Source organism: Bradyrhizobium sp. LLZ17, from assembly GCF_041200145.1.
GTDB lineage: Bacteria > Pseudomonadota > Alphaproteobacteria > Rhizobiales > Xanthobacteraceae > Bradyrhizobium.
Genome location: NZ_CP165734.1, coordinates 3,123,693 through 3,354,378 on the forward strand (window position 1 = coordinate 3,123,693; position 230,686 = coordinate 3,354,378).

A 230,686-nucleotide genomic window follows, 5' to 3' on the forward strand; every position below is an offset into this window, starting at 1 on the left:
AATCGCAGCGTCCATCGAAGTCTGGCAGCTCTGGCAGCGCGTATCCGGCTACGCGGACAACATGGCGGCGTTCAATCCGTTCGACGCCACCATTGCGACCGGCACCGACCGCACCAGCCTGGTCAAGATCGGCGGCCAGTGGACCCATCTCTACGGCAGCAACATCGAAGCCAACCTTAATGGCGGCTGGGTGCAGTCGTTCGCGTCCCACAGCGGCATCGTCGCCACCGTGACCGGCGATGGCACGGTGGTCCCGACGATGGGCAACCAGGGCTGGTTCGAATATGGCGGCCGCCTCGGCTTCCGGGTGCAGAAGGGCTGGATCGTGGACCTGTTTGCAAACGGCACGCTCGGTCCGCAGCCAGTGGGCAACACCATCCACGGCGGCGTCGGGCTACGGATCAATTACTGACGTGCAGCACGGTCTTGTAGGGCGGGCAGAGCGCAAGCGTGCCCACCACTTCCCTCTCGGTGGTAGAAAGACGGTGGGCACGGCGCAAGAGCGCCTTTGCCCACCTTCGGTACCTGTTGCTGAGATCACGCTGCCGATTTGCCCTCGAATGCGCGGCGCAAGGCCTCGACATCCAGCTTGACCATCTTCATCATCGCTTGCATTGCGCGGGCGGCCGCAGGCCTGTCCGAGCTCGAGAGAAATTCGAACATCACTTTCGGCACGACCTGCCACGACACGCCGTAACGGTCATTGAGCCAGCCGCACTGCTGCGCCTTGCCGCCATGGGCGAGGAACGCATTCCATACGCTGTCGACCTGGGCCTGATCGTCGCAATGGATCATCAGCGAGAGCGCGTGGGTGTACTCCATCTTCATCCCGCCATTGAGCGCGACTAGCGGCTGTCCGGCCACCGTGAACTCGACGACGAGTACCGAGCCCTCCTTGCCTGACGGGTTGTCGGTGACGTTGCGCTGGACGTGCGTGATCTCCGAATTCGGCACCAGCGACACGTAGAATTTCGCGGCTTCTTCGGCGTCGCCGTTGAACCACATGCAGGGCACGACCTTGGACATTTGCGAATGCTCCTCTTCCGGATTCGATTTTGTCGAGCTTCGATCAGGCCATCGCGGGCTGGGCGGGGGCAGCCGCGAGGTCCATCCAGTTCACGCCCCACATATGACCATCCGGATCCTCAAAGCTGCGGCCGTACATGAAGCTGTATTCATCGATCGGGCTCGGATCGGCCATCCCGCCTGCAGCCTCGGCCTTGCCCACGATGGCGTCCACCTCGTCGCGGCTATCGGCGGAGAGACAGAGCAAAACCTGATTCGAGGTCTTGGCATCCGCGATCGGCTTCGGCGTGAACTGACGGAATTTGTCGTGGGTCAGCAGCATGGCGTAGATGGTCTCGGAAAAGACCATGCACGACGCCGTGTCGTCGCTGAATTGCGGGTTCCTGACCGCGCCAACCGCCTCATAGAACGCCGTGGCGCGCTTGAGGTCGGTCACCGGCAGGTTGACGAAGATCATCTTGGGCATCGGAAGCTCCTTGCGAGGGGTTCTGCCCAAGGACGGACGGCCAGTCGGCCACCCGACACCGCTTCCGATTATTTTTTGGCCGGGCCCGCGCGTTACGCATGAACCACGAAAGCCGGCAGCAGGCGTTACTTCGTCTCGTTGGGATCCCGGTGCACCGGATCGATCCACAGCACGTTCTCGGGCTTCTCGACCGGCTCGATATCGAGGTTGATTGCGACCGCCTCACCATCGCTGCGCACCAGCACGCATTCCAGCACCTCGTCGGGGCTGGCGTTGATCTCCTGATGCGGCACGTAGGGCGGCACGAAGATGAAATCGCCGGGGCCGGCCTCGGCGGTGAACTGCAGGCTCTCGCCCCAGCGCATCCGCGCCTTCCCCTTCACGACGTAAATGACGCTTTCGAGATGGCCGTGGTGATGCGCGCCGGTCTTGGCATCCGGCTTGATGCTGACGGTGCCCGCCCATAATTTCTGTGCGCCGACGCGGGCGAAATTGATCGCGGCCGCACGGTCCATCCCTGGCGTGGACGGCACGTTGGTATCGAGCTGGTTGGCGGGAATGACGCGCACACCGTCATGTTTCCAGCGATCGTCATGATCGTGTGCATGGTGCGGATGTGTGTGGTCATGGCCGGTCATCTGGACTGCTTTCTGTTGGTTCCGTGCCGTCGCAAACTAGCTCAAGGCCGCCCCGGCAAGCCATGCCAAAATCGGAACTCTCCCAGCCATGAAACGTTGTCTCCGTAAGCAAAACGAAGGAGAGTTTCATGGGTAGCACCACCGACAAGATCAAAGGCAGCACAAATGAGGCGATCGGCAAGGCCAAGCAGGGCATCGGCGAAGCCACCGGTTCGGACCGCATGAAGGGTGAAGGCGCGGTTCAGGAAGTGAAGGGCAAGGGCCAGCAGGCCATGGGTGATGCCAAGGACGCCGCGAAGGACGCGACGGACCGGGCCGCCGCCGCGGCAAAGCGCGCAGCCGACTGACGAGCGCAGGCTTGAATGCGAAAAGACCGGCCGCAAGGCCGGTCTTTTTTGTTGGTGGGTTTCATTTCACCCCAAGCAATTCCACGTCGAACATCAGCGTCGCATTCGGTGGGATCACGCCACCGGCGCCGCGCGCGCCGTAGCCGAGTTGCGGCGGAATGATCAGCGTGCGCTTGCCGCCGACCTTCATCGAGGCAACGCCTTCATCCCAGCCGGCAATGACGCGGCCCTTGCCGATCGGAAACTCGAACGGTTCGTTGCGATCGACCGAGGAGTCGAATTTCTTGCCCTTCTGACCGTTCTCGTACAGCCAGCCGGTATAGTGCATCACGCAAATCTGACCCGCTTTTGGCGAGGCACCGGTGCCGGCGACGCTGTCGATGATCTGCAAGCCTGAAGCTGTGGTCATGGTCTTCCCTGCGGTCTGGGCCGAGGCCGTGGTGGAAACAAAGCCGGACACGCCGCCGATCATTGCGATCGCGAGTGCCGACATGATGGCGAGGAGCACGCGTTGGAAACGCTGCATAAGGCACCTTCCGTTCGAGGCGGGAGGTGTCTAGCCCAACGAGGGAGTGGTTTCCACCCCTCAAACCTCGATATTTTCCAACCGCACCGGCAGCTTGCGGATGCGCTGACCGGTGGCGTGATAAATCGCGTTGCAGATCGCCGCGTTGGTGCCGACATTGGCAAGCTCGCCGAGGCCTTTCGCGCCGGCCGGGTTGATGTGATCGTCCTGCTCGGACAGTAGGATGACCTCGACGCCGGGCACGTCGGCATTCACCGACACGAGATAATCGGCGAAATTGTCGTTGACATAGCGCGCGGTGCGCTCGTCAATCTCGGTGGCCTCGAGCAGCGCCGAGGACATGCCCCAGATCAGGCCGCCCATGAGCTGGCTGCGCGCCGTCCGCGGATTCATGATGCGTCCAGCCGCGAAGGCGCCGACCAGGCGCGGCGCACGGATTTCACGCGTGAAGCGGTTGATCCTGATCTCGACGAACTCCGCACCGAAGGCGTAGGCGATCTTGTCTTTCATTTGATGGCCGCCGACCAGCCGCGCGTGCCCGCTGTGCATGGCCTTGAAGGAATCCAGTGGCGCTCCGTCCGGCTTCCACTCGCCATACTCCTCGACCACGCCAACGCCGAGCGCGTCGAAGGCTTTCTCGATGTCGAGCGGGCGATCGCTCTTCGCCGCCTGGGCTGTCGCCGTCTGTCCCATGCCGATCGTCTCCTTGGCCCGGTCCGTCAGGCTGTCGTTCGGCATGACTGCCTTGAACAGCCGTTGGCGGACCTGATCGCAGACCATCATCACGGCCGAACAGGTGCTGGCCGTCGAGTTCGAGCCGCCCGCGACCGGCGCCGGTGGCAAATCGCTGTCGCCCAGGAAAACCGAGACCCGCTCCAACGGCACCCCAAGCCGTTCGGCTGCGGTCTGCGCGATGATGGTATAGGCGCCGGTGCCGATCTCGTGGCCGGCGATCTCGACCCGGGTGCGGCCGTCGCGCTGGAGGCGCACGCGCGCCGCGGAGGGCGCCATCTGGGTCGGATAGCAGGTGGCCGCGCAGCCATAGCCGATCAGCCAATCGCCGTCCGACATCGATTTCGGCGCCGGTGAGCGCTGCGACCAGCCGAACGCTTTCGCGGCCTCGTCGAAGCACGCCATCAGCGACCGCGACGTGTAGGGCTTGCCGGCAATCGGCTCATTGGTGGTGTCGTTGACGCGGCGAAGCTCGACGGGATCCATGTTCAGTTTGACGGCAAGCTCGTCCATCGCGCTTTCCAGCGCGAACATGTAAGGCACCTCCGGCGGCGAGCGCATGAAGCCGGGCGTGTTGCGGTCGGCCCGCACGATCGACACCAGGCTGTCGACATTGGGGCAGGCATAGAGCCGAGTCGTCGTTTTGGTGCCGCCGACGCAGTAGGCGTCCGGACGCGACGAGACTTCGGCGCCTTCGTGCCTGAGCGCGACCAGCTTGCCGTCGCGGCTGGCGCCGAGCTTGATCTGATGCCGCGTCTCGGCGCGATAGGTTGCGATGGTGAAACCCTGGTCGCGTGGCGGGACCAGCTTGATCGCCCGATTCAAGCGCCTGGCGATGGCAGCGATGATGGCGGTGCGCGGCGTCATCGAGCCGCGCGAACCGAAGCCGCCGCCCACATAGGGATTGACCACACGCACCTTGTCGGCATCGATGCCGAGCTGCTCGGCGACGCCGTTCTTCAGGCCATAGACGTACTGGCTCGGTTCGTAGATGACGAGGTCGTCGCCTATCCAGGCGCAGCTCGTGGAAAACAGCTCCATCGGATTGTGGTGCTGCGTCGGCGTGTCGTAGGAGGCAGTCAGCTTGACCTCGGCTTGATCGAACGCCTTGGCGAAGTCGCCGACCTGCGGGTCTTCCTTGAATTGCGAGTTCTGGCCTTTCGCAGCGGCTTTCGTCGCCCCCGGTGAACCGAAGCTGGCGCTCGGCGTTACGGGCGCATAGCTGACCTTGACGCGGTTGGCGGCCTCGCGCGCAGCCTCGTAGCTTTCGGCAATCACCACCGCGATGATCTGGCCGTCATGGGCGATCTCGGCCGATTTCAGCGGCTGGATCGTGGTGCCGGCGTAGCCGCCATTGCTGAAGAGCTTGGACTCTTTTAGTTCCGGTGCGTTCTGATGCGTGACGATGTCGATGACGCCGCGGACGCGCATGGCATCATCCAAATCGAAGCTGTCGACGCGGCCCTTGGCGATCGCACTGGTGACCAGGAATGCGTAGCCCGGATTGGCCAGCGGCATATCGGACGCATAGGTCGCCCGGCCCGTGACCTTGGAAACGGCGTCGTAACGCGGCGCGGGCTGGCCCATATTGGCCTTCGGCTCGGGAGCAGCAACGGTCATGATCTGATCTCCATTGTTGCGGCCTGCGCAAGCGCGCGTGCCACCACGCGCTTGCCGAGCGCAATCTTGAAGCCGTTGTGCTGGCGCGCCTTGGCGTCTGCAAAGGCTGCATCGGCGGCGCGCTCTGCCAGGCCGTCATCGAACTTCTGGCTCTTCAGCAGGGCCTCGGTTTCGCGTGCGCGCCACGGCACAGTGGCGACACCGCCGATCGCAACACGCGCGTCCCTGATCACGCCGTCCTGCAGGTCAAGCGCCACCGCAGCCGAAGAAAGCGCGAATTCATAGGACTGCCGGTCGCGTGCCTTGAGATAGACCGAGCGCGGCCAGCGCCCGGGGATGGAAAACGCCGAGATCAGCTCGCCAGGCTGAAGCGTCGTCTCGATCTCGGGTGTAGTGCCGGGTGGCTTGTGCAACTCTGCAAACGCAATGCTACGGCTGCCGGATTTGCCGGTGATTTCAACCGCGGCATCGAGTGCAATCAAGGCCTGCGCCAAATCGCCAGGATATGTCGCGATGCACCGATCCGAAGTGCCGAGCACCGCATGCATGCGGTTGACGCCGTCCATCGCCGCACAGCCGGAGCCAGGATTCCGCTTATTGCAGTTCTCATAAGAAATATCGCGAAAATAGCTGCAACGCGTCCGCTGCATCACGTTGCCGCCAAGCGTCGCCATGTTGCGCAACTGGGCACTGGCGGCAAGCTTCAGCGAGTTCGCGATCACCGGATAATTGCGCTCGATCTCGCTATGCGCGGCAACATCGGACATCTTTGCGAGCGCGCCGAGCCTCAAGCTCTCGCCGCCAGTCTCGATTGCCGACCAGCCTTGCGCGAGCGGATTGATATCGACAATCGCGGTGGGCCGCATCACGTCGAGCTTCATCAAATCGATCAGTGTGGTCCCACCCGCAAGCGGCTGCGCGGCGGCCTGGGTCAGCGGATCATCGGCCGCCGCGGCTGCGCTGAGCAGCTGTACGGCCATGTTCGGGTCTGTTGCTCGTTGATAGAGAAAGGATCGCATGGACCTATCCTTTCATGATCTCAGGCGCGGCCTGCTTCACGGCGGCGACGATATTGGGATAGGCGGCGCAGCGGCAGATATTGCCGCTCATATATTCGCGGATGTCGGCGTCGCTGCCGGCATGTCCCTCTTTCACGCAGGCTATCGCCGACATGATCTGTCCCGGCGTGCAGTAACCGCACTGGAATGCATCGTTGTCGACAAAGGCCTGTTGCATCGGATGCAGGCGATCGCCGGTGGCGAGACCTTCGATGGTGGTGATCTCCTGGCCCTCCGCCGCGAGCGCGAGCGTCAGGCAGGACACCACGCGTCGCTCGCCGATCAGCACCGTACAGGCGCCGCATTGGCCGTGATCGCATCCCTTCTTGCTGCCGGTCAGTCCGAGATGCTCCCGCAAGGCATCGAGAACGGTGGTGCGGGCGTCGATGTGCAGGCGCTTGTCTTGCCCGTTCACGCGCAAGGTGACGTCGACGGGCAGCGTCGGGTCCTGAGCGGTTGGCGACTGAGCGCCTTCGGCAACGGCGCGCGCGGGCATGGGAATGAGCGCGCTGCCTGCGACACCGGCCATGAAGGCGCGCCGATCGAAACCTACGCTTCTGGAACCTGTCTTGTCGCGCATGACGGCCTCCGCCGCTTCGAGACAGCAGCGCACGTCTGCGCCGCTCATCGCCCCTTAACTTGGAGCAACGAGCGCAGTTCCGGAACAAGAAAGGGCGAACGCAGCAAATGCCGCGTCGCCCTCCGTCAACTTTTGCTGATCTCGCGTGAGGAACTCGGCCTCCGCAAGCCATCAATAGCCGAGTGCGCAGCCGTCCTTGCGCGGATCGGAACCGCCGGTGAGCGTGCCCTTGTCCCAGTCGATCCAGATCGCCTGCGCGCCGCCGAGCGGGCCGACCACGCTGGTGGTCTTGTGGCCGAGCTTCTTGAGGCCTTCGACGATCTCGGCCGGCACGCTGTCCTCGAGTTGATATTGGCCCTCGTAATGCAGGCCGCGCGGCATATCGATCGCCTCCTGCACGTCGCAGCCATAGTCAAGGATGTTGGTCACCACACGGGTCTGGCCGACCGGCTGGTACTGGCCGCCCATCACCGCGAACGGCATCACGGACCGGCCAGCCTTGGTGAGCAGGCTCGGCATGATCGTGTGCAGCGGGCGCTTGCCGCCGGCGATGCTGTTCGGGTGGCCCGGCTGGATACGGAAGCCGCCGGCGCGGTTCTGGAACAGCACGCCGGTGTTGTTGGAGACGATCGCCGAGCCGAAGGAATGCGCGATCGAATTGATGAACGAGCAGACGTTGCGGTCCTTGTCCACCACGGTGATGTAGATGGTCGAGGGATTCATCGGCGGCGCGACGTTCGGCAGGTCGAGCATGCCGTCCATCCGGATCTTGCTGATGTGCTCGTCGGCAAATTCCTTGGCGAGGATCCTGGCCACCTCGATCTGCATGTGCTCGGGATCGGCGACATGCAACTCGCGATTCATGTAGGCGATGCGCGCGGCCTCGGCTTCGAGATGGAAGCGCTCGACGCTGAGGGGCGCGTATTTCGTCAGGTCGAAGCGCGACAGGATGTTCAGCATCAGCAGCATGGTGAGGCCGGGTCCGTTCGGCGGGCATTGCCAAACATCATAGCCCTTGTACATCGTGCCGATCGGGGTCGTCGTCTCGGTCGTGTGCGCGGCGAAATCGTCCAGCGTGTGCAGGCCCCCGATTCCGCGCAGGGTCTCGACCATGTCCTCCGCGATCGGGCCCTTGTAGAAGGCATCGCGGCCATCCTTCGCGATCGCGCGCAGCGTCTTGCCGAGCTCGGCCTGGCGGATGACATCTCCGGCGACCGGCGGCTTGCCGTGCGGAAGGAGATAGCGCTGGGTATTGGTGCCGTTCTTCAACTTCTCGAACTGGTTCTTCCAGTCGAAGGCGATGCGGGGCGCAACGACGTAGCCCTCCTCGGCTGCCTTGATCGCGGGCTGGAGCAGCCGGTCGAAGCCGAACTTGCCGTGGTCGCGCAGCACCGTCGCAAAGGCGTCGATCACGCCGGGGATCGAAACCGCATGCGCCGAGGTCAGCGGCACGGAGCTCATCTTGCGCTCGAGATACCAGTCGGCGTTCGCGGCTTTCGGGGCACGGCCGGAGCCGTTATAGGCGACGATCTTGCCCTCGCCGCGCGGCTGGATCAGCGCAAAACAATCGCCGCCGATGCCGGTCGATTGCGGCTCGATCACGCCGAGCAAGGCCGAGCCCGCCACCGCCGCATCCACCGCCGTGCCGCCCTCGCGCAGCACCTCGATGGCGGCGAGCGACGCCAGCGGATGCGAGGTCGCGACCATCGCGTTGGTGGCGTGGACCGTGGACCGGCCGGGGAAGTGGAAATTTCTCATGCGAATTCTTGCTCTCCGAGGCCGCTGGCTAAGTCCTGCGCGCGCGTCCCGCGCCAGTTTGAAAACCGGGTCTTCATGGCACATTCCACCCCGCCCGGGCAATGCTGGCATACCACGGAAATGGCTGCCATCCGCTAGGCGTATAGGCCTTTCGCGCTCCGCAACCATGCGGGTTTTCTGAGCGCGGGCCGCCTGCTAAACGGGCGGCATGATTTACAAGGTTGCCGCCTTCTATCAATTCGCCGCCCTGCCCGATTACCGCGAGCTGCGCGAGCCGCTGCGCGCATTCTGCGCTGGCCTGGCGCTCAGGGGCAGCGTGCTGCTGGCTCAGGAAGGCCTGAACGGCACGATCGCGGGCGCGCCCGACGCAATCGACGCCTTCACCCATGAGCTCGCCCATGGCGACCTGTTTGGCGGCAGGCTGAACAATCTCGAATTGAAGTTCTCGACCGCCGCGGCGATGCCGTTCGGCCGGCTCAAGGTGCGGCTGAAGAAGGAGATCGTCACGCTCGGAGACGAGGCCGCCGATCCAACGCGGCAGGTCGGCACTTACGTCGATGCCGCCGAGTGGAACGCGCTGATCTCGGCACCGGACACGCTGGTGCTCGACACCCGCAACGCATTCGAAGTGGTGATGGGAACGTTCGAGGGCGCGGTCGATCCCGAGATCAGGAGCTTTGGCCAGTTCAAGGATTTTGCCGCCGAGCGGCTCGATCCGGCGAAGCACCGCAAGATCGCGATGTTCTGCACCGGCGGCATCCGTTGCGAGAAGGCGAGCGCGCATCTGCTCGCGCGTGGCTTTGCCGAGGTCTATCATCTCAAGGGCGGCATCCTCAAATATCTCGAAGAGGTGCCGGAAGCGCAGAGCCGCTGGCGCGGCGAATGCTTCGTGTTCGATGAGCGCGTGGCGCTCGGGGATGGATTGCGCGAATTTGGATCGCGCGAACGGGACAAGGACGCGGCACGTGACGAATGAGATCAAGGCGCTCGCTGAGCGCGTCGACACGCTGGAAACGCGCCTGGCCTATCAGGACGACATTATCGAGAGCCTGAACCAGACCATCACCGCGCAATGGAAGCAGATCGACGCGGTGACGCGACAGCTTGCGCAACTCGGCGAGCGGCTGCAAGAGGCCGAGGCGAATGCGCCGGGGCCTGTCAACGAGCGCCCACCGCATTATTGAGCGGGACTATTGTCCAGACGCTTTGAGCAGCAGGTTCATGACCTCGCCTGACATCATCAGGCGGTCGCGGCCGGCGTCCTTGGCAGCGTAAAGCGCGCGGTCGGCGACCTCCACCAGCGATCCCGTGCCTGCGGTGCGCTCCAGCGCCGGCCGGCAAGCCGCACCGCCGACCGAGACGGTGACGGATGCCACCGGATTGGAGGCATGAACCAGCCCGGCATCGCGGACGGCGCTGCGGATCCGCTCGCCGATCCGGCCGCAGCCGGCGGCATCGGTGTTCGGCAGCAACATGGCGAATTCCTCACCGCCATAGCGGGCCGCGAGATCGCCGACGCGCTGCACCTCGGCCGCGATGATTTTCGCGACGACGCGCAAACAGGCGTCGCCGGCGGGATGGCCGTACTCGTCGTTGTAGGACTTGAAGTGATCGACGTCGATCATCAACAGCCCGAGGCTGGAGCGATCGCGGTAGGCGCGCGCCCATTCCTCGTTCAGCCGCTCGTCGAAGCGGCGGCGGTTGGCAAGGCCGGTGAGGCTGTCCTCGATCGCGAGCGTCTCAAGCCTTGTCTCCAGCTTCTTCTGCTCGGTGATGTCGCGCGAGATCGCGACCACGCCATCGGCGCTGCCGTTGTCCTTGCGCGTCACCCGCATGGTTGATTCCAGCCAGACCTCGGATTTCTGCCGATGCACGTTGCGGTAGGTGACGCGCGCTTCGTCCTTCTCGCCGCGCTTCATGGCGTCGATGATGGCCTGAACCTGCGGCAGGTCCTCCGGATGGACGCCCGCGAGCGCGGGCGTGCCGATCAGTTGATTGGCGCGCCAGCCGACGACGCGGTTCGACGACGGCGAAACATAGCGCAGGCGCTCGTCGAGCCCGATCCGGGTGACCATGTCGCTGGAGCCTTCCGCGAGCAGGCGGAAATGCGCTTCCTTCTCGACCAGGGCGGCGGCCATGTGCTGGCCGCGTTGCAGCTGCCGCACCAGCACCGCGCCGATGACGGCGATCAGCATCACCAGCGCGAGCACGTAGAGCAGGCGGGAAGTCGCGGCGGCACGCCACGGCGCGAGCAGCTCGTCCTTGTCGACCGTCGCGAGCAGGACGAACGGATAGCGGCCGGACCGCTTGAAGAAGCTGACGCGCTCGACGCCATCCAGTGGCGACTTGAAATGAGAGGTGCCACTCGGCGGTTGCAGGCTTGGGTCCCGGAACAGCGGGGTGTCACCGACGTTACGGCCGACGAATTGCTCGTTGCTTGGGTTGCGCGCGATGATGAAGCCATCGCCGTGCATCAGCGTCACGGAACTGTTGCGGCCGATCTCGAACTGCTCGTAGAAATGCGAAAGATATTTCGAGCTGATCGCCGCCAGCACCACGCCACCGAAACTGCCGTCCGGCTTGTTGAAACGGCGCGACAGGGTGACCACCCATTCGCCGTCCAGAAGGCTCTTCACGGTGTGGCCGATATGGGCCTCGCGCTTGGGCGAGAGCTGATGGTAACGAAAGAAGGCGTCGTCGCTGAGCGTGGAGGCAATGGTGCCGGGCGAGGTCAGCCAGTTGCCATGCTCGTCGATGATGGCGAGGCTGTGGATGCGCTCGATCGCCTTCTTGCGCACCTCGAGCAGGCTGCGCAGCTTCGTGATCGTGGCGAGGTCGGTACCGTCCATCTCCAGTCGGCTGACGACGCCGACAACACCGGAATCCAGGAGATCGAGACTGTCCTCGGCATGCTGCGTCAGGGAGCGGGCGACGTTCGCCATCTCCGTCTCGGCGCCTTTGAGCACCGGGTCGCGTGCCGCCCATTCACGCCAGCCGCTGATGCTGAGGATCGCCACGCAAGTGAGCACGACAAAGGCTGCCGCGCGCAGCGGCAGGCGGCTCGATCCGACTCTTTGTGAGACGACGTTCATGCGGCAGAAATCTCCGATCGCCGGACCTTCTGCCGCTTCTGTTATTGAACCCTGAAACGCTTGCCGACATTTCCGGGTTTTCCCGTACTCCTACGGACCAAAGCGTCCGCAGATCGCTAACAATGCGTTATCGACCCTATGGGAAACCGGGACAGACGCGCCTTAGCTGAAGATGGCCTTAACCTTGTCCCAGAGCGACGGGCTGTCGGCCTCCGCGTCGGCTTTCGACGGGGTCGGCTGGGCGGCGCTGACGGGATCGGACGCGGGGAAGCTATCTCTCAGCCCGGCATCGAGCTTGGCATGGCGATCGGCGGCAAGGGCTTCGCGCAAATCGTCGGCGTGCTTGTCATGCGGCGCGGGATTGAATGGTTCAGCCATGATCGCTCCTCCATTGGTCGGGTCAACGCGGCGCATTTGCGCTGGTTCCCCTGTTCCGCTCCGGCCTTCGTCGGTGTATCAGGAACCTCAATCTGCAACAGGACGGTTCGTGCCCCAGTCTCCGACCAAGCCTTTCATCGACGTGCTCTCCGGCCAGCGGCAGGCGGTCCCGCCGGTCTGGATGATGCGGCAGGCCGGCCGTTACTTGCCGGAATATCGCGAGGTCCGCGCCAAGGCCGGCGGCTTCCTTGATCTCTGCTTCGATCCGGAGCTCGCTGCCGAAGTGACGCTGCAACCGATCCGCCGGTTCGGGTTCGATGCGGCGATCATCTTCTCCGACATCCTGGTGATCCCCTATGCGCTCGGCCGGTCCGTGCGGTTCGAGGTCGGTGAAGGGCCGCGGCTCGAGCCGCTGGATGATCCCGCCAAGGTCGCGACGCTCGCCCCGCACGCCGATCTCGGCAAGCTCGCGCCGGTGTTCGAGGCGCTGCGGATCGTGCGTGGCGCGCTCGATCCGAACACCGCGCTGATCGGCTTCTGCGGCGCGCCGTGGACAGTGGCGACCTACATGGTCGCAGGCCAGGGCACGCCGGATCAGGCGCCGGCGCGCATGATGGCCTATCGGCATCCGGAGGCATTCGCGAAAATCATCGACGTGCTGGTCGAGAGCTCGATCGACTATCTGCTGGCGCAGCTCGGCACCGGCGCCGATGTGTTGCAGATATTCGACACCTGGGCCGGCGTGCTGCCGGCGGCCGAGTTCGCGCGCTGGTCGGTCGAGCCGACGCGGCGCATCGTCGAAGGCGTGCGCGCCAAGGTGCCGGACGCAAAGATCATCGGCTTTCCCCGCGGCGCCGGCGCGCAATTGCCTGGTTACGTCGAAGCCACCGGGGTGAACGCGGTCAGCATCGACTGGACCGCGGAGCCGGCCTTCATCCGCGAGCGCGTGCAATCACGCGTCGCCGTGCAGGGCAATCTCGATCCGCTGGTGCTGATCACTGGCGGCGCTGCGCTCGACCGCGCGGTCGACAACGTGCTGGCGAATTTCGGCCAGGGCCGGCTGATCTTCAACCTCGGCCACGGCATCCAGCCGGAGACGCCGATCGCCCATGTCGAGCAGATGCTGAAACGTGTGCGGGGCTGATTTTTTCCTCCCGGCGGGGGCGGAAACAAAAAACGCGAAAACAACCCCATGCACAGTACAAATCATTGAAGAATTTCGTCCGGCGCGGCTTGAGCCCCTGCGACAACGACGTTTGACTCGTCGGGCAAAACAGGCGCACCATGCCACCATCCCGCAAATTGCGACTTCGGGGCTAGTCCATCATGGAATGGCCGCCTTACGCGGTGCCCACTCGAGAGCTTCGAGAATCTCACGGGCGCGCTTTATTGAAAGATTGTGTGTCGCCTGATCGAACGAGGGACCTCTCCGCATCATGTAACCGTGGCGCACCCCGGGAGAGATGTGCAGCTTCCCTTGCATGTCGAATCCAACCTATCGTTTGAGGTGTAGCGGCCAATGCCTGCGCACCACGAGGATTGCGGCTGCCCAAGACGCCGCTGCGCTATTCCGGTCGGATCTTCGCGAGGCTGATCACCTTGGCCCACTTCTCGGTTTCACCCGCCATCAGCTTGCCGAAATCGCCGGGCGAGCCGCCGAGTGCCGTCGCGTCGAGACTACGAAGGCGCATCCTGAACCCGGGATCGGCCAGAGCGGCGTTGGTCTCGTTGTTGAGCCTGTCGATAATCGCGGCCGGCGTGTCCTTCGGCGCGCCGAGGCCGAAGACCGAACTCGCCTCGTAACCTGGCACGAATTCGTCGATGGCCGGGACATCCGGCAGCGCTTCGGATCGCGCTGCCGTTGTTATTCCGAGCGGGCGCAGCCTGCCGCTCACGATGTAGCCGATCGATGGCGCCAAATTCGCAAAGACGACCTGCACCTGCCCGCCGATCAGATCCGTGATCGCGGGCGCCACGCCCCGATAGGGCACATGCTGAAGATCGAGCCGGCCGGCTTCCTGCTTGAACAATTCCGCGGCGATATGGGTGATCCCGCCCACGCCGCCCGAACCATAAGAGAGTTTCCCGGGATTGGCTCTGGCATAGGCGATGAACTCTGGAATTGTATGGGCAGGAACCCATGGGTGAATCACCATCACCAGGGCGCCACGGGTCAGACTTGCGACCGGCGCGATGTCCCGCAGGAAATTGAAATCAAGATTTTCGTAAAGCGTCGCATTGATCGCGTTGGGGGAGCCAACCAGCAGGAGAGTGTAGCCGTCCGGAGGCGCACGCACGACCGCCTCGGTGGCGATGTTGCTTCCCGCTCCGGGCCGGTTCTCGACGATGAACTGCTGGCCGAGCCGCTGCGAGCACCATTGCGCCACCAGACGCGCAAGGATGTCATTTGGCCCGCCGGCGGCGAATCCAACGATGATCCGCACCGGCCGCGAGGGATAGCTGTCCGCGTAAGCGATGCCTGACAGCAAAGGCGGTGCGGCCAGCCCCGCAGCAAGGCGCAGAAATTGACGTCTAGAGGGAGTCATCAGGCTTGTCCGCCGAACCTGCACTCGCGCCGGCTCTCGGCTGTCGAGGATAGTTGATGCTGGCATAAGCGCATAAGGCTATTGTCTGATGAGATCATCTCAAAACGGAAATGGGTGCTGTCATGCAGATGAGCGATCGTATCGGAAGGCGAATGAAGCTGCACGATCTGCATGTGCTGATGGCGGTGGTTCAGGCCGGCAGCATGGGTAAGGCGGCGCTCATGCTCAATACCACCCAGCCCAACATTTCGAGATCGATCGCAGAGCTTGAACGTGCGTTCGGCGTGCGCCTGCTGGATCGCCATCGGCGCGGAATCGAGCCGACCGAGAGCGGCCGCGCCCTGCTCGATTGCGGTGCCGCCGTTTTCGACGAACTACGCCGCGGTGTGAAGAGCATCGAATTTCTGGCCGACCCCACCGCTGGAGAAGTGCGGATTGGAAGCACGGCTTTTCTGGCAGCGAGCTTCGTCTCCGCTCTCATCGATCGGCTCTCCCGGCGTCATCCGAAGATCAAGTTTCTGCTCGTGACCGGCTACATGGAGGCGCTGCACCGCGACCTCAGCGAGCGCAAAGTCGATCTGTTGTTCGTGCGGAGCGGCGGCCCGATTGCTGACGAGCGTTTGCATTTCGAATTTCTTTTCGAGGATTGCTATGTCGTCGCGGCGGGTGCCAAAAGTCCCTGGACACGGCGGCGCAATATCCAGCTCTCCGATCTGGCGAAGGAGCGTTGGGTGCTTCCACCGCGGGAGAGCGTGATCGGATCGATCATCACGCAAGCCTTTCGCGCCGGCGGATTTGACTATCCACGCGCGACTGTCGTCACTGATTCCCCCATATGCGGGTCAGCTTGCTGGAGACAGGTCGGTTCATCACCGTTTTTCCGGCTTCCGCACTGAAATTTCTCGCCAGAGGCTCAGCCCTGAAGGTCTTGTCGGTTGAACTGCCGGCGGCACGTCGACCGAACGGAATGGTCACTGTTGGGGATCGCGCCGTCAGCCCGCTTGTGCAGCTCGTCATGGACAGCGCCCGTGAGCTCGCAAAGCCGACGGCGAAACGAAAGTGACAAACCGGATGTCTGCTTGTGTGAAGGGTTTCGGATGCCGGCCCCATGACGGTGTTGCCGCGCACACGGGGGCCGGCGTCCGAAAGCCTCCAAAGGAGGAAACCGCGCTGGGGGGACGTAGGACGATGCCGCGTGATCGAGCTAAGTCGCGTCAAACAACCTTCAGACGATTAGGACGATCGCCTATGGGGATTTAATGTTTGGCGGCACCTGTACTTTCAATGGCTTGGCTATAGCAAAAATACCACACCACACAATCTAAACGTGAGCTCCTCGATATTTGAAGGCCATGAGGCAAACTGTCTCTAGCGGTTTGGAAAGCCCCCGGAGCTATCAGAGCCGAAACTGTTTCGAGCTGCTCGTCAAGAGCAGCACCGCATTTGTAACTCTGCTTACGTCGAGATTTCTGGACTGGGTCCAAGTAGCGCGACGTTGCACACAATCGCGATCGAGGGTTCGAGTTGGCTTTTGTGCAATGGTTGGTGCTCCGCCACGAACTTCCAGATCAGCACGTTCTCGATCATCGGATCATCGCCAGCTACGGGCTAATTGCCCCGCTCGATGAGCTGTCGCCTATTGCTTCGCCGTGTCGCCAGCCGCGGTGTTCTACCGCGCGAGCGGTTTAGTCCTTTGGCCCATCGCGATGCCACACCAGTTTGGTCGCTGTAGGCGCAAAGGAGAGGTTGCCTCACTCCGCCTGACTTGTGGGTACACGACCTACCCCGGCCGGCTGCGCTCGATGATCTCCGCCGCACCTTTCGCCAGCAGATCCAGTCCGACCGCACGGCCGAGCTCGCGCGGACGGTTGGCGGGGCCGGCGCGTGAGGCTTCGATGATGGTGTTGCCGGAGAGGTCGAGCACGGACGCGGTCAGCGACATCTGATCGCCAGTGATCGTCGAGAAACCCGCCACCGGTGAGTTGCAATGGCCGTTGAGCACCCACAGCACTTCGCGCTCGGCATCGGCACAGGCATGCGCGGCAGCGTCGTCGATCGATGCGAGGATTTGCCGCGTCTGCCAGTCCTGTGCGGCGCATTCGACCGCGACGATGCCCTGTCCCGCGGCGGGCAGCATCTCCGCCGCGGAGAATTCGTAGGCGATGCGGTTGGCAAGACCAACGCGATTGAGGCCGGAGCGCGCCATGATCAAGGCGTCCGCGGGACCGACCGCACCGCCGTCCGGCAGGCGCTGCTTCTCCCCATTGTCGAGCTTTCGCACGCGGGTGTCGGCGGCGCCGCGGAAGTGAATGACCTCGACCTCCGGAAACAACCGCCGCACATAAGCGGCGCGGCGCACGGCGTTGGTGCCGACCTTGAAACCCTTGCCGCGTGACTGGCGCAGCGCCTCCAGGGTCACGCCGTCGCGCAGCACCAGCGCGTCGCTCGCGGGGTCGCGCGACAGCGTCGCGCCGATCACGAGGCCCGGCGTGTCCTCGTTGCCCGGCATGTCCTTCAGCGAATGCATCGCGGCCTGCAGCTCGCCTGACAGCACGGCGGCGCGGATCTGCGCCACGAAGGCGCCGCCCTTGCCGCCATGCGGCAGCAGCTTGCTGGTCTGGTCGAGATCGCCTGACGTGTCGAACTTGACGATCTCGACATCGAGATCAGGCACGGCGGCGGTCAGGCGCCGCGCGATCTCTTCCGTCTGCGCCAGCGCCATCGCGCTCTTGCGCGTGCCGATCTTTAGTCGAATAGCCAAGTCGAAGTCCTTTCGAAGCGCGAATTTACCGCGCATCCTCCAATATCATATCGGACGCCTTTTCGGCGATCATGATGATCGGCGCATTGGTGTTGCCCGAGACCAGATCAGGCATGATCGAACCGTCGACCACCCGAAGGCCTTCGAGCCCCCGCACCTTCAGCCGCTGGTCGACTACGGCAAGCGCGTCATTGCCCATACGACAGGTCGAGGTCGGATGGTAGATGGTGCTGCCGCGATCGCGGCAGTAATCCAGCAGCTCGGCATCCGAGGATACCTTCGTGCCGGGATCATACTCGTCCATCACGAACGGCTTCAGCGCGGGCGCGTTCAATATCTTGCGCAGGATCTTCAGGCCTTCGACATTGGTCGTACGATCCGTCTCGGCTGACATGTAGTTGATGCGGATTTCCGGCGGCACGGTCGGATCGGCGCTCCGGATCCGCAAGCTGCCGCGGCTTTCGGGCCGGAGCTGGCAGACCGAGGCGGTGAAACCGGAAAAGGCATGCAGCTTCTCGCCCATCTTGTCGGTCGAGAACGGCAGGAAATGAACCTGGATGTCGGGCGTGGCCAGCCGCGGATGGGTCTTGAAGAACGCGCCCGCCGTGCCCGCCGCGATGGTGAGCCAGCCCTTCCGAAACAGCGCATAGCGTGCGCCGGCCATGGTGCGGCGGAGCGGATGATTGACGGTGTCGTTAAGCGTGATCTTCTGCGAGCAGCGCATCACGATGCGAACTTGCATGTGGTCCTGGAGATCGTGGCCGACACCTTGCGCGTCCAGCACGACCTCGATGCCGAGCTGGCGCAGGAGATCGGCAGGACCGACGCCGGAGAGCTGAAGCAGCTGCGGCGAATTGTAGGCGCCGCTCGACAGGATGACCTCCTTGCGCGCGCGGGCGCGGCGCAGGCTCGCGCCTTGCCGATATTCCACGCCGGCGGCACGGCGCCCCTCGAACAGCACGCGCTGGCCGAGCGCAGACGTTTCGATCTTGAGATTGCCGCGGGTCTTCGCCGGGCCGAGATAGGCCACCGACGTCGAGGCGCGGCGGCCGTTGCGGGTCGTGGTCTGGAACAGGCCGACTCCCTCCTGCGTGGCGCCGTTGAAGTCGGGATTGTAGGGCAGACCGGTCTCGACCGCTGCGTCGATGAAGGCCTTCGACAGCGGATCGGTCACAACCATGTTGGACACCGGCAGCGGGCCGCCGGAGCCGTGATATTGGTCGGCGCCGCGCGACTGGTTCTCGGCCTTCTTGAAATAGGGCAGCACGTCGTCATAGCCCCAGCCGGTGTTGCCGAGCTGGCGCCAGCGGTCGTAATCCTCGTGCTGGCCGCGAACATAAAGCAGGCCGTTGATCGAGCTCGATCCGCCCAGCGTCTTGCCGCGCGGCTGGAACACCTGACGGCCTTTCAGCTCGGGCTCCGGCTCGGTCTGGTACATCCAGTTGACGGTCTTCTCCTTGAACAGCTTGCCGTAGCCAAGCGGCACATGGATCCAGATGTTGGTATCCTTCGGGCCGGCCTCGAGCAGCAGCACCGTGTGCTTGCCGTTCGCCGACAACCGGTTGGCGAGCACGCAGCCGGCCGAGCCGGCGCCGACGATGATGTAATCGAATTCGGGATCGGAGGGCGCGAGGGCGGAATTTGCGTTCATGCGCTACTGTTCTTTGTTGGCGGGCGTTTCCGGTTCGTCCCTTACAACATGCGAATAGAGCATGCAAAATTCTGTCGGTGGCGCGAGATACACCTCTCCCCGGAGGGGAGAGGTGATCCGAGTTCTGCGCGCGAAGCGAGCCAAGTAAGCTGGTCCGATTTTAGCACCATTACACGCGCACGCGCAGCGCTTCGACCAGCGACTTGAACGCACGGGCATATTCCACACCGGCCCTTGCGATATCCGCGCGTCCGGCGCAGGCGACCGCGGCTTCCGTCACCGCGCCGAGCAGCAGCCGCGCCAGCGGCTCGACCGGCTGCTTTGCAATCAGGCCCGCCTCCATGGCGTCCGCAATCGCGCGCGGCAGCTTGCCGCCGAAATGCCGGGCGTCGATCTCGCGCCAGCGCTCCCAGCCGAGCACCGCCGGGCCGTCGCGCAGGATGATCCGGCCGGTCGGGCCTTTGGCCGTAGCGGAAAAATAATGCTGGGTGCCGGCGATCATCGCGGCGAGCACGTCCTTCTCGGCTCGCGCCGCGCCGTCGATCTCGACGACGAGGTCGCGCGAGACCAGGTCAAACACGGCTTCGAACACCGCCTCCTTGGTCTTGAAGTGATGATAGACCGCGCCCTTGGCAACGCCGGCGGCTTCGGCGATCTCGTCCATGGTGGTGGCCGCAAAGCCTTGCGTCCCGAACAGGCGGCGCGCCGCCGTCAGGATCGCCTCCGATGTCGCGGCCCGCCGCTCCGCCTGTTTTGCCATCGCTCTCGTCTAATCCAATTCGGCCGATCGGACCAGTTGACTTTTCGACTGATGGTCGGTATTTACCGACTAACAGTCGGTTTTAATCGTGAGGTGAGCCATGCCGAGCCGGAACGTTGTCGAAGCTTTTGCAAAGCAGTTGGAGGACGGGGATTTCGTCGGAGCGATCGAGCAATTCTACACGCCCGACGCCGCGACCTACGAGAACAACGCCGCCCCGACGGTCGGGCGCGACAAACTCGTTGCAAAGGAGCGCGGCGTGCTGGCCGCATTCAAGGAGGTCAAGGCGGTGCGGATCGGACCGAGCCTGATCGAGGGCGACAACGTCGCCACGCGCTGGACCTTCAGCTTCACCAACACGGAGGGCGTGACGCGGACGCTGGACGAGATCGCGTGGCAGACCTGGCGCGGCGATCAGCTGATCGAGGAGCGGTTCTATTACGATCCGAGACAGATGGGACGGTGACGCACGAGCGTCAAATACTGCTGTCATCGCCCGCGAAGGCGGACGATCCAGTACGCCGAGGCAGTTGTGAATGAGTCGATGGGCCGCGGGGTAGCGGACGCCCCTTCGCGGGCTGTTGGCCGACCTGAGCGCGCGCCTCGTCCTTCGAGACGACCGCTTCGCGGTCTCCTCAGGATGAGGCTAAGCGGCAATCGGAGCCGGTTGAAACTGCTGCCGCACACTCGGTCCTCATCCTGAGGGCCCGCCAAAGGCGGGCGTCTCGAAGGATGGCCACAGAGAAATCGGCCCAGGGTGCCTTCTCAAAGAGACTGCCCAAGAGGAGAGAACCCTCACCCGCGCCTTCGGCGCGACCTCTCCCGCAAGCGGGAGAGGTGGAGCCCGCGGCGCGGTCAGTTTCTACTAACAAGCTCACGTCTACTAACAAGCGCTCGGTCACACCGGATCCGCCCGCAGCAGCGTGTCCACCGTGATGGTGCCGCGGGCGCGCGAGACGCAGGCGCAGATCTTGCTGTTCTCCTGCTTCTGGTGATCGCTGAAGAAGACGTCGCGGTGGTCGATCTCGCCGTCGACCTCGACCACGTCGATGGCGCAGAGCCCGCATTCGCCGCGCTTGCAGTCGTACATGACGTCGTGGCCGCTGGCATTGAGCACGTCCAGCATCGAGCGCTCGCGCGGGATTTCGAGCTCGACGTCGGATCCCTTCAGGCGCACGCGAAAAGCCTCCGTTGGCAGCGTGCCGCTGGAGCCAAAGGTCTCGTAGCGGAGATCTGCAAGTGGATGGCCGGCGCCGATCCAGGCGTGACGGGCGGCATCGAGCATCCGCATCGGGCCGCAGAACAGCGCCAACGCATCGTTGGGCACTGACGCGAACAGGGCGTCGAGATCGAGCCGCTTGCCCTCATCGCTGGCGTGGACGGCCAGACGATCTCCGAGCAGGTTGGTGAGATCATCGAGATAGGCCGCATCGCCGCGCCCGCGCACCGCATAATGCAGCCTGACGTCAGCGCCACGCCGCGCCAGCGCCTGCGCGGCGCCGAAAATTGGCGTGATGCCGATGCCGCCGGCGATCAGGCAATAGTTTTCGCGCGTCCAGTCGACCGCGAGCAGCGACGACGGCCGCGTGATGTCGAGCCGCGCGCCCGGCTGCAACGACCACATGTAGCGCGAGCCGCCGCGGGAGTCCTCGGCACGCCGCACGGCGATCCGCAAGCCACGCGGCGACGCTTCGCCGACCAGCGAATAGGATCGCGTCTCGGGCTGGCCATCGATGGCGACGCTGACATTGATGTGGCTGCCGACCGGATAGGCGGCGCCGTCGAACTGATCCGGCTGGATCAGGAATTCGCGAATGCCCGGTGTGAGATCGCGGGTCGAGACCAGCGTGGCCGGAGTCCAGGTTTCGATGAATCGCATGCCACTCCCCTCAATCGGTTGGGGTCTTGATCAGCGCGAGCGCCGGCAAGAGGTTGAGATGGGTCCGGTTGCGCAGTGCGAGCCGCAGATTGCGCACGGCCAGCCGTGCATGCTCGCGCATGATGGCTTCGGCGCGGACGCCCTCGCGGTTCTCGATGGCGTCGATCGCGACGCGATGGTGCTCCTGCCCGATAATCAGGATCTGCTGCGCCTCGGGCAGCGCCGACTGCGCCATCACGAAGCCGCTCGGCGAGGCAAACGGCAGCGCCGAGGCGCGATCGATCTGCCGGATCAGGGGTGGGCTGCGCGACAATTCGGTGAGCAGCGCGTGGAAGCGCGCGTTCAGCGCGACATAGGACGAGAACGCATCGACCGAGATCGGGACCTGGCGCAGCAATTCGTCGATCGCGGCATGGCACTCCTTCAGCGGCTCGAGCTCGCGCGCGGAAACGCCGCGCTCGGCGGCGAAACGCGCGGCAAGGCCCTCCAGCGTGCCGCGCAGCTCGATGGAATCGGAGATGTCGCGCTCCGAGAATGCCTTCACCATGAAGCCGCCGGACGGGATCGCTTCCAACAGGCCCTCCTCCTCCAGCCGCACTAGCGCCATGCGCACCGGGGTGCGCGAGGCCCCGGTGGTCTCGACAGCCTGGAGCTCGGAGATGCGCTCGCCCGGCCGCAACGAGCCCGACAGGATCTGATCGCGCAGCGCGAGCTGCGCCTTCACCGTCTGCGAGACGGAGCGGTCGACCTCACGTTCGGCCATGCCCTACTCCGCCGCCTGAAGATGCTTTGGCGGATTTTCCTTCGCGATCATCTTGTCGATCAGCTTGCGGGTCCACATCGCGCCGGCGTCGATGTTGAGATTGTAGAAGATGCGGTCCGGGTTCTCGTCCATCGCGCGCTGCTGCGCCTCGAGGATCAGCTCGTCCTCGTGGAAGATGCCGGAGACGCCCTCGCGGATCTCGGTGGTGATGCGCTGCTCGCCGAGCTGGTAGTTGCGCACGAAGGACCAGAAGTAGTGGCAGGTCTTCTCCGTCTCCGGGGTGATGGTGTTGAGCACGAAGCCGTTGACGCCCTGCGAGCGGTCGCCTTCCGGCGCGCCGGCGCCGGTCGGCGCCACGCCGACGTCGATCGCGACGGTGCAGGGCGCCTCGAAGCGGATGATCTGCCAGCGGTCGACCAGACCGGGCTTGCCGAGTTGTTTCGCCCAGAACGGCGGCGCCTCGATGCCGCGCATCCAGCGCGTCACCGTCACCGTCTTCTCGCCATGGGTGACGTCGAACGGCGCCTCGGCGACCGCATCGTTGCCGATCGAGGAGCCGTGCACGAAAGTCTCGTGGGTGAGGTCCATCAGATTGTCGAGCACGAGGCGGTAGTCGCAATTGACGCGGATGGTCTTGCCGTCGCCGGCCCAGGCCGGGTCGTGGTTCCAGTGCATGTCAGGCACAAGTGCAGGATCGGCCAGCGCGGGATCGCCCATCCAGAGCCAGACATAGCGATGACGCTCGACCACGGGATAAGCGCGCACGCAGGCCGACGGGTTGATGGTCTCCTGCGAGGGCATGAAGGTGCAGCGGCCCTGCGCATTGTATTTCAGGCCGTGATAGCCGCAGACGACGGTGTCGCCCTCGAGCCGGCCCTTGGACAGCGGCACCAGCCGGTGCCAGCAGGCATCCTCCAGCGCGGTCACCGCGCCATCGGCCTTGCGATACATCACGACATGCTTGCCGCAGATCGTCCGCGGCAGCAGCGCCGGCTTGACATCGGCGTCCCAGGCGGCGGCGTACCAGGCGTTCATGGGGAAGGGTTTGGTCATGGCGGCGTTCTCCCAGAGCTTATGGATACGTTATGTATACAATAGCACGAGGACATAATCGTTCAAGGCCGAAAACAGCCTACCATAATACCTAAACGCATCATTGTGTATACACGATTATCTCCACTGTCATTCCCCGCGAAGGCGGGGAATCCAGTACGCCGCGCCGTCATTGGTTCACCCAACTGGCGGCACGGCGTACTGGATCACCCGCTTTCGCGGGTGATGACACCTGTTGAAACAGCGTGTCCTCCCCTGGAGGGACAGCGGGAGCCGCGCTTTGGCGGCTATGCCCCGAACACCTTCGCCAACCCGGCCTGCGCTTCCTGCTGGATCCGCCCCAGGTGCTCGGTGCTGCGGAAACTCTCCGCGTAGATCTTGTAGACGTCCTCGGTGCCCGACGGCCTGGCGGCGAACCAGCCGAAATCGGTCTCGACCTTGATGCCGCCGAACGGCTGGCCGTTGCCGGGCGCCTTGCTCAGCGTGGCGCGGACGGGATCGCCGGCGAGGTCCTTCAGGCCGAGCTGCTCGGGCGTGACCGACTTCAGGATGTTTTTCTGCGGCGTGGTCGCCGCGACGTCGATCCGCGCGTAATGCGGCACGCCGAGTTCGGCGGTGAGATCGCTGAAGAACTGGCTGGGGTCGCGGCCGGTCCTGGCCATGATCTCGGCCGCGAGCAGGCCGAGGATGATGCCGTCCTTGTCGGTGGTCCACACTGTGCCGTCGCGGCGCAGAAACGAGGCCCCTGCACTCTCCTCGCCGCCGAAGCCGAAGCCGCCCGTGAGGAGGCCATCGACGAACCATTTGAAGCCGACGGGCGTCTCGACCAGCTTGCGGCCGAGTTTCTTCGCAACGCGATCGATGATCGAGCTCGACACCACGGTCTTGCCGATCGCGGCGTCGTTGCCCCAGTTCGGGCGATGCGCGAACAGATAGGCAATGGCGGTCGCCAGATAATGGTTCGGATTCATCAGGCCGCCGGTGCGCGTCACGATGCCGTGGCGATCGGCGTCGGTGTCGTTGGCAAAGGCAACGTCGAAGCGGTCGCGCATGGCGATCAGGCTCGCCATCGCGTAGGGCGAGGAGCAGTCCATGCGGATCTTGCCGTCCCAATCCACCGTCATGAAGCGGAAGGTCGGATCGATCGCCTCGTTCACCACGGTGGCCTTCAACCCGTAGCGCTCGATGATCGGATGCCAGTAATGCACCGCGGCGCCGCCGAGCGGATCGATGCCGATATTGATGCCGGCGGATTTGACCAGGTCGAGATCGACGACGCTGCCGAGATCGGCAATGTAGGGCGTGACGTAGTCGTAGGCGTGGACGGTCGACGACTTCAGCGCCCTCGCGTAGTCGATGCGCTTTACGCCCCTCATGCCGTCGGCGAGATAGGCGTTGGCGCGCTTCTCGATCACGGAGGTCGCGTCGGTATCGGCCGGCCCGCCATGCGGCGGATTGTATTTGTAGCCGCCGTCTTCCGGGGGATTGTGCGAGGGCGTGACGACGACGCCGTCGGCCAGACCCGACGTGCGGCCCTTGTTGTAAGCTAGGATCGCATGCGAGATCACCGGCGTCGGCGTGTAGCCGCCGTCCTTGTCGACCATGATGTCGACGCCGTTGGCTGCAAACACCTCGACGGCGCTGGCGAGCGCGGGCTCGGCCAGCGCATGGGTGTCGATGCCGATAAAGAGCGGACCCGTCAGCCCCTTCTCCCTTCTGTAATCACAGATGGCCTGCGTGGTGGCGAGGATGTGGTGCTCGTTGAAGGAGGTCTTCAGCGAGGTGCCGCGATGGCCCGAGGTGCCGAACGCCACCCGCTGCGCCGGATCCGCCGCATCCGGCTTGTTGGCGAAATAGGCCGTCACGAGCCGTGGAATATTGGCAAGCGCGTCCGGCGAGACCAATTTGCCCGCCGCGGGATGAACATCAGCCACTGGGAATACCCTCGTCCTAGAAAAATTGAGGCCTGCCGCACCATAGCACCGGGCCTGCACGCGCCAAGCCAAAAGCCCCTGGTCAACCACGGCAACAAATGGCCGCATTTGGATCCATGAATGCGGGCATGACCATTTTCGCAACGGCCGTGCTGCTCGCCAGTTCCTTGGCATTCTCGTCACCAGACCATGTCAGGGCAGCAGACGTCGAGCCCAATCCGATGCTGCGCTGTGCGGCCGTTGATCACGACCTTGCCAAGGTGAAGCGGCGGATCGAGCGGGCGCTCCACAGTGCCGCATCGGACAACACAGCAGCGTCCTCCCCTCCTGACATGACGCGCTGACGACACCCTGCGGCTTCTTTCCCGGTTCGGGCGCGCCGGCGTTCGCGGAACATGGTGTGGTTCGAGTGTCATGGCCATGGCCATCTCGAATGGTCCGATGGTCCTTTCGCGGACAGCCTAGACCACCGATAGCATCGGCCATCCCGTCGCCAAGCCGATTGCCGCATCGATCAGATGCCACGCCCGGTCGACGATCAATCGACAACGCCGATCCTTGACGGAGCGATCCATCGGAAATCGCACACGGCGATCTCGTACTTTGGTGCCGGGTATCGCTTGATGCAGGACAAGGACGCCCTTGCCGGGCGTGGCGCACGATGCAGCCGTTTGATGAATAAAGGCGGGGACTTGCAGGATTCACCGGCAGATCCCGTAAGTGGGGCGATCACCATGATTGGACGTCTGATTTTCACGCTTATGCTGGCCAGCGCCATGTCTTCGGCCGCCGCCGCGGAGGGCGATCCGGCCGCAGGCAGAGCCGTCTTCGAGCGCACCTGCGCGAACTGCCACGCGGCAGTGATCGGGGTGAACAAGGTCGGCCCAAGTCTCTGGAATGTCGTCGGCCGCAAGCCTGCCGCCGTCCCGGACTTCGCCTATTCCGATGCCATGAAGGCCAATAAGGAGGCCTGGACGCCGACAGCGCTGGACGCCTATCTCGCCGATCCCCGCGGCGATGTCCACGGCGTCAAGATGTTCTTCAAGGGGCTGCCGAACCCCGCAGATCGGGCCAATGTCATCGCCTATCTTCAGGCGTTGCAGTAAGCGATCGGGGCGGACGACCGATCCGAACGACGCCCGTTCGCCGGGTCATGCGGTTCTGTTATGATCCGCATGGCCACGGAGAATCATCTAGCCATGGACCTCGCGCGCTGGCATCTGCCCGTGCTCGTCTTCCTCGCCGTAGCGGGGGCTGCGCTCGCGCGAACGCTGCGGAATTCTACACCGAGGACCTCCGCATCTCCATGGTGGAGGCCGGGCCGCAGGGGCTGGAGGCGTTCCTGGTCCGTCCCGCCGGGACCAAGCGCTATCCGCTCGCGCTGCTCAGCCACGGTTCGCCGCGCGATTTCGACGACCGCGCGACGATGTCGGCCCACAAATATTACGGCGTCGCGCTCGAATATGCCCGGCGCGGCTTTGCCGCGCTGATCGTGATGCGGCGCGGCTACGGTACCTCGGCGGGCGGCCGCGTCGACAGCGTCGGTGGCTGCGCCAATGCGGCCTATTTGCCGGCGGCAGCGGTCGCGGTCGCGGATTTGCGCGCGGCGATCGATGCGATGGCGCGCAGGGCCGACGTCACCACGACCGGCATGATCGCGGCCGGTCATTCAGCCGGCGGCCTCGCCACCGTTGCGCTGACCGCGCAGGCGCCGGCAGGTCTCGTCGCCGCGATCAGCTTCGCCGGCGGCCGCGGCTCGCGCGACAATGACGACGTCTGCAATCCGGATGGGCTGGTGCAGGCCTTCGCTAGCTTCGGCAAGACCTCGCGCGTGCCGATGCTGTGGGTCTATGCCAGCAACGACCTGTTTTTCGGTCCTGACCTGGCGCGCCGCTTCTACGACGGATTTCGCAACAGTGGCGGCAACGCCAAATTCGTCGCGGCACCGCCTTACGGCGACGACGGTCATTATCTCTATTCCGTGGCGGGCCGTCCGCAATGGACGCCTTATGTCGACGCCTTCCTGCGCGAACGCGGGCTCGGCCGCGACATCTTGAGCGCGCCCGATCCGCTGCCGCCACCTGGTCATTTCAGCGACGCCGCGCTCGCCGAATTTGCGCGCTATCTCGCCAGCACCACGCCGCACAAGGCCTTTGCGGTGTCGCCCAATGGCGGCTACGGTTGGCGCTCGGGGCGCACCACCGTGGAGGACGCCCAACGCGAGGCGCTCGCGGCCTGCATGAAATGGTCGCCGACATGCACGCTCTATGCGGTCGACGACCAACTCGCCGGGCCTGCCCAGAAGGCCTCCACGGATCAGGGCTCGCGCGCGCGATAGCCTCACCGCGCCGGTGGCCCAGCTCCCGACCGCGACCGCCCTCAAGGGCTGCGACCGGGAAAATCGGTTGTTAACGCGAAATATATATGAGGGAGCCATGCTGTGGGATCGGGCACACAATTGTTCCAGCGCGGCGCGCAAACATGTCGCGATCGCTGTGCTTTTGTTGGCGTCGACCTGCGCACATGCCGAAGATGCCGCCTCGAGCGAAACCGAGACGACCTCGGCGATCGCCGCCCACAATCCCGACCTCGGCGCCGGAGAGACGGCGACTCACGGGCTGCGATCCGAAACATCATCGAACGAGAAACAGCCAAAACCAATCTGCCCGCCGACATCGCAGAGGCCGTCGTGTTCGTTGAAAGCGGCTACAACGCGAGCACCATCGGCAGCGTCGGCGAGATCGGCCTCATGCAGGTGCGGCCGGAAACGGCGGCGATGCTCGGGTTCCGGGGAAATAACGCCGAACTCGCGGAGCCGGAGGTCAACATCCACTATGGTGTGCTCTATCTCAGCCGCGCATGGCATCTCGCGGGCGGAGACCTTTGCCGCGCCCTGATGAAATATCGGGCGGGGCCATGGCGAGGAGTCCATGACCCCGCGTTCGCAAGTCTACTGCAACCGAGCCCGCAATCGCCTTGTCGCCATGAACTCCTCAGCAGCGGACCTCCAGGCTGCGATCATCCCGGACACGGCGCCGACGCCAACACCGGCCGCAGCGAGGCCGCCGACACAATCAGCGCGCAATGAAGATCTGCCGATAGAGCCCAAGGAGGTCTATGCGCGCTATCGTCAAGGCACGGCCGCAGCCAGCCGCGCCTATTGGGCAGCCCAGCAAGCCCGGATCAGGCTCATTAACTCCCGCATCGAAGCAAGGTGGAAACGCGTCGCAACCCGGTGATACAACAGCTTGCCGTTGAGCGAGCAGCCATTAGGACAATAGGTATTTCCGAACTGAACCCGAATTGAGATCATGCACAACAGTTTGAGAGTTTTGTTCGCGATCATCGCGACCAGCGCGGTGGCGCTGTCGACCTTTCTCGCCATCCGGGTCGTCGTCAGCTTCGGTGGCTGATGCTCGCTGCGCTGCCGACCGCTTGAGGCGCTCGGCCGCAGACCCTATTCGATGTATCAGGACGATCCGACCTCGATCCGGTACGACAACTCTTCTCCCGCACCGGCCGCGATATGCATCAAACCCGGCTTGTCGCTGAATTCGCCGTCGAAGCCGGCGGGGCTTGCAAAGCCGCGCCAGGGCTCGATGCAGAGGAACGGCGCGCCCGAAGGCTTCGACCAGACGCCGAGCTCGCGAAAGCCGCGCCAGGACATTTTGAGCCAAGGCCCGGCGCCCTGCCCGGCCGCATAACGGACCGCATTGCTTGTGATGCGATCGAAGATGATGGCGTCGTCGGTGAACAGCGATTCTGATAGAGGAAGCTCTGTGCCTTTGACCGAGCTTTGCTCCGCTGCCGCACGCAACAGTCCGCCGTCGAGACGACGAACCGGATATGGTTCTTCCTTCGCAAAGATCAGCGCGTAATCCTCCTTCGACACCCCGGCCTGAAGCGGCCAATTGAAGGCGGGATGACCACCGAGCGAGGCCGGCAATGTCTGCTCGCCGGTGTTGACGATCGTAAGCGTCACATCGAGACCGGCTTTGTCGAGCGTGTAAGCCACGACCAGCCGGAACGCGAACGGATAGAGCGCGCGCGTCGTCTCGCTGTCCTCAAGCACCAGCACGCAATTGTTCTCGCCGCGCTCCGCCCAGGCGAAGCGGCTGTCGCGCGCAAAGCCGTGCTGGGTCATCCGGTACGTCTTGCCCCGGTGCCGCAATTCGTCATTGGCGAGACGCCCGACATCGGAAACAGCAGCGGCGCATGCCGCGGCCAGACGGGGCCTGCCTGCCAGATGAATTCGGTGCCGTGCCCGTCCGCCAGCGAGCACAGCTCGGCGCCTTGCGCTTTGATCGTGGCGGTAAGGCCGCCGCTCCGGATGCAGTGAATATCCTCGTCCATACTCACCATCCTACAAGCACTCGGAAGGTCGGTTCGACCAAGGCCAATCCTCGCACGAAGCGCATCGGCACCAACCTATTCCCTCCAATGACGGAATGAACAGCGAAAACGATGGCACACAATCGGGGCGCCTCCAAGACCCGAACAGCTCGACAGACCAAGGGTTCACGATGCTAGCGCGCAAAAAGAACGAGGGAATTTTTCGAAACAGAAACGCGAAGGGGCAGCCCAATGATCACACCGGGCGGCAAGAAACAGGTGCCCGCGTGTGCGGTGGCGGCCGGCGAGAGATTCGCGAACCGATGCGGATGAGGGCATTCGGGCACCAGGCGGTTGACCGATGCTTCGCGCATGCAAATTCTTTGGTCACCAGAGGTCGGCACGCAACTGCGACTCTGGTAACTAATTTTGGCGGTCGCTGCCCGCCGATCGCCAACATTTTTTTTGCGATCTGTCTCTTTGCGAGGCGCAACCATGGATGATGTGAGAATAGATAGGATTGCGGTCGGCGCGCGTTTCAAGCTCAGCGAACTCGGAAGAATTCGTTGCGCAAAGCTGGCCGACATGGTTGGGGTCGTGGTCGCCGTAACCCATCGTACAACCGGCATCACCGTTCTGTTCGATGGTACCGAACGACCAACCGTTTTGCATAGGGATTACGTTAGACCAAGCTCTGATGCGGATTCGGATTGCGCCGTTTAGCCTCGAGCGACCTTATGCAGTACCCAGAATGATCGTCAGAATCCTTGGCGCGTCTTGATTTGGCCCGTGTACAGTCGTAAATACGTCCCGGTTCCTACCCAGTTCTTCCATTTTCCCTCCTTCTTGTAATCTCAACTTGGTCACCTCGGGACGGGGGGCGAGACCCATGGAAATATTTCGCGCCGAGAAGATTTGCGTTGTCGAGGACAACTCAAGCAGAACCTGCCGTATCTGCGGCAAGAAAATGAACCTTCTACGGACCGTGGTGGAGGCTGAGAGCGGAAGCATCACCTACATGTTCGAATGCGCGTGCGGCAAGCGCTTGTGGGACGACTGAGGCATACCTCCGGGTCGACGACCTCGAGCTTACCCCCAGTTATCGTCGCCGCATTGAACAACGCTCGCCCGGCTCCGGCGCCAGGTTCAATTACTTTCGATCTCGACGCGCGCAACCCGCGTCTCCTCCCGTGCGAGGATCTGAAGGTATGTGCTATGGGTGTCGGGCACTCTTCATTCGCTCAGCACGCGGCGATGCTTCCGATGTGCGTCAGGCGCTTGCGCCCTTGATGCCGGATGGTGGCGAGGGCCAGGCGAGGGCCGGGGTTCGGTCGCCGATGTTTTTTCAGCATTTACGGCCACTGCACTGAGCTGATGGCCGGTCGCGCTGCCGAGCGCCTGCTCCTCGATGGCGAACCTGTGCCGCCCGTTGATGATCTGCGGCAGGCGCGTGAGCTGGCGATGCTGATCTGTAAAACCGAAGAGGCCGTCGATACGTTCATCGCGCATTGTGAGCTCGCCGCCCGCGATCTGCTTAGGTCGCACGGCGACATCTTGATCGCTTGGCTCTCGTCCTGCGCATCAAAACGCGTGCTCGATGGCGCAGAAATTGACCGGATCATCCGTGATGTGGGAGCGCGTACGGCGTTGGCGATAGAGCGTCAGCGTCGGAAGGAGTGACGCGAGCGTGAGCGGTCCGCCGGTATTTTCTCTGCATATCGTGATCACGCCGACCAGCTTTGCCTCGGTCTGGGCCCGATCGGGTGCGATAGTCAGCGTCATCGCCGATCGGAAGGCACGGCGGATGTAACCGACCTGATGATGTCGAAGGCCCCGACGTGCAATATCGTCGGGGCCTTTTGCTGGCCGCGTACAACTGCATGAACAAATGGAAGCTGCTCGCCGAAGCCGAATACTGGGAGCACCCAGCTCAGCTTGAGCTGTCTTCCTACTTGCAAGAGTGCAACGCCGTTAGCTCAGACGAGATTGCGCTGCCTGAAGTATTCACAGACGCGAATGACGCTCGATGGAATGACACGCAGTGCCCGCTTTCGGGTGCCCGCGTCTCTCGTACGCTGCGCCTTTGCGCGGGTCTGCGATGCGCGCTGCAGCCAGTGGCTTGGACTCGTGGCGTTCTGCGACATCCGGGCCCTTCAGTTTCGCCCGGTATAGAAGTCTGCGATTCGGTTCTAACTGAGGCTGCTACCTGGCGGGCGGGCGCCGCTCAGGCTGAGCTGTAATTTCGCGCTAGATCAAGCGCCTCCTTCTTCAATAGTATTATTCCTACGCGCCATTCGCCTCATCGAACCGGCTTGATCGTTCGGCCGCTATCTTCGATGCGCCCGCTCCCGCCGGGGCCAGCCTGAACAATCCTGGGCTTCGCGGTCGGGGCAATTGCTTTGGCTTTTGCGTTTTCATGATGCGGCTAACCAGTGTGCCTTGGGGCCGACGGTTCGCCCGATAAAGCCCATGGGGTGCTCGGCAGTCGTTTCCATGGCCGAGCCAATTGAGGCGCCCGTCACACTGCCGCCCCGCTGCGTCCGCACCGCCGCCATGTCCGCTGTGTATTGGCACCGCTCTTGCTACCGCTCTTACCAGTTAGCAGCATGACGGCGATAAGGATTAAAGGTGTCCCGCAATGAACACACTGGTGTCTCAAAAGAGTGCGGTCGGCCCGGCGGTTCCCAACGTGAGTGGGCTGATGACGCGCCGAAGTTCCTTGCGGCTGCGCCGCAAGGTTCCTTCCTGGATGGGATTGGCGCTATTCGTCCTGGTCGCGGACATTCTTCTGGCGGTGTTCGTTTGGATTGCCGTCGACTTCCTCCTGCATTGAGACCTCTCCGCCGTGCAGATGGAACGTCGCGAGAAGGTAGGCAAGCTGACTGATCACGAGGCAGCCTACGATGACTGCTACGCCGGCGAGGAACTCAAAGTCTGAGGTCTGAAGAACGATTGCGGACACAATTGCGACTAGGGGCGAGACCAGCATGAGGGCCCAGGCCCGGAACAACAGACCTGTCCCCAGTCCGACGACAAAGCTCCCTAGCAGGAGAGTGACGGCAATAGTCATGGTTCCAATTCCACTCGCAAAGTCCGCTGCAATCTATAGTTGGTCAAGGCGAATGCTTAAGCAAGAATGGTATCGTGCGTCGCGTCAATAAGGCCGGTTTATTCTTAACTTCAACAATGCTGTTCAAAATGGAACCGGTTTGGCTCGCCAAGTGTGCGCACGCCACCTGCCAGACTTGCTCTGTTTGCTGGATGATCTCACTACCAGTGCGTCGCTCGGCTTCGTCGAACCGTATATGCGCTGGGACGTGTTCCATTGGCCTTTGGCCGGGAAACGCACCGGCCGTCCCAGCAGACTTTCCGTCAGGTTCGCGGTGAGTGCGCGCTGTTTCGCGGAAGCGCACGTTCGTCAGATTCTTAGCAAGTCCGCTTTAGGGCCCCATAACTCAGAAGCGAATCGTTTCCCGTTCTCAGACACAGCCGGCGTGACAACCGAGGCCGGGACAAGCTGCCTTGGCAGCACCCTCACGACATAGATCTCTCGCTCCAGTCTCTTGAGGCGACGATCGAGATTAGCACCGCGAAAGGAATTAGTTATTAGTTCGTTGTGGGTCGCGATTTGCGGCCCACGGAATTCTGAAATCGGTTTGAACCTGGGCGCGCGGGTTAGCGGTCTCTTTCAAGAGGAGAGGCCCGATGTCTAAGGGCCTCACTGTTGTCATTGCAGCGCTGATCGGTACACCGCAGGTGGATCAATACCTAACCCACGATCGGTACACCGACGCGGCCATAGCTATGCTGCGGCAAATCGGTTACGCGTTTGGATTTTAGAAAGTTCTTTGCAAGGGAGACGCGTCATGGACGGCATCTCATGGGCTGATCTCAACATGGATGAACAACGCGCCATTGCGATATTCGGAGCCGGTGTCTCCATCGAGATGCAGCGCCCTGCTCTCCTGACGTGAGGTCGGCTCGGTCTGATCATAGGGTCTCATTTGACGGCTGCTCGACAGAGGTTGCGAAGAGATGCCGTTTTGGACCGTTTCGCAGGGTAAGCACAGGACTGGATCGGGCAATGCCAAACGCGAATCGAACTCATCGTAGACGGTCACGTTGGCTTGAACGACCGGAGGGCTCTCGACGATTTGCGCATGCAGCGCCGGAAGCTGGTTCGCTTTTTTCAAGCTGGTGTTCAACCGCTCGCACTGGTCCAGTGCGGTCTTCCATTCCGCTCGATCACCCAAAGGCCGACCCAAGTATTTTGGTGGCTCCGGATTTCCCACCTTGTATGAATGGTTGGCGGGCGAGAGCTGCGCCTTTCTTGGCGATCTCTTTCACCAGACTTTCGCCGATAGGGAAGGCCGTAATGGGAGCTTGCTCCTGCGCCTAAGACTGACGTGTGGCGTCCTCATCTGAGAAACATTGGTTCTCCAGCCGGGTGTGCGCTGCGGTGATGAATCGGGAGGCCACACAATGGCACAATGCACGGTGTGCAGTGCCGGAAGAATTCGGAGCTGCCTGTGGATATCCCAGATTGATCCAGATCAGCGCCATTAACGCGGGGTGGTCGGGCTCAGCTGCTGAGTCTGGTGAACTGCATGGAAAGCGTTCGCGTTGATCCGCATGTTTGCTCGAAAAGAACTGCTGCCCCTGCTGGCAATCATTGTCGCTGGTCTCATTGTCAAGGAGGGGAAGCTCCATCGACACCGCTCACTGCGGAGTCTGCAGTTGGCATGCTGGAATGAAGCTCATCGCCTCTACCTTCCCGCCCGGTTCGCCCAATTGGTTTCCTCAAACGGTGGATCGTCAGCCTGACGTGCCACGCGCTCGGAGGCATAGCCAGATGCGGACGATCAGTGCGCCGTCCTCGAAACACTGTAATCGTTCGGCGCGATGTCGCGGACGCGGAGCATCAATCTTATTACCGCTCGATGTTGGGAAACATCGTTTCCGCCGAAGCTCGCAGCATGTCGAGTAGCATTCGCGCCTCTTGAAGCTGATGCTCCAGTTTTTGTTTATTGTCGCTCGGAGGGCAGTCCTCGATCAGTGCACGGGTGTGCTGCAGCGACAGATCGAGCAGAAGTATCGCGCGGCGAATATGGTGAGCGGTCTCGACCGCGTGTTTGGAAGCGGATTTAGGAAATGGCACAACGTTGTGCATGGCAGAAAATACCAAATGCAATTTGCGGGAAGGGTAGTCTATAGTCACGCGTTTAACGCGACTTCAATTTTCCTCTCATTTTTGTGCAGTGTTCTGAGAACGACCTTAGCAACCCGTCAACCATAATTGGGACCTTGCATTCAAGCTACGCCGGTCCGGCTTCCCACACCTCGGCCATCGCATTTGGGTCAACGCCTCGCGGCTCCTCACGCCTCACTCGTTCGACGACCCGATCTCACTGCCCGACGACTCAATGACAATGCCTGGAGCGCGCCCTGGTTTCCCAGCGGCTAAGCATCGCGCCGAGCTCGCCCTGTGGCTTCGAAAGCTCGAGGTTTGCATTCGCGGGCTTAGCCGGCAGCCAGTCCGGCTGGGTGTAGGGCCGCCAGCGGCGGGCTTCCGCGCGCCGCCTGCGAGAGATCATTTCGCGAGTCAGGTAGCCGGCTAAGAAAGAGCCAGACGCGAGAACAAGAATAGTCAAAACTCCCTGCAATGAAATAACTCCGACGCGGTCGTGGTCGAGTAGCTCAGCCATTTGGCTTTCGCCCTCACAGATCCGGGCAGGCGGCTTTCCCGCACCCGGCTCTTCCCGAGGGTAACCCGCGTCATATCCGCGCCTGCGCCCAAGTGCGAGTGATGCGTGGAACGGGCAGACGGAAGCGTGCCGTCAGGGCCTCGAACTCCGACCAGCCCATGCGCCGACTTTTCTGACTGCGCCGTCTCAGACAGTGCAGCCAGATCCGACGCACTTCGCGGTAGAAGCCGTTAAGCGCTGGATAATTGTGCGGCCTGCCGTAGTAGCCGTAGTGTCCACGCAGCACTGCGGCGAACCACTCGTGCTGGGTGGCCAGTGACTCGTGCATGAGCCGCCAGGCCTCCTGGCGCAACGCCGTCAGCTTGCGCGTCAGGCGTTTCCCTTCCGTCTTGTGCTTCACGATAAACCGGCCGTCCCGGGTCCGCCCGCAGTAGTGGGTGAAGCCGAGGAAGGCGAAGGTCTCGGGTCGCCGCTCGCCGCGCCGCTGACGCGAGAGGGCCGCAAATCGACCGAACTCGATCAACCGCGTCTTGCCCTCATGAAGCATCAGGCCAAAGCTGGCCAGCCGCGCCTTGAGGGCCAAGAGCATCTCCTGCGCATCCACCTTGCTCTCGAAGCCCATGACGAAGTCGTCCGCATAGCGAACGGCCACAACGCGACCGCGTGCGCGGCGACGGCGCCATTGGTGGACCCAGAGATCGAGGATGTAGTGCAGAAAGATGTTGGCGAGGAGCGGACTGATGCCCGCCCCTGCGGGGTACCCCTGTCCGTTTCTTGCTTCTCGCCGCTCTCAAGAATGCCGGCCCGCAGCCACAGCTCTATGAGCCGCAATATGCGAGGATCGGCGATCCTGTGCGCCACCATCCGCAGCAGCCACTCGTGGTCGACCGAGTCGAAGAAGTTGCGTATGTCGGCATCGAGCACCCAGTTGACGCGCTGGCTCATGATCGCCGTGTGCAAGGCGTCAAGCGCCATATGAGGATTCCGCCCCGGCCGGAAGCCGTAGGAGAACCCGAGGAAGTCGACCTCGTAGACGGAGCTCAGCACCTCGGCTACCGCGCTTTGGACAATCTTGTCCTCTAGCGCCGGCACACCGAGAGGCCGCTTACCGCCATCGGCTTTGGGGATGTAGACTCGTCGCACCGGCTGTGGCCGGTAGCGACCCGTGTGGACGCGTCCGCAGAGCTCCCGGAGGTTATCCGTGAGCCTCTCTTCGTACTTCGCCACCGTTATCCCGTCGACCCCCGCGCTGGCCTGCCGCTTTTGTCGTCGAAACGCCCGACGCAGAGCGTCCTCGTTGACGTGGTGCAGCAAGGCCGTGAACCGGGTTTGAGCAGCCTGCTTGGCTGCCGTGTTCACCCGTTCGAGGTTCGGCGGCAAGGCAACCCGGCTCTGTGTCCGGACCCTGGCCTTCTCGCGCGGGCTCCCCTCGGGCTGACCCCTTCCCTCCATGCGTCTCGTTTCCTTCGACGACTTCACAGGTACTATGGACCAGTCCGACTCCCGACCTCAGCTCGGACCGCGGCTCTGGCACTGCCTTGCCGCTGCCCCCCGTTGGAGACCAATCCAACGGACCCGGTCGGGCCTCTCATGTTCCGATGATTACCTTCCATGCGTGATCCGGCCATCGACCCCGACGGAGCGGCATCGTCTCGCATAACGACGATGCTCATGCTGCCTTCGTGTTTAGGGAACACACTCGGCCTCCGCGAACATCCACCTTTCGAGGCTCATTCCCGCACCCCGCATGGCTCCTGTCTACACTTCGAACCCCGCGTTGCCGCGACGCCCGCAAGACTCGGTCCCGGCCTGCCTGCTTCGGCTTTGGCCGGATGGGACTTGCACCCACAAGCATTCATCAGCTTGGCATGACGTACTCCCCGGTAGTGGTGTAGCTCGGTAGAGCAAAGCCGCCCGGACGACGCGCCCCCAATAGCGCCGTAGCGGGCGGGCGGCTTTGCGGTGGTCACCGGCAGTTCTCCGGTAGGATCGGGTTGCGATACGCCAACGCAACCAGAGGAACCACCGATGACCGCCGACATGATGAACCTGCGCACGCTCGTGGAGAAGACCCCTGACGCCGATCTCTTGCGCGAGATGATCGGCTTTGCGGCCCAAAGGCTGATGGAGCTGGAAGTGGAAGGCCAGACCGGGGCGGCCTATGGCGAGAAGAACCCCGAGCGTCTGGCCCAGCGCAACGGCTACCGCGACCGGACCTGGGAGACCCGCGCCGGTGCGGTCGAGCTGCGCATTCCCAAGCTGCGCAAGGGCTCCTACTTCCCGGGCTTCCTCGAGCCGCGCCGCATGGCCGAGAAGGCGCTCACCGCCGTGGTTCAGGAAGCCTATGTGCAGGGCGTCTCGACCCGTTCGGTGGACGATCTGGTGCAGGCCATGGGCATGACCGGCATCTCCAAGAGCCAGGTCAGCCGGCTCTGCGCCGAGATCGACGACAAGGTGAAGGCCTTTCTCGCCCGCCCGATTGAAGGCGACTGGCCGTATCTGTGGATCGACGCCACTTACGTGAAGGTGCGCCAGCAGGGCCGCATCGTCTCGGTCGCGGTGATTGTCGCGGTCGGCGTCAACAGCGACGGTCGGCGCGAGGTGCTGGGCATGGACATCGGCCCGTCCGAGGCCGAGACGTTCTGGACCGCGTTCCTGCGCAAGCTCGCCCGCCGCGGCCTGCGTGGCGTCAAGCTGGTCGTCTCCGACGCCCACGAAGGCATCAAGGCCACTGTTGCCAAGGTGCTCAATGCCAGCTGGCAGCGCTGCCGCGTCCACTTCATGCGCAACGCGTTGGCGCATGCCGGCAAGAGCGGACGGCGTGTCGTCTCCGCCTTCATTGCCACAGCATTCGCACAGGACGATGCCGAGGCCGCGCGAACCCAGTGGCGCAAGGTCGCCGACCAGCTCCGGCCAAAGCTGCCGAAGCTGGCCGGCTTCCTCGACGAGGCCGAGACCGACGTGCTGGCCTACATGACCTTCCCGCCGCAGCATCGGACCAAGCTGCACTCCACCAACCCGATCGAACGCCTCAACGGCGAGATCAAGCGGCGCACCGAGGTGGTCGGCATCTTCCCCAACGAGGATGCCATCGTCCGCCTCATCGGCGCGATCCTGCTCGAACAGAACGATGAATGGGCGGTCCAGCGTGCCCGTTACATGACACTGGAAACCATCGCGCCGTTGAGCGATGATCCGAGCGTCAGCCTCACGGCTATCGCCAGCTGACCAGCCCGGCTCTCGCCGGCGAACGCGGTGATCCACCGCCAGCTACACCACGCCACGGGGCACGATCTCCGACGCCCCACTGCGCCATACCCATTTGGCTTTGCGGCCCGCCATCCAACGAGATTATGCCTTTAAGATCTCGAACTCGATCAAAGCCGCACCTGAAACGTTGGCGAATATGCGGTACCTCTGCGGAGTTCGCGCAACTCAGGGCGCTTGGCCGCAAGGCCTGCGGATTTGCCTTCCAGCGAAGACGCCTTGGAATTCGGCGCTTGGAGGCGCCAACCGGCTCCAAAAAGTAGCTTCACGATGGGGTTGTCGCAATTATTTGGTAACAGCTCGAGCCCAATGTGGACCAAGCAAACCTCACATAAAAATTCATGAGCTAAATCAATATATTAAATCGATCCGGTGGAGGTCGGAGTCCAAATAGCCCCGCAAGAACAGGAATAAATATCGCTCATAACAGGGCGCAAAATCATCATAACAGGGGCACCATTATCATAACAGAACTCTAGTCTAGATCTTGGAGCGATCGCCGGCTGCACTGCTCGCGAGAATTTAACCGCCGCCATCAATGACAGTGCACTTTCTGAGACGCCGAGACGACGGCAGCCTCTAGCCTATTAACGTTGCCGGGCGAGACATCATCGCACACCATAAGCCTGTTCTGAACCGTCGAGCCGCATTGAAGCAATGTCGCGGCGTTGTTCGGAACGACCCGCAAAAGCGGCGCGGTAAGTTAACCAGCTCCTTGCCATTCTCTGCCGACCCGCCCGCGCATCACTTGCGCTGTCGACCGGGGTACGACCGAGATCTGCTCCTGCACCCAAATCGATCTACCGCGACAACTCGACGTCCTCGCATTTTGCCAGGCAGCGGTCCGGCTGGCATTTAGCGATCGGAATCATCTCACCACCCTGCTCGCCCTGCCTCCGGCGAACGGATCTCCTCGGACTGGCCAGTCTGCGCACTCAAGGACGTCGAGGCGCCGCACCGCATGGGCGCGGCGGCGACCTATGCGCGCCGCTATGCCCTGTTCGCGCTGGTCGGGATTACCGGCGACGATGACCTCGACGGGCCGGATGTGGTCGAACGGCCCGCCGGCCGCGGGGCCGCGACCAGACTCTGACGCGAAAGCCAAGCCCAGCAAGGTGTTCTCAACCGTGCGCCGGATTGACCTTGAGCCGCCATCTCCCTCAGGGAGCGGGTGCGTTAATTCCTTAATAACCATATCATCCTATCGTTCCTGAGGCGGAACCTTGTACGTCGTGCCGCGCAGATCGGCGCGAACCGTGATCAAGCAGTTTCCGATAACAATTGTGATCACAATCCTTCTTGCGGGCTGCGCAAGCGCGCCCTCCACTACGACGACGTCCATCGCTTGGGATGGTTTAGGCCGCGATCCCAAGCTCACTCTGGTGAAAAGACATGCTCAAAGAGTCGCCTTTGCAACGCGACGGGACAGTCCCAACGTCGATCGCGAGAAGGTGCTCGCAACGCTCCGCCCATACTCTGACGCGTGGTGGATCGTGCACGACGAAATTGACGCCGAAAACGATCGACAGCTGAATTCAAAGCTTTTGATATGCCGAGGCTGCCTTGCTCGCGATAACGATGTGACGGGCTCGGTTCCTTGAGAGGAGCGAACTGGCTGCACCCGAGGGAGTGAGCCGATCGATGTGCCCCCCGCAAGCGATGACGCTGCGCGATTCCGCCAACTTTATCATCACATTGCGAAACCCTGAGCAGCAGAAGCCGCAGTGGCTGCCCGCGATCGAAGCGCTGATAATCGCTGCCGCTGGGTGAGCTTACTGCACTCGATGTTGCTGAGCAGTCCTGCAAGCGAAATCTCCCTGTCTCTAATGCAGCGGTCATAAAAATTTTGTTGCGAATGCAGCGTTCATTGCTGCCGTTCTTTGGCCGACCGAAGAAGCTCACAGGAACGTTTCGTCGCCAGCCTTGCCATGGATTGGCTTCGCTCCTACTCGATTTATCTTCATGAACCAGCGCGACCGCTAGCGATCTTCTTTCTCGCGATACCTCGACAGACATGGCAATGGGTCTTGCCTTCAAACACTGCAAGCGCGGCAGCTTCCTGGACTTACATTATTAATCCCTAGATTGAAAAGCTTCGGTGCTTTTAGCGCAGAAGGAATATTGCGGCCGTGAGGAAATTGGTGAACCCCTGCCGTTGGATTTCCCCCGTGGACGATTGGAGCGACGGGGCTGGCGCGGAGCCGTCGGCATAACGCAGCGCCAGATCCCGGCGTGGCAGGTCATCGTGAACTCGGACTGAGTTCTTTATCCGAGCTGCGAGCGTGGTCGTGTGTCGATTTAATGGCCCGCCAACATCCAAGTGTGACGCGGGCTTGCGCCATTGACGTGAACAACGTCTCGTTCAACAGCTCATCCCGCACCCGGCCGCTGAAGCTCTCCAATGAAGGCATTCTGCATGGGTTTGCCCGGCGCGATGTAGTGCCATTCGACACGGCTCTGGGGGCGCGCTGACCTACGCAAGGCGCTACGCCCTGTTCGCGCTGATCTGAATTGCCAGCGAAGATTATCTCGACGCGCCCGACGCGGTGGCTGGCCCGACGGCCGCGGCGCCGGAGGCAGCCTCTAGCGCGAAAGCCAGACCCGCCAAGGTGTTCTCAACCGCGCGCCGGTGCTGGGGCCGGCAGAGTCCGCGGAGCTCCGGGAGCGGCTGTTGCGCTAGCCTCGCAGCCCTGCAGGCCAGCGAGGACCTGCTTCGCCTGGGCCAAGGCCCGCCTGCCGCTGAAGAACACCCTGCTGGCGGCGGACGCCCGCATCGTCGAGGCCGCCGATCAGAGCAAGCTTGAGGACGCCGCTCGTCCCGCGGTGGCAGATCAAGCGGCAGCAGCGGAACGAGAGCAAGGCCTGTCGGGAGCGCCGCTCCCGGCGGTCGCTGCGGACACCGAGGTCGCGCTGCAGCCGTCGCTTCCGGTGGCCGAAGGAGACGGGCTCGCCCGTCCCAAGGAGCCTCCCCCGCACGCGCGGCAAGGCGCACCTGCCGACCCGCCCGCATCACTTGCGCTGTCGACCCGAGCGCGACCGGAGATCTGCTCCTGCACCCCCACGATCTACCGCGACAACTCGAGGTCCTCGCATTTCGCCAGGCAGCGGTTCAGCTGACAGGTCAGCGATCGGATCATCTCCCACCTCATTTATTGTATCTACCAGCCGACCTTGGCGCCGTTCAGCCCACTCGCGTCAGCCCTATTCATCGTGGGTCACCGTCGCTTTCCGCGACCAGCTGGTCAAGCCCGCACTTTTCGTGCTCGAGCTGGCCGATATGTCACAAGGACGCTGTGTGCTGAGCTTCGAGCGTGCCACGGACAGTGTCGTTGCATGCTGCGCGCTTAATCTCGCGGCTCCACGTGAATCGGAAACTCGCCTCTCTGGCGCCCACCTAAGGATTTGGTCGAATTGCCGGCAAGAGGGCATCGACCGCCAGCTGATCGACCCCAATTGAATGCCGGCAATGAGCGGCCGGCTTGTCAAAGCTGGTGGCGCACCCCCGTATCTTTATCCGACTACGACTTGCCTCGGCGCCGCCTACAATCTCATGTCTACTTCGCTGAGGTGGAAAGTGATGATCTCACCGGGCAACTTCTCACCTGGGAACTGCTTGCGAAGCTTCTCTAATAGCCTAGTCGCTCCGATGTCTTTGTTCAGCGCCATTATATAAACTTGATTGATGTACGCGTCCCACCGCGACATCCTCACGCGCTTGCCATTCGCTTCGATTTCGATTTCCTCAGCGGCCAGTCTTCGGAAATGGGACGCAATCGAGAGCGGAGGCGCGATGGATTTTCCACGTCTGCGTCGCGTCGGCCTTCTCCTGCGCCGACCTTGATCTTGACTATTTTCGCTCATGCCATCTTCCTTAATTGATCGAACGGGGGTCGGAGCAGCCGCGCGGCGGCTTGAAGATAGTCTGCTGCGGTCCTTGCGCGTCGGGCGCAAAGTACTTCGCGGCCATGGAGCAGATTACTTCCGCGGCGGCGAGTTCTCCCTTCATGGTTCGCGTAAACAATTGCCGAATGTGAATCTCGACCTTGGGCATTCGTACCAGCTTGCCGTCGACCTTGACCGAAATCAGCTCATTATCGACCGCTTGAAGACTTTTGCCGGGATCGATCTTCTTGGCAGTTTTCTTGGGCCGTCCTCTCGGATTGCCGGACTGCCCCTTCTTGAACCGCGTATCGCCTCGCGGCACGACGGGTTGGAACCCGTTGTCCTTTTCCCTATTCATCCTTTTCCCTCTCGATCTCGGATTCCACATTACGGAACGGCTCTCCGTCCGATGCCCGGATGGCGGTCGATCCCGTCAGGTTTTGCCACTGGCGAACCGCGGTATCGACATAGAGCGGGTCCAGTTCGATGGCACGGCAGATGCGGCCGGTCCTCTCGGCCGCAAGCAGCGTAGTGCCGCTGCCCAGAAAGCAGTCGAGCACCAGATCGCCGCGGTTTGAGCAATCGAGCAGCGCATCCATGACCATCGCCACCGGCTTTACGGTCGGGTGCAGCTTCAGCACGTTGTTGCCCTTGCGGGCCTGCGTGCTTGCGCTTGCGTACTCCCAGACATTCGTCCGGTTGCGGCCGTTCTTGCCGAGCTTGACGTTATTGATGTGCGGCCCCGAGCCCGACTTGAAGACGCAGATCAACTCGTGCTGGCTGCGATACAGCGACCCCATGCCGGCGTTGCTCTTGGCCCACACCACAATGTTCTTCAGTTCCGTATAGACGGCGCGGCCGGCCGTCAGCAGTTCGTCGACGTGTTTCCAATCCATACAGACGAAGTGGATCGAACCGTTCGTCGTGTGCGACTTGAGCCGGGTGCAAACCTTGGTCAAGAACTCCACAAACTGATCCCGGGAAAACTCTCCAGTGCCTTGCGCGAACTCACGATGCCGTACCTTACCTTTGCCGGACGCATGGCCATCGATGCGAACGTTATAAGGCGGATCGGCGAACACGAGGTGAGCTTGCTCCTCCCTCATGAGACCGGCGAATGCCTCATCGGTGGTGGCGTCGCCGCAGTGGATGCGGTGAGGGCCCAACTCCCAGACATCACCGATCCGGCAAACCGCAACACCTGTCTCCGACCCAATATCAATATCGGCGTCTACGATCACCGGCTCGTTCAGCTTCTGGATCGCCAAGTCGATCTCGGGCAACGCGAAGCCCGTGATCGATAGATCGAAATCGCGCTCCAGGCTCTGCAATTCCAGCAGGCTCTCACCTAACAGCCGCTCGTCCCAATGTGAATTCTGGGCCAGCTTGTTGTCGGCGATCCGAAGCGCCTTCAGCTGCGCCGCGGACAGGTGCCTGATCTCGACGACCGGGATGCTGGGCATGGCCAGCTTCCTGGCCGCCAGCACCCGGCCGTGACCGACGACAACTTGCCCGCTGTGATCAACAATGACCGGCATGACGAAACCGAATTCGCAGATCGAATCGGCAAGCTGATTTACCTGGGCTTGTGAATGCTGACGCGGGTTACGCGAATCGAGGACGAGGTCAGTGACTGCTCGATACTCGATGTGGATTTCGGTCAATCCGGCGTTGGACGCCAAGTTTGAACGTTTTACCACGAGTTCTCTGCCTTTCTTCGCCTTCTTGGCAGAATCGGCCGACGCGACATGCGGCGGCACCCCCGAGTTTACAGATGCGGCGAAACAAGAAGTAAAGATCGGCGCAGTTTTCGTGTGAAGCGAGATTTGTACGCGGAAAGATGTGTCGCGATCGGCACATCCTTTCAGCTCTGACACTGACGAACGAATACAATTGCACAGAGCCCCGTTCCCAAGGGGGTGACCTGCCTTGGCAAGGGGATGAACTCCCTTGGGAAGGGGATGAACTCCCTTGGGAAGGGGATGAACTCCCTTGGCAAGGGGATGAACCCCTTGGGAAGGGGGTGAGCCTTCTTGCCAAGGCGCCTCGCTCGCCAAAGCCTCTGCCTTGTCAACGGACTTTGAACACCGCGATCGACATCGTGGCCGAGCATCATGTGATCGCGGGCACAACATCGTGGCGGATGGTCCGATCAGCGCTTCAATGTCTTCAAGCGCTTCGCAAGGCGTTTCCGCTTTGCTCTCGCTGCGCGTTCGTAACGCTCAAGATTCATGATCCGCTTCATGCTGGCTGGAGACGGCTCATCGAGGAATGCCTGCAGCATCTCCGTGCGAAGGTTGCGAATTCGCCAGAGATTCATCTGAGCGTTCGCAGCGACGGTCTCTTCGCCCTGAATGCGTTCGCCGAAGAGGCGCTCGACCGCCTCAAGCAGGCGCTCGGCATGTTTCTCCATGGCTCCGCCGGCTGCCGTGAGACCATGGTGTCTGGCGTTTTGACTGGAGGCTGACTTTCCAGCCGCGGTCTTCGGACCGGTGCTGCGTTTTGCATTGGCGCGATTGGCTTCGATTTGTCGATTTGACGCCATTGGCAGGCTTCCACCTTTCTCGGCTACAGCTTCCCGGCAGGTGGGCTGCGACATCAACAACATTCAAGATCGCGCGGGAAAAGAGCAACAATCTTGCTGCAGAAAGGACTGGCTTCGCTTCGCGATTGGAGCGTTACTGAGTCGAGCGCACCAACACCGGCGCCGACATTTCGCCTCGCAGCTGCGGGGCTCGCGGCAGTGCAGCCATCAGCTGCATTCGCAACGCGACAACAGGAGATATCGGGTGGTTTTCGTGCAAGCAAGCGGCGCCGATGCGCCGCATCATGTCATCCAATTCAATCGCAATGATCGACGGCACTTTATCGGCGGCTCAGATGCTCGCATCATCATGGGCAACGATCAGGACGCACTCTTACGGCTATGGTCAGAGAAGCGCGGCGAGGTCGAGCCGGAAGACCTCTCCGACAATCTCATTGTCCAGCTTGGTACTGTAACCGAGGTCTTGAACCGGGCCTGGTATCAGCGATCCTCTGGTCAAACGGTCAAGGACATCCAGAAGCGCGTTCGCCATCCCGTGCACAAGTGGATGGCGGCGACCTTGGACGGTGTCGTCGAGCAGACCGGCGCGGTGTTCGAGGCCAAGTTCATGCTGCCCTGGGCGTTTACCGAGGAAGCCGCGGCCGACAAGCACATGGCGCAGCTGCAACATAATATGTGGGTGATAGCAGCGCGCACTTCGGTGCTGTCGATCATCACCGGCGGCGGGAAATGGGTCGAGATCAAGATCCACGCAGACCCGCTCTACCAACACCTGCTGCTGACGGCCGAGAAAAAGTTCTGGCGCTGCGTCCAGAATGGCGAGCCGCCGGTCCTCTTCAACATCGAAACCCCGCGGCCCAGGTTGGAAGCGGTAAGGGTCGTCGACATGTCGACCTCCAATCAATGGGCGGAGTTGGCGGCCTCTTATCTTCGGACACGGGAGGCACATGGGGAGCATGAAGCGACCAAGGCCGATCTGAAGAAGCTGATGCCGGAGGATGCCAAAGAGGCAAGTGGCCACGGGATCAAGGCCAAGCGTTCGAAGTCGGGCGCGATTAGCTTCGAGGCGCAACCGGCGGAGGACGCCCATGCACCAGTGCAGTGAGCGTATCGGGACCATTGCCGCCGCCCTCGCTCGGGCTCAGGCGGAACTGATGAATCCCGAGAAGACTTTGACCGCAATCATCCGCTCGCCGTTCCCGCGGGAGGAGGACCGAACCTTTCGCTATGCTTCGCTCGCGAGCGGACTGGACATGGTTCGCAAGACCTTGGGCCGGCAGGAAATCGCAACGATCCAGACCACGCGCATCGAGGCGTCCACCGGCACCATTCACCTTACCACCCTGCTCGCCCACGCCTCCGGCGAATGGATCTCCTCGGACTGGCCGGTCTGCGCACTCAAGGACGTCGAGGCGCCGCACCGCATGGGCGCGGCGCTGACCTACGCCAGGCGCTATGCCCTGTTCGCGCTGGTCGGAATTGCCGGCGAGGATGATCTCGACGCGCCCGACGCGGTGGCCGGCCCGACGGCCGCGGCGCCGCAGGCAGCCTCAGGCGCCAAAGCCAGGCCCGCCAAGGGCGTTCTCAACCGCGCGCCGGTACTGGGACCGCCAGAGTCCGCGGAGCTCCGGGCGCGGCTGTTGCGCCAGCTCGCAGCGCTGCCCGACGATGATCTGCTCGCCTGGGCCAAGGCCAGCCTGCCGCTCAAGAACACCCTGCTGGCGGCGGACGCCCGGATCGTCGAGGCCGCCTATCAGAGCAAGCTTGAGGACGCCGCTCGTCCCGCGGTCGGCCTGGCAGACCAAGCGGCAGCAGCGGAACGAGAGCCGGGCCTGGCGGGAGCGCCGCTCCCGGCGGCCGCAGCGGACACCGAGGTCGCGCTGCAGCCGTCGCTGTCGGTGGCCGAAGGAGACGGGCTCGCCCATCCCAAGGAGCCGCCCCGCAAGCGCAGCAAGGCGCACGTGTTGTTTGTCCGCGGACAGTCCTGCCTGGTCTGCCAGCGAACCCCATGCGATGCCCACCATCTGAAATTTGCTCAGCCCAAGGCTCTCGGCCGCAAGGTCAGCGACGAGTTCACGGTTCCTTTGTGCCGCGGCCACCATCAGGAGCTGCACCGGCACGGCAACGAGCGCGCTTGGTGGTCCAACCTGCAGATCTCGCCCCTGCCTATCGCGCAAGAGCTGTGGGCGGCAAGTCCGGTGCACGATCAAACCACCGCCGCAATCGCGATCGTGGCTTCCTCCACGCATCCTGGTTCGGAGGCCTTACCATGATGAACGCGCCATTCCCGACCGCGCACCAGCTCACCGCGACTGCGCTGCCGGTCGAGTTCGAGGCCTTAACGGCATCGCCGTTGCTGCTGCCGGGCGAAAGCCTCGAGCACTACGAGATGCTGCGGCAAGCGATCTTCGCCGACCTCGCACCGCGATCCGTCATTGAATGGCTGCTCGCCATCGATATCGCCGAACTGTCCTGGGAGATCCAACGCTATCGCCTGTTACGCCACAAGCTTCTTGAGAGCTATCGCCAAAAGGCAATTGAGGCCGCGTTACGGCGCATCGACATGATCCGGATCGCTCCGGAATTCCAAGGCGAGGCGGAGTACTACACGCTGCAAAACGCCCTGAGCTGGCGGATTGATCCTGTTGCGAGAACCGAAATCGACACGCGCCTTGCTGCCCATGGCTTCGATCAGCTTGCCATCAGCACCGAAGTCTATGTGCAGGCGCGCGAGATGTTCGTGCTGTTCGAAGGTCTGCTCAATGCCGCACAAACCAAACGCATGCTGCTGCTTCGCGAAATTCGGAACGTGCGCCTCGCGGCTGGACCAGCAGGTTTGCGGCGCTGAGAGATCAAACTGGCGCTCCCGGCCCGACCACAACCCGAAACGAGAGCGTCTCCTCCCCGCCTGGCGCAATATGCATCAAACCCGGCTTATCGCTGAACTCGCCGTCGAAGCCGGCGGGGCTCGCAAAGTCGCGCCAGGGCTCGATGCAGAGGAACGGCGCGCCCGTTGGTTTTGACCAGACGCCGAGCTCGCGAAAGCCGGACCAGGATATTCCAGCCACGGCCCCTGCCCAGCCGCATAGCGGATAGAAGTGCTGTTGATGCGATCGAAGATGACGGCATCGTCGGTGAACAGGGATTCGGACAGGGGAAGCACCGCGCCTTTGACGGGGCTCGGCTCCGTTGCCCCACGCAATAGCCCACCGTGAACACGACGAACCGGAAAGGACTCCGCGTTGGCAAAGGTCAGCGCGTAGCTTTCCTTCGGTGTTCCGGGCTGAAGCGGCCAGTTGAAGGCGGGATGGCCGCCGACCGAAGCCGGCAACGTCTCCTCGCCTGTGTTGACGATTCTGAGCGCCACATCGAGACCGGCTTCCTCGAGTGTGTAGGTCACGACCAGCCGGAACGCGAACGGATAGAGCGCGCGCGTCGCTTCGCTGTCTTTAAGCACCAGCATGCAACGGTTCTCGCCACATTCCGCCCAGGCAAAGCGGCTGTCGCGCGCAAAACCGTGCTGGGTCATCCGGTACGTCTGGCCCCCGTGCCGCAACTCGTCATTGGCGAGACGCCCCACGATCGGAAACAGCAGCGGCGCATGACGTGGCCAGACCGGGCCCGCCTGCCAGATGAATTCGAAGCGGGCAGCATCTTTGAGCGAGCACAGCTCAGCCCCTTGGGCCTTGTGGTCGCGGTGAGTCCGCCGCTTCGGATCGTATGGGTGTCGTCGGTCATAACCCATTATCTCGGGTAAGCTTGGGCAAAAGACGGTCCTAGGTGTGATAGACCCGATACCACGACACGAAGAGCGCGATGCCGTCCTCGATCGAGGTCGAGGGCCGGAAATCAATCTCGCGCGCGAGATCATCGACGTCGGCGTAGGTGGCATAGACGTCGCCGGGCTGCATCGGCAGCAGTTCCTTCGTCGCAGTCCGACCCAATTCCTTCTCCAGCAGCGTCACGATCTTGTTCAACTCCTCGGGCTGATTGTTCCCGATGTTGAAGACGCGCCAGGGCGCGGCGCTCGCGCCCGGATCAGGTGCGGCGTCGGCCGCCTTAGGGATGCCTTGCGGCGGATGGTCGAGCAGCTTGACGACGGCCTTAGCGACGTCGTCGACATAGGTGAAATCGCGGCGCATATCGCCGCCATTGAACAGCTTAATCGGCCGCCCCTCGGAGATCGCCTTGGTGAAGCCGAAGATTGCCATGTCGGGCCGGCCCCAGGGACCGTAGACCGTGAAGAACCTCAAGCCGGTTGCCGGCAAGCGATAGAGATGGCTGTAGGCATGGGCCATCAGCTCGTTGGACTTCTTCGTTGCAGCGTACAGGCTGACGGGATGATCGACATTGTCGTGGACGGAAAACGGCATTTTGGTATTGGCGCCGTAGACTGACGATGACGAGGCGAACAGCAAGTGCTTGCAGCCGTTGTGCCGACAACCCTCGAGCACGTTCATGAAACCTTCGAGGTTGGAATCGACATAGGCCCGCGGATTGTCAATCGAATAGCGCACGCCGGCTTGCGCTGCGAGATGCACCACCTTCTCGAAGTGATGGGTCTCGAACAGCTGCGCTATGCCGGCTCGATCAGCGAGATCGAGCTTCACAAATGAAAATCTCGGGTCGTTCTTGAGAAGGTCGAGCCGCGCGAGCTTCAGCGCGGGATCATAGTAGGTGTTGAGATTATCGAGCCCGATCACGGGCACGCCCGCCTGCAGCAGGATCTGTGCGACGTGGAAGCCAATGAAACCGGCGGCGCCGGTCACCAGGATTGCGGGAGGTTGGGTCTTTTGCATTCACCTTTTCCGCTTTGGAGCCGCGGGAGCGTACGCGCCGAGCTAGAACAGCGACATCACAAAATTTGTCAATATGGCACCCTTACGCGTCCAGGACGGCACGAATTGAAGAGTCGGCTGACTGAGAGCTTTGAAATCAATCGCGGGGAAAAAGCTTCTCCTGATACTGCACCCAAGCCGCAAGACGCTCCGGTACCTCTCCAACTGCCCTGGCCATTTCCAAGGCTATATTACGTGTTTCCGCCGGATCTTGGTTAAGGTCAAAAACCGATATTCGGTTTCTGGCCAGATTAAATATAAACTTCAAATTGTCCTCTTTGTATCCTGCAATCATTTCACTATTGGCGGCCATGAAATAAACTCGTGGAGACCGCTTGATCGCAAACATACTACGTCCTTGCCAAGCTGGAGGCGCTTCAACCTTTAGGATATCCAAGATTGTGGGAGCTAAATCGACAAGGCCGCCCGGCCGTTGATTGCGCTCTTCTCGAAAAAGGCTCGGATTGAGCAGCAGCAATGGTATGTGCACTTCCTCTTCGAACACGCTGTTTCCGTGCACCTGGGTACCGTGTTGACCGAAAGCCTCGCCATGATCGCCAACGATGACAACAAGCGTGTCACCTGAAAGACCATGTTCGCGAAGGTGTTCGAAAAGTTTGCCTATTGCCGCGTCGGTTGAGTGGAGAGCATTTAAGTATCGATTAAGATTGGGCGTAGTGTTGGAGAATTCCAATTGCTCGCCGCGCGAAAAGTATGGCCAGTGGGTGTTGCCAGTCCACAACATGCCGAAAAAAGGACCGCCTCTGCCATCTCCAATCCAATCATCTAAGGCCGCGGTAGTGCACCGATCGTCAACACTATCCAAATTGGGCCAAGCGGCTGTACTGCCTGAAAAAGCAGGTGCATCACAGGAAATAGTATTCATGTCTGACAAGACATCGAAACCGCGACCAACCAAAAACTTGTCGACGTTCTGGAATTTAAAGTCGCCCGACATGAAGAACGCGGTGCGATACCCGGCCTCCTTAAGCCAGCTACTCAACGTCACGAGCCGACCATTTCCAATCCGTGAAATCTCCGTCTCGTAGGAGAATAGGGGATAGCGGGAAGCCAAGATCGAAAAAAGTGACTTTGTCGACATTGGCGTATGCGCATAGAAGTTTTCGAAAGCAATTCCCTTGGCGCGAGCGTTTGTCAGCTGAGGAGTTACTTCTTCAGGCATTCTGGTTTTGTCAAATTGACTCCGACCAATTGAATATTCGGCTCCGACAGATTCCATCACAACTAGAATGATGTTCTTCACCCGCCGGCTTTCATTATATCGCGCGTTAGTCGGCTCGGCGCCGGCGTTGATCCGGAAGTCCGTGTCCGAAAAGCTGGATGGTAAAGTTGAGAGCGTATTGGTATCGCCCGCCCATGCGGTGGTTAGTAGTTCCACAAGCGGATTTGCAATTTCCCGATAGTTGCTTTCTTCAGCGCGCACCCACACGCGCCCGTGAATGAGATATCCAACTATGAAAAGTAAACTAAGACCGATTATAGAACGAGATAATCGGTAGCCCCACATTCGATGAAGCAAAATCTTGAGAACGCGCTGTGCTACAATCAGCAGAAAAAATGACCAAACAACAAGCAACAGAATAGAAAAATCCAGGTTCGAAGCGATTGCAGATCGAGAAGTAAAACTGCGGAAAAGATCCGCGTAGTAGAGCCATTGATAGGTCAACGAGCCACCGATCACTTCGAGAGCTCGGGAATTGATACAAAAGAGCAGACCCATCAGCCCCGCAAAGACATAGTAAATCCCAAGAACAACCCGTTGGCTCCTAGGGCTTCGTCGCACGAAGTGGAGCGCCACAGCAGCTGACGCCGTGGCGCATGATACGGTCATTACATCGTAGTAACTCCGGTGAAGGGCCTCTCTAGCAATCCATCGAGCATCCCAGTAGGTCGTGATGGGATAGTAGGAGATCGTTCCTCTAATGAATACGGCAAGTGCACATAGGGCAAAGCCCATTGCCAAGATAGCAGTGTGCGTCTCCCGGATAACGAGATCCTGGTCGTCGTGTGAACGCCAACTCATCGACTTTCCTTTTTCGGCGAAAATGACGGACGTGAACGGATGCAAGAAGAGGGTGACTCGACAAACAATTGCGCTTGTACCTTCGTCATGTTCACCTGTTTGGACTGGAGTGACGATATACGTTTGGCAAGCTCAGAGTGCAGGCTCGTTTCGTCTTTCCTACCAAGCCACTAGCGCGATATGCAGGAGACCCGGCATCAAAGTTAAACGGCAAACCGACGTCGCCTCAGGGCATTCAGTCCGAAGGAAAGTTCCGCCAAATGTTCCGGTCGGCATTAAGCCAATCACAATCGCACTTTGCGACTAACAGCATCGCTCCTCGGCTCTGCAGAGACCTCTTAGTGCCGCAGCCCACCCCCGTCTTGGGCAAAGACGTAATCTACCATTGGTAACCATCTCAAGGCCAGGGGCCTGCAGTGCGCCGAGTCCCGTGTGGGTCAAAAGCAGCGCTACACGCCAAACTACACCCTCGTTCGGTCTGTCCCTGGCAGTCGACATAACACCCGTTCAAGCGACCTTCGCCTAAGCGGCGACTGGGTTTTCCCCGGCTTTTGGGGCCGCCACGAGTTACCCGATCCACGGCCGTTAGAGTGGCTTGGAAAATTTGGCTGAGCCAAGCCGCGCCATCGCTGGATTGCCTTGTGACGCGGGTAGGTGGCCCGTTCCGAGCCGCGGAACTCAGATTGCGCGAGTTTGCGCTGACGCTTTGACAGCAACTGGCAGCCACATCAACCGACAAGGGTCGCGATCCGATGCGGCCGTTGGAGATCACTGTGGGGGGATGCGCGCGCCGGGCGCCAGTAGCCCCATTGGTGGCCAGCAAGAAGGCCGGCCCGCGCCGATAGACAGCCCGAAACAACTCGCGCGCTGTATTCGGCACCTATGACGAAGCGAAAGAGCGGCCCGAAGCTCATCGCGGACGAGGGACCAACAAAGTGAAGTCCCGATACCGACGCTTCGAAGCTGGCGTTCAGTTTTGGCGCCCGCCCGAGACGTTGGATCGCACACCGAAGATGCTCAGAGATGAACGTCAGATTTGCAACATCGATATCGTAGCCGCTACCGGCGATGACATGGTCAACCACCAGCCGACGTTCACCCGCATCACTTGCAAAGCGCAGCTCCAGCGCCACACGTCCGGACACCTCGCGCGCATTGACGACAGCTACTCCGAGATGGATGGGCAACCGAGTTTCAACTCGGGGGCGGAGCCACCACGCCCCCTCTGCTGGCAGGTGGTCATTAACGAACTGAGTTCTCCATTTGGCGGGCACTCGATGCATCGCGCCCGGAAATTGGGTAAGTGCCTTGGCTTTTAGCCCGCGGCCCAGCCCTGAGATAGGCCAGCGCAGGCGTTCCCAAAGACTAGGTTCGAGTGAGGAGCGATCATGCCAGCGAACTGAACTCTCGCGTACGAGAAGCTGCGGCCGCGCGCCAGCTTCGCCCAGCAAGGCAGCCGCCTCGAGAGCTGACTGACCTGCCCCAATCACCGCAACATCGCGCCCTGTGAACGCAGCGAAGCTCTTAACTCCGGACGTATGGACTGCAAGATCCGGCGGCAGGGATGCGAGCACGGGCGGAACATACGCAAAGCCTGACAACCCGGTTGCAACTACTACCCGATCCGCGACGAATCGTTCTCCGTCCGACAGAGAGATAACAAAACCGTCACCCTGCCGATCAACGTTCTCAACCTCGACGGGCTCGACCCAAGGCACATTGTGTTGCTGAAACCAGCGCCCGTACTCAGTAAAATTCGCGATCGAGCATGGCTCGAAAGTCTCAAGTCCGCGGGGCTCATTATAATCAGCAAAGGAATAGCCCGGCGCCGGAGTAGAAAGATTGGTGCCAAAACAGAAGGATTTCAGATAGCGCTCGCCGCCGGCCTCGGCGATATCCGACCAGAATCGCATCGGATGTCCGAAAATGCGGCTTTCGAGCTTACGCGCCGAGAGATGTGCGGCGAGTGAAAGTCCATAAGGACCGGCTCCGATGATCGCGACGGCGACCCGGCTCATGGCAATTCCTGGATGGCTGGCTGTGGCGTCCAAGCCGAATCTAGCGCCGTCAAGCGCATGAATCGTGGTAAAGCCTTGAGGCCCAGATAGATTTGCGCGAGCGAATGGATGATCCAAGGAATCGGATCGCTGCCGTCGGCGGCGTAATCGACCGTATCGGCCGCGTGCTTTTTAAGCCATGCATGCCAATGCCTGCGATCCTTATGCGACATTCGCCTCGTGATAGTCTGGGCGAAAAGGAATGCGCGCAGGGCAGATCTATCGCAAAAGACAATTTGCTCATTATCCTGCACCTGCGCCTTCCCGACCGCTTCGCGCAAGAACGTGGTGTCCCCAACAGCGCCAAGGCATGCAAGGAACGGAAGCGGCATACCTCGGCGTATGTCCATCCCGATTTGATTAAACAGGCGTGGGTTAAAGTCTATGACCGCCCAACGGCCATCAAACATGACAAACTCGACCTCGAAAATTCCGAAATATTCCAACTCACGACAAAGCCGGCGAACTGCATCGGAAAGCGCCGGGGCTGGTGGCAGCGATTCAAAGCAGAGACCAACTCCCATGGGCTGCGATCGCTGCAACACCTTGGTTGAGCTACGGGTAACGAATAGCTCTCCCGTCCGGTCGATGAATCCTGTCACCGAATGCACACCCTCGTTCCCTACGCGGACAAATTGTTGCAGAATGGGCAAGTGGGAATCCGCGAAAAGTGAGTTATCAGCCGCCCGGACCCGCTCGCGCTCGACAAACCGTTGATATTTGCTCAACAGCTCGGTGCTCGAGTAGGCCACTATCCCCTTGTCGCTCCTTAGGCGGTGAACATGAGTGCGCGGCTTTATAAGGATCGGATAAGGTAGGTCTGGTGATAGCTTGGCGACGTCATCGATGTTTCGCGGATTCCAGCTCGGCAACACTGTGAGGCCGGCATTGATTGCAGCGTCCGCAAGAAGCTTCTTGTCAAGAATGCGCTGCATGGTCGCAGTGGATGGTTGATACAGACAAAAATCCCGAGCCAGAAGTGCAGCGTTCTCTGTATACATCCAGGCAGTTTCGTCCGACGTCGGTAGCAATATCTTGCCTTGATCGGCCACACCAATCGCAACAAGCCGCTCAAGAAACGGTTGGACCTTGCTTTCCGGCGGTGCGGAATAGACGCGTGCCGCGTGACGGGACCATGCCGCCGCGTCAAGGCGTTGGCTTGATAGGACGCCGACGTCAATGTTGTTGTTCACAAGATGGCGGACAGCAGCGATTGTTCCACCAAACGAAGCAGACGCTAGAAGCACTGAGAGATCTTTGTCCGAAATGCACACTATACTAATCTTAAAATCGATAAGACGCACGATCAGGCGGTCCTCAGAAAAGCCCGACGGCGCCCGTCGGACATTCAATTTGCATCGCGCGATCGAACAGCACGGTCCGAGGCGGCGATGATATGATCGCCGCTTAATCAGCGTCTATTCGAGTTTGTGATTAACGTAAATATTCAACGTAAGCGGATGCGAGATTAGGTGAATGCAGAGCCTGGTGTGCAGCCGACGGATCGTCGCCAATCCGGACCCTGGATGGCACGCCGCTGCCGAGTTACCACGGCCGCCGTTCGGCCCCTCGGCCGCGCGCAACCTCGCGAGTCGAGACGATGCGAGGCGGACAATTGGCGGCGCCGAGGGAAGGTCATTGAAGGGGCCGCATCCTTCCGTTTGCGCTCGAAGAAGGAATGTGACCGTAGAGCTACGGAGCATCTCGTTAAGGCGACGTCGTATCAGCCTTGCCGCGCTGAAATTCACGGGGGATGCTGCCGTTAACAGGCCAGGAAATGTAGCGTTAACGGCCAAGGTACGTCTCCGCACCAGATCAGGGCGATGCGCATGAGAAACTCTTTCCGTTGACGACGGATGTTCCGCTCAACACCGTAGACCATTTCTCTATCGACCGCACGCCCAACATTGGGGCAAGTTGCTTTGCGAACCGAATAATGCCTAGCCACTTCGTGGGATAAGAACTGCGGACATTTCATGAAATACGTGACATGCAAGGCGCATCAGAATCGAACGGGGACCACCTCAGCATCTTAACTAAAGCTGTCCACAACTGTGGAACTATATTGACAACAACGCCCGACCTCGCACCAGTTAGCCGAAGGATATTCGAGTTTTGAGGCACTATGACCCAAACACAGGAATATTGACGCTCAGGTCCGACGATTTTGATATCGGCCAGCTAACCACGTCCCGGCAATCGCCGCAGCGGCAATAGCATTCGTTGCACGGCAAGCCGCCGCCAGCCCCACATCTACGGATCGTGAGATCCTAGCAACGTTCATTGAAGGCCGCCAACGCCCTTGACGGTGGCGAACTCTCCCCGAAGGACTGGCAAACAAATCGGACGTTCAGGCAAACGATGTGCTATTGGCGGCGATGAAAACAATTATCATTGCCGCTTCACTACTAGCTTGCACGTCTGCCACAGCTCAACCCACAAGCCCTGAGCCAGTTGAGGAAAAGCTTTCGATTCACGACCAGATCAAGGCCGATCGAGCGAAACAGAGGGGGGACGAGGCCAAAGACAAAGATAGTCCTCGACCTTGGGATCGCGACGTCAACGGCAAGCGCCCCTGGGAGAAGTCCCTGCCGCCAGAAGCAACTTCGAAGCCTTGAAGGGAGTGAACCGGCGTGCCCCTGTCGAGGAAGCGCTAGAGGATCGCTTGTTGTTCAAGCGGTTCGTCGGTCTAAGCCTCGAAAAACGCCAATCACTAGGTTCTGAACCGCTTCCGGAACCAGTTGGTTGACCTGCTGGAGAAGCTGTTTGCTGAACTGGACCGGCAGTTCGAGAATGCAAGCGTCATCCTAAGGCGTGGTACGATGCGGGCGCGACTTTGATCCAGGCGGTATCAGCCACTTCCGAAGGAAGAACGGCCGTCGAACGGTCCGGACGCCCGGGTTGCCACGGAAGGGCATCGACCGGATCAGGCGGAATCCTTTCGCCGACACTGGCGTGAGCCTTGTAACCGATGCTCGAGCCACTTTGGGCTCGTCGTCCTAACAGGGATCATCCATTGCTGCCGCCCCGGCAAACGCTATAACCTGCTCATTGCACGACGCCGAGCACAGCTCGAGACGATCTTCCATTCTCAAACGCCGGGTGCGACTGTCCTGCATCCGCTTCGTCGGTCACATGAAGGCAAGCGGACAAGTCCTGCTTGCCTCCTCGCGTTCAACATGAGGCGATGGGCCACGATCGCGGCGTGAGCCGCCCGCCCTGGGCACCAAGCACCCTCTTCATCCCTGTCTGTTCACCGCAGCGAACTTCCGCGCGATCTCGCGATCTCTCGAAAGCCGAAGAATTAACACGCCCCTGAGGGATTGACGCTGACCACAGGAACACAGGAACTATCGCCTTCAGAAGTGGATTGGTTCTGCAAACCCCAGGAGACCGTCATGAAGCAAAAACCACTTCTCGTCGCACTTACTTGCCTCGCGCTTAGTTCGACCGCCTTTGCCCAAGGGGGCGGTGGAGGGGGAGCAGGTGGTGGAGGTGCAGGCGCTGCAGGTGCAGGCGGTGCTGCAAGCGCGGGCTCCAGCGGTAGCGGATCAACAGGAAGCGCCGCTACGACCGGAACTTCGGCTGCAGGCAATGCCAATACAGGTGTCTCAAACCCCAGCGCCACCCACGCGACGCCGAACAAGAGCACCAACTACTTCAACCCCGGTGCACCAGCGGCGAACTTGGCGACCCAGAACGGCCAAAGCGGCATTTCGACCTCCAACAACAATGGGCAGCGCGGACAGGCAGCAGCCCCGACCGATCCAAACAACACATCGGTTCCCGCGGCCAATTCTCAAAATCCGGCCCAAGCAACCGTCGCAGCCGAGCAAAACACCGCTGTTTCAGGAAGCCAAACTGCCGCTCCCTCACCCGGTGCCGTCAGCGCGCCAGGCGTCGGGGTCGGCCATGCCGCAAACGGTCTACCGATTGGCACTTCAGGTTCTGGGCTCGGATCACCAGAGCAACCGATTGGCGAAAAATAGATCGTCCCTGTTATTTTCAAAAATCACGAACGCCCGCCAAGCTGACGGGCGTTTTCGTCATGACCATGAAGGGTGTGAATCGCCCTGAGGGAGTGGACGTAGGCCGCGGGAGGCGGTATTCGACTTGCTATGTCCCGCAAGCTAATCATTTTAGCGGCCTGGTGTGTGCTAGGCTTTATAACCTTTGTGACGTTGTCGCCGATCGGCCTTCGTCCAGAAACCGGCTCCGTAAGTATCGAGCGCTTCCTCGCTTATGGCCTGCTTGGCACACTCTTTGTCATGGCCTACCCTCAACACTTCGTACGCGTCGTAACTTTAATCCTGGTCGTCGCAAGCGCGCTCGAATTGCTGCAGCATCTGACGCCAGATCGGCACGGCCACATCGCTGATGCCGGGGAGAAGATCGCGGGCGGCGTAGCCGGAGCCAGCATTGCGAGACTGGCTCAATTGCTATTTCGAGCACGGGCCTGAGGTTGTCGCCGCCGCGCGAGCGAAGCACTACCCTCTTTCTTTTTAGTGGTCACAAAGAGCGGTCCCCGCGCTTGACATCGGAATCCATCTCGTCGGGTGGTGGATTGCAGCGGCGCAATTGTTAAGGCGCGGGTTGTCGTCGAGAAATGCCCGGCCGGTTGCTACCTGCCTAGCCGTCGAGCACTCGAGCGCCCGATGCTCTCATAGACGAAGCCCGCGGCGGCCATCTCTTCGGGGCGGTAGATGTTGCGGAGGTCGACGATGACAGGCTGCGCCATGGTCGCCTTCAGCCGGTCGAGATCGAGCGCGCGGAACTGCACCCATTCGGTGATGATGACGATGGCGTCGGCGCCTTGCGCGCAGGAATAGGCATCCTCGCAATAGGTGATGCTGGGCAGCTCACCCTTGGCCTGCTCCATGCCGACGGGATCGAAGGCCTTGACCTTCGCGCCCATGTCGAGGAGGCCGGTGACCAGCGGGATCGATGGCGCGTCGCGCATGTCGTCGGTGTCGGGCTTGAAGGTGAGGCCGAGCACGGCGATGGTCTTGCCGCGCAGCGAGCCGCCGAGCGCCTGGCTGACCTTCCGCGCCATCGCGCGCTTGCGGTTCTCGTTGACCGCCAGCACGGATTCGACAATGCGCAAGGACACATCATAGTCTTGCGCGATCTTGATCAGCGCCTTGGTGTCCTTCGGGAAGCAGGAGCCGCCGAAGCCGGGGCCGGCATGGAGGAACTTGGTGCCGATGCGGTTGTCCAGGCCAATCCCGCGCGCGACCTCCTGCACGTTGGCGCCGACTTTCTCGGACAGGTCCGCGATCTCGTTGATGAACGTGATCTTGGTCGCGAGGAACGCATTCGCGGCGTATTTGATCATCTCGGCGGTGCGGCGCTCGGTGAACATCAAGGGGGCCTGGTTCAGCGAGAGCGGGCGATAGATGTCGCCCATCAGCTTGCGGCCACGCTCGTCGGAAGTGCCGACCACGACACGGTCGGGGAACTTGAAATCGCGGATCGCCGCGCCCTCGCGCAGGAATTCGGGGTTGGAGGCAACGACCACGTCGGCCTTTGGATTGGTCTCGCGAATGATGCGCTCGACCTCATCGCCGGTGCCGACCGGAACGGTCGACTTGGTCACCACGACGGTGAAGCCGGTGAGTGACTGAGCGATCTCGCGTGCCGCGGCGTAGACATAGGAGAGATCGGCATGACCGTCGCCACGGCGCGACGGCGTGCCGACCGCGATGAAGACAGCATCGGCGTCCGCGACCGGCTTGGACAGGTCGGTGGTGAAGTCGAGCCGCTTGGCCCTGACGTTGCTCGCGACCAGCTCGTCCAGCCCGGGCTCGTAGATCGGGATCTCGCCGCGATGAAGGCTAGCGATCTTCTTCTCGTTCTTGTCGACGCAGGTGACGTCGTGACCGAAATCCGCAAAGCAGGCGCCGGACACCAGTCCCACATAGCCCGTGCCGATCATCGCGATGCGCATGAAAGATTCTTTCCGTTGACGCCTGATGTTCTACTGGACACCCTAGACCATTTCTCTGCCCGACCGCACGCCCAACCTTGGGGCAAGCTGCTTCGCGCGACGAATAAACCTTATTCGCGGGCATTTTCTGAAACACGGGACATGCAGTTGTCGCAATCTGCGTATGCGATAGATAGGTTCATATGCGAGCTTCAGCCCATCCTCGAGCGACGCGTCGCACGCCAGCCGAGCTTTGCGAGACGACTGGTCGACCGCGCAGCCTATCTCCACGCGCACGCGAATCACCCAGCGGACTGGCGTCACTCGCGATGGTTGAGGGCGCTGACGAGCAGCGGCGGGCTCGACCCGGACACCATGATTTCCACCCTCGAAGAGCCCTCGTCATGCCGGTTTTTGCCTACCACCAAGAGAGTGAACTTATCGGTGCCCGAAAAGTCTGATTTTGCGAAATAGCGGAACCCGGGGCCGACCAGGGCGATTTCACCCCTCTTCGGCTTCTCCGTCACCTCAACCTTGTAGATCTGCATGGTCGACCAGCGCAGTCCCTGGATGCAATCGGTCCCCGGCGCGATCGTCATCGACCATTCCATGGTGTCGCCGGCAAGCTTGTATGGCTTGGCGTCACGCAAGCAGTTGGGAGTGGCCCGGGAGGCGGAGGTTGATGTGAGAAGCGCCAGCATTGCTGCAATGGATGCGCGGATGGATTGGCGTGGCATTAGCTGGTCCCCCTCCCGTGTGGGGACGAGAATGGACACAGATGTTGAATTATCGGTAAGTGTGACGAGTTGCCCGAGTACTCTTGGTAAATTGCTCGTTAGGGTCCTCGCCGCCGGACGCGCGATTCCGCGATCAGGCCGCACCCCCGCCGTATCCGCATGATACTCCTCAGAGTCAGTCCGTCACGAATCTCACGTCGAACTTGCGGATTTGGCAATCTGAACGGCGCCGGCGTCTCAATTGGTTGAGTAATAATCAGAGCTTCGGTTCGGTCGTTCGCAATGTCGTGCAGGTTCGAGCAGAACTTGCTCAGCCGTTTAGATCTGATCGATGTCCACAAAGCCGTTGGGTGATATTGCGTGCCGGGTCTTGTCCTCCTGTTCTCGACGGCCCTGCTGTCTTTCGGTGCCGGCTACGCCACGCGCGCCCCCCAGCGGCGTGAACGATTTCGAGTAGCCTTAATTGAAGCCCACGCGCCCAAGCCCACCGCGGGCCTCTCTCATACGCGCACCCCTACGAACTCGAATACACCGGTCACGCCTCGAAGATCTCGCGCGGGGTGATGGCCCAAGGCCGAGCCGGGTCACGGAACGAGCGCTCGCTGGCATCGCACAACGCCAGATCGAAGCGGACGCGGGCGCCTGCGCCCGCGCTCCAAGGAGGGTCGCACCTCGAATGAGCGGATCCAGGTGTTTAGCTCCTCGTAATAAGGCGGCCTAATCGCTGTGTGACCGTTTCTTTTTGCGCGGAAATCAGTTACGAGCGGGATCCAAGATCAAATTGGCAAATTTTCATGCAAATGTCTTGCTCGCTTGGCGTTGCCGTGACATTGGTTGTGGTTCAGAGCATTGGCGCCGGATTCAGCCCGGCGGCAGCCGGCCCAAACGCAGAAGCTGCCAAGAAATGCATCCGCTATTCTTATCTGCTCTATCCCTACCATCGCCCCGGATCGGTGCGTATGAGCGGAGATCGCAACAATTACTTCAGGGATTGCATGGCCAAAGACGGCAACGTCCCGGAGCCACCTCCTCCGAAAGAACCGGGCGGCGCAGCCGACAATTTTGAGCCCTCCTTCCTCGCAGGAAGTCGGTTCCTTGTGCTTGCGATGGATGATTGAATTGCGCCTTCAGGCCTCAAGGTTTCGAGCCCGGCAATTCGGACGAAGGCACGCGCGACGGTCTTTGCCAACTTCGTTCGCCGAGCAGCTTCGGCCCAAGCTGCCGAAGCTCGCCGGCTTCCTCGACGACGCCGAGACCGACGTGCTGGCCTACATGACGTTCCCGCCGCAGCACCGGACCAAGCTGCACTCCACCAACCCGATCGAGCGCCTCAACGGCGAGATCAAGCGGCGCACCGAGGTGGTCGGCATCTTCCCCAACGAGGACGCCATCGTTCGCCTCATCGGCGCAATCCTGCTCGAACAGAACGATGAATGGGCCGTCCAGCGCGCCCGCTACATGACACTGGAAACCATCGCGCCGTTGAGTGATGATCCAACCGTCAGCCTTCCGGCAATTGCCAGGTGACCTGCCCGGCCCTGGGCGGCGAACGCGGTGGTCCACCGCCAGCTACACCACGCCACGGGACACGATCGGCCCCTCGCACATCCGCATCTGCTGCCGGCTGAGCAACAGCGCGCATTCAACAGTTTTCGGCCGGGGGATCACGCGAACCAAAACCGCTGTCGGGAGCTTGCTCACTGCCACGCGCTCGCCAGACTTGGCGCGTTCCACGGCGAGACAAAACCGTCATCGACCCGAGATATGTCGGTGAAGCCCGGCATTTGATACAGAATTGTGCCACCAGATGAAGATTTGGAGTTGCAGATCACTCGTGCGCACCTAGTCTGACCCTGCTGGCGGGATCATAGTGATTCGGAAGATGGGGATCGAACCGGGGGCCTTCGGTGAGATTCCTCGAACAGCGTGATCAACCGATGCCCCTGCTTTGATCACCAATCCCCCACGAGCTAGGAACCTTGGGCCCGACGCGACGTTAAGAATGCAATCCTGGATAGAAAATTTACGGGCGCTGTAAAATGCAACTCCTCTACAGAACTCTTGAATGGCTGTCCGTCTCTCTCGGAACCTTAGCGCTGCGTCTAACCTACGGCAGTGGTAGGCGCATCGAAGCAACGGGATCGCAACCACGAAGCACGCTCGGGGCGGAATAGCGTCGCGCCACAGAAGCACCGAATGCGCATCACGAGCAGCTCACTAGAGGCATCACGACTACGAATTGCCTAACTCTACTTACCGACGGTGTCGTCGACCTTCCCGCCGTTCGCAACGCATTTGTTGAAGAAGAGCTGCTGATCGCGGCCAGTTCCCTTCGCGCTACCTGCCGCAGGATTGCCCGGCTCACGGGGTGGAAACTGCTTGATCATGAGCGCACTACATGCTCTGGCCACCTCGGCGGTGACGGCCGAGGCAGAATCCGGCGCGAACATAAGGAACGCCACGAGGCACCGTGCAACAGATTCGGGCCGAAACCTGACAGACATGGTCTCACATTGGATCGAGAGTAGGGTAGCCCATCCTAGTTTCTTTTAGAGCGTTTGGAACGCGGAATTATTTGCGCCATAGTCAGACCGAAGCATGCATAGGAGAGGTTGTTGGGGGGCCTAGCCCTTGCGTTTCCGATCAGATGGAACCCGCGATTAAGCATCTCTATAGCACCGCGGCGAGAACGCTGGTATCCAAGGCTAGCCCTTGAAGAGACATGACTTTCCGGCCTGACTGAGGGGCTTTGGCGGGGATGAGTTCGCGCGATTTGAGCACAACCGGCGAGGACGAAACGGAGCCTGCTTCCGCGGAGGTTCAATTCGCCCTCGTGATTTCGCGGATGCTCGAGACGGTACAGAACCATCCCGAGCATCTGCGTCAGGTCGTCTATGACCTTGCCCGCTACAAGCTCGATGAGCAGTTCACCCGCGCCGACGCCCAGGACATTGGGCGGTCAAAGCGGGCTCTGGAATCCGCGATCCGCGCGGTAGAGGAGTTCGAGCGTCAGCCAGTCAGCATCCTGCCGCCGGTGACATCGAAACTCCCGCGCGCGAGCCTGCCTGCGGCAAGTCCGATAGCGGTTTGGGAGCTGCCAGAGGCGGCCGCACGTGCAAGCATCGAGAGTGACCGCGGGACCACCAAGGCTCGCCATTATCCGTGGTCAATAACGAGGCGAACCGCCGCGCTGCTGCTGCTTGGGGGCGTGGCCGCAGTGGCAGTGCAGCAGCGAGAACGCCTGACTTCGTTCGCGAAACATCTCCCGCCAGAGCAACGCCAGGCCGCCGACTCGCCGCGGTCAGCGATCGCTCAACCCGCCGCAAAAGCTGTGCAGCGTCCCGCTCTTCGCCCGACTGACTACGGCGTCTACGCCGCGGTCAACGACCAGTCCCTTGCGGAACTGATACCGCTGCCAGGAAGGCCTCCGGATGTCAGGGTCGCCATCTCGGCTGCTTTCAAGGCGCCCGACCAGGCCGGCCTGCCGAACGGGCATCCGAAATTCATCGTGTTCCGCCGCGATTCCCCGAACAATGCTTTGGAGCGCGCCGAAGTTCGCGTGGTGGCCAAGATAGCGCGCGAATTCTCGGCGGAGGCAACGGGCAAAAAGCTCGGCGACGGCGATGACGCCTTGGTGATCCGCAATTTCTCCTACCCCTTCCGGGTGTCCCCGTTGTCTGACAGTCCGGAGATGTATGAGCTTCACAGCGAGGATCCGGCGCTGGAACTTCCCTCCGGCCGCTATGCGCTGATTCTTAGAAATCAAGCTTACTATTTCAGGGTGGAGGGCGACATTGTCGACCCGAGGCAGTGCATCGAGCGGGTGGTCGCCACGAACGGCACTTTTTATTCCGCTTGCAAGAAACCATGACCTCTTCTCAAAGGAGCAACCAGGACCTAAGTCAACTTGAAGCGTCAACTCCTTCCGGACGGAGGTCGATATGAATATCCTGAAGTCTTTACTGATTGCGGCCCTGGTTTCGGCGCTCGCCGCTCCAACCTTCGCCCAAAATACGCAGCAAAGGAATACGACGGTCCGATCGCAGGGCTATACGACCAGTTCACGCCCGCCTGTCGCGACTCAGCCCAGCAACAATCCTTTTCAGAACCCGATTGGGCAGGGAGTTCCGCCGGCCGCTTCGGCTAATCCAAATCTGAATAGCAATCGAACCAACGTCCCTCGCTAGGCTACGGCGCTTGGAAAGGCGCGGAGCCACGCGCATCCGGGTAGTTTGCAATTTCAAAAGAGCTCACTGCCGGTTGACATCCACCTCTAGCGCGGAAGCCCCGGTGACGTGCAGAGACGTCCCGGCGATCTCGATCTTGAAATAATCCGAACTGCCAGCAGAATCCGCGAAATAGCGGAAAGACGGTCCCTCCACGATGAGACGTCCTGCCTTTGGCGGTTCGACGATCGAGACCTTATCGATCATAATCGTCGACCAGCGTAGGCCCTGGATGCATTGCTCGCCGGATTTTATCTTGATCGACCAGCGAATGGTATCGGACCGCAATCTAAATGGCTGAGGATGCAGGATACAGGTGCCTCCGGCAAGCGCCACAGAACACCCCAAGGCCTGAACCAAAAACGCGGCGATGATTCCTCGAAGCATTTCCCCCCCCGGAATGAAATAACGTCAACGAAGATCAGCCCTTTTACGCTGCTGGCAGCTCCAAAGCGAGAGCTGCGGGAACGCCCTAAGCATGTAGGAGGTAGCCATGAGGATCGGTGGGGCCGATATGTGATGTGAACTCGATATGAGGCACCCCTTGCTCCTGGGCATGATCGTAGTTCGCTTCGATATGATTTGCGGTCAACGAGGCTTGATCCCGTGCGAGATCGGTCGAGATCAGGAGCTGAACCGGGCCAGCGACGGCAGTCCCGGTGAATACAAAAGCGTCACCAGCGACTGCAGCGTGAATTGGCGCCGGCGTCGAGGCCTTCGCAAAGGAAAAATTGAATTGATCCACCGGCGGGTCGATAACCAGAGTGCCTCCGTTTCCGTCGCTCGACAGATTGAACGTCGAATGGGTGTAGTCTCCGACCAGCTTGATCTGCGCCGTATGGTTCTGAGCGTCCGCGACGGTAAGGATTCCGCCCGACGTGTCGCCGGAATAGGCGACCTTGGTACCCGTCCCGAACGAGATGTCCTTGAGGTCGAGAATGTCCGAACTGGACGGATCACCGTTGCCGGACAGGCCATAAATCGCACCCGTAAATTGCGTGGAGTGATCGAGTACCAAGGTCCCCGTCACGGCAGCGAAAGTAACCGAGCCTGAAACAGCGCCCGTCAATTCAAGCGCTGCGCCAAGCTCGATTTTCGCGACCTGACTCATGTTGTTCAACGCAAGTGTGGTTTTCCCCGAAATATCCAAGACGGTCGAAGGTGTATTGATCACCCCATCGCCGTTCAGATCCTGCAGGAAGCTAGGTTCTAGCGCCTTCAGAGCACCGTCGCTTCCTGATACGTGAACATAGGACGTCTCATTCCCGTTCTTGTCAGTATTCCAGATCGAATATTCATCGGCGCCGACCTTCCACACGACGGTATACCCGGTTGCGGTTTGCTCGGCGCCCAGCGCTGGTGTGGTCACGCGCTGGCTTGCCAGGACTGGCAAACCTCCATATTTCAGCTCGGGACCCGTCCCCGTACCGTCAAAGAGGTCGAAATTGTCTCCCATCTGAACTAAGCTGGTCTTTCCCTGCGACTCGATCACAGTGGTCGGGGGCGCAAGAGTCATTTGGGACGCAACCACGCCGATAGAGCCGTCGCCGTTTAAGTCTTGTTGAAACGTCGTCTCTAGCGACTCGAGCGCAGTGCTAGTTCCAGATGCGTGAACGTAGGACGTCTCATTGCCGTTGCTGTCGGTCGTCCAAATCGAATAGTCGGTCGACGAGATCTTCCAGACGACGGTATACCCTGTGGAGGTTTGCTCAGCGCCCAATGCGGGTGTGAAGGTGCGCTGGCTCGCCAAGACTGGTAAGCCACCAAATTTCAGCTGGGGACCAACCCCCGTGGTCTTGCTGAAGAGATAGAAATTGTCGTCAACCTGAACCAGGCTGGTAGTTCCCTTGAATTCAAGCACTTTGTTTGGTGCCAGAAGTCCGATAGTACCGTCTCCGTTTAGATCCTGATGGAGGATCATCTCGCCGGATTCCAGAGAAGTGTTTGTCCCAGCTACATTGCTGAGCAAGTAAGATGCGAAGTTGCCGTTGGTGTCGGTCTTCCACAGCGTATACATGCCGGTGAAAGTGTTCTTCCAAGCCACCTCATAACCACCGAGGATCGTCTCGGCGCCAATCGCCGCCCATCCGTTGAACTGGCCAGCCACATAGGCAAGTCCGCCGTATTTCAGCAGAAGGTCAGTGCCGGCAGTTGAAAGATGATAATTACTTCCAACAATCGTTAGACTCGTTGCTCCGGCCGATTCGATCAGGGTCCCCACGACTGGATCGAAAACAGCCGAAAGATCGCTGGAATTTCCAGCCGCATCCGTTGCGACCGCCGTGAACGCATGCGTTCCCGCCGCAAGAGATCCGGTCGTGACGCTCCACGCTCCATTGGTCGCCGTCACCGCCGTGCCGAGCAGCGTCGTCCCCTCGTACAGCTTAATCGTGCTGCCAGCCTCCGCCGTTCCCGAGACCACCATCTTGTTGGACGCAGCGAGCGTATCCGAGACGAGAACCGGCGCGTTGGGCGCGACCGTATCAACCGTGACGTTCAAGGCGCCAGACGTCACGCTCACATTGCCGGCTGCGTCCACCGCCTGGCCGGTAAAGGCATGGGCGCCATCGACCAGCGTGCCGGTCGCAAACGACCAGCTGCCACCGGCATCGACCGTGGCAGTGCCGACCTGGGTCGCTCCATCGAACACCAGGACCTTGCTGCCAGCCTCCGCGGTCCCGGTCAGCGTCAACGGATTGGCGCTGGTAATGCTATCGCCGAGGATACTGGTATCCGGCGAGAACGTTGCGATTGAGGGTGCATTTGGTGCAGTTGCGTCGATGGTGATAGTCAAAGAAGATGAAACGCCACCGACATCGCCGGCGCCGTCTGTCGCGAGGGCCATAAAGGAATGGCTTCCGTCTGTTAGAGCCGACGTCGCAAAGCTCCAGATGCCGTTACCATCGGCTGTCGCGACCCCGATCTGCGCTGTCTGATCGAATATCTTGATCGTTACTCCGGCCTGGGCCGTTCCGGTCAGGGTCAGCTGGTTTGCGTTCGTAAGTCCGCCAGCGGCTGACGAGGTCGAGCCTGCGAGAGAAATGGTCGGTGCTGTCAATCCCGCCATGGTCATGGAGGAGCCGGTGGCGGAGACGAACGCATAGTCGGACGATGACAGCTGTGTCACCCCCGCTATACGGAGATTGTCGGTTCCACCCGCATAGTGAACGGTCCACTCGTCCCCGACATTTGTCAGATAAGCACCGGAGCCGTAACCCTTCAGTACCAGCTTGTCGTGCTCGGCGGTCACACTCGTGAACACGTGGAAATCGGCAATCGTGTCGTGACCGCTCCCGACGCCATAGATGAACGTGTCATTGCCCGCACCGCCGAACAGCCAATCGTCGCCACCGGCACCGTTGAGGATGTCATTCCCGCTAGAGCCAACCATCCGATTGGCCAGCTCGTTGCCGACGCCGGTAAGCCCTCCCGTCATCAGGGTCAGGTTCTCGACATTGGTAGGCAACGTGTAGGATGACCAGGCTTGAACACTGTCGATGCCGCCGCCCGGATTCTCGATGATCTTCTGGTTTGGATTGCCGATGACGTAAGTGTCGTCGCCCGTCCACCCCACCAGCGTGTCATCGGCGTTCACCGCCGTGATCTGGTCGTTCGCGGCCGTGCCGTAGACGATATGGCTGCTGGTCGCGCCGCTGATCCAGGATGTGATGGCGCCCCCGACCGGCAAAGTCGATGGCAGCTGGAAGTCGTCGCTGGTAAAGGCCGAAATCGTTGTGTTGCGAAAAACCAGAGTGTCCTGGCTCGTCAGCGCGAGATACACGTCGTTTCCGACCTGTGTCATCGCTGCCTTGATGTCGTTAAAGGACGTGAACGCAAAGCCGTTCAGCTGAACGATATCATGTCCCGAGGCTACTCCAGGCGTGAAGTCGGTGATGATGTCAGAGCCGTCGCCCGAATTGATTACGAATGTGTCGGCACCCCCGCCGCCAGTCAGGATGTCATTGCCAAGTCCGCCGGTGATCACGTTGGCAGCGCCATTGCCGATGATCATGTTGGACTCGGAATTGCCGGTACCGTCGATCGTGGCCGAACCGGTCAGCGTCAGGTTCTCGACGTAGTCGGGGAGCTTGTACGTGACGGAGGAAATGACGGTATCCACCCCACCGCCGTAGCTCTCGACCACCTTGGCGTTTGGATCCGTGACGACGTAAGTATCGTCACCAAGCCTGCCGGTCATCGTGTCGGCGCCTCCTGCACCGCCGAGCAGGTCGTTGCCTGACGTTCCGGTCAAGCTATCTGCGCTTTCGGTGCCCGCGATGGTCGTGGTCGGAGCGCCGCTGGTCAGAAGCGTGTAGTTCGCAAGCGTATACTCCGGCAGCTGATAGGCCTTGATGTAGTCGATGCTCATCTGCGCCGTTGCGCTGGGATCCGCGTTGCCGGCCCAGCTTCCGCCCACCGCCAGATTGGCGATCATGTACATCGCCGTGTTCATGTCGGATGGGGTCGCAACTTGTCCGACCTCCACGCCATCGACGAAATAGGTCAACGTGTACGGGGTCCATTCCACGCCGAAAGTGTGATCGCCTGCCGTGAGATTGGCGGTGTTGGCCCAATAGCCCTGACTTGAAGTGGATGACGATACGAAGCCCCAATGGGACTGGTCAGGCTCCTTGCCCAGCGCCTCGAGCGCATCGAGCTCCGTGCCCAAGCCGTGGGTGTTGATCGGCAACATCCAGAAGGCAGGCCAGGCGCCCTTAGTGTCGGGCAACGTGGCCTTCATCTCGAAGTAGCCATAGGTCTGAACGAAGCTGTTTTCGGTAGTAATCACGCCCGATGAGAATTGATGGTTGCCGATATAGGCCGCATCGCTGGATGGAATGGGCGCTGCCGTGATGACAAGATGGCCGTCCTGAATGGAGAACGGATTGAGGCCCAGCGGGCTCGACGCCTGGGTCCCAGGCAGGCCAGTAAAGCTCGGGTCGACATAGACCTCCTGCTCGCCGGAAAGTGTGTAACTTCCTACTCCGCTCCAGGCGTAGTTTGTCTTCCAGGTCAGATGCGGATCCTGGCCGGCGGACAGCGAGTTGAAATCGTCGCCAAAGGTCTGAATCAGACCCGTTGGCGCTGTGACGATATTGATGTTGGCGGTCGTGAAGTTCTGAACCTGTGTATTTTCGAGCGTTACCTTCTCGCCGTTGCCGAGCGACAGAACCACATCCCTGCCAACCTGCTGCATGGCGGCCGTGACATCGGCGACCGTCTTGAAGGTCGTGCCATTGATCTGGAGAATGTCCCCGCCAGCGCCGGCTTGAAAATCAGTGATGACGTCGTTGCCATTCCCGGTCCTAATAACAAAGGTGTCGCTGCCTGCTCCCCCGGTGAGGACGTCATTGCCCTTGCCGCCATCGATCATGTTGTTGCCGGCGTTGCCAACGATGATGTTGTCGAGATCGTTGCCGGTCGCGGGCGCGTTGTAGCTTGCCCCCAGCGTCAGATTCTCAACATTCGGCGCATTGACGAGACTGTAGCCGTCGATCATGCCATCGTAGATGGTATCGATGCCCTGACCCGCGAGCTCGACCACCTTCGTTTCGTGATTGTACATGAAGTACAGATCGTCGCCTGCGCCGCCGGTCAGCGTGACGCCATCCCCCATCGCCTGCAGCGAGTCATTTGTCGGACCGCCCGTGAGCGTCCCCCCGGCGCCGATTGTGGTCCACGCCGTATTCGGCGATGCACTGACCGGGAGCGGATTGTCGAGGACGACGTTTGCCGCCGTGAGAGACGAGAGCGCAACATTCTGCAACGTGAGCGTCTCGCTCGACGAGAGCGTGACGATAACATCCGTGCCGGTCTGCTTTGCAGCGGACATAAAGCTTGCAAACGTTGCAAAACCGTAGTTCTGCACGCGCAACACGTCCCCACCGGTGCCGCCTTGAAAGTCGCTGATGGTGTCGGAGCCATACCCCTTCGAAACAACGAAGAGGTCGCTGCTGGCGCCGCCGGTTAACAGGTCGTTTCCAGTACCGCCAAACAAGGTATCGGCGCCGGAAGTTCCATTGACTGTCAAGGCATAGGTCATGATGGTCGCGTGCTCTCGTTGCACGACAACCATCGAAGACGGGCCTCAACGGTGACTTAGCCGTATGCGGACAATTTGAGATATGAGCCGATTTTGAGCGACTGCTCTAACGAGGTGCTAAAATCTGCCCCTCACGAAGCATTCATCCTCACGATGACCCGTAGATTTCCGGGGTAGTTGCTTTGCCATGGGACGGTCCGCGGTCCCGCGGTTCGCCCGAGAACATATCGCGGCAACGACACAAACCGCTTCGGAAGCGACTTAATATGTCCACCATCAATCAATATGATCGAAATCGCTCCCATTCGAGGGTACTTCTGACAATTGCATCGATGGTACCAAAGATTGGAGTCCATCCGAACTCGGACCTCGCGAGGCTTGAATCGGCCACAACAGCAACTGGGTCTCCGGCGCGCCGCCCTGTTTTGCGAATGTCGAGCTTCGTTCCAGCGATCTGTTCGACCGTCCGCAGCACGTCCATGACTGAATAGCCACGACCATAACCGCAGTTAACCGTGAGATTTGATCCCCCATTGCGAAGCCGCGCAAGAGCAAGCCGATGAGCAATCGCGAGATCCCTCACGTGGATGAAGTCCCGAATGCAAGTGCCGTCAGGGGTTGCATAGTCGGTGCCGAACACCTCAACGAACTGTCTTTTGCCGAGAGCCGCCTCGCTTGCGACCTTGATCAGGTGACCGGCGCCGCGCGTCGCCTGCCCAATGCCTCTTTGCGGATCGGCTCCCGCTACGTTGAAGTATCGCAGCACGGCATATTTGAGCGGATGCACCCTGCAAACGTCTTCCAAAATCCACTCCGAGATCAGCTTGGATCGTCCGTAGGGCGACTGGGGCCGAACTGGATCGCCTTCGCTAACTGGCAACGACCCTTCGGAACCGTAGACCGCTGCGGTCGAGGAAAATATGAAATGCGAAACACTGCCCGCCACGGCAGCCTCGATCAAACTCCGCGTCTTGCTGGCATTGTTCAGATAGTAGTGAAGCGGATCACTGATCGATTCTGGAACGACGATCGAGCCCGCAAAGTGGATGATTGCATCGATCTTATGCTCGATTATGAGCCGGGAAACGAGCATCACGTCACCGACATCCCCAACGACCAGCCGGGCCTTTGGAGGTACAGCCGCCTTGAAGCCGGTGGAGAGGTCGTCGAGCACGACGACTGCCTCGTTGGCATCAAGCAGGTCCAGTACCGTTTGGCTGCCGATGTAGCCCGCCCCGCCGGTCACAAGGATTGGCATATGCGTTACTCCCCTCGGCAAGCCTCACTTGAACGATGGAGAGTTTGCGCGACGCGCGTCCTAGCCGACGGATCAAGCGTCGCCCCAGTTCGAATACGGCGATCAAGCGCAGGCTGCGCCTGACAAGACCGAAGCGCCGTCTTCGAGGCCAACCGCTTCTCAGGCCGCTTACGATCCTCGTAGCATTTGACCCAGAGCGCTCGCATACCATAGCCCATCAGTTCGATAAATCGGGACTCATCGTCAATCGGTGACCTTATCGAGCCCTAGATGTATTGCAACTCAGACGAGGCTTGAATTATCGGGTTCGCATCGCCTAGACTGTCAAGTCAATGGACGGTCCCACTCTTGGGCGTGCGGACTAAGGGAACGTAGGGAGCAGGAAGTTTGAATCGACCCGACGCCAAACTCTCGCAGGCTTCGCGTTCGACTGATAAGCAATATGACTAGGATCAACTGCGGCGCGGCAGATCTAAAGGATGCGGTTGAGCAAGCGCGTTCAGCCGATATTAGCGTCATCGTGGTTACCTACAACCATGAAGCCTTCATTGCGCAAGCAATCGAGAGTGTACTGGCGCAATCGACAGATCGCCTTCTCGAGGTGATCATCAGCGAAGATAAGTCCACGGACCGAACGCGCGATATAGTGGAAGACTATGAAAGGCGTGACAAACGCATTCGCCTAATGCTTTCGGAACGCAATGTTTGTTCAAATGAAGTTGTTGCCAGGGCACTAAGGAGTGCGGCGGGACGTTACGTTTGCATCTTAGACGGTGACGATTATTGGTTGACGAACAATAAGCTCGAGCAACAGGCACATTTTCTCGATGCCAACCCAGACTACTCTGCTGTTTTTCACAACGCCCTTATCGAGGATACGTTTTCTGCTGGACGCCGCTGGACCAGACCTGATTTACCGAAGATGTTTACTTTAAATCAAATCTGGCAGGGCAACCCATTTGCAACCTGTGCAGGCATGCTTCGCCGCAATTGTCTCGAGGGGTTGGACAGCTGGTACGACGAATTGTTCCCCATCACGGATTGGTCGCTCTACATCCTTTGCGCGGAGCGCGGGCCAATTGCTTTCGTAGACGAAGTCGTTGGAGCTTATCGGCACCATCCGAGTGGCGAATTTTCGGCTCTTTCAACCCGTGAAAAAATGGATCGGACCTCAAGCTTCTATCGGAGAATGGGAAAGACTGGAGGCGCCTCACGACGGGCTTTCGCTAAGGAAGGCTGCTCGCTGTATTTTTTTGAGTGGGCAACGGTTTACGCAGGGAACGGACAGCCTCGCTTAGGATGGACTTGCCTTTGGCGAAGTGTGAAAGGAGGCGGTATCGGGCGCTCCGTATCGTGGGTCGACGCGTGCCGGCTCGCCATTCGCCTTGCCAAAGGAGGACTACATTAGCGATAGCTTGCTCGGACCTGCATCGATCTTCCGATCGCGCGTGCTTCCGATAGCAGACGGCGAGCCGCGACCGACATGGTCGATCATGATTCCGACATTCAATTGCGGACGTTTCCTCGAACAAACACTGCAAAGTGTTCTGGACCAGGATACGGGCATCGCGCAGATGCAGATCGAGGTGATCGACGATGCATCAACAAGAGAGGATCCGACCGAGATAGTTCGACGCATGGGAAACGGACGCGTAACGCTCTATCGGCAACCTGCCAACGTTGGGCATCTTCGAAATTTTGCGACTTGCCTGAATCGAGCTCGAGGCCACCTAGTGCACCTCCTTCATGGGGACGATTTCGTGTCGCCAGGATTCTACGCAGCTCTTGAGCGAGGGTTTAACGCTGATCAAAGCGTAGGAGCTGCTTTTTGCCGTCATGCTTTTGTAGACTCGGAAGGTCGTTTCAAGTCGTCTTCGGCGCTTGAGCGAGTGGAGGCGGGCTGCCTCGAAAATGGGCTGGCTCGTCTTGCAGAAGAACAAAGGATCGCGACGCCATCCATAGCAGTGCGTCGTGCGGTGTACGAGCAGCTCGGCGCCTTCGATGAGAGGCTCAAATGCAGTGAAGACTGGGAAATGTGGGTCAGGATTGCCGCTCGGTACAAGGTCTGGTACGAGCCGGAGGCACTGGCGAGCTATCGGATGCACGACGACTCTAATACAGGGCGCCATAGAAGGCTGGCACAGGAGTTGGAATATTCGCGCCAGGCCATCGCGATCTTCCGTAGATACTTGCCGAAGCAGTTGCGCTATGCGGCCCGTCGCGCTCGGAATACCTATGCCGGCGTCGCCTTGACGACGGCAGAAGAGCTGTTGTTGCGAGGCGATATTGAAGCGGTAGATGCCCATCTCAAGTGCGCACTGCGGCTGAGCCGCTCCCCAAGGATCGTGCTGCGCTTCTGTCATCTCTTATCGAAGCGACTCGGTCTGGGGATCAAGAAATGACAACCGCGCAAGCCCGGTATTCATCGCCAGTGCGAGTGGCCGTGGCAGGCTGCGGCGCAGTTTCTCGCCTGTACTATGCACCGGCTTTGCGACGACTCGAGGCAGCTGGTCGTCTCCATGTTGAGGGGGTCTTCGACCCAGATCCGAAAGCCGCCGCCATCTTTGCAAAAAACCTCTCTGGGCCCAGAACGGTATCGTCTTACGAAGACCTACTTTGTAAATCTACCCAACTGATCATTCTCGCCTCGCCGCCGAAATTTCACGCGCGGCAGGCGATAGACGCGTTGGAATCCGGCATCGCGGTGCATTGTGAGAAGCCGCTTGCGACGAATGTCAGGGACGGCGAACGCATGGTCGAAGCCGCAGCGAAATGCAACCGAGTACTGTCGGTTGGGCTGATGCGTCGTCAGTTCGCAGCTACCCGTTCGATACGGGAATTGCTCAACTCGAAGGTCTTGGGCGACGTGACCTTCATCGATGTTTTTGAAGGAGGTCCCTTCGATTGGCCCGTCGCATCTGCAGACTATTTCACCCGAAGCCAGAGCGGCGGGGGAGTACTGCTGGACATCGGCACACATGTTCTTGACCTCCTCCGATGGTGGTTAGGCGAGCCACTTTCTACCGTCTACGAAGACGACTCAATGGGAGGCGTTGAGGCCAATTGTCGGATTGCCTTAAGGTTCCGCGACTTCGAGGCGGATATCCGGCTCAGCCGCGATTGGGCACGACCCAATCGTTATTTTGTTCGGGCGACCAAGGGTTGGCTCACTTGGATCGCAAATGACGCCAGAAACTTTTCGTTCGGCCTTCATGGGGGTAATTCGGCTGCTGAAGTGCTTCTTCACCATCCAGTCAACCGGGGCGCTGAACCTACCCTCGGCCCCGTCTGCCCGGATTTTGAGTTCGCCTTTGATTCTCAGCTCGAGGCAACGATTGCTGCATTAACTGGGCACGCAGAAATTGTTTCCGGATCTGACGCCCTCACCACTTTAAAACTAATTGAAGGGTGTTATGCAAGACGGGCTCCAATGTCTGCCGGCTGGATGCTTTAGCCGGAAGCGCGCGAAGTTGGATGCGGAATAATGCGACGGATCGCGGTTTTAGGTGCAAGCGGATTTATCGGCAATCGAACCGTTGAGGTTTTTCAACGCGGCGGTGACGTGGATGTATGCCCCGTCGTTCAGCGACCCTCGCGAGCTGCGCTTCCACGACGTTTTGATCTTCCGGTTCAGATCGCGAATGCTCTCGATACAAACTCTCTGACTGCTGCATTTCGAGGCTGTGACAACGTCATCATGGCAATAGCAGGAGACCCAAAGACAATCGTCCGCTCCATGGAACCTGTCTACCGCGCGGCCATGAGATCCAACGTGCGACGGCTGATTTATCTCAGCTCTGCCTCTGTTTATGGGCAGTCGCCGGCAACTGGCGTAGACGAGACGACGCCGCTCTCCAAAAGGCAGCCACTCGCTTACAACAGCGCAAAGGTCGTCGCAGAGCAACAACTCGGACGACTCCGACAGATCGGTCGAGTCGAAGTCGTGATATTGCGGCCCGGGATTGTCTTTGGCCCGCGGTCGCAATGGACTGGTGGCGTCGCAGACGAGATTCTGAAAGGCACGGCATACCTTACGGAAGGCGGATGGGGCGTGTGCAACTCGATCTACGTGGACAATCTCGTTTACGCGATCAAACTGGCGCTGGTTGCGCCGAACGTTGACGGCAAGGCTTTCCTTTTGGGAGACGCGGAAGCAGTCACGTGGCGAGACCTTTATCTTCCAATCTGCGAGGCGCTGGGTTACGATTTGGACGGTTTACCAACCCCAAAGATGGCTGACGCGGTGGATGAGCGTCCCTCCTTGGCGCAGAGAGTGCGAGCAATGAATTCGTATCAAAGCCTGCGCTGGATCGTTCCGCGCCCGGCAAGAGCGGCTGTGAAGGCGGCCATTCGTGAGATGCGTCGGCCTCCCAGTACTGAAAACGCAGCCTCCTACTCCGTTACGCTGGAGCGCGCATTGTTGCATACCTCGTCATACCGGCCACCATACGCGCGCGCTGAACGCGAATTGGGTTATTGCCCGCCTATAACCTTCGAAGAGGGCTGCCGACGATCGGTCGAATGGCTTGGTTTTGCTGGTTACCCGGTTGACGGCAGGTCTAGGCACGCCTGAGCAGATCGGAAAGCATCTGTTGACAACTATATGTCAGCCTGATTTCGCGCTCACAATATCGAACAGATTGAATCCGATGCAACCTTTGGTGGTTTCCTGTGCGGACATGCCGACCTATCTGAGCTACTAGCAAGGCTGGCTAGTCCAAACGCGTGGTCCGCAGTTATGGCTATTGAAATTTATGACTCCCAAAGTCAGTTGCATCATCATCGTCTACAACGGAGAGGAATTCCTCGGCGAAGCGGTCGAGAGCGTACTAGCGCAAAGTTTCGCCGATTGGGAACTCCTTATCGTCGACGACGGTTCAACAGATTCAAGCCGTGGAATCGCGCAGCGATTTGCGCAAGCTTTCCCGGGCAATATTCGTTCCCTGTGTCATGCCGACGGACGAAATCACGGAATGAGCTCCACGCGTAACCTGGGACTTTCGCATGCGCGTGGCGATTACGTCGCCTTTCTCGATGCCGACGACGTGTGGCTTCCTAACAAATTGATGGCACAGGTCGCGGTCCTCGACGCGCAGCCTGACGTGGGCGCGACCTACGGAAGAGCGCTCATTTGGCATTCATGGGTGGAAGGCACAGCGAAAGAGGCAGATTTTTTTTTATGAACTCGGGGTAACGCCAGATCAGACTTATCATCCGCCCACCCTCCTCCTTTCCCAACTGCTAAACATCTACCAGAGCCCAACCACAAGCGGCTGTCTTCTAAGACGGGCGCTGGTGAACGAGGTTGGCGGATTCGAGCCTGCTTTCAGGAGCATGTTCGAGGACGCCGTGTTCTTTGCCAAGGCCCTATTAATTGCCCCCTTTTTCGTCTCCGCGGAGGTACTATTCAAGTATCGTCAGCACGGCTCAAGTGCCGGCGCTATCTCTTCTGCCGCAAATCGCGATGCGTGGGCGCGGCTACGTTTCCTGCTCTGGTTCAAAAGATACGTTCAAAAGACAGCGGCAGATCCACGGGTCACCAAGTTAGTTCAGTCACTCATCCGCAAACAATTTTGGCTTCTGGCATCACAGCACTTGAAATCCATCTTTCGTAAACAAATGGCTGTCCTGATCGGATTGGTACCAAGCTAATGCCGACCGTTTCCGTCATCACTCCCTTCCTCAACCTCGAGCGATACCTATCTGCTGCGATCGAAAGCGTGCGCGCCCAAACGTTCGTCGATTGGGAGATGATACTTGTGGATGACGGATCGTCCGATCGAAGCATCGAAATCGCGACCGCGGCCGCGACAGAAGATCCGAGAATCCAACTTATTCGGTCGAATGGTCGTGGCGCGGCCGCAGCCCGCAACACCGGCTTAAGAATTGGATCTGGCAGATTCATCACGTTTCTTGATGGCGATGACCTGTTCGAACCCGAAAAGTTTGAAAAGGACATCGAAGCGTTTAAAGCAAACCCTCAGGCGATGTTGACGTACGGACCGACCTTATGGTGGTTTCCCGACGTCCCCTCTCAAAACTGGGTGGAGCAGATGCCGGGCGAATCCGGCCATTTGCACATAGCACCAAAACTGCTGGACAAGGTCATCCTTCGTCAACGCTCCCAAGTCCCTTGCATTTGCGCCATCATGGTCCGTCGCGAAGCTTTGCAGTCCGTCGGAGGATCCGATGAGTCGCTTAGACTCTACGAAGATCAAACTCTTTTGGTAAAACTGTTGCTCCGCTATCCAGCGTTCGTGACAGACACTCCGACCAGCCGGTATCGACAGCATGCCGATTCCACCTCGGCCCGCGCGACAGCATCCGGCTATTATGACCGCATGAAGCCTCACTCCGCGCGCATTGATTTTCTTGAATGGGTTAATACCTACATCGTTGAATCAAACCTGATGACTCCCCGGCTGGATAGGTCGATACGTTTCGCGTTTGCACGCAGCTTGGCACCGCGTTTGCCGGCAACCCTGCAGGACAGAATTGATCTGGCGGCCGAGTCCGGCCGCCAGCTGGCTCAAAGGCTGGGACCAAGACGCATCCTGGCAAGAGCTCTCAGGCTAATCCGTTCTCTATAAGCTCAAATGGACGCACGTCCGGTCGTCTCAGCTGCCGGGAACTTAGTACCCATTCGAACTTCCGACGTTAATATTACCGATGCTCTGAGCGGGAGTCATCTCTCGGCCGGCTCTGCAATGTGGTAAAGTGACAGCGACATCTAACCAATAATTGCGCTATCCGTCGTGAGATTCTCCGCCTGAAGCTCGCCGCAGATCATCGCGCCTTCCGCAACGAATCCGACGGATAGGGATTGCTCGCATAATGATCGCGGTCATCATAACAACTTATAATCAAGCTCGCTTTCTTGAAGAGTCCATCCAGAGCTGTCTTCACCAAAGCCGGCCGCCAGACGAAATTATTGTGGTTGATGATGGATCGGCTGACGACCCTGCTTCAGTCGTGGAACGACATCCAAAAGTACGACTCATCACACAAGGTAATCGCGGTTTGTCAGCCGCTCGCAACGCCGGCCTTGCCGCTACTGCATCGGACTACATTACTTTCTTGGACGCCGACGATCGTTTGCTGCCAAAAGCCCTCGAAATAGGCGAGCGGATGCTGGATAGGCATCCGGAGGCAGTTCTGGCCTATGGTGCCTACCGCTACATCAATCTGGCTGGCAGGACTATCTCCGGCAGAAACTACGTCGCGAGGCTCGATGATCCCTATCTTCAGTTTCTCAGGATAGGCAATTTTATTGGCATGCACGCAACCGTTATCTATCGACGCGATAGACTCGCGGCCGCTACTGGATTTAACGAGGCAATGCGGGCTTGCGAAGATTATGAGCTGTTTGTGCGCTTGGCTAAGACAAGCCAACTCGTTTCGCACGATGAGGTTATCGCTGAGTATCGAATGCACAATGCCAACATGTCCAGGAACCGGCCAATGATGCTTGCAGCCGCACTAAGTGTCTTGGATCGTCAACTCACAGGCGACATCTCGAGGAACGTTCGGCTTGCTGTGCGTGACGGAACTCGATTCTGGAGGGACTACTATGCACGCGTATTGAGTGAGGACGCCTTTCAGCTTTTCCGAACTGAACCTGCTAAATCTGCCCGAATGTCGCTGCAGGCACTGGCGATGTCTCCCGTGGCCACGCTTGAGATGATCACATCGAAAGTCAGATCCAAAGTTAGAGATCATCTACGATCATAATGGACCCGCGAAGAGGAAGAGCGTCGTGCTCCAACGAGCAGGCTAGTCGATAACACGCAATTCGGCCGAATGAGACAGCCGTACTATCCCATGCTCCCTTAAGTAAGGCCAATACGCATCGTTGACAGTCGCTGCAACGACCTCGAAGCTGAGACAGGCTTCATCGGAGAGTCTCGCCTGGTCCTCTCCCCAAGTATAGAGCGAATACCCTGCAACATAGGTCCCTGGCAATAGGCCCAGCGAACGTACGTTGAACACAACTTCGACCTGTTGCCTGATGTCGAACTGGTCGACACCTTCCGCGAGGCTTTCGAAGGACGAGATCAGTGCTCCCTCCTGATCGAAAACGCTGACCTGCGCGACGGCCCGCTTGAATGGCTCCTTGGCACCCAGCCGAAGCACGAAATCATAGTCTCCGCCGAATTTGAGAAGTCCGCATGGCGTCCCGGACGATGGCTCGAGAATACGGAGCTCTCCCCAGAGCTCCTCCGTCCCCGTCCGTTCACCGTGAACAGATCGTGGGGTCGAGTCCAGCAGATAGGTGTCGATAACTGAAGAGGATCCGCCGATCTGCTTCAGACGCCCGTCCGCGAGACACACGGCCATGTCACAGAGCTGGCGGACCATGGCCATGTTGTGGCTCACGAACAGTACGGTTCGCCCTTCTCCTGCGGCATCCTTCATCTTGGCGAGCGATTTGCGCTGGAAGTCGGCGTCCCCAACCGCCAGGACTTCATCAACCAACAGAATATCGGGGTCGAGATGTGCGGCGATCGCGAATGCCAGGCGGACATACATGCCGGAGGAATAGCGCTTGACGGGCGTCTCCAGGACGGCGCCGATGTCAGCGAACTGGATGATACGATCCAGCTTCGATGTAATCTCGGACTTGCTCATTCCGAGAATTGCACCGTTCAAATAGATGTTCTCGATCCCATCCAGCTCGGGATGGAAGCCAGCGCCCACCTCAAGCAGACTCCCAACACGTCCCTTGAGTCTCGCCTCCCCCTCCTCCGGCTCGGTAATCGACGTCAGCACCTTGAGAAGGGTAGTTTTGCCCGAACCATTGCGGCCGATAATTCCGCAAACACTTCCGGCCGGAACCGAAAATGTGACGTCCTTCAGCGCGTAGAACTCACTGTTCGATTGTCCCGGCCGCTGATCGCGTCGGCGAGCAAGGAACAGCGAGATTTCCTCGCGCAGGGAGCTCATGCCGATGGCCCCGCGCCGATACTTCTTCGAGAGGCCGCGCGCCTCGATGGCTACCTTGTCTTGCATCTCAGATCGTATCCATGACCGTGCGCTCGACGCGCTGATAGAGGAGCACACCGCATGCCAGAGCGATGGACGTCGTAAGAAGCGACGCAACGAGTTGGCCCGGCGTGAGCATAGTCTCGCCGAGCAGGCACCAGCGGCTCTCTTCGACGATTGCGGCTAAGGGATTGGCAAGGCTTGCCGCCACTCTGTACTGCTCTGGAATGGCGGTAAAGGGATAGAGAACCGGCGTAATGAACATTGAGACCTGGACCAGGAACGGCGTCATGAACCTCAAATCGCGGTACTTGGCTGTTGACGCTCCAAGAATGAGTCCGACCGCCAGCGAGAAGGCCGCAAGATGCAGCACCACCAATGGAAACGCGACAATGCGCCATGAGAGCCCATCCGTCCTTCCCATCCATTGAAACGCAACAACGAACACAACGACAACGGAGAACTGAATCAAAAGCGTTACTGCACTCGAAATCAGCGACGACAAGGGGACAATGATGCGGGGAAAGTAAACCTTGCTGAAGAGGTCCTCGTTCTCGATGAAGACCTGGCTGGTGGCGAACATGACCTGCGAGAAATAGGACCACACAATCAGCCCCGAAAGATAGAATAACGGCGCTGGTTGATTCGCAGTCGATACCCCGGCCACGCCGCTGATGGTGACGGTGAAGACTACCGCCCAGACGAGCGGCTGCAGAGCCAGCCATCCGGGGCCAAGCAAGGTCTGCTTGTGACGCACCACAACGTCCCGCTGGGCAAATAGCAGCAGAAGCTCGCGGCGCTCCCAGGCGGGTCGCAAGTCGAGGTCGAACCAGCCGCTTCGACGCCTGATGATAGTGATCCGCTTTGTCATAGCGAAGGATCCTCAATTCTCTTCTGAAATTCGTCGCCCGTCCAATCTCCCACGTAGATCCGCGGTAGCTTGAGCGGTTCGACGTTACGCCCGACAGCGCGAGCGTCCACCGTGCAGGCGAAATCGAAGCCGGCCGCTCGAACCGCTTGTACAGTCGCATCACTATGATCGCCGAATGGGTAGGCAAAGGTACGCACTGTCGTGCCCGTGAGTTCCTCGCAGGCACGCCGGCTTTCCGCTATCTCCTTGAACTGAATTTCCGCATCATGCGCCGGCAAGGTCGGATGTGTCAGCGTGTGCGCCCCGATCGTGATCAGGTCGTCGGAAATAATCCGGACCTCCCGCGCCGTCATGACACGATACATGGTCCGGGCTGCAAGATCGCATGACGACCACTTGCCGATCTCCGCCAGAAGATTCGTTTGATCCTCATGCGGCCGGACCCGCAATTGGGTCCAAACCTCCCGAAAAACCCGCTCACGCGCCTCGCGCTCCGAGAACGGCGGCACCGCCCAGCGGCACTCGTGGTCCGCGATGTTCAGTGTGAGGTTCTCTGGCAGGTGGGCGATTTCGAGGAAGACCCGTGCGACGGCGTCCCACCAGAACTCCCTGTCCGTGCCGATGATCCCGGTCGTCACGAACAGCGTCATTGGGCAATCGAGCCGCTGCAATACCGGTCGCGCGTTCGAATAAACATCATGATAGCCATCGTCGAAGGTGATTGCCGCAAGCGGCTTGTCCGATCGGGCGCGGCTCCGTTCCAGGTCGAGCAATTCGTGAAGATGGACAACACGTCGAAGCTTCTTGAGACACGCCATCTGCTCTTCAAACCGCACCGGATGCACCGCAAGCCCCCAAGGGTCGACGGGGATATCCGCAACACGGTGATACATCAGTATGATAGGATCGGCGCCAAAGATCCGCCGCCCGATCGATCGCTTCAGGCTTCGTAGCGGCTTCACCGTCATTCTAGCCGCCTTCTTGCTGCGGCAGCCACGATCACTGGAAACGACCTGTCGAGCACGTCTAGCTTGGCGTGTGGAACTTCCGAGGCCGCCAATCCCTGGAGAAAACAGACCGCCGCGAAAACATTCCCGAACGTCTCGACCTCAATATCCTTTTCCTCGAACACGGATGCCAGCAATCGCCGCAATGCGATCTCCGTCAACGACCAGAACCAGGTAAATCCCCATGGCCCCCGATCGATCGGAGATATTCCCGGCACGGTCACAAGAAGCGTCCCGCCCGGCTTGAGCGCCCTCGCAAGCTCCGCCAATGCCGCCTGCATGTCGAAGATCAAATGCAGGGTTTGCGTGAGGACGATGCAATCGAACGCACGCTCGGGCAAAGCCCCTGGGATCGAGATGTCACCAATAATGGTGACGACGGGGTTGGCGGCGTAGACATGGAGAACATCACTTTTCGCAACCCGGTTTCCTCCGAACCGGCGCGTGTACTCGTTGTCGCCGATTTCAAGGACTCTGCCGCGAATCCTGGAGGCATGGCGGGTTAGAAAGCCCTCGATGAAATAGCGATCGATCGGACCTCCTCTATCGAAGCCGAAATCGGAGCTGACGGGCGCGGTCTCACCAAAATCACCGAAATCGATCGCGCCTGGCCGAGGCTTCCAGAAGCGGCGCGACAGCCGTCGGCCTATTGGCGCAGGCGCCTTCGCTATCAGAAGCCGCAATTGTCGACGGCCAAATCTTGCGATGCGACGAAGCGGGGACAGGGCGGTCATAGTCGAGCATCCAACATCGATCTTCCAGACCTGGTCATACCCGATTAACGACGGAGTGAAACAGGAACGTCACGAGAATGACCGGGTTCAATGGGCTCAGCAGCGACCAGACAATGCCGAGAGCCGACCCCTTGTAGCGGACATTGAGTTCGCGAAGCACCGGCTCATAAGCTAGGTCCTTGGCGTGTGGGTAGCCATGCCGACAGGCGCGGCGAGAGCGGGTCGGGGCTCGGAGGGGGACACTTGCGGTCATCTAGCCCCTCTCATTGTGATGCTGCCGAACTCCGGTCACCCAAGCCTGGGGTGCCCGCTCCGACGGACCGAACACCTCGTCTGCGGCAATTCCATCCAACAGAACAGACGAAAACTTCTTCTCTCCGAGAATCCGATCTTCATCTGCTAGCCGCTTCTGTTTCATGCGCGTCAGCGCGTCGACGGGATCGTCTTTACCCGCCTCCGGATCCATGGCCAAGAAGGCTTGAGGCGAGCCAGCAGGTCGACCAAACCCCAACCGCTTACTGATCCCCCCTCGCAATACCTCCATCACAGTGATCATCGACACTGCCGGATCGTTCAGAAGCAACTTCGTGTAGGTCGCTACTGCGGGAAACAATCGCCTTTCACGCAACAAAACCTGAAATGCGTACTTGTAGCTGCCCCCCCAATGCCCAGCGCTGCACGCGTGGAGCAATCGATGGATTGCTTTTCACGTGTCTTGCAATGGTCTCGATCATGGCCCTAGCCATGCGCGATCCATCACTCGACATATTTCCTTCATACATGCGGTAGCCAACGAGAAACGATCTTACAGTTTCGATTCGATACCGCGCTGCGAGCCGGAGCTCGAAATCGAGATCCTCACACCCACCGATGCCCTTCTCAGCATATGAAGGGTCGATCCATCAACGGCCATCGCGGCATCGCGATGGACCAACAGACTGCTTCCGTTTCCTATGAACTTGAGCACGAGGTCTCGCGCCAGGATATAGCCGCGACAGTCGGCTAAGATCGGACCTGTGCCTATTACTTGGTCCTCCTCGTTTATGGTGCGGCGAAAGGAATAAACGCCACCCCCAGCTCGGATCAGAACGGTGCGTATCCAGTGCCTCGACCTGCCGGGCTATCTTCGTGGGGTGCCAGAGGTCGTCGGCGTCCAAGAATGCCACATAGGGTCCCCGCGCGTTTTCGATCCCGAGATTTCGCGCGCGAGCCACGCCGCGATTAGGCGTGCTGATCAACTCCAAACGCTTGTCGGTGGCCGCAATTGCCTCCACGACGGATCGGGTGTTGTCTGTCGAACCATCGTCAATGACAATGATTTCCAGCTTCTCATAAGTCTGAGCCTGCGCCGACGCGAGGGTGCGTGCGATAAAGCGCTCCGCGTTGTAGGCGGGTATTACGATGGATACGAGGTTCATCAGGATCCGCTCTGCTTGCGGGCATTTCGAGCGACACGCTCAGCTAACACGTTCAGCGCAAGCCAGCCGTGTTCACGCAAGGACGGCGTGCTCTCGCCATCTCAGCGCTGTTTCGATGATGAAATCAATCTGCGAACATTGCGGCTTCCAGCCGAGCTCCCGCTCGGCCTTGGCGTAGGACGCAACAAGCACCGGCGGATCCCCCTCACGCCGCGGACCAAGCCGAACGACAGGATCTCTTCCCGCGGCACGCTTTACCGCTGCAATCAATTCGAACACGCTCGTCCCAACCCCAGTACCGAGATTGAAGACGTGCGTGCCCGCGCGATCGACAAGCATCTCGCCCGCGAGCAGGTGGGCCCGCGCGAGGTCGTTAACATGAACATAGTCCCTGATCGCGCTCCCGTCAGGCGTCGCGAAATCTGTTCCGAAAAGCGTGAAAGGCCGATCCGGGTCCAAAGCAGCCTCGATCACAAGAGGAATGGCATGCGTTTCCGGCTCGTGGTGTTCGCCGATCTCACCGTCCGGGTCGCATCCTGCGGCATTAAAGTACCGCAATGAGACGGACGCAATACCATAGGCCTTGCCATAATCCTCCAACATGCGTTCGACAATCATCTTGGACCAGCCGTAAGGATTGATCGGTCTCTGCGGGTGCGCCTCGTCGATTGTCGGATTGTCCGGAATTCCGTAACTGGCGCACGTGCTCGAAAACAGAAGACAAAGGCACCCCATCGCGCGCATGGCCTCAAGCAGAGCCAGCGTGCCGGCGGTATTGTTTGCGTAGTACCGTGCAGGATCAGCCACGGATTCGCCCACGTAGGCTAGAGCAGCAAAATGCGCGACCAGATCCGGCTTGTACATCTCAAGCGCGCCGCGTACCCGCGCCTCGTCGCGAATATCGCATTCAATCAGCGGTCCCCACCGAACGGCCTCTCGCCATCCACGTGAAAGATTGTCAAGAGCGATGACCCGCCATCCGGCGTTGGCGAACGCCTTGCAGCAATGCGACCCGACGTAGCCGGCGCCCCCTGTGACAAGCACGGTTCTCGTCATGCCGCACTATCGCGCAGCAAGTCGTCGAAATAGGCGATCGTCTTGCCAAGACCGTCGCGTAACTGAACAGATGGCGACCAGCCAAGCGTATCGCGCGCCCGGCTGATGTCTGGCTGTCGCTGTCTTGGATCGTCGGTTGGAAGTGGCTTGAACTCGATCGAGGACTTCGCCCCTGTCAGCTCGATAACGGTCTCGGCAAGTTCCATCATCGTGAACTCAGCGGGATTTCCAAGGTTGATCGGTCCGGTGATCTCATCGTGCGTGCCCATCATACGCACCAGGCCGTCAATCAGATCGTCGACATAGCAGAACGAGCGGGTCTGCTTGCCGTCGCCATAGATCGAAATTGGCTGGCCGGTGAGAGCTTGCACGATGAAATTCGAAACGACCCGGCCGTCGTTCGGCTGCATCCGCGGACCGTAGGTGTTGAAGATGCGCGCGACCTTGATCGAGAGATTGTGTTGCCGCCTGTAGTCGAAAAACAGCGTCTCGGCACAGCGCTTACCCTCGTCGTAGCAGGAGCGCGGACCGACGGGATTTACCCTCCCCCAATAATCTTCGGTTTGCGGATGCACCTCAGGATCTCCGTAGACCTCCGAGGTTGAGGCCTGCAAGATTTTCGCCTTAACTCTCTTCGCCAAACCCAGCATGTTGATGGATCCATGCACGCTTGTCTTCGTCGTCTGCACGGGATCGTATTGATAGTGAATTGGGCTAGCCGGACAGGCCAGATTGTAAATCTCGTCGACCTCGACATAGAGGGGAAACGTTATGTCATGCCTCATGAGTTCGAAGCGAGGAAACTGAAACAGCGTGCCCACGTTCTGTTTCGCACCAGTGTAAAAGTTGTCGACGCAAAGAACTTCCTGTCCAGCGCTAACCAATCTCTCGCAAAGGTGCGAGCCCAAAAATCCGGCGCCGCCTGTAACCAAAATCTTCCTTGTCTGACGCATCAAGCAACGTAACCTTCTGTAATTATTTGGGATTCATCCTATTATCTTTCAAGTATCGCAATTCAATGTGCTTATGGATAAAATACTAAGTGTTTCAGCTGAAGAGTACAGTTTAATCGGGATTAAGCATTAAGACAGCGTGATTGTGCGTTTTTCTTCTTTGAGCGATCCATTGGTCTCGGTAATTGTGCCGGCATTCAACGCCGCGGACACAGTGCGCGATACTGTGATCAGCGCGCTGCATCAGACTTATCGCAATCTTGAAGTCATTATCATCGACGATGGCTCTACAGATCAGACCCGGGTGGTTGCAGCGAGACTTGTCGAGAGTGATCCGAGAGTTCGCTATCTTTACAAAGAGAACGGCGGAGTGGCGTCGGCGCGCAACCGCGGAATTGCAGATGCGAAGGGCGATTTTGTCGCCACACTTGATGCAGACGATCTCTGGTACCCGACCAAGCTAGAGCGGCAGGTCCAGCGCTTCGAAGCAAGCGGTCCGGAGACCGCGCTCGTATACGCGTGGTGTTGCTGGATCGATTCCTCGGGCAACGTCACGGGTTCTGCTCCGCCAATGCGCTTGGAAGGCAATATCGTCGCGCAAATGTGTCTCGGCAACGTAGTCATCAGCGGCAGCAATGCGCTCATAAGACGAGAGGCGTTGGTGGCCGCCGGTGGCTTCGATGAGTCGCTCCGTTCCCGAGGAGGTCAGGGCTGTGAAGACTGGAAGCTCTACATGCAGATCGCGGAGCGACATAAAATAGCGATGGTACCTGAGTATCTGATTGGATATCGCGTCCAACCAGGTTCAATGTCGGACGATTTTGAACAGATGATGCGATCAAGGCGTCTGGTGGAAGCCGAGTTTGCCTCTTCTCATCCCGAGTTGGCCGTCCAGTTTGCGCACGGCGAGGCGATACTCGCACGCTCGCTTGCGCTACGCGCGATCGATCGCGGTCAGATTCGCGACGCGATCGACTTGCTGACAAATCAATCTCGGGGAAGATTCGTAGCCGGCTTCGCATCCCTCATGTGGCTGGCGGCCGGTTCTACCCGACGTGCACTCCGTTGGTTGCGAAGAAACGATCGTTCACCGACCGCGAAATTTCTGCCAAAGTCTTCAGACCCCGCCAACAACTTTCCATAAGTTCAGCCGTACAAATAACAGGGCAGCCGAGCCGACGGTTCCGGCGAACCCATTCAGCGTGGACCTAAAGCTTGTTGCGGCCGTTCCGGCGCGAGTTCGTCGGTCGGATAGAAACGGGCTCGACGCGCTTCAGCAATAACTTTTCCGTCGGCCGATTTCGCCAAGGCGGTCCATTGATAGACGTCCGGCCGGCACGGAGCAAACGTTCGAATACTTCCCAAAGGCACGATGCCGTTTGCAGGCATAGAAAGCTCCTGCCCTCCCATCTCCCGAGTTCCCTGCGTCAAGACCAACAGCAGCAGCTTTGCCTCGGCGGGGACGTTATGGAGGCGAATTTCGGGATTTGGAAAAAGAGTGATGCAGCCTTTCGCGCCCTGCCAGGAATAATCAATCGTCATCGGATCGGCGAGTGCCGGCGAGAGCGCAGCGAGCCATGCAACCAACACGCCCAGTAATCCCCTCAAAATCATCGCGTCCTCCGTCCGCTCAACGCGGCAGTCACCACAGAAGCGCCGAGGCCGAGGCCGAAACCATCTCACCAAGATGCCACCATAAACCTTTGTCGTCACACCCGAATTACGTTAGTCCCAAGCGACTCCTGAGATCAAGCGCCCTGAGGTCTGTCAAACGCTGATCGAGCCTGCAACTCCGATCAAAATTCCGCCGAATTAACGTCAAAGGAAGGTTGGGTGGACATTCGTTGCATGACGCGTCATGTACTACCGTTAGAAGCTGTTCACTTCAAATATCCGGCAGGTGCCTCTTGAAAATTCTGGTTCACGACTACGCCGGCCATCCTTTCCAGGTCGATCTGAGCCGCGAGCTCGCTGCACGAGGCCACCAGGTTACTCACACCTATTTCCATGGCGACCATGGCCCGAAGGGGCGCCTCCACCGCACCTCCTCTGACCCGGTCGGTCTGTCTTTTAAAGGGGTAACCTTATCGCGCCCCTATGATAAAGCCTCTTTCGTAAAGCGGCGGTTTGGCGACGTCGCCTATGGCAAGGCCATTGCACAGCTGATTCTGTCACTCAAGCCCGACCTAGTCATCTCGGGAAATACACCCACCGAAGCCCAATCGGCCGTCGTGAAGGCCTCGCACAAGAGTGGTGCATCCTTCGTTTTCTGGGTTCAGGATTTCTACAGCATTGCCGTTTCCAAGCTGCTGCGAAAAAAGTTGGGTGTCGTCGGCGCCGCGATCGGCGGATATTATTCGTTTCTCGAACGGGGCCAGTTCGCCAGTTCTGACGCTATTGTGGTGATCACCCAATCCTTCGCTGACATCGCCAAGAAATGGGTCAACGCCAAGGACAAGGTCTTCACGATCGAGAACTGGGGCGCGCTGGACGAGATTTCTCCGCTGCCAAAGGATAACGACTGGTCACTCCGCCACGGACTTTCTGACACATTCAACTTCCTTTACTCAGGCACGCTTGCGCTGAAACACAATCCTCAGTTGCTCATCGAACTTGCAAAGCAGGTAAAGGGACAGGCAAATGTTGTCGTCGTGAGCCAGGGCGTGGGCGTCTCCGAGCTTGAGCGCGCAAAGAACGAGCAATCGATCGACAATCTGATCCTGTTGCCGCTGCAACCCTTCGCTGATCTGCCCAAAGTGCTCGCAACGTCTGATGTGACGGTTGCGACAATTGAACCCGATGCCGGCATGTTTTCTGTTCCGTCCAAGGTGCAGTCATATTTCTGCGCCCAACGCCCGGTATTGCTGGCGGCACCGGCCGAAAACCTCGCTTCCCAGGTGGTTCGCAAGAGCGGAGCGGGTCTTGTCGTCGATCCAACGGACAAGGGGGGTTTTATGCATTCCGCGATTCAATTGATGAAGGACGATACTCTGCGGATCGGAGCCGCCGAAAATGGTAGGAAATTTGCTTTGAACAATTACGACATCAAGCGGGTGACCGATCGTTTTGAGATAGTATTTCAATATGCTATCGATGCGAGAGATACGAGAAAGGGAACTTCATGACTAAGACTGCCCTGGTTTGCGGCGCAGGTGGGTTTATCGGCGGGCACCTTGTGAAACGCCTAAAGCGCGAAGGTTTTTGGGTCCGCGGCGTCGACCTGAAATTTCCTCCCTTTGCCGAAACCGAAGCCGATGATTTCGCCGTTGGCGATCTCCGCGATCAATATTTCTGTCGCCAGATCGCGGACCGCAAGTTCGACGAGGTGTATCAGCTCGCCGCGGATATGGGCGGAGCTGGCTACATTTTCACCGGCGCGCATGACGCCGACGTGATGCACAATTCGGCCACGATCAATCTGAACATGCTCGACGCCTGCCAAAAGCGGAACGTGCGGGGCATGTTCTATTCGTCGTCGGCCTGCATGTATCCGGAGCACAACCAGATGGATCCCAACAACCCGAACTGTGCCGAGGATTCCGCTTATCCGGCGAATCCGGACAGCGAGTATGGCTGGGAGAAGTTGTTTTCGGAGCGCCTCTACCTCGCCTACAACCGCAATTACGGCATGCGCAACCGCGTCGCGCGCTACCACAACATCTTCGGACCCGAGGGCACTTGGGACGGTGGCAAGGAGAAGGCGCCGGCCGCTGTCTGCCGCAAAGTCGCGCAGGCCATCAGTGGCGGCGAGATCGAGATCTGGGGCGACGGCACCCAGACCCGCTCCTTCCTGTACATCGAAGAATGCCTGGAAGGCACGATCCGCCTGACCCGGTCCGAATTCGAGGGCCCTGTCAATGTCGGCTCGGAGGAGATGGTCACGATCAACCAGCTCGTCGACGTCGTCTCCGATATCGCCGGGAAGAAGCTTCACAAGAGGCACATCCCCGGGCCGCTTGGCGTGCGAGGCCGCAATTCGGATAACCGGCTGATCGGGCAGAAGCTCGGTTGGAAGCCCTCCGCGACGCTCCGCTCGGGCCTTGAAAAAACCTATGAGTGGATCGAGCGACAGGTCCACAGGAACCAAAAGCGGGCTGCAGCCTGACACTACCACGGAGCGAGACCGGTGGACCGCGGATTGATCTATGATGTGGGGGTTAATGACGGCGCAGATTCTGCGTACTATCTTTCGCTCGGCTATCGAGTCCTCGGAATCGAAGCCAATCCAGCCCTTGCGGATCGTTTAAAGGATCGGTTCGCACGGGAACTCCTAGGTCAACAGTACATCTTGTTGAACGCCGGAATCGCGGCGACCGAGGGACAGCTGGATTTTTGGGTATCCGACGTCTCAGAATGGTCCTCATTCAACAGAGAGATAGCGTCGCGTAACGGCACACCCCATCGGCCTGTGACCATTCCCACTCGAAGATTCGCAAGCGTCGTTGCGGAATTTGGCGTTCCGCTCTACTGCAAGATTGATATTGAAGGCAATGACAGGTTGTGTCTGACTGACCTGACGCTAGAGACAACCCCCTCGTACGTATCGATTGAGATGTCGCATCCAGATGCGGATGATGATTTAGAGCTTCTGCGGAAGCTAGGCTACACAAGGTACAAGATCGTCAGTCAAGTTACGCGAGCGCAGCCAATACCTCTCTTGATGACCATGGGCTATCGTTTGCCAACCTTCTTTAATCGGGCCTTGCGCTACTCAACCCGGAAAGCCTTCGGAGTCGGAACAAAGGATGGGTGGAGATTCCAGCTTGGATCGTCCGGCCCATTCGGCGAGGACACCCCTGGGTCATGGCACCCTTATGACCATGTGAGACGTACCTGGGAGGCCCTCAGAGACATCGATGCGCGGTTCGGTACAAGAGGACTAGCCGAGTGGTTTGACATTCATGCTGCGCGATAACCTCGTTCGATTTCCGGCTTAGGCCGTGAATGACGTGCTCAAGAGCTGTGACGTCCATACGATGGCGCAGGCACCGCAAGTGGCGAGATAGGACTATCGTTTTGGATATCGATTCACATCAGGAAATGGACTTATCGATCATAATCTGCACGCGCAATCGCGGCACTCGTCTGTGCGGTACGCTTGGCGCGCTACGAGCGCTGCGCACCAGCCATCGCTACGAGATCATTTGGGTCGACAATGCGTCTACGGATGACACCGCACGCGTATTGAAAGACGAACTTGCCAGCGATCCAGCTTCTAGGTTGATCCGTTGCGAGCGCATCGGGCTGGGAGCTGCTCGCAATGAAGGCTGGAAGGCCTCTCGAGGCAAGATCGTGGCCTTCACCGACGACGACTGCTACCCTTCTCCCGATTACGTCGATGCTTGGATCGCAGCGTTCTCAGAGTATCCAGACGTTGGAGCCATGGGGGGCGCATCCTGCTCTACAACCGGCAACATGCGCGAGTTACCATCGAAGAGGGACAAGTCGCGCGAATGTTCCCGAAACGCACCTTCGTGCGGGCCGGCATGCTGCAAGGCGCCAATGTTGCCTTTCGGCGAAAGGCCCTTGAACTGATAGGCGGCATTGATCCTGAATTGGGCGCGGGGACGCGCTTTCCGTGTGAAGATATCGACGCGGTGACAGCGGTCTTGTGGGCCGGCTTCGATGGCCGATTTGATCCACGCCCCGTCGTGCAGCACGATCATGGACGGCTGGGAGCCGACGTGCCCGCATTGCTGGACTCCTATGACCGCGGGCGGGGCGGGTTCTATGCCAAATACATTCTTCGCCCAGACACACGCACAACGGTTGCCTGGCGCTGGTTGAGAACCGCCTGGAATAGGCGCAGTTGGCGAGGGCTGCGTACCTTGCGGCTGGAGATGACCTACGCCGCAAAATATGCTGCATCAAAAGGACGTTACGAGTTCCTGTTGCTGGGCGCACCCGTCTGCCTCATGGTTCTGGCGTTCCAATGCGTTGCCACGTTCTTTACTGCGATCGGCCAGCCATTACGCGTGCGCCGTGCCAGCAGTTAGCCAAACGAGCACCGCATGCGAAGATTTGTCCCGAGACGTGAGTTGCTGAAGGGCGCCGTTGCGATGGTCCTCGCGGCTGCAGACAGCACCTTCGCCCCGCTCCACGCGCAGGGCCAGACACCCCCTCCCCCCATTCCTGACACTCAAATCAATGTTTCAACGAGCGATGCGATCATAGGCAGGAATGACCTCCTGGCGCGCGTGCCCGTGGAATTGAGCGTCCCGGCACCTCACACTCTCGTTGTAGAATATTCGGTCCAGGAGACACTTGGTCCTCCGTCAAGAGGGGCCGAGATCGTCGCATCTCATGGCCAGTTGATTTTCCATCCCGGCGAACAACACAAGATCATCGAGCTCCAGCTTCGTCGTCCAATTGGCCCTACCCAGTCGATCGACCTCAGGCTTGCCGACTTCGGTTATCCCGTGCGAGCTTATGCAACCCGAACGGCCCGGATAACGTCCAGTGATGTTTCGATGTCCCCTTCCATGGAGAGCGACACGATCCCATTGCCATCCTTGCCCAGCGGCGGGTCCATCGTTTTTACAGATGATCTTCGCGAACCGGATTTCGCGAACGACAGCGGCTTTCGCCCAGATGGAAGGGCGTGTTGGCAAAGCCGCCTTGCCAGGACGCGACAACAAGTCAGCAATAAGGAAGCGGGGTACTACGCCGATCCAGCACTGAACCCGGAAGCCAAGGTGTGGGGCATCGATCCGTCCACCGGATTTCGATTTATCCAGGCTGAATACATTCCCGGCGGCCTGTTGGATGGCAATGGAGGCAAGTTCACCCATGCCTGGGAGAAGGACGTTCCCTTCACCTACTCTGCTGCCATGGTGACGTCACGAACCCTTTTTAATCGCATCACGATCGGAAGCTACGTCGAGTTCCAGGTCAAACTGGCGAGAGTCGCTGGAAGCTGGCCCGCACTATGGCTGCTGCGCGCTGACGACGCGTGGCCGCCGGAGATTGACGTCATTGAAGCCTTCATCAGTTCGCCAACCCACGCCGCGGATGTCATCACCTCCAGCATTCATTGGCGGGGGGAGAAAAAGGACACGAAGCTTACGGCGCCTCGATTCCGCTACGCCACATCGAGCCAGGAGCCGACATCTTCGAGCGCTTCAACCGCTTTGGCTGCCTCATCGGCGAGAAGCAGATCGTCTATTACTTCAATGGAAAACCCTACTGCGCGATGCCAAACTTGGTCGGCGCCGGCCCATGGTTCATGTTACTGGACGTCGCCGTTGGAGGGCTTGTGGGCGAGCCACGCGATCCAATGGCGTTTCCCGCGCGCATGCACGTTGCGGGCGTGAAGGTCGTACGCTTTTCATGAGGTCGGCATCATTCGAGGACTATTTGGACCATGAATTTTCAAGAAAAAGGAACGTTGCTGTTCCACCGAATTAGAAATGGACTTTTGAAAGCACGTCTTTCAAATCTTGCCCGGCAAGTGGCGCAAGATCGTTTAACTTATCTTCCGCCGGAGAAGCTGATCCGCATCGAAACTTATGCTCGGCTCGCTACGGCGGACGACGTACCAGGCAATTTGCTTGAATTCGGCGTTGCGCTGGGAGGATCCGCCATAATTCTTGCTGCGCAGGCTGCACGAAGGAAGCGCCTATTCTTTGGCTTTGACGTGTTCGCTATGATCCCTCCCCCGACATCGGAGAAAGATGACGATAAGTCAAGAGAACGTTACCGCATCATAGCGTCGGGACAGTCGGAAGGAATCGGAGGCGACACCTATTACGGTTACCGAGACAACCTGATCGACGATGTTCGTCGCTCCTTCGCAAAGTATGGCTTGCCGATTGACGGTAAGAGCCGCTTTCTATGCAAGGGGTTATTCGAAGAAACCTTCCCCAAATATGACGGGATGGTTGCCTTCGCTCACATCGATTGCGATTGGTACGCACCCGTTAGTTATTGCTTGAACCACATCTCGCGCAGGTTGAGTGCTGGTGGCGTCATAGTCCTAGATGACTACCACGATTACGGCGGTGCGAGGACGGCCACAGATGAATTCGTCAAGCAGAATCCAGAGTTCGAGCTTATCGCTGGTCCAAATGTGATCCTGCGGAAGCGCAGATAGAGTACGCATTTACGTGACATGGTCACCTGACAGCCAGCCGCAGTCCAGCTCGGACGTATTTCTTGACGGTGGCTAGGCGACCCGCCGTGAGTTCGTCGCGGGAAATGTTTGTCGGCAAGCGTTTTCCAGAGCGGACAATCTCTACGAATTGCGCTTTCCAATCATCGATAGCTCGTTGCGGCAAATGCAGCACGGTCGGCATTTGATCTTCGATCCAAGTCTCAATTCCTTTGAGATCGCCGCGCGGCGCGACGGGCAAGCCGGTATCTTTGCCAATCTCCGCAGCGCGATTGTCGATGGAGATTATGAGAGCGCGACGTTTCTTTTGCAGCGCACGTATCCCACCGTGAAGCCGAGTTCCAATGAAATCGACGTTTTCACTTTCCAGAAACCGCGAATATTCCTTTACAGTCGTTGCAGGGATTTCATCATCCCATCCAAACGATCGGAAATACTCATAGTCATCATGCATCTGTGGAAAAAAATACAGTTTACTATAGAATTTGCGCAGCGTCGCAACAAAGGCCCTGTCTGCTTCGACGTCCCGCCGCCAAGCTGAGAGGGTAAAAATAACAGAAGGCGCTTTGGATTTCTGGATGCCTGCACAGTGTTCGGGTGTTAGAGACCAAGTCGTGGGACAGGAAGTATTTACGGCTTTCGCGCCAATCGCGGTAAGATGATCGACCGTGTAGCTATCCCTGGCCGAGTGGATTAGTTGACGCGACAGAGCGGCCCGCAAGATTGCACGCGTTGCTGGCGTTGCCGTCGACATGTAGTCATTCCATCCAGTACCCAAACACACGGTGTTTGTTGCGCCAAACACGTCAGCATCCGTCTGCCTCACACGCCATAGCCCGTACGGCTGGATATCCGACGATAGTAGGTTTGTGCCTCCAATTACACAGAAGCTGGCATCCGAGATGAAACGGCGTGTTCGATCTGAAAGCTGTTCGTGGCTTGGAACCCTGTAGACATACGCCTTGGGAAACAGCTCCGACACGACATCGTTAACGGCGTCCATGATGATCTCGTCACCGAGATTATCGGTACAAATCGATGTATCGACGACGGCTACAGAATCCATGATAGGTCCAATTATCCACGCTTTGCCATATTGTACGACATCCTGAAAGCCAACTCCGGCGCGTAGAGGCTAAATCGCTTTAAGAGCGCACGTTCAAGCTTCTTGCGCAAGGTCACTTTCCTCACCACCCATGTCTCGGCCCAGCGGTGCACGGCGTACGTGTCTTCCGTTACAACGTCCGGCGAATACCGCTCGTCCCACGCGTATGGATAAAAGACTCTCTTCGGAAAAATGGTGACATCTCCAATTGTCATCGGCTCATCGCAGTACTCACTTAAGCCCCTCTCGCGAAGGAACTTCGAGATTAATCCTGGTCCGGAAAAAGCGCCAATGTCGGTTCGACCATCAAGTTCGTTGTTGAAAAACGAGCGGATCGATGTCGGAAGCCAATGGCCTGGTTCCGATCCGAAGACTGCTCCATTTACTGGGTCGGTTATTGAATTCATGTCATCGGTTTGAAAACCCAGGAAGGCCTTGAGACTTAAGAGCGGATCCAACGATTTGATCAGATCGACATCTGTATCTAGATACACACCACCGAACCGAGCAAGGGCGTCCATGCGAGTATAGTCAGAAACCCTGTTCCAGGCACGAACAGAATAGGCCTGACGGACAAACGAACTGGAGTAGTCCACCTTGTCGTTGTCCCACGCAACGATCTGCCAGTCAGGAAGCATGTGACGCCAGGCGTCGACGCGCTGCCGGTCAGCCTCGGGTAATGGCTTCGGACCAACCCAAACGTAGTGAATAGTTTTCGGAATCATTCAGCGGAGCTCCTGCCAGGTGAAAACCATCTAAAGCACCGAGCTATTGTCGCCCGCGAGCGGCTGTGTTCGAAATCGATTCGGCAACAATGCCGTAACAAGTTCAATCACCTCCCTCTCAGGGCCTTCCGGTCGCCCTTGCAAATGCCAGAACGTGTATACAGTAAGAGGGTACGCAATCGCCCCAACACTCACTATGGCAGCTACTTTCAGTAGCAAAAAGTTCGTCCCAGCCCCATTGCCAAAACATACGCCGACTAGGTAGGCGCATATGACCATGACAACCACGCCAACAATGAATCGAATGTTGGCAGATAGCTGTCGTAGCATCGAGATGCCCAAAATGCGGCGAACCATCGTCATTGCCACGATAATGCTAACCAGCCCACTGACACATCTTGCCACAATGATACCGAACAGCCCGCCGGTTACCATTCCCAGAATGATGAGGGGGAGTCGGATCAGCATGTTTATAAGATCCCTTCGCAGTAGCTCCCGGGTCTGTCCCATTGCCATCGCCAACGGCTGAAGCCCATACACCATAGTCTGCAACGCGAAGATGCTAGATAAAAACTGAATGATGATAACGGCGCTTTCCCACTTTTGTCCCATTGTCAGTTCGACAAAGGGGCGCGCAATCAAAGCAAATCCGCAACCAAGGGGAAATGCAATCGCACACAGAAGCGCCTGGGATCGTTCGTAAGCTCGCCGTAATCTCGACAAGTCGCGGTTCAGTCTTGTGAAGCCTGGAAAGAGAGCCTGGGAAATTGGCATAGTCGCTTCGCGGGTAGGCAATAGAGCCAAGTTATCACCAATGGTGTAGTAACCCAACGCAGTATTGCCTAAAAAGTAGCCAATAACGAGATGATCAAACTTCCAGTTGAGCGTGTTTATTGCCTGTCCAAGGGTGAGCCAAACAGAAAATGACAGCAACTCTCTTACACGAGTAAATCTGATACGCGGGCGATAGGAGATCATAAAATATGAGAGCACAACGCCGAAGATTTGCGTGACCAACATTGACGCAAGCAGCGCCCAGTAGCTCCGGAATTGAAACGCAACGGTCGCCGCCACAGCGAAGCCGGCAACCTTTTGTGACACGCCCAGAATAAAATCCTGCCAAAAAAGCAGTTGGCGCGAGAAAACAATCATCTTCGGATTTGAAACACCACCGATCACGGGTGTAATGCTTATTACGGCCATCACGCCGGCAATGCGAGGATCGCCGTAAAGGTGTGAAATCGGCCAAGCAAGACCGAGAAGTATCAGGCCTATGAGAGCACCTCGTGCGAAGTTCAGGGAGAACACCGCATGGAAATGATCATCCGAGATTGATCTATGATAGATCAAAGCGGATGCTAGCGAGAGTTCGGTGACTGAGATGATGATCGTGCTAATTGTTGTCGCGATTGCCACCAAACCAAAGTCGTCTGGCGTCAGAAAGCGCGCGAGAACAAGCATGCTCAAGAAAGTCACGAGATTCCCAAGGGCTCGCGCAGCTGCAATCCAAAACGCCCCCTTCACCAGCATGCGTTTCATGCTTGGTGCGCCCAACGTGCTTGGATCACTCTCGTCAATCATGCTTTAGAAGCTGTCCCTCAAAACGAATAACTTACTAGGCAATTAGGTGCGCCCACGCAACAGTGGTAGCCCAAAAGAAGCGTTAATCATAGTGACGCCGGACCTGCCTCCAACAACCTCCAAGGATGCAAATGAGGAGGAAAGCAATGTCGTTTCTACTGCGACTTCAACGGCTGGCATTTGAACGGCTGCATTTTTACTCAAGCGCCTTCAGTCAGTGTACCATCGGCTCCCCATGAAAGCGCCGGTGCACAGCTTTTCACTCACTCCGAAACTGATCTCGAGCACCAATCGCGGGCTTTCCTTCGCGAGCGATCCCGTGCGAAAGCCGAAGGGGTCCTCGACAAAACCGAAGCCAGCGGCTCCCGTCAACATCTTCGCCGTAATTTCGCTGACCAACGGCCCCCCCCTGGAACAACCCCACACACTCAATTGCTGCGTGACCTCGTCAACATCGACGCCGGCGAACTGGCTTTTCCCGTCTCGAAACGCTCGGCTGGTTGCGAAACAGCGAGCATGAATATCGGCAACCATCGCGGGTTCTCCCTAACATCGGGCAATGTAGCTCGGCGAACGCCTGACCATCCGACCCATATTCGTGACCATCCCGTTCGCCTCGCTGCAGGCAACCTGAATACTGGGATTCGTGGCCCTGGTTGTTCTCCCTAGTTTGACGACGAAGGGGCGGCTCCTTGCCGACGCGAAGGTGTACGCCTGCTCACGACAAGCTGTGTCAACCCAACCGATGCACACTGGGGTCAGCGCGCTTCCAGTGTCAGTAACCGGCAGGACCGCGCCTTGATTGGCTGGGCGACATCTGTGCGACATGTAATCGGGCTCGGCAGGACCTGCCTTGCACCCTTGTCATCTGTCGTCTCGGCAACGAGCTTTGCGTCGAGAACAAGATTGCCGGTGCGCTGAAGCGCGGGCAACGACAGTTCGACGACGCTGGCACCATCCGCGCGCTTCTTCACCGTGCTTTCCTGCAGCTTCCGCTCGACCGTCGTCACCATAGATCGTGCCGTCGGATCATAAACCCAAACCTGAAGCCGGCGGTTCGATGGGTAGTTCTCCGGCACGTCGATCGGGATCTCAAGTTTGAGCGGATCGGCGCCCTTGACCGAAAGGACGCCGTTAGCCTGCTGCTGTTCACCTAGCACCTTGACTGGGAGAAAAGCGGGCTTCGGCATGTCATTGATGGTCGTCGAATATCCAAATTCCTTCGGATCCGGCGTCACCTGGGCAGGCCCGCACTGGCTCGCACCTTTGTCGGACTCCGTGAATTGGCAGACCCGCACATAGTCGATCTTGAAGCTTTGCGGAAACGCCACATCATCGATGCCGTGTCGGCCGGCCCAGGCGCCGCCGACCGCGAAATTGAGGTCGACATGGGCGGGCGGCCCGAGCTGCCCGTCGTTGCGCTTCCACTGGTACATCCGCGTGTAGACCAGCTTGCCGTCCCAGAACATGGAAATCCGGTCTGGCGCCCACACGAATCCAACGATGTGCCAGCCGAGATTGAGATCCTCGCTGGCGTACATGTTCTGGTATTTGAGCAGGAAATCCTTGTCGACATAGGTGTATTGCTTTTCGTTAAACGGAGCCACAACGTTCGAATGCAGCGAGTTCGCCTTATCCTCGACTCCGTTGATGACATATTCGAAGATATCGATTTCGGGCGGATGCCAGGTCTTGCCGTCGATGTCGTAGTCGGCCTCGAGCCAGAACGCGGGCCATACGCCTTTCGCGTTCGGCAGAAACACCCTCGCCTCGTAGTAACCATAATAGAAGGTCCGATGGCTTCGAATCATTGCGGATCCGAATAGGTCACCCCCCTCCATCTTCTTGGCAACCAAGCTAAGCACGCCATTGGACAGGATGTGACTGTCGCGATAACGCTCCTTCTCATCATTGAAATGGTCCATAGTTTCGTTGTTATAGATGTAACGCGTGGCCCATTTGTTACGGTCCAGCTTGTCGCCATCAAACTCGTCCGAAAATACAAGTTCCCACCCAGACGACCACGCCGATTTTGTGGGCAGAATGGCGCAAACCATCAGCAGGAGCCCGAGACTTGCTTTACCAGTTTTGCCGAGCATCATTCAGAAATGCCTCCAAAGTTGGACGTGATTTGCGATCCGCTCTACAGTCCGTCGATCAGGGGTGTCTAATCAAATTCTCCTACATTGACAGGCTTTAAGCGCTCGTTCAGGTTGCTTGCGAGGGGCGTGGGCTGGTTCATATACAGTTCGATAGGCTTTCAGGTCGAAACCGTTCCTGAGGGGACGTGACTCAGCTCCTTTGAGGCAACCGGTGAAAAACGACATTGTTATTCCTGCGTTCATAATCAATCTCGATCGCGATGTCGCGCGGTGGCAAACCATGTCGGATGCGCTCGGTAGTTTTGGCATTCCTTACCAACGGGTCCGCGCCATTGACGCCCGCAAGCGAATTAGCCTCATTCGTCGCGTTGTACGGCGGGATTTCGTCTACGCTCCAGCACGCCGCGATCTGACGGATGCGGAAGTCGGGTGCTATCTCTCCCATCTTGCCGCACTGAAGCGCATGATCAGGCAAAGGCTGCCGGTCGCCATGATCTTCGAAGACGACGTAGTCTTCGATTCTGACTTTTCAAATTTCTACCATCGCGACCTTACGAAGTTCCTGACCGCCACCGACATTGTCAAGTTCGAAGGCATTCACTATCCGCATACGTCCAGGTCGGGAATCGAAATTGCAACTGGAACGACGGGGCGCCTACTCCTGCGCATGAGACCGACCCTGGGCGCGGCCGCTTACGCCGTAACTAGGAAAGGCGCACTCGCCCTGCTCAAGGCTGCGTCGGTTCCGGATCGTCCCTTCGACCATAAGCTCGCATACTATGACCGTCACTGGGTCGATTATGCCGAAACGGAGCCCTTTTTAGCGCGTCAAGCGTCATATGCGAGCAATCTCGAGGATGAACGAAAAATCCATGACTTAAGCGGGCTTCGCCTGCGCTTGAGCCAACTCCGGACTAGTGTCAGCGCTCCCAAACGAGCTGCCGCCCGTTTCATCTACCTCGCAAAGCTTGTAATCAAGCAAAGGCTGCGCAGATCGAGATCCTGCCCCTAACTGAACTGGCAGCCTGTGTACCTCTAGAAGGTCAAGACAGAATCGATGAAGAAAGTACTCTGGATCTGCGGCCGGCTGCCGACACCGCTGTTTAGCGGCGACGCGCTCTATTCCGCCGGGCTCTTGAAGGCGCTCGCGATGACAGGCGATGCGGCCATCACGGTGGTCGGTACGCGCAGAACGCAGCAGGCTCTCGACGATCGTACCCTCGGCCTGCCGAACACAATGTGTTTCGATTCACCTCCTTTTCGTCCGTCGGGCATTTCAAGCCTCCTGACGCGCTTGCCGAGAGACGCCTACAACCTCGGCACTGCCGAAGTTGCACGGACGCTGGCGCAATTGACGGAGCAGCGATGGGACTGGATCGTCATCGACCACGCCTACTCCTCCGGCCTGCTACCGCTCATCTTGCAGGCCCGGAAACATGCGTCGATCTGCTACGTCGCCCATAATGCAGAAGGAAAAATCCGACCTGAAATCGCGCGGCACTTCGGCAACCCCTTGCGGCGCATCGTGATGGGTCTCGACGCTGAAAAGTACCGAAGGCTGGAGAACAGGATTTTGGAGGTGGCCGATGCCGTCATATGCATTACCGAGAGCGATGCTGTCTATTTCAAACAGCTAACGAAAAGCATCCATGTCGCTCCTCCGGTCTATCTGGGCCATGCGAATCCGGCCCGCAGCATCGAAGCGAGCTGCCCTCGGTCGCTGCTCCTGTTGGGGGAGTTCGAGTGGATCGCAAAACAGAAGAATTTGGAATTGATCGTGGAGGCGCTTCTCCCCAGCCTGAAACAGCTTGGCGTAACGCTCGACGTGGTCGGCAGTGTTTCGCAGGCGATCAGGAATCGGTACGCCCATGACGGATCCAACCTCAACTTTCATGGACGCGTCGCTGACATTTCGCCCTTTCTTCGCGGCTCCCGCGGAGGCCTCGTGGCCGACTTGCTGGGCGGAGGGTTCAAGCTCAAAGTGATGGACTATGCGTTCGAGAGACTACCGATCTTTGGCATCAGGCAAGCGCTGGCGGGCACCACCAGCGAGGAACAATCCGCGATGTTCCTCGCTGACGATCTGGGCAATCTGGCCGCAACTATCGCTCGCTACATCGATGATCTCGGCGCACTGAACCGCAATCAGGACGCACTCTTCAGACTGTTTTCCGACCGGTTCGGACCCGCGGCCGGTATCGCACGCGCGAGAAGTATATTCTCGCTGAAGGAGCCCCAACACCCCTTCGATAGCGCGCATCATTCCGAGAAGGAGTTCGTCGAATCAGACGATACATTGCCCAGCGACCGGAGGCATTGAATGAGTTCGACGACCGCCCCCCCAGCTGACAGTCCAACCGCGCCGATCATCGATTATCAACCGATCACCGAGCTTACCGGGACGGGAAGAGCCGTCGTCTGGTTCTCAATAGTGTCCTTCTTCTTCCTCACTCAGATAGCCTACAATATCGGCGAGTTTCCGGTTGCAGTGGACCTGATCTCCTACGCGGTGTTCACCGCGTATCTCGTCACGTCGGGAAATGCCGCTCTGAGTGTTCCTTCCGCTTATCTGCTCGTGTGCCTCGTTGGATTGGGGGGCTTCCGCATTCCCTTTTCGACCTCCTCCAGTTCTTGGAGTTCGCTGCTGCTGCTTTGCTCTCTCTACGTACCATTCTTGTTTCGCTTGGTAAGACGACCTCAACTCCGGCCGGTCGCGGATTACATCATCGCTGTCTATGTAACGGTTGCCTCCGTAATAGCTGCGGTTGGCTTGGTACAATTGGTATTGGTCAACGCCGCTAAGATGTCGACCCTGACCAACATCTACTACGTACTTCCCGACGCAATTCGCGGTGCAGGCCATTACACCCGTTTCCGAGAAGATTCCGGGATCACCAAAGCGAACGGATTCTTCCTTCGCGAGTCCGCTGACCTTTCCTTGGTGACCGCGTTGGCTATTCTCCTCGAGTACCAATCGAGAAGGCGACTCGCTACCCTCGTGCTGCTCGGAGCCGGTCTGCTGGCGTCGCTGTCAGGCTCCGGACTGGTCGCTTTGGCCGCAGCCTTCCTGCTCCCGAAATCCCTGAGCCGAGTGCCCCTGTTCGTCGCCCTTGCCGCAGGCCTGGCCCTGGTTCTCATAGTGCTCTACAGCCTTGATAGTCCCGTTCTCAACTTGTGGTTTGGTCGCCTTTCCGAGTTCGGGCAGACGGGGACGAGCGCCTATGCCCGCTTCCAGGCCCCGATGGACATGATCGAGCGCAGCTTTGACAAGGGAATCCTGACCACCTGGTTCGGCAGCGGTGCAGGCAGTTTCTTTCGTGACCTTGCGACCGCCCACTTTAAATATGAGGTCGCCGATCCGACTTGGGCCAAGCTGATTTATGAATATGGCATCATCGGCTTCATCCTGCTGCTAGCCCTTTTCCTGCTGCGGCTCTACTCGAGCTCGGCCCCAATAGAGGTTTGCAATTTTTTCCTTCTGAGCTGGATCAGCTTCTCTTTGGTACTGAAACCCGGGTATGCTCTGATAATCTGGCTCTTGACCCTGGTGCCATCAATGTCTGGTCCAACAGGCGGCGGAGGTCAGGCAAAATACGACGCGAAATGACACAAATGACGCCCGCCCAGACCATCAGTGTGATCATCACGAACTACAACTACGACCATTATGTCGGGGTTGCCATCAATAGCGTCATAGCCCAGACCCGCCAGGCTGACGAGATCATCGTAATTGACGATGGGTCCACCGATCAATCGCGCGAACGGATCGACTCCTACGGCACCAAGATCCGCGCGGTGTTTCAAGAAAACCAGGGCATCAAGAAGGTCTCCAACACCGGCTATGAAATCAGCGGAGGCTCGATTGTCTTGTATCTCGACGCAGACGACGTGCTTTATCCGAATGCGCTCGAATTGATTGAACGGTCCTTCAAACCTGGCGTGGCCAAGGTCCAGTTCGACCTGGATGTCATCGATCGGTGCGGAAATTTCGCGGGCCGCCGCTTCTGCAATTTCTCCGATGACACCAGCGAAGAAAGTGTTGCAAAATCGTTCGCGGCAACCGGCACTTACCTTTGGCCCGTGACCTCAGGCAATGCCTATTCGCGTGACTTTCTGAGCAGGGTCATGCCCCTGACACCACCGGAATCGCACGACGGGGTTCTGAACACGGTCGCACCACTTTATGGCCGAGTGATTACGATCGTTCAGCCGCTCGGACAGTATCGCATCCACTCCCGAAACATCAGTCGCAGCAACGAAACGGGACAAACCGCGGCTATTCCTCAATTCGCACGGCGGATTGGAATTAGAAAGCAGGAATTTGATGTCCTGCGCGAGCACGCTGCTGCACTAGGCGCAACGCTACCTCAAGGCGACCTGCTGGAAAACGAACTGGTGTTCGTCAATTATCGTCTAATGGCGCGCAAAATGCGGGACGAAGACGCGCAAGACGCGCCTCGAACGCTCTGGAATTTGTGGCGCGCCGGCGCATCGTGCATCCTGAAAAGTCCCATTACCTTCCGTGCACGCAGCAAGCACCTTCTCTGGATTACCTGCTTGGCGCTTGCACCAACAAGCTTTGCGCGCCAAATGATCCGCCTCCGGTACAATCGCATGCACATGCTGACGAACTTTCGCAGGCTCGGCCGCGCCAGATCTTTTGCATAGAAAGTTCACGCCGGTTCAGGAGCTCTCTCGCGAAGCGCCCGTCATAGCTCAAAGAGAGCGGTTCGCACGGATAACGCCGAGGCGGCAAGACGGCGGGCATCCCCGCGGCTCATCGTGCCATCCGAAACAACTTTAGCGCTTGTCTGATCCATTTTGGCCGCTGAGCGGAGGCGTACCGCCAGCTTATGAGGGTGCGGCGGAACAATGGCGGGCTGAGCAGCACGCCAACGATCCACAACAGGATCGAGGCGCGCTGAGCGAAAGAGAATCCTTGCGAATACCCAAATGATCTGCATCCATCGATCAGGATGCCAGCCGCGCTATCCTGCTTGATTGGATGAATGTCCGGGCGCAGGGTATAGGACGCGGTACGAAGACAGACATATATCAGGTTTCGATTCAGCGCCTCAGGCGCCACGTGCAGGTCCGCGCTGCTTGCGATCTCCGTGAAGAATTTATGACGCCGACGGGCGAGGTCGATCTCGCGCGCGAAACGCTCGTCGTCGAGTTGAAGGAACGCGCCATGGTTCAGGCCGTGCACCCGATAATCGACCAGCGGTTTGGTGATGGTTATGACATCGCCGCAGGCTGGCGCCGCGGCAAGAAGATAGCTGTCCGGCGCCCGATCGACGAAGTCAGACTTGAAGCTGAACACGCGGTCAACAAGCCAGCGCGGATAAGCGTTCCCAGATCCTGGCGGGGTCGGATACGCGCCGGTCGTAGTTACCCAAGTCCGGACGTCCTCAGGGCTCGGATGCATGAAATACTGCGGCAGGATGCCTCCCGTCGGTTTGCCCTTGGCGTCCACAACGCGCATCTGGAACTGATATTTGCTGGCCTTCGCTGACCAGACCTTTGCAATTTCACCCATCACATCCGGATGCAGCGCGTCATCAGAATCAAGAAAAATCACCACATTGCCGGAACATCGCCGAAAACCGTTCACGCAGGAGGGCATTTGGCCGGCATTTGCTTGGCTGATCAGGGTGATCCTGTCGCCATAGGCCTTCAGTACCTCAAGCGAGTTATCCGTCGATCCATCATCAACCACGATGACTTCGACCGACGGCCAGCAGAATCTCGAGCGCACTCTGGACGGCAGATCCCACATATTCGGCATAGTTGTGATTTGGAATTATCACGGACAGCGCCAGTTCGTTAGCCACGTCGCCTCGTCTCCTCGCCCAAAATTGCATCAATCGATCGATGTATCGGTGTGGACATGCTGCCGTAGTTCCGACTGCCATGAAACTGTCGAAATAGGGATAGACATTGCAGTTAAGATAAAGAAAAAGGGGGGACGCGACCGAAGTTGGGCAAAGATGTAGCCGACAAGAGGGGCGACCGTGTCTGTAGAACTCTATCGAGAACTCGCCTGGCTTCCAAAGCCGCCTCCTGATTTCTCGCCTCGCTGCCAAGAATTGGCGAAAGATGCCGCCGACCTCGGCAAGAGAACCCGGCTTTTAGCGAACCACGCGCTCAACGAGCAACAATTATCGCGGTTGGGCCGAGCGATTCAATCGGCGCGACGGGGCGGCGTATCGCTGGCACCGCTGATCCCCTTTCGCCTCGGCCTGATAGGCAATGGCACACTCGATCTAATCGTCCCGGTTTTGGTAGCGACCGCTGCTCGTCACGGTTTTGCGCTCGAGTGTATCACTGCCGCCTATGATCAATTTCTACAGGAGGCCTTGCAGCCCGATTCCACGCTGAACAAGGCGCGGCCGGATGCAGTCCTTCTCGCCATCGACCATCGCGGGTTTTCGTTGCAGCCCTGCCCGGGAAATGAGAGAGCTGCCTCCGCGTCGATCGATGCTGCGCTCGAACTTCTCGCTTCGATCCGTGCCGGCATCGCGCGAAACAGCGGCGCGCTCTGCATCGTGCAAACGCTGGCTGCGCCACCGGAAGGATTGTTCGGATCTTTTGATCGTGCGTTGAGCGGAACCACCCGAAATCTGGTTGATCGCATCAATCCCAGGATCTGCGAATCGGTGTTGCAATCGACTGATATGCTGCTTGATGTGGCGGGCATCGCTGAGACGGTCGGACTGGCCGATTGGCACTCCCCCGCTGAGTGGAACTTGGCGAAATTGCCGTTCGCCGACGCCTACGTGCCGCTTTACGCCGAGCATGTGGCGCGGCTCATCGGCGCATTGCGCGGCAAGAGCCGTCGATGTCTTGTGCTCGACCTGGACAATACGGTTTGGGGAGGCGTGATCGGCGACGATGGGCTGGAAGGAATTCAGATCGCGCAAGGCGACGCCACCGGTGAAGCGTTTCTCTCGGTCCAGCAGCTTGCCCTTGGCTTGCGTGCACGCGGCGTAGTTCTGGCGGTCAGTTCGAAAAATACCGATGCCGTAGCCCGGCGGCCCTTCAAAGACCATCCCGACATGCTTCTCAAGGAGGATCATATCGCGGTCTTCCAGGCCAACTGGGATGACAAGGCGACCAACATACGCGCGATCGCAAAGGAACTGGCGCTGGGGCTGGATTCGCTGGTCTTTCTCGACGACAACCCAGTCGAGCGCGGCCTCATCCGAAGAGAGCTACCGGAGGTGGCAGTACCCGAGCTCGATAGCGATCCCGCTAGCTATGCACGCACGTTGGCCGCTGCCGGTTATTTCGAGGCCATAAACTTTTCCGACGAGGACCGCTCGCGTGCCGACATGTATCAGGCCAACGCCCGCCGATTGACTCTGCAGGGTCAAACCACAGATCTTCGGTCCTACCTGCGATCCCTGGAAATGCGCATTGTCTTCGAATCCTTCGATCGTACCACAAGGGCGCGTGTCACCCAGCTCATCAACAAGAGCAACCAGTTCAATCTGACGACGCGTCGCTATACCGAATCTCAGGTTGAGCAGCTTGAGCAGGATCCAAATGCGATGACGCTGCACGTCCGGCTCTTTGACAGGTTTGGCGACAACGGCATCATCTGCGTGGTTATATGTCGTCTCTCCCGTCCAGACACCTGGACGATCGACACCTGGCTGATGAGCTGTCGGGTGCTTGGCCGATGCGTGGAACAGGCGGTGCTGGCGGAACTTCTGCTTCGGGCGCGAGCAGCTAACGTGTCGACCCTGGAGGGCGTCTACCTTCCGACCGAACGAAACGAGATGGTTCGTGAACACTACGCCAGGCTTGGCTTCACACGGACCGAGGAAGGAGCTGACGGAAGCTCGCGATGGGAACTAAGCACCGATTTCGAACTCGGCGATCTGCCGATGACCGTCGAGCGTGAAAAATCCTCCTTAGAGCCCGTTTGATCCGACCAGCAACTAGGTTAGTGCGAGCCAACCCATCAATGAGCCTTACATCACCCCTATTTTTTACATTCCTGGCGGCGGTCGTGGTCGCCTACAACCTTAGTAAATCCGTATCCTTTCGCAGGCTCGTGCTGGGACTAGCTAATGCTATCTTCATCATTAGCTACCTGACCGATTACACTCAGGCGCTGCCGCTCCTCAGCTTCCTTTGGCTCGGCTATTTGTGCGTCTTGCTTCTCTCCGTATGGAGATCCGCCCTCGCCCTATGCCTCGGGGTCCTCGGTGTGCTCGGCTGCTACGTTTTCCTGAAGCGATTCTCTTTCTTTGATGAGCTGGGGCACCTGTCCTTTCCGTACTTGACAATCGGACTGTCCTATATCCTGTTTCGCATTTTGCACCTGATGGTGGACGTTCGATCCGGAGATCTTGCCGAGCGGATCGGTCCGTTCGCCTTCTTCCGCTACACGTGCAATTTTCTTTGTTTCGTTTCGGGCCCGATTCAGCGCTATCAGGATTTTTGCGCCGCAGATGGCATCGCGGTTGTCGAGCTCGATCTGACGAAGGTCTACGAGGCCTTTTCAAGAATCGTCGCCGGCTACCTGAAGTTTGTGATCGTCGCCGCTACGGCGGAATACGCGTTCTCATTCTTGAAGCCGCAGCTCCTTCAGGCCGGCGACCTCCCGCTGATCAAGCTCTGCGCGATCTATGGACTAACCGCGTCTCTCTACACCGTTTACCTCTATTATAATTTTTCAGGGTACATGGATATCGTCATTGGCAGTGGGGTTCTGCTCGGTCAGGCGCTGCCCGAAAACTTCGACAGACCGTTTGTCGCGCGCAGCTTTTTGGAGTTTTGGCAGCGCTGGCACATGACTTTGTCTCAGTGGTTCAAGTTCTATCTGTTCAATCCGCTTGTCATGCTGCTGATGACCTGGTTTCCAGCGCCCGCGCTAACGGCCTACCTCGGTGTCATCGCGTTCTTCGTTACGTTCCTCGTCATGGGCGTCTGGCACGGCACCACGGCCGTGTTCGTCGTCTACGGATTGCTGATGGGTGCAGGCGCCAGCATCAACAAGTTGTGGCAGGTAACTTGCCTGCAACGGCTGGGAAAAAGAACTACAGAATGCTGGCAGAGCAGCCGGGCTACATCTACCTTTCACGCGGCATCACGATCGCATATTTCGTACTTGCCTTGACCTGTCTGTGGGTGCCCGAATTGTCGGAGTTCATTAGCTTGCTCGGGAAGCTTGGGCTGACCGGCCTATCGGCCGCCTTTGCTGCCATCATCGTCTGTTTCGCGCTATTTTGGTTCATCGCCGACCGCATTGTTCCCCGATTGGCGGCGCCAGGCTTCCTGGCAACGATCAGCGATAGCCTGCTCGGCCGCAATCTGACGCTGGCTGGCAAAATGATGGCCGTCATCGCAGTGGCCACGCTTCTTCACAAATCTCCAGATTTCGTCTACAAGGCGTTTTGAGGTGAGACACATCCTTCGCCAGACGGCGCTGACCCTCGCGTCATTCGCATTCCTCTATGCGCTGATTGGGGGGCTCTCTTTCCTTGTCTTCCCGGATCCGGCCCGCGGAGCTCGCGACTTTCAAGCCGCCGATCACACGCTGTTCATGACCGTGCCAAAATATGTGTTCTTGGGACGCAGCATCCTCGATGGTTTGGGCAACAAAGTGCTTCTCGTCGGAGCTTCGAATACGGGCGTCGGCTTCATCCAAACATCGATGCAATCAAAGCTCCCCTGCGCCCAGATCAGCAATTTGGGCATGGGCGGCGCCAACATATCGGAAGTCAAGCAGGTCATAGACCTGGTACACGAGACGCAAGGCACGCGTGAACACGGCCTCAATACGTTTGTGATCGGCGTCTGGTACGGGATGTTCGTCGATTCCGAGACAAGGTATGCCGATCCCGATCGCCCTCGCGGAGAAACCGATCTTGATATCGAACGATATCGGTACGGATTCTACAGACGGACGCCGGATGGTCCGGTCGCGGTCCTGCCGCCGAGGTGGCTCGACGCCGGCGTGTTGGCACTTCGGCCGCTCCTGCTCGTTGAGAAGGCGGCCCGCGAGGCCAGGGCAGGCGTCAATCTGCTCCTGACGGGCCGCAGGTCGGCGCAGCGCACCGAGGCAGAGCGTGAAGCCGTGGTCATGTCGGACGCGGAAAAAAAGAAAGCGCTCGACTATTGGAAGGAAAGCATGGGGTTCAAGAGCGAGATCTCCGATGCCCAGGTCGCTTTGCTCGGGCGCACAATCGAGGGGCTACTTGCTTCCGGAGAGAAGGTTGCGCTCATCGACCTTCCGATCCCCGCTTGGCATCGGGATGCGAGTCCATATCAAGGAAACTACGAACAGAAAATTCAGGAGTTGTCCGAGAAGTTCAAGAGTCGGCCGAATTTCGTCTTCATGTCAATGAGCGATCTTGACGGCAACGAGGACTACTCCGATGAAGTGCACGCGAAGCGACATTTGGCCAATGTCTGGTCGAACAGATTGGCCGGCGTGTTGAATTCTTTCGTTTGTTCGGAGCCCAGCACGAAACCGCGAATTTCACTGGGAGCACCAGAGAAAGCCACGGCGTCATCTGATCAATAAGCAATTCCGCGCAAATCAAGCGGCGTCGACAGTCCAAGTCGGCTGGAAGGACACACCAATATGGATCAACCTCAGATTTACTCCCAGCTGACAGGCGTTTTTCGCGAAGTCTTCGACGAAGACGACCTGAAACTGACCCGGAAATGACAGCAGACGATGTTGACGGGTGGGACAGCTTGTCCCATATCCGCCTGGTTCTGGCCGTCTCGAAATCCTTTGCAGTAAAGTTCTCCGCATCCGAGATCGGCGGACTGAAGAACGTTGGCGAGTTCGTCGAACTGATCCAGAAGAAGAGCTGAGAGCCCGAAGTGTCGGAATCCAGCGAGATTGCCCCGGCTTTGGCGAACCTTGCCTTTCATCATTTCGGCTTGGCGGTAGCCTCTCCGGATGACGCATTTCGCTATCTGGCGTCGATCGGCTATACGGCGGGGAATTCGGCGTTTGATCCCCTACAGCGGGTCAACCTTGCCATGCGTCACCATCCGACGATGCCTGACATTGAGGTGATTTGGCCGGGCGCGGCCCCCTCTCCGATCGACAGGTTGATCAAGAAGACGGGCACAATGATCTATCACTTATGCTACACATGCTCCGACGCTGACGCGGCACTTGCCGCCCTTTCAGCCGCCGGCATGGAAATCCTAGCGGTTAGCCCCCCAACGCCAGCCGTTTTGTTCGGTGGCCAGGATGTTTCGTTTCACCATATTTCTGGTTTCGGACTTATCGAAATTCTGCATACCGGCTCGCGCCGCGGATCGTAAATGGCCAGCACATGGACAGTCGATGACAAACGAGATCCGTCGAAAAATTCCAACACAAGCGGGCGTCGTTTTCGGGTTGTTGCTCATCGCGCTGACCATCCCCGGCAGATCGGCTCAAGCTCAGCTCGGAAGAACCACCGCGCCAGTCACCGGGGGTACAGGAGTTTCAGCGCAGCCCCCCAACAGCTTTCAGGGAATGAGCGGGACGTACGCGCCTCCGCACAAGACACCGGATGGCCGAGCCTGCATCGCGGTCCACCCCATGACTCACGCGCAGATAATTAACCCTAAAATCATTGATCAGATCGTCATTATCAGCAACATATGCGGCCAAGCGATTAACGTCCGGGTATGCTATTCGGGCAGCAACGACTGCATTCTTGTACCTTTGGGGGGTACCAGAGGTTGCAGAAGACCCTGGGCGTTGGAACCGGCTCGACTTCCTTCAGGTATGAATACCGCGAGCTCTACTGAATTTCCTGCCGCCGCTGTGTTTAGGGTCCCCTACATTCAGGGTCGCATGAGACAGCCACTAGCTGGCTTCCCGAGCACGGACATACGGATGAAGACAGTTCGACGCAAAAGCCATACCGCTCGTTCCATCTCACGCGTCCTTGCCGGGTTCAGTCTTGCCTGCGCATTGGCCACGTTCGCTTTCGTTTGGCTGAAGTCGTTTCCAAGCGAAGCAGCAGAGCTCCCAGCCGCCGCTGAGTATACCCTCAAACTTAATCGCGCCTTATCGCCCGCGTCGGGCGGAACGATTCTGGCCGCCTCTGACGGTCTGTTCACGCGGGCAGGTCTTGGCGTGCGCGTGGTAGCCGGCTCAGGAGACGCTGACGCAATAGCTGCAGTTGCAGCCGACGAAAATACCATAGGAGTCGCATCAGCCGCCGCTTTCCTCAAAGCGCGATCAGAAGGGCTTGCAATTGTCGCCTTCGCCGGATGCTATGCGGCGAGTCCAGTCGAGTTTTTTACCCTACCCGGCACCGCGCTGTTGCGGCCATCGGATCTGGAGGGAAAGCGGATAGGGTACAGGAGGGGGCCTGAGCTTGCTGTCGTTCTCTACGAGTTTGTTGCGAAGAACTCCTTGGCGCAAAGCAAGCTTCTCCCGATCGAAAGTGAGGAGCCCTTGCAGGATCTGCTGGACGGGAAGATAGACGTGCTTCTTGGTCACCTCGACATTGAAGGTCAGGAGTTGGCGCGGAGGAACATAGAGTACAAGACGCTAAGTCCCGCCTCCTACGGCGTGCACGCTGCAGCACCAGTCTACTTTGTTCAAGAACGCACCCTCGGTAAGCGGCGCAGTCTCGAGAAGTTCGTCATCGCGACCGCCGAGGGCTGGACCGCTGCATACGCCGACTACGACCGAACAATTCCCATCATCGCCAACTCCATCGATACGCCTCTTTCGCGGCCGCTGATCGCTCGCCTCATGGATGCGCAGCGTGGTTTCTTGCGTCCCTATGGGACAAGGTTTGGTGAGCTGGACGAGAGGCGCATTCGCGTGCTCCATGCACAGCTTTTGCAGCGACGTCTCCTACAAGAACCGGTCGATCTGACCCGCGCCGTCAACTACGACATTCTGAAACAGGCCTATCGTAGCGAGGCGAATAATCTAAGTCGCGATGAGCCCTGATCAGATGTCTAACGCTACTCAAGCTATCATTTTTGGCGGCGCAGGCTTTATTGGAACCCATCTGGCAACATGCCTCGTGGCATCGCAAAAGTATAAGCGCGTCGTATCGGTCGACATCGGCCTGCCCAGGGCCAATGTAGCCGGCGTCGAATACCTGCGCCATGATGTGCGGGAGACCATCGATTCCGGCATTTCGGACGGGAGCCCCACCGACATTTTTAACCTAGCTGCGATCCATGTTACGCCTGGGCATCCGGACGGTGATTACTATTATACGAACGTCCTAGGGGCGGTGAACGTCTGCAGATCTGCCAACGCAATCGGCTGCAGCAACATAGCCTTTACAAGCTCCATTTCGATCTACGGACCAAGCGAAGCAGCGCTCGATGAAGAGGCCACGCCCGCTCCCGTGAGCGCCTACGGGCGCTCAAAGCTCGCGGCCGAGAAAATCCATCTGCTCTGGCAATCCGAAGCCTTGGATCGCAAGCTGACGATCGTTCGCCCTGCCGTCATCTACGGACTTCACGAGCGGGGAAATTTCACCAGACTCTCGCGGATGATGGAACGGAATGCCTTCGTCTATCCGGGGCGGACAGACACGATCAAATCGTGCGGCTATGTGAAAGATCTTGTCTCATCCATGATCTTTATGTCGAGCCAGAATGACGGCGTCTGCATCTATAATTTCTCGTTTGAGCACAGGTACACAATCAGCGAAATCTGTGCTGCGTTCTCCCGCGTCGCTGGCTACAAAAAGCCGCGGCTGACCATTCCAATCTGGTTCATGGATCTCGCCGTACTTCCCTTTGAAGCTTTGCAGTCGGCTGGCCTCAAGACGGGCATCAATCGGGACCGTGTAAGAAAGCTATGGTTCTCGACCAACATTCTGCCTAAACGACTTGTCACATCCGGCTTCAAGTTTTCTTACGATTTGGAAAGCTCGCTCGTCGAATGGAAACGCGAGTCGGCCCTGAAGGACTTTGATTGATGGGTCTTGATCGCGACCAACGATCTTCGATCAAGAACAGCGCTGATGTTCCTACAATCGGCAAAGAGAAACCCAGCTATCCTGCCATGCTGGCGACATCGGCTCTCTGTACCCTGATTGCCCTGGCGCCGCTTCCATTCGCCTCGATGGATATGCGGATTGTTGCGGTCTGGGTATTGTTGCTTTCTGCCGTACTTTTGCTGACCGTCCCGCAGGCGATTAGCTCGCGAGACCTTGCTTTCCTGTGCGGATTTGCGGCGATCTCTTTGTCTTGGGCATTTGTCGTCAGCGAGCAATTGGGTCAGACGTCGATCCTGTCCCCGCGACTGACCGCGCCAATTTGGGGGCAGACCTCCGCAACCCTGGGCAAGAAATTGAGCGGCTCGATTTCCGTAGCCCTCAATCAGCCCTTCTTCTCGGCCGGATCACAGATCGCCTGCCTCCTGTCTATGCTGTGCGGGTATCTTGTTGGCCGCAACCGGCACGCCGCCCGCTTGTTGCTGGTGTCATTTTTAGGCTCGACCTTGGCCTATGCCATCTATGGACTGATCGCCCATAGTTTCTGGCCGGACTATTTGCTGTGGCACCGGAAGTACAATTATTTGGGTTCGGTCACCGCAACTTTCATCAATCCGAATGTTGCAGCTTGCTATTTCGGGGCCGCAACCATTGGATGGGTTCTGATCTTCGCTGCAATGAGCAGTAATCATTCCGCCGCACCGCCGCTTCCGTGGCGCGAGGTGATCAGGTTTCGCCTCCACACCTTCTCGGCACCAAGAACCTTTTGTCTGCTGGCGTGCTTTGCGATGCTTTCCACGACGATGCTGACAGGATCGCGCGCGGGATCTGTTCTATCGCTCCTTTGTCTGGCCGGGGCCCTTGGAACCTATTTCCGCCGAGGACTAAAGAAGCGCAGGCTCCTCTGGGTTTTTCCGATCGCGACCATGCTTTTGATTGTTGGCGCTATTTCGATCCTTGCACCCATCGTCAACCAAAGATTCGGGGTGCAAGGATTTTTCGATGCGGGACGCTGGCAGACCTACCTGTCAACGATGGAAATAATCAGAGACTTTCCCTGGCTTGGTTCCGGCCTGGGCACCTTTCGTTGGGTCTTTCCACAATATCGAAGCGGCGATATTCCATCCTATGGAGTTTGGGAGCAGGCGCATAATTCGACGCTGGAAGCGACCGCCGAAATGGGCATTCCCTTCGGTTTGTTGTTGGGGATCGGCTGGCTCGCTTCGTTGGTCGTGCTGTTCCGCGGAATGTTGGGACGTAATCGTGACACGATCCTGCCGATCGCGGCCTTTTGGATCGGCCTATTGGCGATCCTGCATTCGCAGGTTGATTTTCCGCTACAAATTCCGGGCTTTGCGCTGGCGGTCTGCCCTATCCTGGGCATGGGCATGGCTCAATCATTTTCGAGTAGAGCCAAGGTATTAACCTTTCCTCCCAATAAGTCGTGAGCCGCTGTACATTTGCCTAATTTTCCTTTAAAAACACCGAATTAGACAGGTGGGAAGAGGTTGGAATTATGAGTATTGCGGGACGCCGGTTGTCGTCAAAGCTATTCTGTTCAGCCATGCTTTGTGCGTTTGCGTTGTCCCTGCCCGACGGCGCGTTCGCGGCTTGCGTGAACGATCCTGATACCGCACAAAAGGCGGCTGGTTTTACCACGAATCCGTCGTCGTTGCTCGAAGGGCCAAATGGACCTCGTAGCCCGGATGACGTGGTCGCCGATGTACAAACCTTCGTGGCGTCCTATCCTCAGGCGCTTCCTGCGGTGCTGGCCATTTTGAAGGATCTGACCAACAAGGGGCCTTCGACTTCAGCCCTCCAGAAGGCTATAGGGACAGGCCTCGGAAAGGCAGCCAACGTCTGCAAGACGACCGATCTGACGTTTTCCCTCGAGATTCAGAGCGACCTTGGTGCCACGGGATCGGCTGATGCCAACGCGCAATACGCGGCCCTCACCGGAAACGATCCAACCCGAAGCGTGGCGCTCTCAGGCGCCACAACCGGCTCCTCGGGCGGCGTCGGCGGCCAAACGTCAGCGACGGGCGGAACATCGGGTACCGGCTCCTCCTTTCAAACTTTTGTCGCGAACAGCGTGTCCAACAATCCGACAAATTATTTCAGTTCAAGCGTAGGCGGTGCGGGCTCAGCGGGCGGAACGACCACGACGATCGTTTGCACCGTATCAGGTTCGTGCTGAAGGATTCGGGGCTTCCTTCAACGATCTATCCGAATTTTTCGGCGCTCGGATCCGGTCGTTTTGATTTTGAGTAGCCGCGACGAATATCAGTTCAGGGTAGACGGGCCGGATGCTTCAAACTCGAATTCCAAATCCTCATGCCTCGACGCAAGTCCAAGGCAACGACACGGCGTCGTTTGAGCACACCGTTTCTGTAGCCCTAGGTCTGATCAGTCGGCAATACCCGGTGATGATCATCACGGTGCTGCTCTGCCTTGCCATGGCGGGCGTCTACTTGGCGACCGCGCCAAAGCGCTTCACGGGGACCGCTGTCCTTCTGATGGACAGCCGCAAAATGCAGGGGCTGCAAACGCAAGTCGGAGCAGCAGGAGACAATCCGATCGACACGGCGATGGTCGACAGCCAGGTCGAAGTTCTGAAATCCGAGACCATTGCGTCGTCGGTCATCAAGGACTTGCGGCTCTTAGATTCTCCAGTATTTATGCGCGAGGATGCGGGTTTTTTAAGCGGAGTGACGCAGCTCTTCGCAAGCTTCTTCCCGGAAGAGAAACCCTCCGATGACGGTCTCATGCGAACGGCCATCGGACGCATTGTGAGCGGGCTGACCATCAAGCGCGTCGCCCAAAGCTACGTCATCGAAATATCATATCAATCGCTCTCCCCTGATCTGGCGGCACAGATCGCAAACGCGGTCGCAGAGAATTACATTACCGACTCCCTTGAATCGAAATACCAGGCCTCGCGCCGCGCCGCGGTTTGGCTCCAGGATCGCCTGAAAGAGCTTCGCGCCCAGGCTTCCTCCGCCGAACGCGCGGTGGCCGATTACAAAGCCAAGAACAATATCGTGGATGCCGGCGGTCGCCTGCTGACTGAGCAGCAACTCGCCGAGATCAACAGCGCTCTAACCGAGGCCCGCGGAAAGCGGGCGGAGGCGGAGGCCAAGCTGCAGCGGATCACTGCAATTCTCAATGCTGACGAGAGCGACTCTCAGGTCATTTTGAATGATTTGGCGACCGTCAATGACTCAATGGCCAATCCGGTCATTACGAAACTGCGCGGGACTTATCTTGATTACGCAGCCAAGGCGTCGGACTGGTCCAATCGATATGGCCCAACCCACCTTGCTGTGGTGAATTTGCGCAATCAGATGCGCGAGATCCGGCATTCCATTCTGGATGAGCTTCGCCGGACCGCTGAGGCCTACAAGAGCGACCTTGCGATCGCCAACGCTCGCGAGGTAGCGGGCCAAAAGAGCCTCAACGATACAATCGCCGTATCAAATGATACGAGCCAGGCGCAGATCGTGTTGAGGGATTTGGAAAGCAACGCGCAAAGTGCCCGCGCCTTGTCGGATAATTTCCTGCAGCTCTACATGGTCTCGGTGCAGCAGCAATCCTTTCCGATTACGGAAGCGAGGGTCATCACCCAGGCGAATGCATCATCTTCGTCGAAGACCTCCCCCAAGACGGCCTTGGTTCTCTTGGCAGGTATCGTCGGTGGCGGCATTCTCGCGGGTCTGGTGGCGATCTTCCTTGAAATGCTCGACCGCGTCTTCCGGACCGTCCATCAGGTTGAAAGGCTGCTCCAAACCAATTGTCTTGCCTCTGTCCCGATCGTCAGTTTCGAAGCAGGCCAGGCCCCAAAGGGCTCGCTGAGCCGCCTCAAGGGATGGTTGCCGTTCCCGAGCGATTGGATGCCGACTTCGCGGCCACGCTCTGGTCCGACCACTGCTGCCGGTCAGCCGAGCCGGGCCATGGAGGAGGCGGGAGCGAATCATATGGCCCGCCCGCGAGACCGGCAGCTTATGATCGACGACAGCGTTGGGCGCTTCGCGATCAATTCGCCATTTTCGCGGTTTGCGGAAGCGTTTCGTTCGATCAAATTGGCGACCGATCTGAGCAACTATGGCTCACCTCATAAAGTCGTCGCGATCACTTCGGCTCTTCCTAACGAAGGGAAATCAACGGTGAGCGAGGCTTTGGCTCAAACCACTGCGCAGAGCGGATTGCGCACCCTTCTCATTGATGGCGACATCCGCAATCCAAGTCTAACCCATCGTCTTGGTCGTTCGGCAGACGTTGGCCTCATCGAGGTCGTGTTCGGGAAAGTAGACTTAAAGGACGCGCTCTGGGTCGATCCGCAGACCAATCTGCACTTCCTCCCCTGCGTGGTAACCTCACGGTTCTCGAACTCGAGCGACATCTTGGCCTCCGCGCAGATGCAAAAGTTCTTTCAGGATATGCGCGAGCAATATGACCGCATCATCCTGGACCTCAGTCCCTTGGCGCCGGTTATCGACGTGCGCGCGACAGGCACGTTGGCCGACTCGTACATTTTGGTTATTGAATGGGCGAAATCGAAGGTCGACGTCGTCGAGCGTGTTATGCAAGAAACGCCAATGGTTCGTGAGCGCCTTATGGGCGCGGTTCTCAACAAGGTGAACGTCGCTGCGATGAGCCGTTACGATACGCATAGCGGAGGTTATTACCGCAACCGATATTACTCGCGATACGGATACGTGGACTAACCGGCAGCGGATGGCCAATGCCGTTGGCAGATCAATCCTCGTACTGATCGCCCTCTTTTCGGCAGGTTGGGCTGTGCTGTTTTTTTTTAGTCCAACTCAGGACGTGCAGCTGGACAATATCGCCAGCGCGGTTCTCTCTGGGACCGTGTTTAGGCGTAATCCAATTGCCGAAACTGCGTTGGCTGCAGCCGAGAATCGAGCAACCTGTAACTCTCGGGAAATCAGAGCGGCCGCGATTATCCGTCTGCGTCTCTATGAGTTGGCCGTAAACTCCCTTGATGTGCGCCTCGCGAATGAGCGCCTGAGCTCGCTTCGCTCGTCTATAAGAAAAGCCCTAAGCTGTGTCCCGACCGACGGGCTCTTATGGTTCATCGAGTATTGGAGCGCGATCAATCAGGGCGGCCAGGTCAGCGAGCATCTCGACGAATTGCGGATGTCGTATCGCCTTGCACCCTATGAGGGTTGGATTGCTTTGCGCAGCCCATACGTGCTGGCGATCTATGACGTGCTTCCAGCTGACCTGCAGGAAAGCGCCCGCAAGGAATTTGTAGCCATGGTCCGAACCGGTTTGATTGGCGACGCGGTCAAGGTGCTGAAAGGAGCTGGATGGAGACACCACGATTTACTCTTGGCCGGCCTTGCGACAGTAAGACTGGATTTTCGCCTTCAATTGGACCGCGCACTGAGGGGTGAAGGGCTGATCGCCGATATTCCGGGCGTGGAGCCCCGCGAGTTCAGGCCGTGGCGATACTAGCGGCTTTCGAAACAACCCTGATTTATGCTGGTTTTGGGGCGCCAATGAAAGTGGGCCACTTCGTCAACTAGTGCGGCTAATGTCAAATTTGGACGGAACGTTGCAGGTCTTTCGGTCTTTGCACCTTGCGAATAGATTCTCAGTTGCAATTGGAACGCGCGTTGCGTTCTGAAAGCTTAACCGTCGAGTTCCTGGTGTGGAGACCCCAGAATTCTGACCTTGGCGCTAAGGTGTCGCCGTTTGCGTCCTGCATCTGGATCGAATGACGCTGCACAGCTGGAAATGAAAGAGCTTGCCGGCACGTGAGCTCAACTAGAGCGGGGTTCGGATGAGTAAGTTATGTTTCTTAACGCTTATTACGGCGGTCCTCTTCAGCTGCGCTTTTCCTGGTTACCTTCAAACGTCCCCCGCACCGGGAACAAACGAGAGCATGGGGCGACGGGGCGCATTGGATGGAGTTTGGCTCTGGACGTTGCCTGACGCGCCGAACGGACTGAAACCTACCCAGAGCTGGCATGCGACCGGCTCGTCCCCGACGGGCGACATCTACGTAGGAGGGATGGACCACCAGACGAACTCGGCCCTTTACCGGTTCGACTGGCAAACCGGAGCGCTGCGGCTCGTTGGCGATGCCCGTTCCGCATCGGAAGCAGCGAATAACTGGCAGCCCGGCGAGACCGCTCAGAAGTTTCACACCCGCCCGCTCTGGCACAACGGCAAAATCTATGTTGCCACTATGAACCGCTCAACTCTCGACGACGGGTACCTCAACGAGCGAGGCTTTCACTGGTACGCCTACGATCCGGCGCAGAACAGATTCGACGATCTGAGCGCGTCCGAACCTGGTGGCACAGCCGTCGATCACGGCAACGTTGTTACGCTTGCCTCTGATCCTCAGCGAAACGTGATTTATGCCGCAGGCGTGCCAACCGGCGAGATATTCCGCTACGACGTGTCTAGCGGCCGAACAACCCGTTTGGGCAGGCCGGCTACCTATGATCAGCATTTCGTCTATTCCGGTCGGGTCATGTGGGTAGATAACCGGGGCCGTCTTTATTTCACGGCAAGCGCCCCGGAAAGCCCCTCAGTTTTCGGGCATATCTTCTACTACGATCCCGAAACCGGTTTCGGCGAGCGCAGGGATTGGCCCCTCGAGATCACGCAGGCGCTCGAGATGGGGCAATGCCTCGACAACAAAAAGCGATGCTTCTTCGCGGACGACAAGGGTCACATTTACCGGTTCGACGACGATGGTCCGTCCTGGTCGTATCTGGGGCAGCTCGATCCTCAACAACGAGCCTATATTTGGTTGTTCAATGTCGCGCCTGATGGAAACACGGCTTATATCGGCACAAGTTTTCAATCAGATGGCAAAGAAGGCGCTCTGTTTGCGTTTGACCTGCGCACCGGGACCACCAAAACCCTATGCAATTTCCCCGACCTGGACCCCTCTCTTAAGAGCCTGAACGCGCATACAGGATACGATGCATGGGATCCTCAAGGACGCTTCTATTTCGCAAGCTTCGATGGAAGCTCCCATGCGCACGTGATCGTTACGCGCCTAGACATTCGTCGGCTGGAAGCGGCGGCCGGGATACCGAGCTACATTGAGCAAGACCGCAGTCCGGCGTTTCCCGAAGCACGTTAGACTGGACGAGGCTTCTGGGTCGTCACGCGGACCGCCCGCCTTCTATTGCCGCAGATCGATCCGCGGGATTTGCGCGTCCTTTAAGTTACCTACACGATCGCAAGTAACCTTAGAAGGACACGCACTCGGGTGGAAAAGCCGGCGGCCGCGCGTCACGCGTGATCGGACCTGCCGAGTTGGCGACCGCAGCAGGATCGCCTGCGGCATCCGTCGAAATCGCCACGTACATAGTACGTGGCGAGGCGTTCGCTATTGTCTCGAAGTGATCTTGAGGATCTGCGCGTTGTTCGCCGTGACAATCGTATCGTTGGCCGTCGCGATCACGACACGAACGAACTGCAGGAATTTGGCCGTATCAACCGTCGCCGCGTTGGCCGCGAACAGCACGTCCTTGTCCCGCATGTCAAATTTGGTCGCAAGGAAGTAGGCGGCCGGATCCCTGAAGTCGGCGTTGTAGACGATCGGCACCGTGGGGCCGACGAACTTGGAACAATCCACGCCCAGCCGTTCCGCGAGCTCTCGCGGCTCCCGGCGGTAAACGTAGACACCACTGGGCTCGGCTTGGGCGTCCAGCAGGCCTCCGGCCTTGGCCATGGCCTGTGCCATGTTGATTTTCCACATATCGAACGGAAATTGCCCCTGCGCGCCCGACGCGCCAAAGGCCAGGAAGATCTGCGGCTCGCGATAGACATAGATCGTATCGCCAGGATGCACCCAGATGTTGTTCATAGGGGTGTAAACCAAGGCCCCAAAGGGAACCGTGGCGCGCTTGCCGTGACGCTCAAGCGTCACCCAGGTTTCCCAACCCTGCCCCTTTGGACCACCGGCCCGGGAGATGACGTCCAGGATGCGCTCGCCCGCCGCGTTGGCGGTCAGTCGCGTCGGCGAATTGACCTCACCGAGGACACTGATGAGCGACGTATTTTGCGTGATCAGCGACACCACCACCTGCGGTTCGATGGCACGATTGCCGATTGCCTTGACGATGTCCTGCTGAATTTCACTGGGCGTCCGGCCATTCGCCTTGATCGCCCCCGCATACGGAACGGTGATGAATCCAGCCGAATCGACATTTTGGTTCGGCAGCGAAACAAAGTTACCCGGGCGAACGCCAGCCTCGGCCGGGATGAACAGACCGCCGGCGGCGGCTTCGAAGATGGACACCGCTACGACGTCGCCAATGCCAAATTTGATGGATGGCGGCGGGCGATTGTCCGGGAAAGATCCAGCAATGGCGCCAGGACCGTACTCCCTGACGATATCGACGACCGTGGGAGTGAGCTTCACCAGCCCATATTCCGGGCCATTGACCGTATGCTCGCTCTTGATGACGTGGTCCTCAGGACCCGACATCGGCATGATTGAGCACCCCGCCGAACTGAGCAGAACAGCCGCAAGTACACTCAGCAGGACGAACGCCCGTTTCAAAACCACCCAAACCCCCAATTTATCAGCCCGCAAACTCAGCGAATTCCCCAAGCGAGTCAACGAACAGCGGCCCCGAAACCCCGGTCGGGACGACGATAACCTGAAGATGTTGCATCACGGTTACAGGAGGCGGAGGTCGCCCGACGAACAACTCAATACACATTCCGGCGGTTTGTCAGTTCCAAGCACGTGAGCAGTAGGATTTTAAGATCAAGCGCGAGGTTCCAGTTGTTAATATACCAGAGGTCGCAATCGATCCGTCCCTTCATTTGCTCCACGCGGGCGGTCTCGCCTCGATAGCCCTTGACCTGGGCCCAGCCGGTAATCCCCGGTTTGACATGGTGCCGGAACGCATAATCCGACAGCAATCTGCCATAGTGGCTGTCATGCACCAGCGCATGTGGCCTGGGCCCGACCAGCGACATGTCTCCCTTTAGAACGTTAAGGAGTTGGGGAACCTCGTCGATGCTGCTTCGACGGAGGAGCCGTCCGACCCTGGTGACCCGCGGATCGAACCGCTTGGCCTGGACCACCGTAGCCCCATCCTCCATGACGGTCATCGTCCTGAACTTGAAGATGGAAAACTCGTTGGCGTTGAAGCCGTTGCGCTTCTGCCGAAAGAACACCGGTCCAGGTGAGTCCAACTTGATGACGATCGCGCTCAGAAACATCAAGGGAGCGAATATGACCAGCCCGACCATGGCTCCGAAGATGTCGAGCAGGCGCTTGGAGGTCTGCTCCGCCCAGGACAGCGGTCCCCGCTGAATTTCCACCGAAAGCGAATTCTGCAATCTGAACGAGGGATTTCCCGCCAGCGCGCGGATTCGCCGGTCCGGCAGCAATCGAACCGGAAGCGGCGAAACCCTAAGCCCATCGCGGACGAGTTCGACTTTGCGGGTATCGCTCCAGGGAAATGCCAAAACGATTGCTTCGACCCCTCGCATGCGTGCGACCGCGATCGCGTGCTCCAGCGAGGCGGTCTCGCCCGCACTCATCGCAAACCCGCCTCCCCGTCCGGCCGGGAACGCCAGGCGCTCGACTTCCGTAAAGCCAAACTTACCCAGCAATTCTTCGCAACCAAGCGCGGCCAGTTCCTCGCCTGTGCCCAGCAATACGGCCCGCTGGCCCCTGACCTGACCATCGGCCACCGCACCGGCCACAATGCGCTTGGCAAACCTCCGACAACCCACCAGCAGAAGCGGCGCAAGCAGACTGAAGCAGATGACAGAGCCGCGAGAATAGACGGCACCGCTCTTCATCAGGAAGGCCAACGATGTAAATAAAAGGATAACCAAGGTCCATTGCGCGAAGATCCGGCCCGAATCCCTTCGCTTCTTCGCAAGTGCGGCACGAAGATCATACAACCCAGTCGAGTAGCCAATCAGCACATAGAGCAATGCTGCAACGGGGCCAACTCCGAGCACTGGCTCAAGGTGATCCAGGCCGTTATTCGCAAAAACTTGGTAGAGTCCAGTCCCAACCACGCTCGCAAACAGGATCACCGCGGCGTCAAACGACGCGACCAGATGCGTAAGAGCGGAGTAAGGGATTTTGACGCCAACGCGGCGGGGCTGCAGATCTTCCACCACCGGAGCATTGTCGATTGGATCCTCCGGTGGCGCCGGCTCGTCCGGCGCCGTGTGATTGTCGGTCGAGACTGAGCTCTGAGGGAACAAAATCGCCTCCTTGACAACGCCAACGCTTAATTAAACCTGGCCCAGCAGATCATCGGTTATACTGCATAGCAATAAAATAATGCACTGCATTAATTCAAATTCGAATGGACCCTGCTAGTGCCAAAAAGGTGAGCAGCGAGTCAAGTCACGGTTTGCAACGTCAGTCCGAGTTTTCGATGAAGAGTCTTCATTGCGTCCTCGCCGTCATCGCGCTGCTTTCGAGTCCCAACGCGCGATCGGAGCAGGCCAATTCCGCAACGCGGGGATGCGTCACCGGGGTGGGAGTTGCTCGGCAGCAAGAATGCGACAGCGCAGTCTCTAAACAGGTGGGCAGCGGCAGCAACATCATCCTACTCAGTGGGGGATGGCAGCTGGTCAAAACCAAGGACCCGTCAGGCGGACCGGATGCGGTCTCTATTATGCACGTTGCTGACGCAAAAAGGTCCGACATTGGGCTCGCGGGCCTGAGCCTCCAATGTGGCCGGCAAGGCATTGAAATCCTTCTGATCATTCTAGAGCGGATGTCGCGCGGCGAGCCGAAGGTCACCCTGACGTCAGGAAACGGCCGAATTGCGGTGTTTGATGCATCCGTCGTGCAGGCAGGCCAAGCTCTGTTGTTGCCTGGCAATGCTGCGGAGTTCGCAAGCCGTGATTGGCAGCAGGCCGACGAGCTCTCTGTCGAAATTGAGGGAAAGTCCACTTCGATCCGCGGGACGGTCCCGATCGGCGGACTTGCTGGCGCTTACCGATTGCTAACCGAAAGCTGTCCTGTGCGATGAGGAGTCGAGTTGTTCGGGAACCAGTTGATGGTTCGTTAGGAAAGTAGGTGGAATGGTGGCGCCGGAGAGACACAATGACCCCGGTTGCCATCTTGCTATTTCTCGTCGGCGCGGTTCTGGCGTGGCGTTTTCGCGTGTGGATTCTGGTGCCGTTCAGCCTGATCGCGATCGTTGTCACGTTCGTGACCCAGCTATCGCTTGGTGCAGGACTAGCGGTCGCGTGCGGATATGGGATGCTGATGGGATTCGCCCCGCAAACCGGCTATGCCTTCGGCCTGTTGGCCCAAACCACGTTGCTGGCCCGCTATTCGCGGAAGCAACCGTTTTCTCGCAAGGCATCCGTAACCGCGCTCTACAGACGAATGTCAGCCGACAACTCCGGACGCTAAGTGGCCTGCAGGTTTTGCGTCCGCAGACGCAACCGAGCCAGCAAAAAGGCGTTTGGCGGCGCTGGCGACGCATGCGATAGTAAATCAATCCGCGGATCGTCGCCAGCTCGCCCTCCTCCCTCACCATTTTGAAGTCTTCAATTGTCGATCGCCTTCTCCCTTCTGATCGCGCTGTTAGTCGCAACTCCAGCCGCAACATTTCTTAGCTACATCTTCGTCCAGCATGCCCTCTATATGCTCGCCGCGATCATGCTGGCCTCTGTCGCCATTGCGGCGAGCCCGGCGGATATCACTGCCGCTGCCACGCTCCGCAGATTTGCTTGGGCAGCGCTCTTCCCCATCGCCTGGATGATGCTTCAGATTGTTCCGCTTCCGATCGCATCGCTTACCAGTCCCATCTGGCCCACCGCCGCGGTCGCATTCAATGATCCCTCTTTGCCCAGCCGAATCAGCATTGATCCGGGGAGCACCTTGCGCAGCCTGACGTGGTATTTGGCCGTCTTATCACTGATCATCTCGACAATCCTGATCGCCAGAGATCGAAAACGGGCAGAAATCCTTTTGCTTACGCTGACGGGCGCGGCGACATTCATTGCGCTTGAGAACTTGGCTGGTCAAATCGAGTTCCTCGCGACAGCCGTGCCGCCGATCGGCAGGTCAAACAGCCATTCCTTTGCTGTGGTAGTCGTCATTGCGGCACTCGGAAACGGCGCAACGATTGCCATGGCAGTCGAGCGACATTCAAACCGCGCCGGCGCCGGCCTCGCCTCGAGCACTCCGCTGCTGGTGGGCATGGGCTTCGGCATCGCGGGAATCGTTGTTTCGCTTGCTTCCTTTGCCGCGCTCGGAGAGCGAATGCTGCTTGCGCTGACCGGACTTGGGTTTGCGATCATGCTTTTCGTTGCAATCGCCCGCCGCCTTGGATTTCGACCTTGGCCATCGGCAATCTTGGCAGCAGTCCTGATCGCAATGGCAGTCGTGGCAACGTTATCCCTGGCACAATCCACCCCGTTCCTCGATCTCCTGGGATTTGTGAGATCCGAGGACCAAGCATCTCTTGACGTGGCGCGGCGCGCCATGTCCGACAGCTCCTGGACCGGGAGTGGCGTCGGGACATTCGCGTGGGTCGCGCGGGTTTATCAAGATTACGGTGTTGGTCGCGGGCTTGCCGCCCCTTCGACGGCAGTTTTGGTTGCCATCGAATGGGGACGCGCGGCCATGCCAATTCTTGCAGCGTTTACGCTTCAGCTCTTCTTATTCGCCTTGCGTGGCGCCGTCGGACGCGGACGGGACTCGTTTTTCGCGTCGGCAACGGCAGCCACCGTGGTTGTCGCCGTCTGCGGCAGCTTTGTCGATGCAAGCATGTTGAATCCGACGGCCCAGATCATGCTTGCCGTAATGGTCGGCCTGGGCCTTGCGCAAAGCACAGGACGAACCAGCTTAATCTGAAGGCAATCTAGGCCCTGCTGCTTACGATCGTCGTCCAAAGCTTTGAGTTGGGCATCTGCATGCGTACCCAACGATAGGGGACGCGGGACCACGGCTTGATCAGCGAGGTCATGTTATCGAGCACCAAGTCTCCACTCGTGGTACGGACAACGAGAATGAGGTGATGCTCGCCGGAATTGACGACAACCTCACTCAACAGCAGGGCCCGCGCCGGCCAGCCACGCGCCAGCAATTCATGCCGCTTGCTGACCGCATAGTCGTTGCAATCGCCCCGCGCAGGATTGATCACCCATTGCTCGCCGCCCAGGCCAAGCTCATTTCTCTCCGGGGCGATCTCCCGGTTAACCATCTGATTGACTTCCTTCAGATCCCCCCATCGATCCTCGGTCAACCGTACCGGCCCGCCCCGAAACATCGGCCGTGAGCGGCACTCGTCCCGATAGCGCAGGCAGAATTGCGTATATGCCATCGGCGGAAGGGTAGGGTTCTCGAGCCTCATGCGCTGGATCGCGGATTGAAGCCCCATTGGCATTCCAAGAAGTCCCGCATGGACCGGCTTGAACCAAATGAGACCGGCGGCGATGATCCCAAGGGCCAAAGTTGTGATTCTACGCATTGGTTGCTCCCCGCATGCTTATTGGCTAGGAAGCTACCCTCAAGAGTTTGAAATTCTGCGGCATTTCGCCCGCCAAATGGACTCAAAAGCTAAGCAGATTTTGTCAATTCCGTTTACCATGTGCGCTGAACGCAGTTATTCGAGCGATTGACACCGGAAGACGAAAAGGCCGCCAAGTTCGGCAAATGATGAGATTGTCGAGATCGAGGAATAAGACGCGAAAGCCGATTCTGCCGGAGGGCATTCGCATCTATGCGATAAGCGACATTCATGGATGCGCCGATCTTCTCCAGCAAATGTTCACCGTAATCGACCGCGATCTCACCACGATAGGGTCGAGGCGCGCAATCCACGTTTTCCTCGGAGACTACATTGATCGCGGACCTGACTCGAATCGAACCATCGAACTGCTGATGGAACGTGGCATGAAGCATGAATCGGTGTTCTTGAAAGGCAATCATGAGACCTTCCTTTTGGACGTACTGAACGCCCCCTCGCAGCTTCAGAACTGGAAACAATATGGCGGGCTCCAAACCTTGGCGTCGTATGGACTTAGCCCCTCTCTCAATCCCGATCCGGCCGAACAAGACGAACTCATCCGGCAATTGTCGCACGCAATTCCGGTCCGTCAGCTGCATTTTTTGAGGAGCCTGCGCGCGCGCTTCGTATGCGGCGATTTCTTTTTCGTGCATGCGGGTGTCAAGCCTGGCGTCGCCTTGGCAAGACAACAAGAGCAGGACATGCTCTGGATCCGTGAAGAATTTCTCGAAAGCAATCAGAACTTCGGAAAATTCATCGTCCACGGCCACACCCCCGTCCAACAGCCAGACATACGACCGAACCGAATAAACATCGATACTGGTGCTTATGCGACGGGAAATCTGACGCTTTTAGCCCTTCAGGACGACAGTATGCTCGCTCTCTAATTGACGCACGGCTGTCGTTTTCTCTTTGGAGATTTGATGAATTCAGCAACCAGAGTTCGTGTCCTAATGTTAGCCCTTGCGGCAGCGGTCGGCTGCTTTGGGATCGCATCAGGAGCCGCGGAAATGACGGCCTTGAATCGGCCCGATTTCCCAAAGGATCCAACCAAAGGCAATCTCAACTCGAACGCACCAGTCGAATGGATCGGAACGATCTCACCGCTGCGCTCCGATCTTGAAGGTAACGAGGCACTGGTTCTGGCACTACAGGCGATCCAGCAGGCGAGAGCCGATCACGGGATTCGAGCAAACAGCGAACTTGCCCGTTCGCATCTCAAGCACGCTCTTTCCTTGGCGCCGTATGATGCCGAATTGTGGTTAGCATTGGCAGTGCTGGAGGCCGGACAGGACCCTGACGGACCTGCAGCAATCGAAGCATTGAAAATGACCTATCTCACCGCGCCGAGCGACGCGCGATTGATGCCTCTAAGACTTGCTACCGTCACCCAATTTGATGCGCTTGCCAGCCCCGATCTAAGGGACTTGGCCCAAGGTGATGTACGTCTCATGTTGACGCGAAAACCGGATCAGACGCCGGCCCTAGTGTCGGCCTACCGTCAAGCCTCAGGCCGGGGCAAAGAGTTCTTGGAGCGTACGATCCGGACCATCGATCCCGTCCGTCTCAAAACGTTACGCGGCTAGTTGGAGGCGGCCGGGTCCTGCAGCTGTCGCTGAGCGGTCACTCCACAGCTGGTTTTGGGATATTGCCCGTTCCCCGCGGAACGTCTAAGATGGAACCCAGTTGGGGGACCTACCATGCGATCAATTTTCGGACTACTTGCGCTTATCTGCTTATCCACATTGGTGACCCCGTCATATGCTGCCGACTACGCGATCCCTGTGGTGAAGCATGCAACGCGGGTCCCTTACATTGACCGGGGTCCAAATCCATATTGCGGCCCACGCTGCGGATGTCCGACCGTAGTTCAGGTTCGGCACAAGTCGCTTCAACAGGCTTATCCCTATTCATTCGATCCCCGCACGAGGGATGAGCCTCATTACTATTACGGAGCGGTACGGACCTATGTTCGTTATGTGAACCCGCTGGACCCACAGGGGGTCCTGGTCTACTAGTCTGGTCGCCGATCTTGGCGCGGCCGTTAGGATCCGTTTAAATGGAATCGCGTAATCTCGTTCGTTGAACGAGGTGGTTTTTATGTATGCGGTCCAATTGCTGTCATGCGCGTTTGTGGTTTGCGCGACTGTTACATTTAGCAGTTACATGTTGCTGCGACACTGCCTGATGCAATGGGGCGACGAGTCCTAGATCGCGTCCTATGACCAATACCGCTTAACGGCTGTCCCCCGCAGGTCTGCAATCGGGAAACCTGCACAGCACAGCCGCTTTAATGAAATTGTAGTGAGCAATGGAAGAAGCCAGCTCCTTCAGACGGCGCTGGCCATTTTGGATTTCCCTATCGAACAGGTCCTGATGATGATTATCCAGGGCCTCACGCTCCAGATATTCGTCATCGCCATTGCCGAGTGTTACGGCAGCCCGTGCCAGCACATCCTCTACCCGCCGGTTCAGGCCGGATTGCTCCCGCTCGGCAGCCTGCAAAGCGTCTTCGATCGCGAACATGATGGCTTCAATGCGGGACTGATCGGTTGCAGCGTCGCGCTCGGGCGAACGCGCGCGAAACTCCTGCTCTTCGCTGAACCTACCTCTCAGGAAGTGGGGGGTACGGGCCCGCAGGAACAGCTGGAACATACGTGCATTTTCCCATTGAAGCGCCAGACCCCGAAAATGGATCCGGGATGGTTAATAAAGGCTGAAGCAAGGGGGCTGCTCACCTTGGTTTTGCGCCATCCATGCCTTCCAGGCGTGTTCGTGCTTGGCGTAAAGCTCTTGCCAACGCTGCTCTCCGGCAACGGGCCACACGACGCCTCCGTCGCTTACGACTTGGCCGTCGCCCGGATTTGCGACCAGCTGGCTATCCAACCGCTCGAACTCGAAGGTCTCCTCAAGCGTTAGCCCAATCAAAACGCGCTTCCCACCGGCATCGACGAAGTATCGCCGCGGGGCGTTATTCCTGAGTTCAGTCATGGCGCGCTGCCCGCCCCGATACCCACGGACGGCTTAACGCGCCCAGACGGCGCCCATCCGCCCAAGCGAACAGCGGTACACCCTCGAACGGTATGAACAATGCAACGAACCAGATCATCAACTCAAATCCTAACTGAACAGCTCACGGTGCCAATCATCCGCCGTAGCAAAATCCGTACGCAACCTAGCCACCAGTAATCCGGCAGACAACGGCGACTGCGATCTAACCTAAGCCAACGTGGTTACCTCAACTGAGACATTCCGCGATCCGCTCACTCCGTATGCACGCTCCGGCCAAGGCAGCTTCACCGCCTTCTAGTTGTGTATCTTCAGAACGCACGCCGGGTGGCCGGCCGAGATGAAGATGGCCCATAGGGTGCGTAGAGTTGGCGCATCTGCTTGCGTTTGCGCGATCGCCAAGCTCGTGCGGCGTAGCCAACACCGAAGCCGGTGAGAAAGATCAAGATCACGATCAGGACTGGCGCCATTGGGAAGTCTTTTCATTTACGGAACGCTTCGTTCTCCCAGACATCGCATTCTCATGGTGCAGTTGTGTCGACATGATGATGAGCACTGCTGATTTTCTTGTCAGGCTTGAGAAATCTTGGGCAGCAATCTGCTTGCGGAGCGATCATCCGTTTGCTGTTAGCTGAAGAACCACAGGATCAATCTCACCACTAACAGCGTGATGAAATAGACCCAGCCGGCCATCACGATCAGCGCCACGCTGAAGAACGCGCCTTCGAATGCCCGTTCTTTGATCTTGGTGATAGGCAACGTCGCCCAGGCCTTTTGAAGCATCTGCGTATTCGCGTTGATCATTTGCGCGATCATAGGGAAATGAATTCGACGATCTCATGACGCGTCGAGTGAAGAGCCGCCGGAATTTTTATGGAGAGACAATTCGCCGAGGTAATGTTGCGAGCATGCATTATGATTGGATCAATTCTGAACCAAAAGTCGTTACGACGGTCACGATTCGCGTGCGGCAGTACAATTCGATTCTGACTGGCATAAACTTGCGAGGTGATAGCGCGAAAAAAATAAATGTCGCGCAATCAAGCTAGCGCGGAGCTATCGGCACACAGTCCGCAGTCTGTCCATCGGCTCCTGACCGACCGCGAAACAGGAAGAAGCCCTTGTCTGTCGAGACAATGTCCCCTGGCTGCAGCGTGTCGTCGCCGAGCGGACCTTGGCTGGCTATCTTCTCAACCACAGCGCCGAAATCTGTTCTCATGGTCATGGTGCTCGTCTGGCCATTCGGAGAGCACAGTAGTTCATTGTGGCCATCAAGTCTGCTGACCGCCTAATCGAGGACAGGCAAAGCCGCTTCTATTTCTGATCGTGTCAACGCATTCTTCATGCAAGCCATTTGCGTAGGCGAATGGACCTCGGCCGACGAAACTCCGGTGGTTATACGGAGCGCCGACGGCCGATTTCCTCGCGGTAAGGTTTAGCGGTTAGCTTAATCCGCAGACTTTGTTGCGCGTTTCGTTGGATCGCATATCCATCTCCGCACGGGCTTCCCCAAGGCCCGGCCCACCCAAGCAAAGCCGTCGAGCGAACATGGGTCCGCTTGGCGGCTTTGTCGTTGTGTCGATCTGAGAGGAATGTTTCGGTTATGGCGCGCAAGCCCTGGTCGTTCAAGGAAGACCGCCGGCTCATGGAGCTGGCCAAGTCTTCAACGTCGCTGGAAGAGGCGGCGAAGCAGCTCGGGCGTTCGCCTCACGCCATCAAGCGCATGGCCTCGCGTCTCGGCCTGTCGCTCAAGCCGAAGCCCGGCAAGAAGGGCTGACGGCACCGCAGCGAACCACCACCGAGTTCCAGCCAGAACTTGCTGAAGGGCGGAGATTCCGTCGTGGCAGATTATTTCATTTTCGGAATAGTGGTATGGCTTGGCCTTAACGTTGGGTTTGTGGCGTTGCGCCTTTGGGTCACTCGTCCGATCCAAGGTCGCGACTATGCAGGCGGGTATAAATTGAGCGAAGTCCGGGTACGGCGGCATCTTGGGCCCTAATCACACAATCGTCGCCGGCTCTCGTCTTGAGCTCGGGACGGGGGCCGGCTTGAGATCCGGTCGGGCTATTCGGAAAAGGCTCAAGTGCGACAAGGGCCGGGTCAATCGCACGAACATGCTCGCCTCGCACGGTTTGAATCGCGCTGATCTCCCGCGGCGTCGAGGAGGGCCGTCTCGTTGCAGCGCCCCGTCTTATGGAGCTTCTTGAGCAACGCACCCTGGCTGCTTCGACCCGGTACGATCCAGGACGTTGAGCCCGTCGGTTAGCAAAACATCTAAGGTCGCCACGCGCGGAACAAGCCGCGGCTAGAATGGCATGGCCAATGCTTCCGGTTTGTCATGTTGGCAATGCTTGTCTTGCGATTCGCAACCTTTGCTTGTGAAGAGCTCAACAAGGTGTCTCTCAGATGCTCGCGGACGATGCCAGAGTTCCAGGAGGTTGCAGGCAAATTGATGTGATCGAGAGTCATAGAAAATCCGCAAATCTGCCCTATCGAGGTTGCCGCGGTATCGGATGAGTAAGCGTCCGGATGATGGTACTTCCGCATGCTTGAACTTTTAGTCTTGGGCGTCATCGTGGCAGGCTCGTTCGCTGCTGGGTATGGCACGCGGTCGGTTATCTCGCATCGGCGTCGTACGAGATACCTCAAATGGGAGCCCTACGTCCGCTCCTCTGGTCCGTCTCAGCCTCCGCATTTCCTGATCCGCTCCGGCGGGCGAAGTGGAAATGTCGCACAGATGCCGCGGGTCGGATCAAGCGGCCGCCGCAGCGGCTGATTCTGCACCAAGTTCCCGACACGACTCCACGAGGGCGGACTACTGGAAGCTTGGCGCGTTCTCATCGAGCGTCAATCCGCACCCCTGAGCGGAGACACGATTGGATTTTAACGATAGCAAGAGGTTTGTCGGTAGCCCTGGGTGGATGTGGATATTGTGTAGACAATGCTTCGAAATCCGCTCATAGCCGCCACCACCCTCTGCCTCGCCCTGATTATTTACGCCACGCTGGCGAAGTTGATTGGAAGACCGGTGCTTGTGGGTCACGCCGAGGCCTACTGGATCGTGGTCGTCGAACGGTTTAGCGCTTACGGATTGCTGGGCTTTCTGTTGTCCTTTCTGCTGCCTGGGCGGTTCGGGGTAGCATGCGGGTTTGTGGTGTCCGTCGCAATCGGGCTAGAAGTCTTGCAAGCGTTAACGCCCGATCGCGATCCCGCGCTGTTGGACCTGCTACAAAAGGCGGCCGGCGGAACCGTAGGCGTCTTTTTGGCTCAGACGATCCTCGCCTTCTTGCCCAGAGCCCCGTCCTAGTCAGTCTCGGCTCCGGCCTTCGCTGCAGGAGCGACAATGTCCGGTTGGCAAACGGCTGCGTCTGATCCACAATCGCGGCCAACCTCGAGGGATCTCGAATTATGACCGGCAAACGTCATGTGCTCCTGGCTGGAGCTTTTCTCATTGGCGCCTCTGTGTCGGCTGCCGCCCAAAGCACCTACAGCAACGGTGTGCGAAGCGGCTATGCCGGGACCAGCTCCAATTCGTCCAGCGCGACCACCACGTCTACAGGATCGCCAGCAGGAACGACTTCCCCTTCCACCCAATCCCCTCTGAACCTGGGCACCGGCCAAGGACGAACCGAAGGTGCAATGGGCCTCTCACCTCAATTGCAGAAAGAGATGGGAATTCGTCGTCAACAGTAAGCGCCTGCTGGCCAATCGCAGTGCGCATCATGAGCTCAATGCGAGCGGCCGATCAGCGCGGAGGGGTTTCTGCGTCCCGAACGACCGCGCGGGCTGTTCTCAGGTCTGCCGCTTGGCCGCTTTGAGACAAGGTGATGGCTTCGAACGTTTTTCTCACCCTGCTCAAATCATGCTCGATCGAAGCGTCGCGAAGCATGGCTCGGGCATCCGCGTGAGAAAAAACAGCCGCTACCAAAACCAGGGGCAGGAAATGTTTCATGGTGGGCTCCGAGGTCAAATTCGGCGCCATCTATCCGGGGAAGTGCGACGAAATCGCGGCGGCTCGACTTGAACCTTGTCCCTACTTCAACATCTGCCCGCGAAGCTCACCACCCGGATTCATGGCCGTGTGAATGTTCGCGTACCACTTTCCAGCCAGCAAATCCGTGGCCTGATTGTCCGTGAGAGTCGCGCTGCCCTGGATCGGGCTCTGGACGGTCTTGAAGGGCAGCACGATGCCGCCGTTCTTGCCGGCCTCCACCGGGCCGTGGAAGTGGGCCCCCATCGCGGGACCCGTCAGGCCGGCATAGGTGACGGTATAGCTCAGGATTTTCGTTTCGGTATCGTAGGTTGCCTCTGCCTTCCCTGATCCGGACGAGCTGTTCGGCGGCACTTCATTGCCGCCTTTGAGGTCCGCCTGCAGCTTCACGACTTCTGCGCTTGCCGTTGCGACCATCGTGAAGACCAGTCCACCCAGCATCGCCGTTCCTAAGGGGTCACGCAGACCCAATGGTGGCCTTCCTCATTGCATCCTCCTTGCGGGCGCTCAGGCCCGTGCGGGTTGGAACCCCGGCCCTAGCCGTAAATTCCGGATGCCAATTTATGCCTGATTCGAGACAACCATCGCGGGAATCTGCTCGGCCTCCGGCCGCGCTACCCTCGGATGGATCTGTTTGCGGCGGCTGAAGCCGCCCGGCGCCGGCTGAGGAACTCGTTGGGTGTGAGGAGTTCGGCCATGTGACGATGGGTGGCCTGAAGCGCCTCGATGGTGCTATCAAGATCAAAATCCGACTCACGGACCGAGGCGAAGAATTTGGCCATTAGCGCCAGGTCCAGTTTGACACGGGTCGCGCCGTCGCGACTTTTTTTACGGTCAAGCGACAGATGAATGGCTCGCAACTTGGCGTCACCGCTGGCGCAGTCACAGAGCGTGCCGAGTTCGTCATATGTCATCCAGATCTGAGGCATGTTCTTCCCACCATATTGTCCAGCCGCAGACTAGGTTTTCATGTCTAAAAGCTTTGTTGCGCGATGCCCGTTGCGACGTGCCATCGCTGCAATAGCGTCAACGCAGCACTAAGAGAGGCCGCTAAGACACAGGTGCCCTGGGCGGCGCGAGCGGATGGTGCGGCCGCGACCGGCTGTCGAGGCCCTTGGGCAATTTGTCGGCCTTGAGCTTCACCACCGCGCATCTGGCGTCCGCCGCCGGCACCTCTTCCTGGCTGTAGATCAGTGTTGCCTCGAACTTGATGTCAGGCGCTTCCCTGGCCGATCCCGAACAGGTCGCCACGACACCGCTGCACACGCCGGAAAGCCTGACCTCGAACTCGTCCGGACCAACCACGCTCGCCGGGCCGTCGGCATGCCGTTTCACGGTCAGGACGCCCGTGAAGCGTTGCTGATCGACCTGATAGGAGCCGCCGTAAGTGAAGAAGCTGTCGCGACCCGAGATCCGGCCCTCGACTAGATCCACGAGGCCGGTGCCTTGGCCGCGCTGGGTCCTGAACCAGGCAGCGTATTTGCCGTCTCTCAGCATCAAAATACCCGTCGTAGAATTCAGACGGTATTTGCTTCGAACTCTGGGGCGCGACAATGGCTGATATGGCGCGCGTTGCGCCACGGTTAACGGCCTTCAAAATCAATTCGTCAAATTGCCGATGTCGCACGCGCGACGCCAGCGAGCGGCGGCAGTGGTGGTTTGCTTCAACTCCGCTTTCTGCCATCGCGGGTCTGAACCTGTTCCTGCTAGAGTGAACCTGTAACAAAGGTGATTCTGATCACACTTGACTGTGCCATGCGCTGCTAAGCTTCGGCCAGGGCGGGGATCGGTCGCATATCGTTCGAACTGGATGAGAAAGCCCATGAGAAGCCTGATCGGCACCATTGTCGTCGTGTTCTGTTTCGCGGCCCCGGCGCTTGCGGAAACGCCCGCCGCGATCGTCGAGGACGTGCAGGGCAAAGTCGACGGCGTCGAGTTCATGGACTATGTGGCGCCCGGCAAGATCATCAAGCTCGGACCCAAGGCGGGGATCACGCTCAGCTATCTCAAATCATGCCAGCGCGAGACCATCAGCGAAGGCGTCGTTCTGGTCGGCACCGAGCAGAGCACCGTGCAGCTCGGCAACGTGCAACGGGTCAAGGTCCCCTGCGACGCCAACGCCGCACAGCTCTCGGAACGCGAGGCGAACCAGAGCGCGGCGACCACATTTCGTACCATGCGATCCGACGGCAAGGCGGCGCCGGCCAAGCTGCCCACGATCTACGGCACAGCACCGCTGGTGCAGGCCAGGAGCGGCAGCACGCTCGTGATCGAGCGCACCGACGGCAAGGAGCCCATCATCAGCGTTCCGCTCAAGGGCGACATCATGGTCGCCGGCAAGTTCTATGACTTGTCCAAAGCCGGAAAGTCGCTGACCCCGGGCGGCACCTATCTCGCAACGCTCGGCGCCAAGCGATACGCCTTCCAGGTCGACACCAGCGCGACCGCGTCCCCGACGCCGATTGTAGGCCGCTTGCTGCGGCTCGAATAGCCGGGCCGCGACAGCGCGATGCGGCGGATCGGCAGGCGGGACATGGTTGTGGCGATCCTGATTGCGCTCGTTGCAGGCGCGGTCTTCACGTCTCCGCCACTTCAAATACTACAAGGTTTCTCGCTCGACATCCTCACGGCCTTGCGCGGCAAGCTCGTCGGCGACCAGCGCGATCCCGCGACATCGCCGGTCGTCGTGGTGGCCATTGACGGGGAAACCTACGACACCCCGCCCTTCAAGGGATCGCCGACGCAGACCTGGACGCGCGAGATCGGCCGCGTGCTCAGGAGTATCACCGACGGCGGCGCCAAGGTGGTCGGCTTCGATGTGATCTTTCCAAGCTCGATCGAGCAATCCGAGATCTCCTTTGGCGATGCGCCGCTCGGCGGCCGCATCAAAGGCTTTGACCGGGACTATCTCATCGCCCTGCGGAAGCTGTCCGACAGCGGCCTGCTCGTCCTCGGCGAGAAGCTCAGCAACGACCATCCGGAGGGGCCCGACCCAGCACAGCGACTCGCGGTGAAAAACAATGTCCGCGCCCTCAACGTTTACACCGATCCCGACGATGTGATCCGACGGATGCCGCTGAGCTTCTCCATCGACGGCAAGCCGGTTCCTGCGATGGCCGTGGAGCTCGCCGCGCGTGCGCTCGCTGCACAGCCCGAGACCACGCCGTCCGGCGCCACCGAACTATCCGGCTATGCCATCCCGAGCGCGGTCCCCAACACGCTGACCCTGAATTTCCGCGGGATCGGCCGCGACGTGCCGGCCTATTCCTTCGCGGACCTGCACGCCTGTGTCGAGAAGGGTGATCGCGATTTCTTCCGCCGTGCCTTCGACGGTAAGGTCGTGCTGCTCGGCAGCATCCTCACCTCCGACGACCGCAAGCTCACCTCGATGCACCTTTCCGGCGGATATGACGGAACGCCGGGCGCACGGTGTACCCTGCCCGCCTCGGCGCAGACCGTTCAGAGGGCCCGCAGCGACATCGCCGGCGTTTTCGTGCATGCCACGGCCGTGCGCAATCTCATGGAACGAGATGGGGTAACAGAGCTCGGCGTTCCGGCGCGGACGTTTGTCACGATCGCATTCGCGGCGATCATCGCCTTGGCGGCGTGCCTGCTCGCACCGAGCGGTGCGGTGCTTACCTGGTTCGCACTCACCGCAGCCTACACCGCTGTCGCCGTCAGCACGTTCGTCCACGCATTGGCGCTGCCGCTGACAGAGCCTGCGCTCGCGGGTCTCGCCGCACTCGCCATGATGATCGGCTACCGCTTCGTCGTCGCCGATCGCGAAGAGCGCTTCCTGCGCAAGAGCTTTGCGCTCTATCTCGCCCCGGAGGTGATCAACAGCATGGTCAGCTCCGGCAAGATGCCCGTGCTCGGCGGCGAGATGCGCAACATCACCATGTTCTTCTCGGACCTCAGTGGCTTTTCGTCGATTGCCGAGAAGATGACACCGGGCGAGCTGGTCGCATTGATGAATGAATATCTGTCCGCCATGACCGATATCATCGAAAGCCATGGCGGCTATGTCGACAAATATATCGGCGACTCCATCGTCGCCATGTTCGGCGCTCCGGCCAACGATCCCTTGCACGCCCGCAACGCCGTTCGCGCCGCGCTGAAGTGCCGCGACGAGCTGGCCGCGCTCAATGCAAGCAGCGCCGCTTTCGCCGGCCGCGGCCTGTCACATCGGATCGGGCTCAACAGCGGCGAGGCCGTGGTCGGCAATATCGGCTCGACCCGCCGCTTCAACTACACCGTGATGAGCGACACCGTGAACGTTGCCTCGCGACTCGAAGGCGCCAACAAATATTACGGCACCGCGATCATGGCGTCGGAAACCACGATGGCGCAGGCCGGCGACAGCTTCGTCTGGCGCGAGCTCGATGCGATCAGGGTTCTGGGACGCGGCGAGGCGATCAAGGTGTTCGAGCCGTTGGCGGAGCAGGGCGAGGAGAGCGACGAGCAGGCAAAGGCCGCGGCGGCTTACGCAGAAGGGCTGGCGTGCTGGCGGGCAAGGGAGTTTGCGAAGGCGGCTGATGCGTTCGGGCGAACGGCAGACATTGATCCAGCATCAGCGCTGTTTGGAAATCGCGCGAGAGCGCTCGCAGCAAATCCACCACCGCCAGATTGGACGCCGGTCAATATCCTGGAAGGGGAAGTAGCGCAGCGTCGCACTACCTTTCGAAATCACTCCTCTTAGAACGGCAGCCCGACATATTAGAACGGCAGCCCGACATAATTCTCCGCGAGCAGCCGCTGCGCCGTCTCTGACGAGATCAGGTAGTCCAGCTCCGTCTGCTGAAGCCGGTCCTCGTATTCCAGCCGGTCGGGGAAGCGGTGCAGCAGCATGGTCATCCACCACGAAAAACGCTGCGCCTTCCAGATCCGCGCCAGCGCCTTGGCCGAATAGCCCTTGAGGCCGGAATCGTCGCCGTGCTGATAATGCGCGAGCATGGCGTGGTAGAGATAATAGATGTCGGAGGCCGCGCTGTTCAATCCACGCGCTCCGGTCGGCGGCACGATATGAGCGGCGTCGCCGGCGAGAAACAGCCGGCCATAGCTCATTGGCTCGGCAACGAAGCTGCGCAAGGGGGCGATGCTTTTTTCGACCGAAGGGCCCGTGATCAGGCGGCCGGCGACCTCCTCCGGCAACCGGCGTTTCAACTCGGCCCAGAACGCATCGTCGGACCAGTCTTCCACCTTGTCGGTCAGCGGCACCTGAACGTAATAGCGGCTCAGCACCTGCGAACGCAGCGAACAGAGCGCAAAGCCGCGCTCGTGCTTCACATAGATTAGCTCCGGCGACACCGGTTTGGTGCGCGACAGCACGCCGAGCCAGCCGAACGGATAGACCTTCTCGTATTCGCGCAGCACCTCCCTCGGGATCGACTTGCGGCTGACGCCGTGAAAGCCGTCGGCACCCACGACGTAGTCGCAATCGACGCGGATGGTTTCGCCGTTGAGTCGATACGTCACGTAGGGCTGCTCCGACGTCAGATCATGCGGCATCACGTCCTCGGCGCTATGCACGATCTTGCCGCCAAGACGGTCCCGGGCTTCGTAGAGGTCGCGCGTCAGCTCGGTCTGGCCGTAGACCAAAACCGAATTGCCGCCGGAATGTTTGTGCAAGTCGATATGGGAGAGCGTGCCGTCATGGGCGATCTCGAAACCCTTGTGGATTTCGCCTTCGCGATCCATCCGCTCGCCGCATTGCGCCTCGCGCATCAGCCTGGCAAAGCCGTGTTCGAGCACGCCGGCCCGAATGCGGGCCAGCACGTGGGCGCGGCTGGATCTCTCCAGCACGAGCGTGTCGATCCCCTTCAGGTGCAGGAGCTGGGACAATAGCAGCCCGGACGGCCCACCGCCGATGATGCAGACCTGAACTTTCATTTTCGCGTCCTCCCGTCCATACGTTTTTTGCAGAATTTTCGCGGCGGACCGATGGAGGCTTTCGTCTTTGTCTTGTACAATTCGAACATGAGAACCGCAGCCCCCGCCCCTGCCATCCAGGTCTACAATTTGTTCGGCGAGTCCGCCGACCTGCCCGACGTGGTGCATTGCGAGACGATCGCGTCCCGCTCGGTGCTGCATGACTGGACCCTGGCCGTGCACCGGCATGCCCGGTTGCACCAGGTGCTCTTGATCGAGCGCGGCGGCGGCGAGGCGAGCCTCGATGGCCGCGTGGTGCCGCTGAGGCCGATGCAGATCGTCAATGTGCCGGTCGGCCACGTCCACGGCTTCCGCTTTCTGCCCGACACCCAGGGCTGGGTGCTGACCATCGCCGCGGAAATTCTCGACGAGGCGCTGCTCGCCGCCGAAGGCCTGCGCGGCGCGCTGTCGCGATCGGCCGTGGTGCGCGGCACGCCGCAGATCCGCGCCACCATGAAGCAGATCTTTGCCGAACACGCGGCGCGCAATTTCGGCCGCGCACATGTGCTGCGCGCCTTGTCGGCGGCCATGATCGGGCTGGTGGCGCGGGCGCTCGCGAGCGAGAGCGGCGGCAATGGCACCGCGGAATCAAGTCTGTTCCGCCGGTTCGAAGCTTTGCTCGAACAACACCATCTGCAGCGCTGGAGCGTGGCGGACTATGCTGGGGCGTTGTCAATCACCCCCACCCATCTCAACCGGGTGACGCGTGCGGCGACCGGAGACACCGCCTCGCATCTGATCCTCCACCGGCTCATCCGCGAGGCGCGGCGCAACCTCGTCTATACCAACCTGCCGGTCTCCACGATCGCCTATGCCCTCGGCTTTGAGGACCCGGCCTATTTCAGCCGGATCTACACCGCCGCCACCGGACGCTCGCCGCGTGCGTTTCGCGCCCAGCTTCATGGCGGCGAAGGCTGACGCGTCGGGCGTAAGGCACTCCGAGCGCAGCCTCCACTATTGGACTATTGGCGCGCTCTCTCCTGCCCGGATTGCATGGTCGCTTCGTCAGGATACGCCTTTTCGTAGTGGAGAAAGAGATCGAGCAGAGCCAGGAGCACGATGACGGCACCGAAGCCGATGCTAAAATGCATCGCCCGTGTGTGTGGGAATCCGAGGAGCCAGGGCGAAGCGATCAGCCAAACGCCCATCAGGACGTTGAGCCATTCCTCCCAGTCCCGATAAGCGATCATGGCAGCGAGCGAAAGCACGCCGATGATCGCGCTGGTCACCCACAGGTCGATCTTGCCCTCACTGTTCGTCAGCTTGAACAGCCACGGCGATATGAAGAGCACGGCCGCGAGAAACAGATTGTAGAGGTCGGGGACGGATTCGCGTTCTTGCCAATGTTTCACGACGCACCTCTCCCGAAGGTATGTCGTGGGAACTGTTCGAAGACGCCTTTGGTTCCCGTCGAAGCGTACGCTGGCGGATAGACTTTGGTTGCAGGTCAACGACCCAGCTGCGGCCATCCCACGCGTTGCGACGGCCCCTCCGCAGAGGGGCCGATCCTGTTGGGCGGGATTGATCAAACGTCGAAGAACACGGTCTCGTCCGGCCCCTGCAAATTGATCGTGAAGGAATACACGACCTTGCCGGAGCGTTCGGTGCGAGTGGCGATGAGTGTCTTGCGGCGCACTGGCTGCTCGATCAGGTTGAGCACGGGATCGGCAGCATTCGCGGCCTCCTCGTCCGAGAAATACAGCCGCGTGTTCAGCCCGATATTGATGCCGCGTGCCACGATCCAGAGGTTGACGTGCGGCGCGCATTTGCGCCCTGCCTTATCAATGATTGCGCCGGGCTTGATGGTCTCGAACGTCACCAGTCCGCTCTCGAAATCGGAGCCGGCTCGGCCCCAGCCACGAAAATCTCCGTCGAGCGCCGCGGCCGAGCGGTCGGACGGATGGTTGTAGCGGCCGGCCGCATTGGCCTGCCAGATCTCGAGCAAGACGTCGCGCAGCGGCGTGCCGCTGCCGTCGACCACTTTGCCTTCGAGCGTGATGCGTTCACCCTCGGTGTTCGGCGTCACCAGCACGTTGGAAAAGTTCTTCTCAAAGATGTCGAAGCCGGCCATGGCCGGGATCAGCCCGATATGGACGTAGGGCCCGGCGGTCTGCGAGGCGGTTTCCTTGAGATAGTTGAGCGGCTGCGGCATTGACTCAGTTCCCCTCGGTGCGATTTTCGAAATAGGTGGAGCGGGCGCCGCGCAGCACGATGTCGAAGCGGTAGGCGAGCGAGTCGAACGGCGTCGAGGCGTTGAGGTCGAGCGGCGCGACCAGGCGGTCGAGCGCGTCCTTGTCCGGGATCGTGGTCAGGATCGGGCAGACCGGGATCAGGGGATCGCCTTCGAAATACATCTGCGTGATCAGCCGCTGCGCAAAGCCCGAGCCGAACACCGAGAAGTGGATGTGGGCCGGACGCCAGCTGTTGACGTAGTTGCGCCAGGGATAGGGCCCTGGCTTCACCGTTCGGAAATAGTAGTTGCCGGTATCATCGGTCAGCGCGCGGCCGCAGCCGCCGAAATTCGGATCGATCGGCGCAAGATAAGTATCCTTCTTGTGCCGGTAGCGGCCGCCGGCATTGGCCTGCCAGAACTCGACCAACGTGTTCGGTACGCCGCGGCCGGTCTCGTCGAGCACGCGGCCGTGGACGATGATGCGCTCGCCGACGGGATCGCCGTCCTTGGCGTAGTTGCGGATCAGATCATTGTCGAGCGGCCCGAGATCGTTGTGGCCAAACACCGGCCCCGTAATCTCCGAAACCGAATTCTCCAGCGACAGCAGCGCGTTGCGCGGCGAGCGCAGCACCGATGATTTGTAACCGGGCGCATGCGCCGGCGGATGGATCGAGCGATCGCGCTGGAAGAAGCCGCCGTCGCGCGGCGTGAACGGCTCAGGACGGTTGAGGCGGGGATCCTGCAAGGCTGAGATTGGAGCCTGGGCATTCATCGGCGTTGTCTCTCCCTTGGGCGCGCCGTCCGGGCGCGCGGCTTATCGGGAGATCATGGGCCGCGCTATTCTCAAGATAAATAGATCGATTATAATAAATCGCATGAAGAAAATCGATTATTTGGCCCTGGATGGTCGCGCCCTCGAGCTGTTCCTGGCCGTGCTGGAGGAAGGCTCGGTGACCGCGGCGGCAACGCGTCTCGGGCTGACCCAATCCGCCGTCAGCCACGGCTTGAACAAGCTGCGGCGGATCGCCGGCGATCCGCTGTTCGCCAAATCCGGCCGCGGCATCGTCGCCACCTCACATGCGCAGGCGCTCGCGGCGAAGGCGCGCGCGTTGATCGATGAGATGCGGAGCTTCTCGGGCGCCGTAAGCTTCGAGCCTGCGGTGGCCCAACTCTCGCTGACGGTGGCGGCCAACGACTTGCAGCGCGACTTGTTGTTGCCGCGGTTCTTCGATCGTGTCGCGGCGCAGGTGAAGAGCCTGAACCTGCGCGTGATCCCCTCCCAGTCGCCCTCGCCCACGATGCTGCGCGAGAACCGCTGCGACCTCATGATTACACCGCTGCCGCCATCCGGCGCGGATATCGTGCAGAAGCGCCTGCTCAGGGATCATTACGTCTGCTACTACGATCCCCGGGCACGCACCGCGCCGGCGAGCCGCAGCGCCTATCTCGCGGCCCGCCACATCACCGTCGTCTACACGGACAATGAGCGGCTCGACTTCGACCGCCGGCTTGCCGCCAATGACTTCCACCGCGACATCGCCATCTCGGTGCCGAGCTTCTCCGGCGTGCCGCCCTTCCTGCGCGGCTCGCAGATGCTGGCGAGCATGCCGAGCCTGCTGGCATCCGGCGTGATGCGCGGATTTGCCCATGTGCGGATTCCACTGGCCTCGCGCACCCAGACGCTGGCCGAGCTGCCGATGTTCATGGTCTGGCACCAGCGCTACCAGAAGGACCCGGCCCATCGCTGGATTCGGAGCGAGCTCGAGACCGTCGCGGCGACGACCGCAGGCGGAGCAATGGACCCGGCGGCGAAAACCTGATCCCCGCCAAACCCACTGGTTGCGCACGGGCGGCCACGCTAGAATTGCCCCATGACAGTGACCGACATTGCGAGCCGGACCTACAATCACAGCTGGCGGCTGGATCCCATCATCCGCAGCCTGCTTGATACCGACTTCTACAAGCTATTGATGTTACAGATGATTCGGGAATCCTACCCGTCTCAACAGGTGACCTTCTCGGTGATCAACCGCTCGCGCCATGTGCGGCTTGCCGAGATCATCGACGAGGGCGAGCTACGCGCCCAGCTCGACCACGCCCGCACCATCCGCTTCGCCAAGAAGGAGCTGATCTGGCTGGCCGGCAATACCTTCTACGGCAAGACCCACATGTTCTCGGCGGATTTCATCCGCTGGCTCGCCGAATTCCGATTGCCCGAATACGAGCTGCGCAAGGTCGAGGGCCAGTACGAGCTGCATTTCCACGGGCCGTGGACCCACACCACAATGTGGGAAATTCCGGCGCTCGCCATTCTCAACGAGCTGCGCTCGCGCGCGGCAATGAAGGGCCGCGGCCGCTTCGAGCTCGACGTGCTCTACGCCCGCGCCAAGGCGAAGCTGTGGACCAAGGTCGAGCGGCTGCGCGAGCTGGAGAATCTGCGCCTATCCGATTTCGGCACCCGCCGCCGCCACGGCTTCCTCTGGCAGCGCTGGTGCGTGGAAGCGGTGAAGGAAGGCTTGGGTCCGTCCTTCATCGGCACCTCCAATGTGCTGCTCGCGATGGACAATGATCTCGAAGCCATCGGCACCAACGCGCATGAACTGCCCATGGTTGCAGCCGCGCTCGCCAGGGACGATGAGGAATTGCGCTGGGCGCCCTATCGCATCCTCGACCAGTGGCGTCAGACCTATGGCGGCAATTTGCTGATCGCGCTGCCAGACGCGTACGGCACAAAGGCGTTCCTGCGCGACGCGCCGGAATGGGTGGCCGACTGGACCGGCTTCCGCCCGGACAGCGCGCCGCCGATCCATGCCGGCGAAGAAATCATCAAATGGTGGGAATCGAAGGGTCGCAACCCCAGGGACAAGTTGCTCGTCTTCTCCGACGCGATGGACGTCGGCTCGATCGAGGAGACCTATCACCATTTCGGCGGCCGGGTGCGGCTCTCCTTCGGCTGGGGCACCAATCTCACCAATGATTTCGTCGGCTGCCCACCGGATGGGTCGATCAATCTCGATCCCATTTCGCTGGTTTGCAAGGTGTCGTCGGTCGACGGACGACCGGCCGTCAAGCTCTCCGACAATCCGGAGAAGGCAACCGGCCTGCCCTCTGAGATCGAGCGCTACCTGCGCGTGTTCGGCGACGCCGGCCGGGTGCGCAAGCCGGTGCTGGTCTAGCACCAGATCGATCTGCCTTAGGTAAGCCAATCGGGACGAATCCGAGACATTGGCGCGCCACGACTGTGCCGGTTCCGGGTTGCCGGCATTTGAAACGATCTGCGCGCATCGGCTTCACGACGCATTCACCCTGCGCTGCAATCCCCCGCGCCTTTGAGGTCGAGTTCAGCAACTTTCTCCTCTACCTTGCATTGCAAGCGCGACGCTCCGCAGGGGTCGTTGAGCGATTTGGGGAATGCAGGGTGTTTCGTAGAACAGCGACGTCAACAAAGGGACGCAATTTCCCTCATGTCATCAAGCTCGTCTCGCCGTTCGTCGCAGTTGTCTTGCTGCAGGCGGCGATCGCCGGATTCAGTCTCGAGGTCATGTCCTCGGTCCGCGCTTATGTCGCGGGTGAAGCGATTTGGTCGCGGTCGCAGAAGGACGCCGTCTATTTCCTCAACCTCTATCTGCATTCGGGCGAAGCAAGCCAGTTTGCGCGGTATAAGATCTCACTCGCCGTCCCGATCGGAGACGAGTTCGCGCGCTGGGCGCTCGAGCGCGATCCGGTCGACATCGAGACCGCCCGCATCGGCTTCCTGCAAGGCGGCAACCATCCTGACGACGTGCCGGGCTTGATCTGGCTGTTCCGCCATTTCAGCCGCGTCAGCTTCCTCCAGGAGGCGATCCGGGAGTGGGCTGCCACAGATCCCATGTTGCTGGAGCTGAGCGTCTTTGGCGAGGTCATCCGTTCCGAGCTGAAGAATGGTCCCATTGAGGACAGCGGCCGCCTCAACCTTTTGTCGTCGCGGCTCTCCGACCTGAACAGCCAGTTCACGGGACATGCCAACCGGTTCTCGACGGTGTTGGGTGAAGGCTCGCGCGCCATCAAGCTGACGCTGACGTCTGTGAATATCGTCACCGCAGCGATGCTGATCCTGCTCCTGATCTGGCACACATGGCGATTGGTGCTGCAGCGCCAAGCCTTCGAGGATGCATTGCATGCCGAAAAGGAGCGTCTCGCCTTTCAGGCCTCGCATGACTGGCTGACCGGGATTGCCAACCGGCGAGACTTCGAGGCGCGCCTGCAAAGCGAGCTCGCTGGTTCCGGCGAGGATCCGCTCAGCTTGATCCTGCTCGATCTCGACCAATTCAAGAGCGTCAACGACAGCTGCGGCCATCTCGCCGGCGACCGCCTGCTCTGCCAGGTCGCGCGCCTGTTGCAGCAGGAGCGGCGACCGCACGATCTGGTGGCCCGGCTCGGCGGCGACGAGTTCTGCCTGATCCTGCCGCAATGCGCGCCGTACGATGCCGTCGATATCGCCGAACGGCTGCGCCGGTCGCTCGAGCTGTTCAGCTTCACCTGGGATGACCGCTGCTTTGCGGTGACGGCCAGCATCGGCGTTGCCTGCATCACCGACGGCAACACCACGCTCGAGGACGCGATGCGGCGCGCGGATGCCGCCTGCTATCGTGCCAAGGAGAAGGGGCGCAACCGGGTGCAGGTCGACAGCCCCGGGGCGGACATCATGCTCGTCACGTCACGGCGGCACGCAGCTGCTCAGGCATGACACCGGAGGCGGTCACGAGACCTCGGAGCGCCGCTCTTGCGCGTAACGCACCAGTGCCGCGAAACGATAAATACCGTGCACGAACTTGCCGTAGGGCATGGTGATGAACAGCGCGAACACCGCGCCGAGATGCAGCGCGAGCACCGGCCCCATGGCGGCGGTCTCGCGCAGCGCAAGAAGTGCCATCCCGGAAAGACCGGTCAGCAACAGCATCGCGATGAAGCCGACATCCATGCCGTAGCGGTTCTCGTCGAGCAATTCCGGGGCACGGCGCGACTTGGCGACGAGCAGACCGATCGGCCCGACGACGAGACCGATACCACCGAGCGTGCCGAGCACCACGGGCAGATCCCACCACGGATACGGCGCCTCGCGGTCGATGAGATAATAGTACAGCGTGGCAACCGACGTCGCGGCGAAGCACAGCAGGAAGCCGTAGAAGGTCAGGTGGTGATAGAGCTTGCGCCGGTCCGTCGGCTTGTCGTCCTCATTGTAGCAGCCGACCCCGCCGCCATGGAGATAGCGCAGCTCGCCGGCGTCGCGGATCGCCTGGAAGATCGAGCCCCCTCGGCACGGCCGCCGATCGGCGTCCCGATATCGCGCCAGAAGGCGCGCACGCTCATGACGAGCGCAAGGATCGCATAGATGAACGCAGCGCTGAACAGGGCAGCCATCGCGCTATGCGGCATCAGTTTGTAAAACGCGCCCGGGCCAGTGTGGACGCCGAACAGCACGCTACGGTCGTTCAAGACGGCGAAGCCGAGGATAAAGGCGGCCATGCTGAGTGCGGCGACGATGCTGATGACGAGGCCATTTCTGGCGAAGGCGCCGGAGAGCGCTTGCGGCCAGGCATAAGCCGCGTAGGACTCGGCGCGCGCAACCGCGAGCGTCTTCGGGACGTTGACATTGAACTCGTGCGGCGGTGAGAACTGGCAGTCGACGTAGCAGGCGCCGCAGGCATGGCAGAGATTGGCGAGATAGTTGAGGTCGCCGTCGGAGAAGGCGCGCCGCATCTCCATCGCCGGAAACACCGCGCAGAGACCTTCGCAGTAGCGGCAGGAGTTGCAGACCGTCATCAGACGATCGGCTTCGTCCAATGTTCTAGTTGCGTGCATGCTTCGCCGCTTCCCGTCCTGCGATCCGCCCGAATACGCTGCCGATGGTCATGCCGATGCCGGCCGCATAGCCCTTGCCCAGCACGTTGCCCGCCATGATCTCACCGGCGGCAAACATGTTGGCCGACGGCTTGCCGTCAGCCATCAGCATGCGCGCTTCCTGGTTCACGCGCGTGCCGAGATAGGTGAAGGTGATGCCGGGCCGCACCGGATAAGCGAGATAGGGTGGCGTTTCGATCCGCCGCGCCCAGTGCGTCTTCTGCGGCACGACGCCTTCGGTGCAGCAGTCGTCGAGAATGGTGTGGTCGAACGTGCCGGGCTGCACCGCGGCGTTGAATTCTCTGACGGTCTTTTCCAGCGCCGCCGGATCGAGCTCGAGCTTGCCAGCGAGTTCGGCCAATGTCTGGCCGGCGATGGGCGGGAACAGCGTGGGCATGAAGCTGGTGACAACGGTCGAGTCAAAGATGATGTAGGCGATCTGATCGGGCTGCGCCGCGACCAGCCGGCCCCAGATCGCGTAGCGCTTGGGCCAGATATCCTCGCCCTCGTCGTAGAAGCGCTGCGAATGCTTGTTGACGACGATCCCGAACACGACCGAGTCGTGTCGCGTGATGATGCCACCATCGAACTTGGGTGCGCGGGCGTCGATCGCGACCGCATGGCACTGCGTGGGGTCGCCGACCTCCTGCACGCCCTTCGCCAGCAGCATCTTCAGGATCGAGCCGCGGTTATAGGGTGTGCCGCGGATCAGGAAATTGTCGGCGGCCTCGCCCCAATATTGCTTCAGCCATTCGATGTTGGCCTCGAAGCCGCCGGCGGCAGCAACCAGCGACGTCGCCCGGACCTCGGTCTCGCCCTGGATGGGCCGGTTCAGGCGCGCGGCGAGGAACATGCCATCCTCGATCACGAGGTCGGTGACCTCGGCGTCGTATTCGACATCGACCCCGAGCCGCTCGGCGGTCAGATACAGCGCGTTCAGCATCGCGCGGCCGCCGCCGAGAAAGAAGGAATTGGTCCGGCCGAGGCTCAACGTGCCGCCGAGCGACGGCTGCCAGCGCACGCCCTGCTCCACGATCCAGTTCAGGATATGCTTGGATTCGCGGATCATGTGGCGGGCGAGCACCTCGTCGGTCTGCCCGCCGGTGACGCGCAGCAGATCCTCCCAAAATTCCTCCTCCGTATAGGGACCGGTGAGAATTTCGGTCGCGGCGTCATGGGCGCAGCGCATGTTGCGGGTATGGCGGGTGTTGCCGCCGCGATAGAATTTCGGCGCGCCCTCGACCACCAGCACGGACGCGCCGCCACGCCGCGCCGCGATCGCCGCGCACAGCGCCGCGTTGCCGCCGCCGATCACCAGCACGTCGTATTTGCTGCTCATGCCCTCTGTCCGATGGACGAAGTTGGGAGACGTTCTGCCCGCCGGCGGTCTCCGTCAACCCAGCCGGCCATTGCGTACTTTTGTATACAAATATATACGAAGGCAGCGCAAGCGGCATCTCTGCATGGGCAGGATGCGCCTCGTGATCACAGGAGTGGGGATGGGCAGACGCCCGGCAAAGGCAGGCGGATCGATCGATCGCGGGGGCGGCGTAGCCCTGGGCGAGGCCGTATTCCGGTCGCTCTGCGAGGCGCTCCAGGCCGGCAGCTACCGCGCCGGCGATCGCCTGCGCGAGGAAGAAGTCGCGCAGCGGCTGAAGGTCAGCCGCACACCGGTCCGGGAAGCGCTCGGCCGGCTCGCGGCGCGCGGCTTCGTCGAGCCTGGGGGTGGCCGAGGCCTGGTCGTGCGCAACCTCGACATTTCCGAGGTGCTCGAACTCTACGCCATGCGCGAGATCATGGAAGGCGCCGCCGCGCGACTGGCGGCCGAGCACGCCTCCGCGCCCGAGATCGATGCCCTCAGGGACATCGAGCAGGCTTTTGTCGAAAAGTCCGGGACCGACACAGCCCATATGGCACGGCTCAACCGGGCCTTCCACGAGGCGATCTGCCGCGCAGCGCGCAACCGCTATCTCGACACTGCATCGGGCGAGTTGCAGGACTGGATCGCGCTGCTCGGCCCCACGACGTTTACGGTCTCGGGGCGGTCGACGACGAGCCATGGCGAGCACCAGGCCATCATCGACGCCATCGCCGCACGCGACGGCGACATGGCGGAAAAGCTCGCGCGCGCGCATATCCGCGAGGCGCTGCGCTGCCGGCTGAAACTGCTACAGAAGCAATAGATCGAGACGCTCACGCGACCACATCCGCGACGATCGCCTTCAACACATCCCGTGCGTCGCCCGGCTTGAGCCGCACCTGCAAGCCGCGCTGGCCACCGTTGAGATAGACCTGATCGTGCGCGAGCGCGCTTCTCTCGATCACGGCGTGCACCGGCTTGCGCTGCCCGAACGGACTGATGCCGCCGACCTTGTAGCCGGTGAGGCGCTCGGCCTCCGGCGGTTTCATCATCTGCGCGGACTTGCCGCCGACAGCGGCGGCGAGCTTCTTCATCGAGACTTCCTGGTCGGACGGAACGATCACGCAGACCGGCTTGCCGTCGACCAGCGCCATCAGCGTCTTCAAGACGCGCGCCGGGCTCTCGCCGAGAGCGGAGGCGGCCTGAAGGCCGATGCTCTCGGCATCAGGATCGTAGTCGTAAGTGTGAACGGTGAAGGCGACTCCGGCAGATGTGAGCGCGCGGGTGGCGGGGGTGACTTTGGACATGGTCACGTTTACCACCGTCATTGCGAGGAGCGAAGCGACTAAGCAATCCAGAGTCTCCCCGTGGAGGTGGTCTGGATTGCTTCGCTTCGCTCGCAATGACGGCGCGGGTGCGGACGGCGAAGCCTACTCCGCGGCGTCACGCATTTCCGCGCGCTCGGCTCTTGCCGCGCAGAACTTGAACTCCGGGATCTTGCCGAACGGATCGAGCGCCGGATTGGTCAGGAGGTTCGCCGCCGCTTCCGCGTAGCAGAACGGCATGAACACCATGTTCTCCGGCACGTCGCGATCGGAACGCACCTTGACTTCGACAGCGCCGCGGCGGGTCTCGAGGCGGATGAAATCGCCGGGCGCGAGCTTCTTCCTGTGCATGTCCTTTGGCGACATGAAGGCGACCGCCTCCGGCTCGATCTGGTCGAGCACCTGGGCACGGCGCGTCATCGAGCCGGTGTGCCAGTGTTCGAGCACGCGGCCGGTCGACAGCACCATTGGATATTCGGCGTCGGGCACCTCGTCCGGCGGGATGACGTGGGCCGGCACAATCTTGCCCCGCCCGCTCGCGGTCGGAAAGCCCGTGGTGAAGATGATCTCGTTGCCGGGCTTGTTCGGATCGTCCGCCGGATAAGTGACAGCACCTTCGCGCACCAGCCGTTCCCAGCTGATGTTCTTCAGCGACGGCATCAGCTCCGCCATTTCGGTGTAGACTTCGCCGGGGCCGGCATAATTCCATGGCAGGCCCATGCGCTTGCCGATCTCCTGGATGATCCAGAGATCCTGCCGCGCATCGCCGGGCGGTTTGATGACCTGGCGCGCGAGCTGCACGCGGCGATCGGTATTGGTGAAGGAGCCCTCCTTCTCCGCGAAGGCCGATGCCGGCAGGATGACGTCGGCGTGGAACGCCGTCTCGGTGACGAAGAGATCCTGCACCACGAGATGATCGAGCATCGCGAGCGCCTGGCGCGCATGCTGGAGATCGGGGTCGGACATCGCGGGGTTCTCGCCCTCGATATACATGCCCTTGATCTCGCCGGCGTGGATCGCGGTCATGATCTCGACCACGGTCAGGCCACGCTCGGGATCGAGATCCTGCTGCCACAGCTTCTCGAACGCGCCGCGCAGATCGTCGCGGCCGACCGGCTGATAATCCGGCAGGAACATCGGGATCAGGCCCGCGTCGGAGGCGCCCTGCACGTTGTTCTGGCCGCGCAGCGGATGCAGTCCCGTGCCCGGACGGCCGACCTGGCCGGTGATCAGTGCCAGCGCAATCAGGCAGCGCGCATTGTCGGTGCCGTGAACATGCTGGCTGATGCCCATGCCCCAGAAGATGATCGAGGATTTTGCCCGCGCATAGGTCCGCGCCACCTCGCGCAGCGTCTGCGCCGGGACCCCGCAGATCGCCTCCATCTTCTCCGGCGTGAACTCCTTGATCTTCTCCTTGAGCTCCTCGAAGCCCTCGGTATAGCCGGCGATGTACTGATCGTCGGTCAAGCCTTCGGTGATGATCGTGTTGATCATCGCGTTCAGCATGGCGACGTCGGAGCCCGGCTTGAACTGCAGATGCTTGGTCGCATGGCGCGACAGCGTCTGCCGGCGCGGATCCATCACGAACAGCTTGGCGCCGTTCTGCTTGACCGCGTTCTTGATGAAGGTCGCGGCGACGGGATGGTTCACGGTGGGATTGGCGCCGATCACGATGATCACCTCGGCGTCCATCGCAGCCGAGAACGGCGCCGATACGGCGCCCGAGCTCAGGCCCTCGAACAGCGCCGCGACAGACGAGGCGTGGCAAAGCCGCGTGCAGTGATCGACATTGTTCGAGCCGAAGCCGGTTCGCACCAGCTTCTGGAACAGATAGGCCTCCTCGTTCGAGCCCTTGGCCGAGCCGAAGCCCGCGAGTGCCTTCACCCCGTTGGTGTCGCGGATCTTGACCAGACCCTTGGCCGCAATGTCGAGAGCCTCGTCCCACGATGCTTCGCGGAAATGCGTGAAGGGATTGGCTGGATCGACCTGGTCGTTGGAATCCTTCTTCGCGTTGGGCAACCGCACCAGCGGCTTGGTCAGGCGATGCGGATGGTGGATGTAATCGAAGCCGAAGCGGCCCTTGACGCAGAGACGGTTGTGATTGGCGGGGCCATCACGGCCTTCCGCATAGATGACCTTCTCGTCCTTGACCTCATAGGTCACCTGGCAACCGACGCCGCAGAACGGGCAGAGCGAATCCACCTTCTTGTCCGCGTAAGTGACGCGGGTCTGCTTGTCGTCGAGCATCACGGCCGGCATCAACGCGCCGGTCGGACAGGCCTGCACGCATTCGCCGCAGGCGACGCAAGTGGACTCGCCCATCGGATCGTCGAAGTCGAACACGACTTTCGAGCCGTGACTACGATAAGCCATGCCGATGACGTCGTTGACCTGGACCTCGCGGCAGGCGCGCACGCACAGGCCGCACTGGATGCAGGCATCGAGGTTGACGCGCATCGCTGGATGGCTGGCGTCGGCGTCCCAGCGCTCGGCGGCGGGGAAGCGGCTCTCGGTGACGCCTGTTGTCTCGGCCCAGTGCCAGAATTTGGATTCCGGATCGTGCGAGGTCTCGCGCGCCGGCTGATCGGCGACGAGCAGTTCCATCACCATTTTTTGCGCGGCAACGGCGCGGGCGCTCTCGGTCTTCACCTTCATGCCGACCGACGGCGTGCGCTTGCAGGAGGCGGCCAACACGCGCTCGCCCTCGATCTCGACCATGCAGGCGCGGCAATTGCCGTCGGGGCGATAATCCGGCGCCGGCGAATAGCACAGATGCGGGATCTCGCGGCCCTGGCGCTGCGCGACCTGCCAGATGGTCTCGCCCGCTTTGGCTTCGACCTGCTTGCCGTCGAGCTCGAACGTAATCTTGGTCATTCGGCCGCTTCCTTGAACTCGTCAGGGAAATATTTGATCACCGAGGACAGCGGATTCGATGCCGCCTGCCCGAGTCCGCAGATCGAGGCATCGCGCATCGCCTGGCTCAATTCCTCCAGCAATGCGCGGTTCCAGACCGGCTGCTGCATCAGAACTGCCGCCTTCTGGGTTCCGACCCGGCACGGCGTGCACTGGCCGCAGCTCTCGTCTTCGAAGAACTTCATCAGGTTCAGGGCGGCGGCGCGCACGCTGTCGTTTTGCGACAGGATCACGATCGCGGCCGATCCGATGAAGCAGCCGTATTTCTCCAGTGTGCCGAAATCGAGCGGGATGTCGTCCATCGATGCCGGCAAAATGCCGCCGGAGGCACCGCCCGGCAGATAAGCGTAGAACTGATGGCCGTCGGCCATGCCGCCGCAATATTCGTCGATCAATTCGCGGACGGTGATGCCTGATGGCGCGAGCTTCATGCCGGGATTTTTCACGCGGCCCGACACCGAGAAGCTGCGCAGGCCGTGGCGCTCATCGCGGCCGTGGCCTTTCCACCAGTCGGCGCCCTTCTCGACGATGTCGCGCACCCACCACAGCGTCTCGATGTTGTTGATCAGCGTCGGCACGCCGAACAGGCCGACCTGGAACGGGTAAGGCGGCTTGTGCCGGGGCAGGCCGCGCTTGCCCTCGATGCTTTCCAGCAACGAGGATTCCTCGCCGCAGATATACGCCCCGGCGCCGCGCCGCATGTGCAGCGTCGGACCGCCCGCAGGCAGTTTCGCGATCTCGCGTCGCAGGATTTCGCGCGCCGCCGGATATTCGTCGCGGATATAGATGTAGACGTCGGACGCCTGCACCACGTGCGCGCCGATCAGCATGCCCTCGATGAAGCGATGCGGATCGGTTTCGAGGTAGACGCGGTCCTTGAACGTGCCGGGTTCGCCCTCGTCGCCATTGATCGCCATCAGCCGCGGGCCGGGCTCGCCTAACACCGCGCGCCATTTGCGCCCCGTGGGAAAGCCGGCGCCGCCGAGGCCGCGCAGCGATGCGTCATCGAGCGCCTTCAGGAGATCATCCTTCGGCAATTCGCCGGAGCGCAGGCGGTTGAGCAGTTGGTAACCGCCGCCGGCAACATAGGCGTCGTAACCGATGTAGTTGGGCAGATGCGCGTGGGTGTCCCCGGCCTTCGCGGCTGCCGTCACGTTGGCGACGGTGGCATGATCGACGAAGTTGTGTCCGACTTCCGCGGCAGGCGCCGTATCGCAACGGCCGACGCAGGGCGCGCGCACGACGCGGATGCCGGGGCCCGACGCGCTCTGCAGATCTGCGAGCAGTTTCTCGCCGCCGAGCATCGCGCAGGTCAGCGAGTCGCAGACGCGGATCGTCAGCGGTGCGATGTGAGGCTCGCCTTCCTTCACCACGTCGAAATGCGCATAGAACGTCGCGGTCTCGAACACCTCCGCGAAGGCAAGCTTCATCTCGTCGGCAAGTGCTGCGAGATGAGCGGCCGAAATCTGGTGATATGTGTCCTGGATCAGGTGCAGATGCTCGATCAGCAGGTCGCGCCGCCGGGGCCTGTCCCCGAGCAGCTGTTCGATCTCATGCGCGGCGGTGGGGTCGACCTGTCGTCCCTTCGGCGTGGCCTTGGCGCGCTTGCGCCCTCCGCCGGGATGCTCGAATTCGCGAACCTTGTGAACGTCGTCGTGGCCCATCGGTGCGTCTCGCAGCCTTTCTTCGGAACAAATCCAAACCTACCTCTTGGCATACCAGATGCCAAGAAAATTCGTATGTTCCATAAAGCATTTAGGGGCTTGGAGCCGGCCAAGCTCCACGCCCCCCCGCCCGATCAGATCTGCGCCGTCTCAGGTCTTTTCCATGCACTCTGCGATGTAGAACCACCGGTCGTCCCCGGCGAGACCCTTCGATTTCACATCGGCCCGGCAGGCCTTCAGCTTCGGCTTGTTGGCGGACCACTTCGCTTTCATGTCCTTCAGCTTCTGCATGGTGAGCTTCATCTTTCCCGGCGGCTTGGCGCTGGTCGTCGCAGCGGGTGCAGGCGTCGCGGGTGCGGTTGTGGTTTGCGCCGATGCAGTACTGAGGGCTGCGGCCAGCAGCATGGCGGTGAGGCAGATACGGATGCGAAGCATAAAAATCCCCCTAGGTCCCATTCTCAAGTGTTGGTCTGGCGAGCAACGCGGGATGCTGACTTGCCGCATCCCGCGTGCTGGGTTTGCGATCAGAGGATCTTAACCGCGCTCTCGAGTGTCTTGTAGACGCCCCAGGCCAGCGGAACGCCGACGAAGAGCCAGAACATCGCAGCCTTGGCGTCGAGGCCGCCAGTGCCGATCCCGAACGACCCCGTCTGGACCGTGCTTGGGCCTGCGTTTGTCGCCTGCGATTTGGCGAGCTCCGCCTCGCTCATGTACCACTTTGCATCGACGGGCTTGATCAGATAGTTGCAGATGATACCCGCAATCAGCATTGCACAAAGAATGTACATGGTCGTGTTGTAGAGCTGATCACGCGGCACACCCGCCGCGAGCTGGAACTCCCGGATGTAGTTGACCACGACCGGGCCGATGATGCCCGCCGTCGACCAGGCCGTCAGCAACCGGCCATGGATGGCGCCGACAAACTGCGTTCCGAACATGTCCGCGAGATAAGCCGGCACGGTCGCGAAGCCGCCGCCATACATCGACAGGATGATGCCGAAGCCAAGCACGAAAAGGAGCTTCGAGCCCATCGCCGCAAAGGTCGGCGCCAGCGCGTAAAGGACGATGCCGAGAACGAAGAACGTATAGTAGGTGTTCTTGCGGCCGATATAGTCCGACAGCGTCGCCCAGGCGAAGCGGCCGCCGATATTGAACAACGACAACAGCCCGGCGAAGCCCGCAGCGATCGCTGCGATGGCGGTCTTCTGCTCAGCCGAAAGCTGGCCGAAGGTCAATTCCGGATGGCCGATCAGCTTGCCTGCGAAGATTTCCTGCAACATCGGCGAGGCCATGCCGATGACCCCGATTCCCGCCGAAACGTTCAGGCACAGCACCCACCAGATCAGCCAGAATTGCGGCGTCTTGTGCGCATTGTTGAGATGGACGTGGTGCTCGGAGATCATGGACTTCTTTTCGCTCGGCGGCGTCCAGCCCTCGGGCTGCCAGCCGCTCGGAGTGACCCGATAGGCAAATGCGCCGATTGTCATGAAGACGAAGTAGACTAGGCCCATCACGATGAAGGTCTGCCAGACTCCGACGTCAGTGGGCGTCTTGAAGTAATTGATCAGGAGATTGGCGAATGGCGCGCCGATCATTGCACCACCGCCAAAGCCCATGATCGCCATGCCGGTCGCCATGCCGCGGCGATCGGGAAACCACTTCACCAAGGTCGACACCGGCGAGATGTAGCCAAGGCCGAGGCCCACGCCGCCGATGACGCCGGCACCGAGCCACATGATCCAGAGTTGATGGACGTAGACACCGAAGGCCCCGATCAGAAGCCCGCCGCCCCAGCATAACGCTGCCACGAACCCTGCTTTGCGCGGACCCGCACGCTCGAGCCAGCCGCCCCAAATCGCAGCCGAGACGCCCAGGAGGACGAAGAACAGGGTGAACATCCACCCGAGGCTGGCGACCTTCCAGTCACACGTGGTGGTGAAGAGCTCCTGCCACAGCGACATGTCCGGGCAGGCCTTCGGCGCAGTCAACCCAATCGCGCGCGAGAGCGGCAGCCAGAACACCGAGAAGCCGTAGGCCATGCCGATGCAAAGATGGATGCACAGCGCTGCCGGCGGCACCAGCCAGCGATTGAAGCCGGCCTTGGCGACCGTGTGCTCGCGATCAAGCAAGCCTGCACCAGCGCCCGAAATCCTTCCAGCGCTTTCAATTGTCGTCATGCATTCCTCCCCTGAGGCCGCCCTTCTGAGCGAGCCTGCCGCTGCCATCCTGTCCTCAGCCCGGCGCGGTGCAGCTATTGTCCCTACTGCTCCGCACAATCACCCGACACGCGCCAGGATCGTCACGCGCGTCTGAAAAGTTAACCCCTCAAGCGGGGCTCTATGCCCGATATGACGTCAGGCTTCTGAGTGGCCCGGTGATCCGCATATCGCAGACAAGACTCAACCTCCGTGCCCGCACGGAGAGCGACAATTTGGGCAGAAGCCATGCGCGATGTCGATAGACAAAAGGTCGGTATCAGCGCGGTAACGGCTCAAGAATGCAGCGCAGCATTGAAATTGCCTATCGAGCCATTCGTTTTCTCTATCAAGAACACGATGCGCGCGTCAGTGCGCTGGGTGATCTCAACCTTGTCGCCGGTCTCGCGAATGAGGTTCGGAATGTCGATCACCGAAAGCGGATCGGTGCAGTGCACTTCGAGCTGATCACCCGGCTGCAACGGTTTCAGCGCCTTGCGTGTTTTCAAGGCGGGCAGCGGGCATTTCAGTCCGGTGAGATCAAGCGTCGTTCTGGTCATGGCCGCAACATGGCGGGACAGGTGGATCGCGTCAACGCGCCGCCTCAGATCAAACCGGCGTAGGACAGGAAACCTACGCTCGCGCCCGGCTCGACACGCGTGATGTCCTCGCCGAGTTCGATGAGGCCGTCGGTCTCCACCAGGGATGACAGCAGCCCGGCGCCCTCGCGCGGGAACTTGACCGCCTCCAGCGCGCCGTCCTCCGCGCGCCGCAACGACGCGCGAACATATTCGCGCCGGCCGATCTTCTTCTTGTAGGTGAAGGCCGCGCGCACGGGAACCGGCAAGAGCGGCTCCGGCAGGCTGCCGGCGAGTGCCAGCACGGTCGGCCGCACCACGTGGACGAAGGTGACAAAGCTCGCCACGGGATTGCCGGGCAATCCGATCAGCGGCGTGCCCTCGATGATGCCCATCGCCACGGGTCGGCCGGGCTTGATCGCCATCCGCCACAGCACCAGCGAACCGACACTTTCCACAGCCGCCTTGACGTGATCTTCCTCGCCGGTCGAGACGCCGCCCGTAGTGAGAATCAGATCATGTGCGCCTGCGACTTGCTTCAGGCCCCTGGCAAGCGAGCTGGGTTCGTCGCGCAAAATGCCGAGATCGCTGACCTCGCAGCCGAGCCGGCGCAGCATGGCCATCAGCATGAAACGATTGGAATCGAACAGTTGCGACGTCGCGCGCGGCTCTCCGGGCGAAGCCAGCTCGTCGCCTGTCGAGAACACCGCGACACGGATGCGCCTGATCACGTCGAGCCGGGCCAGGCCGAAGGCAGCAGCAAGCGCAACGTGTTGCGGGCGCAGCCGCTGGCCGGCGCGCAGGGCGATCTGCCCTTTCGAGATGTCCTCGCCCGCAGGGCGGACATTGGCACCAGGTTTCAGCCCCGCCGGCAATACGATTTTGCCGGCGTCATCGATGCGGACATCCTCCTGCATGAAGACGGTCTCGGCGCCTGGCGGCATCGGAGCGCCGGTGAAAATGCGCGCGGTGTGGCCGGGCTTGATCGTGGCATGCGCGGGGCCGCCGGCCTGGATGCGGCCATCAAGCGGCAGCGCTTGCTCCGTTTCTTGCGGAAGGTCCGCGTTGCGCACGGCATAACCATCGACGGCGGAGTTGGTGAAGGGCGGCAGCGGCAGGGGCGCCGCGATGTTGCGCGCCAGCACGCGTCCGTCGGCATCGACCAGCGCCACCGTCTCGAGATCGGCAATCGCATTGACACGCGCCGCGATCAGGCCGACCGCCTCGTCGACCGACATCATCGGTCCGCCGAAGGCAAAGCAATCGTTCGACAGTTGCGCCATGGTACCTCGTCAGCGCGTCGCAGCGCTTTTCCGGACCGCTTCCTCGACCGGCATCGCCGCACGCAACAGCAATGCGGCTGCGGCCGGGATGTCGTCGAGATGCACGGTCGGCAGCCTGGTTTCAACTGCGACGTCCGTCACGATTCCGACAATGCCGGGATCGTCGGGAAACAGTAGCGGCTTGCCATTGGCGGCACGATGCACCTCGATCTTGCGATGCGGCTCGCGCTTGAACCCTTCAACGACGACGAGATCGACTGCGGATAGCTTGCTCAAGAGTTCCGGCAGCCGCGGCTCGGCCGCCCCGCGCAATTCATGCATCAACGCCCAGCGGTTTGACGAAGCAATCAGCACCTCGGCCGCACCGGCCTCGCGATGGCGCCAGGAATCCTTGCCGGGCACATCCACGTCGAACTGGTGATGCGCATGCTTGATGACGGAGACGCGCAGGCCCTGCGCGTTGAAATGCGGAATCAACCGCGTCAACAGCGTGGTCTTGCCCGCACCGCTCCAGCCTGCAAGGCCGATGACTTTCATTCCAGTCTGTCTCCGCGAACGACCCAGGTCCTTGATGGAACCTGTCTCTTCTCCGTCATTGCGAGCGAAGCGACGCAATCCAGACTGCCACCGAGGAAAGACTCCGGATTGCTTTGCTTCGCTCGCAATGACGACGAGAGGCATTTTCGTCTTCCGCCTGCATGCTTATATCGGCCTGACCCGAATGTCATGCTAACGTCGCGGCCATGATGAAGATCGACAAAGCCCCGGTACCGCTCATCCTCCCGAACCCGGACGACCCGCGCCTGACCCAGAGCGTCACGGGGACCGACCAGACAGGCGCCAGGGTCGAGATCAAGGTGCCGATGGAGCGGCCGCTGACGCTCTACCTGAACGCCCAGGAGATCGTCACCATGATGACGATCGGCGACTATCCCGAATATCTGGCGCTGGGCTATTTGCTCAACCAGAACATGCTGAAATACAATGACGCCGTCACCGATGTCGAATACGACGACGACCTCCAGGTCGTCGTCGTGCGCACCGAGCACCACACCAATTTCGAGACCAAGCTGAAGAAGCGCACGCAGACCTCGGGCTGCGCGCAGGGCACCGCCTTCGGCGACCTGCTCGAAGCGGTGGAAAGCGTTGCGCTGCCGAAAGCCGAGCTGCGCACATCCTGGCTCTACCAGATGACCCAGACCATCAACACCATGCCCTCGCTCTATCTGGAGGCAGGCGCGATCCACGGCTGCGTGCTCTGCAAGCAGGGCGAACCGCTGTGTTACACCGAGGACGTCGGCCGCCACAACGCCGTCGACAAGATCGCGGGCTGGATGTACCGCCACGGCGTCGATGCTGGCGACAAGATCCTCTACACGACGGGGCGCCTCACCTCGGAGATGGTGATCAAGGCCGTGCGCATGGGAATTCCGATCCTGGTCTCGCGCTCCGGCTTCACCGCCTGGGGCGTCGATCTCGCCCGCCAAGTCGGACTGACATTGGTCGGGCGCGCGCGGGAAAGCGCTTCATCGCCCTCGCGGGCGAAGAGCGGATCGTCTACGACCAGAACCTCGCTTATGTCGAGGAAGAGGCGGCGAAGCACAAGCGCAAGGGCGAAAGTGGTGACGACTGAAACTCCGCCGACGAGCTTTCCGTCGACTGTCGGCGTGCTGCTCGCCGGCGGTCTCGCACGACGCATGGGCGGCGGCGACAAGCCGATGCGCTCCATCGGCGGCCGCACCATTCTGGAGCGCGTGATCGCGCGGCTGCAGCCGCAATGCGACGGATTGATCCTCAATGCCAATGGCGATCCCGCGCGCTTCGCTGCGTTCGGGCTGACGATCGTTGCGGACGACGTGCCCGGCTTTCCCGGTCCACTCGCCGGCATCCTCGCCGCGCTCGACTGGGCCGGGACGAACCGGCCGGAGATCGAATGGGTGCTCAGCGCCGCCGGCGACTGTCCGTTCCTGCCGCGCGATCTCGTTGCGCGCCTGCATGAGGCACGCGAGCGAGAGAACGCGCAGCTCGCGGTCGCTGCATCCGGCGATCAGTCGCATCCCGTGATCGGGTTGTGGCGCGTGGACCTGCGCGACCAACTGCGTCACGCGCTGGTGGTCGAGGACCTCCGCAAGATCGACCGCTGGACCGCCCGCTATCCGCTCGCGACGGTGAGGTGGCCGACCGAGCCGCTCGACCCGTTCTTCAACGCCAACACGGTCGAGGACATCGCCGAAGCGGAACGGCTGGCGGCAGTGGATGAGAGCCGCCCGGCCTGAACGCTTGTTCGTCTAGGCCGGTCGGAATCCGGCTCGTTCCAGCGCTGCGCGGGCGGCGTCCGAACCGAGCGCGTTGAGAAACGCCTGCACCGCGGGGCGCTGCTTGCGCGCTGTCACCAGCGCGAAGTCATAATGCTCTTCCGCGAGCGGAATGAAACCGAGGCCGACGCCGTGGGCGACCGGCGCAATGGTCATGCCCCAGTCGGCGCGGTTCTGCGCGATGGCCGCGGCAACCGCATTGTGCGAGCGCGGCTGGTTCCAATAGCCTTCCGGCCGCGCGCCGCCGAGCAGCCGATCGATCAGGATGCGTGTGCCGGCGCCCTGGTTGCGGTTGACCATGATGCAGGCGGCATCGGTCAGCGCGGCGGCAACGGCCTGCTTCGCCCCGAGTCCCTCGAAACGTTTGTCGCCTTTGCGAAACACGATGCCCTGCATCCGCCGCCAGCCCGGTACGAGCTCCAGCCCCTCGACCAGATAGGGCGCGTTGTAGGTCTCAGTATTGTCGTCGAACAGATGGATCGGCGCGAGATCGCATTCGCCGCGCCGCGCTGCTGCAAGTCCACCGAGACTGCCGACGGCGATCGAGCGCACGGTCAGGCCGGCCTGCGCGAGCGGCGCGGTGACGAGATCGAGGCCAGTGCAGTGGCTGCCCACGATGACGAGATCCGGCACGCGCACATGCGGCGTGAACAGCGTCACCTCGGCAGCGGAGCCGGCCGGCATCTGGTCGGCGAGCGCATCAATGCGCAGGAAGCCGTCGGCCTGCGCAAAGGACGTGATCGCGCCGGACCCCTTGCCGGACGGATAGGCGATCAAACCATCCCTGCCCTCGACCAACGAGACCATCACGAATTCGGTGCGACCGAGCTCGGATGCGATCCGCACCGGCACGGTCGCGCTGACCTTGGTATCGGAGCGCGGCGGCAGGCCCGCCATCTTGCGCAGCACCGGCACGATCATGTCGTGGAACGTGAACATCGCCGAGGTCGGGAAGCCCGGCAGGATCACCACCGGCTTGCCGTCGCAGACCGCAAGGCACAGCGGCTTGCCGGGCTTGAGCGCCACGCCATGCGCGATGATGCCGGGCTGGCCGAGCCGACCGATGATGCGATGGGACAGGTCGCCGGCGCCTTTCGACGTGCCGCCTGACAGCACCAGCATGTCGGCGTCAGTCAGCGCGCGACGCATGGCGGATTCGAGCTTTGCCTCGTCGTCGGGAATGGCACCGAGGAAAATTGCCTCCCCGCCATTCTCGTCGATCGCGGCCGCGACGATTGCACCGTTGGTATCGTAGATCGCGGCCGGTGCAAGCACCTCACCGGGCTGGACCAGTTCGTCGCCAGTAGAGATGACGGCGACACGCGGCTTGCGCGCGACATTGACTTCCGCGATCCCGCAGGCGGCGAGCATGCCGATCTCGCGCGAGCCGATCATCGTGCGGGCGCGCAGCAGCGCCTCGCCGCGCGCGATGTCGGACCCGGCGTAGGACACGAATTGCCCTGGCGACGCGGCGCGACGGACGTCGATCGCATCTGGACCGGCCGGCTGGGTGTGCTCGACCATGATGACGGCGTCAGCGCCGCGCGGCACCTGTCCGCCGGTGGCGATCGGGGTCGCAGTTCCCGCCGCCACTTGCAGCGCGGGCGACGTGCCGCAGTGGATGGTCTCGTCGTTCAGAATGAGGCGGACAGGCGCGCCTTCGCCGGCCGCTGAAAGGTCTGCCGAGCGCACCGCAAAGCCATCGACATTGGAACGATCGAAGGGTGGCACGTCGATCGGTGCCGTGACGTCGTCGGCCAGTGCCGCGCCGAGCGCATCGGCCAGCCTGCGCCTTTCGCTCGGAATTGCGCGCGGGAACAGGGCAGCGTCAAAGCGCGCCAGCGCATCTTCGCGCGACAGGATGTCGAGGAACTGCTCCTGCTCGCGCGCGCTGCGATCTTGCGTTTGCGATACCTTCGTCATGTCGGAACCCATATCATTCCCGCATCAGATAGGCATCGACCGCCGCGCCCGCTGCAAATCCCTCGCTGCTGCCGGGAATGAGCAACCATGCATGCGCCCGGGCGATGGCCTGAAGCGGCCATTCACCCACCGCAAGCGGCGTCCACGCGTGATGTTCCTCGGCCAGCAGCGCAATTTCGGCGATGCCGACAGTCGACGCGATCTTGCGCGCGAGTGGCAGGGTTCGCGGGCGACGCGGCCGCCGCGCCGACAATCGATCGACGAGCGGGAGCACCAGCGCAACCCAGACCGCGAGTGCGTGATCGGGCAAGCCGGGCAAGGCGACAGCGGGAACTCTTCCAAGCCGCCCCACTGCTGCGCTCCGTCCGGGCAGGAGCGCAAGGCCATGGGCGTTCACGCTGCCGCGCCGAACGAGTGCCGCAACGACGGCATCCTGGCGACCGACGCCGCTGCCGCCGATCGTCAGCAGCAGATCGCAGGCGGAAACATCGAGCGCCTCCGCGATCGACGCGACATCGCGCGCACCGGCTTCATGCGCGCTCACATCCAATCCCGCCGCACGCGCGACGTCGGCAATCATCTGCATCGTCGCTGTTGCACCCGGCAGGTTGACGATGCGCAGCCGTGGACGCCGCACGCTCAGCCTTTCCGCGCCGGCGATACGTGCGAGCAGCAGGGCCGCTGCACCGACGGGAGATCCCTCCACGGCGACAGGTGTTCGATCGGGGACGTCGATGCCAGCGCGTCTGACGCCTTGCCCCGGCACGCCCTCCGCCAGAACCTGAGCGAGCGGGCCGGACAGCTCGACCGCGTCGGTATCGAGCACGCAGTCGCATCCATCCGGCATCGCATCGCCGGCATCAACCCACAGCGGAAGCGTGGTCAGAGGCAGCGGCGAATAGGAGGACGCGCCGACGAGATCATTGGCGCGCAACGCCCAGCCGTCCGCGGCGGCGATGTCGCAAGGCGGATAAGCCGCGAGCAACGGCGCACCTGTCGCGACGCAGCCGATCGCTTCGCTCAGCGGCAATGCGACCGGCGCGACCGGATCAACGCCGCGCAGCAGCGCGGCGAGCGCAGTGTCGAGCGGCGTGAGCGAGGGCGGCAGGCGCTGGATCATGCGTCATGATGGACCACGCATCGCCCGGTTTGGCAACAGCTTGCGCCGCGAACATCAGCCGCCCGACTTGTCCGCGTTCGGAAAGAACACCTGCTGTCCATCGACCTTGTAGCCGGCGATCGCCGCCTGGCCCTCCGGCGAGATCAACCAGTCGACAAAGATCTGGCCTAGCTCCTGCTTTACGTTCGGATGCTTCTCCGCATTCACCAGCATCACGCCATACTGGTTGAGCAGCCGCTTGTCGCCTTCGACGACGATGTCGAGATCGCCGCGGTCCTTGAAGGAGATCCAACTGCCGCGATCGGACAGCACATAAGCATTCGCCGTGCGCGCGGCCTCGAGCGCCGCGCGCATGCCCTGCCCGACCTCGCGATACCAGGCGCCCTTGACGCTCGCGATGTCGATGCCGGCGACGATCCAGAGCGCGAGTTCCGCCGCATGCGTGCCGGATCGATCGCCGCGGGTCACAAACGGCGCTCCCTTGGCCTCGATCGCCTTCAAGGCGGTTGCGATGTCCTTGCCCTTTACGCCAGCGGGATCGCTGCGCGGCCCGATCAGCACGAAATCGTTGTACATCACGTCGGAGCGTTTTGCGCCAAAGCCGTCAGCGACGAATTTCTCCTCCTGCGGCCGCGAGTGCATCAACACGACGTCGGCTTCGCCCCGTCGTGCTCCGTCGAGCACCTCGTCGGTACGTCGTGCGATCACCGTGACCTCAATGCCGGTCTTGTTTTGGAAAATCGGCAGCAGATAGTCGAGCAGGCCTGAATCCTGCGTCGATGTGGTCGATGAGAGGACGATCGAGCGGTCCTCAGCGGATGACGCGGCAATGCCGGCGGCGAAGCCGCAGAGAAGCGCAAGTGCGACGGACAGTTCGCGAACGGCCATGAATGGGTCCCCGTGAGGTGGGTCGTCTTCATGATCATGAGTGCGGATTGCGCCGCGCTCGTGACGCGATTGCCCATTGGCGCGCTCGGGAAATCTCGGCAATGCGTGCGTTCGGGATCGTTCACCACGACGAGAATCGCGCGTGGGATGTGTTGCAAAGCAACAAGATGTTCGGGCATGGTCGCTGCGGACCGAACTGAAGTGCAGAATTCCACCTGCGTCGAACGTCTAAAAAAGAAGCAAGAATTTGCATAGGAATGCAGGATGGAATTCCTGACGACCAGCGAAGCCGCTGACTATCTCCGCCTTGGCGAACGCAAGCTCTACGAACTCGTCACCACCGGCGCGATCCCCTGCACCAAGGTGACCGGAAAATGGCTCTTTCCCCGGCATGCGCTCGACCTCTGGGTGCTGTCCGGAATGGCACGTCCTGCGGGCATGCTGACCGCGGAGCCGCCGCCGGTCGTGGGCGGCAGCCAGGACGAACTGCTGGACTGGAGCCTGCGCGAATCCGGCTCAGGCCTTGGATCGATGAGCGAGGGCAGCGCGCGCGGGCTCGAGCGCCTGCAGCGCGACGAGGTGGTGGCGGTGGCGGTCCACTTCCACAGCCTCGATGCCTCGGACAATCTCGCCTCGGACGCCAATATGACGGCGCTGCGGGACGCTCCGGATCTGCACGATGTGCTGCTGGTCGCCTTCGTGCGGCGCGAGCAGGGCCTCGTGCTGCCGCCAGGCAATCCGAAGCAGCTGCACCGTCTCGCCGACGTGCTCGCGCTCGGTGCCAGGATGGCGATGCGACAACAGGGCACGGGCGCACAGATGCTTCTCGACGTGCTGTTAAAGCGCGCGGGCGCCACGATGCGGGATCTGCGCCGGGTCGAGACGCCGTGCCTGACCGGATCGGATCTCGCCGAACTGGTCCGCGCCGGGCAGGCCGATTGCGGCGTGGCGACGCGCGCGGCGGCGCGCTCGGCCGGCCTCAATTTCGTGCCGCTGATCTGGGAGAATTTCGATCTGGCGATGCGGCAGCGCAGCTATTTCCGCCCGGCCATGCAGGTCCTGATCCGGTTCCTGGGCGAACGGCGGCTGCAGCAGCGGGCCGAGGAGCTGACCGGCTACGACCCCTCGCCCGCCGGACAAATCCGTTTCGCGGCCTGACATTGACGCCCGCCCCCAAATAGTTGCAAAAGAAACCAATTCAGCCGGGCTATACCCGGGAGCAACAGCGGCCAACGCGCCGATGAGGGAGGACGAGCGTGAATCCAGCCAGATTTGGACTGCCGGTCGCTGCCGCGTTGGCAGCGACGCTGATGTCGGGCGTGGCCTCGGCACAGGTTTCGGACGATGTGGTCAAGATCGGCGTGCTGACCGACATGAACGGCCCGGCCTCCGCGCCGACCGGCCAGGGTTCGGTGACGGCGGCGCAGATGGCGATCGACGATTTCGGCGGCACCGTGCTCGGCAAGCCGATCAGCATCGTGATCGGCGATCACCAGCTCAAGGCCGACATCGGCGGCGCCATTGCGCGGCGCTGGTACGACGTCGACCAGGTCGACCTGATCGTCGACGTGCCGGTCTCCGCGGTCGGGCTCGCGGTGCAGAACATCGCCAACGAGAAGAAGCGGCTGTTCATCACCCACTCCACCGGCACCGCCGATTTCCACGGCAAATTCTGTTCGCCCTACGCGATCCAGTGGGTGTTCGATACCCGCGCGCTCGCGGTCGGCACCGCGGACGCCGTGGTCAAGCGCGGCGGCGACAGCTGGTTCTTCATCACCGACGATTACGCGTTCGGGCACTCCCTCGAACGCGATGCCTCGAGCGTCATCACCGCCAGTGGCGGCAAGGTGCTGGGCTCGGTGCGGCCGCCGCTCGCAACGCCCGACCTCTCCTCCTTCGTGCTGCAGGCGCAGGCGTCCAAGGCCAAGATCATCGGCATTGCCGCAGGTCCCCCCAACAACATGAACGAGATCAAGACCGGCTCGGAGTTCGGCGTGTTCAAGGGCGGCCAGCAGATGGCGGCGTTGCTGGCGCTGATCACCGACATCCACGGCCTCGGCCTGCAGGCAGCGCAAGGGCTGTTGCTGACGACCTCGTTCTATTGGGACATGGACGACAAGACCCGGGAATGGTCGAAGCGTTATTTCGCCAAGATGAACAAGATGCCATCGATGTGGCAGGCCGGGGTCTATTCCAGCGTGATGCACTATCTCAACGCCATCAAGGAGACCGGCACCGACGATCCGCTCAAGGTCGCGGCGAAGATGCGGGAAAAGCCGATCGAGGATTTCTTCGCGCGCAACGGCCGCTTACGCGACGACAATCTGATGGTGCACGATCTCTGGCTGGTGCAGGTGAAGACGCCGGAGGAGAGCAAATATCCGTGGGACTATTACAAGATCCTCGCGACCATTTCCGGCGACAAGGCCTTTGGGCCGCCGGACCCGGCGTGTGCGATGGTGAAGAAGTGACCGCATAGCGGTCATTCCGGGATGGTCCGAAGGACCAGGCCCGGAATCTCGAGATCTCAGGTGTGCGCAAGTGCGCACCGGAGTTCGCGTCTTCGACGCGCCCCGGAATGACGATCGCTTTAAGCGATCGTCATTTGACCACGCCGATCTCGCGAAAGTATTTCATCACGCCGGGATGAATCAGCTCGGGCTTCGGCGCGGCGGCAACCGTGTTCGCCGCGGTGGTCTCGCAGGCCTGCGCCAGTGTCTTGCAGAACGTCGCCTCGACGCCGTGCAACGTTTTCGCCAGCCGATAAGCGACATCGTCGGGCAGGTCCTCGCGTGTCAGCACGAAACTCCACGAGCCGAGTGAGGCGATCGGCTCGGACTGGTTTGGATAGCTGCCGGCCGGCACGGTGAGCGGCTTCAGGAACGCATGCCTGGCGCGGATGCGCGCGATCTCCTCGGCATCGGGCGCGATGAAACGCGCGCCCGGCGCGCTCGATGCCACCGCCACAAAGCCGGGCCAGCCGATGCCGGCACCCCATAGCGCTGCGACGCGGCCGTCCTCGACCATCGCGGGGCCGTCGCCGGCGCGGTCGAGATAGATCGCCTTGAAATCTTCGTCCTGCTTCAGGCCAAGCCCGTCCAGCACATAGCGGGCCAGGATCGGCAGGCCCGAGCCTTTTGCGCCGAAGGCGACGGGCTGGCCGACGAGATCGCGAATCCTCGTGTAAGGACTGTCCGCCCGCACCACGAATAGACCGGGATTGGAATAGATCGCGGTGAGATCTTCAGCCGTACTGGCGCGCGGCCGATGCCGGCGAACGCCTCGTAGGCGGGCTCGCCGGCGACCAACGCGAGATCGAGCTCGCTTTTCTCCAGCAGCGGGATGTTCTCGTTGCTGCCCTTGGTGTTGCGCGGGGCAATCGTCAAGGACGGATCGGCAGCGTTCATCACCGCCGCAAACGCATTGCCGTAGAGCGGGAAGCCGCCACCGGGCGTCGCGGTGCCCAGGCTGATCGTCGTGGTCGGAATGGCCTTGTCTCCGGTTTGCGCGGTGGCCGTGCCCGCAAGGGGATTTGCGAGCACCGCCGCGGCGAGAAGCATGTTCGAAGCAAATCTCATGGTCGTTTCCGGCGGGCCTGCGTCAACATCGACTTGAGACGATGTAGGCAGCGAGCCGATTTTGTGGAAGCATGTGCGCACAAGATAATAAAGCAATAGGAGGCGACATGTTGCGAATTTTGCGGCGCGCTGTTTTCGGGCTCGCGATCATCTCGGGCCTGTTCAGCGCACCCCCGCCCGCCTCCGCCGCCGACTACCCCAACCGCCCCGTGCACTGGATGATCGGCTTCGCCGCCGGCGGCCCGGTCGACATCGTGGCGCGGATCATGGCGCAGTGGCTGTCGGACCGTCTCGGCCAGCAATTCATCGTCGAGAACCGCACCGGCTCCGGCGGCAACATCGCGGCAGCTGCTGCGATCGCCTCGCCGCCGGACGGCTATACGCTGCTGTTCGTCGCGCCCAACAACGCGATCTCGACCTCGCTGTACAAGAAGCTGCCGTTCGACTTCCTGCGCGACACCGTGCCGGTCGCGAGCATCATGCAGCTCACCAACATGCTGGTGGTCTCCAACGCGTTTCCCGCGAAGACGGTTCAGGAGCTCGTCGACTATTGCAAGGCCAATCCCGGCAAGATCTCCTTTGCCTCGTCCGGCAACGGCACCTCGGTGCACATGTCGGCCGAGCTGTTCAAGGCGATGACGAAGTGCGACATGATCCACGTGCCCTATCGCGGCTCGGCCCTCGCCTTCCCCGACATCATCTCCGACAAGGTGCAGCTGATCTTCGACAACCTTCCCTCCGCGCTCGAGCAATCGCGCGGCGGCAGCGTCCGCGCACTGGGGGTGACCTCGCCGCAGCGCTGGCCAAGCGTGCCCGACGTGCCCGCGATCGCCGAGACCGTGCCGGGATTCGAATCGGTCGGCTTCTACGGCATCTCGGCGCCGAAGGGCACGCCGAGCGAGGTGGTCGAGATCCTGAACAACGCCGTCAACGAGGCGCTGAAGGACCCGAAGCTGGTGGCGCGCCTCACCGAGACCGGCGGCATTCCCAAGCCGATGACACCGGCCGAATTCGGCAAGCTGGTCAGCGACGAGACGGAGAAGTGGCGCAAGGTGGTGGAGTTCGCGGGGGTGTCGGTGGACTAGGCCTGCTCGCTGCCGCGAGCTTGAGGCGCGCCGAGGTGACATCGGAGAGGATCGGAAGACGCCCTCCCATCAAAATGCGCGAAAACAACCCCATGCACAGTAGACGAGGCTAGCGATTACAAGGGCTTACGGAACAGGGGCCGAACCCTTAACGGGGGCGATTTGACTCGTCGGGCAAAACAGGACTAAAAGGCATCATCGCCGATTTCGGGTATTCGAAAAATTTCCGGCATCGCTGCGCCGGCGTTCCCATCCGCGCCAGCCAGCATTGCACCCCCGCCCCCATTTCTGTAAACGAACCGCGCACCGTTGCCAGCCGCGCAGTCTCGCGGCCGTCTCGCGGCGGGGCCTGTAGCTCAATGGTTAGAGCCGGCCGCTCATAACGGTCTGGTTGCAGGTTCAGATCCTGCCGGGCCCACCAAGAATATCAGTATCTTGCTTGGTTCTTCGTCGCCCTGCTCACGACGGCCGCACCAGAAACCGCACCAGATACGTCCACTTTTCGTTCGTGCGTAAGCTCGCGTACCGCAATCCACTCGATGGCGCTAGACCGATTTAGGGGATGGTAGATGTAAACGTCACCCACTCGTCGCTGTAGTCGAACACACCGGAGCGTGCCTGGTCCCTGGCCCTCTAGGTTTTGCCTTCCGTCCGTACAGTCTTGAGCGACGAGAAGAAGCTCTCCATCGCGGCAATGTCCCGGGCTTTGCTGGAACGGCTCATGCCGCAGACGTTGCCGTGGTCGGCCATCAGGCGCTGGAATTGCTCGCTGGTGTATTGGCTATGCCTGCACCCAAAACAACTGGACTGATTGCGCCGAGACCCTTGTTGCGATCAGGAGACCGTCGCGATAAACGAGGGGATTTAAAGTTCTCGATTGCGCAAACGCAGTATGAATGAAGGGCCAGGATCCTCTGTTGTCACAAAGCACATCCAGCCCAACCAGCGGTGCGACCGCAGCCCTGGCCGGCTACGAATATCAGCTCAACGTCTCGGTGCTGGCGGCTCTGCGATTGCTTCTGATTACGAAATCGGCAACACGCATCACGTTAGAGCCGGCCAATGAAGAAGATCTGGAGGCCGACTGCGAGCCCGACGAACCGGGCCGGGTTGTGCCGAGTGCCATTGTCGCAAGTGGCTACAAGCTTGTCGTCCAGGTTAAATTCCGCGGGGGTGAGCCGTGGTCGATCGATGACCTCGACAAATTGCTAAATCATGGCGAGAGGCGAAGGCCTGCAAAACATCACCTCGACGACCTCGACACGCGGTTTCTGTTGGTCACCAACGCCGACGCGAAAGGGGCCGCGCGCAACTTGCTCGTTTCCGAGTTTGAGGAACAATCGGACCCACTGGAATTCCCGCCCTCGCTTAGGAAGACCCTGCCCTTGGCACCAGAGGGACGCATTGCAATCCGGGGCGGTGCAACAGAGCGACTAATTGAGCTCGAGATCGGCTATATATTGAGCGAGCTGCTCCGTGTCCCGCACTCTCGTCAGACCGAGTGCCGCGAGCAACTTTGCCAGGAAGCTCGACGCAGAATGCGCGGAATCGGCCCGGGCGTCTGGACACGCGATGACTTGTTGGCAACGATTCGGGCTCACGGCGGCTACCTTGCGAGCGCAGCGGAACTCGTGGGGTTCGTCAAGCCGTCGAACTTCGACGACATGGCATCCCTCCTGCGACAGCGAAATGCCATCGTGATCACCGGACCTTCCGGGACTGGAAAGACGCTGGCGGCAATTGCTCTTTGCGATATGGCTCGTCAGCAGGACGGGCGACTCGATATCGTTGCCGTGAATCCGAATGATGAACCCTCGATTACAAGACGGTTGACTGACACCGGACCCACGCTCTTCTACGTCGAAGACCCTTGGGGCCAGTACAGCCTGCGACGCGGGTCAGAAGCCTGGACAGAGCAACTACCGCGTCTTTTGAAGGACGCGCGTCCCGGACATCAATATGTCATAACCTCCCGCAGCGATATGCTCGGCCAGGCCCGCGCGAACGACGCATTCAAGCGGTGGTCAATCGAGCTGAATGCGGAGCAGTACAGCAGCGGCGAGCTGGCGCATATCTACGACAAGCGCATGGACCTGCTCGCGACCGATCTACAGCCCAAAGCACTCAAGTTTCGACAAGAGGTGCTCGAAGCGCTGGAAACCCCGCTCGAGCTGGAGTTGTTCTTTACAAGCCTCGCGGATGGGCCTCAGCCAGATGAGGCGGATCGCTCGTTCTTGCAACGCCTTCTCGGTTTGGCCCACCGAGATGCCGTTGAGGGCGTCGTCGTCAAATATCTCGGTGCGACCGATCAAATCGGTCTGTCCGCCGCGATCTGGGGCCTGCTTGCGGCGCGAGGTCAAATCGATCGTACCCAGCTAACTGCACTGCAACGTCAGCTGCGAAAGTCCGCCCCCGGATTGGCCGATGGGTTGGAAAAGACCATCGACCGTCTGGTCGCCACACGCCACCTCCGCCAGCCCCTGCGCACGGTTTCGTTCGCGCATCCGAGCGTGCGGGCGGGCTTCGAAACGTTCCTGACGGAGAACTGGTCTCGCAGTGAGGTTGCACTCGAGTCCCTTCTTGCAGCCCTGACTGGATTGACCGGTGCTAATCGCGCATGGGGGTTGGAGACGGCCGCCCGCGCGCTGAATGCTGCCACCAATCTGTGGGCGACGATCGAGGGAATGGATGGCACTTGCCAGGCGTCAGACGAAAGCCGGTCCGCGATTGACGCGTGGCTCGAGGAATCCCTGATCGACCCAGACGCCGATTTCCAGGCCCTGCTGCAATTGGCGGCGGACGTTGGCACAAGCGCGTCCACCCCCGCCGAGCTCGCAAGATGGTTCATCAAGGGGGTAAGACGCGGCGGTGCGTTCTTCATCGACGATTGGGAGCCGCCAAGTTTCGACGATGCCTGGTACCAGCGAGTCTCGGCCGATCCCCGATCGGCAATTATCGCGGATCGCTTCATTCGCGAGCAGCTTCCACAGGACCATGGATCCTATGGTCGCGACCTCGCAGACAAACTCGATCGGATCGCAACTGGCCTGACACCCGCGTTCCTGGCGGTCGCTCACAAATTGATCGGGACAGGGTTCGATCGAAACGTCGATGCCGTAGCAGAAGGTGCGGTGCGAGATCTCGCGGGATACGAGGCTGTATTGATCGAGGCGCTCGACGATCTGGCGGCCATTCGACGATCTCGCCAGGAAGACACCGGGAAGGAGTGGCGAGCTGTTGAGGACGGTGAGTACGACAAAGGTTACGAGGAATATTACGCGACGCAGGACGACGACAGGGACTACGCATCAGGTGTGCTCGTCGACACCTTCATCGAAACCATGCGCAATGCCGACCGCTGGCAGGACTTGGCCAACCACGCGCGGCTGACAGACTTTGCCGGGCGCTGGGCGCAGGAGGTTTCCAGCTCCAAGGCTGCGGTCACAGCGGACGAAATCCGCGCGATTCTGGAAGCGACCCGCAAGAGCGGCGATGAGGAAGCAGGCTGGAACGCGGCGCGCCAATGTTGGGACGCGACGTTGGAGCCGCTTCTGGCGGACCGGATCCTGTCGCAGCCGGATGATGAAAGCTTGCGCAGATCCCTGGTCCAATGCGCGATCACCGCAGCTCCGTCAGCGTTGATCAATTGCCTTCAGGCGCATGCAACCTCACCCTCGGTGTTCATTCATCTGTTGGTTGATATGTATGCGGTTCAAGCGTTTGCCGAAGCAGAACGGTTAGAATCGTTATCGGCAACACTCTCTCCGGAAGCGACGGAACTACTTGAGGCGTTCGAAACCATCAAGCAGGGGCCACGTGCGGTCGGAGCAGCTGCCCTCGCCTTGCTTGAAGCGGCAGCGCCGGCTGCGGCTTCGACCGTGCTCGGCGTGATCGTACCAGTGATGATCGCAAGTGGGTCAAAGCCGGCCGGCGTTGTGCGCAGGTGGCTCGCGGAAGCGACGGACCGCGCCGACGCAGCTGCCGCAACTCAGGCCGCGATCACGATTGGCGAGGAACCTCTCGTCTGGCTGGCGCTGCACCATGATCGCGCCGACGCGCGTCAAAGCGCGCTCGAATATTTGGCATCAAGACTGCCAGATCCACTCCCCACCGAGCTCCTCGCTCTTGCGAATGACAAGGGTAATCGGGTCCGCCGCAGTTTGACGGCTGTCCTCAGCAGCCGACCGCACTCGGAGCACTTTCCGGTACTCATGCAACTGGCTCTGGACCGATGGTCCGACGCCGAGCCGCACTATCAGGAGCCGGACTCCTACCCGATCGCGCGCGAAGCTGTGGCCGCGCTAGAGACGTACGGATCACTCGGTGATGAGATCGGGACCAAGCTGATCGCGTTGGCCAGGGAGACCTCCGACGAGCAGCTGCGCCGGGATGCGTTGAGCGCCGCGGCCCGGCTTTGCGGACCGGCCGTTCGACGCCAGATCTGGTCGCTCTTTACTGATAATTCGCTTGGTTGGCTGCGCGTCGACGCCATCGACGCATTGAGCACCGCCAGCACAGTGGAGCTCGAAATCGTCAGGAAGATCTCCGCAGACCGCCTGATGAAATTGTCGGCGCCGCTAGCGGCTTCTGCAACGATTCTGGTGGGAGCGCACCTTCCCGTCGCCGATGCCGTTCAGATATTTGAGCGGGTCGGACATTCCCAATCACACAGGGCTTTGTTGCTGCTCGGGGTCGTTGCATTAGGGAGCCGAGACCGTGCAGCCGCACTCGGTCTCCTCAAATTGCTCGACGCCGGCCACCCGGCGCGCAGACTGCTCGCAACTGATGAGCTTTTGCCACCGAACGTTCTCGACGACCTCGGCGACGTCCGGATCCGACGGTATGTGGGCAGATGGCTCAATGATCGTATTGCGAAGAAATGATTGGCGATCTTGGGCTCACCGGCTCGTTCACATCACCGCACAGGAAGCACACCGCGCTTCACGACCGCGACGAACTCCGGCACCCAACTCCGAAGCTCGTCGCGATGCCGACGACCGGGCGCCTCAGCAGGACGGTGGTGGCTGACCTTGATGTCGATATCATCATTGATCGACGGCGTACCGCCGCTTCGATTTATGATGCGCTCGGAGGGCGCTCCCATTTGGCGTGATTTCAACGGGTTACGTTGGAGAACAGCAAGCGTTGGTGCATTTCGCGCTCAGAAGTGCCTTTGGGCCTGACCCTCTGAAAAAGGAAGCCCTGCCCTAAGCAAGTCAGGCTAGCCCATCGGCCACAGCTTTCGCCCAGGTTGAAGCGCGCTTGTTCTACGCAGGTCGTTCTAGGCCTGCAGGGGTCACATCTCGCGACGGCGCGGGGCATCTCGCTCAATGCGATACACCGCCCTGCAAGCGGTCGGGGTAGCAGCTTGGGTGACCGAGGTAGGTGACTCGCGCGTTCTCCCTAAAGTCGCCAGCTGCGTTTCCGTGCTAGTCTCTCATCATGAGCAGCGATTACACCTACTCGCTTGAGCAATGCGACGTACAAGACAAGCGTCGGCTTGAGCAATATCGGGCGAAGCGAGTCGTTTGGCTGTCTTGGCTCGAGACGGATGAGCACCATGCGATTTGGAGCACAATTCAGTCGATGGTTTGGACTGACGTGGCATTTCGCTGTTTGACGGGCTTTACGACCGCGGGCACGCCGACGTCGCTCGAGAATACGTTGTTGGCCGAAGCACTGATCAACGGCTATTTCGCAACCCAGATTCTGGCCATCCGTCGGTTGGTCGATAGAGGCAGCGATGTCATTTCGCTTCCGCGCCTGGTCAAGGACATCAAGGCGCACGCGAATCTTCTTACGAGGGAACACTACGTTTGTCACGACGGCCTTCCTTACGACTGGAAGCGCGTTCAGCGGGAGGAGATGTCTCCTCAGGTCGGCCGGGGCGGCCGCGGGATCTGGGTCTCAACCACGGGTCCAACCGCGTGGGGCACATCGCAAATGGTCCATGATCAGTTCGACAGGTTAAGCAAGGTGTCACCGGATCAGCGCCAGCGCGATGACTTGATGGCAGCGTCCATACTTCACAAAATGGAGTCGTGGCTCAGCGCGAGCGGCGCTGTGGAGCTCAGCAAATGGAGCAGCGTCTATCTCGCACATGCCGGCGGCCCGAAACGGCGAGCGTCTACCCTCACGTTGTTTATGTTGACGGCTTTGCGGGCCCCTGGCAAAGCGCGAATGAAAATCACGAAGATACGTCGTTCGGAATTGCGCTGCACGCTCTGCGCACAGCAAAAGCAGCGTGGAAGAGTATTCCGTCTCAATACAACGGATCAAGAGATTGGTGCGCGCGACTTCGAGGATTTGTGCGCCATCGCAGACTTATCTGCCGGCATGCTGTCTGACGTATCGAGCAGACTTCGCAATAGAAATTGGGAAGACAGGCTATGGACGTTGGAAGGCAAATTACCGCCAAAGGCCGATCTTATTGCCGATTGGTTCTGGGACGACAGAATGACGCTTCGGAAGACACTGATCACAATCGACCTCCACGGGACAGGATTCGGTGTCCGAAAAATGTCAAGGCTTGCCTCAACGGAATAAGGCATCCGGGTTCATCGGCATTCTCGAGGTTAAAAAGCTCGTGCGACTTGCAAAACAGGTAAAGACACACGCTTCCGATCTACAGTGATCCCTGGCCCTCCGCGTCATTGCGAGCGAAGCTCGTTGACGTGAATCCACGAACCCGTTCTGATGCCCCGGGATGTATCAATCAGCCGCCCTCTCTCCGCAGGAGACCTCCATGACCAGTGAAAAAGGCCCGAACATCAAAAAGAAGCAGAAGTGCAAGAATTGCGAAGGCAAAGGCTTGCTCAAGAAGGGCGACAAGGTGGTGAAGTGCCAGCGCTGCAAAGGCACGGGGGTGCGGTGATGTTGCGTTGATAGCCTCGCTTGCCCCCGCCAACTCCGTCAAGCTGACGTCGACTTTTATTCAAGTTTTTTGCTCTATCAACTACAGAAGGTTATCTGTAACGCGGACATCAATTGTCCCGTGGCGCGAGACAGACGCGCGTGAGCGGCTGCCATTGATGCCGCCGATGTGACGGATCGTGAAAACACGTGCCGATTGTGACGAGCGTGGCCGCGCCTTAAGTGAACAGACGTGCCGGCTTCCCTGGAGATAATGCGATGCGTTCCCTTTTGAGCTTGGGCTTTCTCATTGCCCTCAGTGCCTCGGCCAATGCCGCGACGGTCGACCACCAACACCGCAGACACGCCGTGACGCGTCAGGATCATCCCGGCGTGGTCATGAGCCCCGCTCCCTATGATGCCTACGCCGGGCCCTATGGCGCCTACGCCGAGCCTCGTCCACGTGTCTACTTCAACGACCAACCGGATCCTCTGGTGGATTCCCCCTACAAGAACTGGGGAGGCTAGAGCATGTTTCGGCGAGCCGCGTAGCGGCTTTCCGAAATCATCATGCGCAAACAAAACGGATCAATTGTCGCGCGGTGCAGGGCGATCGCATTCAACACCGTGCTCCCTGCGGCCGATCCTTCGAGACGCCCGTCTTGGCGGGCTCCTCAGGATGAGGGCGGAGTGCGCGGTCGCAGTTTCAGCGGGCGCCGATGCCGGTTAGGCCGGCCAACAGCCATGTGCGATGGCCCCGACCCCAGTGCGGGCCGCTCGCGCGATAGCTAGCAAGTGCGCCATCACTGTCGTGAGAGGCCGGCAAAACCGCATGGACCCTCCGCTTGTATCGGCTCATATTGGCCAGGCATCACTTTGTTCAATGAACAAGGGAGCCTGCGAATGTATGCCAACATTCTCTTGAGCACGGACGGATCGGACGTTGCGAGAAAAGGCGTCGAGCATGGCATTGCCCTGGCAAAGGCCTTGAACGCCAAGCTGACGATCATCACGGTGACCGAAGCGCTGCCGGTCGACTATGGCGGCGGACACACCTCGGGATGGATTCCGACGCAGGAAGAAGTCGACAGCTATGACGCGGCCTGCAAGGCCCGCGCGGGCCAGGTGCTCGAGGAAGCGCGCGGCATGTCGGAGCAGGTCGGCAAGCCTGCCGAACTTTTGCATGTTCCGAATGCGCACCCAGCGACCGCGATCATTGAAACCGCAAAGTCCCTGGGCTGCGACTTGATCGTGATGGCCTCTCACGGGCGTCGCGGCCTCAGGAAGCTGTTTCTGGGCAGCCAGACATCCGAGGTCCTGGTCGACGGAAGCATTCCGGTGCTGGTGGTGCCGAAGCCGGCATAGATGATCCTGCAGGGCTTGCCCGGCGCCGCCCGGTTGTCCGCATCAATGCTCGACCCGGTACAGGCGCCAGCGCTCCGGCACGCCCTTGAGGCGATGCATGCCGTGATCCCTCAGACGGATCGCCGACTGCGACATCACCAGGTCCTTGACCGCGCTCGAGACCAGGACTTCGCCGGCGCGCGCTTTCGCGGCAACACGGGTGCCGATGTGGAAGGCGAGACCAACCATTTCGCCGCCGCTCACCGTATACTCGCCGGCATGCAAGCCCACCCTGATCTCGAGGCCCAGCGTGCGCACGGCTTTCTGAATCGCGGTCGCGCAGCTGATGCCGGCGGCGGGCGCCTTGAACGTCGCCAGCACGCCGTCGCCCGTGGTCACGACTTCCTTGCCGCGCGAGCTCTTCAGTTCTTTGCGGACCGCCGCGTAATAGTGGCCCATGATCTTGGTCCAGCGCGCATCGCCGAGCTTTGCGGCCTGTTCGGTGGAGCGGACGATATCGACGATCAGGATGGTGGCTAGGGCCTGCTTGAGCTCAGCGCTGCGTTCGGCGGACCGGCGCCGGCTTGCGATCGGTCCGGCCAGCGGTTCATAGCGATGATTGCGCCGCCGCGCGATCGCGGCCTTGGCATAGTCCTGGGCGCGCTGCGCCGTGCGGCAACGGACTGTCTTCTCCTGCGGCAGACGGGTCCAGCACACCTTGCGCCCGGCTCCGGCGCCATGGACCTCGACGGCGCCCCATTTCAGGAACACCACCGAGCCGACCCGCCTGATGCACCACGCCTTCGAGGTATATCCGGAAACGTTCGATTGATGGATTCCAATGCGCAGGAATTTGGGCATGAACGAGCGGCCAGTCGCAGGAACGTTCGGGCGGACTTGGCGTAAACCGTAGTCACACAATCCTGCGTTGGCAACAGCATGCACCGTTACGGCGGCGACAGCGCAAAGGACATCGAGGCGGGGTTGGCCTTCGCTATTCCATCCACCTCTTGGCCTTCAGGTCGCGGATGCGCTGCTCCGCCTCCTGCTTCGACGTGACGATTTCGGACTCGTCGGGCACGCGCGCCTCCCTGCTCAGCCGCTTCAGCTGTTCGAGTTGTTCGGGCGTCGGTTTTTCGCTCATGTGGCGTCCTCCGGAACTCTGCTCGCAACCGGCCGCATCGACGAAGGTTCCTCGGTCGCGCGACGCATACTCGTCCTGCCTGCTTTCGGCTGCCACGATTCTTCACGCCGGCTCAGGAACGCTCACGCGCCGGAATCTTTTTCTCTGCGGTCCCCTTCGTCGGCTGCACCCGACCGAACCGCAATCAGGCAAAGGATATCAAGATGAAAGCGCTTATGATGATGGCCGGGCTCGCGGCGGCTCTCCTGGCTCAATCTCCCGCCTTCGCGCAAGGTGCGGGTGCGTCCAGGATCGGCTCGAGCATCGACTCCCCTGGCACCGGCGGCACGACGGGAGCGGGAGCTTCCAGTCTCAATACCTCTTCGGACAACAACGGCGGCGGATCGAACGCGCCCGCCAAATCGAGCACGTCCCGGCCCGAGGATAACGATACACGGCAAAGCCAGGGCGGCCAGATGGGTGGTCCGGGCCCCGGCACCTCGGGAACGAACCGCAAATAGCCGCGGCGACAAGCCGCGAGACCGGTTGCGCGCCTGACCCCGCGATCACCGCTTCAGCCGTGAAACGCAAACAACTCGATCGGCTCGCTGAAGCCGCGCACGGCGTGCTCCCCCACCCGCTCGAGCTCGAACTGCGGCGCTACCTGCTCCGCAAAGGCGCGAGACAGCAGCACCGTCTTTCCCAGCTGCTTGGTGAGGGCCTCCAGACGCGAGGCCATGTTGACGGCGGGACCGATGACGGTGAAGTCGAGCCGGGTGCTCGACCCGATATTGCCGTACATGACGTCGCCGACATGGACGCCGATGCCGTAGTTCAGCGGTGCGCGGCTACTCGCGCTGTTGCGCTGGTTCAGGGCGGCCATGGCCTGACGGGCCTCGGTCACGGCATGCAGCAGGTTCGCGCACGCGTTGGGCTCGTCGAGCGGGAAGATAGCGAGCAGGCCGTCGCCGATGAATTTCAGGATCTCGCCGCCGTGGCGCGCAATCGGCTCCGACATCGCGTCGAAATAATCGTTGAGGAGATCGATGACATCGTCGCGCGGCCAATTGTCCGAGATCCTGGTGAACTCGCGCAGGTCGCAGATCATGATCGCGGCGCGGACCGTGGTGCCGGTGCCGCGCCTGGTGGCGCCGGCCAGGATCAGCTCGCCGGCATGGGAGCCGACATAGGTCTCGAGCAGCGTTCGCGCCAGACGGTTCTTGACGCGGATCTCGCTGACCAGCGCCAGCACCGGCAGCAGCTTCTTGAGGCCCGCAATATGCGCGTCGTCGAAACCGCCGGGATTGTCGGTCGCGAAGGTGACGATGTGCCGCTTGCCGAGCGTATGATAGAGCGGCCAGGCCACGTAGTCGGTCAGGCCCTTCGCCCGCATCTCGTCATAGAGTGCGTGCTTGCGGCCGAGCGACGGATCCTGTTCGAGGCGCTCACGCACCTCGACGGCTCCCTCGTGGATTTCGTTGGCGGAGCTGCCGATATATTCGGATCGCTCCCGCACGTCGAAATCGACCCGCGCGATCTCCGCCTCGCGCATGCCGTCGGACCACAGGATACGGGCACCGAGCCATTGCGGGTGCTGGATCAGGACGTGAAGCGTCGAGCGCTTGAGGGGAACGCCGGCCTGTTGGAGCCGGATGCACATCTCGGCAAAGATGTTGTCGATGAAGCGCTGATCGCGCGTGCCGTTGGTCAGCCAGTCGATGACGGCGTCGCTGCCGGCACGGACAGAGTCGTTGTTTGGCGGCGCGTTCATATGCTGTCCTCGGCGGCGATCTGCAACCCCGCACATATCGGGTTCCGGCGCGACGGCGTCAACCTGGCCAGTTGCCCGGATTGTGCGCATCGGGCCGATGGACAAGACTACCGCTAACCGACCAGCTGTATCGAGCCCAACACCGCCAGCCCTGAAACGAGCGCGAGTTTCGAGGCCTCGGTCAGCTCGACCTTCAGCGTGCTGCCGTCAGCAAGTGCGAAATTGTCCGCGTCGAGGCGAATGCTGCAATCGCCGCAAGCGGCGTAAAGGAGATGCGTACCGGCGGACAATTGCCGATCGCCGGGCTCTCTGAGCGCCAGAAGCTCGATCTCCGCCGCGCCACGCCGCGCCATCAGGTTCACGACCTCGACCGGACCGGCTTCGAGCTCGGTCATGATCTCAAGCTCGCCGCTGAAGCGCACCGGGGTGAACGGCTCGCGTTCATCGAATTCCTGGCCGCGCGCCTTGAGCACCAGCCCGCGCCCGCCGACGACCATCTGCAAGCGGTCGATGCCGGACATGTGGGAGAACGGCCCGGGCGCCACGATCGGCGTCGCGGCGAAGCGCCAGAGAAGGCTGTCCCAATCCTTCAGCCTTGCATCGGCGCGATGGGCATCCGCAATATCGGTGAAAATGCCGCCGCCGTTCTTCCAGGGCGAGCGGGTGTAGTCTTCAGGTTTCAGCAGCGTGGTTTTCATGGATTGGGGCTTACCACAAAAAGCATCCTTCTTCACAGATGCCGCGCGCCTCACTCCCCCTTGCCGCTCTTCAGCTTCGGAAGGGTCTCGACGATCTTCTGCTTGCCGTCGACGATCTCGGCGAGAAAGCTCGCGCGGTCGATATCGCCGTTCTGGTCCCAGCTGGCCTCCATCAGAATACCGGGTGTTTTGTCCGGCGTCAGGGTCAGGCCCTTCATCATTGCGCCAAAGGTCTTGCTGTCGAACTTGCCGATCTTCTCAGTGACGTATTTGACGAGATAAACGGCGGTGTAGCCTTTGATGCCGTTGTGGTCGGGCCGGTACTTGTAGCGCTCGCTGAATTTCTTCGTGAACTCCTCGATCGCGGGCACGGGCGCGTCGGCGCTGAGGCCGACATGGCCGCGCACGCCGTTGGCGGCGGGGCCGGCGAGCTCGACCACCTTTTGGCTGAGCAGCGTGGTCTCGCCGAACAGCGGCGTCGCGAGATTTTGCCGCTTCGCCTCGATCAGGAAGCGAGCGCTCTCCTCCTCGTTGGTGTAGACAAAGATCGCGTCGGCCTTGGCGCTCTTCAGCTTGATCACGTCGGCGCCGAAATCGACCTGGCCCTGCTCGGTGGAGATATCGGCCGCGATATCAATGTTGCGCGCCTTCATCTCCTTCACGAAATTATCGCGGCCGCCCTTGCCGAAATCATTGTTGACCCAGACCACCGCGACCGACTTCACCTTGAGCCGGTCGTGCAAGTAGTTCGCGATCTTCGGCATCGAGAATTGCTGGCCAAAGGCGGTGCGAAACACCCACGGGTTGCCTTGCGTGGTGATGTCGGCGGCCTCGGCGCCGACGATCTGCGGAATTTCGGCCGCTTGCGTCAGCGCCATGTTGACCTTGACCGAGCCGGAATAGATCGGCCCGAGTACGACATAGGGATCCCTGTCCAAAACCTTCTGCACCTGCGCGCGCGAGATGCCGGGATTGCTCTGGGTGTCGAGATGCTCAGTCTGGATCTTTCGGCCCAGAATGCCGCCGGCATTGTTGATCTCGTCGACCGCGAGCGCGACGCCGTCGCGCCAGTTGGTGCCGGAGACGGCGCCGGGCCCGGACAGCTCGACGACATCGGGGATGTAGACGGTGGTCTGCGCGCCGGCCGCGCCCGCCCACAGTGATGCCGCGATGGCGATGCCGAACGGCCCTGCAAGATGCCTCATGACGTCCCTCCCATTTTGCTTCGTTCGTTATCTTGTCCGGTCCGTACCGCCGTCGAAGCCGAGCAGCCTTGCCGGCGTTCGCCACAGCAGCCGATGCTGGTCGCCGGGATCCGGAAACAGCTCCGTCAGGACCGCGAGCAGCGGCCCGTAATCGAGCCGTTCGGGCGCGCGCAGGAACGGGTAGTCCGATCCCCAGACGCATCGGTCGAGCGTGAAGGCTTCGACGAGCGCGGCGATGAACGGCCGGGCGTCCTCGTAAGGATGCGGCTGCTGCGAGAATTTGTAATGGCCGGAGAGCTTGACGTGCGCGTCGCGCTCACGGCCGATGGCGAGCAGCGTCTGGAAGGCCTTGCCTTGCAATCCCTGCGCAATCGAGGGGCGTCCGCAATGGTCGAACACCAGACGCACCGGTGATTTTTCGATGAGCGGCAACAGCGGGATGAGCTGATCGATCTCGACCTGGATTTGCAGGAACAGTCCGAGGCGCGTCAGCTTCTCCAGCAGCGGCGCTGCCTTGAGATAATATTCGGCGCCATGGAACGGCACGTTGAAGGCGACGCCGATCACGCCGGCGACTTTCAGCCGCTCGAGCTCTTCAAGCTCGACGTCGTTCTCGACGACGGCGACGCCCCTGAAACGGCCGCCACCCTGCCTCAAGGTGTCGAGCAGGATGCGGCTGTCGCTGCCATAGCCGGTGTTGGTGGCCACCACGAGCGCGTGGCGGACATCGAACGCGTCGAACACGCGAATGAGCTGCGCGGCGGGCGCGATCTCCTGGCCGGTCGGCCGGTAGGGCGTATCGGCACCATACGGAAAGCGGACGGGATCGACGACATGGATATGACAGTCGATCTTGGGGCACGCCGGCAAGGTCATGGCGGACAACTCCCCGATGCAGGCGTCAGAACGTTGCCTCGATCGTCGTGATCAGCTCGGGCGTCACGTCCGGCATAACGCCGAACCAGGCCTTGAAGGCGAGCCGCGCCTGGTTGAGCAGCAGGCCGAGCCCGTTCACCGTCACGCAACCGCGCGCACGGGCCTCGGCCAGGAACGGCGTCTCGAGTGGGGTGTAGATGAGATCAGCCACGAGTGTCGCAGGCCGCAAGCGCGACAGGTCGATCTCCAGCGCGTCCTTGCCGACCATGCCGCGATCGGTGCAGTTGACGAGCAGCGCGACGTCCGCGAGTGTGGCGCCGCGATTGTTCCAAGCCACCGTGCTGACGGCCGCGCCGAAGTCCTTGGCGAGCGCCTGCGCCTTCTCAGGCGTACGGTTGGCGATACGGATCTCGCGCGCGCCGTTCTCCAGCAGCGCCACGACCACGGCACGCGACGCGCCGCCGGCTCCCAACAGCAGGATCGGCCCCGCATCGCCGCGCCAGTCGGCCCTGGCGTCGCGCAGGCTCTGCACAAAGCCGTTGCCATCATTGTTGAAGCCGGAAAGCGTGCCGTCCGCTTCGACGACGATGGTGTTGACGGCGCCGATGCGTTTTGCGGTTTCGTTGACGCGGTCGAGCAGTGTCATCACCGTCTGCTTGTGCGGCATGGTGACGTTGCAGCCGCGAAAGCCAAGCGCAATCAGCCCGTCGAGCGCATCCTCGAGCCGCTCAGGTTTCACTGCGAGCGGCACATAGCTGCCGCGAATGCCATGCGCCTTCAGCCAATAATTGTGAATGACCGGCGAGCGCGAATGCCCGACCGGCATGCCGATGACACCTGCCAGCCCGAATCCATCCGCCTGCGACATGCTGCGCTTCCATCCTCGACAGCGCCATTCGGCGCGCGACCATTTTATTTGGTCGACTGTACAAGACAATTAGAGGGAATGGCTAGTGCGTGCAATCTGAATCTGGCGGCCATGAAGCAAGCAAGGGGCGGAACGACGCGCCACGGTGGTGCGCATTCGCGCGATCGCCTGTCCTCGCCTCCCGGCTACTTCGTGGTCAGCGCCGCGACCGGCCGCCACGCCGCATCGGGGGCGGTCGCCGCGAGCAGCCGGCACCGGTCGCGCATCAATTCTGCCGGGCGATCATGGCCGCGTTCGCTCAACACGGCTTCGAAATCGGCGAGCGCTGCGGCAAACCGGCGTTCGCGATAATTGGCGAGGCCCTGCGCGTAGCGGCCGATCCAATCGGGCGTCTCGCCGCCGTCCTCCCCGGCAAGCCCGATCAATTCGTAGACCGGAAAGCCCTCCTCGCGCCCGTACACCGCGATGCTGTCGATCTCGCGCGTCACAATGGCGCCGCGTGCCAGGCGTTCGGTGGCCTCACCAATCAGGATTTGCGTGCCGAAAGACTTGTTGGCGCCCTCGAGGCGGCTTGCGACGTTCACGGCGTCGCCGATCACGGTGTAGTTCAGGCGCAGCTCCGAGCCGATATTGCCGACCAGCATGCGGCCGGAATTGATCCCGATCCGGATCCCGAGCGGCTGGCCGAGGTCGTCGGAAAGGCCCGACGCTGCGATCGCGCTTCGGCACTCGAGCGCTGCGCGACAGCAGCGCAGCGCGTGATCGGCCTGCGGCTGCGGCGCGCCCCAGAACGCCATCACGGCGTCGCCGATGAACTTGTCGATGGTGCCGCCATTGGCGACGACGGCCTCGGAGGCGAGGTCGAGATAGCGCGACAACAGCGGCACCACGCGATCGCCGAGCCGCTCGGAGAGCCCGGTGAAGCCGGCGATGTCGACGAACATCACGCTGAGCTCCTGGATGCTGCCGCCGGGCCTGGCCTCGACGCCCTGGCGCAGCAACGCGCGGACGAGATCGGCCGGGATGAATTTGCGGAACGCGGACAGGCCGGCCGCCATCTCGGCGATGGCGCCCGACAGGCTCGCGATCTCCTTCAGCCGCGACGGATGCCGGCGGACCTGCTCCAGCGCGAACGCTTCGACATGGCGGAGCTCGCCGACGACGCGCGACAAGGGCGCGGCGATGACGGAACGCGCCAGCGCCGCCGAGGCCAAGGCCGCGAGCACGGCGCCGATGGCGAGGCCGAGGATCAGCCGTCGCAGCGTCGTCTCGACCGGCCCCAGGAACTCGGCCTCCGGGATCACCGTCGCAAGCGACCAGCCCGGAAACGGCAGTGGCGCGAGCGCGACTTCATAGGCCGCGCCGTCAGCGACAAGCCGGCTCCGCCATGCGTCCTTGCGGCCGGCATCGCCGGCCTTTGCCAGCGCCAACTGCGCCAATGGCAGCAGCTTGTTCTCACGGTGAGCGACGTGCAATTCGTCGGCGTTCATGTCGGGCGCGGCGACGAGCTCGCCGCCGCCGTCGAAGATGAAAGCGCTGCCCGTGCGTCCGACCTCGAGCTGCGACAGGAAGCGCGCGAGCCTTGTATACTCGATCATGATCGCGAGGACGCCCTGGCGCTCCTGGTAGACGTCGATCGGTCCGGCAAAGGCAATCGACGGCCGCTCGCCGGTCGGATGGTCCAGCACCCTGAACCATTGCGGCCCGTCGGCCGCCAGGCCGGTCTTGAACCAGGCGCGGTCGGCGACGCGAAATTCGGTCGGCTCGAAGCGGCGATTGGCGAATTCGATGTCCCCGGGCACCACGTCATATTCGTCGATGCGGCGCTGGCCGGGATGATCGGTCAGCGATATCTCCATCATCTCGAGGCGGCGGTCGCCGAGCTTGTGCGCGGCGAAGAAGGACCCGTCGGGCCAGCCGAACGCGACCCAGGAGATCGTGGCCTGCGACTGCAATTGCGACAGGAAGACGAATTCGCGCTTGTCGGCCTCGCGGGTGTCGAGCACGTTCTGGAGAAACAGCGTGCGGATCGCGTGTGTGCGGCGCGCGCCTCGTCGACGATGGCCGAGACCTCCTTGCGCACCGCCGCCACGATCTGCTCGTTGATGGTCGAGGCGAGCTGCCGGCTGGTCGCCTCCGCCGTCCGCCACCACAACAGGCTGGAGAGCGCGGCCGTCAGCAAAATCGCGGTGAGGACCAGCGCCGAGATGGCCAGGCGGATGCTGACCGTCAGCCTGGTGATCGCGTGAAGCTGCCGTCCGGGGTCGACATTCATCGCTGTTTCCGCCTTGGGGCCGGGGCATCGCTCCCGAATCGCTGTACGCGACCCCACCCCCTTTCGTTACGTCTGGCAGGCCCGGCCGGCCAGGGCCAATGCTCTCCGGCTAACGTCTCGATAGCACCAAGGCATTGGATTTGGCCGGCCACTTGCCCGCAAATCCGGCCCTGGCGCACGGCCTGTGCACTCACCCAACGGTCTCACGGACTCGTGAGCGGCTCTAAGGTAACGCGGGTCGTGGACGAGGCGAATGGGACAATGCGCTGCACGCTTGCCAAGCAATGCCATCTCAACAGGAGAATCCGATGTCTGCCAAACTTGCCGTCACCACGCTCGTTCTCGCCGGCGCCATGTCGACCGCGCTCGCAACGCTCGCCGCCGCCGCTCCGCTGACCAAGGCGGAGGCCGATGCGGCCGTCGCCGCCAAGAAGGAAAAATGCTTCGGCGTCGCGTTGAAGGGCCAGAACGATTGCGCTGCAGGACCGGGCACGACCTGCCAGGGCACCTCGACCACCGATTTCCAGGGCAATGCGTGGAAGTTCGTCCAGGGCGGCACCTGCGCCAGCATCGATCTGCCGAACGGCAAGAAGGGCTCGCTCAAGCCGGTGTAAAGCCACCGCTTCGCGATCACGAGAACAAGGGACAGCGGAGAGAAACCATGACAATCGCGCCCGACGCGTTCGTGATGCCCCTCCGCTATTCCGTCCCGATCGGCGGCGTTGCCGGAACGAGCTTCAAGCCCGAGCACCTGCAGGCGATCCTGAGCGCAGGCCGGCAACGCGGCTTTTTCGAGGTTCACGCGGAGAACTACATGGGCGCGGGCGGGCCGCCGCATCGGGCGCTGGAGGCGATCCGCCGCGATCACCCGCTGTCGCTGCATGGCGTCTGCATGTCGATCGGCGGACCGCAGCCGCTCGACAAGGCGCACCTGGCCCGATTCCGCAGCCTGGTCGCGCGCTACCAGCCGGCGCTGGTGTCCGAACATCTCGCCTGGTCGACACACGAGACCAGCTTCTTCAACGACCTTCTGCCGCTGCCATACACAGAGGCGACGTTGCGCAATGTGTGCGATCATATCGACCAGGTGCAGGAGGCGATCCGCCGGCCGCTGCTGCTGGAAAACCCCTCCACCTATGTCGCCTTCCGCGAATCATCGATGAGCGAGACCGCCTTCATCGGCGCCGTTGCCGAACGCACCGGCTGCGGGCTGCTGCTCGACGTCAACAACGTCTTCGTGTCCGCGACCAATCATGGTTTCTCGGCACTCGAGTATCTCGCGGACTTCCCGCTCTCGCGCGTCGGGGAAATTCATCTCGCCGGTCACGCCGAGCAAACCGACGACGACGGCGATCTGCTGCTGATCGACAGCCATGACGGCCCGGTCGCGGACGCCGTGTGGAAGCTGTACGAGATCGTCATCCGGCGCTGCGGTCCGGTGCCGACGCTGATCGAGTGGGACAGCAATATCCCGGATTGGCCGGTCCTGCAGGCCGAGGCTGCCGCCGCGCAAGTCATCCTCGATCGCTATGGTCGAGCCGCACCGACGGGAGATCGCGATGCCGCCTGAGCAGGATCTCTCGTTTGCCGCGGCCTTCGTGCCGGCACTGCTCGATCCGACGCGTCCTGCGCCCCCGATCGTGACCGGCCGGGACGGCAAGGCCGCCGGCAAGCGCTACGATATCTACCGCAACAACGTCACAGTCAGCCTGATCGACGCACTGGCGGCGATCTATCCGGCGGTGCAGCGCATCACCGGCCCCGATTTCTTCCGCGCTATGGCGCGCTCCCATGTTCGCCAGACCCGCCGACCTCGCCGCTGCTGTTCGACTATGGCCGCGACTTTCCGGCCTTCATTGAGGCCTACGAACATGCGCGGCCGCTGCCCTGGCTTGCCGACGTCGCCCGCATCGAACGGGCCTGGCTCGACGCCTATCACGCGCGCGACGCCGCGCCGCTCGCGCCGGCGCAGCTGTCCGCGGTTCCCCCGGATCGGCTGGGCGATCTCGTTTTTACCCGTCACCCGGCGGCGTGGGTTGTGCGGTCGCAATTCTCGGCGGTGACGATCTTCGCCGCCAACCGCGAGACAGCGCCGGTCGAACGCATCGACGCCTCGATGCCGGAAGACGCGCTGATCACACGCGCTGAATTCGACGTCACGGTCCGGCACCTTCCGCCGGGTGGCGCGGTGTTCGCGGCCAATCTGATGTCGGGCCGGCCGCTCGGCGAGGCCGCCGCGTTAGCACTGCAGGCGTCATCCGATTTCGACATCGCTTCGAATATCGCCGGCTTGATCGAGGCCGGCGCATTCACCTCGATTGCCCCTGGAGACGCATGATGATCACGGACCAACGCCTGGCGGCCGGCGGGATGCCGACACTCGGGTTGCTCATCGAGAAGGCCGATCATCTGGTGCAGACCATCGCGTCGCCGTCGATCGTCCAACTGGTGCTGCGCGTCGCGCTTGCCGTGCCGTTCTGGCGCTCCGGCATTCTCAAATGGGGCGGCTTCCTGAGGCTCAACGACACCGCGGTGACGCTGTTCACGGACGAATTCATGCTGCATCTGCCGGGCGGCCCCTATCACTATCCGGCGCCGACGGTGATGGCGTTCCTGTCAGGGTGCGGCGAGATCACCTTCCCGATCCTGCTGGTGCTGGGTCTCGGCACGCGGTTCGCTGCGCTCGGACTGTTGTTCATGACGGCGATCGTCGAGCTCACCGTGCCCGACGGCTGGCCTGTGCATATCACCTGGGCGGCGATGGCGCTCGGCATCATGGCTTACGGATCGGGGCGGGTCTCGCTCGACCACCTGATCGGCCGGGCACTTGGCCACGCCGCGGAGATGCGCTGAGCCTGGACTCCTCCCCCACTCACCCTTGCGTCCCTGTTCGGAGCAACCGGCCGGGGTCGCCTTATGGCTGGCGCGCTAAAGCGCAACCACCGCTAACTCTGTGGTATGCTTCACGTACAGGCATTCCGCGAGGCGACCATGTCCAATGCCGATAAGGTCTTTGCCGGCTCGGTCCCGGGGATCTACGACACCTATTTCGTTCCGCTGATCTTCTCCGACTACGCCGACGATATGGCAAGGCGCGTGGCGGCGCTCTCACCCTCGGCCGTGCTCGAAACTGCCGCAGGGACCGGCGCGGTGACGCGCGCAATAGCCGCCGCGCTGCCTCACGGCTTCCGCTACGTTGCGACCGACCTGAACGAGCCGATGCTTGCGATCGCGGCGCAGCGCCAGGGCGAGGACCAACGCATTTCCTGGCGCCAGGCGGACGCATCGGCCTTGCCGTTCGATGATGCCGAGTTCGACACGGTCTGCTGCCAATTCGGTGCCATGTTCTTTCCGGATCGCGTCAAAGCCTATGCGGAGGCAAAGCGCGTCCTGGAACCGAATGGCACGTTCCTGTTCAATGTCTGGGACCGCATCGAGGAGAACGTGTTCGCGCACGATGTCACGATGGCTCTCGGCAAGCTGTTTCCCGACGATCCACCCCGCTTCATGGCCCGGACGCCGCACGGCTACTGCGACCAGGCGATCATCAGAGCCGACCTGGAACGCGCAGGTTTTGGCCCTGTCTCGATCGAGATACGGCCGGCGCTAAGCCGCGCGCCGACGCCCGACCTTGTGGCGTTCGCCTACTGCCAAGGAACGCCGCTGCGCGGCGAGATCGAGGCAAGGGATGCGAGCAAACTTCAGGCTGCGACCGATGCCGTTGCCGAGGCAATCCGAAAGCGTCACGGATCCGGACCGGTCGAGGCCAAGATTCAAGCCCTGGTGATCACGGCGCGGCCGTAATGGCGGGGCCAGCCAGGCTCCGCTCCGCTCCCTACCAAAAGCTCCGCTGCATCGGCTGCGCCGGTTGATAGTACTGGTACTGGCCGCCGCGGCGGTGCGGATTGACGGGCTGCGGGTAGGGCTCGCGCGGCTGGAAGAAGAAGCCGAAGCCGTTGCCGCCATTGTCCCAGCCGTCGCTGCTCGCGACGTCCATCGGAGGCGCGGTCGGCTTGCGCGTGATGAAGCCGCCCTGCGGATGGTTGCTCAGCACCGCGACGAATTCGGTGCGGTAGTTGGTCTCGGCGCTCAGCGGCTCGTCCGAGATGATGATCGAGGAGCGCGGCAACGCCGTCGGTGCGATGCGATCGAGCACCTCCTGCGGAATGGTGATGCGATCGAGCGCGTCCCTGGCGTTGTCGCCGTCATCAATGCTGACAACGCTCCAGCGCAGGCCCGAATCATTTTTCGCCATCGCCGTGAAGATATGCGTGCCGAGCGGCTGGTCGGGATTGCGGATCGTGACGGGGACCTCGATGCTGGTATCGAACACCTCGCCGCCACCGTCCGGCGCCGGCTTGTGGGTATTGCGCCGTACGTAAAGCTTCTGGGTTGCGCGGCTGATGTAGACCGAGACCGGCTCGAGCGCGAGCTTTGCATCGGTCGCTGCTTTGACGGCGTCGGCCTTCCTGGTCGCGGCGGCCTTGGCGGCCTCCTTTGTAGCGGCAACCGCATCGCGCTTCGGCTGCGCGGCAGCCTTGGCGGCATCGAGCTGGGTTGCGGCATCGGCTGCCTTAGCCGCGGCCTTGAGCTTCAACTCGTCGGCCTTTGCCTTGGCCTGGTCGTTCCTGGCATTCGCAACCAACTTGTCGGCATAGGCGTTTTCGGCGTCGGCGCGGGCCTTCTGCTGCTCCAGCTTGCGCAGCGACGCGGGGAGCGATTGAGCGTCTTTCGCTGCCGCGGCGGCGGCCTTCTTGGCCTCGTCGGCAGCTCTCGTGGCCTCCTCGGCCTCGGCGGAGAGCTTGTCGGCGCGCGCCGGGGCTGCCGCAATGGCATCCTTGCTCGGCACGAACAGCGCGGGATGCGAGAAATCGACCGGAGCGGCGTCGTTCGGCGAAATGATCACCCGCATCCCGATGTTCGTCTTGTCAAACAGATTCTCGGCGAAGCCGAACGGCATCCGCACGCAGCCGTGCGAGGCCGCATAGCCGGGCAGCGGCCCGCCGTGCAGCGCGATGCCGTTCCAGGTGATGCGCTGCATGTTCGGCATCCAGGCATCGTCATACATGGTCGAATGATGGTCCTTGTCCTTCTCGATCACCGCGAAGACGCCGGCGGGCGTCTCGCGGCCGGTGGTTCCGGTCGAGACCGGCGCACGCAGGATCCAGCCGTCGGCGTCGTAGAAGGTGACCTGCTGGCTCTTGATCGACACGATTGCCATGATCGGCTCGCCGGCTTCGCGCTGCGCCACCGCTTCGAGGGGCTGATGCGCCTGCTTGGCCGCAGCGCTGCCGGGCGACCCGGCCAGCGCGGCCAGCGCGGCCAGCGCCGCAATGCCGACTGGCCCCCAGCGCCGCTTCGTCACGGTGGACTGCGCCGTCGTCAATCGGTCGTTCATGCCATACCCCGGTCGTCGAATGCCTGTCTGCACTTGCGTCGCTCATCTGTCAGATTGCGATCTTTGCATTAAGAAATCGCAGCCACTTTCCGTTCCGTATCCGGCGATATTCGGTCCGCACCGTGACATGGCTCTCATATACGACCGCCCGCGCGGGCGGAAGGGCGCTACGGGGCCAAGCTAGTCCGGAGCTGGCTGCGAATCGGTCCGGCGGAATCTCCGTCCGCGGCGGCGAGGACAGGATGTGACCGAGATCACGGAGAATTGCGTCAGACCGCGGCTGGGCCGTAGATGGCGACCGAGACCGCGTCCTGTCGGGCCCGCCCTAAACGCCCAGCGCCTTGCGATTGAAGGTTCGCACGAAGCGCAGGGACAGGGTGCGCACATTCGCGACGTTGAGCAGCCACGCCGCAGCTGCGTAAGCGAGGCCGCCCGCGACGCTCACCACGACGAGCGAGAGGAAACCGGTGCCAGTGACCTGCGACCGTGCAGCGAGGATCGCGCCGGCCATCGCTGCGGCCGAGATGGCGACGCCGGCGAGCCGGTTGATTTCGAACGGCACGGGATGGGCGCGGTGCATCAGGGTCAACGCAACGACCAGGCCGATGGCCTCGGTCGCAAGCGTCGCCAGCGCCGCGCCGTAGAGGCCGTAGCCCGCCACCAGCCCGAACATCAAGGCCACGCTCACGACCAGCGTGACAAACGACTGCGCCGCCAGCATGAACGGCCGCTCGGCAAGCTGGAAGCTGATCTGCACATAGAACTGATTGGCGATGCCGAAGAAGCGAGCGAGCACCAGAATCGGCAATAGCGCCGACACGCCGGCGCGAAAATCGACGCCGACGAGCGTGCCTGCCACCTGATCCGCCGCGAGCGCAAGCCAGACCGCAACCGGCGCGACGACGACGAGCAGCAGTTCGAGGCTCTCGGTCAACCGCTCCCGCGTCGCGTCGTTGTTTTTCTCCGACAGCGAGCGGAACACCAGCGGCACGGTGGCCGCTGCAACGCTGCCGGCGATCATGACCATGAACTGACGCGGCAGGTCGGCGGCCACGCCAAAGATGCCGGCGGCATCCTTGCCGAGCAGCCAGGCGACGATGAGCCGGTCGCTGGTCGAGTAGAGCGCGACAGAAAGGCCTGCCAGCGTCAGCGGCAGGCCGTAGCGCGCGAGTTGCGTGAACTGGCTGCGTGAAAAGCGCGCGATCTTGGTGCGATCGCCGACGAGATTGAGAACGATGCCGGTCAGTGAGCCCAGGCCGAACGCCGCGAGCAGGCCCATGCCGCCCCAGCCCAGCCAGATGCCAAGCAGGCCGAAGCCGACGCTCGACACGCTGCGTACGATCGAGATCATCGCGAAGCGATAGGGGCGCAGCTTGGCGCGCTCGAACTCCTGGCCGACATCGACCGCATTCGACATGATCGCGACGAACATGCTGGCGAGCACCAGCTCGACACTGACGTCGCTGCGGAACAGGAACACCAGCGGGGTCGCGGCGCACATGGCAACGACCGTCAGCGCGAACGCGACCATCGCTGTGCCGCGAAAATCGACCTCCGACGACATCGCCTGGTAGCGCGACACCGACAGCTTGATCCAGACGAAGAAGATCGCGCCCAGAATTCCGGCAATGCTGGTGCCGACGACGTAGACGCCATACTCCGCCGGCGTCAGCAGCCGCGTGTAGGCGGTGACCGCGAAGAAGCCCACCGCCGCAGGCAGGATATGGGCGACAAGATAGATGGAGAAATGGCGATTCAGCATGCGTGCACGGGACCGGCGGCCTTGAAATCGAACGGCCGTTAATCAGTTGGACCTTGGCTTGACGATCAAAGCTTGGCGATCGGACTGCGCCGCAGCATCTCCCAACATAGTCATTTAAGTCTGCAGATCGGCCGCCGAATGGGGCGGGCCCATCGGTTTCGCGCGTTAGCGTTAAGTTTGCCCTGTCCTTGAACGCGCCGCCGCGATCACCGAAAAGAAACCATGATTTTAAAGCCTCGCCCGAGGTTTGGTTAACGCGTGGACGTGGCTAAAATGGACGTTGTCGAACGTGTAAGGGCAAACCCTGCCTCCCTGCCCCATGGCGGAACGGATGCGTCCCTGGTCCCGGCGGCCCCTGTGGACGGGCGCGAGCGGATGACACTCAATTTGTTCTTCGAGGAGCGGGACGACCGCTGGTTTCCGGGCGACCGCCACGTCCGGCCGCTGCTGCGGCGGATGCTGCTCGGAAAATCCTGGATCAGTGGCCAGCGCCGCGTGTTCCTCAATCTCTGTGCCGGGCTCGACCGGGTCGGCATCCGCTACCGGGTCAACGATTACGGCTACATTCGCAAGCATCCGGAGGAATTGGCCTGCATCATCGGGCGTCCCTTCGTGCTCGACTGGTTCGCGTGGCAAAATCCGCTTCTGCTCGGGGTCGCCATGTACAACCATCCCGTGGATGCACCGGAGCATCTGAAGGACTTGCACACCAGGACCATCCTTGTGCCCTGCGACTGGTATGCGGAGATGTGCCGGCCGTACTGGCCGCATGTCGAGGTCTGGCCGGTCGGCATCGAAACCGATCTGTGGACTGAGACCGCCGCCGAGCAGAAGAGCGTCGATGTGCTGCTCTATGACAAGGTGCGCTGGGAACACGAGCGCTACGCGGGCGAACTGATCGAACCGATCCGTAAGCATCTCGAAGCCAGCGGCCGCTCGGTCGAATTGATCCGCTACGGTCACTACATGGAAGACGACTACAGAGCGGCGCTGGCGCGCTGCCGCAGCATGGTGTTCCTGTGCGAGCATGAGAGCCAGGGCATCGCCTGCCAACAGGCGCTGTCGAGCGGCGTGCCCGTGTTCGCGTGGAATCGCGGCGGCCCGTGGCAGGATCCGGAGTATTTTCCGAACAAGGTGAGATACGAAGGCGGCGTGTCCTCGGTGCCCTATTTCGACGCACGTTGCGGCCGCACGTTCATCGACGCGAACGGCTTCGTCTCCGGCTGGAGCGAGTTCTGGTCGCAGGTCAGCGCCGGCGACTTCGCACCTCGCGATTATGTGATGGACAATCTCACGCTCGAGAAGGGCGCGCTGCACTATTACGGGATCGCTGAAGCGGCGATGCAGCGTCAGGCGCGCTGACAACACTGTTCGCGAAAGTTAACCCAACAACAGGAAATCGCGGCGTCGCAAGGCGCCGGTTGGTACATTGGCGCGTTGGTTCCGAAAGGACGGTCGCCACATGGTGAAACTCGACAGACGCGATTTTCTGCTCGGCAGCGCTGCCACGCTCGCAGCGGGCGCGTCGGCGTCGGCACTTCCGGCCTCGAAACTTGCGCAGCGCCGTCCGGGCTATGGCGCCGCCGCCACGCTCTGGGACCTGCAGGCCGATCCGCGGCTCGGTGAGGCGATCAGCACCTATTGCACCCAGGTGGTGCCGGTGCTCGAACTGAAATGGCCGATGCTGCGGCCGGACGCGCACACGTTCGCCTTCGAGCGCGCCGATGCCGTCTATGATTTCGCGGTGAACAACGACCTGACCATGCGCGGCCACACGCTCGCCTGGTATCACGACATTCCGGACTGGACCAAGCAGATCAAGGATTCGAAAGGCGTCGAGCGCGCCTACGTCGACCACATCAACACCGTCGTGTCCTACTACAAGGACAAGCTGACCTCGTGGGACGTCGTCAACGAGCCCATCCCCGACAATCCCAAAACCGTCACCGACCGGCGCGACACGTTCTGGACGCAGCATCTCGGCGACCGCTGGATTCCGCTCGCCTTCCGCACCGCAGCGGCAGCCGACCCCTACGTCAAGCTCGCGATCAACGAATACGATATCGATCGGCGAAGGATTCTGTTCATCGCCAAGCGCGCGGCCTACCGCAATCTCATCATGAGCCTGCTCGACCAGGGCGTGCCGCTGCACGCGGTCGGACTGCAGTCGCATCTGCATGCCGAACTCGAGATCGACACCCATGGGCTCGCCGAGTTCGTGACCGAGCTGCGCGCGTGGGGCCTGGAGGTGTACGTCACCGAACTCGACGTCGACGATCAGAAGCTGACAGGAAGTCCTTCGGAGCGCGATGCCATCGTCGCCAAGCGCGTCGATGATCTCTTGACGGCGATTGCGACCAGCGGGCCGGTGCGTTCGATCCTGACCTGGGGCATTTCCGATCGTTACAGCTGGCTCAACCGCACCGTCGCCGGGAAGGAGAAGCAACCGAGCCGTCCGCTGCCGCTCGATGGCGAGTTCAAGCCGAAGCCGTTCATGGATGTGATCAGCAGGTTCACGAAAGACGTCTAACGGCCAGATGTTGTGCCAGGAGATTGTCCATCTGGACCGCGATGCTTAACTCGACAGCAGCGCGCGCGCGGCGCGGGCAAGGCGACGACCGGCGGTCTTCTGCCGAAGTGCCTCGGTCCAGTCGAACATACTTGAATTGACATCATAGTCGCCCCGTTGAGCTTCCGGTATCGCGCCGGCCACGATGCGTGAGATCAAGTGCGGCAATTCCCGATAGAATGCGTCCGTGCGATACGGTGGATGGAGCGAGTAGATCCCGGCTCCTGAACCGAGAAAGTCGATTCGGGACAGTCCCTTGCTCATCATGGCTGCTGTAAGAATCTCCTCGGCTGGCATCGACAGCGGCGACTGGCGAAACAATCGAGCGCGGATCCGGCGTCTGAGATTCGGACGCACCAAGTCCAGCGCCCCGATCGATGCATCGAACCGGGCTTGATCGATGACGAAGATCCGCGTGCTCACGCTGCGAAAGCGGTAGGCCGGGTAAGCGGCGGCCAACCGCTCGGGCGGTCGGATACCGGTCAACCCCGGAAACGATCCATGCAAATCGCCGAGTGTCCCGTCAGCGCGAGGCGGACCCGGGAGTGGTCCGGCGAACAGCGTATCCGGCGTCGTCCTCAGCCAGCCGATCGCCTCCTCGAGCCAGACCTGGCTGCCGCCGCCAAACAGCATGTCGCTGTCCATATGCACCACATATTCCGCATCCGCCTTCAGCAGACCGTAGAAATAGGCATGGAACGGTCCGCCATCGAAGGCCTTTTCCGGATAAGCGCGGCTTGTGGAGAAGTAGCGCTGCCGAACGGACTCAAGCGCCGCCGGCGAATAGTCGACTTCGGCAATTTCCGCCTTCGACGATTGCCGCGCGATGGCCTCGAGGAGCGCGAACAGGCCTCTGCGGCTCTCGTCATAAGCATTGCCGCTGTAGCGGCCGCTCTTGCTCCGCCTGGTGTCGACTGTGAACACGATACGATCGACCTGATCGCCCCATACCTCAAGCTGATGCGGAAGCGTGTGGACCGCATGGCGCACGTCCAGCGGATGCAAGTTGATCTGAAGCGCGGATCTGAAGCGCATTTCACTTCTCCTTGCCGATGAACGGCTTGGACGCAAACCGCCCGGACAGCGACACGTCCTCATCGTTAACGAGAACATAATGCCGTGTGTAACGCGTCAGCCAAGTGTCGATGCTGTCGCCGAGCAGCGAAAAGCGCTCGATATCCTCGGCATAGCTGGCAGTCAGCAGTGCAACGGAATGCATAAGGCGTGTTTAAAATGGCGTTTGAGTCCCACTCATACTCGCGACGCGGTGAGCTGGGAATTCACTTTCCGAATCAAGGTAAAGCAAAACGATGCTAGCCGTCCGACGGCAGCCCTCGTTCGATGCCGCGAAACCGCAGCGGCGCCAGGGCCGATGCCCGCTGCCACCAGTCGGCGACGCGGTCGTCGAGCGCCGTCGCGCCGCGGCCCTGGCCGGGAAAAATCCGGATCTGCTGGACCGCCTCGGCCTCGAACCTCTTGCCCTTGCGCGTGATCTTGATGACGGCGCCTTCGCGATCCCGCTGGGTGAGCGGCACCAGCAGGCGGCCGCCCGGGCGGAGCGACTGAAGCCAATGCGGGTGCGGATGCGGGAAGCCGGCGTGCACGATGATCACGTCGGCGGGTTCGCGCACCTCCTCGCATCCGTCGCCCTGGATGACCTCGACATTGCGATAGGGGCCAAGATAATTCGCGGCGCGAGCCGCGAGCCGCTCGTCGCATTCAATCGCGCGCACCGCGCCTTTCGCACCCACCAGCTTCGACAGGACAGCTGAAAAATAGCCGAGCCCGCAGCCGATCTGGATGACGCGGTCCTTCTCGCCAACGTCGAGCAGATCGATGAAATGCGCCCACAGGCTCGGGAGCCCGGTGTCGAGCTTGCGGCGCGCGTCGATCGCAACCAGCACATTGTCATAGAGGTGAACGGGATCGGCATCCGGCGTCAGGCGGTAGCTGCGCCCCGCTTCGCTCTTGATCCGCCAGGGACCTTTTGCCAGAAAATTTTCGCGCGGAACTGCCGCCAGCGCTGCGAGTAGCTGCGGGGAGGAAATCCGCTCGCGCTTCGCGATCAACTCGACATAGCGCGCACGCGCGGCGGCAAGATCGCTCATTTCACCGGATCGGGCTGCTGACGAACCGGTGCCTCCCCACCGAGCTCGTGCACGAGCTGCATCGCCTGCTTCAGGTCCGGCGTGAGGAATCCCTCGTTGAACTTGCCGACGATCGGCAAAAGCAGAAGCGTTGCGTGCTCGCGCTTGCCGGTTTCGTGCGACAGGCGTGCGAGGCTGACGGCGGTGCGAAGCTCCCAGGACAACGCGCCCTGCTTGCGCGCCGTCTCCAGCGACAGTTCGAACAGATCCTCCGCCTCCTCCACCGAGGCCGGATTGCCGTCCGACAGCGTGATCTCGCCTTGCAGGCGATAGACCTCGGCGAGATAGGAGTGGTCGCCGGTCCGTCTTGCGGTCGCCAGCGCACCGTCCAGAGCGCGCAAGGCGGCGTCGCGCATGCCGACCTTGGCATAGGCCTCCGCGAGCAGGCAGCGGAACCAGCAGCCGGCGAGCCACGAATCCATCGCCTCATACTCGTCGAGGCCGAAGCGCATCTGGCTGATGCCCTCGTCGGCTTCGCCGAGCTGGGCCAGCGCCCAGCCGCGCAGGATCGCGGCCTGCTGCTTCCAGTGCAGGAAGTTGTGCTCGGTGGCGATGATCATGGCGCGGTTGGCGTGGTCGCGCGTGCCCTCGATGTCCCGCAGGTGCTGGCAGAGATAGGCACCGAACACCAGCGCGAAGGCGAGCGAGAAAGGATGGCGAATCTTCTCCGCAAGCAGGATGGCCTGCTCGCTGTGCTGGCGCGCCGCATCGGGACGACCGAGGAACCACAGCAGATAGCCGAGATAGGACAGCGAGACCACGCCGGGATCGGTGCCGTGGCGCTCCATCAGATCGGAGTGCAGATCGGGGCTGTAGAGATTGATGCAGCGGTGCAGATGATGTTGCGAAGCCGCAAAGCGGCCGCGATAGAGCATAGTCATCGCGATCGAGCGGTGCGCCTCGATCAGGTATCCGGTCTGCTGCGCCGGCTGCGTCCGCTCGTTCAGCCGCTCGCGCTTGGCGAATTTCAACAGCTCGACGCTGAGATCATGCGCGCGGGTGAGATCGGCGCGGATGAAATGGCACACCCAGAGGCCGCGCGTTGCGGCAAAGGCGTTTTCGTCGTCGTCGAGCTCGTGGCCGAGTTCGAGCGCGCGGATGTAGTTCTCCTCGACCTCCTGCACCGCATAGCCCTTGGCGGCGATCAGCGCGTTCCCGAGCGCGATGCGCAGCTCGAGCTCCATCTCGTCGGCGCCCTGCATCCGCGCATTGGCTTGCACCACACTCAGTCCGCGGCGCAGATGGCCGATCGCCTCCAGATTGGCGCCGCTCTTGGCCGCCTGCTTGCCGGCCTTGAGCCAGAAGCTCGCCGCGCCCTCGCTCTGGCCGGACTCGGTCAGATGATGGGCGAGAAGCTCAGGCTCGCGCTCGGTCTTCTCCGGATACATCTCGGCGAGCACCTGGGCGATGCTGGCATGCAGCTTGCGCCGCTCGCTGTGCAACAGGCTCGCATGCGCGGCGTTCTGGATCATCACATGCTTGAAGGAATAGAGCGCGTCGGGCGGGTGACCGCGGCGCATGATCAGCCCCGCCTCCTCCAGATGGTTGAGCGCCGCCTCGATCTGCTCCGCGGGCGTGTTGGCCACCGCGTGAAGGGTTTCATAGGAGAACTCGCGGCCGATGGTGGCGCCGATCTGGGCGATCCGCTTGAACGGGCCCATCCGGTCCAGCCGCGCCATCAACGAGTCCGTCAGGGTCGCCGGGATTGCGAGCTGGCGCCATGGGCCGGACAGCACGTAGCGCCCGTGGCGCTCGGTCAGCAGGTTGGATTCAAGAACGGTCTTGGTCAGTTCCTCCAGGAACAACGGCACACCGTCGGTCTTGACGATGATCTCCTCGACGACCTCCTTGGGAAGCTCGCGTCCCGCGACGCGCTCGACCATGGTCGCGCGCAGCTGCCGGCTCAGGCGGTTGAGCACGAGTGTCGTGACGTGCGAATGCGCGTTCCAGGTCGGCTGGAATTCCGAGCGCGCGGTGATGACGACGAGGATCGGCCGGTTCTGCACCCGGTCGACGAGAAGGTCGATCACCTCGCGAGAGGTCGGATCGATCCAGTGCAGATCCTCGAACGCGATCACCAGCGGCTGGTCACGGGCAAGGCCGAGAAAATGATTGACCAGCGCCGCGACGGTCGCGTCCTTCTGCTGCTGCGGCGACAGCTCGAGCGGCGGATAGCGGTCGCCGGCCGGTATCGATAGCAGCGCGGCAAACAGCGGCGCAACCTGTTCGATCTCGCCATTGGCGGCGGCGATTGCGGTCTCCAGGCTGGTCAGCGAGGTCGCGGATACGTCCTCACGATCGAGCCCGAGAGAGAACTTGAGTTGCTCGACGAAGGGATAGAACGCCGTGGAAGTATAGTAGGGCGAGCACTGGAACGAGACCTGCCCGTGGCGGTCGCCAGCGATCCGCTCGAAGATCTCCTGGACGATGCGCGACTTGCCGATGCCGGGCTCGCCGAACTTGACCACGACTTGGCCGCCGCCGTCCTTGGCCTGTTGCCAGCGCCCCATCAAAAGGGCGATTTCTTCCTCGCGGTTGACAAGCGGGGTCAGCCGCGTGCCCATGGCGGCGGCAAAGCGGGTCTCGACCCGCGAGGGGCGCATCACGTGCCAGGCCTGGGCTTTTTCCGAGATGCCCTTCAGCGCGTGGGCGCCGAGATTGCGGTAGTCGAACTTCCCCTTCAGCAGCGATTGCGTCGAGGCGGAAATCACGACGCCGTTGGGCGGCGCCAGCGCTTGCAGGCGCGCGGCGAGATTGACGGTTTCGCCGACCGCGGAGTCGCGCTCTTCGGTGCCCTGGCCGACGAGGTCGCCGACCACGACGAGCCCGGTCGCGATCCCGATGCGGACGGCAGGCGCGTGGCTGAGCGCGCCGCGCGGCTCGATCGCGCGTGCGGTCGACAGGACGCGGACGATCTCGAGCCCGGCACGCACCGCACGCTCGGCATCGTCCTCATGCGCGGTCGGATAGCCGAAATAGACCAGGATGCCGTCGCCGACGAAGCGCGCGGCGTAGCCTTCGTAATGCTTGACCACGCGGACGCAGGTCTCGCGGAAGCTCGCGATCATGTCGCGCACGTCTTCCGGGTCGAACTGGGCCGAGAGCGCGGTGGAATCCACCATGTCGCAGAACATGGTGGTGAGCTGACGCCGCTCGGCGCCGACGTCTGTCCGGGTTTGCGGGCGCGCCGCCACAACAGGCGCTTCTGCCGTTTCAGCCTTGAACAGCGCGGCCATCGCCCGCTGGAGCCGCTTCCGATCACCTAGCGGCAATCCGAGCTCGGCGAGGTCAGCCTCGGTGAGGTCCCCCATGACGTCGAGATCGAGGCGGTGCTGCGTGAACAGATCGGTGTAGTGGCCAAGACCGACGCCCTCGAGCCAGCGCTTCAACCCGCCCTCCGTCTCCGGCTCTTTCTCCAGCATGGTGATTCCGCCCGACTATCACTCCGTCGAAGGGCTTAGGGCCCCTCAACCACAGATTTCGGGGCTCAAACTTCACCTCGGACTGGACGCGTTCCCTCAGTTCTTGGAAGAATAGCCCAATCAGATCAAAAGGGAATGGCATTGTCAGGCGTTGCATCCGAAGCGGGAGAGGAATCGGCCAGCTTGAGCGCCGAAACCAAGGTCTTTGTGCATCTTGGCGGCTTTCTCGACTTCTACGCGCGGAGGACACCGGCGGCGCCCGCCCTCCTCGGCCCCGGACGGCCGCCGCTCACCTATGGCGAGCTCGGCGCCAGGACCAGGCATCTGGTCCACACGCTGCGCGGGCTCGGCATTGCGCCAGCCGACCGGCTTGCGGTTGCGCTGCCGCGCGGGGCGGATAGCGCGCTGGCGCTGATCGCGGTCGCCTCGGCCTGCGCCTGCATCCCAGTCAATCCCGACCTGACGGCGGACGAGCTGCAACGCTATTTCAGCGAATTGAAGCTGACCGCGCTCGTCACCCGGGCCGGCATGAATTCGGCGGCCCGCGACGTCGCCAAGGCGCTGGATCTCGCGGTGGTCGACTTCGTGCCGGGGCCGGAGACTGATCTCGGCGGTTGCGAATTCACCGGTTCGACGATCGGTCCGGCCTGTACGAGCGGCGTCGCGCGCGGCGACGACGACGCGTTCATCCTGCTGACCTCAGGCACGGCGGCGCGGCCGAAAATGGTGCCGCTGACGCATCGCAACGTGTGCCTGTCGGCTACCAACGCCGGCCGCGTGCTGTCGCTCACGCCGCACGATCGTCTCCTCAATGTCCTGCCGCTGTTTCATGCGCATGGGCTGATCTCCGGCCTGATCACGGCGCTGGCCGCAGGTTCGAGCGTGATCTGCACCGGCGGTTTTGACGCACTGTCCTTCTTTGGCTGGATGCGGGCGCTGCAACCGACCTGGTACACGGCGGTGCCCACCATTCATCGCGCGCTGCTGACGGCGGCGGAAGCGGACCCGGACCGCGCAAGATCGTCGTCGCTGCGCGTGATCCGCTCGGCCTCGGCTTCCCTTGCGCCTGCGATCCTCAACGGCTTGCAGGCGACGTTCGGCGTTCCCGTACTCGAAACCTACGGCATGACGGAAGCGGCCTCGCAGATCGCCGCCAATCCGTTCGAGCTGCGCAAGATCGGTTCGGTCGGCCGGGCCGCGGGCCCCGAGATCGCAATCATGGACGCGACCGGCCGCACCTGCGCAAGCGGCGAGCATGGCGAGATCATGTTGCGCGGACCGAACATGAGCCGCGGCTACTATAATGACGACGCGGCGACGCAAGCCGCGTTCCGTGACGGCTGGTTCCGGACCGGCGATCTCGGCTACCTCGACGCCGACGGTTATCTCTTCATCGTCGGTCGCATCAAGGACGTCATCAACCGCGGCGGTCAGAAGGTTTCGCCGCTGGAGGTGGAAGAGGTCCTGTTGAGCCATCCGGCGGTGCTGGAAGCGGGCGTGTTTGCCGTTCCGCACCCAACGCTCGGGGAGAACGTCGCCGCCGTGGTGGTGCTGCGGCCCGGGTCGAAGCCAACCTCGGATCAGTTGCGCCAGTTCGCACGCAAGCGGCTTGCAGCCTACAAGGTGCCGAGCCTGATCCGCAACGTGGCGGCGCTGCCGAAGGGCGCCAGCGGCAAGGTCAAGCGTAACGCGCTGGCCGAGCTGATCGCGACCGCAAAGGGCGACGAGACGCAGTTGCCGCGCACCGCGCTGGAAATCCAGCTCGCGGAGATCTGGGCCAGTCTGCTCGAGCTGCCCCAGGTCAGAGTCGATCAGGACGTTTTTGCGCTCGGCGCCGACTCGCTCGCGGCAACGCAGATGCGCTCGCGGCTGCGCGAACGTTTCAATGTCGACTTCTCGTTCGAGGATATTTTCGATTGCGCCACGGTGGCCGCGCTCGCCGCCCGGATCGAGACCGCCGGGACCCATCGCGGGGCGATGCTGCCGGCCTGGGGCCACATCGCGGCGACCGCGACAGATGCGCCGCTGTCGTTCCAGCAGCAGCGGATGTATGTGCTCTCGCGGCTCGATCCGACGCACTACAATTATAATGTGGTCGAGGTCGCACTGCTCAACGGCCAGATCGACATCGCCGCCCTTGAGGCGGGCCTCGCTGCGATCTGCGAGCGCCACGAGGCGCTGCGCTCGGTCTTCATCGAAAGCCACGGCGAACCGGCGCAGCGGGTACTTCAATCGCCGCCGCAGTTCGCGCGGATCAAGCTCAAGCTTTGCCCCGCGGACAAGCAGGCCACGGTGGTCAGGCGCGAGGCGCTGAAGCTCGCGCAATATCCGTTTGATCTGGCGCACGAGCCGCCGTTGAAGGTCACCCTGCTGTCGTTCGACAAATCCAGCCATGCGCTGGTGGTCAATGTCCACCACCTCGTCACCGACGGCTGGTCGCAACGGCTGTTCTGGGAGGAGCTGGCCGCGGAATATGCTGCCGCGCGCAAGGGGGCACCGCCACACTGCCCTCATCCACCTTCCAGTATCGCGATTTTGCGCGCTGGCAGCAGAGCTGGGCACAAACGCCGGCGGCGAAAGAGCAACTCGATTATTGGCGGACGCAACTCGACGGCGTCACCACGCTGCCGCTGCGAACCGACCGGCCAAGGCCTGAAATCTGGAGCGGCCAGGGCGGCCGTCACTATATCGAATTCTCGAAAGCCTTGTCCGCCGATGTGAGAGCGTTGAGCCAGGACCAGGGCGTGACGCCCTTCATGACGCTGCTTGCGGTGTTCCAAGGCCTCCTGTTCCGCCACACCGCGCATGATGATGTGGCAACCGGTTCGCTGATTGCCAATCGCAACCAGATCGAAAGCGAGCGCCTGATCGGGCTGTTCGCCAATACGCTGATCCTGCGCAACGATTTCAGCGGCGATCCGACCTTCGGCGAGCTGCTGCGGCGGGTGCGCCAGGTCACATTGGACGCCTACCGCAACCAGGACCTGCCCATCGAGCAGGTGCTGCGCGCCTTGCAGATCGCGCGAAGGACGGACGGCAATCCGCTGTTCCGGATCATGTTCATCCTCCAGAACGCATCGATCGAGGCCGCGCGCTTCCCGGACCTGTCGACGCGCCGGCTCGAAGTCGATCCGAAGGTGGCACGTTTCGACATCACGCTCGAACTGGTCGAGGCCGAAGGCCGTTTCACCGGCTTTTTCGAATACGCCACCGATTTGTTCGACGCGGCGACGATCCGGGGCATGGCGGCCCAGTTCAAGACCCTGCTCAAATCTGTCATCGCCAATCCCGAGCAGCGCATCTCGCGCGTGCCGCTCCTGACGGACACAGAACGCCGGCAGTTGCTGACGAAAGGCGCGACTGCCAATTTTACGACGCGCGGCAATGTCTGCGAACGCTTCGCCCGCCAGGTGAAGAAGACGCCCAATGCGGCGGCGATCTCCGATGGACTTGTATCGCTGAGCTATCGCGAGCTGGCGCGCCGCAGTCAGGCGATCGCACGCTGGCTGGCCCGTGAAGGCGTCGGCGCCGAGACGGTGGTCGCGCTGCTTGCGGACCGGGGGCCCGACCTGCTCGCTGCGATGATCGCGGTGCAGCGCGTAGGCGCCGCCTTCCTGAACCTCGATCCCGAGCAGCCGCGCTCGCGGCTCACGACCATCCTCGGATCGAGTTGCGCCCGCGTGCTGCTGACCGGGCGTAAGCAATCCGCCATGGCCGAAGCGCTGCTTGAGCCGCTGGTCGAGCGGATCGCTGTGGCCGAACTTGAGGACACAATCGCGCTCGGATCGACCAAGCCGGCCCGCGCGGCGCCAAGGGCGGCCTCGAGCCTCGCCTATCTCGTCTACACGTCGGGCTCCTCCGGAGCGCCGAAAGGCGTCATGATCGAGCAGCGTGGGCTGTCGAACCATCTGGCGTCGCTGATTTCCGAGCTGGGCCTCACGAGCAGGGACGTGATCGCGCAGACCGCGCCGCAGAGTTTTGTGATCTCGGTGTGGCAGTTCCTCGCCGGTCCCATGGCCGGCGCGCGCGTCCATGTCTGCGGCAATGCCGTCGTGCAGGATCCGATCCTGCTGGCGCGGGAGATCGAGCGCGAGGGCATCACGGTGCTCGAGATCGTGCCATCGCTGTTGCGTGTGATCCTCGAACGCATGGACGAGGCACCAATCCAGCGCGCCTTCTCCAAACTGCGCGTCCTGATCTCGACCGGCGAGCCGCTGCCCGTCGAGCTCTGCCGCGCCTGGTTCGCCCGCTGCCCGACGGTGCCGCTGATCAACGCTTATGGCGCCTCGGAATGCTCCGACGACGTCTCCCTGCATCGGCTGACCAAAGCGCCGGCAGCGACGACGATCAATGTCCCGGTCGGCGCTGCGCTGCCCAATACCCAGCTTTACGTGCTCGATCCCAATCTGGAGCCGCAGCCGGCCGGGGTGGTCGGCGAGCTCTGCATCGGCGGTGCCGGCGTCGGCCGCGGCTATATCAACGATCCCGCGCAGAGCCGGGAGCGCTTCATCCCCGATCCGTTCGCGCGCGAGACAGCCGCGCGGCTGTATCGCACCGGTGACCTCGCCCGCCGCCGCACCGACGGCACGATCGAATGTCTTGGCCGCGCCGACCATCAGGTCAAGATCCGCGGCTACCGCGTCGAGCTGAAGGAGATCGAGACCACGCTCGCCGATCATCCGGACCTGCGCACCGGCATCATCGAGCCGCGCCGCGACACCAATGGCGATGTCAGGCTGATCGCCCATGTCGTTGCCAAGGCCGGTAGCCACGCCAACGCCAGCGAGTTGCGCGACTTCCTCAAGAGCCGATTGCCGGGCCATGCGATCCCGTCAGCGTTCCTGTTCCTGGACCAGATTCCGCTCAATGCCCACGGCAAGCTCGATCGCTCCGCACTGCTCGCGCCGGCGCAACAGGAGACCGCCGGCCCGGAGCTCGCGGTGCCCGCACGCCGCTTTACCGAAAAGGTCCTGTCCGACATCTGGATAGACCTGCTCAAGGTCGAGAGCCTCGGTATCACCGACAATTTCTTCGATCTCGGCGGCCATTCGTTGCTGGCGGGCCGGACGATGGCGCGTGTCGCCCGCGCGCTCGGCGTGTCGCTACCGATCAAGACCATTTTCGAGGCGCCGACGGTCGAGGAGCTCGCCCGCCGGGTCGATGAAGCGATCGCGGCAAAGCCGCGGAAGCCCGAGGCAAGCGTCGCGCGGCTGGCCGAAAGCGGGTCTCCCACGCTCTCGATCGCGCAGGACCAGATCATTCGGATCGAGCAAAACCTGCCGAATCTGCCGCTGTTCAACCTGCCCTTCGCCTTCCAGCTCGATGGCCCAATCGATGTACGCAAGCTGGCACAGGCGATCGATGACATCGTGCGCCGCCACGAATCATTGCGGACGGCGTTCGGCTGGAATGGCGACGAGCCGGTCAGCCGCATCATGGCACCGGATACCGTCGGCACGGTCCTGACGGTCGAGACCATTGGCGACGGCTATCCCCACAGGAACAAACGGCGCAAGGCGCTCGAACTCAGGAAGATCAAGCTCCTGATGCAGCGAGAGACCTATATCCCGATCGACATCGCGCGCGCGCCGCTGCTGCGGGCACGGCTGCTGCGGCTTCACGATGAGGATCACGTGCTGCTGCTGACGCTGCACCATGCCATCGCCGATGGTTGGTCGATCGGCGTGATATTCGAGGAGCTGTCCAACCGTTATGCCGCGCTCGTCGGGCATCCGTCCGTCCCATTGCCCGAACTGCCGCCCGCCTTCTCCGACGTTGCGCGCTGGCAGCGCTGGTGGTGCGGCACTGATGCGGCCCGGCGGCAGGCCGCCGAGTGGACGGACGCTCTGCGCGGCGCCGGCCCGGTGTTTGACGGTGAACCAAGTCCCAGCGCGTCGACCGGTCATCATCCGGTCAACCTGGAGCCGGAGCTGATCGCCCGGCTCACGGCCTTTGCCGGCCAGCACAACGGCACGCTCTTCATGTGTCTCCTGACCGGCCTGAAATCCGTGCTGCTGGCGCGAACCGGATGCACGGACATTTCGGTCGCCACTTCCATGGCCAATCGCGCCCAGCCGGACACCGAGCGCATCGTCGGCCCGTTCGAGAACACGGTGATCGTCCGCACCAAAATCACGCCGGAGCTGTCGTTCGCGCAGGCCTTGGGACGGGTGCGCCACAGCGTGCTCGACGCGCATGCGCGGCAGGAACTGCCGTTCAACATCCTGGCCGACCACCTTGAGCAGGAGGAATCGATCCGGCCTCGCTGCTCCAGGTCTACTTCACGCTGCAGAATCCGCTGCGCCAACCGCTCCAGCTGCCCAATATCACCGTGCGATCGACCGGAAACGTCGCGCGCGAGGGCCAGCCGGTGCTGCCGATCGACCAGACCTGGCTATCCCTGATGCTGAAGGAGCGTCCGACCGGCATCACGGGTTCTTGCAATTACAAGACCGACTTACTCGACGGCGTCGTGATTGGCGCATGGATGGAGGATCTCGTCGCGCTGCTGGCGGCGGCGGTTACCCAGCCGAATACGCCGCTCGACCGCCTGCTCGAGCGGAGGGCGGCATGACCGGCGTTGGTCCGCGCAGAATGCGGGTTCACTCGCCAAAGCTGTGAATGATCAAGTTGCATCTTGATTATTTTCGCGCTTGCCGCGCAAGATTATTCCTGCGCGTTTGATTTGGACGGATTATTTTCAACCGGGGGAGTGTCGTTATGGGTTTCATCAAATTTACCAAGGGTACCTCGCTGAGCGACAAGGACCGCAAGTCGTTGCGGAAACTGCTCAGCGACGAGAAGAAGAAGCTCCAGTCCGCGCTGAAGGACGTCGATAGCAGCCTTTCGATGCTCGGCGGATCGAAGAAGGCCAAGAAGAAGAAGTAAAGATTCGTCGGCAGGGATGCCGCACGGTCTTCGGGCTTCACTTTTCGGATAAGGCCGCTCGCTTGTCGAGTTGGGGCCTCGCATAAGGTTGGGTCTTTAAACCGGTCGGCAATCGACAAGAATTTGCTCGGGTGGATCGCTAGACGCGGTCCACCCGGTTTGCTTCTGTTGGTTGTTGCCTCAGGACCGGATTTGGCCTCCGCCTGACGCTATGGGCCCGATTAATGGCAGACGACGGAATTGAGCTGTTTGTCGGACTGATCGAGGGCATCGACACGCCGGTCGCGGTCGATACGTGCCGGCGTTTGCTCTCGCTCGACGAACGAATGCGCGCGGATCGCTTCGTGTTCGAGCGGCATCAGCGGCAATATATCTTCGCCCACGCCATGTTACGCCTCGCGCTCTCGCACGCAGCACCTGAAGTCGCGCCCGCCGACTGGTCCTTTGCGGCCGGCCACTACGGGCGGCCCTTTGTCGCATCGCCCAGGACCTCGGGCGCGCTGCATTTCAGCCTGTCCCATGCCGACGGCTGCGTCGCCTGCGTCGTGTCCAGGCACGAGGCCGTCGGCGTCGATGTCGAGACGGTGTCGCGGCGGGTCGCGCCGCTGTCGACCGCGCTTCGTTTCTTCGCGCCGGAAGAGGTCGAAACGCTGCGCGGACTGCCTGAGCCGGCTGCGATCGAGCGCTTCTTCGACTATTGGACGCTGAAGGAAGCCTATCTGAAGGCCAGGGGCTTTGGGCTCAATTTGCCGCTCGACGCGTTTGCGATGCAGATATCGCGGGAGGCGATCGCAATCAGCTTCAGGCCCGATATCACCGATGATCCGCAAGCATGGTGTTTCTCGCTGAGCTCACCCTCGCCCTCGCATCGCCTTGCGATCGCCGACGGCTCGCGCGCGGCCGGCGGCCTTCCCATCACCCGCAATGCCTGGCCGCTCCGGGAAGCCGCTGAATGACACCCCCCGGCTGCGCGTCTTTCCCGCGATCTCGCGCAACCGCGATCCGAAGACATATGTCGGCGAACTGATGCGAGTGGCGCAGTTCGCCGACCGCAGCGGCTTTGAAGGCATTCTGCTGTTCGAAGGCAACGACGTGTTCGTCGAGCCCTGGGCCATGGCCCAGCACATCATGGCGGAGACGACGCGAAGCTCGCCCCTGATTGCCGTCAATCCGGTCTACATGCATCCGTTCACAGCGGCCAAATTCGTCTCGTCCTTCGCGCAGCTCTACGGCCGCAAGGTCTATCTGAACATGATCACGGGGACCGCGGTCAGCGACTTGCAGGGGCTGGGCGACGAGCAATCGCACGCCGACCGCTACGTCCGCCTCCGCGAGTTCGTCGCGCTGATGCGCCAGCTGCTCTCAAGTCCGCGGCCGGTGAATGTCGAAGGCCAATTCTATCGCGCGAGCAATTTGCAGCTGCGGCCGCGCCTGCCGCCCGAGCTGATGCCGGAATTTCTCATCGCCGGCCAGTCGGAAGCGGCGCAACGCGCGGCGCAGGAGACCGGCTGCATCAAGATGCAGATGCTGCCGCCCGACCTCGACCGTGGCCTCAACGCGCCCGGAATGAATTTTGGAATCTTTGCCCGCGAGAGCGGTGAGGAGGCGCGGCAGGTGGCGAAGGCGCGCTTTCGCGACAACCCTGATGATCGCGAGCTGCTCGCGCTCACGGTGGAGAACAGCGATTCCGTGTGGAAGCGGCAGCTATATGACGGGCAAACCGGCGAGCTTCAGGACAATGGCTACTGGCTGCTGCCGTACCTCACTTTTCAGGCCGACTGCCCCTATCTCGTCGGCAGCTACGCCGAGATCGGCGCGAAGCTGAGGGATTTCGCGGCGAAGGGCCTGACCACGATCATGCTCGACATGGTCGCGGACGAGGCCGAGATGCAGCACGTCCGCAACGCGCTCGCGGCGAGCGGGATGTTATGATTTGTTGATGAAGTCGACCTTCCATCCACATCGTCGTTGCGAGCGCAGCGAAGCAATCCAGGCTCCCTCCGCGGAAAGATTCTCGATTGCTTCGCTGCGCTCGCGATGACGGAGAATGACGGGCTACCCAGCGACAATCACCGCGCCTGTTCGAATCCGGCGAGCACCGAGGTCAAATTGGCGCCCAGAATATCCGAGAGATAGCCGCCCTCCTGCACGAACACGGTCGGCAGGCCCATCTTCGCGATGGCTTGGCCGATACGGCGGAAGCCCGGCGTGGTGACGGCGAGACCCCTCAGCGGATCGTGTTCGGAGGCGTCGAGGCCGAGCGCGATGACAAGGGCGCCGGGCGCAAAGGACTCGATCGCCTTGCGCGCCACATCCATCGCCTGGATGTAGCCGTCATCGCCGGTGCCGATCGGCAGCGGGATGTTGAGATTGGCGCCCAGGCCCGGGCCTTCGCCGCGTTCATGCGCATAGCCCCACACATAAGGATAATACGCGACGGGATCGGCATGGAGCGACACCGTGTAGACGTCAGGCCGCGCGTAGAAAATGCCCTGCGTTCCGTTGCCATGGTGGACGTCAACGTCGAGGATCACGACGCGCTCATGCTTGAGCCGCAGATGCGCCGCCGCGATCGCGCTGTTGTTGAGGAAGCAGAAGCCGCCGGCCATGTCGCGATAGGCGTGATGACCGGGCGGACGGCAGAGCGCATAGGTCGCATCCTCGCCGTCCATCACCATCTGGGCTGCGGTGACAGCGACATCCGTCGCGGCACAGGCCGCAGCCCAGGTGCCCGGCCCGATCGGCGCGGCAGTATCGGTGGTGTGCCAGCCGAGCTTTCCGACAATATGAGTCGGATAGGTCGCCGCATGGCGCACCGGATGGATGTTGCCGATCATCTCGGGGCCGGAATCGCCGAGCGCTGTCCAGGCGTCCCAGGCCTCGCTGAGGAACGACAGATATTCCGGACTGTGAATGCGCGCGCGCGGGCCCTGCCCGAAGTTGGACGGCTCGACCAGTTGGTGCTTGCCGTCCTTCAATCCCTTCAGCAGGCGGTCGGCCCGCTCGGGCTGCTCGGTGGTGCGCTTGACGACGCCGCGAACCAGGAAGAATTGCGGATCGTGGCTGCGGTGCAGTTCGGTATGGACGGCTTTCACCACGCACTCCGTGCTCGCATTGACGATGGCCACAGATGTCTAAATCCCTGCGGCCGCCGGATGCAAGCAAGAAGAATGCCGTCTTCTCAGCACCGCTCTGCGCCAAAAGCAGACCGCCCGCGAGGTGCTCAGCAGCGCCCGCGCTGGAGACAGTGCTCGCGACCCTGCTGGTCGGTGCGAAAGGACTCGATGAAGCCGCCCTGGCGCTGCGTGACGAAGACGGTCTTGCCGTCGCTGCCGCCGAAGGCGAGGTTGGTGGGCTCCTTGCCTTTCAGCACGATCTCGCGCTCGACCGCACCGTTGGGCTTCATCAGCGTGATCGTACCCTTGAGAATGCGTGCGAGGTAGAGGCGGCCGACGACATCGGTGCGCAGCCCGTCGATGGTGTCCGGCTGAAACGTCTTCACGAGCTTGGCGTCGACGAGCGCGTTGCCGACAATGCTGTATGACCAGACCTGTCCGCTGCCGGACTCGCCGACATAGAGCGTCTTGCTGTCGGGGCTGAGGTCGATGCCGTTGGTGGTACCCATCGTGCGCGGCGCGGCCATGATCTGCCCCTGTACAACACCGTCGGCTCCCTTCGCGACGCGCCAGATGTGGCCTTCCCTGCCTTTCCAGTTCGGATCGCTCGCATAGATCGTGCCGTCGCGGGCGATGGTGATGTCGTTGGGCTGGTTCATCTCGTCGGAGTGAAACCAGACCGTCGGTTCGCTGCCGCCTTTCGCGATCGCGAAGATGTTGTGCTTCTTGTAGTCCGCGATGAACATCGTGCCGTTGCGATCGAAGCGGATGGCGTTGCCGACGCTGCCATCAGGAAGTGCGGTGAACGGCTCGGAGGCCGTGCCGCCCGCGGGCAATTTGCCGATGGTGCCGGGCTTGCCGAAATTGACGACGAAAAGATTGCCATCGAGATCGGCGGCAGGCCCTTCGATGCCGAAGGTGTATTCGCTGGCGGGCGTCACCTGCACGCTTTCGAACAGCTTCGTCTCGGTTGCGGCCAGCGGCGTCGCGATGACCAGCAAAATACTACTGCACAGGCACCAGAAATTCCTGCCGGATGTAATAGCCATCGTCGTCGCTGCATTCGCCATTCAGATAGGGATCGGCCGGCCGGAAAAATCGGCTGAAGCCGGCTTTGTCTACAGCCCTGCTTTGTGTCACGACGACGACCTTGCCGGCCGGTATTTCGCCGCATTCCTTGTTGGCCTTGCTGAAAAACTTGCGCTGCGGCAGCCCGAGCTTGACGCGCATCCGCGTTCCCGGAACCATTTTCGCGACGAGCAGGTCCGCGGTCGTGAGCAGACCCGCATAGCCGGGTTCGGTCTTCGGCAGGCTTTCGCCGCCCGGCGGCATCAGCTTCTCTGCGCCGATGCCGCGCAGCCGCGTGCGCAGCTTGCCGGAGTCGGGATCACCCGGATAGATCCAGCCGTCCTGCGACAGCATGAAGCGCAGTACGGCTGAGTCCTTGTCCGCGTCCGATTGTCCGGCCTTCAGGCCGAAATCAGAGTGGCAGCCGACGCAGTGCTTTTCGACAAGGCTCTTGCGCAGCGTGGTGAGCCGGATCCGATCTTGCGCGTCTTTGCCGACGAAGGCGGCGAGCTGGTCGATCAGCGCCAAGCTGCGCGTGTCGCAGGGCAGCGGCGGCGGCGGTTCGCCAGCGGCGCGATCGATGCGGATCACCGTCTGGTTCTTGTCCTCGACCAGCCAGATCGCGCCGTCCTCCGCGACCGTCATGCCGACCGGCGCGCCTTGCGGCCGCGCGCCGTTGACGCGGTGCCAGCCCGCGATCAGTTCCTCAAACGGCGCGGCAGCGACCTCGCCCGCGTCGGTCTGAAAGCTGCGGGTCGGGTCGGCCGCACAACTGATGTGATAGCGCACCGGCGCCGGGCTCGACTTGGGAAACCCGTGATCGTCGACGTCGTAGGCGAGGACCCTGCTTCCGGTCGGGCGATAGCCGTGCAGACCGACCAGGAGCTTGCCTTCGAGCTCCGGGAATTTGGCGCCGTGATAATAGAGCATCGCGAGCGGCGCGCCGTGCGGCGGCAGCAGCGACAACGGCTGCCTGTAGATGGCGTTGGCCGTGCAAAGGGATTTGTAGGTCCCCGATTGCAGCACGGTTCTGAACTCGGGGCTCGGCGTCGACAGGTCGAAACAATAGGGCCAACCATAATGCCTGCCCTGCTCGATCGCGTTGATCTCTTCGTTCGGCTTGAAGATGTCGGGCAGGTCGCGGCCATTCTCGCCTTGCAGGAAGGCGTAGCCGGCATCGGGAAAGTTCGGGTGCAGCGCCATCGCCATCGAGTTGCGCAGGCCGCGCGCATAGACGGCGTGGGGCGGATCGGTATCGCCAGGTTTCAAGGCCGGGAAAACACCGCCGGCGGGCGGCGTGAACAGCCAGATCGCGGCCATCGCGGAGGCACCTTCAGCCGCCGCACAGGGCCGCGTGATCGGCGCGGACGTGATGCAGTCGTCGCTGTGGGCGCCGATATTGACGAACAGCCGGCCGGTCTTGTCAAAGACGAATTGCTTGAGCGGATGCGCGCTCTCGTCGAGCCTGGTGCCATCGGGCAGCGTAATGCGGCGGCCCGGCATGTGGCGGATGACGGTCTCGACCGTGCCGCGCGGATTGTCCGCGAGCGGGTCGAACCGGAAGATGGTCTCGGCGGTCGAGGCGTAGAGCTTCCTGTCCGGACCGATCACAAGCCCGAACGGATATTCGACACCGGTCAACAGCTCCTTGAACCGCTGGCCTGGGGACGCATGCGGATCGAGCAGCAGCAACCGCCCGTCGGCATGGCCCCAACCGCCCATGTCTGCGACCACGAAGAGATCATGGCCGGGCACCTGGATGATCGAGCGCGGAAATTTCAGATGGTCCTCTTCGCTGGCGACAAGGCCGGCGCAAAATCCCGCCTTCATGTCGATCTGGATTTTGGGAAAAGCGAGATCGCCGCTGCCGCAGGTCTCAGCTCCGATGGCGTAGCCGCTCTTGCGCGCCGGTTCCGATGACGCCATCGAGGCGAGGCCGAGCAGGGCAACCAGGGCGGCCATGCATGCACGCGCGCTTCGGCGTTCACGCGAGAATGTGAGGTGGTTCACGGCAGCCTCCCGGATTTTCCGTCCAGGGTTGTTCCATGCCGCCCAAGCGCCGTCCAGTTGATCAACACCCCCTTGTGATCAAACCCCCAGGGGTCTTCGACCCGACCAATATCCGTAGATCCCTTACCGGGCTCGACCCGAATGTTTCGCGAAGGCTTCAGATGGTATTCGTGTGCCGTCCTCATCGCTCTCGACAGGAGGCGTGTATGGTCCAGATGTATTTCCACTGCTCCAATGCCGAAGGCACGCTGATCGATCGGTATGGCACTGCGGTCGCCAACCTGACCGAGGCGCGCGACCGCGCCGCCCAGATCATGCAATCGATGATTCGGACGCCCGGCGCCGAGGATTGGCGCGACTGGGTCATCCATATCAGCGACGACGATGGCGAGGAGATCTTCGAACTCCCCTTCACCGCCATGCTCGGCAAGCCGCATTGAGGTGATGTCGTGCTGCTCGCTTCACTGACCCTGCTCTGCCAGCCCCTGAGCTTCGTTGCCACCAAATGGCAGAAGCTGGTGCGGATCGCGGCCAATCCCTATCGCCCGGAACTTCACTACATGCGCGGGCCTGGCCCAAAATGGCACGCCAAGTATCAGGCCAGCCGCCTGAGCCGCGAGCTCTGAGGTCTGCGGCTTCGCCGCTCTTTCCTGAAAAAGCTCTCTCCATTGTTCATGTCCGGGCCTAGCCGCCCGAAGGACGGCGTCGCTTCCGCTCGCCTATGCCCCGGGCATCGACGTTTTTGGCATCTGCCCGAAAGACGTGGATGGCCGGGACAAGCCCGGCCATGACGGCGGGAACGCTTGCCCCGGCTCACCGCCCCGTAAACTGCGCCTTTGCGCTTGATCCCGCGCCTGTTTCAAACCTGCCATGTCGCTTCTCGCCGTGGATGTTCTCGTTGGCGGCAATGTGCCAATCTTGGCCTGCTCCGCCAATTGCAGCGGCCAACGTCAGCGCAACGAAGCCAAGACAACACACAAGACGACATCATGCCTCACCAGTTCAGCCTCGCCCAGGCCATCCGCAAGCCCGCAATCAAGTCCAGGGGCGGCATCGTCGCGGCGCAGTCGCGACGGGCGGCCGAAGTGGGAGCGCAGGTGCTGGCGGCGGGTGGCGACTGCGTCGACGCAATCGTCGCGACCACCTTTGCGCTGAACGTGCTGGAGCCCTGGAACAGCGGCATCGGCGGCGGCGGCGCGATGGTGCTCTACCGCGCCAAGGAAAACCGCTACGAGGTGATCGACTACGGTATGTGTGCGCCGCAGAGCCTGCGTCTTGCCGACTATCCGCTCAGCGGCGACGGGGCAGCTTCCGATCTGTTTCCCTGGTCGCGGGTGAAGGACGACCGCAACATCCACGGCCCCGGCGCGATCGCCGTGCCCGGCGTCGTTGCCGGCATGGAAGAAGCGCATCGTCGCCACGCCAAGCTGCCATGGAAGGATCTGGTCGCGCCGTCAGTCGCGCTCGCCGGCGAAGGCCTGCTGGTCGATTGGTGGACCACACTGACCATCGCGAGCGCGGCCGCCGACCTTCGCCGCTATCCCGCGAGCGCGGCAGCGTTCCTCAAGGACGGCCTGCCGCCAAGCCCGGCATGGGCCATCAAGTCAGAGACGCGACTGCCGCAGGATAGGTTGAAGGCGACACTGTCGCGCCTTGCCGAAGCCGGGCCGCGCGACTTCTACCAGGGCGATCTCGCCAGGAGCATCGCTTCAGACGTCCAGGCCGACGGCGGCGCGCTGTCGGTGGAGGACCTGGCGGCATTCCGCAGCTATCTGCGCGAGCCGCTGGCGATTCCCTATCGCGGCGGCAAGGTGCTTGCCACGCCTGAGCTCACGGCCGGACCGACATTGGCGCATGCGCTGCGCCTGCTGCAGCAGAATCTGAAGCCGGCAGGCACGCCTAACGCGGCCGCCTACGCCGAATATGCGCTCGCTTTGCAATCGGCCTATCGCGAGCGGCTCAGGGACATGGGCGATGCCGACGGCAAACGGTCGCTCGGTGCCGACTACCTGGCGCCCGCCTGCACCACGCATTTCTCGGTGGTCGACCGCCACGGCAACATCGCCGCGGTGACCCAGACGCTTCTCTCGTCGTTCGGCTCGAAATACGTGACGCCGCACACCGGCATCGCCATGAACAACGGCATCATGTGGTTTGATCCGACCCCAGGCACCACCAACTCACTCGCCCCCGGCAAGCGCTGCCTCACCAACTACACGCCCGTCATCGCCGAAACCAGACATGGCAAGCGCCTCGCGGTCGGCGCCTCCGGCGGCCGCCGCATCCTGCCGGCGGTGATGCAGCTTGCGTCCTTTGCAATGGATTTTGGCATGGAGCTCGATGCCGCAATTCACCAGCCGCGCATCGACGCCAGCGAGGGCGCGATCGTGATCGGCGACACCCGCCTGCCCGCGGAGGTCCACAAGCGCTCGCAGCGCGGTTCGACTATCAGGAGGCGCAGGTGCAGGCGGTCCCGGCGAAGTTCGCCTGCCCGAGCGTCGTGATGCGCGATGGCGACGTCAACTCAGGCGCCGTCGAGATTTTCCAGCCCTGGGCCGACGCGGTGGCGGAGGGCTAGATCCCCAGTCGGTCGCGCACGCGACCCGCGATCACGGCCGTGGTCACGCCCACCGGCCAGAACGCATGCATCGGGATCGGCTTGATGCCGGTGAGGGGCATGTCGAGCTCGGCCTTGGCGCCGCCGACCAGGCGGCGCGCGAGCTGCGCGCCCATTGCGGTCGAGAGCGCGACGCCGCGACCATTACAGCCGAGCGAGATCAGGATGTTCTCCGCCGGCTCATGCACGTGCGGATAATGGTCCTTGGTGATGGCGAGGCGGCTGTTCCAGCCATGGGTCCAGCTGACGCCCTTGAGCTGCGGCCACAGCCGCTCGGCGTAACGCATGAGATAGGCGACGTCGCTCGGCGAGTTGATCCAGCGCATCGGGCCGCGGCCGCCCATCAACAGACGGCTATGCTGATCGATGCGGTAATAGACCGTGATGTGCCCGCTCTCGTAGAGGACGGGGCGCGTCGGCATGATCGAGCGGGCGACCTCATCGGAGAGAGGTGCGGTCGCGGCAATCGACGAAAACACCGGCACGATGGTGCGGCGGAGCGCCGGCCAGAGGTCGTCGGTGAACCCGTTGGTCGCGAGCAGCACCTTGTCCGCATGCACGATCGCGCGCGGCGTCTCGATGCGCCAGCGCGTGCCCTCGCGGCGCAGCGACAGCGCCGGCGTCTCGCCATGAACCTTCGCGCCTGCGGAGATCGCGGCGCGCGCAAGGCCACGGGCGTAGCTCAGCGGATGCAGATCGCCGCCGCGCGTATCCAGCATGGCGCCGATGTAGCGGTCGGTGCCGGTCATCTCGCGCAACTGCTCGCGGTTCAGATACGTCACCGGCATGCCGCGACGGATGCATTGCTGCGCTGTCTGCTCGATCGCGGCTGCGCTCGATCTGTTATAGGCGGCACGCAGCGTACCGTTCTGCCGCGCTTCGCACGGGATCTGATAGCGCCGGATCAGGTCGTGGGTGAAATTCGTCGTGCCGTAGGAAAACGCGATCATGCGGCGGCCGAGCTCGGCGCCGAAATCGGCTTCGATCTGATCGGGATCGTGCTTCAATCCGGGATTGGTGTGGCCGCCATTGTTGCCGGATGCGCCCCAGCCCGGCTCCTGCGCCTCCAGCACCAGCGCCTCAACGCCCTGCTCGGCCAGATGCAACGCGGTGGAGAGACCGGTGTAGCCGCCGCCGATGATGGCGACCGAGACGGTGCTGTCCGTGTCGAGCGGCGGCGTGGCGACGGGTGCCACGGCGGTGTCGGCATAGAGCGAGGGCGGCAAGGGCAGACGCGTGTTCATGGCAGACCGATCAGAGCGGATGCAGGACCCGGCGCAAAAAGTCCTGGGTGCGCGGATGCTGGGGTTGATTGAGCAGCGCCTTGGCCGGCCCCTGCTCGACAATGACGCCGCCGTCGATGAACAGCACGCGGTCGGCGACGTCGCGGGCAAAGCCCATCTCGTGGGTGACCACGACCATGGTCATGCCGTCGTCGGCGAGCTTGCGCATCACGCCGAGGACGTCACCGACCAGCTCGGGATCCAGCGCCGAGGTCGGTTCGTCGAACAGGATCGCCTTGGGCTGCATCGCCAGCGCACGCGCGATCGCGACGCGCTGCTGCTGGCCGCCGGAGAGCTGCGGCGGATGGGCGTCGGCCTTTTTCCGCCAACCCCACTTGCGCGAGCAGCGCGCGGCCGCGCGCGAGCACCGCAGCGCGCGGCTCCTTCTTCACATAGAGCGGACCTTCGACCACGTTCTCCAGCACCGTGCGATGCGGAAACAGGTTGAAGCGCTGGAACACCATCGAGACCTGGGTGCGGACTTTGACGATCGACGGCGCATCGCGGTCGACCTTCAGGCCTTCGAGGCTGATCTCGCCGCGATCATAGCTTTCGAGCCCGTTGATGCAGCGCAGGATGGTGGACTTGCCTGAGCCAGACGGTCCGATGATGCAGACCACCTCGCCTTTCTGGACGGAGGCCGTGATGCCCTTGAGCACCTCGTTCTCGCCGAAGCTCTTGTGGACGTCGCTGAGCTCGATCATTTCTTGCCCGCCCGCTCCTCGAAATGGCGGACCAGCAGGATCAGCGGAATGCTCATGGTCAGATACATCAGCGCGACCATCGTGAACACGTTGGTGTTCTTGAAGGTCGAGGATGCGATCAGCTTGCCCTGAAGCGCGAGCTCGGCGACCGTGATGGTGGAGGCTTGCGAGGAATCCTTCAGCATCATGATCATGACGTTGCCGTAGGGCGGCAGCACGATCCGCACCGCCTGCGGCAGCACAACACGGCGCATGGTCAGCCACCAGCCCATGCCGATCGACTGCGCCGCCTCGATCTGTCCTTTGTCGATGGCCTCGATCCCGGCGCGGAAGTTCTCGGCCTGGTAGGCCGAGTAGGCGATGCCGAGCCCGAGGATCGCCGCCTGCAAGGCGGACAGCGTCACGCCGAGATCCGGCATCACGAAATAGAGATAGAACAACAGCACGATGATCGGAATGCCGCGGATCACGTTGATCAGGCTGGCGCTGAGCATCGACAGGACCTTGATACCGGAGACCCGCATCATCGCCCAGACCAGGCCCAGCACCGTCGAGAGCAGCAGCGAGCCGATCGTGACGATGATCGTCAGCGCGACGCCGCTCATCAGGATCGGGAAGAACTCGACGGCGTCGTGCCAGAAGCCTTTCATCGGCCAGCCTTCATCGAGCGGCTCCCAACGATCAACCCTGCGCCTTCTGGCCCCACTTCTCGAGGATCTTGTCGATGGTGCCGGCGGCCTTCAGCTTGGCAAGCGAGGCGTTGATCTTGCCGAGCAACGCGCTGTCGCCCTTGCGCACGCCGATCCCGACCGAGCCGACGGTGACGGGCTTGTAGCCGTCGACCAAACGCACCTCGGGGAAGCCGCCCTGCTTCAGATTGTAGGCGAGGATCGGATAATCGGCGTAGCCGGCCTTGAGGCGGCCGGTGTTCACGTCGCGCAGGATGTCGGGGATGGTGTCGTAGGCCTTGACCTCGGCGAACAGGCCGGACTTCTTCAGCGCGTCGACGAAGGCGGTGCCGACCTGGGCGCCGACAGTCTCGCCCTTGAGATCGTCCTGCGTGGCATAGGCCTTGGTGTCGGCCTTTGGCACCACGAGGCCTTCGCCGTAGGTGTAGATCGGGTTGGAGAAGTCGACGACCTCCTTGCGCGGCGCCGTGATGAACATCGCTGCCGCAATAATGTCGATCTTGCTGGAGGTCAGCGACGGGATCAGGGCAGAGAACTGCATCGGCTCGATCTGCACGTTGAAGCCGGCATCCTTGCCGATCTCGGTGACGAGATCGACCATGATGCCTTGAATGGTGTTGGTCTTGGTGTCGAGGAAGGTGAAGGGAATGCCCGTCGGCGTCGAGCCGACCTTCAGCACCTGCTGCGCGGAGACAGGCAGGGTGGCCGACATCGCGAGCGCCGCGACTGCGGCCTGGACAAAACGCTTCAACGCCATCGCATCCCCCTTTGGGTCCGGCCGCTTGCGGCGCTCGCAGATGTCATGATCGCAGACATTGCGGGCCAAGCCGTTTCAGCCTAGTTTCACCAATATGAAAATTTGGTCACACTTTGGCGCATGACGCAAGCGGTTTTCATGCACATGAAGGAAGCGGTTTGACGTGAGCGGTGGCAAACGAATGCGCAAACCGGCCGCCGCAAAGCCGGCGAAGCAGGTGAAGGCGATCGCGAGGCCGGCCGAGCCCGCGATGGACGTCGCGGTCGGCCGCCGCATTCGCGATCTCCGCCGCGTCAGACGGCTCTCTCTCGAAACCGTCGCAGAGCGCACCTTGCTGTCAATCGGCTTTCTCAGCCAGATCGAGCGCGGCCTGTCCTCGCCCTCGCTGCGCGTGCTGGCGACGCTCGCAGACGTCCTCGGCGTCGGGATCGCCGCGCTGTTCGGCGCGAGCCCGAGCGGCGACGCCGCATCCGATCAGGTGGTGACGCGCGGATTGCAGCGGCCCGAGCTGAAACTCTGGCGCACCGGCGTCTCCAAGCAATTGCTCAGCCCGGCCAGCGCCGACAACCGGCTCAATCTCTTCCTGGTGCATCTGGAGCCGGGAGGCTCGACCGGCGACGAGCTCTACACCCATGACGGCGAGGAAGCCGGCCTCGTGCTCGAAGGCGAGATGATGCTGAGGGTGGACAGCGAGACGTGGTCGCTGAAGACCGGCGACAGCTTTCGGTTCGCAAGCCGGAGGCCGCACCGGTTTTCCAATCCGGCCAACGACGCGAAGGCCGTGGTGCTGTGGGTGAATTGCGTGACGGGGTCGGCGTAGCGCAGCCGTCATTGCGAGCGAAGCGAAGCAATCCAGACTCTCTCACCGCGGAGGCATTCTGGATTGCTTCGCTTCGCTCGCAATGACGAGGGGACAGAGTGTCACCCAAACCGGTGCTGATACCGGTCCACCGTCAGCGCGCTGACATCGACATCCGGCTTCTTGCCCGACAGCATGTCCGCGAGCACGCGGCCGGAGCCGCAGGACATGGTCCAGCCGAGCGTGCCATGGCCGGTGTTGAGGTGGAGGTTGGCGTATTTTGTCGGGCCGATCACCGGCGGCCCGTCCGGCGTCATCGGTCGAAGGCCGCTCCAGAACGTCGCCTTGGAGAGATCGCCGCCGCGCGGAAACAGATCGGTCAGCGAGTGATCGAGCGTGGCGCGCCGCGCATTGTAGAGCTTGGTCGAGAAGCCGGAGATTTCGGCGGTGCCGCCGACGCGGATGCGATTGCCGAGCCGGGTGATCGCAACCTTGTAGCTTTCGTCCATGACGGTGGATTCCGGCGCACCGGAGGCGTCCTTGATCGGCACCGTGATCGAATAGCCCTTGACCGGATAGACCGGCAGCGAAATGCCGAGCGGCGCAATCAGCCGCGACGACCAGCTTCCGAGCGCCAGAACATAGGCGTCGGCCTGCAACAGGCCGGCGCTGGTCGCGACACCGGTCACGCGGGTGCCATCCGCAACGATATTGTCGATGCCGGTGTTGAACATGAAGCGCACGCCGAGCGCTTCGGCGTGCTTGGCCAAGGCCTGCGTGAACATGTGGCAGTCGCCGGTCTCGTCCTCCGGGAGCCGAAGTCCGCCGGCTAATTTCTCCTTGACGCCGGCGAGCGCCGGCTCGACCGCGATGCAGCCTTCGCGGCTCAGCACCTCGTAGGGAACGCCATATTGCTTGAGCACGGCGATGTCGCCAGCGGTGCCGTCGAGCTGCGACTGGTAACGGAACAGCTGGAGCGTGCCCTGCGAGCGCTCGTCATATTGAATGCCGATGTCGCGGCGGAGATCACGCAGGCAGTCGCGGCTATATTCCGCGATCGGGATCATCCGGCTCTTGTTGACCGCGTAGCGCGCGCTGGTGCAGTTGCGCAGCATCTTGAGCAGCCAGACCCACATCACCGGATCGAGCTTCGGCCGGATCACCAGCGGGCCGTGCTTCATCAGCAGCCATTTGACCGCCTTCACCGGCACGCCGGGGCCGGCCCAGGGCGATGAATAGCCGGGCGACACCTCGCCGGCATTGGCAAACGAAGTCTCCAGCGCCGGCTCCGGCTGACGGTCGACGACCGTCACCTCGTGGCCGGCGCGCGAGGTAATAGGCAGAGGTGACGCCGATGACACCGCTGCCGAGGATCAGAACTTTCACGCTTGGTCAAACTCCCGCGGCATCACGCCCGCCGCTGCAAGAGCAATTATCAGGCCCCCCGCTTGATCGAGGTCGCCCAGGATCGACACCATGTCGTCGATATGGCTCTTCTCGACGATGAGCGGCGGCGACAATGCAAAGGAGTCGCCGCTCATGCGGAAGTAAAGCCCGCGATTGAAGCAGTCGACCATGACGTCGTAGCCGCGCGCGCCGACCGCGCCGTCGCGCGACGACAGCTCGACCGCGCCCATCAGGCCGCAATTGCGGATATCGACGACGTTGGGCAGGCCCTTCAGCGTATGCAGCGCATCGCGCCAGTATTCCGCGATCGATGCACCGCGCGTGAGCAGGCCCTCGTCCTTGTAGATGTCGAGCGTCGCGATACCCGCGGCACAGGCCACCGGATGAGCCGAATAGGTGTAGCCGTGGAACAGCTCCATCATGTTTTCCGGACCGACCATCATAGCGTCGTGCACCTTGCGATGCGCGAACACCGCGCCGCAAGGCACGGTGCCATTGGTGATGCCCTTGGCCGTCGTCATCAGGTCCGGGGTCACGCCGAAGAAGTCGGCGGCGAACGGCGTGCCGAGGCGGCCGAAGCCGGTGATGACCTCGTCGAAGATCAGGAGAATGCCGTGCTTGTCACAGATCTCGCGCAGACGCTGGAGATAGCCCTTCGGCGGCGGCAGCACTGCGGTCGAGCCCGGCACCGGCTCGACGATCACGGCCGCGATCGTCTCGGCGCCGTGCAGTCCGACCAGCCGCTCGAGATCGTCGGCGAGTTCGACGCCGTACTCAGGCTGATCCTTGGCGAAAGCGTTGCGGGTAAGATCGTGGGTGTGGCGGATGTGGTCGACGCCCGGCAGATGGGTGGCGAACGCTCGGCGGTTGGCGACCATGCCGCCGACCGACATGCCGCCGAAGCCGACACCGTGATAGCCGCGCTCGCGGCCGATCAGGCGGGTGCGGGACGCCTGGCCGTTGGCGCGGTGATAGGCGAGCGCGATCTTCAGCGCCGTATCGACCGATTCGGAGCCGGAATTGGTGAAAAAGATGCGGTCCAGGTTCTTCGGTGCGATCTCGGCGAGACGCTCGGCGAAATCGAAGGCCAGCGGATGGCCCATCTGGAACGAGGGCGCGAAATCCAGCATCATCAGCTGGCGCTCGACCGCGGCGGCGATCTGCTTGCGGCCGTGGCCGGCATTGACGCACCAGAGGCCCGCGGAGCCGTCGATCACCTTGCGGCCGTCGACCGTGGTGTAGTGCATGCCCTCGGCCGAGGAGAACAGCCGCGGCGCCTTCTTGAACTGACGGTTGGCCGTGAACGGCATCCAGAACGAGTCGGTCTTGATGGTGTTCGGAATCTGATGAAGGGTCACGGGCCGCTCCTTTGCTGACCTGCTAGCAGAGCCACGGCTTCAGAACCGCAACAAGTCCTTTTCTGGCACCCTGCAAGCCATTGATTTAGCTGGGGCTGCCGGTCCATATTTGCACGATCCGCAACACCTGCAACAGGGACCAGGGCATGAGCGTCGACATCGGTGGACGGCTGCGATTCATCCGGGCGCGCCAGAAGCTGTCGCAACGCGAGCTCGCCAAGCGCGCCGGCGTCACCAATTCGACGATCTCGCTGATCGAATCCAACCAGATGAACCCCTCGGTCGGTGCGCTCAAGCGCATCCTCGACGGCATCCCGATGGGGCTCGCCGAATTCTTCGCGCTGGAGCCGGAGACGCGGCGCAAGATCTTCTACCGCTCGGAGGAGCTGACCGAGGTCGGCAAGAAGCCGATCTCCTATCGCCAGATCGGCGACAATCTGTTCGGCCGCAACTTGCAGATCCTGAAAGAGCGTTACGAGCCCGGCAGCGACACCGGGCGCGTTCACCTGGTCCATGACGGCGAGGAAGGCGGCATCGTGATCTCCGGCAAGCTCGAGGTGACGGTCGAAGACGAGCGCCGCATCCTCAATCCCGGCGATGCCTATTATTTCGAAAGCCGCCGCCCGCACCGTTTCCGCTGCGTCGGCGGCAAGCCGTGCGAAGTGATCTCGGCCTGCACGCCGCCGACGTTTTGAGAGGGCCGCAGGCCGAACGGCTTCAAAGCTGCGTCAACAGATCCTCGATCTTGATCGGGAAACGACGCACCCTCACCCCCGTCGCATGCCAGACGGCGTTGGCGACCGCGCCCGCGCTGCCGGTGATGCCGATCTCGCCGACGCCCTTGATGCCGAGCGCATTCACATGCGGGTCGTGCTCCTCGACCGTGATCACGTCGAGCGGCGGCACGTCGGCATTCACGGGGACGTGGTACTCGCCGAGATTGGCGTTCATGATCCTCCCGCTGCGGCGGTCGGTGATGGCTTCCTCGTGCAGCGCGAACGACATGCCCCAGATCATGCCGCCGAATAGCTGGCTCTGCACCATGCGCGGATTGACGATGCGGCCCGCGGCGAAGGCACCAACCATGCGGCTGACGCGGATCTGGCCGAGCTCGGGATCGACCTTCACCTCCGCGAACACCGCGCCGTGGGCATGCATCGCATACTCCTCCATCGCCGCCGGGTTCGGCGCGCCGGTGCCGCGTGCCTCGATCTCGGCCACGCCCGCACGCGCGAGGATCTCGGAATAGCTTTCGGTGCGGCTCTCGTCGTCGCGACGGATCAATCTGCCGTCGCGCGCGATGACGCCGGTATTGCCGGCGCCGAACAGGGGCGAGCGCTCGTCGTTGGTGGCGAGATCGGCCAGTTTTGCAATCACGGCCGCGCCGGCGCTGTGGATCGCAGCACCTGCAGTCGCGGTATGCGCGGAACCGCCGGCAATGCCGGCATCGGGCAGATCTGACGTACCCGCCTTGAATGCGACGCGGTCGATATCGAGTCCGAGTTCGTCGGCCGCGATTTGCGCCAGCGCGGTCCAGGCGCCCTGTCCCATGTCATGCGCGCCAATCTCCATGGCGCCGGAGCCGTCGCGGCGAAGAACGGCACGGGCCTCGGCCTGGAACATCAGCGCCGGGAACGTCGCGGTGCCCATGCCCCAGCCGACAAGGAGGCCGGCATCGTCGCGCATCTGCCGCGGCTGGAGCGGTCGCTTCGCCCAGCCGAAACGCGCGGCGCCCTGCTCGTAGCAGGCCCGCAGCGCCTTGGACGAAAACGGCTTGCCGGTGATCGGCTCGACCTCCGCATAGTTCTTCAGGCGAAAGGCCAGCGGATCGATGCCGCAGGCCCAGGCCATCTCGTCGATCGCGCTCTCCAGCGCAATCGAGCCGGTCGCCTCGCCGGGTGCGCGCATGAACAGCGGCGTGCCGGTGTTGACGCGCACGGCATCGTGCGAGGTGCGGATCGCAGGCGCCGCATAGAGGGTGTGCGAGGCATCGGCAGCCGGCTCATAGAAGTCGTCGAAGGTGCTCGTGACAGTGCGGGCATGATGATCCAGCGCGGTCAGGCGCCCTTCAGCGTCGGTGCCGATACGCAGCCGCTGACGGGTCGGCGCGCGATGGCCGACGGGGCCATACATCTGCTCGCGGCGCAGCACGAGCTTGACCGGCTTGCCGACAAGCTTTGCGGCCATGATGCCGAGCACCGGCGGACCGGCCATGAGGCCCTTGGACCCGAAGCCGCCGCCGAGGAATGGGCTGCGGATGTGGATCTTGTCGTGCGCGATACCGAACAGTTCGGCGACCCGCGCCAGCGACAGCATGAGACCCTGAGTCGGCATGTCGATCTGCAGACTGTCGCCGTCCCATGCAGCCACGACCGCATGCGGCTCCATGGCGTTGTGATATTGCGGCGGCGTCACGTAAGTCGCGTCGATCTGTTTCTCGGCCGAGGCAAGCCCCGCCTCGACATCGCCGCGGTGATTTTCCGCGGGGTTGCCGACGCCCACGACCGGCGGCACAAAGCTTTCACCAGCATCGAGCCCGACAAGCGCAGGCAGCGTCTCATAGCGCGGCGTCAGCAGCGCCGCGCCTTCGGTCGCAGCCTCCAGCGTCTCGGCGATCACGACGGCGATCGGCTGGTTGACGTAGCGAACCTCGTCGCTCTGCAACACCTCCATGCGGAACACAAACGGGTTGGTCTTGACTTCAGGGTCGATCGCCAGCGGCGGCTTGTGCTCCGTGGTCATGACATCGACCACGCCGGGATGGCCCTTGGCGGCGGCGACATCGAGCGAGACCACGCGTCCGCGCGCGATGCTTGAGACCGCCATCACCGCGAACAGCATCCCGGGCGGATGATTGTCGGCGGCGTACGTCGCCTGTCCCTTCACCTTGAGCACGCCGTCGCGGCGAGTCAGCGGCTGGCCGATGTTGGAGCCGTGGCGCAGATGAGCGGGAGCGCTGGTGAGATTAAGCTCGGGCATGAACGGCTCCGGAGGTCGAGGCAAAAGGAGAGGCTGGCAGCGCCGGCAGGCGCGCCGGCGTACCGGCAGCGGCCAGCGTCAGCGCGCGCACGACGATGCGGCGCGCGAGCTCGATCTTGAAGGCGTTGTCGCCGGACGGTTTTGCGTCGGCGAGCGCGCGCCAGGCGGCTTCCTGGAAGGCGTCCGCCGTCGGTGCGACACCCTTGAGCACATCTTCGGCAGCGCGGGCGCGCCATGGTTTCGCAGCGACGCCGCCCAGCGCAAGCCGTGCTTGCGCGATCTTCCCGTTCTCGATCCGCAACGCCGCCGCAGCCGAGACGACGGCAAAGGCGTAAGAGGTCCGCTCGCGAACCTTGAGATAGCGCGCATGCGCGGCAAAGCCGCGTGCCGCAGGCGGCAGACGCACCGCAATGATGAGGTCGCCGGATTCGAGGGCCGAGTCGCGCTCGGGCGAGCTGCCCGGCAATCGGTGCAGTTCGTCGAGCGCGATCTCGCGCCGGCCGCTTCTGCCTTCGATCTCGACAATGGCATCGAGCGCGACCAGCGGCACGCAAAAATCCGAGGGATGCGTGGCGATGCAGCTTTCACTCCAGCCGAGCACGGCGTGCGTCCGGTTTTCGCCTTCACGCGCGTCGCAACCGCTGCCGGCTTCGCGCTTGTTGCAGCGGCTGGCCGTATCGTAGAAATAGGCGCAGCGCGTCCGTTGCAGAAGATTGCCGCCCACGGTGGCGGCGTTGCGGAGTTGCGCGGAGGCACCCGACAGCAGCGCTTCCGCGACGGCGGGATAGGACTTCGCGAACTCGGCGTCGTGGGCAAGATCGGCATTGCTCACCAGCGCGCCGATCCGCACACCGCCGTCGGCGAGATGCTCGATCCGATCCAACCCTTCGAGATGCGTGAGGTCGACCAGGCGATCCGGACGGCTGATGCCCCCTTCATCAGATCGAGCAAATTGGTGCCGGCGGCGAGATAGACC

The 230,686-nt window shown here is 61.3% G+C and carries 195 protein-coding genes, 1 tRNA gene and 16 pseudogenes (2 of these 212 only partly in view); 100 read left to right on the forward strand and 112 right to left on the reverse strand.

Translation table 11 applies throughout. The features are described from left to right. A protein-coding gene (locus AB8Z38_RS15415; protein WP_369725944.1) for a hypothetical protein crosses the window boundary here: on the forward strand, positions 1–412 show its 3' portion. The gene continues 707 nt to the left of window position 1, outside the view; the window shows 412 of its 1,119 coding nt (coding positions 708–1,119); the start codon falls outside the window, past its left edge; its stop codon occupies positions 410–412. 125 nt (positions 413–537) lie between these two features. Here AB8Z38_RS15415 and AB8Z38_RS15420 read toward each other — a convergent pair whose 3' ends face one another. The 3 genes from AB8Z38_RS15420 to AB8Z38_RS15430 all read right to left on the reverse strand — a co-directional run bounded on the left by AB8Z38_RS15420 (position 538) and on the right by AB8Z38_RS15430 (position 2,130). Then, positions 538–1,026 carry a VOC family protein gene (locus AB8Z38_RS15420; RefSeq protein WP_369725945.1) on the reverse strand — a complete coding sequence of 163 codons (489 nt, stop codon included), beginning with the start codon at positions 1,024–1,026 and terminating at the stop codon, positions 538–540. A 43-nt stretch (positions 1,027–1,069) separates the two neighbouring features. Further along, on the reverse strand, positions 1,070–1,492 hold the full coding sequence (locus AB8Z38_RS15425; RefSeq protein WP_369725946.1) for a VOC family protein: 423 nt from the start codon (positions 1,490–1,492) through the stop codon (positions 1,070–1,072). Between the two features lie 125 nt (positions 1,493–1,617). After that, positions 1,618–2,130: a cupin domain-containing protein gene (locus tag AB8Z38_RS15430; protein WP_369725947.1), complete on the reverse strand. Its 513-nt coding sequence runs from the start codon at positions 2,128–2,130 to the stop codon at positions 1,618–1,620. A gap of 128 nt (positions 2,131–2,258) precedes the next feature. On the opposite strand from AB8Z38_RS15430, the gene AB8Z38_RS15435 reads away from it, so the two are divergent. Beyond that, positions 2,259–2,477 carry a CsbD family protein gene (locus AB8Z38_RS15435; protein WP_369725948.1) on the forward strand — a complete coding sequence of 73 codons (219 nt, stop codon included), beginning with the start codon at positions 2,259–2,261 and terminating at the stop codon, positions 2,475–2,477. 61 nt (positions 2,478–2,538) lie between these two features. On the opposite strand, the gene AB8Z38_RS15440 is transcribed toward AB8Z38_RS15435, so the two are convergent. The 5 genes from AB8Z38_RS15440 to ggt form a co-directional block, all read right to left on the reverse strand. Next, complete coding sequence (locus AB8Z38_RS15440) at positions 2,539–3,003, reverse strand: FKBP-type peptidyl-prolyl cis-trans isomerase (RefSeq protein ID WP_369725949.1); 465 nt, start codon at positions 3,001–3,003, stop codon at positions 2,539–2,541. Positions 3,004–3,063: 60 nt separating this feature from the next. Further along, positions 3,064–5,355 carry a xanthine dehydrogenase family protein molybdopterin-binding subunit gene (locus AB8Z38_RS15445; RefSeq protein ID WP_369725950.1) on the reverse strand — a complete coding sequence of 764 codons (2,292 nt, stop codon included), beginning with the start codon at positions 5,353–5,355 and terminating at the stop codon, positions 3,064–3,066. Next, entirely contained in the window at positions 5,352–6,374 is a 1,023-nt protein-coding gene (locus AB8Z38_RS15450; RefSeq protein ID WP_369725951.1) for a xanthine dehydrogenase family protein subunit M, read from the reverse strand. Before AB8Z38_RS15450 ends, AB8Z38_RS15445 begins: the two co-directional genes overlap by 4 nt. A 4-nt stretch (positions 6,375–6,378) precedes the next feature. Next, positions 6,379–6,993: a (2Fe-2S)-binding protein gene (locus tag AB8Z38_RS15455; protein ID WP_369725952.1), complete on the reverse strand. Its 615-nt coding sequence runs from the start codon at positions 6,991–6,993 to the stop codon at positions 6,379–6,381. 171 nt (positions 6,994–7,164) lie between these two features. After that, positions 7,165–8,751, reverse strand: coding sequence for a gamma-glutamyltransferase (ggt, locus tag AB8Z38_RS15460; protein WP_369725953.1), 1,587 nt, complete (start codon positions 8,749–8,751; stop codon positions 7,165–7,167). Between the two features lie 208 nt (positions 8,752–8,959). Between ggt and AB8Z38_RS15465 the strand changes: the two genes are divergently transcribed. Together AB8Z38_RS15465 and AB8Z38_RS15470 are read left to right on the forward strand one after the other, a co-directional pair. Further along, positions 8,960–9,727 (forward strand): rhodanese-related sulfurtransferase, encoded by a 768-nt coding sequence (locus tag AB8Z38_RS15465; RefSeq protein WP_369725954.1) that lies wholly within the window; start codon positions 8,960–8,962, stop codon positions 9,725–9,727. Continuing rightward, complete coding sequence (locus tag AB8Z38_RS15470; RefSeq protein ID WP_369725955.1) at positions 9,717–9,935, forward strand: SlyX family protein; 219 nt, start codon at positions 9,717–9,719, stop codon at positions 9,933–9,935. The genes AB8Z38_RS15465 and AB8Z38_RS15470 overlap by 11 nt, the downstream gene beginning before the upstream one ends. 6 nt (positions 9,936–9,941) lie before the next feature. On the opposite strand, the gene AB8Z38_RS15475 is transcribed toward AB8Z38_RS15470, so the two are convergent. Both AB8Z38_RS15475 and AB8Z38_RS15480 read right to left on the reverse strand, forming a co-directional pair. After that, entirely contained in the window at positions 9,942–11,843 is a 1,902-nt protein-coding gene (locus AB8Z38_RS15475; RefSeq protein ID WP_369725956.1) for a diguanylate cyclase, read from the reverse strand. A gap of 162 nt (positions 11,844–12,005) precedes the next feature. Continuing rightward, positions 12,006–12,221 carry a hypothetical protein gene (locus tag AB8Z38_RS15480; protein ID WP_369725957.1) on the reverse strand — a complete coding sequence of 72 codons (216 nt, stop codon included), beginning with the start codon at positions 12,219–12,221 and terminating at the stop codon, positions 12,006–12,008. 109 nt (positions 12,222–12,330) lie between these two features. On the opposite strand from AB8Z38_RS15480, the gene hemE reads away from it, so the two are divergent. Next, positions 12,331–13,365, forward strand: a complete 1,035-nt coding sequence (hemE, locus tag AB8Z38_RS15485) for a uroporphyrinogen decarboxylase (protein ID WP_369725958.1) — start codon at positions 12,331–12,333, stop codon at positions 13,363–13,365. A gap of 421 nt (positions 13,366–13,786) precedes the next feature. Here the strand turns inward: hemE and AB8Z38_RS15490 are convergent, their stop codons facing one another. Then, positions 13,787–14,767, reverse strand: coding sequence for a Bug family tripartite tricarboxylate transporter substrate binding protein (locus AB8Z38_RS15490; RefSeq protein WP_369725959.1), 981 nt, complete (start codon positions 14,765–14,767; stop codon positions 13,787–13,789). A gap of 152 nt (positions 14,768–14,919) precedes the next feature. On the opposite strand from AB8Z38_RS15490, the gene AB8Z38_RS15495 reads away from it, so the two are divergent. Next, a complete protein-coding gene (locus tag AB8Z38_RS15495) occupies positions 14,920–15,663 on the forward strand; it encodes a LysR family transcriptional regulator (protein ID WP_369725960.1) in 744 nt (247 codons plus the stop codon). An 884-nt stretch (positions 15,664–16,547) separates the two neighbouring features. Here the strand turns inward: AB8Z38_RS15495 and hemC are convergent. The 3 genes from hemC to AB8Z38_RS15510 all read right to left on the reverse strand — a co-directional run bounded on the left by hemC (position 16,548) and on the right by AB8Z38_RS15510 (position 19,939). Then, the gene (hemC, locus tag AB8Z38_RS15500; RefSeq protein ID WP_369725961.1) at positions 16,548–17,528 is read right to left on the reverse strand and encodes a hydroxymethylbilane synthase; all 981 of its coding nucleotides are present in this window, start codon (positions 17,526–17,528) and stop codon (positions 16,548–16,550) included. Between the two features lie 25 nt (positions 17,529–17,553). After that, on the reverse strand, positions 17,554–19,179 hold the full coding sequence (locus tag AB8Z38_RS15505; RefSeq protein ID WP_369725962.1) for a GMC family oxidoreductase: 1,626 nt from the start codon (positions 19,177–19,179) through the stop codon (positions 17,554–17,556). A 169-nt stretch (positions 19,180–19,348) separates the two neighbouring features. Next, positions 19,349–19,939: a TetR/AcrR family transcriptional regulator gene (locus AB8Z38_RS15510; protein WP_369725963.1), complete on the reverse strand. Its 591-nt coding sequence runs from the start codon at positions 19,937–19,939 to the stop codon at positions 19,349–19,351. A gap of 100 nt (positions 19,940–20,039) precedes the next feature. Between AB8Z38_RS15510 and AB8Z38_RS15515 the strand changes: the two genes are divergently transcribed. Further along, positions 20,040–20,405 (forward strand): nuclear transport factor 2 family protein, encoded by a 366-nt coding sequence (locus AB8Z38_RS15515; protein WP_369725964.1) that lies wholly within the window; start codon positions 20,040–20,042, stop codon positions 20,403–20,405. Between the two features lie 432 nt (positions 20,406–20,837). Here the strand turns inward: AB8Z38_RS15515 and AB8Z38_RS15520 are convergent, their stop codons facing one another. From AB8Z38_RS15520 to pgm, 4 genes are all read right to left on the reverse strand, one after another. Beyond that, complete coding sequence (locus AB8Z38_RS15520; RefSeq protein ID WP_369725965.1) at positions 20,838–21,818, reverse strand: 2Fe-2S iron-sulfur cluster-binding protein; 981 nt, start codon at positions 21,816–21,818, stop codon at positions 20,838–20,840. A 10-nt stretch (positions 21,819–21,828) separates the two neighbouring features. After that, complete coding sequence (locus AB8Z38_RS15525) at positions 21,829–22,581, reverse strand: GntR family transcriptional regulator (protein WP_369725966.1); 753 nt, start codon at positions 22,579–22,581, stop codon at positions 21,829–21,831. A gap of 3 nt (positions 22,582–22,584) precedes the next feature. After that, complete coding sequence (locus AB8Z38_RS15530; protein ID WP_369725967.1) at positions 22,585–23,634, reverse strand: Rieske 2Fe-2S domain-containing protein; 1,050 nt, start codon at positions 23,632–23,634, stop codon at positions 22,585–22,587. A 287-nt stretch (positions 23,635–23,921) separates the two neighbouring features. Beyond that, the gene (gene pgm, locus AB8Z38_RS15535; protein ID WP_369725968.1) at positions 23,922–25,568 is read right to left on the reverse strand and encodes a phosphoglucomutase (alpha-D-glucose-1,6-bisphosphate-dependent); all 1,647 of its coding nucleotides are present in this window, start codon (positions 25,566–25,568) and stop codon (positions 23,922–23,924) included. 128 nt (positions 25,569–25,696) lie between these two features. Here pgm and AB8Z38_RS15540 point away from each other — a divergent pair, with 128 nt between their 5' ends. The 4 genes from AB8Z38_RS15540 to AB8Z38_RS15555 all read left to right on the forward strand — a co-directional run bounded on the left by AB8Z38_RS15540 (position 25,697) and on the right by AB8Z38_RS15555 (position 28,656). After that, positions 25,697–25,912 (forward strand): hypothetical protein, encoded by a 216-nt coding sequence (locus AB8Z38_RS15540; RefSeq protein WP_369725969.1) that lies wholly within the window; start codon positions 25,697–25,699, stop codon positions 25,910–25,912. Between the two features lie 174 nt (positions 25,913–26,086). After that, entirely contained in the window at positions 26,087–26,674 is a 588-nt protein-coding gene (locus tag AB8Z38_RS15545) for a cytochrome c family protein (RefSeq protein WP_369725970.1), read from the forward strand. A gap of 200 nt (positions 26,675–26,874) precedes the next feature. After that, positions 26,875–27,906, forward strand: a complete 1,032-nt coding sequence (locus AB8Z38_RS15550; protein WP_369725971.1) for an alpha/beta hydrolase family protein — start codon at positions 26,875–26,877, stop codon at positions 27,904–27,906. Positions 27,907–28,008: 102 nt separating this feature from the next. Then, positions 28,009–28,656 carry a lytic transglycosylase domain-containing protein gene (locus AB8Z38_RS15555; RefSeq protein WP_369725972.1) on the forward strand — a complete coding sequence of 216 codons (648 nt, stop codon included), beginning with the start codon at positions 28,009–28,011 and terminating at the stop codon, positions 28,654–28,656. Between the two features lie 69 nt (positions 28,657–28,725). Here AB8Z38_RS15555 and AB8Z38_RS15560 read toward each other — a convergent pair whose 3' ends face one another. The 6 genes and pseudogenes from AB8Z38_RS15560 to AB8Z38_RS15585 all read right to left on the reverse strand — a co-directional run bounded on the left by AB8Z38_RS15560 (position 28,726) and on the right by AB8Z38_RS15585 (position 32,970). Further along, the gene (locus AB8Z38_RS15560) at positions 28,726–28,953 is read right to left on the reverse strand and encodes a hypothetical protein (RefSeq protein WP_369725973.1); all 228 of its coding nucleotides are present in this window, start codon (positions 28,951–28,953) and stop codon (positions 28,726–28,728) included. 84 nt (positions 28,954–29,037) lie between these two features. Continuing rightward, positions 29,038–29,921 (reverse strand): annotated as a pseudogene (locus tag AB8Z38_RS15565) (aldose 1-epimerase family protein). A 173-nt stretch (positions 29,922–30,094) separates the two neighbouring features. After that, positions 30,095–30,487, reverse strand: coding sequence for a hypothetical protein (locus tag AB8Z38_RS15570; protein WP_369725974.1), 393 nt, complete (start codon positions 30,485–30,487; stop codon positions 30,095–30,097). Between the two features lie 646 nt (positions 30,488–31,133). Further along, positions 31,134–31,409, reverse strand: coding sequence for a hypothetical protein (locus AB8Z38_RS15575; protein WP_369725975.1), 276 nt, complete (start codon positions 31,407–31,409; stop codon positions 31,134–31,136). 72 nt (positions 31,410–31,481) lie between these two features. After that, positions 31,482–31,682 carry a hypothetical protein gene (locus AB8Z38_RS15580; protein ID WP_369725976.1) on the reverse strand — a complete coding sequence of 67 codons (201 nt, stop codon included), beginning with the start codon at positions 31,680–31,682 and terminating at the stop codon, positions 31,482–31,484. Positions 31,683–32,661: 979 nt separating this feature from the next. Further along, a complete protein-coding gene (locus AB8Z38_RS15585) occupies positions 32,662–32,970 on the reverse strand; it encodes a hypothetical protein (protein WP_369725977.1) in 309 nt (102 codons plus the stop codon). A gap of 635 nt (positions 32,971–33,605) precedes the next feature. Here AB8Z38_RS15585 and AB8Z38_RS15590 point away from each other — a divergent pair. Then, positions 33,606–33,740, forward strand: a complete 135-nt coding sequence (locus AB8Z38_RS15590) for a hypothetical protein (protein ID WP_369725978.1) — start codon at positions 33,606–33,608, stop codon at positions 33,738–33,740. A 38-nt stretch (positions 33,741–33,778) separates the two neighbouring features. Here AB8Z38_RS15590 and AB8Z38_RS15595 read toward each other — a convergent pair whose 3' ends face one another. From AB8Z38_RS15595 to ltrA, 3 genes and pseudogenes are all read right to left on the reverse strand, one after another. Further along, positions 33,779–34,093: a hypothetical protein gene (locus tag AB8Z38_RS15595; protein WP_369725979.1), complete on the reverse strand. Its 315-nt coding sequence runs from the start codon at positions 34,091–34,093 to the stop codon at positions 33,779–33,781. Positions 34,094–34,830: 737 nt separating this feature from the next. Further along, a complete protein-coding gene (locus AB8Z38_RS15600) occupies positions 34,831–35,070 on the reverse strand; it encodes a hypothetical protein (protein WP_369725980.1) in 240 nt (79 codons plus the stop codon). 605 nt (positions 35,071–35,675) lie between these two features. Continuing rightward, positions 35,676–37,057, reverse strand: a pseudogene (gene ltrA / locus AB8Z38_RS15605) (group II intron reverse transcriptase/maturase). Positions 37,058–37,633: 576 nt separating this feature from the next. On the opposite strand from ltrA, the gene AB8Z38_RS15610 reads away from it, so the two are divergent. Together AB8Z38_RS15610 and AB8Z38_RS15615 are read left to right on the forward strand one after the other, a co-directional pair. Next, the gene (locus AB8Z38_RS15610) at positions 37,634–38,833 is read left to right on the forward strand and encodes an IS256 family transposase (RefSeq protein ID WP_369721934.1); all 1,200 of its coding nucleotides are present in this window, start codon (positions 37,634–37,636) and stop codon (positions 38,831–38,833) included. A gap of 946 nt (positions 38,834–39,779) precedes the next feature. Then, positions 39,780–39,965, forward strand: a complete 186-nt coding sequence (locus tag AB8Z38_RS15615; protein WP_369726500.1) for an ERF family protein — start codon at positions 39,780–39,782, stop codon at positions 39,963–39,965. Positions 39,966–40,976: 1,011 nt separating this feature from the next. Here the strand turns inward: AB8Z38_RS15615 and AB8Z38_RS15620 are convergent. The 4 genes and pseudogenes from AB8Z38_RS15620 to AB8Z38_RS15635 form a co-directional block, all read right to left on the reverse strand. Next, a pseudogene (locus AB8Z38_RS15620) lies at positions 40,977–41,332 on the reverse strand (transposase); the annotation flags it as partial. Positions 41,333–42,412: 1,080 nt separating this feature from the next. Next, positions 42,413–42,733, reverse strand: coding sequence for a hypothetical protein (locus AB8Z38_RS15625; RefSeq protein WP_369725981.1), 321 nt, complete (start codon positions 42,731–42,733; stop codon positions 42,413–42,415). 10 nt (positions 42,734–42,743) lie between these two features. After that, on the reverse strand, positions 42,744–43,112 hold the full coding sequence (locus AB8Z38_RS15630) for a DUF5681 domain-containing protein (protein ID WP_369725982.1): 369 nt from the start codon (positions 43,110–43,112) through the stop codon (positions 42,744–42,746). Further along, on the reverse strand, positions 43,105–44,418 hold the full coding sequence (locus AB8Z38_RS15635) for a site-specific DNA-methyltransferase (protein ID WP_369725983.1): 1,314 nt from the start codon (positions 44,416–44,418) through the stop codon (positions 43,105–43,107). The genes AB8Z38_RS15630 and AB8Z38_RS15635 overlap by 8 nt, the downstream gene beginning before the upstream one ends. Here AB8Z38_RS15635 and AB8Z38_RS15640 point away from each other — a divergent pair. Beyond that, positions 44,402–44,572 carry a hypothetical protein gene (locus AB8Z38_RS15640; RefSeq protein WP_369725984.1) on the forward strand — a complete coding sequence of 57 codons (171 nt, stop codon included), beginning with the start codon at positions 44,402–44,404 and terminating at the stop codon, positions 44,570–44,572. The genes AB8Z38_RS15635 and AB8Z38_RS15640 overlap by 17 nt on opposite strands. Positions 44,573–44,906: 334 nt before the next feature. Here the strand turns inward: AB8Z38_RS15640 and AB8Z38_RS15645 are convergent, their stop codons facing one another. Beyond that, positions 44,907–45,167, reverse strand: a complete 261-nt coding sequence (locus AB8Z38_RS15645) for a hypothetical protein (RefSeq protein WP_369725985.1) — start codon at positions 45,165–45,167, stop codon at positions 44,907–44,909. Between the two features lie 421 nt (positions 45,168–45,588). Between AB8Z38_RS15645 and AB8Z38_RS15650 the strand changes: the two genes are divergently transcribed. The 3 genes from AB8Z38_RS15650 (at position 45,589) to AB8Z38_RS15660 (ending at position 48,147) form a co-directional block, all read left to right on the forward strand. Next, positions 45,589–46,404 carry a YqaJ viral recombinase family protein gene (locus AB8Z38_RS15650; protein WP_369726501.1) on the forward strand — a complete coding sequence of 272 codons (816 nt, stop codon included), beginning with the start codon at positions 45,589–45,591 and terminating at the stop codon, positions 46,402–46,404. Further along, on the forward strand, positions 46,388–47,572 hold the full coding sequence (locus AB8Z38_RS15655; RefSeq protein WP_369725986.1) for an ERF family protein: 1,185 nt from the start codon (positions 46,388–46,390) through the stop codon (positions 47,570–47,572). The genes AB8Z38_RS15650 and AB8Z38_RS15655 overlap by 17 nt, the downstream gene beginning before the upstream one ends. An 80-nt stretch (positions 47,573–47,652) precedes the next feature. After that, positions 47,653–48,147 carry a hypothetical protein gene (locus tag AB8Z38_RS15660; protein ID WP_369725987.1) on the forward strand — a complete coding sequence of 165 codons (495 nt, stop codon included), beginning with the start codon at positions 47,653–47,655 and terminating at the stop codon, positions 48,145–48,147. Between the two features lie 4 nt (positions 48,148–48,151). On the opposite strand, the pseudogene AB8Z38_RS15665 reads toward AB8Z38_RS15660, so the two are convergent. The 5 genes and pseudogenes from AB8Z38_RS15665 to AB8Z38_RS15685 all read right to left on the reverse strand — a co-directional run bounded on the left by AB8Z38_RS15665 (position 48,152) and on the right by AB8Z38_RS15685 (position 55,542). Beyond that, a pseudogene (locus AB8Z38_RS15665) lies at positions 48,152–49,037 on the reverse strand (aldose 1-epimerase family protein). Between the two features lie 38 nt (positions 49,038–49,075). Further along, a complete protein-coding gene (locus AB8Z38_RS15670; protein WP_369725988.1) occupies positions 49,076–50,098 on the reverse strand; it encodes an NAD-dependent epimerase in 1,023 nt (340 codons plus the stop codon). Between the two features lie 136 nt (positions 50,099–50,234). Beyond that, positions 50,235–52,181 carry an LTA synthase family protein gene (locus AB8Z38_RS15675; protein WP_369725989.1) on the reverse strand — a complete coding sequence of 649 codons (1,947 nt, stop codon included), beginning with the start codon at positions 52,179–52,181 and terminating at the stop codon, positions 50,235–50,237. Between the two features lie 728 nt (positions 52,182–52,909). Beyond that, positions 52,910–54,199, reverse strand: coding sequence for an NAD(P)-binding domain-containing protein (locus tag AB8Z38_RS15680; RefSeq protein WP_369725990.1), 1,290 nt, complete (start codon positions 54,197–54,199; stop codon positions 52,910–52,912). Further along, positions 54,196–55,542: an ATP-grasp domain-containing protein gene (locus AB8Z38_RS15685; RefSeq protein WP_369725991.1), complete on the reverse strand. Its 1,347-nt coding sequence runs from the start codon at positions 55,540–55,542 to the stop codon at positions 54,196–54,198. The genes AB8Z38_RS15680 and AB8Z38_RS15685 overlap by 4 nt, the downstream gene beginning before the upstream one ends. Positions 55,543–58,356: 2,814 nt before the next feature. Between AB8Z38_RS15685 and AB8Z38_RS15690 the strand changes: the two genes are divergently transcribed. Beyond that, positions 58,357–58,698: a VanZ family protein gene (locus tag AB8Z38_RS15690; RefSeq protein WP_369725992.1), complete on the forward strand. Its 342-nt coding sequence runs from the start codon at positions 58,357–58,359 to the stop codon at positions 58,696–58,698. 161 nt (positions 58,699–58,859) lie between these two features. Here AB8Z38_RS15690 and AB8Z38_RS15695 read toward each other — a convergent pair whose 3' ends face one another. Both AB8Z38_RS15695 and AB8Z38_RS15700 read right to left on the reverse strand, forming a co-directional pair. Further along, complete coding sequence (locus tag AB8Z38_RS15695) at positions 58,860–60,185, reverse strand: UDP-glucose/GDP-mannose dehydrogenase family protein (RefSeq protein ID WP_369725993.1); 1,326 nt, start codon at positions 60,183–60,185, stop codon at positions 58,860–58,862. A gap of 299 nt (positions 60,186–60,484) precedes the next feature. Continuing rightward, complete coding sequence (locus AB8Z38_RS15700) at positions 60,485–60,865, reverse strand: hypothetical protein (RefSeq protein WP_369725994.1); 381 nt, start codon at positions 60,863–60,865, stop codon at positions 60,485–60,487. 764 nt (positions 60,866–61,629) lie between these two features. Between AB8Z38_RS15700 and AB8Z38_RS15705 the strand changes: the two genes are divergently transcribed. Together AB8Z38_RS15705 and AB8Z38_RS15710 are read left to right on the forward strand one after the other, a co-directional pair. Beyond that, positions 61,630–62,019: a hypothetical protein gene (locus AB8Z38_RS15705; protein ID WP_369725995.1), complete on the forward strand. Its 390-nt coding sequence runs from the start codon at positions 61,630–61,632 to the stop codon at positions 62,017–62,019. Between the two features lie 79 nt (positions 62,020–62,098). Further along, positions 62,099–62,428, forward strand: a pseudogene (locus tag AB8Z38_RS15710) (transposase); the annotation flags it as partial. A 722-nt stretch (positions 62,429–63,150) separates the two neighbouring features. Here the strand turns inward: AB8Z38_RS15710 and AB8Z38_RS15715 are convergent. Beyond that, a complete protein-coding gene (locus AB8Z38_RS15715; RefSeq protein WP_369725996.1) occupies positions 63,151–63,351 on the reverse strand; it encodes a hypothetical protein in 201 nt (66 codons plus the stop codon). A gap of 308 nt (positions 63,352–63,659) precedes the next feature. Between AB8Z38_RS15715 and AB8Z38_RS15720 the strand changes: the two genes are divergently transcribed. Next, complete coding sequence (locus tag AB8Z38_RS15720) at positions 63,660–64,772, forward strand: hypothetical protein (protein WP_369725997.1); 1,113 nt, start codon at positions 63,660–63,662, stop codon at positions 64,770–64,772. A gap of 379 nt (positions 64,773–65,151) precedes the next feature. Here AB8Z38_RS15720 and AB8Z38_RS15725 read toward each other — a convergent pair whose 3' ends face one another. The 3 genes from AB8Z38_RS15725 to galE (AB8Z38_RS15735) form a co-directional block, all read right to left on the reverse strand. After that, positions 65,152–65,514, reverse strand: a complete 363-nt coding sequence (locus AB8Z38_RS15725; protein WP_369725998.1) for a hypothetical protein — start codon at positions 65,512–65,514, stop codon at positions 65,152–65,154. Between the two features lie 85 nt (positions 65,515–65,599). Then, positions 65,600–71,170 carry an Ig-like domain-containing protein gene (locus AB8Z38_RS15730; RefSeq protein WP_369725999.1) on the reverse strand — a complete coding sequence of 1,857 codons (5,571 nt, stop codon included), beginning with the start codon at positions 71,168–71,170 and terminating at the stop codon, positions 65,600–65,602. Positions 71,171–71,450: 280 nt separating this feature from the next. Further along, on the reverse strand, positions 71,451–72,428 hold the full coding sequence (gene galE / locus AB8Z38_RS15735; protein WP_369726000.1) for a UDP-glucose 4-epimerase GalE: 978 nt from the start codon (positions 72,426–72,428) through the stop codon (positions 71,451–71,453). Between the two features lie 442 nt (positions 72,429–72,870). Between galE (AB8Z38_RS15735) and AB8Z38_RS15740 the strand changes: the two genes are divergently transcribed. The 8 genes from AB8Z38_RS15740 (at position 72,871) to AB8Z38_RS15775 (ending at position 80,159) form a co-directional block, all read left to right on the forward strand. Beyond that, entirely contained in the window at positions 72,871–73,836 is a 966-nt protein-coding gene (locus AB8Z38_RS15740; protein WP_369726001.1) for a glycosyltransferase family 2 protein, read from the forward strand. An 85-nt stretch (positions 73,837–73,921) separates the two neighbouring features. Beyond that, the gene (locus tag AB8Z38_RS15745; RefSeq protein ID WP_369726002.1) at positions 73,922–74,830 is read left to right on the forward strand and encodes a glycosyltransferase; all 909 of its coding nucleotides are present in this window, start codon (positions 73,922–73,924) and stop codon (positions 74,828–74,830) included. After that, complete coding sequence (locus AB8Z38_RS15750; protein ID WP_369726003.1) at positions 74,827–75,882, forward strand: Gfo/Idh/MocA family protein; 1,056 nt, start codon at positions 74,827–74,829, stop codon at positions 75,880–75,882. Before AB8Z38_RS15745 ends, AB8Z38_RS15750 begins: the two co-directional genes overlap by 4 nt. Positions 75,883–75,912: 30 nt before the next feature. Further along, entirely contained in the window at positions 75,913–77,001 is a 1,089-nt protein-coding gene (locus AB8Z38_RS15755) for an NAD-dependent epimerase/dehydratase family protein (protein ID WP_369726004.1), read from the forward strand. A 181-nt stretch (positions 77,002–77,182) separates the two neighbouring features. Further along, a complete protein-coding gene (locus tag AB8Z38_RS15760; RefSeq protein ID WP_369726005.1) occupies positions 77,183–77,611 on the forward strand; it encodes a glycosyltransferase family 2 protein in 429 nt (142 codons plus the stop codon). A gap of 112 nt (positions 77,612–77,723) precedes the next feature. Then, positions 77,724–78,080: a hypothetical protein gene (locus AB8Z38_RS15765; RefSeq protein ID WP_369726006.1), complete on the forward strand. Its 357-nt coding sequence runs from the start codon at positions 77,724–77,726 to the stop codon at positions 78,078–78,080. Then, positions 78,080–79,018: a glycosyltransferase family 2 protein gene (locus AB8Z38_RS15770; RefSeq protein WP_369726007.1), complete on the forward strand. Its 939-nt coding sequence runs from the start codon at positions 78,080–78,082 to the stop codon at positions 79,016–79,018. Before AB8Z38_RS15765 ends, AB8Z38_RS15770 begins: the two co-directional genes overlap by 1 nt. A gap of 244 nt (positions 79,019–79,262) precedes the next feature. After that, a complete protein-coding gene (locus tag AB8Z38_RS15775) occupies positions 79,263–80,159 on the forward strand; it encodes a glycosyltransferase (RefSeq protein ID WP_369726008.1) in 897 nt (298 codons plus the stop codon). A 42-nt stretch (positions 80,160–80,201) separates the two neighbouring features. On the opposite strand, the gene AB8Z38_RS15780 is transcribed toward AB8Z38_RS15775, so the two are convergent. From AB8Z38_RS15780 to AB8Z38_RS15815, 8 genes are all read right to left on the reverse strand, one after another. After that, positions 80,202–81,437, reverse strand: coding sequence for an ABC transporter ATP-binding protein (locus tag AB8Z38_RS15780; RefSeq protein WP_369726009.1), 1,236 nt, complete (start codon positions 81,435–81,437; stop codon positions 80,202–80,204). A 1-nt stretch (position 81,438) separates the two neighbouring features. Further along, complete coding sequence (locus AB8Z38_RS15785) at positions 81,439–82,281, reverse strand: ABC transporter permease (protein ID WP_369726010.1); 843 nt, start codon at positions 82,279–82,281, stop codon at positions 81,439–81,441. Next, positions 82,278–83,249: a polysaccharide deacetylase family protein gene (locus AB8Z38_RS15790; RefSeq protein ID WP_369726011.1), complete on the reverse strand. Its 972-nt coding sequence runs from the start codon at positions 83,247–83,249 to the stop codon at positions 82,278–82,280. Before AB8Z38_RS15790 ends, AB8Z38_RS15785 begins: the two co-directional genes overlap by 4 nt. Continuing rightward, a complete protein-coding gene (locus AB8Z38_RS15795) occupies positions 83,246–84,022 on the reverse strand; it encodes a methyltransferase domain-containing protein (protein ID WP_369726012.1) in 777 nt (258 codons plus the stop codon). Before AB8Z38_RS15795 ends, AB8Z38_RS15790 begins: the two co-directional genes overlap by 4 nt. Positions 84,023–84,275: 253 nt before the next feature. Next, entirely contained in the window at positions 84,276–84,635 is a 360-nt protein-coding gene (locus tag AB8Z38_RS15800) for a hypothetical protein (protein ID WP_369726013.1), read from the reverse strand. A 289-nt stretch (positions 84,636–84,924) separates the two neighbouring features. Continuing rightward, on the reverse strand, positions 84,925–85,440 hold the full coding sequence (locus AB8Z38_RS15805) for a glycosyltransferase family 2 protein (RefSeq protein ID WP_369726014.1): 516 nt from the start codon (positions 85,438–85,440) through the stop codon (positions 84,925–84,927). A gap of 72 nt (positions 85,441–85,512) precedes the next feature. Then, the gene (gene galE, locus AB8Z38_RS15810) at positions 85,513–86,496 is read right to left on the reverse strand and encodes a UDP-glucose 4-epimerase GalE (RefSeq protein WP_369726015.1); all 984 of its coding nucleotides are present in this window, start codon (positions 86,494–86,496) and stop codon (positions 85,513–85,515) included. Beyond that, a complete protein-coding gene (locus tag AB8Z38_RS15815) occupies positions 86,493–87,449 on the reverse strand; it encodes a UDP-glucuronic acid decarboxylase family protein (protein WP_369726502.1) in 957 nt (318 codons plus the stop codon). Before AB8Z38_RS15815 ends, galE (AB8Z38_RS15810) begins: the two co-directional genes overlap by 4 nt. 139 nt (positions 87,450–87,588) lie before the next feature. On the opposite strand from AB8Z38_RS15815, the gene AB8Z38_RS15820 reads away from it, so the two are divergent. Beyond that, positions 87,589–88,593 (forward strand): glycosyltransferase family 2 protein, encoded by a 1,005-nt coding sequence (locus tag AB8Z38_RS15820; protein ID WP_369726016.1) that lies wholly within the window; start codon positions 87,589–87,591, stop codon positions 88,591–88,593. Positions 88,594–88,646: 53 nt separating this feature from the next. On the opposite strand, the gene AB8Z38_RS15825 is transcribed toward AB8Z38_RS15820, so the two are convergent. After that, a complete protein-coding gene (locus AB8Z38_RS15825; protein WP_369726017.1) occupies positions 88,647–89,063 on the reverse strand; it encodes a hypothetical protein in 417 nt (138 codons plus the stop codon). Positions 89,064–89,356: 293 nt separating this feature from the next. Between AB8Z38_RS15825 and AB8Z38_RS15830 the strand changes: the two genes are divergently transcribed. The 7 genes from AB8Z38_RS15830 (at position 89,357) to AB8Z38_RS15860 (ending at position 95,541) form a co-directional block, all read left to right on the forward strand. Next, positions 89,357–90,574 carry a glycosyltransferase family 4 protein gene (locus tag AB8Z38_RS15830; RefSeq protein ID WP_369726018.1) on the forward strand — a complete coding sequence of 406 codons (1,218 nt, stop codon included), beginning with the start codon at positions 89,357–89,359 and terminating at the stop codon, positions 90,572–90,574. Next, complete coding sequence (locus AB8Z38_RS15835; RefSeq protein ID WP_369726019.1) at positions 90,571–91,554, forward strand: NAD-dependent epimerase/dehydratase family protein; 984 nt, start codon at positions 90,571–90,573, stop codon at positions 91,552–91,554. The genes AB8Z38_RS15830 and AB8Z38_RS15835 overlap by 4 nt, the downstream gene beginning before the upstream one ends. Before the next feature lie 45 nt (positions 91,555–91,599). Then, a complete protein-coding gene (locus tag AB8Z38_RS15840) occupies positions 91,600–92,364 on the forward strand; it encodes an FkbM family methyltransferase (protein ID WP_369726503.1) in 765 nt (254 codons plus the stop codon). A 125-nt stretch (positions 92,365–92,489) separates the two neighbouring features. Continuing rightward, positions 92,490–92,984 carry a glycosyltransferase family A protein gene (locus AB8Z38_RS15845; protein WP_369726505.1) on the forward strand — a complete coding sequence of 165 codons (495 nt, stop codon included), beginning with the start codon at positions 92,490–92,492 and terminating at the stop codon, positions 92,982–92,984. Then, positions 92,903–93,445: a glycosyltransferase family 2 protein gene (locus AB8Z38_RS15850; RefSeq protein ID WP_369726020.1), complete on the forward strand. Its 543-nt coding sequence runs from the start codon at positions 92,903–92,905 to the stop codon at positions 93,443–93,445. The genes AB8Z38_RS15845 and AB8Z38_RS15850 overlap by 82 nt, the downstream gene beginning before the upstream one ends. Before the next feature lie 42 nt (positions 93,446–93,487). Beyond that, positions 93,488–94,762, forward strand: a complete 1,275-nt coding sequence (locus AB8Z38_RS15855; RefSeq protein WP_369726021.1) for a family 16 glycosylhydrolase — start codon at positions 93,488–93,490, stop codon at positions 94,760–94,762. Between the two features lie 50 nt (positions 94,763–94,812). Next, positions 94,813–95,541, forward strand: a complete 729-nt coding sequence (locus AB8Z38_RS15860; protein ID WP_369726022.1) for a TylF/MycF/NovP-related O-methyltransferase — start codon at positions 94,813–94,815, stop codon at positions 95,539–95,541. A gap of 22 nt (positions 95,542–95,563) precedes the next feature. Here AB8Z38_RS15860 and AB8Z38_RS15865 read toward each other — a convergent pair whose 3' ends face one another. The 5 genes from AB8Z38_RS15865 to AB8Z38_RS15885 form a co-directional block, all read right to left on the reverse strand. Then, positions 95,564–96,625: a polysaccharide pyruvyl transferase family protein gene (locus tag AB8Z38_RS15865; protein ID WP_369726023.1), complete on the reverse strand. Its 1,062-nt coding sequence runs from the start codon at positions 96,623–96,625 to the stop codon at positions 95,564–95,566. An 11-nt stretch (positions 96,626–96,636) separates the two neighbouring features. Continuing rightward, positions 96,637–97,389 carry a glycosyltransferase gene (locus AB8Z38_RS15870; protein WP_369726024.1) on the reverse strand — a complete coding sequence of 251 codons (753 nt, stop codon included), beginning with the start codon at positions 97,387–97,389 and terminating at the stop codon, positions 96,637–96,639. 30 nt (positions 97,390–97,419) lie between these two features. After that, the gene (locus AB8Z38_RS15875) at positions 97,420–98,970 is read right to left on the reverse strand and encodes a lipopolysaccharide biosynthesis protein (RefSeq protein WP_369726025.1); all 1,551 of its coding nucleotides are present in this window, start codon (positions 98,968–98,970) and stop codon (positions 97,420–97,422) included. 210 nt (positions 98,971–99,180) lie between these two features. Beyond that, positions 99,181–99,504 (reverse strand): hypothetical protein, encoded by a 324-nt coding sequence (locus AB8Z38_RS15880; protein ID WP_369726818.1) that lies wholly within the window; start codon positions 99,502–99,504, stop codon positions 99,181–99,183. A gap of 224 nt (positions 99,505–99,728) precedes the next feature. After that, positions 99,729–101,072 carry a family 16 glycosylhydrolase gene (locus AB8Z38_RS15885; protein ID WP_369726026.1) on the reverse strand — a complete coding sequence of 448 codons (1,344 nt, stop codon included), beginning with the start codon at positions 101,070–101,072 and terminating at the stop codon, positions 99,729–99,731. 211 nt (positions 101,073–101,283) lie between these two features. Between AB8Z38_RS15885 and AB8Z38_RS15890 the strand changes: the two genes are divergently transcribed. From AB8Z38_RS15890 to AB8Z38_RS15905, 4 genes are read left to right on the forward strand one after another with little or no spacing between them, the layout of a single operon-like run. Beyond that, positions 101,284–102,084 carry a glycosyltransferase family 25 protein gene (locus AB8Z38_RS15890; protein ID WP_369726027.1) on the forward strand — a complete coding sequence of 267 codons (801 nt, stop codon included), beginning with the start codon at positions 101,284–101,286 and terminating at the stop codon, positions 102,082–102,084. Between the two features lie 45 nt (positions 102,085–102,129). After that, complete coding sequence (locus AB8Z38_RS15895) at positions 102,130–103,392, forward strand: glycosyltransferase (RefSeq protein ID WP_369726028.1); 1,263 nt, start codon at positions 102,130–102,132, stop codon at positions 103,390–103,392. Beyond that, entirely contained in the window at positions 103,393–104,679 is a 1,287-nt protein-coding gene (locus tag AB8Z38_RS15900) for a hypothetical protein (RefSeq protein WP_369726029.1), read from the forward strand. Then, the gene (locus tag AB8Z38_RS15905; RefSeq protein WP_369726030.1) at positions 104,676–105,740 is read left to right on the forward strand and encodes a glycosyltransferase family 2 protein; all 1,065 of its coding nucleotides are present in this window, start codon (positions 104,676–104,678) and stop codon (positions 105,738–105,740) included. Before AB8Z38_RS15900 ends, AB8Z38_RS15905 begins: the two co-directional genes overlap by 4 nt. A gap of 109 nt (positions 105,741–105,849) precedes the next feature. On the opposite strand, the gene AB8Z38_RS15910 is transcribed toward AB8Z38_RS15905, so the two are convergent. Continuing rightward, positions 105,850–106,830, reverse strand: a complete 981-nt coding sequence (locus AB8Z38_RS15910; protein ID WP_369726031.1) for a glycosyltransferase — start codon at positions 106,828–106,830, stop codon at positions 105,850–105,852. A 256-nt stretch (positions 106,831–107,086) separates the two neighbouring features. Between AB8Z38_RS15910 and AB8Z38_RS15915 the strand changes: the two genes are divergently transcribed. The 13 genes from AB8Z38_RS15915 (at position 107,087) to AB8Z38_RS15975 (ending at position 122,141) form a co-directional block, all read left to right on the forward strand. Beyond that, on the forward strand, positions 107,087–109,006 hold the full coding sequence (locus tag AB8Z38_RS15915; RefSeq protein WP_369726032.1) for an HAD-IIIC family phosphatase: 1,920 nt from the start codon (positions 107,087–107,089) through the stop codon (positions 109,004–109,006). 83 nt (positions 109,007–109,089) lie between these two features. Next, on the forward strand, positions 109,090–110,202 hold the full coding sequence (locus AB8Z38_RS15920) for an MBOAT family O-acyltransferase (protein ID WP_369726033.1): 1,113 nt from the start codon (positions 109,090–109,092) through the stop codon (positions 110,200–110,202). Continuing rightward, positions 110,130–110,483 (forward strand): hypothetical protein, encoded by a 354-nt coding sequence (locus AB8Z38_RS15925; protein ID WP_369726034.1) that lies wholly within the window; start codon positions 110,130–110,132, stop codon positions 110,481–110,483. Before AB8Z38_RS15920 ends, AB8Z38_RS15925 begins: the two co-directional genes overlap by 73 nt. 1 nt (position 110,484) lies before the next feature. Then, positions 110,485–111,612: a hypothetical protein gene (locus AB8Z38_RS15930; RefSeq protein ID WP_369726035.1), complete on the forward strand. Its 1,128-nt coding sequence runs from the start codon at positions 110,485–110,487 to the stop codon at positions 111,610–111,612. A 143-nt stretch (positions 111,613–111,755) separates the two neighbouring features. Beyond that, a complete protein-coding gene (locus AB8Z38_RS15935) occupies positions 111,756–111,911 on the forward strand; it encodes an acyl carrier protein (RefSeq protein WP_369726036.1) in 156 nt (51 codons plus the stop codon). A 9-nt stretch (positions 111,912–111,920) separates the two neighbouring features. After that, positions 111,921–112,373 carry a VOC family protein gene (locus tag AB8Z38_RS15940; protein ID WP_369726037.1) on the forward strand — a complete coding sequence of 151 codons (453 nt, stop codon included), beginning with the start codon at positions 111,921–111,923 and terminating at the stop codon, positions 112,371–112,373. 562 nt (positions 112,374–112,935) lie between these two features. After that, the gene (locus AB8Z38_RS15945; RefSeq protein WP_369726038.1) at positions 112,936–114,009 is read left to right on the forward strand and encodes an ABC transporter substrate-binding protein; all 1,074 of its coding nucleotides are present in this window, start codon (positions 112,936–112,938) and stop codon (positions 114,007–114,009) included. 4 nt (positions 114,010–114,013) lie between these two features. Beyond that, complete coding sequence (locus AB8Z38_RS15950; protein WP_369726039.1) at positions 114,014–114,997, forward strand: NAD-dependent epimerase/dehydratase family protein; 984 nt, start codon at positions 114,014–114,016, stop codon at positions 114,995–114,997. Continuing rightward, a complete protein-coding gene (locus tag AB8Z38_RS15955) occupies positions 114,997–116,463 on the forward strand; it encodes an O-antigen ligase family protein (RefSeq protein ID WP_369726040.1) in 1,467 nt (488 codons plus the stop codon). Before AB8Z38_RS15950 ends, AB8Z38_RS15955 begins: the two co-directional genes overlap by 1 nt. A gap of 68 nt (positions 116,464–116,531) precedes the next feature. Next, positions 116,532–117,212, forward strand: coding sequence for a hypothetical protein (locus AB8Z38_RS15960; protein WP_369726041.1), 681 nt, complete (start codon positions 116,532–116,534; stop codon positions 117,210–117,212). A 229-nt stretch (positions 117,213–117,441) separates the two neighbouring features. Beyond that, positions 117,442–119,739, forward strand: a complete 2,298-nt coding sequence (locus AB8Z38_RS15965) for a polysaccharide biosynthesis tyrosine autokinase (RefSeq protein WP_369726042.1) — start codon at positions 117,442–117,444, stop codon at positions 119,737–119,739. Positions 119,740–119,749: 10 nt separating this feature from the next. Next, positions 119,750–120,493, forward strand: a complete 744-nt coding sequence (locus AB8Z38_RS15970) for a hypothetical protein (protein ID WP_369726043.1) — start codon at positions 119,750–119,752, stop codon at positions 120,491–120,493. Between the two features lie 559 nt (positions 120,494–121,052). After that, positions 121,053–122,141 carry a hypothetical protein gene (locus AB8Z38_RS15975; RefSeq protein ID WP_369726044.1) on the forward strand — a complete coding sequence of 363 codons (1,089 nt, stop codon included), beginning with the start codon at positions 121,053–121,055 and terminating at the stop codon, positions 122,139–122,141. 249 nt (positions 122,142–122,390) lie between these two features. On the opposite strand, the gene AB8Z38_RS15980 is transcribed toward AB8Z38_RS15975, so the two are convergent. Next, complete coding sequence (locus AB8Z38_RS15980; RefSeq protein WP_369726045.1) at positions 122,391–123,500, reverse strand: polysaccharide biosynthesis/export family protein; 1,110 nt, start codon at positions 123,498–123,500, stop codon at positions 122,391–122,393. A 221-nt stretch (positions 123,501–123,721) separates the two neighbouring features. Beyond that, positions 123,722–125,245, reverse strand: coding sequence for an undecaprenyl-phosphate glucose phosphotransferase (locus tag AB8Z38_RS15985; protein ID WP_369726046.1), 1,524 nt, complete (start codon positions 125,243–125,245; stop codon positions 123,722–123,724). A gap of 176 nt (positions 125,246–125,421) precedes the next feature. Between AB8Z38_RS15985 and AB8Z38_RS15990 the strand changes: the two genes are divergently transcribed. The 3 genes from AB8Z38_RS15990 to AB8Z38_RS16000 all read left to right on the forward strand — a co-directional run bounded on the left by AB8Z38_RS15990 (position 125,422) and on the right by AB8Z38_RS16000 (position 127,862). Beyond that, complete coding sequence (locus tag AB8Z38_RS15990; protein ID WP_369726047.1) at positions 125,422–126,024, forward strand: hypothetical protein; 603 nt, start codon at positions 125,422–125,424, stop codon at positions 126,022–126,024. A 74-nt stretch (positions 126,025–126,098) separates the two neighbouring features. Continuing rightward, entirely contained in the window at positions 126,099–126,413 is a 315-nt protein-coding gene (locus AB8Z38_RS15995; protein WP_369726048.1) for a hypothetical protein, read from the forward strand. 141 nt (positions 126,414–126,554) lie between these two features. Next, positions 126,555–127,862 carry a hypothetical protein gene (locus tag AB8Z38_RS16000; RefSeq protein WP_369726049.1) on the forward strand — a complete coding sequence of 436 codons (1,308 nt, stop codon included), beginning with the start codon at positions 126,555–126,557 and terminating at the stop codon, positions 127,860–127,862. A 7-nt stretch (positions 127,863–127,869) separates the two neighbouring features. Here the strand turns inward: AB8Z38_RS16000 and AB8Z38_RS16005 are convergent, their stop codons facing one another. After that, positions 127,870–128,478, reverse strand: a complete 609-nt coding sequence (locus tag AB8Z38_RS16005; protein WP_369726050.1) for a transglutaminase-like cysteine peptidase — start codon at positions 128,476–128,478, stop codon at positions 127,870–127,872. A gap of 188 nt (positions 128,479–128,666) precedes the next feature. Here AB8Z38_RS16005 and AB8Z38_RS16010 point away from each other — a divergent pair, with 188 nt between their 5' ends. Then, entirely contained in the window at positions 128,667–129,404 is a 738-nt protein-coding gene (locus AB8Z38_RS16010; RefSeq protein WP_369726506.1) for a metallophosphoesterase family protein, read from the forward strand. A gap of 123 nt (positions 129,405–129,527) precedes the next feature. After that, a complete protein-coding gene (locus AB8Z38_RS16015; RefSeq protein WP_369726051.1) occupies positions 129,528–130,103 on the forward strand; it encodes a hypothetical protein in 576 nt (191 codons plus the stop codon). A gap of 649 nt (positions 130,104–130,752) precedes the next feature. Here AB8Z38_RS16015 and AB8Z38_RS16020 read toward each other — a convergent pair. Both AB8Z38_RS16020 and AB8Z38_RS16025 read right to left on the reverse strand, forming a co-directional pair. Next, complete coding sequence (locus AB8Z38_RS16020) at positions 130,753–131,172, reverse strand: hypothetical protein (protein ID WP_369726052.1); 420 nt, start codon at positions 131,170–131,172, stop codon at positions 130,753–130,755. A 51-nt stretch (positions 131,173–131,223) separates the two neighbouring features. Further along, positions 131,224–131,508 carry a hypothetical protein gene (locus tag AB8Z38_RS16025; RefSeq protein WP_369726053.1) on the reverse strand — a complete coding sequence of 95 codons (285 nt, stop codon included), beginning with the start codon at positions 131,506–131,508 and terminating at the stop codon, positions 131,224–131,226. Positions 131,509–131,894: 386 nt separating this feature from the next. Between AB8Z38_RS16025 and AB8Z38_RS16030 the strand changes: the two genes are divergently transcribed. Beyond that, entirely contained in the window at positions 131,895–132,161 is a 267-nt protein-coding gene (locus AB8Z38_RS16030) for a hypothetical protein (protein WP_369726054.1), read from the forward strand. On the opposite strand, the gene AB8Z38_RS16035 is transcribed toward AB8Z38_RS16030, so the two are convergent. Further along, on the reverse strand, positions 132,154–132,330 hold the full coding sequence (locus AB8Z38_RS16035; RefSeq protein WP_369726055.1) for a hypothetical protein: 177 nt from the start codon (positions 132,328–132,330) through the stop codon (positions 132,154–132,156). The two genes, AB8Z38_RS16030 and AB8Z38_RS16035, sit on opposite strands and share 8 nt — an antisense overlap. A gap of 799 nt (positions 132,331–133,129) precedes the next feature. Here AB8Z38_RS16035 and AB8Z38_RS16040 point away from each other — a divergent pair. Continuing rightward, positions 133,130–133,303 carry a hypothetical protein gene (locus AB8Z38_RS16040; RefSeq protein WP_369726056.1) on the forward strand — a complete coding sequence of 58 codons (174 nt, stop codon included), beginning with the start codon at positions 133,130–133,132 and terminating at the stop codon, positions 133,301–133,303. Between the two features lie 1,164 nt (positions 133,304–134,467). After that, on the forward strand, positions 134,468–134,833 hold the full coding sequence (locus AB8Z38_RS16045) for a VanZ family protein (RefSeq protein WP_369726057.1): 366 nt from the start codon (positions 134,468–134,470) through the stop codon (positions 134,831–134,833). 438 nt (positions 134,834–135,271) lie between these two features. Here the strand turns inward: AB8Z38_RS16045 and AB8Z38_RS16050 are convergent, their stop codons facing one another. The 4 genes from AB8Z38_RS16050 to AB8Z38_RS16065 all read right to left on the reverse strand — a co-directional run bounded on the left by AB8Z38_RS16050 (position 135,272) and on the right by AB8Z38_RS16065 (position 137,014). Continuing rightward, positions 135,272–135,478: a hypothetical protein gene (locus AB8Z38_RS16050; protein ID WP_369726058.1), complete on the reverse strand. Its 207-nt coding sequence runs from the start codon at positions 135,476–135,478 to the stop codon at positions 135,272–135,274. Positions 135,479–135,559: 81 nt separating this feature from the next. Next, positions 135,560–135,934, reverse strand: coding sequence for a CHRD domain-containing protein (locus tag AB8Z38_RS16055; protein ID WP_369726507.1), 375 nt, complete (start codon positions 135,932–135,934; stop codon positions 135,560–135,562). A 197-nt stretch (positions 135,935–136,131) separates the two neighbouring features. After that, complete coding sequence (locus tag AB8Z38_RS16060; RefSeq protein WP_369726059.1) at positions 136,132–136,446, reverse strand: hypothetical protein; 315 nt, start codon at positions 136,444–136,446, stop codon at positions 136,132–136,134. 121 nt (positions 136,447–136,567) lie between these two features. Then, complete coding sequence (locus tag AB8Z38_RS16065) at positions 136,568–137,014, reverse strand: hypothetical protein (protein WP_369726060.1); 447 nt, start codon at positions 137,012–137,014, stop codon at positions 136,568–136,570. Between the two features lie 325 nt (positions 137,015–137,339). Between AB8Z38_RS16065 and AB8Z38_RS16070 the strand changes: the two genes are divergently transcribed. Both AB8Z38_RS16070 and AB8Z38_RS16075 read left to right on the forward strand, forming a co-directional pair. Next, a complete protein-coding gene (locus tag AB8Z38_RS16070; RefSeq protein WP_369726061.1) occupies positions 137,340–138,008 on the forward strand; it encodes a hypothetical protein in 669 nt (222 codons plus the stop codon). Positions 138,009–138,026: 18 nt separating this feature from the next. After that, complete coding sequence (locus AB8Z38_RS16075; RefSeq protein WP_369726062.1) at positions 138,027–140,216, forward strand: adenylate/guanylate cyclase domain-containing protein; 2,190 nt, start codon at positions 138,027–138,029, stop codon at positions 140,214–140,216. 17 nt (positions 140,217–140,233) lie between these two features. Here the strand turns inward: AB8Z38_RS16075 and pobA are convergent, their stop codons facing one another. Further along, positions 140,234–141,406 (reverse strand): 4-hydroxybenzoate 3-monooxygenase, encoded by a 1,173-nt coding sequence (pobA, locus tag AB8Z38_RS16080; protein ID WP_369726064.1) that lies wholly within the window; start codon positions 141,404–141,406, stop codon positions 140,234–140,236. Between the two features lie 51 nt (positions 141,407–141,457). On the opposite strand from pobA, the gene AB8Z38_RS16085 reads away from it, so the two are divergent. Continuing rightward, positions 141,458–142,363, forward strand: coding sequence for a helix-turn-helix domain-containing protein (locus AB8Z38_RS16085; protein ID WP_369726066.1), 906 nt, complete (start codon positions 141,458–141,460; stop codon positions 142,361–142,363). A gap of 44 nt (positions 142,364–142,407) precedes the next feature. On the opposite strand, the gene AB8Z38_RS16090 is transcribed toward AB8Z38_RS16085, so the two are convergent. The 3 genes from AB8Z38_RS16090 to pcaH all read right to left on the reverse strand — a co-directional run bounded on the left by AB8Z38_RS16090 (position 142,408) and on the right by pcaH (position 144,390). Next, on the reverse strand, positions 142,408–142,797 hold the full coding sequence (locus tag AB8Z38_RS16090) for an SPW repeat protein (RefSeq protein ID WP_369726067.1): 390 nt from the start codon (positions 142,795–142,797) through the stop codon (positions 142,408–142,410). A 173-nt stretch (positions 142,798–142,970) separates the two neighbouring features. Continuing rightward, positions 142,971–143,597: a protocatechuate 3,4-dioxygenase subunit alpha gene (pcaG, locus tag AB8Z38_RS16095; RefSeq protein ID WP_369726068.1), complete on the reverse strand. Its 627-nt coding sequence runs from the start codon at positions 143,595–143,597 to the stop codon at positions 142,971–142,973. A gap of 4 nt (positions 143,598–143,601) precedes the next feature. After that, positions 143,602–144,390, reverse strand: a complete 789-nt coding sequence (pcaH, locus tag AB8Z38_RS16100) for a protocatechuate 3,4-dioxygenase subunit beta (protein ID WP_369726069.1) — start codon at positions 144,388–144,390, stop codon at positions 143,602–143,604. 103 nt (positions 144,391–144,493) lie between these two features. On the opposite strand from pcaH, the gene AB8Z38_RS16105 reads away from it, so the two are divergent. From AB8Z38_RS16105 to AB8Z38_RS16115, 3 genes are all read left to right on the forward strand, one after another. Beyond that, on the forward strand, positions 144,494–145,438 hold the full coding sequence (locus AB8Z38_RS16105; RefSeq protein ID WP_369726508.1) for a LysR family transcriptional regulator: 945 nt from the start codon (positions 144,494–144,496) through the stop codon (positions 145,436–145,438). Positions 145,439–145,489: 51 nt separating this feature from the next. After that, a complete protein-coding gene (gene pncB, locus AB8Z38_RS16110; RefSeq protein WP_369726070.1) occupies positions 145,490–146,794 on the forward strand; it encodes a nicotinate phosphoribosyltransferase in 1,305 nt (434 codons plus the stop codon). 242 nt (positions 146,795–147,036) lie between these two features. Next, on the forward strand, positions 147,037–148,344 hold the full coding sequence (locus AB8Z38_RS16115; RefSeq protein WP_369726071.1) for a GGDEF domain-containing protein: 1,308 nt from the start codon (positions 147,037–147,039) through the stop codon (positions 148,342–148,344). Positions 148,345–148,356: 12 nt separating this feature from the next. Here the strand turns inward: AB8Z38_RS16115 and tcuB are convergent. Continuing rightward, positions 148,357–149,459 (reverse strand): annotated as a pseudogene (gene tcuB / locus AB8Z38_RS16120) (tricarballylate utilization 4Fe-4S protein TcuB). Next, complete coding sequence (tcuA, locus tag AB8Z38_RS16125; RefSeq protein ID WP_369726072.1) at positions 149,446–150,837, reverse strand: FAD-dependent tricarballylate dehydrogenase TcuA; 1,392 nt, start codon at positions 150,835–150,837, stop codon at positions 149,446–149,448. Before tcuA ends, tcuB begins: the two are co-directional and overlap by 14 nt. Before the next feature lie 160 nt (positions 150,838–150,997). Between tcuA and AB8Z38_RS16130 the strand changes: the two genes are divergently transcribed. Continuing rightward, positions 150,998–151,681, forward strand: a complete 684-nt coding sequence (locus AB8Z38_RS16130; RefSeq protein WP_369726073.1) for a GntR family transcriptional regulator — start codon at positions 150,998–151,000, stop codon at positions 151,679–151,681. 10 nt (positions 151,682–151,691) lie between these two features. Here the strand turns inward: AB8Z38_RS16130 and ybaK are convergent, their stop codons facing one another. The 8 genes from ybaK to mobB all read right to left on the reverse strand — a co-directional run bounded on the left by ybaK (position 151,692) and on the right by mobB (position 161,353). Beyond that, the gene (gene ybaK, locus AB8Z38_RS16135) at positions 151,692–152,165 is read right to left on the reverse strand and encodes a Cys-tRNA(Pro) deacylase (RefSeq protein WP_369726074.1); all 474 of its coding nucleotides are present in this window, start codon (positions 152,163–152,165) and stop codon (positions 151,692–151,694) included. 123 nt (positions 152,166–152,288) lie between these two features. Then, positions 152,289–155,057: a formate dehydrogenase subunit alpha gene (gene fdhF, locus AB8Z38_RS16140; protein WP_369726075.1), complete on the reverse strand. Its 2,769-nt coding sequence runs from the start codon at positions 155,055–155,057 to the stop codon at positions 152,289–152,291. Continuing rightward, positions 155,054–156,760: an NADH-ubiquinone oxidoreductase-F iron-sulfur binding region domain-containing protein gene (locus AB8Z38_RS16145; protein WP_369726076.1), complete on the reverse strand. Its 1,707-nt coding sequence runs from the start codon at positions 156,758–156,760 to the stop codon at positions 155,054–155,056. The genes fdhF and AB8Z38_RS16145 overlap by 4 nt, the downstream gene beginning before the upstream one ends. Positions 156,761–156,910: 150 nt before the next feature. Further along, positions 156,911–157,195 (reverse strand): hypothetical protein, encoded by a 285-nt coding sequence (locus tag AB8Z38_RS16150; protein ID WP_369726077.1) that lies wholly within the window; start codon positions 157,193–157,195, stop codon positions 156,911–156,913. An 89-nt stretch (positions 157,196–157,284) separates the two neighbouring features. Then, the gene (locus AB8Z38_RS16155; RefSeq protein ID WP_369726078.1) at positions 157,285–158,937 is read right to left on the reverse strand and encodes an OFA family MFS transporter; all 1,653 of its coding nucleotides are present in this window, start codon (positions 158,935–158,937) and stop codon (positions 157,285–157,287) included. Positions 158,938–159,251: 314 nt separating this feature from the next. Then, positions 159,252–159,515, reverse strand: coding sequence for a sulfurtransferase TusA family protein (locus AB8Z38_RS16160; RefSeq protein ID WP_369726079.1), 264 nt, complete (start codon positions 159,513–159,515; stop codon positions 159,252–159,254). A 44-nt stretch (positions 159,516–159,559) separates the two neighbouring features. Then, a complete protein-coding gene (gene glp / locus AB8Z38_RS16165; RefSeq protein ID WP_369726080.1) occupies positions 159,560–160,816 on the reverse strand; it encodes a gephyrin-like molybdotransferase Glp in 1,257 nt (418 codons plus the stop codon). Between the two features lie 9 nt (positions 160,817–160,825). Then, the gene (mobB, locus tag AB8Z38_RS16170; RefSeq protein ID WP_369726081.1) at positions 160,826–161,353 is read right to left on the reverse strand and encodes a molybdopterin-guanine dinucleotide biosynthesis protein B; all 528 of its coding nucleotides are present in this window, start codon (positions 161,351–161,353) and stop codon (positions 160,826–160,828) included. 206 nt (positions 161,354–161,559) lie between these two features. Here mobB and fdhD point away from each other — a divergent pair. Then, positions 161,560–162,449 (forward strand): annotated as a pseudogene (gene fdhD, locus AB8Z38_RS16175) (formate dehydrogenase accessory sulfurtransferase FdhD). Further along, positions 162,394–163,092 carry a molybdenum cofactor guanylyltransferase MobA gene (gene mobA, locus AB8Z38_RS16180; RefSeq protein WP_369726082.1) on the forward strand — a complete coding sequence of 233 codons (699 nt, stop codon included), beginning with the start codon at positions 162,394–162,396 and terminating at the stop codon, positions 163,090–163,092. Before fdhD ends, mobA begins: the two are co-directional and overlap by 56 nt. 12 nt (positions 163,093–163,104) lie before the next feature. Here the strand turns inward: mobA and AB8Z38_RS16185 are convergent, their stop codons facing one another. From AB8Z38_RS16185 to AB8Z38_RS16195, 3 genes are read right to left on the reverse strand one after another with little or no spacing between them, the layout of a single operon-like run. Continuing rightward, entirely contained in the window at positions 163,105–165,054 is a 1,950-nt protein-coding gene (locus AB8Z38_RS16185) for a molybdopterin biosynthesis protein (RefSeq protein ID WP_369726083.1), read from the reverse strand. Between the two features lie 13 nt (positions 165,055–165,067). Continuing rightward, on the reverse strand, positions 165,068–166,174 hold the full coding sequence (locus tag AB8Z38_RS16190; protein WP_369726084.1) for a molybdopterin-binding protein: 1,107 nt from the start codon (positions 166,172–166,174) through the stop codon (positions 165,068–165,070). Positions 166,175–166,228: 54 nt separating this feature from the next. Further along, positions 166,229–167,062, reverse strand: a complete 834-nt coding sequence (locus tag AB8Z38_RS16195; RefSeq protein WP_369726085.1) for a substrate-binding domain-containing protein — start codon at positions 167,060–167,062, stop codon at positions 166,229–166,231. A gap of 264 nt (positions 167,063–167,326) precedes the next feature. Between AB8Z38_RS16195 and AB8Z38_RS16200 the strand changes: the two genes are divergently transcribed. Beyond that, on the forward strand, positions 167,327–168,220 hold the full coding sequence (locus AB8Z38_RS16200; RefSeq protein WP_369726086.1) for a substrate-binding domain-containing protein: 894 nt from the start codon (positions 167,327–167,329) through the stop codon (positions 168,218–168,220). A gap of 98 nt (positions 168,221–168,318) precedes the next feature. Continuing rightward, on the forward strand, positions 168,319–169,533 hold the full coding sequence (locus tag AB8Z38_RS16205) for an ABC transporter substrate-binding protein (protein WP_369726087.1): 1,215 nt from the start codon (positions 168,319–168,321) through the stop codon (positions 169,531–169,533). Between the two features lie 130 nt (positions 169,534–169,663). Here the strand turns inward: AB8Z38_RS16205 and AB8Z38_RS16210 are convergent. Continuing rightward, a pseudogene (locus AB8Z38_RS16210) lies at positions 169,664–170,640 on the reverse strand (TAXI family TRAP transporter solute-binding subunit). A 107-nt stretch (positions 170,641–170,747) separates the two neighbouring features. On the opposite strand from AB8Z38_RS16210, the gene AB8Z38_RS16215 reads away from it, so the two are divergent. Further along, on the forward strand, positions 170,748–171,725 hold the full coding sequence (locus AB8Z38_RS16215) for a Bug family tripartite tricarboxylate transporter substrate binding protein (protein ID WP_369726088.1): 978 nt from the start codon (positions 170,748–170,750) through the stop codon (positions 171,723–171,725). Between the two features lie 345 nt (positions 171,726–172,070). Further along, positions 172,071–172,146, forward strand: a tRNA-Ile gene (locus AB8Z38_RS16220). 215 nt (positions 172,147–172,361) lie between these two features. Here AB8Z38_RS16220 and AB8Z38_RS16225 read toward each other — a convergent pair. Continuing rightward, positions 172,362–172,508: pseudogene (locus AB8Z38_RS16225) on the reverse strand (IS3 family transposase); the annotation flags it as partial. 113 nt (positions 172,509–172,621) lie between these two features. Here AB8Z38_RS16225 and AB8Z38_RS16230 point away from each other — a divergent pair. The 6 genes from AB8Z38_RS16230 (at position 172,622) to AB8Z38_RS16255 (ending at position 179,942) form a co-directional block, all read left to right on the forward strand. Next, on the forward strand, positions 172,622–176,608 hold the full coding sequence (locus AB8Z38_RS16230) for a hypothetical protein (RefSeq protein WP_369726089.1): 3,987 nt from the start codon (positions 172,622–172,624) through the stop codon (positions 176,606–176,608). Beyond that, positions 176,605–176,838: a hypothetical protein gene (locus AB8Z38_RS16235; RefSeq protein ID WP_369726090.1), complete on the forward strand. Its 234-nt coding sequence runs from the start codon at positions 176,605–176,607 to the stop codon at positions 176,836–176,838. The genes AB8Z38_RS16230 and AB8Z38_RS16235 overlap by 4 nt, the downstream gene beginning before the upstream one ends. Positions 176,839–177,167: 329 nt before the next feature. Next, positions 177,168–178,271 carry a hypothetical protein gene (locus AB8Z38_RS16240; protein WP_369726091.1) on the forward strand — a complete coding sequence of 368 codons (1,104 nt, stop codon included), beginning with the start codon at positions 177,168–177,170 and terminating at the stop codon, positions 178,269–178,271. 199 nt (positions 178,272–178,470) lie between these two features. Beyond that, positions 178,471–178,599, forward strand: a complete 129-nt coding sequence (locus AB8Z38_RS16245) for a hypothetical protein (protein ID WP_007600646.1) — start codon at positions 178,471–178,473, stop codon at positions 178,597–178,599. A gap of 257 nt (positions 178,600–178,856) precedes the next feature. Beyond that, the gene (locus AB8Z38_RS16250) at positions 178,857–179,105 is read left to right on the forward strand and encodes a hypothetical protein (protein WP_369726093.1); all 249 of its coding nucleotides are present in this window, start codon (positions 178,857–178,859) and stop codon (positions 179,103–179,105) included. A 375-nt stretch (positions 179,106–179,480) separates the two neighbouring features. Next, positions 179,481–179,942: a universal stress protein gene (locus AB8Z38_RS16255; RefSeq protein WP_369726094.1), complete on the forward strand. Its 462-nt coding sequence runs from the start codon at positions 179,481–179,483 to the stop codon at positions 179,940–179,942. 42 nt (positions 179,943–179,984) lie between these two features. Here the strand turns inward: AB8Z38_RS16255 and AB8Z38_RS16260 are convergent, their stop codons facing one another. Then, a complete protein-coding gene (locus AB8Z38_RS16260) occupies positions 179,985–180,782 on the reverse strand; it encodes an adenylate/guanylate cyclase domain-containing protein (RefSeq protein WP_369726095.1) in 798 nt (265 codons plus the stop codon). A 133-nt stretch (positions 180,783–180,915) separates the two neighbouring features. Then, positions 180,916–181,161, reverse strand: a complete 246-nt coding sequence (locus AB8Z38_RS16265; RefSeq protein ID WP_369726096.1) for a hypothetical protein — start codon at positions 181,159–181,161, stop codon at positions 180,916–180,918. A 107-nt stretch (positions 181,162–181,268) separates the two neighbouring features. Between AB8Z38_RS16265 and AB8Z38_RS16270 the strand changes: the two genes are divergently transcribed. Further along, positions 181,269–181,565: a hypothetical protein gene (locus AB8Z38_RS16270; RefSeq protein ID WP_369726097.1), complete on the forward strand. Its 297-nt coding sequence runs from the start codon at positions 181,269–181,271 to the stop codon at positions 181,563–181,565. Between the two features lie 53 nt (positions 181,566–181,618). On the opposite strand, the gene AB8Z38_RS16275 is transcribed toward AB8Z38_RS16270, so the two are convergent. From AB8Z38_RS16275 to AB8Z38_RS16300, 6 genes and pseudogenes are all read right to left on the reverse strand, one after another. Further along, positions 181,619–182,815 carry an adenylate/guanylate cyclase domain-containing protein gene (locus tag AB8Z38_RS16275; RefSeq protein ID WP_369726098.1) on the reverse strand — a complete coding sequence of 399 codons (1,197 nt, stop codon included), beginning with the start codon at positions 182,813–182,815 and terminating at the stop codon, positions 181,619–181,621. 113 nt (positions 182,816–182,928) lie between these two features. Next, positions 182,929–183,513, reverse strand: a complete 585-nt coding sequence (locus AB8Z38_RS16280) for a HutD family protein (protein ID WP_369726099.1) — start codon at positions 183,511–183,513, stop codon at positions 182,929–182,931. A gap of 50 nt (positions 183,514–183,563) precedes the next feature. Next, positions 183,564–184,718: an ABC transporter substrate-binding protein gene (locus AB8Z38_RS16285; protein ID WP_369726100.1), complete on the reverse strand. Its 1,155-nt coding sequence runs from the start codon at positions 184,716–184,718 to the stop codon at positions 183,564–183,566. A gap of 27 nt (positions 184,719–184,745) precedes the next feature. Next, on the reverse strand, positions 184,746–185,594 hold the full coding sequence (locus tag AB8Z38_RS16290) for an amidohydrolase (RefSeq protein WP_369726101.1): 849 nt from the start codon (positions 185,592–185,594) through the stop codon (positions 184,746–184,748). Positions 185,595–185,619: 25 nt separating this feature from the next. Continuing rightward, positions 185,620–186,462 carry a shikimate dehydrogenase gene (locus AB8Z38_RS16295; protein ID WP_369726102.1) on the reverse strand — a complete coding sequence of 281 codons (843 nt, stop codon included), beginning with the start codon at positions 186,460–186,462 and terminating at the stop codon, positions 185,620–185,622. Positions 186,463–186,647: 185 nt separating this feature from the next. Beyond that, positions 186,648–188,617: pseudogene (locus tag AB8Z38_RS16300) on the reverse strand (adenylate/guanylate cyclase domain-containing protein). Here AB8Z38_RS16300 and AB8Z38_RS16305 point away from each other — a divergent pair. The 6 genes and pseudogenes from AB8Z38_RS16305 (at position 188,538) to AB8Z38_RS16330 (ending at position 192,541) form a co-directional block, all read left to right on the forward strand. Further along, complete coding sequence (locus tag AB8Z38_RS16305; RefSeq protein ID WP_369726819.1) at positions 188,538–188,711, forward strand: hypothetical protein; 174 nt, start codon at positions 188,538–188,540, stop codon at positions 188,709–188,711. The pseudogene AB8Z38_RS16300 and the gene AB8Z38_RS16305 sit on opposite strands and share 80 nt — an antisense overlap. A gap of 334 nt (positions 188,712–189,045) precedes the next feature. Beyond that, a complete protein-coding gene (locus tag AB8Z38_RS16310; protein WP_369726103.1) occupies positions 189,046–189,351 on the forward strand; it encodes a DUF2282 domain-containing protein in 306 nt (101 codons plus the stop codon). Positions 189,352–189,398: 47 nt separating this feature from the next. Then, positions 189,399–190,307, forward strand: a complete 909-nt coding sequence (locus AB8Z38_RS16315; protein WP_369726104.1) for a DUF692 family multinuclear iron-containing protein — start codon at positions 189,399–189,401, stop codon at positions 190,305–190,307. Next, positions 190,297–191,075 (forward strand): annotated as a pseudogene (locus tag AB8Z38_RS16320) (putative DNA-binding domain-containing protein). The gene AB8Z38_RS16315 and the pseudogene AB8Z38_RS16320 overlap by 11 nt, the downstream one beginning before the upstream one ends. Then, a complete protein-coding gene (locus tag AB8Z38_RS16325) occupies positions 191,075–191,590 on the forward strand; it encodes a DoxX family protein (protein ID WP_369726105.1) in 516 nt (171 codons plus the stop codon). Before AB8Z38_RS16320 ends, AB8Z38_RS16325 begins: the two are co-directional and overlap by 1 nt. Positions 191,591–191,728: 138 nt before the next feature. After that, a complete protein-coding gene (locus tag AB8Z38_RS16330) occupies positions 191,729–192,541 on the forward strand; it encodes a class I SAM-dependent methyltransferase (protein ID WP_369726106.1) in 813 nt (270 codons plus the stop codon). A 31-nt stretch (positions 192,542–192,572) separates the two neighbouring features. On the opposite strand, the gene AB8Z38_RS16335 is transcribed toward AB8Z38_RS16330, so the two are convergent. Both AB8Z38_RS16335 and AB8Z38_RS16340 read right to left on the reverse strand, forming a co-directional pair. Beyond that, entirely contained in the window at positions 192,573–194,135 is a 1,563-nt protein-coding gene (locus AB8Z38_RS16335) for a L,D-transpeptidase (protein ID WP_369726107.1), read from the reverse strand. 325 nt (positions 194,136–194,460) lie between these two features. Then, the gene (locus AB8Z38_RS16340; RefSeq protein ID WP_369726108.1) at positions 194,461–195,897 is read right to left on the reverse strand and encodes a lipopolysaccharide biosynthesis protein; all 1,437 of its coding nucleotides are present in this window, start codon (positions 195,895–195,897) and stop codon (positions 194,461–194,463) included. Positions 195,898–196,170: 273 nt separating this feature from the next. On the opposite strand from AB8Z38_RS16340, the gene AB8Z38_RS16345 reads away from it, so the two are divergent. Beyond that, positions 196,171–197,259: a glycosyltransferase family 1 protein gene (locus AB8Z38_RS16345; protein ID WP_369726109.1), complete on the forward strand. Its 1,089-nt coding sequence runs from the start codon at positions 196,171–196,173 to the stop codon at positions 197,257–197,259. A gap of 100 nt (positions 197,260–197,359) precedes the next feature. Next, complete coding sequence (locus AB8Z38_RS16350; protein WP_369726110.1) at positions 197,360–198,427, forward strand: endo-1,4-beta-xylanase; 1,068 nt, start codon at positions 197,360–197,362, stop codon at positions 198,425–198,427. Between the two features lie 45 nt (positions 198,428–198,472). On the opposite strand, the gene AB8Z38_RS16355 is transcribed toward AB8Z38_RS16350, so the two are convergent. The 4 genes from AB8Z38_RS16355 to AB8Z38_RS16370 all read right to left on the reverse strand — a co-directional run bounded on the left by AB8Z38_RS16355 (position 198,473) and on the right by AB8Z38_RS16370 (position 204,035). Next, complete coding sequence (locus AB8Z38_RS16355; RefSeq protein WP_369726111.1) at positions 198,473–199,471, reverse strand: glycosyltransferase family A protein; 999 nt, start codon at positions 199,469–199,471, stop codon at positions 198,473–198,475. Between the two features lie 31 nt (positions 199,472–199,502). Further along, complete coding sequence (locus AB8Z38_RS16360) at positions 199,503–199,685, reverse strand: hypothetical protein (protein ID WP_369726820.1); 183 nt, start codon at positions 199,683–199,685, stop codon at positions 199,503–199,505. Positions 199,686–199,779: 94 nt separating this feature from the next. Further along, the gene (locus AB8Z38_RS16365; RefSeq protein WP_369726112.1) at positions 199,780–200,574 is read right to left on the reverse strand and encodes a protein-L-isoaspartate O-methyltransferase; all 795 of its coding nucleotides are present in this window, start codon (positions 200,572–200,574) and stop codon (positions 199,780–199,782) included. After that, a complete protein-coding gene (locus tag AB8Z38_RS16370) occupies positions 200,571–204,035 on the reverse strand; it encodes an AAA family ATPase (RefSeq protein WP_369726113.1) in 3,465 nt (1,154 codons plus the stop codon). The genes AB8Z38_RS16365 and AB8Z38_RS16370 overlap by 4 nt, the downstream gene beginning before the upstream one ends. Positions 204,036–204,170: 135 nt before the next feature. Here AB8Z38_RS16370 and AB8Z38_RS16375 point away from each other — a divergent pair. The 4 genes and pseudogenes from AB8Z38_RS16375 (at position 204,171) to AB8Z38_RS16390 (ending at position 212,855) form a co-directional block, all read left to right on the forward strand. Continuing rightward, positions 204,171–210,609, forward strand: a pseudogene (locus tag AB8Z38_RS16375) (amino acid adenylation domain-containing protein). A gap of 146 nt (positions 210,610–210,755) precedes the next feature. Next, entirely contained in the window at positions 210,756–210,923 is a 168-nt protein-coding gene (locus tag AB8Z38_RS16380) for a hypothetical protein (RefSeq protein WP_369726114.1), read from the forward strand. Between the two features lie 224 nt (positions 210,924–211,147). Further along, the gene (locus AB8Z38_RS16385) at positions 211,148–211,879 is read left to right on the forward strand and encodes a 4'-phosphopantetheinyl transferase superfamily protein (RefSeq protein ID WP_369726115.1); all 732 of its coding nucleotides are present in this window, start codon (positions 211,148–211,150) and stop codon (positions 211,877–211,879) included. Then, entirely contained in the window at positions 211,848–212,855 is a 1,008-nt protein-coding gene (locus AB8Z38_RS16390; RefSeq protein WP_369726116.1) for an LLM class flavin-dependent oxidoreductase, read from the forward strand. Before AB8Z38_RS16385 ends, AB8Z38_RS16390 begins: the two co-directional genes overlap by 32 nt. Positions 212,856–212,992: 137 nt before the next feature. Here AB8Z38_RS16390 and AB8Z38_RS16395 read toward each other — a convergent pair whose 3' ends face one another. The 3 genes from AB8Z38_RS16395 to AB8Z38_RS16405 all read right to left on the reverse strand — a co-directional run bounded on the left by AB8Z38_RS16395 (position 212,993) and on the right by AB8Z38_RS16405 (position 217,117). After that, positions 212,993–214,018 carry a histone deacetylase family protein gene (locus tag AB8Z38_RS16395; protein WP_369726117.1) on the reverse strand — a complete coding sequence of 342 codons (1,026 nt, stop codon included), beginning with the start codon at positions 214,016–214,018 and terminating at the stop codon, positions 212,993–212,995. A gap of 128 nt (positions 214,019–214,146) precedes the next feature. Continuing rightward, positions 214,147–215,088 carry an SMP-30/gluconolactonase/LRE family protein gene (locus tag AB8Z38_RS16400; protein WP_369726118.1) on the reverse strand — a complete coding sequence of 314 codons (942 nt, stop codon included), beginning with the start codon at positions 215,086–215,088 and terminating at the stop codon, positions 214,147–214,149. Then, positions 215,045–217,117 (reverse strand): sorbosone dehydrogenase family protein, encoded by a 2,073-nt coding sequence (locus tag AB8Z38_RS16405; RefSeq protein WP_369726119.1) that lies wholly within the window; start codon positions 217,115–217,117, stop codon positions 215,045–215,047. The genes AB8Z38_RS16400 and AB8Z38_RS16405 overlap by 44 nt, the downstream gene beginning before the upstream one ends. Before the next feature lie 206 nt (positions 217,118–217,323). On the opposite strand from AB8Z38_RS16405, the gene AB8Z38_RS16410 reads away from it, so the two are divergent. The 3 genes and pseudogenes from AB8Z38_RS16410 (at position 217,324) to AB8Z38_RS16420 (ending at position 219,695) form a co-directional block, all read left to right on the forward strand. Beyond that, complete coding sequence (locus AB8Z38_RS16410; RefSeq protein ID WP_369726120.1) at positions 217,324–217,557, forward strand: hypothetical protein; 234 nt, start codon at positions 217,324–217,326, stop codon at positions 217,555–217,557. 9 nt (positions 217,558–217,566) lie between these two features. After that, positions 217,567–217,743 (forward strand): hypothetical protein, encoded by a 177-nt coding sequence (locus AB8Z38_RS16415; protein WP_369726121.1) that lies wholly within the window; start codon positions 217,567–217,569, stop codon positions 217,741–217,743. A 363-nt stretch (positions 217,744–218,106) separates the two neighbouring features. Next, positions 218,107–219,695 (forward strand): annotated as a pseudogene (locus AB8Z38_RS16420) (gamma-glutamyltransferase family protein). Here the strand turns inward: AB8Z38_RS16420 and AB8Z38_RS16425 are convergent. From AB8Z38_RS16425 to AB8Z38_RS16440, 4 genes and pseudogenes are all read right to left on the reverse strand, one after another. After that, positions 219,692–220,978 (reverse strand): NAD(P)/FAD-dependent oxidoreductase, encoded by a 1,287-nt coding sequence (locus AB8Z38_RS16425; protein ID WP_369726122.1) that lies wholly within the window; start codon positions 220,976–220,978, stop codon positions 219,692–219,694. The pseudogene AB8Z38_RS16420 and the gene AB8Z38_RS16425 sit on opposite strands and share 4 nt — an antisense overlap. Before the next feature lie 10 nt (positions 220,979–220,988). Beyond that, a pseudogene (locus tag AB8Z38_RS16430) lies at positions 220,989–221,721 on the reverse strand (amino acid ABC transporter ATP-binding protein). After that, positions 221,718–222,371, reverse strand: coding sequence for an amino acid ABC transporter permease (locus AB8Z38_RS16435; protein ID WP_369726123.1), 654 nt, complete (start codon positions 222,369–222,371; stop codon positions 221,718–221,720). Before AB8Z38_RS16435 ends, AB8Z38_RS16430 begins: the two are co-directional and overlap by 4 nt. Positions 222,372–222,402: 31 nt before the next feature. Then, positions 222,403–223,167: an ABC transporter substrate-binding protein gene (locus tag AB8Z38_RS16440; RefSeq protein ID WP_369726124.1), complete on the reverse strand. Its 765-nt coding sequence runs from the start codon at positions 223,165–223,167 to the stop codon at positions 222,403–222,405. A gap of 181 nt (positions 223,168–223,348) precedes the next feature. On the opposite strand from AB8Z38_RS16440, the gene AB8Z38_RS16445 reads away from it, so the two are divergent. Beyond that, positions 223,349–223,987 (forward strand): helix-turn-helix domain-containing protein, encoded by a 639-nt coding sequence (locus tag AB8Z38_RS16445; protein WP_369726125.1) that lies wholly within the window; start codon positions 223,349–223,351, stop codon positions 223,985–223,987. 101 nt (positions 223,988–224,088) lie between these two features. Here AB8Z38_RS16445 and AB8Z38_RS16450 read toward each other — a convergent pair. Both AB8Z38_RS16450 and AB8Z38_RS16455 read right to left on the reverse strand, forming a co-directional pair. Continuing rightward, a pseudogene (locus AB8Z38_RS16450) lies at positions 224,089–225,352 on the reverse strand (D-amino acid dehydrogenase). Then, positions 225,349–226,731, reverse strand: a complete 1,383-nt coding sequence (locus tag AB8Z38_RS16455; RefSeq protein ID WP_369726126.1) for an aspartate aminotransferase family protein — start codon at positions 226,729–226,731, stop codon at positions 225,349–225,351. Before AB8Z38_RS16455 ends, AB8Z38_RS16450 begins: the two are co-directional and overlap by 4 nt. Positions 226,732–226,877: 146 nt before the next feature. Here AB8Z38_RS16455 and AB8Z38_RS16460 point away from each other — a divergent pair, with 146 nt between their 5' ends. After that, the gene (locus tag AB8Z38_RS16460; RefSeq protein WP_354227941.1) at positions 226,878–227,426 is read left to right on the forward strand and encodes a cupin domain-containing protein; all 549 of its coding nucleotides are present in this window, start codon (positions 226,878–226,880) and stop codon (positions 227,424–227,426) included. Positions 227,427–227,448: 22 nt separating this feature from the next. Here the strand turns inward: AB8Z38_RS16460 and AB8Z38_RS16465 are convergent, their stop codons facing one another. Together AB8Z38_RS16465 and AB8Z38_RS16470 are read right to left on the reverse strand one after the other, a co-directional pair. Beyond that, positions 227,449–229,710, reverse strand: coding sequence for a xanthine dehydrogenase family protein molybdopterin-binding subunit (locus AB8Z38_RS16465; protein WP_369726127.1), 2,262 nt, complete (start codon positions 229,708–229,710; stop codon positions 227,449–227,451). Then, positions 229,697–230,686, reverse strand: a pseudogene (locus tag AB8Z38_RS16470) (xanthine dehydrogenase family protein subunit M); it runs 71 nt beyond the window's last position. Before AB8Z38_RS16470 ends, AB8Z38_RS16465 begins: the two are co-directional and overlap by 14 nt.

Excerpts from the sequence above, each read along its gene's own strand:
- AB8Z38_RS15420 (WP_369725945.1), bottom strand. The coding sequence starts at position 1,026 with ATGTCCAAGGTCGTGCCCTGCATGTGGTTCAACGGCGACGCCGAAGAA.
- AB8Z38_RS15425 (WP_369725946.1), bottom strand. The coding sequence starts at position 1,492 with ATGCCCAAGATGATCTTCGTCAACCTGCCGGTGACCGACCTCAAGCGC.
- AB8Z38_RS15430 (WP_369725947.1), bottom strand. The coding sequence starts at position 2,130 with ATGACCGGCCATGACCACACACATCCGCACCATGCACACGATCATGAC.
- AB8Z38_RS15435 (WP_369725948.1), top strand. The coding sequence starts at position 2,259 with ATGGGTAGCACCACCGACAAGATCAAAGGCAGCACAAATGAGGCGATC.
- AB8Z38_RS15440 (WP_369725949.1), bottom strand. The coding sequence starts at position 3,003 with ATGCAGCGTTTCCAACGCGTGCTCCTCGCCATCATGTCGGCACTCGCG.
- AB8Z38_RS15445 (WP_369725950.1), bottom strand. The coding sequence starts at position 5,355 with ATGACCGTTGCTGCTCCCGAGCCGAAGGCCAATATGGGCCAGCCCGCG.
- AB8Z38_RS15450 (WP_369725951.1), bottom strand. The coding sequence starts at position 6,374 with ATGCGATCCTTTCTCTATCAACGAGCAACAGACCCGAACATGGCCGTA.
- AB8Z38_RS15455 (WP_369725952.1), bottom strand. The coding sequence starts at position 6,993 with ATGCGCGACAAGACAGGTTCCAGAAGCGTAGGTTTCGATCGGCGCGCC.
- ggt (WP_369725953.1), bottom strand. The coding sequence starts at position 8,751 with ATGAGAAATTTCCACTTCCCCGGCCGGTCCACGGTCCACGCCACCAAC.
- AB8Z38_RS15465 (WP_369725954.1), top strand. The coding sequence starts at position 8,960 with ATGATTTACAAGGTTGCCGCCTTCTATCAATTCGCCGCCCTGCCCGAT.
- AB8Z38_RS15475 (WP_369725956.1), bottom strand. The coding sequence starts at position 11,843 with ATGAACGTCGTCTCACAAAGAGTCGGATCGAGCCGCCTGCCGCTGCGC.
- AB8Z38_RS15480 (WP_369725957.1), bottom strand. The coding sequence starts at position 12,221 with ATGGCTGAACCATTCAATCCCGCGCCGCATGACAAGCACGCCGACGAT.
- AB8Z38_RS15490 (WP_369725959.1), bottom strand. The coding sequence starts at position 14,767 with ATGACTCCCTCTAGACGTCAATTTCTGCGCCTTGCTGCGGGGCTGGCC.
- AB8Z38_RS15495 (WP_369725960.1), top strand. The coding sequence starts at position 14,920 with ATGAAGCTGCACGATCTGCATGTGCTGATGGCGGTGGTTCAGGCCGGC.
- AB8Z38_RS15505 (WP_369725962.1), bottom strand. The coding sequence starts at position 19,179 with ATGAACGCAAATTCCGCCCTCGCGCCCTCCGATCCCGAATTCGATTAC.
- AB8Z38_RS15510 (WP_369725963.1), bottom strand. The coding sequence starts at position 19,939 with ATGGCAAAACAGGCGGAGCGGCGGGCCGCGACATCGGAGGCGATCCTG.
- AB8Z38_RS15515 (WP_369725964.1), top strand. The coding sequence starts at position 20,040 with ATGCCGAGCCGGAACGTTGTCGAAGCTTTTGCAAAGCAGTTGGAGGAC.
- AB8Z38_RS15520 (WP_369725965.1), bottom strand. The coding sequence starts at position 21,818 with ATGCGATTCATCGAAACCTGGACTCCGGCCACGCTGGTCTCGACCCGC.
- AB8Z38_RS15525 (WP_369725966.1), bottom strand. The coding sequence starts at position 22,581 with ATGGCCGAACGTGAGGTCGACCGCTCCGTCTCGCAGACGGTGAAGGCG.
- AB8Z38_RS15530 (WP_369725967.1), bottom strand. The coding sequence starts at position 23,634 with ATGACCAAACCCTTCCCCATGAACGCCTGGTACGCCGCCGCCTGGGAC.
- AB8Z38_RS15540 (WP_369725969.1), top strand. The coding sequence starts at position 25,697 with ATGACCATTTTCGCAACGGCCGTGCTGCTCGCCAGTTCCTTGGCATTC.
- AB8Z38_RS15545 (WP_369725970.1), top strand. The coding sequence starts at position 26,087 with ATGCCACGCCCGGTCGACGATCAATCGACAACGCCGATCCTTGACGGA.
- AB8Z38_RS15550 (WP_369725971.1), top strand. The coding sequence starts at position 26,875 with ATGGTGGAGGCCGGGCCGCAGGGGCTGGAGGCGTTCCTGGTCCGTCCC.
- AB8Z38_RS15560 (WP_369725973.1), bottom strand. The coding sequence starts at position 28,953 with ATGGCGAGAAAGGTCGACAGCGCCACCGCGCTGGTCGCGATGATCGCG.
- AB8Z38_RS15570 (WP_369725974.1), bottom strand. The coding sequence starts at position 30,487 with ATGTCGGCCAGCTTTGCGCAACGAATTCTTCCGAGTTCGCTGAGCTTG.
- AB8Z38_RS15575 (WP_369725975.1), bottom strand. The coding sequence starts at position 31,409 with ATGCGCGATGAACGTATCGACGGCCTCTTCGGTTTTACAGATCAGCAT.
- AB8Z38_RS15580 (WP_369725976.1), bottom strand. The coding sequence starts at position 31,682 with ATGACGCTGACTATCGCACCCGATCGGGCCCAGACCGAGGCAAAGCTG.
- AB8Z38_RS15585 (WP_369725977.1), bottom strand. The coding sequence starts at position 32,970 with ATGACTATTGCCGTCACTCTCCTGCTAGGGAGCTTTGTCGTCGGACTG.
- AB8Z38_RS15590 (WP_369725978.1), top strand. The coding sequence starts at position 33,606 with ATGTCTAAGGGCCTCACTGTTGTCATTGCAGCGCTGATCGGTACACCG.
- AB8Z38_RS15600 (WP_369725980.1), bottom strand. The coding sequence starts at position 35,070 with ATGCACAACGTTGTGCCATTTCCTAAATCCGCTTCCAAACACGCGGTC.
- AB8Z38_RS15610 (WP_369721934.1), top strand. The coding sequence starts at position 37,634 with ATGACCGCCGACATGATGAACCTGCGCACGCTCGTGGAGAAGACCCCT.
- AB8Z38_RS15625 (WP_369725981.1), bottom strand. The coding sequence starts at position 42,733 with ATGAGCGAAAATAGTCAAGATCAAGGTCGGCGCAGGAGAAGGCCGACG.
- AB8Z38_RS15630 (WP_369725982.1), bottom strand. The coding sequence starts at position 43,112 with ATGAATAGGGAAAAGGACAACGGGTTCCAACCCGTCGTGCCGCGAGGC.
- AB8Z38_RS15640 (WP_369725984.1), top strand. The coding sequence starts at position 44,402 with ATGTGGATTTCGGTCAATCCGGCGTTGGACGCCAAGTTTGAACGTTTT.
- AB8Z38_RS15645 (WP_369725985.1), bottom strand. The coding sequence starts at position 45,167 with ATGGAGAAACATGCCGAGCGCCTGCTTGAGGCGGTCGAGCGCCTCTTC.
- AB8Z38_RS15655 (WP_369725986.1), top strand. The coding sequence starts at position 46,388 with ATGCACCAGTGCAGTGAGCGTATCGGGACCATTGCCGCCGCCCTCGCT.
- AB8Z38_RS15670 (WP_369725988.1), bottom strand. The coding sequence starts at position 50,098 with ATGCAAAAGACCCAACCTCCCGCAATCCTGGTGACCGGCGCCGCCGGT.
- AB8Z38_RS15675 (WP_369725989.1), bottom strand. The coding sequence starts at position 52,181 with ATGAGTTGGCGTTCACACGACGACCAGGATCTCGTTATCCGGGAGACG.
- AB8Z38_RS15680 (WP_369725990.1), bottom strand. The coding sequence starts at position 54,199 with ATGAGCCGGGTCGCCGTCGCGATCATCGGAGCCGGTCCTTATGGACTT.
- AB8Z38_RS15690 (WP_369725992.1), top strand. The coding sequence starts at position 58,357 with ATGTCCCGCAAGCTAATCATTTTAGCGGCCTGGTGTGTGCTAGGCTTT.
- AB8Z38_RS15695 (WP_369725993.1), bottom strand. The coding sequence starts at position 60,185 with ATGCGCATCGCGATGATCGGCACGGGCTATGTGGGACTGGTGTCCGGC.
- AB8Z38_RS15700 (WP_369725994.1), bottom strand. The coding sequence starts at position 60,865 with ATGCTGGCGCTTCTCACATCAACCTCCGCCTCCCGGGCCACTCCCAAC.
- AB8Z38_RS15715 (WP_369725996.1), bottom strand. The coding sequence starts at position 63,351 with ATGTTCGCGCCGGATTCTGCCTCGGCCGTCACCGCCGAGGTGGCCAGA.
- AB8Z38_RS15720 (WP_369725997.1), top strand. The coding sequence starts at position 63,660 with ATGAGTTCGCGCGATTTGAGCACAACCGGCGAGGACGAAACGGAGCCT.
- AB8Z38_RS15725 (WP_369725998.1), bottom strand. The coding sequence starts at position 65,514 with ATGCTTCGAGGAATCATCGCCGCGTTTTTGGTTCAGGCCTTGGGGTGT.
- AB8Z38_RS15730 (WP_369725999.1), bottom strand. The coding sequence starts at position 71,170 with ATGACCTATGCCTTGACAGTCAATGGAACTTCCGGCGCCGATACCTTG.
- galE (WP_369726000.1), bottom strand. The coding sequence starts at position 72,428 with ATGCCAATCCTTGTGACCGGCGGGGCGGGCTACATCGGCAGCCAAACG.
- AB8Z38_RS15740 (WP_369726001.1), top strand. The coding sequence starts at position 72,871 with ATGACTAGGATCAACTGCGGCGCGGCAGATCTAAAGGATGCGGTTGAG.
- AB8Z38_RS15745 (WP_369726002.1), top strand. The coding sequence starts at position 73,922 with ATGATTCCGACATTCAATTGCGGACGTTTCCTCGAACAAACACTGCAA.
- AB8Z38_RS15750 (WP_369726003.1), top strand. The coding sequence starts at position 74,827 with ATGACAACCGCGCAAGCCCGGTATTCATCGCCAGTGCGAGTGGCCGTG.
- AB8Z38_RS15755 (WP_369726004.1), top strand. The coding sequence starts at position 75,913 with ATGCGACGGATCGCGGTTTTAGGTGCAAGCGGATTTATCGGCAATCGA.
- AB8Z38_RS15760 (WP_369726005.1), top strand. The coding sequence starts at position 77,183 with ATGACTCCCAAAGTCAGTTGCATCATCATCGTCTACAACGGAGAGGAA.
- AB8Z38_RS15770 (WP_369726007.1), top strand. The coding sequence starts at position 78,080 with ATGCCGACCGTTTCCGTCATCACTCCCTTCCTCAACCTCGAGCGATAC.
- AB8Z38_RS15775 (WP_369726008.1), top strand. The coding sequence starts at position 79,263 with ATGATCGCGGTCATCATAACAACTTATAATCAAGCTCGCTTTCTTGAA.
- AB8Z38_RS15780 (WP_369726009.1), bottom strand. The coding sequence starts at position 81,437 with ATGCAAGACAAGGTAGCCATCGAGGCGCGCGGCCTCTCGAAGAAGTAT.
- AB8Z38_RS15785 (WP_369726010.1), bottom strand. The coding sequence starts at position 82,281 with ATGACAAAGCGGATCACTATCATCAGGCGTCGAAGCGGCTGGTTCGAC.
- AB8Z38_RS15790 (WP_369726011.1), bottom strand. The coding sequence starts at position 83,249 with ATGACGGTGAAGCCGCTACGAAGCCTGAAGCGATCGATCGGGCGGCGG.
- AB8Z38_RS15795 (WP_369726012.1), bottom strand. The coding sequence starts at position 84,022 with ATGACCGCCCTGTCCCCGCTTCGTCGCATCGCAAGATTTGGCCGTCGA.
- AB8Z38_RS15805 (WP_369726014.1), bottom strand. The coding sequence starts at position 85,440 with ATGAACCTCGTATCCATCGTAATACCCGCCTACAACGCGGAGCGCTTT.
- galE (WP_369726015.1), bottom strand. The coding sequence starts at position 86,496 with ATGACGAGAACCGTGCTTGTCACAGGGGGCGCCGGCTACGTCGGGTCG.
- AB8Z38_RS15815 (WP_369726502.1), bottom strand. The coding sequence starts at position 87,449 with ATGCGTCAGACAAGGAAGATTTTGGTTACAGGCGGCGCCGGATTTTTG.
- AB8Z38_RS15825 (WP_369726017.1), bottom strand. The coding sequence starts at position 89,063 with ATGATTTTGAGGGGATTACTGGGCGTGTTGGTTGCATGGCTCGCTGCG.
- AB8Z38_RS15835 (WP_369726019.1), top strand. The coding sequence starts at position 90,571 with ATGACTAAGACTGCCCTGGTTTGCGGCGCAGGTGGGTTTATCGGCGGG.
- AB8Z38_RS15845 (WP_369726505.1), top strand. The coding sequence starts at position 92,490 with ATGGACTTATCGATCATAATCTGCACGCGCAATCGCGGCACTCGTCTG.
- AB8Z38_RS15850 (WP_369726020.1), top strand. The coding sequence starts at position 92,903 with ATGTTCCCGAAACGCACCTTCGTGCGGGCCGGCATGCTGCAAGGCGCC.
- AB8Z38_RS15860 (WP_369726022.1), top strand. The coding sequence starts at position 94,813 with ATGAATTTTCAAGAAAAAGGAACGTTGCTGTTCCACCGAATTAGAAAT.
- AB8Z38_RS15865 (WP_369726023.1), bottom strand. The coding sequence starts at position 96,625 with ATGGATTCTGTAGCCGTCGTCGATACATCGATTTGTACCGATAATCTC.
- AB8Z38_RS15870 (WP_369726024.1), bottom strand. The coding sequence starts at position 97,389 with ATGATTCCGAAAACTATTCACTACGTTTGGGTTGGTCCGAAGCCATTA.
- AB8Z38_RS15875 (WP_369726025.1), bottom strand. The coding sequence starts at position 98,970 with ATGATTGACGAGAGTGATCCAAGCACGTTGGGCGCACCAAGCATGAAA.
- AB8Z38_RS15880 (WP_369726818.1), bottom strand. The coding sequence starts at position 99,504 with ATGGTTGCCGATATTCATGCTCGCTGTTTCGCAACCAGCCGAGCGTTT.
- AB8Z38_RS15885 (WP_369726026.1), bottom strand. The coding sequence starts at position 101,072 with ATGATGCTCGGCAAAACTGGTAAAGCAAGTCTCGGGCTCCTGCTGATG.
- AB8Z38_RS15895 (WP_369726028.1), top strand. The coding sequence starts at position 102,130 with ATGAAGAAAGTACTCTGGATCTGCGGCCGGCTGCCGACACCGCTGTTT.
- AB8Z38_RS15900 (WP_369726029.1), top strand. The coding sequence starts at position 103,393 with ATGAGTTCGACGACCGCCCCCCCAGCTGACAGTCCAACCGCGCCGATC.
- AB8Z38_RS15905 (WP_369726030.1), top strand. The coding sequence starts at position 104,676 with ATGACACAAATGACGCCCGCCCAGACCATCAGTGTGATCATCACGAAC.
- AB8Z38_RS15925 (WP_369726034.1), top strand. The coding sequence starts at position 110,130 with ATGCTGGCAGAGCAGCCGGGCTACATCTACCTTTCACGCGGCATCACG.
- AB8Z38_RS15935 (WP_369726036.1), top strand. The coding sequence starts at position 111,756 with ATGACAGCAGACGATGTTGACGGGTGGGACAGCTTGTCCCATATCCGC.
- AB8Z38_RS15945 (WP_369726038.1), top strand. The coding sequence starts at position 112,936 with ATGAAGACAGTTCGACGCAAAAGCCATACCGCTCGTTCCATCTCACGC.
- AB8Z38_RS15950 (WP_369726039.1), top strand. The coding sequence starts at position 114,014 with ATGTCTAACGCTACTCAAGCTATCATTTTTGGCGGCGCAGGCTTTATT.
- AB8Z38_RS15955 (WP_369726040.1), top strand. The coding sequence starts at position 114,997 with ATGGGTCTTGATCGCGACCAACGATCTTCGATCAAGAACAGCGCTGAT.
- AB8Z38_RS15960 (WP_369726041.1), top strand. The coding sequence starts at position 116,532 with ATGAGTATTGCGGGACGCCGGTTGTCGTCAAAGCTATTCTGTTCAGCC.
- AB8Z38_RS15965 (WP_369726042.1), top strand. The coding sequence starts at position 117,442 with ATGATCATCACGGTGCTGCTCTGCCTTGCCATGGCGGGCGTCTACTTG.
- AB8Z38_RS15970 (WP_369726043.1), top strand. The coding sequence starts at position 119,750 with ATGGCCAATGCCGTTGGCAGATCAATCCTCGTACTGATCGCCCTCTTT.
- AB8Z38_RS15975 (WP_369726044.1), top strand. The coding sequence starts at position 121,053 with ATGGACCACCAGACGAACTCGGCCCTTTACCGGTTCGACTGGCAAACC.
- AB8Z38_RS15980 (WP_369726045.1), bottom strand. The coding sequence starts at position 123,500 with ATGCCGATGTCGGGTCCTGAGGACCACGTCATCAAGAGCGAGCATACG.
- AB8Z38_RS15990 (WP_369726047.1), top strand. The coding sequence starts at position 125,422 with ATGAAGAGTCTTCATTGCGTCCTCGCCGTCATCGCGCTGCTTTCGAGT.
- AB8Z38_RS15995 (WP_369726048.1), top strand. The coding sequence starts at position 126,099 with ATGACCCCGGTTGCCATCTTGCTATTTCTCGTCGGCGCGGTTCTGGCG.
- AB8Z38_RS16005 (WP_369726050.1), bottom strand. The coding sequence starts at position 128,478 with ATGCGTAGAATCACAACTTTGGCCCTTGGGATCATCGCCGCCGGTCTC.
- AB8Z38_RS16010 (WP_369726506.1), top strand. The coding sequence starts at position 128,667 with ATGAGATTGTCGAGATCGAGGAATAAGACGCGAAAGCCGATTCTGCCG.
- AB8Z38_RS16015 (WP_369726051.1), top strand. The coding sequence starts at position 129,528 with ATGACGGCCTTGAATCGGCCCGATTTCCCAAAGGATCCAACCAAAGGC.
- AB8Z38_RS16020 (WP_369726052.1), bottom strand. The coding sequence starts at position 131,172 with ATGTTCCAGCTGTTCCTGCGGGCCCGTACCCCCCACTTCCTGAGAGGT.
- AB8Z38_RS16025 (WP_369726053.1), bottom strand. The coding sequence starts at position 131,508 with ATGACTGAACTCAGGAATAACGCCCCGCGGCGATACTTCGTCGATGCC.
- AB8Z38_RS16035 (WP_369726055.1), bottom strand. The coding sequence starts at position 132,330 with ATGATCAACGCGAATACGCAGATGCTTCAAAAGGCCTGGGCGACGTTG.
- AB8Z38_RS16040 (WP_369726056.1), top strand. The coding sequence starts at position 133,130 with ATGGCGCGCAAGCCCTGGTCGTTCAAGGAAGACCGCCGGCTCATGGAG.
- AB8Z38_RS16045 (WP_369726057.1), top strand. The coding sequence starts at position 134,468 with ATGCTTCGAAATCCGCTCATAGCCGCCACCACCCTCTGCCTCGCCCTG.
- AB8Z38_RS16050 (WP_369726058.1), bottom strand. The coding sequence starts at position 135,478 with ATGAAACATTTCCTGCCCCTGGTTTTGGTAGCGGCTGTTTTTTCTCAC.
- AB8Z38_RS16055 (WP_369726507.1), bottom strand. The coding sequence starts at position 135,934 with ATGGTCGCAACGGCAAGCGCAGAAGTCGTGAAGCTGCAGGCGGACCTC.
- AB8Z38_RS16060 (WP_369726059.1), bottom strand. The coding sequence starts at position 136,446 with ATGCCTCAGATCTGGATGACATATGACGAACTCGGCACGCTCTGTGAC.
- AB8Z38_RS16065 (WP_369726060.1), bottom strand. The coding sequence starts at position 137,014 with ATGCTGAGAGACGGCAAATACGCTGCCTGGTTCAGGACCCAGCGCGGC.
- AB8Z38_RS16070 (WP_369726061.1), top strand. The coding sequence starts at position 137,340 with ATGAGAAGCCTGATCGGCACCATTGTCGTCGTGTTCTGTTTCGCGGCC.
- AB8Z38_RS16075 (WP_369726062.1), top strand. The coding sequence starts at position 138,027 with ATGCGGCGGATCGGCAGGCGGGACATGGTTGTGGCGATCCTGATTGCG.
- pobA (WP_369726064.1), bottom strand. The coding sequence starts at position 141,406 with ATGAAAGTTCAGGTCTGCATCATCGGCGGTGGGCCGTCCGGGCTGCTA.
- AB8Z38_RS16085 (WP_369726066.1), top strand. The coding sequence starts at position 141,458 with ATGGAGGCTTTCGTCTTTGTCTTGTACAATTCGAACATGAGAACCGCA.
- pcaG (WP_369726068.1), bottom strand. The coding sequence starts at position 143,597 with ATGCCGCAGCCGCTCAACTATCTCAAGGAAACCGCCTCGCAGACCGCC.
- pcaH (WP_369726069.1), bottom strand. The coding sequence starts at position 144,390 with ATGAATGCCCAGGCTCCAATCTCAGCCTTGCAGGATCCCCGCCTCAAC.
- AB8Z38_RS16105 (WP_369726508.1), top strand. The coding sequence starts at position 144,494 with ATGAAGAAAATCGATTATTTGGCCCTGGATGGTCGCGCCCTCGAGCTG.
- pncB (WP_369726070.1), top strand. The coding sequence starts at position 145,490 with ATGACAGTGACCGACATTGCGAGCCGGACCTACAATCACAGCTGGCGG.
- tcuA (WP_369726072.1), bottom strand. The coding sequence starts at position 150,837 with ATGAGCAGCAAATACGACGTGCTGGTGATCGGCGGCGGCAACGCGGCG.
- AB8Z38_RS16130 (WP_369726073.1), top strand. The coding sequence starts at position 150,998 with ATGGGCAGACGCCCGGCAAAGGCAGGCGGATCGATCGATCGCGGGGGC.
- ybaK (WP_369726074.1), bottom strand. The coding sequence starts at position 152,165 with ATGTCCAAAGTCACCCCCGCCACCCGCGCGCTCACATCTGCCGGAGTC.
- fdhF (WP_369726075.1), bottom strand. The coding sequence starts at position 155,057 with ATGACCAAGATTACGTTCGAGCTCGACGGCAAGCAGGTCGAAGCCAAA.
- AB8Z38_RS16145 (WP_369726076.1), bottom strand. The coding sequence starts at position 156,760 with ATGGGCCACGACGACGTTCACAAGGTTCGCGAATTCGAGCATCCCGGC.
- AB8Z38_RS16150 (WP_369726077.1), bottom strand. The coding sequence starts at position 157,195 with ATGCTTCGCATCCGTATCTGCCTCACCGCCATGCTGCTGGCCGCAGCC.
- AB8Z38_RS16155 (WP_369726078.1), bottom strand. The coding sequence starts at position 158,937 with ATGACGACAATTGAAAGCGCTGGAAGGATTTCGGGCGCTGGTGCAGGC.
- AB8Z38_RS16160 (WP_369726079.1), bottom strand. The coding sequence starts at position 159,515 with ATGACCAGAACGACGCTTGATCTCACCGGACTGAAATGCCCGCTGCCC.
- glp (WP_369726080.1), bottom strand. The coding sequence starts at position 160,816 with ATGGCGCAACTGTCGAACGATTGCTTTGCCTTCGGCGGACCGATGATG.
- mobB (WP_369726081.1), bottom strand. The coding sequence starts at position 161,353 with ATGAAAGTCATCGGCCTTGCAGGCTGGAGCGGTGCGGGCAAGACCACG.
- mobA (WP_369726082.1), top strand. The coding sequence starts at position 162,394 with ATGTCGAGGAAGAGGCGGCGAAGCACAAGCGCAAGGGCGAAAGTGGTG.
- AB8Z38_RS16185 (WP_369726083.1), bottom strand. The coding sequence starts at position 165,054 with ATGACGAAGGTATCGCAAACGCAAGATCGCAGCGCGCGCGAGCAGGAG.
- AB8Z38_RS16190 (WP_369726084.1), bottom strand. The coding sequence starts at position 166,174 with ATGATCCAGCGCCTGCCGCCCTCGCTCACGCCGCTCGACACTGCGCTC.
- AB8Z38_RS16195 (WP_369726085.1), bottom strand. The coding sequence starts at position 167,062 with ATGGCCGTTCGCGAACTGTCCGTCGCACTTGCGCTTCTCTGCGGCTTC.
- AB8Z38_RS16200 (WP_369726086.1), top strand. The coding sequence starts at position 167,327 with ATGGAATTCCTGACGACCAGCGAAGCCGCTGACTATCTCCGCCTTGGC.
- AB8Z38_RS16215 (WP_369726088.1), top strand. The coding sequence starts at position 170,748 with ATGTTGCGAATTTTGCGGCGCGCTGTTTTCGGGCTCGCGATCATCTCG.
- AB8Z38_RS16230 (WP_369726089.1), top strand. The coding sequence starts at position 172,622 with ATGAAGGGCCAGGATCCTCTGTTGTCACAAAGCACATCCAGCCCAACC.
- AB8Z38_RS16235 (WP_369726090.1), top strand. The coding sequence starts at position 176,605 with ATGATTGGCGATCTTGGGCTCACCGGCTCGTTCACATCACCGCACAGG.
- AB8Z38_RS16240 (WP_369726091.1), top strand. The coding sequence starts at position 177,168 with ATGAGCAGCGATTACACCTACTCGCTTGAGCAATGCGACGTACAAGAC.
- AB8Z38_RS16245 (WP_007600646.1), top strand. The coding sequence starts at position 178,471 with ATGACCAGTGAAAAAGGCCCGAACATCAAAAAGAAGCAGAAGTGCAAG.
- AB8Z38_RS16250 (WP_369726093.1), top strand. The coding sequence starts at position 178,857 with ATGCGTTCCCTTTTGAGCTTGGGCTTTCTCATTGCCCTCAGTGCCTCG.
- AB8Z38_RS16255 (WP_369726094.1), top strand. The coding sequence starts at position 179,481 with ATGTATGCCAACATTCTCTTGAGCACGGACGGATCGGACGTTGCGAGA.
- AB8Z38_RS16260 (WP_369726095.1), bottom strand. The coding sequence starts at position 180,782 with ATGCCCAAATTCCTGCGCATTGGAATCCATCAATCGAACGTTTCCGGA.
- AB8Z38_RS16270 (WP_369726097.1), top strand. The coding sequence starts at position 181,269 with ATGAAAGCGCTTATGATGATGGCCGGGCTCGCGGCGGCTCTCCTGGCT.
- AB8Z38_RS16275 (WP_369726098.1), bottom strand. The coding sequence starts at position 182,815 with ATGAACGCGCCGCCAAACAACGACTCTGTCCGTGCCGGCAGCGACGCC.
- AB8Z38_RS16280 (WP_369726099.1), bottom strand. The coding sequence starts at position 183,513 with ATGAAAACCACGCTGCTGAAACCTGAAGACTACACCCGCTCGCCCTGG.
- AB8Z38_RS16285 (WP_369726100.1), bottom strand. The coding sequence starts at position 184,718 with ATGAGGCATCTTGCAGGGCCGTTCGGCATCGCCATCGCGGCATCACTG.
- AB8Z38_RS16290 (WP_369726101.1), bottom strand. The coding sequence starts at position 185,594 with ATGACCTTGCCGGCGTGCCCCAAGATCGACTGTCATATCCATGTCGTC.
- AB8Z38_RS16295 (WP_369726102.1), bottom strand. The coding sequence starts at position 186,462 with ATGTCGCAGGCGGATGGATTCGGGCTGGCAGGTGTCATCGGCATGCCG.
- AB8Z38_RS16310 (WP_369726103.1), top strand. The coding sequence starts at position 189,046 with ATGTCTGCCAAACTTGCCGTCACCACGCTCGTTCTCGCCGGCGCCATG.
- AB8Z38_RS16315 (WP_369726104.1), top strand. The coding sequence starts at position 189,399 with ATGACAATCGCGCCCGACGCGTTCGTGATGCCCCTCCGCTATTCCGTC.
- AB8Z38_RS16325 (WP_369726105.1), top strand. The coding sequence starts at position 191,075 with ATGATCACGGACCAACGCCTGGCGGCCGGCGGGATGCCGACACTCGGG.
- AB8Z38_RS16330 (WP_369726106.1), top strand. The coding sequence starts at position 191,729 with ATGTCCAATGCCGATAAGGTCTTTGCCGGCTCGGTCCCGGGGATCTAC.
- AB8Z38_RS16335 (WP_369726107.1), bottom strand. The coding sequence starts at position 194,135 with ATGAACGACCGATTGACGACGGCGCAGTCCACCGTGACGAAGCGGCGC.
- AB8Z38_RS16340 (WP_369726108.1), bottom strand. The coding sequence starts at position 195,897 with ATGCTGAATCGCCATTTCTCCATCTATCTTGTCGCCCATATCCTGCCT.
- AB8Z38_RS16345 (WP_369726109.1), top strand. The coding sequence starts at position 196,171 with ATGGACGTTGTCGAACGTGTAAGGGCAAACCCTGCCTCCCTGCCCCAT.
- AB8Z38_RS16350 (WP_369726110.1), top strand. The coding sequence starts at position 197,360 with ATGGTGAAACTCGACAGACGCGATTTTCTGCTCGGCAGCGCTGCCACG.
- AB8Z38_RS16360 (WP_369726820.1), bottom strand. The coding sequence starts at position 199,685 with ATGCATTCCGTTGCACTGCTGACTGCCAGCTATGCCGAGGATATCGAG.
- AB8Z38_RS16365 (WP_369726112.1), bottom strand. The coding sequence starts at position 200,574 with ATGAGCGATCTTGCCGCCGCGCGTGCGCGCTATGTCGAGTTGATCGCG.
- AB8Z38_RS16370 (WP_369726113.1), bottom strand. The coding sequence starts at position 204,035 with ATGCTGGAGAAAGAGCCGGAGACGGAGGGCGGGTTGAAGCGCTGGCTC.
- AB8Z38_RS16380 (WP_369726114.1), top strand. The coding sequence starts at position 210,756 with ATGGGTTTCATCAAATTTACCAAGGGTACCTCGCTGAGCGACAAGGAC.
- AB8Z38_RS16385 (WP_369726115.1), top strand. The coding sequence starts at position 211,148 with ATGGCAGACGACGGAATTGAGCTGTTTGTCGGACTGATCGAGGGCATC.
- AB8Z38_RS16390 (WP_369726116.1), top strand. The coding sequence starts at position 211,848 with ATGCCTGGCCGCTCCGGGAAGCCGCTGAATGACACCCCCCGGCTGCGC.
- AB8Z38_RS16400 (WP_369726118.1), bottom strand. The coding sequence starts at position 215,088 with ATGGCTATTACATCCGGCAGGAATTTCTGGTGCCTGTGCAGTAGTATT.
- AB8Z38_RS16410 (WP_369726120.1), top strand. The coding sequence starts at position 217,324 with ATGGTCCAGATGTATTTCCACTGCTCCAATGCCGAAGGCACGCTGATC.
- AB8Z38_RS16425 (WP_369726122.1), bottom strand. The coding sequence starts at position 220,978 with ATGAACACGCGTCTGCCCTTGCCGCCCTCGCTCTATGCCGACACCGCC.
- AB8Z38_RS16435 (WP_369726123.1), bottom strand. The coding sequence starts at position 222,371 with ATGAAAGGCTTCTGGCACGACGCCGTCGAGTTCTTCCCGATCCTGATG.
- AB8Z38_RS16440 (WP_369726124.1), bottom strand. The coding sequence starts at position 223,167 with ATGGCGTTGAAGCGTTTTGTCCAGGCCGCAGTCGCGGCGCTCGCGATG.
- AB8Z38_RS16445 (WP_369726125.1), top strand. The coding sequence starts at position 223,349 with ATGCGCAAACCGGCCGCCGCAAAGCCGGCGAAGCAGGTGAAGGCGATC.
- AB8Z38_RS16460 (WP_354227941.1), top strand. The coding sequence starts at position 226,878 with ATGAGCGTCGACATCGGTGGACGGCTGCGATTCATCCGGGCGCGCCAG.
- AB8Z38_RS16465 (WP_369726127.1), bottom strand. The coding sequence starts at position 229,710 with ATGCCCGAGCTTAATCTCACCAGCGCTCCCGCTCATCTGCGCCACGGC.